Origin of the sequence: Klebsiella sp. JB_Kp031 (genome assembly GCF_040064295.1) — a bacterium.
Lineage (GTDB): Bacteria > Pseudomonadota > Gammaproteobacteria > Enterobacterales > Enterobacteriaceae > Klebsiella > Klebsiella quasipneumoniae.
On record NZ_JBEAJW010000039.1, the window covers coordinates 1 to 230686 of the forward strand.

Genomic DNA, 230686 nt, shown 5'->3' on the forward strand with positions numbered 1-230686 from the left:
TCCATGTCACTTTGAGTGCCCACACAGATTGTCTGATAAATTGTTAAAGAGCAGTTGCGACGCGCTTTAGCGCTCTGTCGCGAGGTGGAGTATATTACGCTTTCCTCTTTCAGAGTCAACCCGTTTTTCAGGATTTTTCTCTTCAACCGAACTGGCTGTTTGTGTGAAGTGATTCACATCCGCCGTGTCGATGGAGGCGCATTATAGGGAGCCCGCCGGGAATGACAAGCGGAAAAATACAATTTTATTTCAACCGCTCATCTTTTATACGTAACGCTTATTTTTGCTGCTTTTTAATCGCCGCCGGCAGCTCTGTCAGGCTATTTAGCACCCAGTCCGCGGCTTTTTCCGCTTCTTCAGTAACAGGCTTACCGGTACGCACCAGCACTTTAGTACCGACATCAGCAGCCGCTGCAGCCTGCATATCTTCCAGTTTGTCCCCAACCATATAGGAAGCGGCCATATCGATATGCAGATAATCGCGGGCGGAGATCAGCATCCCCGGATGCGGTTTACGGCAATCACAGGTCTGACGGTACTCCTCAACCGCACCCTGCGGGTGATGCGGGCAATAATAGATACCGTCCAGATCAACGCCACGGTCTGCCAGGGACCAGTCCATCCATTCGGTCAGCGTTTCAAACTGGGCTTCGGTAAATTTACCGCGAGCAATACCGGACTGGTTAGTGACCAGCACCAGCGCGTAGCCCATCTCTTTTAGTTCGCGCATTGCGTCAATGACGCCATCGATAAATTCAAAATTGTCGATTTCGTGGACGTAGCCATGATCGACATTAATAGTGCCGTCACGGTCGAGAAAAATTGCGGGTACTGACTTTGCCACCGGTTTGCTCCTGAAAAAGGCTAGTGCCGTTAGTATCGCATGTTTCCGCATGCAAGAAAGTGCTCATTATAAAGAGTCAGATTGATTTAGACGTCTGGATGCCTTAACATCCATTTCATTGCCAGGCATCGCCTGGATACGGCAGAAGAAAATGCCACGGCAAACGGCTAAACGATAATAAATAACTGATGATTAAACTTTCCAATATCACCAAAGTGTTCCAGCAGGGGAATCGCAGCATTCAGGCGCTGAATAACGTCAGCCTGCATGTCCCTGCCGGACAGATTTACGGCGTCATCGGTGCCTCCGGCGCCGGTAAAAGTACGCTGATTCGCTGCGTTAACCTGCTGGAGCGCCCGACCGAGGGCAGCGTACAGGTTGACGGTCAGGAGCTGACTGCGCTGTCGGAAAAAGAGCTAACCCGCGCTCGCCGTCAGATTGGCATGATTTTCCAGCATTTTAACCTGCTGGCATCCCGCACCGTTTTCGGCAACGTGGCGTTACCTCTGGAGCTGGATAACACGCCACAGGCAGAAATCAAACGCCGCGTGACGGAGCTGCTGGATCTTGTCGGCCTGGGTGATAAGCACGACAGCTATCCGGCTAATCTCTCCGGCGGTCAGAAACAGCGTGTCGCCATTGCCCGCGCGCTGGCCAGTAACCCCAAGGTACTGCTGTGCGATGAAGCCACCAGCGCCCTGGATCCGGCCACCACCCGTTCCATTCTCGAACTGCTGAAAGACATTAACCGTCGTCTGGGGCTGACCATCCTGCTGATCACCCACGAAATGGATGTGGTGAAACGCATTTGCGACTGCGTGGCAGTGATTAGCAACGGCCAGTTGATTGAGCAGGACACGGTGAGCGAAGTCTTCTCCCATCCGAAGACGCCGCTGGCCCAGCAGTTTATTCAGTCGACCCTGCACCTGGATATTCCGGATGACTACCAGGCGCGCCTGAAACCTACCGCTACAGCGGATAGCGTACCGATGCTGCGCATGGAATTTACCGGCCACTCCGTCGATGCGCCGCTGCTTTCTGAAACCGCGCGTCGCTTCAACGTGAATAACAACATTATTAGCGCGCAGATGGATTATGCCGGCGGGGTGAAGTTCGGCATCATGCTGACTGAAATGCACGGTACACAGGAAGACACTCAGGCGGCTATCGCCTGGCTGCAGGAACATCATGTAAAAGTAGAGGTATTGGGTTATGTCTGAGGCAATGATGTGGCTGCTGTTGCGCGGCGTATGGGAAACGCTGGCAATGACCTTTGTCTCCGGCTTCTTCGGTTTTGTCCTTGGTCTGCCGGTGGGCGTGCTGCTGTACGTGACCCGTCCGGGGCAAATCGTCGCCAATGCTAAACTGTACCGGACGCTGTCGGCGCTGGTGAACATTTTCCGCTCCATCCCGTTCATTATCCTGTTGGTCTGGATGATCCCGTTTACCCGCGTGATCGTCGGCACCTCAATCGGCCTGCAGGCGGCGATCGTGCCGTTGACAGTGGGCGCCGCGCCGTTTATCGCTCGCATGGTGGAGAACGCGCTGCTGGAGATCCCGACAGGCCTTATTGAAGCCTCCCGGGCAATGGGCGCTACGCCGCTGCAGATCGTGCGTAAGGTTCTGCTGCCTGAAGCGCTGCCGGGTCTGGTCAACGCCGCCACTATCACTCTTATCACCCTGGTGGGCTATTCCGCCATGGGCGGCGCGGTGGGCGCCGGCGGTTTGGGGCAGATTGGTTATCAGTATGGCTATATCGGCTACAACGCCACCGTGATGAATACCGTACTGGTATTGCTGGTTATTCTGGTTTATTTAATTCAATTCTCTGGCGATCGCATCGTCCGGGCTGTGACTCATAAATAACGTTATTGGCAGACAACACTCATTCTTACAGGAAGGAAATAACATGGCCTTTAATTTCAAAACCTTTGCGGCAGTTGGTGCGTTAATCGGTTCTCTGGCGCTGGTGGGTTGCGGTCAGGATGAAAAAGATCCGAATCATATTAAAGTCGGCGTTATCGTCGGGGCGGAGCAGCAGGTCGCTGAAGTCGCGCAGAAAGTGGCAAAAGAGAAGTATGGCCTTGACGTTGAGCTGGTGACCTTCAACGATTACGTTCTGCCGAACGAAGCGCTGAGCAAAGGTGATATCGACGTCAACGCCTTCCAGCATAAACCGTACCTCGACCAGCAGATTAAAGACCGCGGCTACAAGCTGGTGGCTGTCGGCAATACCTTCGTCTACCCGATCGCGGGTTACTCGAAGAAAATCAAATCGCTGGACGAACTGCAGCCGGGCTCGCAGATCGCCGTCCCTAACGATCCGACCAACCTCGGTCGTTCTCTGCTGCTGCTGCAGCAGGTGGGCCTGATCAAACTCAAAGACGGCGTTGGCCTGCTGCCGACCTCGCTGGATATCGTCGAGAACCCGAAAAACCTGAAGATTGTTGAACTGGAAGCACCGCAGCTGCCGCGTTCTCTCGACGACGCGCAGATTGCGCTGGCCGTTATCAACACCACTTACGCCAGCCAGATTGGCCTGACCCCGGCGAAAGACGGCATCTTTGTTGAAGGGAAAGAGTCGCCGTACGTGAACCTGATCGTGGCGCGTGAAGACAATAAAGATGCTGAGAATGTGAAAAAATTCGTTCAGGCTTACCAGAGCGATGAAGTTTACGAAGCAGCAAACAAGATCTTTAACGGCGGCGCAGTGAAAGGCTGGTAATCTTTTCTCACCGTAATATCATTCAGGACGGGCTTCACGCCCGTCTTGTCATTTATGCAAGCACCTGATTCAATAACGCCCTGTTTTTTATTCATTGAGGAAATATTATGCGTGCTTTACCGGTCTGTTTGATAGCACTCATGTTAAGCGGTTGTTCCATGCTAAGCAGATCTCCCGTCGAGCCTGTTCAAAGCACTGCAACTCCTCCGGTTAAATCGGAGCCGACCAAACCACGCGCAACCCGTCCGGCGCCGGTACGTATTTATACCGATGCGTCAGAGCTGGTAGGTAAACCGTTCCGCGATCTGGGTGAAGTGTCTGGCGAGTCCTGCCAGGCTTCGAATCAGGATTCTCCGCCGAATATCCCTACCGCCCGCAAGCGCCTGCAGATTAATGCCGCACGAATGAAAGCCAATGCTGTCCTGCTGCACCGCTGCGAAGTGACCAGCGGTACCCCAGGCTGCTACCGTCAGGCGGTTTGTCTGGGCTCGGCGCTTAACGTATCGGCGCAATGAGTGCATTTCAGTTCGCGCAGATAGGCGTTATCCGCTCGCCGTATAAAGAGAAGTTTGCCGTGCCTCGCCAGCCGGGTCTGGTCAAGCACGGCGGCGGAGAACTCCATCTGATCGCGCCCTACAACCAGGCCGACGCCGTGCGTGGTCTGGAAAGCTTCAGCCATCTGTGGATCTTGTTTGTGTTTCATCAGACCATGGAAGGCGGCTGGCGTCCGACGGTGCGCCCTCCCCGTCTCGGGGGCAACGCGCGTATGGGCGTCTTCGCCACCCGTTCCACGTTTCGCCCCAATCCCATTGGCATGTCGCTGGTTGAGCTGAAGGGCGTTCGCTGTCAGAAAGAGCAGGTGATACTGGAGCTCGGCAGCCTCGATCTCGTCGACGGTACGCCGGTGGTCGACATCAAACCCTATCTGCCGTTTGCCGAAGCGCTGCCCAACGCGCACGCCAGCTACGCGCAACAGGCACCGCAGGCGGATCAGGTCGTCAGTTTTACCGCCGAGGTCGAAACGCAGCTTTTGCATCTGGAGAAGCGTTATCCGCATCTGAAGGCGTTTATCCGAGAGGTGCTGGCGCAGGATCCGCGTCCGGCCTACCGTAAGGAAGAAGAGGCAGGTAAAAATTACGCCGTCTGGCTGCTGGATTTCAACGTCCGCTGGCGGGTGACTGCCGCCGGTTTTGAAGTCTTTGCCCTCGAAGCGCGCTAATTTTATTTTCCTCTCTTTTGGCATCTTTGCCACACTGGTAAACTAAACCACTTTTTTTGTTTCAGGCTGGGCAACCAGCCTGTTCCGCTCGTTTAACTGGAACCGTTACAACATGCGTACTAGCCAATATCTGCTCTCCACTCTGAAGGAGACACCTGCCGACGCCGAGGTAATCAGCCACCAGCTGATGCTGCGCGCCGGGATGATCCGCAAGCTGGCCTCCGGGTTATACACCTGGCTGCCGACCGGCGTGCGCGTCCTGAAAAAAGTCGAAAACATCGTGCGTGAAGAGATGAACAACGCCGGTGCGATCGAGGTGTTAATGCCGGTCGTTCAGCCATCTGAACTATGGCAGGAGAGCGGTCGCTGGGAGCAGTACGGCCCGGAACTGCTGCGCATTGCCGATCGTGGCGATCGTCCGTTCGTCCTCGGTCCAACCCACGAAGAGGTCATCACCGACCTGATCCGCAACGAGCTGAACTCCTATAAGCAGCTGCCGCTGAACTTCTATCAGATCCAGACCAAATTCCGCGACGAAGTGCGTCCGCGTTTCGGCGTGATGCGCTCCCGCGAATTCCTGATGAAAGATGCGTACTCTTTCCATACTTCGCAGGAATCGCTGCAGGAAACCTACGATGCGATGTACGCCGCTTACAGTAAAATCTTCAGCCGCATGGGACTGGACTTCCGCGCGGTACAGGCTGATACCGGCTCTATCGGCGGCAGCGCCTCTCATGAATTCCAGGTGCTGGCGCAGAGCGGCGAAGACGATGTGATCTTCTCCGACAGCTCCGACTACGCGGCAAACATCGAGTTTGCGGAAGCCGTTGCGCCGAAAACGCCGCGCGCGGCCGCCACCCAGGAGATGACCCTGGTCGACACGCCGAACGCCAAAACCATCGCCGAGCTGGTTGAGCAGTTCAACCTGCCGATCGAAAAAACCGTGAAAACCCTGCTGGTGAAAGCGGTTGAAGATAGCGCTTCCCCGCTGGTTGCCCTGCTGGTGCGCGGCGATCACGAGCTGAACGAAGTGAAAGCGGAAAAACTGCCGCAGGTCGCCAGCCCGCTGACCTTCGCCACCGAAGAAGAGATCCGCGCCCTGGTGAAAGCCGGTCCGGGCTCCCTGGGTCCGGTGAACCTGCCGGTGCCGGTGATTATCGACCGTACTGTGGCGGTGATGAGCGATTTCGCCGCCGGCGCCAACATCGATGGCAAACACTACTTCGGCATCAACTGGGACCGCGATGTCGCCACGCCGGAAGTCGCGGACATCCGTAACGTCGTCGCCGGCGATCCGAGCCCGGACGGCAAAGGTACCCTGCTTATCAAGCGCGGTATCGAAGTGGGTCATATCTTCCAGCTGGGGACGAAGTACTCCGAGGCGATGAAAGCCGCGGTCCAGGGCGAAGATGGCCGCAACCAGATCCTGACGATGGGTTGCTATGGTATCGGGGTCACTCGCGTAGTGGCGGCGGCGATTGAGCAGAACTTTGACGATCGCGGTATCGTCTGGCCGGATGCGATTGCGCCGTTCCAAGTGGCGATCCTGCCGATGAACATGCACAAATCTTACCGTGTGCAGGAGCTGGCGGAGAAACTGTACGCCGAGCTGAGCGCCCAGGGTATTGAAGTGCTGATGGACGATCGTAAAGAGCGTCCGGGCGTGATGTTCGCCGATATGGAGCTGATCGGTATCCCGCACACCATCGTGCTGGGCGATCGTAACCTCGACAATGACGATATCGAATACAAGTATCGTCGCAACGGTGAGAAGCAGCTGATTAAGACCGGGGATATTGTGGAATATCTGGTTAAAGCGATAAAAGGCTAATCACCCAACCAAGGCCCTGAACGGATGTCAGGGCCTTTTTTTTACAAGGACTGTACCCATGACTGCACCTCTTCTCAGCAGCGGGCTGCTGACCTCCACCCTGCTCCTGCCTACCGCCTGCACTGTAGACGTCGGCCGCAACGCCCCTTCCGCATCCGCGACCGATAGCCGCTCACTGCCATGGGCGGTCCCCCTCCAGCGCCAAAGCTCGATTGCCGGCAGCGGACTGCGCGAAATCGCCGAAAGCGACCTACGTTCCGGCGACCTGCTCTTCTTCTCCAGCCTCGGCGTCACTTCGTTTGGGATCCGCGCCTTCAGTCCCTCTTCCGTGAGCCACGTCGCGCTGTATCTGGTGAACAAACCGAAGGCCGGTGCGGAGTAAAAGAACGATTTGCCCTTTCCCACCCGTCATGAGGCTCATGATTCGTGCGCTATGGTTGGTGGAAAAGGGGGACGGTAAAACCACCATGAACGAAGTCCGCTGGCCGGCTACCGCTGAGGCGTATCTCCTGCCCATTCCCCGGGCAGGAGCCGGACAATCAGTGTCCGCAGTCTTTCCCTGGAATAAATTTGCCGGCCTGATCCGTCATCAGCGTTTTCATCATTTCGCCGGTATCCGGGTTCGCCTCGAGGGTAAAGTGCCCTTCCACCACCAGCAGAACCGGACGTGAATCATTGCCGCGGGCAGCGGCATAATCCCGCTCAAGCTGGGCATTGTTCGCCACCGCGACGCGTTTACCGGTCGCGCAATCAGTAAAGGTTGCCGCATCGGCCATATAGAAGTACATGCCACGCATCGCCATCGGGGTGGTCGGCAGGCTGGCCTTCACCGGCTCCAGGGTATAGTTGAGAGGAGACTGAATGGGACTCCCGTTGCGGTCGAGCATCTCCAGCTTGTCGCCCTTCGCGCGAAAGTACGATTTTTCGCCCTTGCTGTTGGTCAGTACCAGCTTATCCGCTGTACGCGCCCAGGTGCCGTAAGAGGCAAAGGAAGATGGTTCACGACCAGCGCCCTGGTAGTGCTCATTCATCACCCAGGTACCGTCTTTTTCCAGGAACAGCGAGGTGTCGATGCCTTCGCAATCCGCGCAGGGCAGCACCCCACGCCAGCTTTGCTGCATCGGTTTGAGCTCTTCCATCGCTGCCGGCTGAACCGTGTCATTTTCGGCGCGATGGTTACAACCAAACAGCGCGAACAGCGAACAGGCCGCTATCACGGAGAATATGATTTTCTTCACTCTACTTTCCTTATGATCCATTCCACCCGTTCGCCGACGCCTTCACTGGCGAACTTTTCCACGCAGCGCCTTGACTGAGGACTTTTGCGCCTTAGAAGCAAGGCGACGCTCTTTGGATGCCCGAGTCGGTCGCGTCTCCCGGCGACTTTTTTGCACTGCGGTTAATTCTTTGATAAGGGCCACCAGCCGGGCGATCGCCGCTTCGCGGTTCATCTCCTGACTGCGATATTCCTGAGCCTTAATGATAACCACACCGTCAGCAGAAATTAAGTGATGGCTGGCGGCGAGCAGGCGCTCTTTGTAAAACGCCGGCAGGCTCGAGGCTTTAATATCGAAGCGCAGATGGATCGCGGTCGACGCTTTGTTCACGTGCTGGCCCCCGGCCCCCTGGGCGCGAATACCTTCCAGCGTGATCTCGTTATCAGCAATGGCCACACTGCGGCTGATAGTAATCATGCCGGCGCTTGCCAGGCGGTAAGCTGAATTTCCAGATTATTCTGAGCATCGGATAACCAGATGCTCCCCTCCTGCAACGTGGCCTGCAGCGTCATCGTGCGGTCGGCAAAAGCGCTAAGCTGCGCCAGCTGGGCATCATCAAGATACCAGATGGTCAGCTTCGGGTACGCCGCAAGCTTGTTCTGATTTTGCTGCCACCAGATTTCAGCCGCCCGGCTGTTATAGGCGAACAACGCCACCGCCTGCGCCCGCGAGCAGGCTTTCTTGATACGTTTCTCGTCCGGCAGCCCCAGCTCGATCCACAGATCAACCCCGAGATGATCGTTAAGCAGCCACAGCTCCGGCTCGTCGTCTGACGAGAGGCCGCGCGTAAACTGCAGCCGTTCATCGGCATATTTGATCCACGCCAGCAGGCGCAGCATCATGCGCTCCTGGGTTTCCGACGGGTGCTGCGCCAGCGTCAGGTTAGCATCCAGAAACTGGTTGCGATCCAGATCGGCTACATTCACCGCGGCTTTATATATCGTCGCTTTCAGCGCCATGAATAAACTCCTGAAAAAAATGGCGTACATTGTAGCGAAACTGGCGGCAAAAGGCTGTCAGCAATCGCAGCAACCTGTTTCATCCTGCTGAAATTGCTTAAATGACTATGATATAGTTCCCTTGCTAAACAGAGTTTATCTTCGTAGGCTTAAACTTGCATCCCACGGTTGAGTCAGAACGCTGACAGGAGGGCATGTGGACCACTATTGTGAGTTAATACGCAAGCGGTATGCGGAAATAGCCAGCGGAGACTTAGGGTATATCCCGGATGCGCTGGGTTGCGTGTTGAAAGTATTGAATGAGATTGCGGCGGATGAGGCCCTTTCGGAGTCAGTCAGGGAAAAGGCCGCTTATGCGGCAGCAAACTTACTGGTGAGCGATTATGTCAATGAATGATACTTATCAACCCATTAACTGCGATGATTACGACAACCTGGAGCTGGCCTGCCAGCATCACCTGGTGCTGACGCTGGCGCTGAAGGATGGCGAACAGCTGCAGGCGAAGGCCAGCGATCTAATCTCGCGTAAAAATATCGAGTATCTGGTGGTCGAACTCGCCGGCAACGTCCGCGAGCTGCGCCTGGATAAAATCGCCAGCTTCAGTCACCCGGAAATCGGCACCGTGGTGGTGAGCGAATCCTGAATCAAAACGGGCTTAACCGCCCGTTTTCCTCCATGTCAGACTGACCCCTTCCCCGTCTTTGACTTCACCTTCGTGGGTCACAAACAGATTGTCCGCTGCGGCAATCGGCGTTTCACCGTAAAACAGCAGCGGCGTGGTGTCTCGTCGCCACGGAGCAACGCCCAGCTCCTGCCAGATCTTCTTTAGCTTACGGCCGCCATGACGCCCGACGATATGCAGATTGCCGCTGGCGCGAAAGCGGACGGTGATCGGCTCATCCGCCGAGGGCGGGCGCAGCCTGCCGCCCGGCTGCAGCATCAGCTCGCCGAGACCGTCCGCCAGCCGCAGCGGCTTGCGCCAGTCGGGCCAGTGCTGGACGCTATCCGCCTGCCCGGGTACATATCTCACCCAGTACAAGCGCTGCTGAAAACGACGGACGGTAAATTCCCCCAACCGCAGGCAGGGGCTGGCATCTTCCCGCGCCAGCGCCACCTCGTGCCAGAGGCGCTCCGGCACCTCGCGGGCAGGCATCGGCGCCCGCTGCCCGGCGAGCCAGCGACGCAGCAGCGCCGCGCGGCGGGGAGAACTCATCGACGTCAGTGGTGCGATAGCCAGCGACCCGTCTTCGGCCACCAGCGACGCGAGCTCCGCCGCCAGTATCTCGTCCAGCAGTTGCTCCTGCTCGGCGCACAGGCTGGCGCTGCGGGCGACGGCCTCGCTAAAGTGCGGCCAGCGCTCGCGCAGCAGCGGGATCACCCGCAGGCGCAGAAAGTTGCGGTCATAGGTATCGTCCTGATTACTCTCATCTTCAATCCACGACAACTGATGGGCGAGCGCCCACTGGCGTAGCGATTCGCGGGTTTCATTGAGGAGAGGACGCAGTAGTCGGCTGTCGGCAAAGGCAGAGGATGGCGCCATCGCCGACAGACCAGTAGGACCGCTGCCGCGTTTTAACGCCAGCAGCAGCGTTTCGCACTGGTCATCCTGGTGCTGGGCGGTCACTAACACCTCGCCGGCATTGAGCGTATCCTGAAAGGCCTGATAGCGCGCCGCACGGGCATGGGCCTCGATGCCCAGGCCGCCCCGGGCTAACGTCACGCGATGCACCACCAACGGCACCTGCCACTGCTGGCAAATCTGCCGACAGTGCGCCACCCAGTCGTCTGCGTGGGCGCTAAGGCCGTGGTGAACATGTACCGCCCGCAGCGTCAGCGAGGGATCCTGTTCCCGCAGCAGCACCAGCTGATGCAGAAGAACCGTCGAGTCCAGACCGCCGCTGAAGGCCACCAGCAGCTGGCGATGGGGATGAAGCGTATGCGCAATGTCAGCCGTCATAACCACAAAGATACCAAGAAGTGATGGCCCGGCACGTTACCGGACCAGGGTCGCGCTGGCAAGGTTTACTGCTGATATATTTCCAGCGGCAGGTCGTCCGGATCGCTAAAGAAGGTAAAGCGTTTACCGGTAAAGGGATCGACGCGAATCGCTTCGCACTCCACGCCATGCGCAGTCAAATGCGCTACCGCAGCGTCGATATCATCCACGCTAAAGGCCAGATGACGCAGCCCGCAGGCTTCCGGACGACTGGGGCGGGCCGGCGGAAACGGGAACGAGAACAGCTCAATCACATACTCGCCGTTGAGCGCCAGATCGCCTTTCCAGGAGTCACGCTCGGCGCGATAAAACTCGCTTTGCAGCGTAAACCCCAGAGTATCGCAATAGAACGCTTTACTGCGGGCGTAGTCGGTCGCAATGATGGCAATATGGTGAACCCGTTTCAAACCCAGCATGGTCAAACTCCTTCTGTTAAGCCAGCCACGTTACTCGTGCGCGCCGTTAACGCGCAAGCCTTTCGTCATTTTTTAAGACTCGTACCCGATAAACGCCGTCCTCATCGCGCTTCGCGCCGTGAATATCGGTCTCAAACCCCGGGTAATGACGTCCTATGGAGCAGAGCATCAGCAGGAAGTCGAGCACCGCCCGGCTCTCCTCCGTGATCATCTCTCCTGGCATCAGCAGCGGTACCCCCGGCGGATAAGGGAGGATCATGTTGGCCGAAATCCGGCCCACCAGGTTCTCCAGTTCAATAGTTTCCACCTCACCTTTGATCTGGCGCTGCCAGGCATGATGCGGCGTCATTTTCATTTCCGGCAGGACGTCAAAGGCGCTGAGCATCAGCTGCGGCAGCTGGTGCTGGCGGATCAAGCGGTGGATCCCCTGCGCCAGATCCTGGATCCGCATATTGCGGTAGAAGTCGGGATCTTCGGCGTACAGATCCGGCAGCATATTCTTCACCCGCAGATTGAGATCGTAGGCACGCTTAAATTCGGTCAGGCCGCGCAGCAGCCCCATCGCCCGGGTTTTATCGATACCGATGCTAAAGAGGAACAGCAGGTTGTAGGGGCCCGTTTTCTCCACCACCACGCCCCGCTCGTCGAGGAACTTCGCCACCAGCGCCGCCGGGATCCCCTCTTCATCCATATTCCCCTGCTCGTCCATGCCCGGCGTCAGAATGGTGACCTTCACCGGATCGAGATACATATGATCCGCATCGGCATCCTTGAAACCGTGCCAGTCTTCGCCCGGCGCTACCGGCCAGCACTCGGCTTTATCCACCGCTTCCGGCTGCCAGATATCAAAGAACCAGCCGTCCGACTCTTCGCGCAGTCGCTGCACCTCTTTACGGAAGTCCAGCGCCCGCTCAATGGAGCGCTGGATCAGGCGCTTACCGGAGTTACCGCGCAGCATCGCCGCCGCGGTCTCAATCGACGCGACGATGGGGTAGCTCGGCGATGTAGAGGTATGCATCATAAAGGCTTCATTAAAGGTCTCTTCATCATAGTTGCCCTTAATGTGGATCAACGAGGCCTGCGACAGCGCGGCCAGCATCTTATGCGTCGACTGCGTCTCGAAGATGACTTTACCGGGGATCCGCTCACCGCTCATGCCGCTTTTCCCCTGATATATCGGATGGAAATGGGTATACGGCACCCAGGCGGAATCGAAATGGATCGACGGGACGTCGAGCGTCTCTTTAAGCCAGGTGGTGTTGTAGAGCAGGCCATCGTAGGTGGAGTTGGTGATCACCGCATGCACGGGCCACTGCGCCCCGCCCGTGTCGCGCACTTTCTGCTGAATACTGTCGCGGGTAAACTCGCGCCGGGGGATACCGCCGAGGATCCCCAGCGCGTTGCGGGTCGGCTTCAGCCACAGGGGAACCACATCGCTCATCATCAGCAGGTGGGCCAGCGATTTGTGACAGTTACGGTCAATCAGCAGCGTGCTGCCGGCGGGCGCCGAGTACATGCCGACAATTTTATTGGACGTTGAGGTACCGTTGGTCACCATATAGCTTTGCTCGGCGCCAAAGGCGCGAGCGATATACTCCTCCGCCTCCAGATGCGGGCCGGTATGATCCAGCAGGGAGCCCAGCTCGGTGACCGAAATCGAGACATCCGCCTTCAGCGTATTCCCGCCAAAAAAGTCATAGAACAGGCAGCCCACTGGGCTTTTCTGATAGGCGCTGCCGCCCATATGACCCGGCGTACAAAAGGTATATTTACCCTCCTGCACATAGTTAAACAGCGCGCGGGTAAACGGCGGGGTGATATTGTCCAGGTACTCGCGGGTATACTGCCCGATGCGGGTGGCGATCTCTTCGGAGAGTCCCAGCGCATATTCGAAGAACCACAGCGTCATGCGCAGATCCTGACTGCTGACATCCATCGTCGAGTGGGCATTAATAAAGGCGTACAGAGGCAGATATTCATTGAGCTGATTGATATCGCTGCACAGATCGACGCTGTACTCATCCCAGTCGAAGATCACGCCGCAGATGCGCGGGTTGTGCTCGATAAACTGCAGCAGGTCGGCGCTGTTTTGCGGCCAGATGGTCTGAAAGCCCTGGCGCTGCAGCGCCGCTTCCAGTTCTTTGATCGGCTCGTCTTTGTGATAGACGCCGTGAGGCCCCATGATGGCGATGATATTCACGCTTTCCTCCTGGTATTCACCTAAGTCAAGCATCATAGCAATCCCCCGGGCGCATCGCACATAAAAAAAGGGCCGGAAAATCCGGCCCTTAGTGTTTAGTCCTGACGAAAAAGTTAAGCGTAACCGTAGCTCATCAGACGTTGATAGCGGCGGTTAAGCAGCTCTTCTTCGCTGAGAAGATCGAGATCGGCCAGGTCCGCCAGCAGCTGCGCTTTCAGGTTTGCCGCCATCGCTTCCGGGTTGCGGTGGGCGCCGCCCAGCGGTTCCGGAACGATAGAATCGATCAGCTTCAGCTCTTTCAGACGCGGGGCAATAATGCCCATCGCTTCCGCAGCCAGCGGCGCTTTATCCGCGCTCTTCCACAGAATGGAGGCACAGCCTTCCGGCGAAATCACCGAATAGGTGCTGTACTGCAGCATGTTGACCTTGTCGCCCACGCCGATAGCCAGCGCGCCGCCGGAGCCGCCTTCGCCGATCACGGTGCAGATCACCGGCACGCTCAGACGCGACATTTCACGCAGATTGCGAGCGATCGCTTCCGACTGGCCGCGCTCTTCCGCGCCAACGCCCGGGTAGGCGCCCGGGGTGTCGATGAAGGTGATGATCGGCATTTTAAACCGCTCAGCCATCTCCATCAGGCGCAGCGCTTTGCGGTAGCCTTCCGGGGCCGGCATACCAAAGTTGCGACGAATTTTTTCTTTGGTTTCGCGACCTTTCTGATGGCCAATGATCATCACCGGACGACCATCAAGACGCGCGATACCGCCGACAATCGCTTTATCGTCAGCGTAGGCACGGTCACCGGCCAGTTCGTCAAACTCGTCGAACGCCAGGCGGACATAATCCAGGGTGTAAGGACGGCGCGGGTGGCGCGCCAGTTGCGCAACCTGCCATGCACCGAGATCGGAGAAGATTTTGCGCGTCAGCTCTACGCTTTTCTCGCGCAGACGATGCACTTCTTCATCGATGTTAATATCCAGTTTCTCATCCTGACGGCTTACCGCAGTCAGGGAATCGATTTTCGCTTCCAGCTCTGCAATCGGCTGTTCAAAATCTAGGAAATTCAGACTCATAGTATTCCTGTATTAGTCAAACTCCAGTTCCACCTGCTCCGAGCCGATAAGGCCACGCAGATCGTTGAGTAAACGATCGCTCGGAGAGACGCGCCATGTTGCGCCGAAACGCAACCGCGCGCGTGCATCCGCCCTCTGATAGTAGAGGTGCACTGGAATGGTTCCCGAACGGTGGGGTTCCAGAGACTGACGGAGTCGGTTTAAAAGCTGGTCATCAATTTGCCTGTCCGTCAGCGAGATAGCAAGCCCGCGAGCATATTTTTCCCGGGCTTCGTCAATGTCCATGACTTCACGGGCGGTCATTTTAAGCCCCCCGCTAAAGTCATCAAAGCTGACCTGTCCGCTGACGATAAGTATGCGGTCTTTTTCCAGCAACTGCTGATATTTATCCAGCGCGTCGGTGAATAACATCACTTCCAGCCGCCCGGAACGGTCATCCAGGGTACAGATGCCGATACGATTGCCGCGCTTGGTGACCATTACCCGCGCCGCAATCACCAGCCCCGCCGCCGTGGTCACTTTTCCACGATCGGTCGGATGCATGTCTTTGAGCCTCACGCCGCCGACGTAGCGCTCAATCTCTTTCAGATACTGGTTAATCGGGTGCCCGGTCAGGTACAGCCCCAGGGTCTCCCTTTCACCATCCAGCACCACCTGCTCAGGCCACGGCTGGCAGCTGGCGTAGGACTGTTCAATCTGCTCAGGCTCTTCCGCCAGTACGCCGAACATATCAGCCTGGCCGATGGCCTCGGCTTTGGCGTGCTGGTCGGCGGCTTTCAGCGCATCGCCCAGCGAATTCATCAGCGCCGCACGGTGCGGACCGAGACGATCGAACGCCCCGGACATAATCAGCTTTTCCAGCACGCGACGGTTGAGCTTTTTAATATCGGTCCGCGCGCAGAGGTCGAACAGCTCGCGGAAATAACCGCCGTTGTTGCGCGCCTCAATGATCGCTTCGATCGGCCCTTCGCCGACGCCCTTGATGGCGCCGATACCGTAGACGATCTCGCCGTCGTCGTTGACGTGGAAATGGTACAGGCCGGAGTTAATATCCGGCGGCAAAATTTTCAGCCCCATCCGCCAGCACTCGTCCACCAGGCCAACGACCTTCTCGGTGTTGTCCATATCGGCGGTCATTACCGCCGCCATAAACTCAGCCGGATAGTGCGCCTTAAGCCATAGCGTCTGGTAAGAAACCAGCGCGTACGCGGCGGAGTGCGATTTGTTAAACCCGTAACCGGCGAATTTCTCCACCAGGTCAAAGATTTTCATCGCCAGTTCGCCGTCAATGCCGTTTTTCTTCGCCCCATCCTCAAAGATAGAACGCTGCTTGGCCATCTCCTCCGGCTTTTTCTTACCCATCGCGCGACGCAGCATATCCGCGCCGCCGAGGGTATACCCGGACAGCACTTGGGCAATCTGCATGACCTGTTCCTGATACAGGATGATGCCGTAGGTCGGCTCCAGCACCGGTTTCAGGCTTTCATGCTGCCACTGCACGTCCGGATACGAGATCTCTTCTCGGCCGTGCTTACGGTCGATAAAGTTATCTACCATCCCCGACTGCAGCGGGCCCGGGCGGAACAGGGCCACCAGAGCGATCATATCTTCGAAGCAGTCCGGCTGCAGGCGTTTAATCAGATCTTTCATGCCGCGCGATTCAAGCTGGAAGACCGCAGTGGTTTCCGAGCGCTGCAGCATGTCAAAGCTTTTCTTGTCATCCAGCGGGATGGCGGCGATATCCAGCGGCCCTTCGCCGTTCTTCTCACGGCGCTTATTAATCATCTCCAGCGCCCAGTTAATGATAGTGAGCGTACGCAGACCGAGGAAGTCGAATTTCACCAGCCCGGCGTATTCCACGTCGTTCTTGTCAAACTGGGTAACCGGATGCAGCCCCTGCTCATCGCAATACAGCGGGGCGAAGTCGGTGATCTTGGTCGGTGCGATAACCACGCCGCCCGCATGCTTACCGGCGTTTCGCGTCACCCCTTCCAGCTTACGCGCCATGTCGATCAGCGCTTTCACTTCTTCGTCCGCCTCGTAGATCTCCGGCAGTTGCGGCTCGGCCTCGAAGGCTTTCGCCAGCGTCATGCCCGGATCGGGCGGCACCAGCTTGGAGATGCGGTCGACAAAGCCGTACGGGTGACCCAGCACGCGGCCCACGTCGCGGATGACCGCCTTCGCCGCCATGGTACCGAAGGTGATGATCTGCGATACCGCGTCGCGGCCATACATATCCGCCACGTGCTCGATAACCTGGTCGCGTTTCTCCATACAGAAGTCGACGTCGAAGTCGGGCATCGAGACACGTTCCGGGTTGAGGAAACGTTCGAACAGCAGGTCGAACTCCAGCGGGTCAAGATCGGTGATCTTCAGCGCGTAGGCCACCAGCGAGCCGGCGCCGGAACCGCGGCCCGGGCCGACCGGCACGCCGTTATCCTTCGACCACTGGATAAACTCCATCACGATCAGGAAGTAGCCGGGGAAACCCATCTGGTTGATCACCTGCAGCTCGATATCCAGACGCTCGTCGTATTCCGGCCGGCGCTTCGCGCGCACTTCCGGATCCGGGAAGAGGAATTCCAGCCGCTCCTCCAGACCCTCTTTCGATTTCATCACCAGGAAATCTTCCGTGGTCATATCACCGGTCGGGAACTGCGGCAGGAAATATTCGCCAAGCCGCACGGTGACGTTACAGCGCTTGGCAATTTCAACGCTGTTTGCCAGCGCTTCCGGAATATCGGCGAACAGCTCGCACATCTCTTCCTCGCTGCGCATATATTGCTGCGGCGAGTAGTTGCGCGGCCGTTTCGGGTCGTCGAGGGTGAAGCCGTCGTGAATAGCGACGCGGATTTCATGGGCGTCAAAATCGCCAGTATCGAGGAAGCGGACATCGTTGGTCGCCACCACCGGCAGACCACGCGCTTCCGCCAGCGCCACGGCGGCATGAAGATAACTCTCTTCATCCTGACGACCGGTGCGGATCAGCTCCAGAAAATAGCGATCCGGGAAATGCTCTTCATAGAAGGCGACGCACTGCTCAACCAGCGGCATGTTGCCGCGGATCAGGCTGACGCCGACGTCGCCTTTACGGCCGCCGGAGAGCAGAATCAGCCCTTCCTGATGTTCCACCAGCCAGTCGCGATCGATCCACGGCCCCAGGGCGCCGTAGCCGCGCTGATAGGCGCGGGAAATCAGCAGAGTCAGGTTCTGATAGCCGGTGTTATTCGCCGCCAGCACGGTCAGCTCGGTAAATTCGTCGCCGAGCAGGTCGCACTGCACGTGGAAATCGGCGCCGACGATCGGCTTAATCCCCGCGCCGTGTCCCGTCCCGTAGAACTTCACCAGCCCGCAGAGATTGGTGAAATCGGTGATCGCCAGCGCTGGCATGCCAAGCGAGGCCGCCTTCTTGACCAGCGGCCCGGTCTTTGCCAGCCCATCGATCATGGAATAGTCGCTGTGCACCCGCAGGTGTACGAAACGTGGTTCAGCCATCTTTAGATCCCGGTGACTTAGTTGGACGCCAGGCCCAGGGCACGCTTCACCGGGCCAAAACTGCGCCGGTGATGCTCTGTTGCGCCGTGTTCCTGCAGCTTCTGCAGGTGAACAGCGGTGGGATAGCCTTTATGCTGGGCAAATCCGTAGTGGGGAAATGCGAGGTCCAGCGTGGCCATTTCGGCGTCACGAGTGACTTTTGCCAGAATAGACGCTGCGCTGATTTCTGCCACCCGGCTGTCGCCTTTGACTACTGCCAGGGAGGGCATCGGTAGCGATGGGCAGCGATTGCCATCAATCAGAACAAACTCGGGTACAATGCTCAGGCCGGCGACGGCGCGCTGCATCGCCAGCATAGTGGCATGCAGGATATTCAGCTCATCGATTTCGTGCGGCTCGGCGCGCCCCAGGCTCCAGCACAGCGCTTTCTCTTTAATCTCATCGAACAGCGCCAGACGACGCTTCTCGCTGAGTTTTTTGGAATCATTCAGACCCACAATCGGCTTCGCCGGATCGAGGATCACCGCCGCGGTCACCACCGCGCCAACCAGGGGGCCACGCCCGACCTCATCGACGCCGGCAACCAGATGGGTATGCGGATAGACGAACTCCATCATTGTTTTGCTAACTCCAGTACGGCATCCGCCGCCTGCTCATCGGCGTTGCAGCGGATCTGCTGATGCAGCGCGCGGAATGTCTCATGCATCTCATGGCTGGTTTTGCCATCGGCCAGCAGCGGCTGCAGAGCGGCAGCCAGCGCCTGAGGCTCGCACTCATCCTGCAGCAGCTCTTTAACCAGCTCGCGCCCGGCAAGCAGGTTCGGCAACGAGACGTAGTCGGTTTTAACCAACCGCTTCGCCAGCCAGAAGGTGAACGGCTTCATGCGATAGCCAACCACCATCGGGCATTTCGCCAGCATACACTCCAGCGCCGCCGTCCCGGAGGCCAGCAGCGCGGCGTCGCTGGCGATCATCGCATCGCGCGCCTGACCGTCCAGCATATGGACGATCATATCCGGCGCCGTTTCAGCTTTAATTCGCTCAAACTGCTCCCGCCGTTTGGCATTAACCAGCGGCACCACCACCTGCAGATCGGGATAGCTAGCCCGCAGAAGCTGAGCGGTTTTCAGAAAGTCCGCGCTGAGCATTTCGACTTCTGCGCCGCGGCTGCCGGGCAACAGCGCCAGGCAACGCACGTCGTGCGGGATCCCTAACCGATCGCGCGCTGCGCCTTTGTCAGGATCCAGCGGCATCGCATCCGCCATGGTATGGCCGATAAAACGGCAGGGAACGTTAAATTTGTCATAAAACGCTTTTTCGAAAGGCAGAAAGGCCAGCACCAGATCGGTGGATCTGCCGATTTTGAAAACACGTTTTTGTCGCCAGGCCCAGACCGACGGGCTGACGTAGTGAATGGTTTTGATGCCCTGCTTTTTCAGATTCCCTTCGAGGGTAATATTGAAATCAGGGGCGTCGATGCCGACGAAGACGTCGGGACGCAGCTCGCCGAAGCGGCAGGTCAAATCGGCGCGAATATGGAGTAAGCGACGCAGGCGACCGAGCACTTCAACAATACCCATCACCGCCAGCTCTTCCATTTCGTACCAGGCTTCACACCCTTCCGCCTGCATCAGCGGTCCCGCCACGCCGACAAAGCGCGCATTCGGGATGCGTGCTTTGAGGGCGCGGATGAGGCCGGCGCCAAGAATATCGCCGGAGGTTTCTCCGGCGACCAGGGCAATCGTCAGGGGACGCTGTTCAGTCATTAACGAATCAAGCCGCGGGTAGAGCGGGCGAAGAAATCGACAAACGGCTGGACTTCAGGATGCTGAGTCGCCAGTTCGGCGATCTCCGGCTTGGCTTCTTCCAGCGTCTTGCCGCTGCGGTACAGCAGTTTATACGCGTTGCGGATCGCGGTAATCGCTTCCCGGCTGAAGCCGCGGCGTTTCAGGCCTTCGATATTGACGCCGAATGGCGTAGCATGGTTGCCCTGGGCAATCACGAACGGCGGAACGTCCTGCGCCACGCCGGAGCAGCCGCCAACCATAACATGTGAGCCAATGACGCAGAACTGGTGCACCGCGGTCATGCCGCCGATAATGACATAATCATCCAGCGAAACATGGCCTGCGAGCGTCGCGTTATTGGCCAGGATGCAGCGATCGCCAAGCGTACAATCGTGCGCCACGTGGGCGTTGATCATCAGCAGGTTATCGTTGCCCACCTTTGTTAATCCACCGCCCTGTACTGTGCCGCGATGAATGGTGACGCTTTCGCGAATGCGGTTGCGATCGCCAATTTCCACCCGGGTCGGTTCGCCAGCATATTTCAGATCCTGGTTAACTTCGCCGATGGAAGCGAACTGATAGATCTCATTGTCACGGCCGATTTTGGTGTGGCCATTAACGACAACGTGAGACTTCAGTACGGTGCCTTCGCCGATTTCGACGTTGGCGCCAACAATACAAAACGGACCAATGTGGACGTTAGCGCCAATCACGGCGCCTTCTTCTACAATGGCGGTAGGATGAACAAAAGCGGTTTTATCAATCACGTATCAGGCCTCCCGGCTACGCGCACACATCATCGTCGCTTCGCAAACCACTTTACCGTCAACCAGCGCAACGCCTTTGAAACGGGTCAGGCCGCGGCGGGTTTTCTCGAAAGTGACTTCCATAATCATCTGATCGCCTGGTACTACCGGGCGTTTGAAACGTGCTTCATCGATGCCCGCGAAGTAATACAGCTCGCCTGGTTCCAGTTTTCCAACGCTTTTGAATGCCAGAATCCCGGTGGCCTGCGCCATTGCTTCCAGAATCAGGACGCCCGGCAAAATCGGCTTACCAGGGAAATGCCCCTGGAAAAACGGCTCGTTTACAGAAACATTTTTTACTGCGCGCAGAAAACGACCTTCTTCAAAATCCAGCACGCGATCTACCAGCAGGAACGGGTAACGGTGAGGCAGAAGTTCCAGAATCTCTTCAATGTGCAGAGTATGAGTGTCAGTAGTCAAAATACTCTTCCTGTCTAAATGTACTAAAAAGCAATAATAACACGGCCTGCGGCAATCTTTTAGCGAATGCAACAGGCCGGAAATGTCATGTGACCAAATGATGAATTAGTCTTGTTGATTAACCTTGCGCTCAATCGCTTTCAGGCGCTTGCTCATCTCGTCAATATTCATCACCAGCGCAGCGGTTTTACGCCACGCCTTGTTCGGCTGCAGCGGAATACCGGAGGAGTATACGCCAGGTTCGCTGATAGGACGCATCACCATCCCCATCCCCGTGACGGTGACCTTATCGCAGATTTCCATATGGCCGTTAATCACGCTGGCGCCGCCAATCATGCAGTAGCGGCCGATTTTCAGGCTGCCTGCCATGATAACGCCGCCGGCAACCGCGGTATTGTCGCCAATCACCACGTTATGTGCAATCTGGCACTGGTTATCGATGATAACGCCGTTGCCAATCACGGTATCGTCCAGCGCGCCGCGGTCAATTGTGGTGCAGGCGCCGATCTCCACGCGATCGCCAATAATGACGCGACCCAGCTGCGGGATCTTCACCCAGTTGCCGCGATCGTTGGCGTAGCCAAAGCCATCCGCGCCGATCACCGTGCTGGACTGGATCAGACAATTCTCGCCGATCTCAATCTCATGGTAAACGGTCACATTAGCCCACAGACGCGAGCCGGCGCCTATTTTCGTATTTTTCCCAACGAAGCAGCCTGCGCCGATGACCACGTTATCGCCCAGCTCTACCCCGGATTCGATAACGGCGTTGGCGCCGATGGCAACGTTGCTACCCAGCTTCGCCGTCGGATCGATAACCGCGCTCGGCGCGATATCCTGTGCCGGCTGCGGCGTGGTATCCAGAATTTGAGCCATGCGCGCGTAGGTCAGGTAGGGATTACGCACTACCAGCGCGGCGCTATGGGCAAAAGGCAAATCATCCTGCGTCATCACAACGGCAGAAGCCTGGCAAGCGGCCAGGTGCTCACGGTACTTAGGGTTGACCATGAAAGTGATTTGGCCCGTTTTCGCGCTCTGCATGGACGCAACGCCGGTGATGACGATGTCGCCATCACCGTGTAATTCTGCATCCAACTGCTGCGCGAGATCAGCCAGTCGAATTGAAGGCATTACTTATTTAACCTGTTTCAGCACATCAGCGGTGATGTCTTTTACATCGCTGCTGTTGTATGCAACGGCATTCGCGTCAACCACCAGATCGATGCTCTGATCTTTCGCTACGCTCTGTACGGCAGTCTGGATACGGGTCACCAGTTTGCCACGCTCTTCGTTGGAACGACGAGCGCGATCCTGTTCAAACGCCTGCGCTTTCTGGGAGAAGGTCTGGCGCTGAGCCATCACGTCTTTTTCCAGTTTGGTACGATCGGCGCCCGGCTTCATGGACTGCAGACGCTGCATTTTAGACTGCAGGTCGCCTTCCATACGCTGCAGTTCGCTAGCGCGGCCTTTGAACTCGTTTTCCAGCGTGTTGGAAACGCCAGTTTTCTGGGCAACCTGTTGGAACAGGCTGTTCATGTTCACCAGGGCAATTTTATCTGCCGCCTGAGCGGAAGTTACCATTGCCAAACCCAGACCTGCAGCTAATAACCACTTTTTCACAATAAACTCCTTACCATCCCATGAGTACCCAGGGGTACCGTTATTTGCGTGGCGAGGCGATAAACGCGTTATCGCCTACGGTCAGCGCTATACTGCACTTGCATTCCGTTGCCGCCAACAATTACCAGGTTTTACCAATGTTAAACTGGAACTGTTCGGCTTTGTCTCCATCGTACTTTTTGAACGGTTGGGCGTAGGAGAAGACCAACGGCCCCAACGGCGACATCCACTGCACGGCAATACCCGCAGACATACGGATGTTGCTCGGATCGCTGTAATCCGGATATCCAGCGTACGCGTTCGAATCCCAGTGAGTATCCCATACGGTACCCATATCCCAGAAGAAGGAAGTCCGGACCGAGTTCGCATATTTGTCACTAATAAACGGCGTCGGGGTAATCAGCTCCAGGCTGGCCACCGCCATGGCGTTACCGCCCACCGCATCATCGGATTTACACGGTGCGGATTCGGTGCTCTTACAGTCGTTGGTATAGCCGCTGTCGCCATCATGACGGCTGCTCGACGGGAAGTACACCGCCTTCGGACCAATGGTGTTCGACTGGAAGCCACGCACGGTGCTGGAGCCACCTGCATAGAAGTTCTCATAGAACGGCATCTCTTTGCCGCCGATACCATCGCCATAGCCAAAGCGGGTACGACCCAGCACCACCCATTCATGATCGTTGTCGATCGGCACATAGGTGGCGGTATCCAACGTCGCTTTGTAGTATTCGTTGTCCGAACCCGGAATGGTCACTTTACCGTTCAGGTTGACGCGCGAACCTTCGGTTGGGAAGAAGCCGCGGTCAAGCTTGTTATAGGTCCAACCGTAGTTGAAGGTGAAGTCATTCGCACTGAACGAGTTCCGGTCGTTGGTGTTGTCCGGATACTGGCCCATCGAGTTCAGGTAACGCCACATCGCCACCTGCGGCTGCATATTGGACAGGGAGTTATGCACATACCCGACGCCCGCGCGCAGCGTGTTGTATTCGTTGACCGGGAAGCCCAGCGTGACGTCTGTACCATAGCTTTTGTTGGTATAGTCAGACAGATCCGCATCGTTCGCGTCAAAGTCATTATAGAAGATACGACCGCCGAGGCTCACACCGTCTACGGTGAAGTACGGGTTGGTCACCGACAGCTCGGTATAGGTCTGGTAGTCGTTTTTGGTGCCGTTGATCCCGACAGCATAGCCAGTACCTAACCAGTTATCCTGCTGAACGCCCGCCTGGAAGCTGACGCCGCTCTCGGTACCGTAACCGATACCGAAGTTGAAGCTACCGGTGTTACGCTCTTTCACCTTGTAGACTACGTCGACCTGGTCCGGACTGCCTGGTACGCGCTGGGTATCGGTATCGACCGTTTCGAAGAAGCCTAAACGGTTGAGACGGTCTTTACCCTGATCGACGAGGTCGCTGCCCAGCCACGCGCCTTCCATCTGGCGCATTTCGCGGCGCAGAACGGCGTCTTTGGAGGTGTCATTGCCTTCGAAGCGAATTTTACGCACGTAATAGCGGTTGCCCGCGTCGACGTTGACGTGCAGCTTAACGGTTTTATCGCTGTCGTTGATCTCCGGCTGCGACTGTACGCGCGGGTAGGCGTAACCATAACGACCCAACAGTTTCTTGATGTCGTTTTCCATCTTGGTCACTTTCGCGCCGTTATACAGTTCACCCGGCTCGACTTTGGTCAGCGCTTCGATTTCCGCGGAATGGCCGGCGAGGTTGCCCGTCACCTGTACCCCGGAAAACTTGTACTGATCGCCTTCGGTGATGTTGACGGTGATATAGATCCCTTTCTTATCCGGCGTCAGGCTGACCTGGGTAGAATCAATGTTGAAACGGGCATAGCCGCGATCCAGGTAGTAGCTGCGCAGGGTTTCAAGGTCGCCCGCCAGTTTCTGCTTCTGGTATTTACGGTCGCCGACCACGTTCCACCACGGCACTTCATCGCGCAGCTGGAAGTGGGAGATCAGCTCATCAGTCGAAAACGCATGGTTGCCGACGATGTTGATCTGCTGAATTTTAGCGGAGACGCCTTCCTGGAAGACCAGTTTCAGGTCGACACGGTTACGCGGCAGCGGGGTAACGACCGCTTTGACGCTGGCGCTGTATTTACCGACGCTGTAGTAGAAATCCTCGAGGCCCTTCTCGATATCCGCGATGGTCGTGCGGTCAAGCGACTCGCCCACCCGAACGCCAGAGGCCTCAAGGTTCTGCTTGAGCATGTCATCTTTCACCGACTTGTTGCCGGAGAAGGTGATGCTGGCGATCGTCGGACGCTCTTTCACCTGCACCAGCAGGGTATCACCATCGCGCAGGACGCGGACGTCCTCGAAGTTGCCAGTGGCAAACAGCGCGCGAATAGTGTTACTGATATCATCGTCGGTCACCGTATCGCCAGGACGCACTGGCATACTGAGGAGGGCCGCACCAACAGCGACACGCTGCAAGCCTTCGAAATGAATGTCCTTCACCACGAACCCTTCAGCACCGTATACAGTCGCGCTGCTAAACAGCAGCGACGCTATGAGCAACTTTTTCATCGCCATCGTTATTATGCGTTCTTCCTAACAAACTCTCTTATAACCGAGAGAAATCATTGAAAAGTGCAAGCCCCATTAACAGCACCAGCAGTATTGAGCCAATGCGATAACTAAAGTCTTGAACTCGCTCGGATACCGGCCCGCCCTTCAGCTTTTCAATCGCCAAAAACAGCAGATGTCCCCCATCCAGTACGGGTAGTGGGAACAGGTTGATGATTCCGAGGTTCACGCTAATCAGCGCAAGGAACATCAGATAATAAATCAACCCAAACTCCGCTGACATTCCAGCCCCCTGAGCGATAGAGATCGGCCCACTGAGGTTGTTCAGTTTGACATCACCGGTTATCAATTTACCCAGCATCCTGACCGTCAGTGACATCAGCTGCCAGGTTTTATCCGTGGCTTCAGCGATGGCGGCAAACGGTCCGTACTGACGTACTGTCTTGTATTCTTCAGGCAGCGGGATGACCTTTGGCACCACCCCTGCGAACCCTTCTGCCTTACCTTTCACCGTTTTTGCATCCGGCGTCAGGGTTAACGGCAGCGCACTCCCCTGCCGTTCAATCTCCAGCGCCAGCGCTTTGCCCGGATTATCGCGCACCAGATTAACAAACGTCATCCACTGCGTTAACGGTTGACCATCGACTTTAACGATCCGGTCGCCCGCTTGCAAACCTGCTTTCTGCGCTGCCGAGCCCGCCTGGACCTCCGCCAGCACTGTATCAATCTGCGCGCTGCGCGGCTGGATCCCCAGCGACGTGACGGGATCTTGCTTGTCTGGCTCAAACGCCCAGTGCCGCAGATCGACGATTTTATCCTGGCGCTGATTAGTCCCGAAAGGGGCGACGGTAAGTATTGTTTGCGGGTTGCCGATTTTGGCCACCAGCTGCAGACGCACCGCATCCCAATCAGGCGTTTCGATACCATCTATCGCTTTAAGTTCCGTTCCTTTTGCAATTTGTGCTTGCGCGGCAACCGAATTGGGCGTTATTTCACCCACTACCGGACGGACCCCAGGAACGCCGATGATGAAGACCAGCCAGTAGGCAAAGATAGCGAAAAGGAAGTTAGCGATGGGACCGGCGGCAATCACCGCCGCACGCTGGCCGACGGTTTTATTATTGAACGCGTAGTGGCGCATCTCCGGCGCCACCGCTTCAACACGCTCATCCAGCATCTTGACGTAGCCGCCCAGCGGGATCAGGGCAATGACGAACTCCGTACCCTGCTTATCCATCCGCCGCCACAACGCTTTGCCGAAGCCGATAGAAAAACGCTCAACCCGGATACCGCAGCGACGCGCTACCCAAAAATGGCCAAACTCATGCACCGTAATCAGTACGCCAAGCGCAATGATAAAAGCTGCCAGATTCCAGAGCACGCTCAGCATATCACCTTCCGTCAAATCGTCCTGAAGACCAACAGTAGCAGACAGGCGAAGACCGGCACCGCCGCCGTCAGGCTGTCGATACGATCGAGAATACCGCCGTGTCCGGGAATCAAGTGCCCGCTGTCCTTAATGCCGGCCTCGCGCTTAAACATACTTTCCGTCAGATCGCCCAGCACCGAAGCCAGGGCGGCTACTACCGAACAGACCAGCAGCACCGTTGGCGTAACGTCAAGATGGGCCCACACCCCGTAGGCCCAGGAGATCACCGCCGCGGTCAGCAAACCGCCAAAAAAGCCCTGCCAGGTTTTTCCCGGCGAAACCTTCGGCGCCAGCTTGTGCTTGCCAAACATTTTACCAAACATATAGGCGCCGGAATCCGCGCCCCAGACCAGAATCATCACGTACAGGAGCCACAGCGCACCGCTGTAATGGTTATCGGTATAGTGCCAGGCGCGTAGCGCCAGCATGCCCCAGAAAAACGGGACAATGGTCAGGATACCGAAGATGAGGCGCAGCACTTTAGAGTGACGCCAGAATGCCGCCGACGCCGGATAAGAGAGCACCAGCAGCAGCGCGACGATCCACCAGACGAAAGAGGCCCACAGCGAGCCTTCAACCATCGGTTGATGAACGTCATAATGGTATTCCGGCAGCAGAAACAGCATCGCCGCCAGCAGAAGGCCGCACAACACCGCCAGCCAGACCCGCTGCGACGTCGAGGTGAAACCACTCAGTTGCCCCCACTCCCATGCGGCGAGCATACAGACCACCAGGGTCACGATAGCAAACCCCATAGGCGGCAATAAAAACAGCGCCGCAATGACGACGGGGATTAAGACGAAAGCAGATATCAGGCGATACTTCAGCAAAAGTGACCCCCATCAGGCATGACTGCCACCCGGCTCAGTGCCGCCGAAACGACGCTCTCGATTAACAAAGGCATGGAGTGCACCTTCAAAGTCCTGTTCAGCAAAATCGGGCCAAAGAACATCCGTAAAGTAAAGTTCGGCATAGGCAATTTGCCAAATCAGAAAATTACTTATTCGGTGCTCTCCCCCGGTCCTAATAACTAAATCTACGGGAGCCAGTTCATGCATGCAGACCTGCTGACTCAGCATGTCTTCCGTGATCTGCTCAGGCAGCAGCGTCCCGTCCTGTACCTGTTTCGCCAGCAAACGAACGCCCTGGGTAATATCCCAGCGACCGCCGTAATTGGCCGCAATATTCAGCGTTAAGCCGGTATTGTTCGCGGTCAGCGCTTCCGCTTTGCGGATACGCTCCTGCAGGCGCGCATTGAAGCGCGTGGTGTCGCCAATAATCCGCAAACGCACATTGTGTCGGTGCAGGCTTTTGACTTCGCTATCCAGCGCCCAGACGAACAGCTCCATCAGCGCACTGACTTCCTGAGCCGGACGGTTCCAGTTTTCGCTGCTGAACGCGTATAACGTTAACGCCTCAATCCCATTATTCGCCGCGAAAGAGACCGCGCGACGCACGGATTTCGCACCGGCCTTGTGCCCGAAAGCGCGAATTTTACCTTGCCGTTTCGCCCAACGGCCGTTGCCATCCATAATAATGGCGACATGACGGCAGCCATGTGTGGGCGATATTTCGCTGACAGTTTGATTAGCAGACAACATCACGCGTTTTAAGTCCATAATAAGGATTAACTAGCCACCAAACAGAGGCCACCGGGCCGCGCTGGATACGCATTTTTATCCGGTGCCGGGGCTGCAGCCAATCGCAGAGAACAACCAAAAGCTTTACGCAAAAAAGCCGTGTTTTGCCACGGCCACCGTAATCTTTAACAACAAAATGCAACGATCGGGTGGCGCAGACTATATCACTGAAGCTTTGCGCCCACAAATATCACCGCGTTACGCCTGGGTGACCAACCGTTTCAGCTGTTGATGAGCAACCGCGCGGGCCTCAGCGTCGATAACCAGAACGTCATCAATGCTTTGCGGCTCCTGCAGGTTCATCTTATCCAGCACAGTCTGGTTAACCGCCGCAATATCGGTAAAGCGGATATCGCCATGCAGAAACGCGGCAACCGACTCTTCATTGGCCGCATTCAGCGTGGTGGTCGCCGCCTGGCCGACGTCAAACGCCTCCATCGCCAGCTTCAGGCACGGATACCGCGTATAGTCTGGCGCGGAGAAGCTCAGATTGCTCAGTTGGCAGAAGTCCAGCGGCTTAGCGCCGGAGTTCAGCCGCTGCGGCCAGCCCATGGTATGGGCGATCGGCGTGCGCATATCCGGCTCCCCAAGCTGCGCCAGCACACTGCCGTCCTGATAGCGAACCATCGAGTGGATCACCGACTGCGGATGGATAAGAACCTCCATCTGCCGGGCCGAGGCGTTAAACAGCCAACGCGCTTCAATATATTCCAGGCCTTTGTTCATCATCGTAGCGGAGTCAACGGAGATCTTGCGTCCCATCGACCAGTTAGGATGACGGCAGGCCTGATCCGGCGTCATCGCCGCCAGATCAGCTACCGCTGTCTCACGGAAAGGCCCGCCCGAGCCGGTCAGCAGGATGGATGAAACGCCATTCTGCGCCAGGTCAGCGTATCCCAGATGCTGCTGAATTGTCTCCGGCATACTCTGAAAAATCGCGTTATGTTCGCTATCGACCGGCAGCAATCGCGCCCCCGACCGTTGAACCGCCTCCATGAACAAGCGACCGCAGGTCACCAGCGACTCTTTATTCGCTAACAACACCGTTTTCCCGGCGCGGATCGCCGCCAGCGTCGGCACCAGCCCCGCCGCGCCGACGATAGCCGCCATCACCTGATCGACCTCCTCCAGCGCTGCGACCTCTGCCGCCGCCTGCTGGCCGCTCAGCACCTCGGTACGGCAGCCATGTTCCTGCAGACGGGTGCGCAATCGCTCAGCGCTTTGCGCATCGTCCATCACGGCGTAACGGGGGGTAAATTCAAGGCATTGTTCAACCATACGGTCAACGTTTTTCCCCGCGACCAGCGCGGCGACGGAAAAGCGACCGGGATTATGGCGCACCACGTCCAGCGTGCTACAGCCAATGGAGCCGGTCGAACCGAGAACGGTTAATTGCTTCATGAGACGTCCAGAAGAGTGGAAACAGAATAAAAAGCAAAACGCCGCCAGCAAGCCCCTACGCAGCAATTATCAGGGATAAGACGGCGGCATTAGGCCTTCAACTTAGCGCTAAAGGCTACAAGGCCAGCGGTCGCAACGCAATCCCGAGAATTGAGCGTACAGTCTTCTGTACGGCGTTTCGGATTTTACTCAGACCAGACGCTGTCAGGCCCGAGTAAGGGCAGAGCATCAGAACTGCATCAGTTCTGCTTCTTTGTCTGCCAGCGCCGCGTCAACTTTCTTGATGGCGGCGTCAGTCATTTTCTGCACGTCGTCCTGAGAACGGCGATCGTCATCCTCGCTGATCTCTTTCTCTTTCAGCAGCGCTTTGACTTTGTCGTTGGCGTCGCGGCGAACGTTACGTACGGCAACGCGCGCCTGCTCAGCTTCACCACGCACGATCTTGGTCAGATCTTTACGACGCTCTTCGGTCAGCGGCGGCAACGGAACACGAATATCGCTGCCGGCAGAGCTTGGGTTCAGACCGAGGTCGGACGCCATGATCGCTTTTTCAACGGCCGCGGACATAGAACGGTCAAAGACGTTGATTTTCAGGGTACGGGAGTCTTCGACGGTGACGCTGGCCAGCTGGCGCAGCGGGGTCGGCGTACCGTAGTATTCAACAACAATCCCGTCCAGCAGGCTCGGAGAAGCACGACCCGTGCGAATTTTGCTGATTTGGTTTTTGAATGCTTCGACGCATTTTTCCATGCGGATTTCAGCATCTTTTCTGATATCGCTAATCACGTTACGAATCCTTGAAAGCTTGTCTCAGTCAGACCAGACGGGGCACCCGTCGGAAAATGAGCTAAGTATAGTCAGATTTAATGAAAATCACCGGGTAATATCCCCGCGAAAGTAAAGCGGAATATTACCCGGATTTGGCGCAGACGGGAATTATTCCGTGATCAATGTGCCTTCTTTTTCGCCCATCACCACGCGACGCAGGGCGCCAGGTTTGTTCATGTTGAAGACGCGAATCGGCAATTTATGGTCACGCGCCAGGGTGAAGGCCGCGAGATCCATCACTTTCAGCTCTTTTTCCAGCACTTCGCTGTAGGTCAGCTGATCGTACATCGTGGCGGAAGGATCTTTGGCCGGATCAGCGGTGAATACGCCGTCAACCTTGGTGGCTTTCAGCACCACATCGGCTTCAATTTCAATACCGCGCAGGCAGGCTGCGGAATCGGTGGTAAAGAACGGGTTGCCGGTACCCGCGGAAAGGATCACCACGCGGTTGTTGCGCAGCAGGCTGATCGCCTCTGCCCAGCTGTAGTTGTCGCACACGCCGTTCAGCGGAATGGCGGACATCAGACGAGCGTTCACATAGGCGCGGTGGAGCGCATCGCGCATCGCGAGGCCATTCATAACCGTTGCCAGCATGCCCATGTGGTCGCCCACAACGCGGTTCATACCCGCTTTCGCCAGACCAGCACCACGGAACAGGTTACCGCCACCAATTACTACGCCAACCTGAATACCCAGCTCAACCAGCTCTTTGATCTCCTGAGCCATGCGGTCAAGTATGCTTGCATCAATACCGAAGCCTTCTGAGCCCTGCAGCGCTTCGCCACTTAATTTCAGCAGAATACGTTTGTAGACGGGTTTTGCATTGGTAGCCATGTTTCTTTCCTGAGACTGTCAACGAATGAGATGTGAGAATTCCGGCGACATTGTATGTCGCATTTCAGCGCGGTCACTATAAGCAGTTGGCTGAATTTACAAAATGGGCGCAAAAAGAAGCCGCCCTCAGGCGGCTCCTTGTAAAAATTAAGACTGCTTGGACATCGCAGCAACTTCTGCTGCAAAGTCAGTCTCAACTTTCTCGATGCCTTCGCCCACTTCAAAGCGGATGAAGCCAGTCACGTCAGCGTTGTGCTCTTTCAGCAGCTGACCAACAGATTTGCTCGGCTCCATGACGAAAGGCTGACCAGTCAGAGAAACTTCGCCGGTGAATTTCTTCATGCGGCCTTCAACCATTTTCTCTGCGATTTCTTTCGGCTTACCGGACTGCATCGCGATGTCCAGCTGAACCTGGTACTCTTTCTCTACCACTTCAGCAGACACGTCTTCCGGCTTAACGAATTCCGGCTTGCTTGCAGCAACGTGCATTGCCAGCTGCTTAACCAGCTCTTCGTCAGCGCCTTTAGCGGCAACCAGAACGCCGATGCGCGCACCGTGCTGGTAGCTGCCCAGAACGTCGCCTTCCAGAACAGCGATACGACGGATGTTGATGTTCTCACCGATTTTAGCAACCAGGGCAACACGTTCTTCTTCGAACTGCGCTTTCAGAACTTCAACGTCGGAGATTTTACCCGCAACAGCGGCGTCCAGTACTTTGTCAGCAAATGCCTGGAAACCACCATCTTTAGCAACGAAGTCAGTCTGGCAGTTAACTTCCAGAATGTAACCGTAGTTGCCTTCGATTTTGGTTTTGATCACGCCGTCAGCAGCCACGTTGCCTGCTTTCTTCGCCGCTTTGATCGCGCCGGATTTACGCATGTTTTCGATTGCCAGCTCGATGTCGCCATTCGCTTCAGTCAGCGCTTTTTTGCAATCCATCATGCCTGCGCCAGTACGTTCGCGCAGCTCTTTTACCAGGGAAGCGGTAATTTCAGCCATTCTAAAATCCTCGGGAGATGTGGATACTGCCCGGCCAACGGCCAAACAGCGTAAATTGAAAAAAGGGGCCGATAATGGGCCCCTATTCATACACGGTACTAATAAGGGCTTAAACCTTATTATTCAGCTTCTACGAAGCTTTCTTCCGCCTGAGAAGCCAGGTCCTGAGAGCGACCTTCACGAACGGTAGCAGCAACAGCGCCCAGGTACAGGCTTACTGCGCGGATTGCATCGTCGTTACCCGGGATAACGAAGTCTACGCCGTCCGGATCAGAGTTGGTATCAACGATAGCAAATACCGGGATGCCCAGGTTGTTTGCTTCTTTGATAGCGATGTGCTCGTGGTCAGCGTCGATTACGAACAGTGCGTCCGGCAGGCCGCCCATGTCTTTGATACCGCCCAGGCTGTTTTCCAGCTTGTCCAGCTCACGAGTACGCATCAGCGCTTCTTTCTTGGTCAGCTTGTCGAAAGTACCGTCCTGGGACTGAGTTTCCAGGTCTTTCAGACGTTTGATGGACTGACGAACGGTTTTCCAGTTAGTCAGCATACCGCCCAGCCAGCGATGGTTCACGAAGAACTGGTCGCAGCTCAGAGCAGCGTCTTTTACCGCTTCGCTTGCAGCGCGCTTAGTACCAACGAAAAGGATTTTACCTTTACGAGCAGCGATCTTGTTCAGTTCAGCCAGAGCGTCGTTGAACATCGGTACGGTTTTCTCAAGGTTGATGATGTGAACTTTGTTACGCGCACCGAAGATGAACGGCTTCATTTTCGGGTTCCAGTAACGGGTCTGGTGACCGAAGTGAACACCAGCCTTGAGCATGTCGCGCATGGAAACAGTTGCCATGTTTAAAACCTCTATAGATTAAATTGGGGTTATGCCTCCACGTATCCCATATTACCGACCCCAAAGGGCACCCCGGAATATGTGCCGATACGTGTGTGTTGTTACACAAAGTGAGATTTGTCGCTCCCGTCCATCCTGTGTATCTGAGATGGATCGGAAGTCCGGCGCGCTTTATACCACAAAATCCACCCAGACACCAACTCTTGTTGACGTCGCGTGCTGTTAATGATTCTCAGTTTGGCACCAGCCTGCCCGGACTGTTACCATTGACAGGACTTACTCTATTATTGTCGAAAATATCGACACTGCTGGACATACTCCATGGCTATTTCTATTAAGACATCTGAAGATATTGAAAAAATGCGCGTTGCCGGTCGCCTGGCCGCTGAAGTGCTGGAAATGATCGAACCCTGGGTTAAGCCGGGCGTCAGCACTGGCGAACTGGACCGTATCTGTAACGACTATATCGTTAACGAGCAGAAGGCCATTTCCGCCTGTCTCGGCTATCACGGCTATCCGAAATCCGTCTGCATTTCGGTCAACGAAGTGGTCTGTCACGGTATCCCTGACGACGGCAAACTGCTGAAAGATGGCGATATCGTGAATATCGACGTGACCGTCATTAAAGATGATTTCCATGGCGATACCTCCAAAATGTTTATCGTCGGCAAACCGACGATTCTCGGCGAGCGCCTGTGCCGCATCACTCAGGAAAGCCTGTACCTGGCGCTGAAGATGGTGAAGCCGGGCATCAATCTGCGCACCATCGGCGCGGCGATCCAGAAATATGTGGAAGCGGAAGGATTCTCCGTGGTTCGCGAATACTGCGGTCATGGCATCGGCCGCGGCTTCCATGAAGAGCCGCAGGTGCTGCACTACGACTCGCCGGAAACCAACGTCGTGCTCAAACCAGGCATGACCTTTACCATCGAGCCGATGGTCAACGCCGGTAAAAAAGAGATCCGCAGCATGAAAGACGGCTGGACGGTGAAAACTAAAGACCGGAGCTTGTCTGCACAGTATGAGCATACTATTGTGGTGACAGACAACGGCTGCGAAATTCTGACGCTACGTAAGGATGACACCATCCCGGCGATAATCTCGCACGATGAATGATGAAAAGCCGGCGCCCGCCGGCTTTTTTATTAGATAGTTTTTTCTTATGGTGACGCGATGAGCAACTCATTACCTGACACAGCCTCCCCTCTTCTGCCCATCCCGCCGGAACATCCGGTGAGCTGGCCGCAGGGCGATCTGAACTGTGCTGCAATAAAGGCGCACATCGATACCTTTCAGCACTGGCTGGGCGAGGCGTTTGACGCCGGTATCGCCGCGGAGCTGCTCATTGCGGCGCGCACCGAATTTATCGACCAGCTGCTGCAGCGGTTGTGGATCGCCAGTGGATTCGAATCCGTCTGCGACCTGGCGCTGGTGGCCGTCGGCGGCTACGGTCGCGGCGAGCTGCATCCGCTTTCTGACGTCGATCTGCTGATCCTCAGCCGCAAAAAGCTGCCGGACGACCAGGCGCAAAAGGTCGGCGAACTGCTGACGCTGCTGTGGGACGTCAAACTGGAGGTAGGCCATAGCGTACGCACTCTCGAAGAGTGTCTGCTGGAAGGGCTTTCAGATCTCACCGTCGCCACGAACTTAATCGAATCGCGCCTGCTGATCGGCGATGTCGCGCTGTTCCTTGAGCTGCAAAAACATATTTTTAGCGACGGCTTCTGGCCATCAGAAAAGTTCTTCGCCGCCAAGGTCGAAGAGCAGAACGTCCGTCATCAGCGTTATCACGGCACCAGCTATAACCTCGAGCCGGACGTGAAAAGCAGCCCCGGCGGCCTGCGCGATATCCATACGCTACAGTGGGTGGCTCGCCGCCATTTCGGCGCCACCTCAATGGATGAGATGGTCGGCTTCGGCTTTCTGACCGAAGCCGAGCGCAATGAGCTCAACGAGTGTCTGCATCAACTGTGGCGTATCCGCTTCGCGCTGCATCTCGAACTCACTCGCTATGACAACCGCCTGCTTTTCGACCGCCAGCTCAGCGTCGCCCGCCGGCTCGGCTATGAAGGCGACGGCAACCAGCCGATTGAGCATATGATGAAGGACTTCTTCCGCGTCACCCGCCGGGTGAGCGAGCTGAACCAGATGCTGCTGCAGCTGTTTGAAGAGGCCATCCTTGCGCTGACCGAGGATGAAAAACCGCGCCCGATCGATGATGACTTCCAGCTGCGCGGCACGCTGATCGATCTGCGTGACGATACGCTGTTTATTCGCGAGCCGCAGGCCATTCTGCGCATGTTTTATATTATGGTGCGCAACAGCACCATCACCGGCATCTACTCCACGACGTTGCGCCATCTGCGCCACGCCCGCCGCCATCTGACCCAGCCGCTGTGCTATATCCCGGAGGCGCGCACGCTCTTTCTCAGCATGCTGCGCCATCAGGGAGCAGTGAGTCGCGGACTGCTGCCGATGCATCTTCACAGCGTGCTGTGGGCCTATATGCCGCAGTGGTCTCATATCGTCGGCCAGATGCAGTTCGACCTGTTTCACGCCTATACCGTCGATGAACACACCATCCGCGTGATGCTCAAGCTGGAGAGTTTTGCTAAAGAAGAGACTCGTAGCCGCCACCCGCTGTGCGTGGAGTTATGGCCGCGTTTAACGCACCCGGAGCTGATTTTAATCGCCGCCCTGTTCCACGACATCGCCAAAGGGCGCGGCGGCGACCACTCGATCCTCGGCGCGCAGGATGTGCTGAAGTTTGCCGAGCTACACGGGCTGAACTCCCGGGAAACGCAGCTGGTCGCCTGGCTGGTGCGTCACCACTTGCTGATGTCGGTCACCGCCCAGCGGCGCGATATTCAGGATCCGGAGGTGATTAAGCAGTTCGCCGAGGAGGTGCAAACGGAAAATCGCCTGCGCTATCTGGTGTGTCTGACCGTCGCCGATATCTGCGCCACCAACGAAACCCTGTGGAACAGCTGGAAGCAGAGCCTGCTGCGCGAACTCTATTTCGCCACTGAAAAACAGCTGCGTCGCGGCATGCAAAGCACCCCGGACATGCGCGAACGCGTGCGTCACCATCAGTTGCAGGCGCTGGCCCTGCTGCGGATGGACAATATTAATGAAGAGGCGCTGCATCAGATCTGGAACCGCTGCCGCGCCAATTATTTCGTGCGACATACGCCGACGCAGCTCGCCTGGCACGCCCGCAACCTGCTGCGCCACGATCTGAATAAGCCGATGATCCTCCTGAGCTCGCAGGCCACCCGCGGCGGAACGGAGATTTTTATCTGGAGCCCGGATCGCCCTTACCTGTTCGCCGCGGTGTGTGGCGAACTGGACCGTCGCAACCTCAGCGTCCACGATGCGCAGATCTTCACCACCCGCGACGGCATGGCGATGGACACCTTTATTGTCCTCGAACCCGACGGCAGTCCGCTGTCCGCCGATCGCCACGAAGCGATCCGCCAGGGTCTGGAACAGACCATCACGCAGCGCAGTTGGGAGCCCCCGGCGCCCCGTCGTCAGGCGGCAAAACTGCGTCATTTCTCGGTGGACACCGAGGTAAATTTTCTGCCGACCCATACCGATCGGAAATCGTTTCTCGAGCTGATAGCCCTTGACCAGCCCGGGCTGCTCGCCCGTGTCGGTCAGGTATTCGCCGACCTCGGAATTTCGCTTCACGGGGCGCGAATTACGACAATTGGTGAGCGAGTAGAAGATTTATTTATAATCGCTACCGCCGACCGGCGTGCCCTTAATAATGAGCTGCAACAAGAAGTGCAACAACGGTTGACAGCGGCCCTCAATCCAAACGATAAAGGGTGACGTATTTTTTTTAGTGAATGGAAAGAAACAATGCAGCAGTTACAGAACGTTATTGAGTCCGCTTTCGAGCGTCGCGCCGACATCACGCCGGCTAATGTGGATACCGTGACCCGCGAAGCGGTTAACCAGGTTATCGCCCTTCTGGATTCCGGCGCGCTGCGCGTCGCTGAGAAGATCGACGGTCAGTGGGTGACGCATCAGTGGCTGAAGAAGGCGGTACTGCTCTCTTTCCGTATTAACGATAACCAGGTTATCGATGGTGCGGAAAGCCGCTACTTCGATAAAGTCCCGATGAAATTCGCTGACTATGACGAAGCGCGTTTCCAGAAAGAAGGTTTCCGCGTGGTGCCGCCGGCAGCGGTGCGTCAGGGCGCGTTCATCGCCCGCAACACCGTGCTGATGCCGTCCTATGTGAACATCGGCGCCTACGTTGACGAAGGCACCATGGTTGACACCTGGGCCACCGTCGGCTCCTGCGCGCAGATCGGTAAAAACGTTCACCTGTCCGGCGGCGTCGGCATTGGTGGCGTACTGGAGCCGCTGCAGGCGAACCCGACCATCATCGAAGATAACTGCTTCATCGGCGCGCGCTCTGAAGTGGTTGAAGGGGTGATTGTCGAAGAAGGCTCCGTGATCTCCATGGGCGTTTACCTCGGTCAGAGCACCAAAATCTACGATCGCGAAACCGGCGAAGTCTTCTACGGCCGCGTGCCGGCTGGCTCGGTAGTGGTATCAGGCAACCTGCCGTCGAAAGATGGTAAATACAGCCTGTACTGCGCGGTGATCGTGAAGAAAGTCGATGCCAAAACCCGCGGCAAGGTCGGCATTAACGAACTGCTGCGCACCATCGACTAAAGCAAATAAAAAGCGGGAGATATCCCGCTTTTTTTATATTTGATGCTGGCGAAAATGGATTTTTTCGTTAATTATTCAATGGTTATGATGCTATCAAAGGTACCGTTATGTACGATAATCTGAAAAGTCTTGGCATTACCAACCCTGATGAGATCGATCGCTATAGCCTGCGGCAGGAAGCTAACAATGACATTCTGAAAATTTACTTTCAGAAAGACAAAGGCGAATTCTTCGCCAAGAGCGTGAAGTTCAAATATCCGCGTCAGCGCAAAACCGTCGTCGCCGACGGCGTCGGCCAGGGCTACAAAGAGGTCCAGGAGATCAGCCCGAACCTGCGCTACGTTATCGATGAGCTGGATCAGATCTGCCAGCGCGATCGCACTGAAATCGATCTCAAGCGTAAAATCCTCGACGATTTACGCCATCTGGAAAGTGTGGTCACCAATAAGATCAGCGAAATCGAAGCCGATCTGGAAAAGCTCACCCGTAAGTAAGCGCATCCCCGGCGGCGCGTCGCCTGACCGGGCTGGCGGTATCAAGCCGCTAAGGACAGCATGCATCGTCCAAGGCCGGGTATGGCGAGTCGCTACCCGGCATTTTTTTACCTCCACGCCTTAGCGTTGTTCATCCAGCTGCAGCGCAATATACAGCAGCAGCCGGTCGTCAAAGCTGCCAAGATCCAGCCCCGTCAGCTCCGAGATACGATTCAACCGGTACTCCAGGGTATTGCGATGAATAAACAGCGCCTTTGACGTCGCCAGCGGCTGCACGTTATGGCGAAACCACGCCTGCAGCGTTCGCCGCAGCAGCCCGTTGTTGTCCATCGCCTTGAGACGCGCCAGCGGACGGGCCAGCTCATTGGCCTGCCAGCCGCCGCGCAGGCTGTCAAGCAGCACCGGCAGCATCAGATCCTGATAGAAGTAGCAGCGGCTCTCCGGCATCCGCTGCTTGCCCACCATCATCGTCGTGCGTGCGGTACGGTAAGAGCGGGCGATACTCCCGGGACCGGTGAAGAAGTTGCCCAGCGCCACGCGGAAGCGGAGCTGCCCATTCTCTTTCATCCTGGCGATAAGCTGCTCGACGCGGCGGACGTGATCGTCTGCGTCCCAGCGGCCAAAGCTGTTCAGCGCCGGTTTCAACACCACCATTTCCGTGAGCGAGACAATGGCCACCAGATTATTGCGATCGGGGGTGGTCAGCGCGTTCTGCAGCTGCTGTAGCTCTGCCATCGCGCTGTCCACGCCGAGCTGGCCGCTGTCCACCTCAATCATCGCCACCACGCGCGGCTGATTCAGATCAATTCCTAAACGCTGCGCCCATTCGTTCAGCGCCGGGGTATGCTCTTCCGCCTGAATCAGGTTCATCACCAGCTCTTCGCGCAGACGGCTGTCCTGCGCCAGGAGATGCATCAGTCGCGACTGCTCCAGCATCATCTCAGCCGTCATGCACACCAGCTCGCCATATTTTCGCAGCGACTCCGGCTCGCCGGTCAGGCCGATCACCCCGACGATCTCCCCCTCCAGGCGCAGCGGCAGGTTAATGCCCTGGCGCACCCCGTGGAGATGGCGAGCCACCGCATCGTCGATATCCACCACCCGCCCCTGGGAAAGCACCAGCAGCGCGCCTTCGTGCAATTCACCAATCCTTTCCCGATCGCCGCTGCCGATAATCCGCCCGCGGGCATCCATCACGTTGATGTTGGTATCGATGATGCGCATCGTCCGCGCCACAATATCCTGCGCCATTTTGGTATCAAGATGCCAGCCAGCCATGTAATCCTCCCCTTTGCAGGGCACCAGCATAAAAGAGTCGTTGCTCTGCTGCATTGTGCATATGCCCGAAGCCCGGGTGAGATATGTGGAGTTGTGGAAGCGGTCACAGAACGAAAAAAAGCCCCTGCCCTCGGCGAGGGAAGGGGCTGGAGAGCGAGCGCTGACTGTTACTGCAACAGCAGATAGATAGAGGCGTCGCCGCGCTGAATATTCAGCGCCAGCACGGACGGTTTGGCGTCGAAGATTTTCCGCAGATCGGCGATGTTTTTCACCGGCTGCTGGTTCGCCCCGACGATGACGTCGCCTTTCTTGAGGCCAATCTGCGCCGCCGGGGTACCGGCTTTCACATTATTGACCACCACACCTTTGTCCTGACCCTTGTTGCTCATTTCCGCCCCTTCAATCCCGTTGAAGATGGTGCTGGAGTCAACCTGGGTCTGGTTGCTCTGCTGCAGTTCGACGGTCACGGTCACCGGTTTGCCGTCGCGCAGCAGACCAAGCTCAACTTTGCTGCCGATAGGCATGGTGCCGACCTGGGCACGCAGCGCGGCGAAGCTGCTGATCGCCTTCCCGTTGAGAGAGGTGATCACGTCGCCGGCTTTAATGCCCGCTTTCGCGGCCGCCGACCCCGGCATCACCTGGCTGACAAAGGCGCCGCGCTGAGCGTCGACTTTCATCGCTTTCGCCAGCTCAGAGTTCAGTTCGGTCCCCATGATGCCGAGCTCGCCGCGTTTCACCTGGCCATATTTCACCATCTGCTCGGTCAGGTTTTTCACCATGTTGCTTGGGATAGCAAAACCGATACCGATGTTGCCGCCGTCCGGCGCCAGAATGGCGGTGTTGATGCCGATCAGCTCGCCGTTGAGGTTCACCAGGGCGCCGCCGGAGTTCCCGCGGTTAATCGCCGCATCGGTCTGGATAAAGTTTTCGTAGTTTTCCACGTTCAGGCCGCTACGACCCAGCGCGGAAACAATCCCGGAGGTCACGGTTTCGCCCAGACCGAACGGGTTACCGATAGCCACGGTGTAGTCGCCAACGCGCAGCGCGTCAGAGTCGGCGAGCTTAATCGCCGTCAGGTTTTTCGGATCCTGAATCTGAATCAGCGCGATATCAGAGCGCGGATCTTTGCCAACGACTTTGGCATCAAACTTACGGCCATCGCTCAGTTGAACCTTAATTGTGGTGGCGTTGTCCACGACGTGGTTGTTGGTCACCACATACCCCTTGGCGGCATCAATGATGACGCCGGAGCCCAGCGCCATAAATTTCTGCTGCTGGCCGCCGTCAGGCTGACCGCCCTGTCCGCCGCCCTGGCAAAACGGCGAACTCTGGAAAGGAGAACCGTCCTGGCAGAACGGCGAATTATCGCCAAAGAACTGCTGGAAGTTACGTGGCATCCGTGGGGTATTAACGGTGGTGCTACCTTCAACGTTAATGCTCACCACCGACGGCATCACCTTCTCCAGCATCGGGGCCAGGCTTGGCATCTGCTGTGCATTAGTGGCCGAAGATGCCGTTTCTGCCGCGCTCGCAGAGAGCGGGGACAACGCCAGACCTAAACTCAGAGCCAGTGCACTCATTGCTAACGTGGTTTTTTTCATCAGTTTCAATCTCAATATCAGAAAACGAAAGTTGCTGTGTACGTGACTATCAGAGTCATTTTATAGCGCTAAGTTCCGGAATTAAGTTTCTGGAAAAAGTAAAAATTTATTGTCCATCTTTACAAAACTCCAGCTTATTCCACCGCCATTAGCCGCCGATATTCATCCCACGCATACAAATCCGTCATCCCGCTGATATAATCCTGAATCAGACGGCAGCGATAATAGTATTCCATCAGCGCAAATTCAGGCGCCGTGCGCGCCAGCTTATTTACCGCTTCCACATAGGCCAGCCGGTGGCGGGTTGATAGTTTCTGATACAGCCGGGAGGCAATGGGTAAACGCCGTACCCGCTCCTGCGCCACTAATTCGCTGAAATCCTCGAGCGATAATTTCAGCAGCGGCTGATAGATATCCAGCAGGCCACTGATCACCCGGTAGCCCTGCAATTCCAGCTGCTCGACATCCGGATGGCTAAACACCTGTTTCATCGCCACATTTTTATAAAGCTCCAGCAGCTGACTGCAATCGCTGTCGTCCTCGAGCAGCGCATGATTAAAGTCGCCCGTAAAGATGGCCGGCAGGTTGTCAATAAATCGGCGCGCCGCGTAGGGCACCAGCTTATTCAGCGTGTTCACCCGCAAATACATAAAAAACTGATCTTCCGCGCTCTGTTTCAGGGAATTGGCTCGTGATTTCTCCCAGGCATTTTCCACTACCTGTGAGAATAACGATCCTTTTTCATGGCAGCCCCAGGCGTCGTAAAGATGCTGATAAAGCTGCTCAGCGCTGAAAATACGTTTTTCCACCGCGTCCTCAAGATCCGCGACGCAATATGAGATGTCATCCGCGGCTTCCATAATCCAGGTTAATGGGAACCGATTGTAAGGCGCCAGATCCAGTTCTTTACGCAGGCGCGCCACATACTCCTCTTCGGCTAAATAGTAGCCAGGCTTTTTCATTAAATAGCTGTGGCTGGCTGGCGTCGCCTCAGACCACCACGCCGGCCGAGTATATTTCAGAATACAGCCGACCTGCGCCCAGGTCAGATTCATGCGCATCAGCGTATGGACCAGACGAATGCCCTGGGCGTTGCCCTCAAAGCTGCAGAGATCCTGGCGCACTTTGCGGCGCAGCGCGTTAAGCGACGTTTCCCCTTCATGCAAGCGTAATGCCTGCACTTCACAGCGATCGTCGGTCAGCGGCTGCCCGAGCGCATCGCCGGGCGCCAGACGCTGGCGGAACCAGTCGTTAATCGCCGCCTCGCCAAAATGGCCAAACGGGGGATTGCCGATATCGTGCATCAGGCAGGCCATCTCCACCACGCTCTCGAATGGCCCGGTCAGCTCTTCCAGGCCATACTCTTCCAGCAGCCTCAGCTCTTTCAGCCGGCTCAGCACCTCTTTGGCGATATAGCGTCCCACCTGCTGCACCTCCAGCGAGTGGGTCAGGCGGGTACGCACCGCCGCGTTGCGCTCCAGCGGGAAGACCTGAGTTTTTTGCTGTAAGCGACGGATTGCCGGCGAGTTGACGATCCGTCCCCGATCGCTTTCGAAGATCCGCAGGATGTCGCGCTCCGTCTCGACACGCGGCGGCGAACGGAAGCGTCGACGCCAGTTTATCTTGTTGCGAAAATCAATCTTTGCCATAGCCTCTCCCGCGCGAGCAATACGCTTCCCCTTAAGCGCATGATAGACTATGCAACTAAACCTGACACATCGCGAGTAAATCTATGAAAATTGGCATTATTGGCGCTATGGAAGAGGAAGTTACCCTTCTGCGCGACAAAATCGAAAACCGCCAGACTATCACTATTGGCGGGAGCGAAATCTATACCGGCCAACTTCACGGCGTTGACGTCGCGCTGCTGAAGTCTGGTATCGGGAAAGTGGCCGCGGCGATGGGCGCGACCCTGCTGCTGGAGCGCTGCCAGCCTGACGTGATCATTAATACCGGCTCTGCCGGCGGCCTGGCGCCGACGCTGAAGGTCGGCGATATCGTCGTCTCCGATGAAGCGCGCTACCACGACGCCGACGTCACCGCCTTCGGCTATGAGTACGGCCAGTTGCCTGGCTGTCCGGCCGGCTTTAAAGCGGACGAAAAACTGGTGGCCGCGGCGGAGAGCTGCATTAACGCGTTAGATCTCAATGCCGTTCGCGGCCTGATCGTCAGCGGTGATGCCTTCATTAACGGCTCTGTCGGTCTGGCGAAGATCCGCCATAATTTCCCGCAGGCGATCGCTGTGGAAATGGAAGCGACCGCCATCGCTCACGTCTGCCATAACTTTAAGGTTCCTTTCGTGGTGGTTCGCGCCATCTCCGATGTGGCCGACCAGCAGTCTCACCTCAGCTTTGAGGAGTTCCTTGCGGTCGCCGCCAGACAGTCCACCCTGATGGTGGAGAATCTGGTACAGAACCTGGCACGTGGCTAAGTCGCTCTCCTTCGCGCTTGCCGCGCTGCTGTTACTCGCCCCGGCGTGGCTGCTGGCCGCGCCGCGGGTGATCACCCTCTCCCCCGCCAATACCGAACTGGCCTTTGCCGCCGGGATCACGCCGGTCGGCGTCAGCAGTTATTCCGATTATCCGCCGCAGGCCAAAACGATTGAGCAAGTTGCCAGCTGGCAGGGAATGAACCTGGAGCGCATCGTAGCGCTCAAGCCAGACCTGGTGCTGGCCTGGCGCGGGGGTAATGCCGAACGTCAGGTTAACCAGCTGCAGTCGCTGGGGATCCACGTCCTGTGGGTACAGACTTCGACCATCGAAGAGATCATCGCCACCCTGCGTCAGCTGGCGCAGTGGAGCCCACAGCCGGAAAAAGCACAGCAGGCGGCGCAGGCGATGCAGCAGGAATACGATGCGCTGAAAGCGCGCTATGCCAGCGCGCCGAAGAAACGCGTCTTCCTGCAGTTCGGTTCCGCACCGCTATTCACCAGCGGCCCCGGCTCAATTCAGGATCAGGTGCTGAGGCTGTGCGGCGGCGAGAATATCTTTGCCGCCAGCCGCGTTCCCTGGCCGCAGGTGAGCCGCGAACAGGTGCTGGCCCGTCAGCCGCAGGCGATTGTGGTGACCGGCGACGCCAGCCGCATCGCCGAAGCGCAGCGCTTTTGGCAATATCAGCTCACCATTTCGTTGATTGCGTTACACAGCGACTGGTTTGAACGCGCAAGCCCACGTATTATCCTCGCCGCCAAACAACTTTGTGCGGCGCTCGACCAGGTAAAATAACCATCCGGCATACCGGATGTTCAGTGGGAATCAACGATGCTTGTCTATTGGCTGGATATTATTGGCACAGCTGTCTTCGCGATCTCCGGCGTTCTGCTGGCGGGGAAATTGCGTATGGACCCATTCGGCGTGCTGGTGTTAGGCGTGGTGACGGCGGTGGGCGGCGGTACCATCCGCGATATGGCGCTGGCGAATGGCCCGGTATTCTGGGTCAAAGATCCCACCGATCTGGTGGTGGCAATGGTCACCAGCATGCTGACCATCCTGCTGGTCCGCCAGCCGCGCCGGCTGCCGAAATGGATCCTGCCCGTTCTTGATGCCGTCGGTCTGGCGGTGTTTGTCGGCATCGGGGTGAATAAAGCGTTTCTCGCCGGCAGCGGCCCGCTGGTCGCGGTGTGCATGGGCGTGGTGACCGGCGTTGGCGGCGGGATAATCCGCGACGTGCTGGCGCGCGAAATTCCTATGATTCTGCGCACCGAGATCTACGCCACCGCCTGTATTGTGGGCGGCATTGTCCACGCCACCGCGCACGACACCTTTCATCTCCCGCTGGAGAATTCGGCGATGATGGGGATGGTGGTGACCCTGGTGATTCGTCTGGCGGCGATCCGCTGGCACCTGAAGCTGCCGACGTTTGCGCTGGACGATAACGGACGGTCATAAAAGCAAAACGGTAACCTGAGGTTACCGTTTTTAACGTTGGCACCCTCTCGCAGAAGGGGAAGACGCCCGGTCGCACTCGCTTTACACGCTGAACGAGGATCCGCAGCCGCAGGTGCTTTTCGCGTTCGGGTTGGTCACGATAAAGCGCGAACCTTCCAGCCCTTCGGTATAGTCGACAGAGCCGCCGACCAGATACTGCAGGCTCATTGGGTCAACCACCAGGCCGACACCCTGTTTCTCAATGGTCATATCCCCTTCGTTCACCTGATCGTCGAAGGTGAAGCCATACTGGAAACCGCTGCAACCGCCGCCGGTAATATACACGCGCAGTTTCAGGTTCGGATTATCTTCATCCGCAATCAGGTGTTTTACTTTATTGGCTGCGGCTTCGGTAAACTCCAGCGGCAACGCTACGTCATCACTCATTTTTTGCTCCCATTGATACTTCCGGCCGGTTAAAGAATAACCGGGCCTTTTGAGCCATTATCTAATACCCTGGTAAATCGTTCAAGTATTCTCCCGGGGCGCCTGCTGCGCTTTTGCCGCCTGCTCGGCCTCCTGCTTCGCCAGAGTACGTTGCAGAATGGTCGAATACAAAGGCTTACCGCCGAGGAATTGCGCCAGTAGTGTTGCGCCAAGGCAGGTAATAATCATTGGCAAAATGAGCTGATAGTTATCGGTCATCTCCAGCACCAACACAATACCGGTCAGCGGCGCGCGCACCGAGGCGGCGAGCAGCGCGCCCATGCCGGCGATAGCGAAGGTGCCGGCATCGAGATGGTAGGACGGAAACAGCGGAATAGCCGCCATGCCGAACGCCGTGCCCAGCAGCGTGCCGAGCGCCAGCATCGGGGCGAAGATGCCCCCCGGCGCGCCGGAGGAGAAGCAGATCAGCGTGGTCACCACGCGGGCAATAAAGATAAACAGCAGCAAACCGACGGAGAAGTTACCAGCGGCGGCGATGGGGATCAGGTTAAAGCCACCACCCACCGCGGAGGGCTGCATCAGCCCCAGCAGACCGCAAAGCCCGCCGATGATCCCGCCCATTAACACCCATTTTTTGATGTTGCCGCCGTGAATGTGCTGGAACAGATCCTGGGTGCGCAGCACCAGAAAATTAAACAGCGGGCCGAAGCAGCCAAACAGCATCCCCAGCACCAGGTACAGCCACAGGGTATTCACCGGGGCATTGCTCAGCTTGCCCACCTCTATAATTGCCGCCTCGCCGTTAAAAATGCGAAACACAATGCTCGACATGATCACGCCGGTAAATACCGCTTTAATGGAGATCAGGTTGTAGCGGAACTGCGGGCGCATCTCTTCGATGATAAACAGGATACCAGCCAGCGGCGCGTTAAAAGCCGCTGAGAGACCCGATGCTGCGCCGGTCGCCAGCAGCGTGTGCCGCGCTTCCGGACTGCGCATGCGGAAAATATCCAGCACCATGCGCCCAATGTTGCCGCCAAGCTGCACCATCGGCCCTTCGCGTCCCAGCACCATTCCGGCGCCCAGGGTCCCCATGCCGCCGATGAATTTTACCGGCAGCACGCGCCACCAGCGCACCGGCCGCAGCTCCTCCAGCGCCCCTTCGATCTCCGGGATCCCCGATCCGCCAGCCTCCGGCGCAAAGCGGCGCACGAGGAAATAGCCGACCATCGCCAGCAGCGCCGACAAGATAAACGCCAGCGGCCAGACCAGATACCAATGGTCCGCTACCTGCGCCAGCGCGCCGATCCGCTGGTTCTGCACCCAGTTCACGCTCTTTTCAAACGCCACGCCCACCAGCCCGGCCAGCGTGCCGACCACCGCCGCCATAAACAGCACCGCCAGCGGCGTTTTATCGCGCTGAATTAAGCGGCGCACCGCATCGCCGCGACGCACCCGCACGAACTGATGTGCTTCAAAAGAGGGAGTTTCTGCTTTCATGCCGTTATCAATTATTGGTAATACAAATGAAGAGAGAGGCATTTTAGCCGCCCCGGCGCGCTGCGTCGTCAAAAAAATGCCCTTGCGGCACATTGTTTCAATTGGGCAAAACTTTCATAACCATCCTGGAATAACTTAGAATAGCCGATAAAACATTTTTCACGAACCAGGACCCTGGCCATGAGCAAATCTGAAAATCTGTACCATACTGCGCGCGAACTGATCCCCGGCGGCGTTAACTCGCCGGTGCGCGCCTTTACCGGCGTCGGCGGCACCCCGCTGTTTATCGAACGCGCGGATGGCGCTTACCTCTATGACGTGGATGGAAAGGCCTATATCGATTATGTCGGCTCCTGGGGTCCGATGGTGCTGGGCCACAACCATCCGGCGATCCGCAACGCGGTGATCGAGGCGGCGTCACGCGGCCTGAGCTTTGGCGCGCCGACCGAAATGGAAGTGAAAATGGCGGCGCTAGTGACCGAGCTGGTACCGACCATGGATATGGTGCGGATGGTGAACTCCGGTACCGAAGCCACCATGAGCGCGATTCGCCTGGCGCGCGGCTTCACCGGCCGCGACAAGATCATCAAGTTCGAAGGTTGCTACCACGGCCATGCCGACTGCCTGCTGGTGAAAGCCGGTTCCGGCGCGCTGACCCTCGGCCAGCCGAACTCGCCGGGCGTGCCGGCTGATTTCGCCAAACACACCCTGACCTGCACCTATAACGACCTCGCCTCGGTGCGCGCGGCGTTCGAGCAATATCCACAGGATATCGCCTGCATCATCGTCGAGCCGGTCGCCGGGAATATGAACTGCATTCCGCCGCAGCCGGAGTTCCTGCCGGGCCTGCGCGCGCTGTGCGACGAATTTGGCGCCCTGCTGATCATCGACGAAGTGATGACCGGCTTCCGCGTGGCGCTGGCGGGCGCGCAGGCTTATTACGGCGTGGAGCCGGATCTGACCTGTCTCGGGAAAATCATCGGCGGCGGGATGCCGGTAGGCGCTTTCGGCGGCCGTCGCGAGGTGATGGACGCGCTGGCCCCCACCGGCCCGGTTTATCAGGCCGGTACCCTCTCCGGTAACCCGATCGCCATGGCCGCCGGCTTCGCCTGCTTAAGAGAAGTGGCGCAGCCGGGCGTACATGAAACCCTCACCGAGCTGACCAACCAGCTGGCGCAAGGTCTGCTTGATGCGGCGCGTGACGCCGGGATCCCGCTGGTGGTCAATAACGTCGGCGGCATGTTCGGCATCTTCTTTACCGATGCCGAAACTGTCACCTGCTATCAGGATGTGGTGAAGTGCGATGTCGAACGCTTCAAGCGCTTCTTCCATCTGATGCTGGAGGAAGGCGTGTACCTGGCGCCGTCAGCATTTGAGGCTGGCTTTATGTCCGTGGCCCACAGCGAAGAAGATATCGACAATACCATCGACGCCGCGCGTCGGGTGTTTGCCAAACTGTAAGCTCCCTGCATGCCGGGTGGCGCTCCGCTTACCCGGCCTGCCAAACCCGCAATGGCACGGACCGTAGGTCGGGTAAGGCGTTAGCCGCTACCCGACAAAAAAACGGCACCGTGCGGTAGCCCGGATAAAGCGCAACGCGCCGCTATCCGGGATCTTTCGCGCTAACGCCACGCGTTAGCGGCTCTGCTTTCTCAGCAAATAGATAAAGTACGGCGCGCCGATAAAGGTTGATAACAGCCCCGCCGGGATCTGGTAGGGAAACATGATCATTCGTCCGCACCAGTCGGCGAAGACCAGCAGCAGCCCGCCAGTCAGCCCGGAGATCACCATATGCGGCAGCGTGCGCCGGAAGCCCATCATCCGTGCGATATGCGGCGCCATCAGCCCGACGAAGCTCAGCGGGCCGATGGTCAGCGTCGCCGCCGCCGTCAGGCAGGCCGCCAGCAGCAGCAGAACAATCCGCGATGAGGTCAGCGCCATGCCCACCGCTCGCGCCGCCTCCCCGCCCAGCGGCAGGATGGTCAGCCAGCGGCGACAGAGCGGCGCCAGCGCCAGCAGGAGCAGCATCACCGCGCCGCTGCGGACCACCCTCTCCGGCGTCGCGCTGTAGGTCGACCCTGAGATCCACGTCAGGATCTGCGCCATGCGCGGATCGCCGCTGGCCTGCAGCATCATCAGCAGCATGGTGAAGGCGGTACTGAGCGCCATCCCCGCCAGCAGCATCCGATGCGGCGAAAAGCCGCCGCGCCCGGCGGCCAGCATAATGATCAGCAAGGTGCCGGCCGCGCCAAGGCTCCCGGCCGGCAGCAGCCAGCCAAAGGCGTCGCCAGGGACGAAGAACAGCATCAGCACCACGCCAAAGGCGGCGCCGGAGCTGATGCCCAGCACTTCCGGACTGGCCATCGGGTTGCCGGTCAGGCGCTGGATAATACAGCCGGCGACCGCCAGCATCACCCCGGCGAACAGCGCCGACAGCACTCGCGGCCAGCGCCAGGGCAGCAGTTGCTCCAGCAGATCGCCGTGAGCCCACAGCCAACCGTGGGCATCGCGACCAAAGGCCAGCGCCACGCTCACCGCCAGCAGCAGCAACGCGACGCCCCCGAGAACAAACCCTTGCACGTGATAGCGCTCAGGCTGCACGTTATCGCCGCCGTTCATCACCGGGGCGCTGATGCTGCGAAGCCGCGGCAGCAGCCACAGCAGCAGCGGCGCGCCAATCAGGGCGGTGACCGAGCCGGTGGAGACTTCCCGCCATACCCTGCTCAGCCAGAGGATCACCTGATCTGAAAGCCACAGGAGCAGCGCGCCGATCAGCGCCGCCAGCAGCAGCCGGGCCAGCAGTCGACGGGCGCCGAGCATTTTCGCCAGCAGCGGCGCGAACAGGCCGATAAAGCCGATAATCCCGACCGCGTTGACCAGCAGCGCGCTCATTACGATCGCCAGCGTCAGGGCGCCGAGGCGCGCCAGAGACAGCGCCAGCCCAAGGTTGCGCGCCACTCCGTCATCAAGCCCCATCAGGGTCAGCGGACGCAGCAGCAGCAGCGTGAGTACTGCGCCGCCCAGCAGCTGCGGCCACAGGCGCTGCGCCACGCTCCAGTCGGTTTGCGTCAGCGTCCCGGTGCTCCACAAGAACATACTCTGCAGCTGGTCGTGATGGAAAATCACCATCAGCTGGTTAAGCGCCCCGCAGTAGAGGCTGACCACCAGGCCCGCCAGGATCAGCGTTACCGGCGACAGGCGCTTGCCCCAGGAGACGCCAAACACCAGCGCTCCCACCAGACAGGCTCCGGCCAGCGCGGCAAACTGCGACGCCAGCACGCCGGGGATGGCCCACAGCGTAGTGACTGTGATCCCCAACTGCGCGCCGGTGGCGACGCCAAGGGTGGTTGGCTCCGCCAGCGGATTGCGCAGCACCTGCTGGAACAGTACGCCGACCAGTCCCAGCCCGGCCCCCACCAGCAGTGAAACGGCCACCCGCGGCAGCAGGCTGTAATGAAACAGCATCTGGGCAATCCGATCGCTATCCGGCTGCCACAGCGCCTGCCGCCATTGCGCATAGGGCAAGGCGACATTGAGATTGACGATGCTCAACGCGAAGGCGGCAACCAGCAGCCCGGCCAGCAGGATAATGGCTAACGGTGAAATACGCCTATTCATGCCGGATTCCCCTGGGCCTCGGCCAGCACGCGGGCAAAATGCATCGCCGACAGCGTCGCGCCATAGAACCACACCGCCGGAACGCGCTGGAAGCGCCCCGCGCGCACGAACGGCATCGCCTGCCACAGCGGGGTCGCCAGCAGTTGGGTCATCTCCCGCTCGTTACCATGATCGAAACAGATCACATCGGCCTCGTTAAACGCCGCCAGCCGGTCGATGCCAACGCTGACGCTGCCCCAGAACGCCGCTTCGCCGCGCCAGGCGTTTTTGATGCCAAAGCGATCGAGCACTTCCTGGAACAGGCAGTTTTCGCCAAACACCAGTACATGGCGCGGATCGAGCAGGGAGATCATCAACAGCGGACGGTCGCCGCGCCCGGCAAAACGCGGCTTCAGGCTCGCCATCAGCGCCTCAAACTCCGCCAGGTGGTGCTGAGCCTGTTGTGTTTTGCCCAGCAGGTCAGCCATCTCCAGCAGCGAGCGCTGAGCCATCGCCAGCGGACGTTTGCCATCGCTGAAGGTAAATCCGCGGCCGGGGGCGATACGCGCCAGCTTCTCCGGCGACGGGCCGTAGCCTGCCGACCAGACGATAAATGACGGTTTCATCTGCGTCAGCAGTTCAAGATTGGGTTCGGTACGCAAACCGACATCGATCACCGAGTCGGGCAGCGCGGGTTCGTTCACCCACAGGCGATAGTTGGGGATATCGGCCACGCCGTAAGGCGTGACGCCCAGCGCCAGCAGCAGCTCCGCCGGCAGCCACTCCAGGGCGACCACGCGCTGCGGGTCAATGTTCGCCGCCTGCGCGCCGCGCATCTGCCACAGCAGCGGCGAGAGCGCCATCGCGGTCAGCAGGCGGCGTCGGGTTATCTGAGTCGGGGTCATCATCAATAGACAAAGCTTACCGGCGCCGCGCCGGCCGGGTGCGGCAGGATCCCCATCGGGATGCCGTAGATTTGTTCCAGGGTGTCGCTGCGCATCAGTTCCGCCGGCGTCCCCTGGGCGATCATTTCTCCGCCGCGCAGGGCCACCAGATAGTCGCAGTAGCGGGCCGCCATATTAATGTCGTGCAGGACGGCGATCACCGTCAGGCCGCGCTGCTGGCTGAGACGATGCACCAGCGCGAGGACATCAACCTGATGGGCGATATCCAGCGCCGAGGTGGGTTCATCGAGCAGCAGACAGCGGCTATCCTGCGCCACCAGCATGGCGATCCACGCCCGCTGGCGTTCGCCGCCGGAGAGGCTGTCCACCAGGCGATGGGCGAGCGGCTTCAGTCCCACCAGCGCAATCGCCTCTTCCACTTTCTCGCGGTCCGCCGCGCCAAAGCGACCCAGCGCGCCGTGCCACGGGTAGCGGCCGATGGCCACCAGCTCACGCACCGTCATACCCTCGGCCGGCGGCAGCTGCTGCGGCAGATAGGCCACTTTGCGGGCAAAGGCTTTGCTGCCCCAGCTCTCCAGCGGCTGCCCGTCCAGCAGCACATCGCCTGCGGAAGGCGGCTGATGACGGCCAAGCATTTTCAGTAACGTCGACTTGCCGGAGCCATTATGACCGATCAGGCCTGTGACTTTTCCAGCCGGGAAGGTGAGCGAGAGCGGATGGAGCAACGTGCGGCCAGGCACACGGAAAGTGACGCGATCCAACGCGAAGGTGGTTTCTGCGTGCGGAGTCTGTTCCTGCATAGCGATAACCTGATAAAGGGCGCGGCGAACCGCGCCCGTAGGTGGTTAGAAACGGAAGGTGGCGGTGGCGACGACCTGACGTCCGGCCCCCCAGTAGCAAGCGTATTCGCTGTAGCAACTGGAGACATATTCGCGGTCGAACAGGTTGTTGACGTTGACGCCAACCGACGATCCCGGCAGGCCAAAGCGCGCCAGATCGTATTTCACCGTCGCATCCATCAGCGCATAACCGGCCACACTAAAGGAATCATTTTTCTTACCGGTGCTGGTGTCATTTTTGTAGTAGCTGACCGTTGAACCGATATAGCGCGCCCCGGCCCCAATCGTCAGACCGCTGAGCGCGGTTTCGTGGAAGGTATAATCCGCCCACAGGGAGGCCATATTACGCGGCACTTCCGCCGGACGTTTGCCGTTGAACACCGTATCGTGAGTGTATTCCGCATCGGTGTAACTGTAGGCTGCGGTCAGGTTGATATTGGCGTTAACTGCCGCTTTCGCCTCCAGCTCAAGGCCGCGGGAGCGGATCTCGCCGGTCTGGATGCTGAACGCCTGGTTAGCCGGATCCGCCGTCAGGTTCTTGTCTTTGGTCAGCTGATAGACCGCCGCGGTGACCACCACCGGCATATCTTTCGGCACATATTTCACGCCGGCTTCATACTGCTTACCGCGCGACGGATCGAACGGCTTGCCGCTGCTGCTGGAGCCCGATACCGGTTCAAACGATTCGCTGTAGCTGAAGTACGGAGAGATACCGTTATCGAACAGGTAGTTGATGCCGCCGCGCCAGCTGAACTGCTGGTCGTGGTTCTCCGCCAGGCTGTTGGTGGCGCGGGTTAACGTTGAGGTGGTGGCGTAGTCGTAACGACCGCCCAGGGTCATGACCCACTTATCCCACTCCATCTGATCCTGCGCGTACAGGCCGGTCTGTTCCATCCGGTTGAGCACCGCGTACGGGAAGGTAACCTCAATATTCGGGTTGCCGTACTGCGGATTATTCATGCTGATAGGATCCGCCGTCCCGTAGTCGGCATCCACATCATTACGCATCCGCGAGTAGTCCACGCCGGTCAGCAGCGTATGGCTGACCGCGCCGGTGGCGAAATCAGACTGCAGCTGGGTATCGACGGTAAAGGTGTTCAGGTGCTCGTCGGAGCGCACATAGGCGCGATTCATGTAGCCCGGCGCGACATAGCCATTGCCGTACACCGAGCGATACAGGGTATCGACCTCGGCATAGCGCAGGTTCTGCCGCACGGTAAAGGTGTCATCGAACTGATGGGAGAAGCTGTAGCCCACCATCTTCTGGCGGCGGGAGATTTTATTATCCGCCTCGCCTTCATTGAAATCGGTTGGCAGCTTGTGCGCCTTACCGTTGGCGTCGTAATACGGCACCACGGTGCCTTCACGCGGCAGCCAGCCGTAGTAGCCCGCATCCGGGTCATTCTGGAAGTTGCTCAGGAATGTGAAGTCGGTTTTATCGTCCGGACGCCAGCTAAAGGAGGGCGCCACCGCGTAGCGGGTCGATTTCGCCATCTGCTGCTGGGCATCCTGGCTGCGGCCCAGGCCGGTCAGGCGGTAAGACCAGACGCCGGCATCATCAATGGCGTCGCTGAAGTCAAACCCGGTCTGCCACAGATTGTCGGTGCCCATCTTAAACTGCACTTCTTTCAGCGGCTCGGTGGTCGGGCGTTTGCTGACCATGCTGACGATACCGCCCGGGTTGCTGTTGCCGTACAGCACCGAAGTTGGCCCGCGCATCACTTCCACGCGCTCCAGGAAGTAAGGATCCATGGAGACTTCAGAGTAGTTATTCCCCTGCAGCTTCATGCCGTCCAGATACTGGTTGGTGTTGACGGTCGTCGAGGTGGTGAAGCCGCGAATGGTGACCACGTCATAGGTGGTCGAACTGCCGCGGGTGGAGAAGACGCTTGGCGTATAGGAGAGCGCCTCTTTTACCGTCGTCGGCTGGCGCATCTCCATCTCCTGGCGCGTCACCACCGACACAGACTGCGGCGTTTTTTCAATCGGGGTATCGGTTTTCGTCGCCGTGGCGGAGCGTTTCGCCGCGATGGTCGGCGCCGGTCCCCAGGCGCTTTCCTGGGCGGCCGGAGCGGCAACGACGGTGATGGTTTCTTCTTGCTTCGGTTGTTCTGCTGCCTGTGCGTAGACAGACATGCCGCTAACCGCCGTGGCTACTACAGCTGCGACTTTACGCAGCGAGTGATTTGGCTGAGCAGTTTTTGGACGCGCCATGGGTATATCTCTGATGAAAGTGAATGATAACGTAAACGAGAATTATTATTATGACGGGCGATATAATAGGCGAAACGTCGAAGGCAAGGCAAGCGATATGCCTGTCGCTGCGGGTCGAGGGCTGAATTAATAACCAGATAGTTATTATGGAGTTAAAGAGCCGTTAACTTTTTTACAGGCATAAAAAAACCCCTTAATACTTTCGTCTTAAGGGGTCTGGTCTTAGGGCTTAAATCAGTTACTGCCGAACATATCCTTGATCCAGCCCGCGACGCCGTCGCTCTTCTCCTGCTGCTTCGGCGGCTGTTGCTGCGGCTGCTGTTGCTGCTGAGGCTGCTGCTGCCCGGACTGATTGAACGGGTTGTTCGCTTCCTGCTGCTGCAACTGCTGCTGCTGCATCATCTCGCCCTGGCGGCACAGCGCATCCGGCTGCGTCGTCCACACCGGCAGCGAACGCATCCCGCCGCTGCAGACGAAGTTGCCGTTGCTGTCCACGCCCATGTCGACCACATCTTCGGGCGGCGTCAGCACCAGCGGCGTTGGCGTCTGGTTCGCCAGATAACGCTGATAAATCGACATCGCACCGCTGGCACCGTACAGTTTGGTTGGCTGGTTATTGTCGCGACCCACCCAGGTGATGGTCACCTGGCTACCGTCGATCCCGGCAAACCAGGTATCGACGTTATTGTTGGTGGTCCCGGTTTTCCCCGCCAGATGGAGGCCCGGATACTTCGCCCCCAGCTGACGCCCCGTCCCGCGCTGCACTACCTGCTGCATGGTCCACAGCGTCATGTAGGCCGCCTGGGCAGGCACCGCGCGCTCCGCCTGCGGGTAGCTCTGATACAGCACCGTGCCATCTTCCGCAATCACTGACCGCAGGGCGGAGAGTGGTGCACGGTTGCCGCCGCTGGCGATGGTCTGGAAGGCCTGGGCCACTTCAATCGGCGTCAGGTTCAGCGCGCCAAGCAGCATCGCCGGCACGGCGTTGAGCTGATTCTTCGGCGCCCCCAGTTTGGTCCAGGTATCGACCACCGCCGGCAAGCCCAGCGCCATCCCGAGGTTAACCGTCGGCACGTTCATCGAACGAGTCAGGGCATCTACCAGCATCACCTGGCCGCTGAAGCGACGATCGTCGTTCTGCGGCGACCAGGTCTGGCCATTGGACAGGCGAATGGTCACTGGCGCATCGGCGATCCACGTATTCAGGCGATACTGATTCGGCTGGCTCAGCGCGGTCAGATAGGTCGCCGGCTTGGCCAGAGAACCAATCGACCGGCGGGCCTGCATCGCGCGGTTGTAGCCGGCGAACTGCGGCTCCGCGCCGCCGACCATCGCCCGCACTTCACCGGTAAAGCGGTCCACCACCACCATGGCGGTTTCCAGATCTGCCAGCTTGCGCTGTTTCTTCAGTACCGGGATCCCTTCAGTAGCCGCTTTTTCCGCGGCATCCTGCGCCACCGAGTCGAAGGTAGTGAAGATCTTCACGCCGGAGAGATCTTTTACTTTATCGCCCAGCTTCGCCTGCAGCTCCTGACGCACCATCTGCATGAACGCCGGCTGTGGTGAAATGACCCCGCCGCGCGGCTGCACGCCCAGCGGACGCGCGCTCAGCATGTCGTACAGCTCCTGGTCGATGACCTGCTGCTGCTGCAGCAGACGCAGCACCAGATTGCGTCGCTCAAGGGCCAGCTTCGGGTTGCGCCACGGGTTATACACCGAGGCCCCTTTCACCATCCCCACCAGCAGCGCCTGCTGGTCGAGGCTCAGCTCTTCCACCGGACGGCCAAAGTAGTACAGGCTGGCCAGCGGGAAGCCGCGAATTTCGTTATCGCCGCTCTGACCGAGGTACACCTCGTTCATGTACAGCTCAAGGATGCGATCCTTGCTGTAGCGGGCGTCGACGATCAGCGCCATGTACGCTTCGTTGGCTTTACGCCAGTAGGAGCGCTCGCTGGAGAGGAACAGGTTTTTCACCAACTGCTGAGTCAGGGTACTTGCCCCTTGCACCGTCCGGCCTGCCGTCAGGTTCGCCAGCACCGCACGGCCGATGGAATAGAGGCTGATGCCATCGTGCTCGTAGAAGTGGCGGTCTTCGGTCGCCAGCAGTGTATCCACCAGCAGGTCAGGGAAGCCGCTGCGCTTCACGAACAGACGCTGCTCGCCGTTCGGCGACTGCAGCATGGTAATAAGCCGCGGATCGAGGCGGAAGAAACCGAACTGGCGGTTGTTATCCATATTCTCGATGGTTTCCAGATGGTCGCCGTCGAAGGTCAGACGCGCGCGCACCTGCCCTTCTTTACTGTCCGGGAAATCGAACGGACGGCGGATCATCTCGATGCTGTTGGCCTGCACCGTATATTCGCCGGGACGCGTCATCGCGCTAACCTGACGATACTGGGTGGCGTTCAGCAGACGCACCATCTCGTTTTTGCTGATCTGCATGTCCGGCTCAAGGTTCACCATCCGTCCATAGACCGCAGCCGGCAGCTCCCAAACTTTACCGTCGATGCGGCTGCGGATTTTCTGGTCGAGGTAGACGCCATAGGCGGCAATCAGCACCGCGAAGACAATCCCCAGCTTGACCAGCAGCCACAGCCAGCTGCGCTTACGACGAGGCTTGCCACCTTTGCCTTTGGCTTTTCTCGGCACCGGTTTCTCATCCTCATAATCATCGTCATCATACTCGTCGTCGTAGTCCTCTTCCCGGACCCGGCGACGGGTGACTTTCTGTTTTGTCGGACGTGAGGGTCTTCCCTTACGTCCGATAGGCTCGCGGTCATCTCCCGCCATGCTTTTTCTCCGCAACGTTCAGGCGCAAAGGCCTGATTCTCAATACTTCCTCCGTTCAGAGGAAGAAGAAATCTCTCAAATTAACGTTCAGGCTGCTCATCCTCGGGACGACAACCTGCTGGCGGGCAGAACGCGCCGCCCACCTTTCAAAGGGTTGCTTTGCTTCGCTTCACATGATACTAACAATAGAAATTCACCATAAAATCAATGTGTTAAACGCATCACTGGCAGAATAAGTCAGAACATAGCACGTAATGTTCAGGGCATACAGGATAGCACTAAAATGCGACATTCTTAACCAGCATTTTACCTCGTGCTTACGTAACAAGATGGGAAAGAGTATGTTTTTTAATAACATAAAAAATGACGCTCGCCCTGATACCAAATGCGGCGGCATCGCCTCAGACTGAAAATATATTTCCTGGACGACAGCATTTATTATTGAGAGAAGTAAAGGGGATGAATCGAGTTTCTGCCAATAAAAATGAGAGGCTGTTAACATTTATGTAGAATAATATTTTATGATGACACCAGGGAAATATTTGTTAAACTAGCGGCCAGTGATTCATTATTTTGATTACTCTACTATGCGCATTCCACTTATATTCCCGCTTTGCGTGGTGGCCTTACTCTCTGGCTGCCAACAGAAACCCGCCTCAACGCTCAGTCCGGCCATCAGTAGTCAGGCACAGCTCGAGCAGCTCTCGTCCGTGGCGGCAGGAACGCGCTATCTCAAGAATAAATGTAATCGTAGCGATCTGCCCGCCGATGAAACTATTTATCGGGCGGTGGTGAATGTCGGCAAAGCGCGCGGATGGGGAAATATTGACCCGGCAACGTTAAGTCAAAATAGCGACCGGCTTTACCAACAGCTTTTACAGGACAGCACCCCGGAAGCCACACAGTGCAGTCAATTTAATCGCCAGCTTGCTCCCTTTATTGCCAGCCTACGCGGCGACTAAGCAAAATATCTTCAACGCGCATTGAATTGCGCTTGCTCCTTATTCACCTTTCGGCTCCTCGTCAATTTTCCCGCCGGGCCAGTCCTCCAGCGCCGCGAGGGTAAAGGTCGTGCCATTGAAGCTAAAGATCGTCACATCCTGCTGGATCTGCTCCACCACCAGATTGGGCAGCGGGGAATCGCCCTCGGTCCACGCTTTGCCGTTTAACACAATGCTGCGCTTTTCCGCTAACGAGGCGTAGACATGGGCGCTGTAGCGCAGAGGCGGCAGCGTATCGCTGTCCACCACCGGCGCGGCGGGCGCGCTGGCTTTTGCCGCCGGCGGCGGCGTCTTTGGCGCGGCCTCTCCGGCAGCGGTTAACGGCAGAAGCGCCGCATGCGCCACCGGCAAGGGCAGCGTTTGCGGCGGTGCCGGGTGACGCCACTGCTCGCCGCCAAACCAGCCGAGCGCGATAAATAATCCGGCGTATAGCGGGATAATCCAGCCAGGGATCTGCACCATCCGGCCGCGGACCACCGGCGCGTCCGCCAGTGCGGTGGGCGGCTGATGCGCCACTAGCGGGGGGATCCCTCTTTCACTGTCATCACGAACAATCACAACGGTCTCCTGTTCCCTCATGATAACGAGAAGGCGCCCTTACGGGCGCCCCACGTCACCTTATTTACTGCTCACCGGCAGGCCGGCGCCCTGCGATTCGCCCTGCGGCAATTCGAGGACGGCAACCGACCAGGCCGGCAGCGTGACCGAGCCGTCAGCGGCAACCTGCACGCCGCTGGCCAGCGACCGGTCGCCCGCCGCCTGCTGAATAGCGCTCAGCTGGAGCGATGTGCCGGCGAAATCCTGCAGCGTCCGGCTTTCCGGGGCAGCGTTGATCGCCACCACGATGCCGTCGACGCGGCTGTCCAGGCTGGCGCCAGCCTGGATCCCGTCATCGATGGTCATCACCAGCAGACCAGTCTGCTGATCGGCGCCGGTATTGCGGAAGTCCACGCGCTGCATCACCGTCGCGCCGTCGCCGAGGGTAAACAGCGGCGACGATTTACGCAGCGCGGTCAGCTCCTGATAAAACGCGGTCATCTGCTTGAGCTCGGCTTCGCCCGGGGTGGCCACCCAGTCCTTCACGCGGGCGATGATGTCATAGTTGCTGCCATCATCGCTGCTGCGCGGCATACCGACGTTGTAGTTGTTGTCCTGCAGGGAGTAGTCCACGCGGTTAAACCAGTCGCCGGAATCATACGAGTCGCGGGTAAAGGATTTAGAGCGCAGCAGCTCTGAGCCCTGCTGGTCAAAGGCGATCCCCTGGCCGAGCATCACCGTCGCCAGCGACACCGCCTGCATCCGGACGCGGGTATCGAGATCTGCCTCCTGAGCGGCTTTATAGCTGATCATGTCCCACAGCGTCTGGTTATCGTGTTTTGACACATAGTTCACGACTTCCGTCGGATCAGCCGCGTAGCCGCCTGGCGCGCCGTTATAGTCAATCTCGCTGCCTCTCTTCACCGCGCCGTCTTTGTCGATCAGCACGAAGTCCGCAAGGTTACCGGCCATGCCGAGACGGGTCAGATCGGCGAGGTGACGCGCCTGATCGTCGGTCAGGGTGGTCAGCTCATTCGGCAGAACGCCAGCCCCGCTGCCCACGCCCTGGTTCTGGCGTAATGCATCACCGGAGTCGAACGGCCCGCCGCCGCGCACGGCGTCGCGCAGACGATCGGAGAACGTGCCGATCCCGGTGCCTTTGAGATTGATTTGCGAGGCAATTTCAAAGCGATCGCTCTGGTTGGAATCCCAGCCTTCGCCAAAGAAGTAGATATCCGGGTTCAGCGCTTTAATGCGTTCCCAGGCCGAGAGGATCTGCGCTTTCGGGTGGTAGCCCATCAGGTCGAAGCGGAAGCCATCGATCTTATAATCGGTGGTCCATACCGCCAGTGAATCGGCGATAAGCTTGGCGAACATCCGGTGCTCTGGCGCCGAGTCGGAGCAACAGGTAGCCGATTCCACGCTGCCGGTAGTTTCGTTCAGACGCTGATAGTACCAGGGGACGATCTTATCCAGTACCGAAGTGCGGTCGGTCGGGCCGGCGGCGTTGGTGTGGTTGTACACCACGTCCATAATGACGTTCATTCCCAGATCCTGCTTGATCGCCTGAATCATGGTGCGGAACTCTTTAATGCGCGCCGTGCCTTCCGGATCGGTGGCGTAGGATCCTTCCGGTACCGTGTAGTGGAACGGATCGTAGCCCCAGTTATAGGAGTCGGTCTGCGCCACCAGCGTATTCAACGCCTGCACCTGCGGGTTATCCTTGCTGTCGTTCTGCTTCAGCTGAGTCAGCACCTCTTCAACCGTCGAACCGCTGTCGCAATAGCCCGCGAACTCGCTGCTTTTCACCGCGCTGTTGACCTCGCACAGGCGACTGAACGGCTGCTGAATATCGGCGACTTTGTCGCTGAACTCATTGACCGTCGCCAGATCGAAGACCGGCAGCAGCTCAATATGGGTCACGCCCGAGGCCGACAGCTGTTTCAGATGCTGGACCATATTGCTCTCCTGGGCGGTGAGCGCCAGATACTTACCGCGCAGCTCCGCAGGAACGGTTTGATCCCAGGCGGAGAGATCGCGAATATGCGATTCGTGGATCGTCATTTTCGCCAGGTCGGCTTTGGTTTTCTGCGCGTGCGGCATCGTCAGCCCGTCCCAGCCTTCCGGCTTCAGCGCGCTGTCGTTCAGATCGACCACCTGGCTGTACTCCGAGTTGGTCGACAAACTGTGGGCGTAGGGATCGGTCACTTCGTACTGCTCGACTTTACGCGACTGCGGGTGGTAGACCGTCATCGCGTAGCGGTAGAACGCGCCTTTCAGGTCGCTCCCGCCCTGCCAGGACCAGGCGCCGGAGGCGCTGTCGCGGGTCATCGGGTGACTGGCTATCACTTTCTTGTCCGCGCTATAGATCACCAGCTCGACCTGCTGCGCCGTGGGCGCCCAGACGCGGAAGGTCACGCCGCTATCGGTTAGCTGGGCGCCATAGCTCAGCGCCTCGGCGGCGGCGGCATAGGTATCGTCCAGTACGCCGGCGGTCTGCACCTGGGTGGCGGAGCTCAGGATCCCGTCGCTTTCGGCGGATATCGCCACCGTCTCGCCCTGCAGCAATTCATCGACGTTGACGTCATCCGGCAGCTTAAAGGCAGGATAGCTAGCGAGATGCGGGAAGCGCATGCTCACCTGCTGGCTGACGGTGGTGGGGGTCAGCTTGACATATTTATCGGTAAATTCGCCGTTACTGTCGGCAGCCACCTTACTGCTGTGGCTGTAATAGAGGCGCACAATGGGTTTATTTTCCCCGCCCGGCCACAGCAGAGTGGTCTTATCGACCCAGTGCGCATCGGCCAGCGCCACGCCAAAGGCGGCGCGGAAGGCGTCGGCGCGGGAGTCATAGACCGCGCTGTTGCCGGCGATGACCGATACCGTCCGATCGGTGAAATCGCTGAAAGAGACGCGCAGGTCGCTGTCGATAAGCTTATTGGTGCCATCGCGGACGATAACGTTGATACATCCGCTCTCTTTGGTCAACGGGATCACCCAGTAAGGGCCATATTTGTCGCTGCCGGTCGGCGTGGTGCTGACATCATTCCAGTCCGCCACCGGCGCGCTCAGCGCATCGCAGGTTTCGTTATTCCACAGATAGAGGTTTTTGCTGGCATAGTCCGCCGGCGTGCTGCTGGTGATGCCGGCGATATCGACGAGATGAATGACAGCCTGGTTGGCAGAGGCCTGTACCGCTTCGCCAGGGACGGCAACGTCCGGTAAACGGACGACGACATCCTGCGGGTCGGGCGTGCCGGGATTACCTGGGTCGCCAGGTGAGCCAGAGGAAGAGGAGGAAGAGCTGTTATCACAGCCACTCAATAATACTAACGATCCAATAAATAGGGCATGACAGGTATATCTGAGCATTCGATAGTCCCTAATATGCTTATTAAATTATAAAAGGTAAGAAAGGATGAATATCTTTACAGCGCGCTAATTAGATATTTTTGCTTTCCCAGGCGCAATCATCCCCCACAAATGAGAGGGGGGCGTAGGAAGCCGGGGGAGTAAATGAATAAAGGGAATGACGACCGCAAACCGCAAACTGATTATGATTCGCCACGCTTATCGCCACTCTCCGGCAATAATTCATTCAAAAGCCAATAATCACCTACCTGTTTCGGTAGGGTATTACGCCAGCGTGCAGAAAAATAAATTAGCAAAGGAATTAAAATGCCAGTTTCTGTGATGGGGTTAACAAATATAAATAAAGGGATAATTAAATTATTACCCCAAATTGTGACGCTCATCATATTAATAACCGCCATTCCGCAGCTGGCGAAATTAACCTGGCGGGTGGTATTCCCTGTGAGTCCTGAGGATATTTCCGCCCTACCGTTAACCATGCCTCCGGCGGCAGATCCGGAATTAAAAAACGTGCGGCCCGCATTTACCCTGTTTGGCCTGGCGGCTAAAAACCCCCCCGCGCCAGCGGCGGCCACCAGCCTCAATCAGGTGCCGGTTTCCAGCTTGAAGCTACGTCTGGCCGGGCTGCTCGCCAGCAGCAACCCGGCGCGATCCATCGCGATTATTGAAAAGGAAAATCAGCAGGTTAGCCTTAGCGTCGGCGATACCACCCCGGGGTACGATGCGCAGATCGCTGCCATCCTGCCAGACCGGATCATCGTCAACTATCAGGGGCGCCAGGAGGCCATTTTATTATTTAACGATACCCGCGCGCCGTCGTCATCGCCCGCCGCCGCGCCCCGTCCGCCCCTGATGAAGCGACTCCGCGAGCAGCCGCAAAATATCCTCACGTATTTAACGATTTCGCCGGTACTCAGCGGCGACAAACTGCAGGGCTATCGACTTAATCCTGGCAAAGACCCCTCGCTGTTTCGCCAGGCCGGCCTACAGGCAAATGATTTGGCGATTGCCTTAAATGGCATCGATTTACGCGATCAGGAACAAGCGCAACAGGCGCTGCAGAATTTGGCCGACATGACCGAAATAACGCTAACCGTTGAGCGGGAAGGCCAACGACACGATATTGCTTTCGCCCTGGGGGATGAATAATTGCCAACCATGAAACGCCTGCGAAAAATGCTGCCTGCGCTGCTGATATTAACCCCGCTGCTATTTTCCCCGGCCGCCGCGGAGGAATTTTCCGCCAGTTTTAAAGGCACCGATATCCAGGAATTTATCAATACCGTCAGCAAAAACCTGAATAAAACGGTGATTATCGATCCCAGCGTACGCGGCACTATCACCGTGCGCAGTTACGATATGCTCAATGAAGAGCAATATTATCAATTCTTCCTCAGCGTGCTGGATGTATACGGCTTCGCCGTGATTAATATGAATAACGGCGTGCTGAAGGTGGTCCGCGCTAAAGACGCCAAGACCTCGGCCGTTCCGGTCGCCAGCGAGGCCGCGCCGGGCGAAGGCGATGAGGTCGTCACCCGGGTGGTGCCCCTGACCAACGTCGCCGCCCGCGATCTCGCGCCGCTGCTCCGCCAGCTGAACGATAACGCTGGCGCCGGCAGCGTGGTCCATTATGAACCCTCCAACGTCCTGCTGATGACCGGCCGCGCGGCGGTCATCAAACGCCTGCTGACTATTGTCGAACGCGTCGACAACGCCGGGGATCGCAGCGTGGTGACCGTGCCTCTCTCCTGGGCCTCCGCCGCGGAGGTGGTCAAACTGGTTACCGAACTCAATAAAGACACCAGCAAATCGGCGCTGCCGGGATCGATGGTGGCGAACGTGGTGGCCGATGAGCGTACCAACTCGGTGCTGGTGAGCGGCGAGCCAAACTCGCGCCAGCGCATTATCGCCATGATCAAACAGCTCGACCGCCAGCAGGCGGTGCAGGGCAACACCAAAGTGATCTACCTGAAGTACGCCAAAGCCGCCGATCTGGTGGAGGTACTGACCGGGATCAGCAGCTCGTTGCAGAACGATAAGCAAAGTGCCAAACCGGTGGCCGCGATCGATAAAAATATCATTATCAAAGCCCACGGCCAGACCAACGCCCTGATCGTCACCGCCGCGCCGGACGTGATGAACGATCTGGAGCGAGTGATCGCCCAGCTGGATATCCGCCGCCCGCAGGTGCTGGTGGAGGCGATTATCGCCGAAGTGCAGGATGCCGACGGCCTCAATCTCGGTATCCAGTGGGCCAATAAAAACGCCGGCATGACCCAGTTCACCAACAGCGGTTTGCCGATATCCAGCGTCATCGCCGGCGCCAACCAGTACAACAAAGACGGCACCATCAGCAGCTCGCTGGCCAGCGCCCTCGGCTCGTTTAACGGTATCGCCGCCGGTTTCTATCAGGGGAACTGGGCGATGCTGCTGACCGCCCTCTCCAGCAGTACCAAGAACGATATTCTGGCCACCCCCAGCATCGTCACTCTCGACAATATGCAAGCCACCTTCAACGTCGGCCAGGAAGTCCCGGTGTTAACCGGCTCGCAAACCACCTCCGGCGACAACATCTTTAATACCGTCGAGCGCAAAACCGTGGGCATTAAGCTGAAGGTGAAGCCGCAGATTAACGAAGGCGATGCCGTGCTGCTGGAGATTGAGCAGGAAGTATCGAGCGTCGCCGATTCGGCCTCCAGCACCAGCAGCGATCTCGGAGCGACCTTTAATACCCGGACGGTGAATAACGCCGTGCTGGTCGGCAGCGGCGAAACGGTGGTGGTTGGCGGGCTGCTGGATAAAAGCGTCACCGATACCGCCGACAAAGTGCCGCTGCTCGGCGACATCCCGGTGATCGGCGCGCTGTTCCGCTCCGACAGCAAGAAAGTGTCGAAGCGCAACCTGATGCTGTTTATCCGCCCGACCATTATTCGCGACCGCGATGAGTACCGCCAGGCCTCTTCCGGCCAGTACACCGCCTTCAACGATGCGCAAACCAAACAGCGGGGCAAAGAGAGCAGCGAAGCATCGCTCAGCAACGATCTGTTGCACATCTACCCGCAGCAGGAGACCCAGGCCTTCCGCCAGGTCAGCGCCGCCATTGACGCTTTTAACCTCGGAGGCCGCCTATGACGCCAGCCGCCGAACGCCGTCCGCTGCTGCCCTTCGCCTGGGCCCGCGCGCACCATCTGGTGCTGCTGAGCGACGGCGAACGCTGCGAAGCGCTGTGCCGCGCGGACACCGCCGCCCGGGCGCTGCTGGAAGCGCGCCGCCTGGCGGACGGGCCGATGAGCGTCAGCCGTCTGGCGCCGGACGCGTTCGAGAAAGCGCTGGTGCTCAGCTATCAGCGCGACTCGGCGGAAGCGCACCGGATGATGGCCGACATCGGCAATGAGCTTGACCTCTATACCCTCGCCGAAGAGCTGCCGGATACCGACGATCTGCTCGACAGCGAGGACGATGCGCCGATTATCCGTCTGATCAACGCCATGCTCACCGAGGCTATCAAAGAGAAAGCCTCCGATATCCATATCGAAACCTATGAGCGCCATCTGCAGATCCGCTTTCGCGTCGACGGCGTGCTGCGGGAAATTCTCCGCCCGCAGCGGCGGCTGGCCGCGCTGTTAATTTCGCGTATCAAGGTGATGGCGAGCTTGGACATTGCGGAAAAACGGGTTCCCCAGGATGGCCGTATGGCGCTGCGCATCGGCGGGCGGGCGATAGACGTGCGCGTCTCCACCCTGCCCTCCAGCCATGGGGAACGCGTGGTGCTGCGCCTGCTGGACAAAAACAGCGTCAACCTGGATCTGCTGACGCTGGGCATGCCCCCCGCCCTGCTCGACCAGGTCGACGCGCTGATCGCCCGGCCACACGGCATCATTCTGGTCACCGGGCCGACCGGATCCGGGAAAAGCACGACGCTCTACGCCGCCCTCAGCCGCCTCGACGCCCGGGAGCGCAACATCATGACCATTGAAGATCCGGTGGAGTATGAGCTGGAGGGCATCGGCCAGACTCAGGTCAACGCCAAAGTCGAGATGACTTTCGCCCGCGGCCTGCGCGCCATCCTGCGCCAGGATCCGGACGTGGTGCTGGTGGGCGAAATCCGCGATGGCGAAACCGCCCAGATCGCCGTTCAGGCCTCGCTCACCGGCCACCTGGTGCTGTCGACCCTGCACACCAACAGCGCGCTGGGCGCTATTTCCCGTCTGCAGGATATGGGCGTGGAGCCTTTTTTACTCTCCACGTCGCTGCTGGCGGTGATGTCGCAGCGGCTGGTGCGCCAACTGTGCCCGCACTGCCGTCAGCCCACGCAGGCGGATGCCGACACCGCCCGGCAGATGGCGGTCCCGACCGGCACGCCGCTGTGGCGGCCAAAAGGCTGCGCCCGGTGTAATTTCACCGGCTATCGCGGACGCACCGGCATTCACGAGCTGCTGCCGATCGACGACCGCGTCCGCGCCGCCATCCACCGCGGCGAAAATGAGATCACCCTGATCCAGCAGCTGGGGCCGGCCTGGCAGACCCTGCGCCATGCCGGGCGCGATAAAGCGCTGGCGGGGATCACCAGCTGGGAGGAGGTGATGCGGGTCACCGAACAGCAAACGGCGGACAGCGTCTGAGATGGCCCTGTTTCGCTATCAGGCGCTGGACGCGCAGGGCAAAACCCGCCGCGGCGTTCAACAAGCCGACTCCGCCCGCCACGCCCGCCAGCTGCTGCGGGACAAAGGCTGGCTGGCGCTGGAAGTGGCCGCCGCCGACCCGGCGAGCCGGCTGTGGCGCGGCGGGCTCCTTACCCGGCGCACCAGCGCCGGTGATTTAGCCCTCCTCACTCGCCAGCTGGCCACCCTGGTCGCCGCCGGCATTCCGCTGGAGAAAGCGCTCGATGCCGTCGCCCAACAGTGCGAAAAGGCGCCGCTGAGAACGTTAATGGCCGGGGTGCGGAGCAAAGTGCTCGAAGGCCATTCGCTGGCGGAGGCGATGCGCGGCTATCCCGCCTGCTTCGACGGCCTGTTCTGCGCCATGGTGGCGGCTGGCGAAACCTCCGGCCATCTCGACGGCGTGCTGAATCGGCTGGCGGACTATACCGAGCAGCGCCAGCAGCTTCGCGCCCGCCTGCTGCAGGCGATGATCTACCCCATCGTGCTGACGCTGGTCGCCATCAGCGTGATCGCCATTCTGCTCTCCACCGTGGTGCCGAAAGTCGTCGAGCAGTTTGTCCATCTTAAACAGGCTCTGCCCTTCTCTACCCGGCTGCTGATGAGCCTGAGCGACATGGTGCGCAGCGCGGGCCCCTGGCTGGTGCTGCTGTCGTTACTGGCGCTGCTGGGGCTGCGCTATCTGCTGCGCCAGCCTGCCCGGCGGCTCGCCTGGGACCGGGCGCTGCTGCGCCTGCCGGTCATCGGCCGCGTGACGCGCAGCGTCAACAGCGCGCGCTACGCCCGCACCTTAAGCATTCTCAACGCCAGCGCGGTGCCGCTGCTGCTGTCGATGCGCATCAGCGCGGGCGTTCTCAGCAATGCCTGGGCGCGCAGCCAGCTGGAGACCGCCAGCGAGTCGGTGCGCGAAGGCGTCAGCCTGCATCGCGCGCTGGAGGCCACGGCGCTGTTTCCGCCGATGATGCGCTACATGATCGCCAGCGGCGAACAGAGCGGTGAGCTGACCGCCATGCTGGAGCGCGCGGCGGAGAACCAGGACCGGGAACTGAGCGCGCAGATCCAGATGTCTCTCAGCCTGTTTGAACCCCTGCTGGTGGTCACCATGGCCGGCATGGTGCTGTTTATCGTGCTGGCCATCCTGCAGCCGATCCTGCAACTGAATACCCTTATGAGTATGTGACTGTATTAATGGAGAAAACTATGCAACGGCAACGCGGCTTCACGTTACTGGAAATTATGGTGGTGATCGTCATTCTCGGCATCCTCGCCAGCCTGGTGGTACCTAACCTGATGGGCAACAAGGAGAAAGCGGACCGCCAGAAGGTGGTCAGCGATCTGGTGGCGCTTGAGGGGGCGCTGGACATGTATAAGCTGGACAACAGCCGCTACCCGAATACCGAACAGGGTCTGCAGGCGCTGGTGACCGCCCCGGCCGTCGAGCCGCATGCCCGCAACTACCCGGAAGGCGGCTATATCCGCCGCCTGCCGCAGGACCCATGGGGAAATGAGTATCAGCTGTTAAGCCCCGGTCAGCATGGTGCCATCGACGTCTTCAGCGTCGGCCCGGACGGGATGCCCGACACCAATGACGACATCGGCAACTGGACCCTCGGGAAGAAATAGTGTCTCAGCGCGGTTTCACCCTCCTGGAAATGATGCTGGTCCTGCTGCTGATCGGCGTCAGCGCCAGCATGGTGCTGCTGGCGTTTCCCTCCGCCCGCACCCAGGAGGCCACGCAGATCCTGGCGCGCTTTCAGGCGCAGCTGGATTTTGTCCGCGAGCGCGGGCAGCAAACCGGCCAGCTCTTCGGGATCGTTATCCACCCTGACCGCTGGCAGTTTATGCGCCTGCAGCCTGCCGACGAAGGCGCCCCGGCGGCGGCTGACGACCGCTGGGGCAACGCGCAGTGGCTTCCGCTGCAGGCCGGGCGCGCCACCACGGCGGAAACCCTCCCGCGTGCCAGGCTGACGCTGCGCTTTCCCAACGGCCAGGCGTGGACGCCGGGCGAGCAGCCCGACGTGATCATCTTTCCCGGCGGCGAAGTCACCCCGTTTCAGCTGCGGATTGACGCCGCGACGGGCATCAACATCGACGCCCAGGGCGACAGTCAGCCGCTGGCGGCGCGGGAGCAGCCATGAAACGCGAGAGCGGAATGACGCTTATCGAAGTGATGGTCGCGCTGGTGATTTTCGCCCTCGCCGGCCTGGCGGTGATGCAATCCACCCTGCAGCAGACGCGGCAGCTCGGGCGTATGGAAGAGAAAATCCTCGCCAGCTGGCTGGCGGATAATCAGCTGGTGCAGCTGCGGCTGGAGAAACGCTGGCCTGCCCTCAGCTGGTCTGAAACCACCGTGGAGGCCGCCGGGACGCGCTGGTTCGTCCGCTGGCAGGGGGTGGAAACCGCGCTGCCGCAGCTGCGGGCGCTGGACGTGGAGGTCCGGCGGCAAAAAAGCGATCCCGCGCCGCTGGCGACTCTGCGCACCTGGGTGACGCCGCCATGATAACGAAAATGCGCGGTTTCACCCTGATTGAAACGCTGCTGGCGCTGGCTATCCTCGCCGTCCTCAGCGCCGCCGCCGTGATGGTGCTGCAGAACGTCATCCGCGCCGATGGCCTCACCCGCGAGAAGAGCCAGCAGATCGCCGCCCTCCAGCGCGCTTTTCGCCAGATAGCCGACGATGTCACGCACATCATTCCTCGTCGCGCCAGAAACAGCGACACGCTTTTCTTTGCCGGACGTTTTCAGTTGCAGAGCGATGACTGGGGGCTGGCCTTCAGCCGCAGCGGTTGGCCGAATCCGCTGGGGATCCTCCCGCGCTCGGAGATCCAGAACGTCAGCTACCGCCTGCGCCAGCAGCAGCTTGAAAGGCTGAGCTTCGATCAGCAGGATCCGCTGACCGGGAGCCAGCCGACGGTCCGGGTGCTGCTGCGCGAGGTGACGGCGTTTCGCCTGCGGTTTTATGCCGACGGGCGCTGGCAGGAGACCTGGGACCGCCCTCAGACGCTGCCGCAGGGGCTGGAGATCACCCTGACCCTGGCGAACAGCGGGGAGATAACCCGCCTGTTTTTACTTACCCCGGGGGGCGGCCAGTGAAAAATCGGCAACGCGGCGTCGCGCTCCTGATGGTGCTGTTCATCCTCGCCCTGATGATGATCCTCGCCAGCGCCATGACCGAACGCACCTCGGTCATGTATCAACACACCGCCGTGACCCTCGATAATCTGCAGGCCAGATGGTACGCCCTGGCGGCGGAAAACATGGCCGCCGCGCTGCTGCAACGCGACGCGCTGGACTCGCCCAGTCAAACGAACCTGGCGCAAACCTGGGCGCAGGAGGGACGCCGCTTTACCCTCGACGATGGCGAAATCCTCGCCACGATCCGCGACGGGCACGCCTGCTTTAACCTCAATGCCATCAACCATCGCGCGGATGAGACCAGCGGCGAAACGCCCTACCCGACCGACGTCTTCGTCCGGCTGCTGGCGCTGCTCGGCGAATCGCCGCTGCGCGCCAGCCAGATCGCCGCCGCCCTCGGCGACTGGACGGACAGCGACGGCCAGCCGCGACTGAACGGGGCGGAGGACGAGGTTTATATGGCGCAAACCCCGGGCTATCTCGCCGCCAACCAGCCGATGCAGGACGTCAGCGAGCTGCGCCTGCTGGCCGGTATGGACGCCGCGCTCTATCAGCGCCTGCTCCCCTTCGTCTGCGTCCAGCCGGATGACGCGCTGCAGGTCAATGTCAACACCCTGCGGCCCTCCCAGGCCGCCCTGCTGGTGGCCCTCTTTCCCGGCGATCTGACGCTGCAGGAGGCGCAACAGCTGTTGCACAACCGCCCGCGAACCGGATGGAGCAGCGTCGCCGCGTTTCTCGCGCAGCCTACGCTGCAGAAAACCGATACCACGCTCGCCCGCCCCTGGCTGACGGTGCGCAGCACACGCTTTATCGCCGCCTTCACCGTGGTGACCGGCAACCTTCGCTTTCAGCTGCACAGCGTCCTGCAACAGGAGGGGCGCGCCTTTACCGTCGTCCAGCGGCGATACGGACTTTCTATGGTGGTTGATGAATAAGTTTAACGCTTCCCCCCAGGCCATGCTGATCGTGCGCTTCGCCCCCGGGCAGGCGCCGCTGCACTGGCAACTCTTCGCCCCCGGCGATCCGCATCACGAAGCCCGCGGCCGGTGGCCGGCTGACGACGCCAGCCCTTTCCCGGCGTTGGCGGCGCATTATCCAGCCTGGGTGCTGATCCCGGCCAGCGACTGCGCGTTTCACCCCCTCAGCCTGCCGGCGGGCCTGCGTAAACCGCCGCTGCAGGTGGCCCCGTTCCTGTTGGAAGAGCAGCTGGCCGACGATGTGGAAGCCACCCATTTTGCCCTGCTCCACCGCCAGCAGGCCCAGTGCGAGATCGTCGCCGTGCAGCGGCAAAAAATGCGCGACTGGATGGCGCGCTGCGAGTCGCTCTCCCTACGGCCCCTGGCGTTGACGCCCGATGTGCTCGCCCTGCCCTGGCAACCGCCGGCGTGGAGCGCGGTGCAGGTGGACGAGCAGTGGCTGATCCGCCACCAGCCATGGAGCGGCATGGCGGCGGAAAGTTCCTGGTTGGCGGAGCTGCTGCAGGGCGAGGCGGAAGAGCACGTCATCGACAGCTATTCGCCGCCGCCCGCGGCGCCGGGAGCGTGGCGCGCGCAGCCTGCGCAGACGCTGCTCTCCCTCGCCGCAAATCATCCGGCGGCGCAGAAGCTCAGTCTGCTGCAGGGAGAGTTTGCCATCCGCCGTCGGCAGCCTGCGCAGGGGAGCTGGCGTCCGGCTCGGTATGCCGCGCTGGCCCTGGCGCTGCTGGCGGCGGTGAATAGCGTTCTGGATCATCGCGATCTGGCGCGCCAGGCCGAGGCGGCCCAGCAGGCCAGCCGGGCCTACTATCATCGCTGGTTTCCTACGGAGAAAAAGGTGATTAACCCGCGACTGCAGATGCAGCAGCATCTGCAAACCCTCGCCCGTCAGGCGCAGCATGCCCCCCTCGTCGACCGCCTCAGCGCGTTGCAGAACATCATCAGCGAAACGCCGGGGATCCGCCTGCGGGCGCTGAGCTGGGATGCCGCGGCCAACCGTCTGCAGCTGGATATCGCCGCGGCCTCTTCCCTGGCGCTGGAGCAGTTCACCCAGCGGGCGCAGCCGCGGTTTCGCGTCCGGCCAGGCGACATGAGCACGAAACCGGATGGCATTGAAGGACAACTGACGCTGGAGGAAAACGATGGCTAATCTGTTTATCTGGTGGCGGCAGCGCACGCCGTCGGAGCAGCGCCTGCTGCTCGGACTCGCGGGGCTGCTGGTGGTGTGCGCCCTCTGGTACGGGCTGTGGCAGCCCTGGCGAGCCCGCGAGGCGCAGTGGCGGCAAACCCTGGTGAAAGAACAGGCCAGCCTGCGCTGGATGACGCAGCAGGGGCCGCGCCTGCAGCAGCTCAGCCAGCAGCCCGCGCCGGCGGCAAAAGAGGCGCTCACCGCGCTGGTGATGCGCGAGGCGGCGAGCCACGGGCTGGAAGTCGTTCGTCTGCAGCCGCAGGGAAAACGTCTTCAGGTCACCCTTCAGCCCTGCGCCTTTCAGGCGCTGATGGACTGGCTGGACGCCCCGGCGATGCGCGGCGTCAACGCGGTCTCGCTATCCGTAACCGCACAGCCGTCGCGGCCGGGCTGGGTCACGGTCAACCATCTGCTGCTGGAGCGCGACGATGAAAGCTAACGGGTTCGCGGTTGGGCTACTGCTGGCGCTCTATCTGCTGTGGTTGACCGCCACAGCCCCGGCGCGTCTGTTAGTCCCGATGCTGCCGCCCGAGGTACAGGTGGCCAACCTCAGCGGCAGCATCTGGCGCGGCGCGGCGCAGTCAGTCTCCTGGCGCGGCGAACGGCTTGAGCGGCTGACGTGGTCACTCACCCTGGCTGGCTGGCAGATCGCGCTCAGCGATCCCCGCGGCGTGGAGGGTCAGGCCCGGCTGTGGGGCATCCGCGATCTGCGCCTGCAGGAGGGACGGCTCACCGCCCCCGCCAGCCTGCTCGGTCGCTGGCTAACGCCGACCATGCCCGTCAGCGCCGAGGGAGAGGTTACTTTCAGCCTGGCCGAAGCGCACTTCAGCGAGGGGCGCTGTCGGCAAATCACCGCCGGACGCGCGCTGTGGCGTCAGGCCAGGCTGCACTCTCCGGTCGGTAGCCTGGAGTTAGCCCAGGTCAGTGGCACCTTAAGCTGTACGGCGACCGGCGCCGTGGCGCTGGCCATCCGCCAGGATTCTCATCAGCTGAGCCTCAGCGGCGAGGGCACCCTGTCGCCCGATGGCCGCTATCTGTTTCACGGTACGCTACAGCCCAGGCAGGGGATACCGCCCCTGCTGGCGCTGCTGGTCACCCGCCCGATGGCCAAAAACGACCCGGGCCCGACGCCGTGGCAGCTGCAGGGAAAATGGTGATTAAAGGAGCAAAAATGAAGACATTAGCCGCATTATCGCTGCATTTCCCCCTTGTCTGGTATGGCTTTCTGCTGCTGTTCGGCCTGGCGCTGGGCAGCTTTTACAACGTGGTGATCTACCGTCTGCCGCGCATGCTGGCCCAGACCGCGGACGACGAGCCGCTAACCCTCAGCACGCCGGGCTCATCCTGTCCGCAGTGTCGCCAGCCGATCGCCTGGCGGGACAATATCCCGCTGCTCAGCTTCCTCTGGCTAGGCCGTCGCGCCCGCTGCTGTCAGGCGCGCATCTCGTGGAGCTATCCGCTGACCGAGCTGACCACCGGCCTGCTGTTTATCCTCGCGGGGGCGCTGCTCGCACCGGGACTGGCGCTGGCGGGCGGCCTGGTGCTGCTCTCCTTTCTGCTGATACTGGCGCGGATTGATGCCCGGACCCAGCTGCTGCCCGATCGCCTGACCCTGCCCCTGCTGTGGGCCGGACTGCTGTTTAATCTTAACGAGGTGTACATTGCGCTGCCGGACGCGGTCGCCGGAGCGATGGCTGGTTATCTGGCGCTGTGGTCGGTTTATTGGCTGTTCCGCCTGCTGACCGGCAAAGAGGCTCTGGGCTATGGCGATTTTAAGCTGCTGGCGGCGCTGGGCGCCTGGTGCGGCTGGCAGGCTCTGCCGCAGGTGCTGTTGTTCGCCTCGGCCAGCGGCCTGACGTGGACCCTGCTGCAGCGCCTGTGGACCAGGCAGTCGCTGCAGCAGCCGCTGGCCTTCGGCCCCTGGCTGGCGCTGGCGGGAGGGGGCGTTTTTCTCTGGCAGCAGATGGTCTAGCGTGAGTGGTTCGACTGGCCGGGCAGAATGCCGCCCGGCGCCTGGGGCTACGAATATTTTTTGCTGCGTCGGGTCGGGGCGGCGTTGGCCGGATCGTCCGGCCAGACGTGTTTCGGATAGCGTCCCTTCATCTCTTTCTGTACCTCACGGTAGCTCCCCTGCCAGAAGGCGCTAAGATCGCGCGTGATCTGCAGCGGACGCTGAGCGGGCGACAGCAGCTCCAGCACCAGTGGCACTCGCCCCTCGGCGATAACCGGCGTCGTGGCCTCGCCGAACATCTCCTGCATACGCACCGCCAGCGCCGGCGGGTTCTCCGCATGGTAACGGATCGCCAGACGGCTGCCGGTCGGCACGGTATAGTGCGTCGGCAGCTCGCGATCCAGCTTCTGGCGCAGCGGCCACGGCAGCCAGTCCTGGAGCGCCTGCCGCAGATCCAGCGCCTTCAGCGCCCGCAGCGAGTGAACGCCGTTCATCTGCGGCAGCAGCCATGCCTCCAGCGAGGCCAGCAGCGAAGCGTCATCCACCGCGGGCCACGCCTCTTCCGGCAGCCACTGCGCCGCACACTGCAGCCGCAGCCGCAGCTGCTCGGCCTCTGGCGTCCAGTTGAGCACACCGAGGCCTTTCTCACGAATCCCGTTGAGCATCGCCTGATGCAGCTCCGCCTCAGAGGGCTTCGCCAGCGGCTGGGTCTTGATCACCAGCTGGCCCGTCACCGTCCGCCGCCAGGCTTTCAGCGTCCCCTGCGCTTCATCCCACTCCACCGTGTCGGAACGCTGCGCCAGCTCGGGACGGGCGGCGATCAGCTCGCCGATATCCACCGGCAGAGCCAGCAGCATGCGGGCATCCGGTGAGGCGCTGCCCTGCAGCAGCAGCGGAGCGATCAGCCACTCATGGCGGCCCAGCGCGTCGTCGGCGTCCAGCATCGCGCCCATACCGTTCGCCAGCTGATAGCGTCCCTCCTGACCGCGGCGGCGGGCGATGCGGTCGGCGAAGGCCGACGCCAGGAGCGCAGCCATTCGTCCCGCATCGGGCTGGCCGCTGCGGCAGGCCAGACGCTTCATCAGCTGCTGCGCGCGCTGCTGCCAGTTGGCCTGCTGACGGGAAAAGACGGCGCCCAAATCCACCAGCCCGCCGCGCGGCGGCTCCTCAAGGATCGCCGCCAGCCTGGCCGCCGTCGCCACCTCGTCATCGGTCTGCGCAGCGGCCAGCATCGCCGCCAGCCGGGGCTCGTTGCCGAGGGTGGCCATTTTGCGGCCAAACGCCGACAGCCGCTCGCCGTCCAGCGCCGAGAGCGCCTCCAGCAGGCGGCGCGCGGCAGCCAGGTTCACCGCCGGCGGCTGATCCAGCCAGGCCAGCGCGGCCGGATCGTGGCAACCCCACTGCAGCAGCTCCAGCAACAGCGCCGACAGATCGCTGTGCAGGATCTCCGGTTCGCTCTGCGCCGCCGCTCGTTCGGCCTGTTCTTTGCCGAGCAAATGCAGGCAGATCCCCGGGGAGAGACGACCGGCGCGTCCGGCGCGCTGGGTCATCGATGCCTGGCTGATGCGCTGCGTCACCAGCCGGGTCAGGCCGGTGCGCGGGTCAAAGCGGGCAACGCGCTCCTGGGCGGTGTCGACCACCAGGCGGATGCCCTCGATGGTTAAACTGGTCTCGGCAATGTTGGTGGCCAGCACCACTTTGCGCTTCCCGGCCGGCGCCGGGAGGATCGCTTTGCGCTGCTCGCTTAGGGGCAAAGCGCCATACAGCGGGCAGAGGATGACATCCTCCGCCACGCGCTCCGTCAGCTGGTCTAGAACGCGCTGGATCTCGCCGACGCCGGGCAGAAACAGCAGCATCGATCCCTGTTCATGCCGCAGGAGCTCCGCCGCCGCTATCGCCACCGCCTCATCAAAACGCTGGTGCGCGGAGAGCGGGCTGAAGCGACGCTCCACCGGATAAGCGCGCCCCTCCGAGACCACCACCGGCGCCTCAGGCAGCAGACGCTGCAGGCGATCGTTATCAAGGGTCGCCGACATGATGAGCAGTTTGAGATCGTCACGTAACCCCTGCTGGACATCAAGCAGCAGGGCCAGCGCCAGATCCGCCTGCAGGCTGCGCTCGTGAAACTCATCGAGGATCACCAGCCCCACGCCCGTCAGCTCGGGATCGCGCTGGATCATGCGCGTCAGGATCCCCTCCGTGACCACCTCCAGGCGGGTCTGTGGCCCGACGCAGGTTTCGGCACGCATGCGGTAACCCACGGTCTCCCCTGGCTTTTCGCCGAGCAGTTCAGCCAGCCGCTGCGCGACATTGCGCGCCGCCAGACGCCTCGGCTCCAGCAGGATAATGCGTCCCGCGATGTTACCCTCAGCGAGGATCTGCAGCGGCAGCCAGGTCGACTTCCCGGCGCCGGTCGGCGCGTTGAGCAAAACCTGCGGCGCATGCTGCAGGGCGGATAACAGTTCTGGGAGGACGGCGGCAACCGGCAATGAGGACACAAAAGGCTCCGGGGGTTAACATTCAGGGGCTCGCATTGTAGCATCCCCCTAATTCATTACCGAGTCTCTATCATGTCTGAGCCGAAAAGGCTGTTTTTTGCGATTGAACTGCCGCCTGCCGTCCGCAAACAGATTGTTCAGTGGCGGGCAACGCACTTCCCTGAGGATGCCGGCAGGCCCGTCGCGGCGGATAACCTTCATCTGACGCTGGCGTTTCTCGGCGAGGTGAGCGCGGAAAAACAGCGGGCGCTGTCTGCCCTCGCCGGCCGCCTCCAGCAGCAGGGCTTTACCCTGACGCTGGACGATGCCGGACAGTGGCTGCGTTCGCGGGTGGTCTGGCTCGGGACCCGTCAGCCACCGCGCGGCCTGCTGCAGCTTGCCAGTATGCTGCGCGCTCAGGCGGCGCGCAGCGGCTGCTATCAGAGTCCGCAGCCGTTTCATCCGCACATTACCCTGTGGCGCGATGCCCGTCAGGCGGTGCCGATCCCGCCGCCCGGCTTTCGCTGGACGTTTCCGGTGAACGAGTTCGTGCTCTATGAATCCAGCTTTAGCCGCGGGCGCACGCGCTACACGGCGCTGGAACATTATCCGTTTGATAAGGAAAATTGATGCAGTTTGATCCGCCGTTGCAACCCGCCATTTTGCTTAAACGTTACAAACGTTTTCTTGCCGACGTGGTGACCCCCGATGGCCGCGAATTGACGCTCCACTGCCCAAATACCGGTGCCATGACCGGCTGCGCCGTCCCGGGCGACACCGTCTGGTATTCCACTTCTGACAATGCGAAGCGCAAATATGCCCATACCTGGGAATTAACTGAAACGCAGCAGGGCGCCGTTATTTGCGTCAACACGCTGCGCGCGAATACGCTGGCGAAAGAAGCAATTTCCGCCGGAATAATCCCTGAACTTTCCGGCTATAACCAGCTGAAAAGCGAAGTGAAATATGGCGCTGAGAATAGCCGTATCGATATTATGTTACAGGCAGATGATCGCCAAAACTGCTATATTGAAGTGAAATCGGTTACGTTGGCGGAGAAAGAATACGGTTATTTTCCTGATGCGGTGACTATGCGCGGACAGAAGCACCTGCGGGAGCTGATGGCCGTCGCGGCAAATGGCGACCGCGCGGTGATTTTATTTGCCGTCCTGCATTCGGCAATTGACCGTTTCTCTCCCGCGCATCATATTGATGCCAGATACGCACAGCTGTTAACAGAAGCCCGCGACAAGGGGGTGGAAATTCTCGCCTGGAAGGCGGAACTTTCTACGACGAGGATGACTCTGAATAAGCCGATTGCCGTGGTGTTAAACCCCGGTAAATAAATGGCTAAATAGTGTTCGGGTCGCAAGCGCGAATACGCTTTTCTTCACAGGGTTGTCAAGTGTAACGTTTAGATAATTGCTATCCGGAAAAGCATCTGCTATTTATAGCGGCCTGATTTTCCCCCACATGGGGATCGATAGTGCGTGTTAAGGAGAAGCAACATGCAAGAAGGGCAAAACCGTAAAACATCGTCCCTGAGTATTCTCGCCATCGCTGGGGTGGAGCCGTACCAAGAGAAACCGGGCGAAGAGTATATGAACGAAGCCCAGCTGGCGCACTTCAAGCGTATTCTTGAAGCATGGCGTAATCAACTCAGGGATGAAGTGGATCGCACCGTATCGCACATGCAGGATGAAGCTGCTAACTTCCCGGACCCGGTAGACCGTGCCGCCCAGGAAGAAGAGTTCAGCCTGGAGCTGCGTAACCGCGACCGCGAACGTAAACTGATCAAAAAGATCGAGAAAACGCTGAAAAAAGTTGAAGACGAAGACTTCGGCTACTGCGAATCCTGCGGCGTGGAGATCGGCATTCGCCGTCTGGAAGCGCGTCCGACAGCGGATCTGTGCATTGACTGCAAAACCCTGGCGGAAATTCGCGAAAAACAGATGGCGGGCTAATCCCCTGCTGCCTCACTCTCTGGCGGGAGTCTCTCCCGCCTGGTTCTGTTGTCCGTACCATGACTGACTCACGCTATATAGGGCGCTTTGCTCCCTCCCCCTCCGGCGAACTCCACTTCGGCTCTCTGATCGCCGCGCTCGGCAGCTACCTGCAGGCCCGCGCGAACCAGGGTATCTGGCGCGTTCGTATTGAAGATATCGACCCGCCGCGCGAAGTCCCCGGGGCCGCCGACACCATCCTGCGCCAGCTCGACCACTATGGTCTGCACTGGGACGGCGAGGTGCTCTGGCAGTCGCAACGGCACGAAGCCTACCGCGAGGCGCTGGCCTGGCTGAGCGAGCAAGGACTGAGCTACTACTGCACCTGCACCCGCGCGCGGATCCACGCCGTGGGCGGGATCTATGATGGTCACTGCCGCGACCTTGGGCTGGGGGCGGAAAACGCCGCGCTGCGTCTGCGCCAGACCCGTCCGGTTCTGCAGTTCACCGACCGCCTGCGCGGCACGCTGGTCGCCAACGAGCCGCTGGCGCGAGAAGATTTTATTATCCACCGTCGCGACGGACTGTTTGCCTACAACCTGGCGGTGGTGGTCGATGACCACTTTCAGGGGATCACCGAGATCGTCCGCGGCGCCGATCTGATTGAGCCGACGGTACGGCAGATTTCGCTGTATCAGCATTTTGGCTGGCAGGCGCCGGACTACCTCCATCTGCCGCTGGCCCTCAATCCCGACGGCAATAAGCTCTCTAAACAAAACCACGCGCCGGCGCTGCCGGAAGGCGATCCGCGCCCCGAAATCGTCCGGGCGCTCCGCTTTCTGAATCAGGAGATCGCCGGGGAGTGGCAGGCCCTGAGCATCGATGATTTACTCGCCCAGGCCGTCGCCAACTGGCAGCCGGCGAAAATCGAGCATTCTCAAATGGCTCCCGCTGAGCTATGATTAGCCGCTATTTTTACACTGTACAGTTGATCTGAAGTCCGTCTGACACTACGAGGTGCACCATTTTTACCCGAGTCGCTAATTTTTGCCGTAAGGTGCTAAGCCGTGAGGAGCGCGAGGCAGAAGCCGCCGTCGAACCAACGCCTATGACGGTGATCCCGCGTGAGCAGCATGCTATTTCCCGCAAAGATATCAGTGAAAACGCCCTCAAGGTCATGTACCGCCTCAACAAGGCGGGCTATGAGTCCTGGCTGGTCGGCGGCGGCGTCCGCGACCTGCTGCTTGGCAAAAAGCCAAAAGATTTTGACGTCACGACCAACGCCACGCCGGATCAGGTGCGTAAGCTGTTCCGCAACTGCCGTCTGGTCGGGCGCCGTTTCCGCCTCGCGCACGTCATGTTCGGGCCGGAAATTATTGAGGTCGCTACCTTCCGTGGCCATCACGAAGGACACACTACCGATCGCGTCACCTCCCAGCGGGGCCAGAACGGCATGCTGCTGCGTGATAATATCTTCGGCTCGATCGAAGAGGACGCCCAGCGTCGCGACTTCACCATCAACAGCCTCTATTACAGCGTGGCGGACTTTACCGTTCGCGACTACGTCGGCGGCATGAAGGATCTGCAGGACGGCGTGATCCGCCTGATCGGCAATCCGGAAACCCGCTATCGCGAGGATCCGGTACGCATGCTGCGCGCGGTGCGCTTCGCCGCCAAGCTGGATATGACCATCAGTCCGGAAACGGCCGAACCGCTGCCGCGGCTGGCCGCCCTGCTCCACGACGTGCCGCCGGCGCGCCTGTTCGAAGAAGTGCTCAAGCTGCTGCAGGCCGGGCATGGCTATCAGACCTACCTGCTGCTGCGGGAATACAACCTGTTCCAGCCGCTGTTCCCGACCATCACCCGCTACTTTACCGAGCGCGGCGATAGCCCGATGGAGCGGATCATCAACCAGGTGCTGAAGAACACCGATACCCGCATTCGTAACGACATGCGCGTCAATCCGGCCTTCCTGTTCGCAGTGATGTTCTGGTATCCGCTGCTGGAGACGGCGCAGAAAATCGCCCAGGAGAGCGGACTGGCATACTATGACGCCTTCGCCCTGGCGATGAACGACGTACTGGACGAAGCCTGCCGTACGCTGGCGATCCCTAAGCGCATCACCACCCTGATCCGCGATATCTGGCAGCTGCAGCTGCGCATGTCCCGTCGCCAGGGCAAACGCGCCTGGAAGCTGATGGAGCATCCGAAATTCCGCGCCGCCTACGATCTGCTGGAGCTACGCGCTGGCGCTGAAAACAACGGCGAACTGCAGCGTCTGACCAAATGGTGGGGCGAATTCCAGGTCGCCGCGCCGCCGGCGCAAAAAGATATGCTCAACGACCTCGGGGACGATCCGGCGCCGCGCCGTCGCCACCGCCGTCCGCGCAAGCGCGCGCCACGCCAGGGTAACGCATGACCCTGGCCTATATCGCCCTCGGCAGTAACCTCGCTTCGCCACTGGCGCAGGTGCAGGCGGCTATCCACGCCCTGGGCGAAATACCGCACAGCCGCGTGGTGAACGTCTCTTCGTTCTACCGCACGCCGCCGCTGGGCCCGCAGGATCAGCCAGACTATCTCAACGCCGCCGTCGCGCTGGAAACCACGCTGTCCCCTGAGGCGCTGCTCGATCACACCCAGCGCATTGAGCTGCAGCAGGGTCGGGTGCGCAAAGCCGAACGCTGGGGGCCGCGCACCCTCGATCTCGACATTATGCTGTTTGGCGATGCGGTCATTAACAGCGAGCGCCTGACCGTTCCGCACTACGATATGAGAAACCGCGGCTTTATGCTCTGGCCGCTGTTCGAGATCGCCCCGGACCTCCACTTTCCTGACGGCATGGCGCTGCGCGCCGTGCTGGATGATCTCGGCGCGGCAAAGCCCGCTATCTGGTAATTCCCTCTCCTTTTTTAGCATTTGCGGCGATCGTCGTAATCGGTTGCCCAAAATCATTGCCCCTCTGAATGCTGCTGTTAGAATGCCGGTTAATATGACTTTCATCATCAGGAAATGTTATGAAACCGACCACCATTGCCCTGCTGCAGAAATGCAAACAGGAAAAGAAGCGCTTTGCCACCATTACCGCCTACGACCATAGCTTCGCGAAGCTGTTCGCCGATGAAGGCATTAATGTGCTGCTGGTGGGCGACTCGCTGGGAATGACGGTGCAGGGTCACGACTCCACCCTGCCGGTCACCGTAGAAGATATCGCCTATCACACCCGCGCCGTCCGCCGCGGCGCGCCGAACAGCCTGCTGCTCGCCGACCTGCCGTTTATGGCCTACGCCACGCCGGAGCAGGCCTTCGAAAATGCCGCCGTCGTGATGCGCGCTGGCGCCAATATGGTCAAACTCGAAGGCGGCGCCTGGCTGGCCGAGACCGTGAAGATGCTGGCGGAACGCGCGGTGCCGGTTTGCGGCCATCTCGGCCTGACGCCGCAGTCGGTGAACGTCTTCGGTGGCTATAAAGTGCAGGGACGCGGCGATGCGGCGCAGACCCTGTTTGAAGACGCGTTAGCGCTGGAAGCGGCAGGCGCGCAACTGCTGGTGCTGGAGTGCGTCCCGGTCGCCCTGGCGAAACGCATCACCGAAGCCCTGACCATTCCGGTGATCGGCATCGGCGCGGGCAACGTCACCGATGGGCAGATCCTGGTGATGCATGACGCTTTCGGCATTACCGGCGGCCACATTCCGAAATTTGCCAAGAATTTCCTTGCCGAGGCGGGCGACATCCGCGCCGCGGTGCGGCAGTATATTGCCGAAGTTGAATCCGGGGTCTATCCGGGCGAAGAACACAGTTTCCATTAAGGAGTCTTGTTGTGCTGATTATAGAATCCGTGCTGCTGCTGCGTCAGCATATCCGCCGTCTGCGTCAGGAAGGCAAGCGTATCGCGCTGGTCCCGACGATGGGCAACCTGCATGATGGTCATATGAAGCTGGTTGATGAAGCCAAAGCCAGCGCGGACGTGGTGGTGGTCAGTATTTTCGTCAATCCGATGCAGTTTGACCGCGCCGATGACCTGGCGCGCTACCCGCGCACCCTACAGGATGATTGTGAAAAGCTGAACAAGCGTCATGTCGATTTTGTCTTCGCGCCGACGCCGGCGGAAGTCTACCCGCAGGGCACCGAAGGCCAGACCTACGTCGACGTCCCCGGCCTGTCCACCATGCTGGAAGGCGCCAGCCGCCCGGGCCATTTCCGCGGCGTATCGACCATCGTCAGTAAGCTGTTTAACCTGGTTCAGCCTGACGTCGCTTGCTTTGGCGAGAAAGACTTCCAGCAGCTGGCGCTGATCCGCAAGATGGTTGCCGACATGGGCTACGATATCGATATTATCGGCGTGCCGATCGTCCGCGCGAAGGATGGCCTGGCGCTAAGCTCGCGTAACGGCTACCTGACCGCCGACCAGCGCAAAATCGCTCCCGGCCTGTATAAAGTGCTGAGCGCGGCGGCGGAAAAACTGGCCGCCGGCGACCGTCAGCTCGACGAGATCATCGCTATCGCCGAACAGGAGCTGAACGAGAAAGGTTTCCGCGCCGACGACATTCAGATCCGCGATGCCGACACCCTGCTTGAACTGACCGACGCCAGCCAGCGCGCGGTCATCCTGATGGCCGCCTGGCTCGGTCAGGCCCGCCTGATCGACAACCAGATCGTCACGCTCGGTCAGTAGACAGCGGGTAAAAATCGGGCAATACTTGCCCGGGCTTTTCTCAGGGCGGACGTCGTGTCCGCTCTGCTACATTAAGGTTGAAGGGTAGAAGTTATGATGCGTAATATGCTGCAGGGCAAGCTCCACCGCGTAAAAGTGACGCAGGCTGACCTGCACTATGAAGGTTCCTGCGCCATTGACCAGGACTTCCTGGATGCGGCCGGTATTCTGGAGAATGAAACCATTCACCTCTGGAACGTCACCAACGGCAACCGTTTCTCCACCTACGCCATTGCCGCCGAGCGGGGCTCCAGAATCATCTCCGTTAACGGCGCCGCCGCGCACTGCGCCAGCGTCGGCGATATCCTGATCATCGCCAGCTTCGTCACCATGTCTGACGAAGAGGCGCGCCGCTGGCAGCCCAACATCGCCTACTTCGAAGGCGACAACGAAATGAAGCGCCAGGCAAAAGCGATTCCGGTGCAGGTCGCCTGATGACCACGGCGCCGCACTCAGGTGCAGCGCCGAAGTTTACCCCTGCGGCTGGTTACTGATCAGCCGCGACATCGTCTCCAGCGAATCCGTGCGTAAGATATATAACCGCTTTAGCAGAAACGGATTGTCCCCCGGCTTCACCTTCCCACGCACCGTCGTCACCGCCATATGAAACCCGGCGTCATTCGCCGCCTGCACCGCCGTGGCGTTATAGCCGCCGAAGGGATAGGAAAGGTAGAGCACATGTGGATTAAACTGGCTCAGCGCCCGGCGCGAGCGGGCAAAATCAAACAGAATATTATGGTAGTTGCGGCTGAATAAGATCGGCCGCCGGCTGGCGTCCACCCGGTGGAGAAAGTGGGTATGCGACTGAATGTCAAAGACGTCCTGGATCTGCCGGAGCTCAGAAATGCTCATGAACTGCAGCGATTTCGGATCCCATTGCTGCGGATGACGCTTAATACGCGATGAAATAATAAAGGCGGTGGCGTGGAAGCCATACTGTTTCAGCACCGGATAGGCGTAGCGATTTACCGATTTCAAGCCGTCATCGAAGGTGATGGCGACTGCCCGCGCCGGAAGGTTGATTTTATTGCGCACGTAGCCTTCCAGCTGATAGAGGGTCAGCGTGGTATAACCCTGATCCCGCAGCCAGGTCATCTGGTTATTAAAGGCGCGTACCGAGGTGGTGGTCGAGGTATGGCGGAAACGGGTGTTCTCTTCGTCACGCAGAATATGGTGATAGGTCAGCACGGGGATCCCGTTATCCTCCTGCGCATCCAGACTGCTGACCCACGCCAGCCGGTCGCCAATGCGGATCTGAAACCAGGTCTGATTGAGCCGGTCCTTCAGCTTGCTGAGGATCGGATAGCGCAGATTATTGGCCAGCGTGCCGAACGGCGCGCTACTCACAGAGGGAGCGTCATAGAGCGGCGTATCTTTCCAGGTGAGTAAATTCTGGTTACTCAGCGGCTTATTGAGATCCCCAAGACGGTCCTCCACCCGCTGCTTACCCTGCACTGGCTCCAGATGGCCCTTGTCAATAAACCCGGTGCCGAAGCCGAAGCGAAACTCATAGTAATCAGCCGCCGTCGGGACAACCGCGAGGATTTGCCCGGCACGCACATTGCCGACGCTGACCACATGGTTCCCCACCTGCGCCCAGATAACCGCGTCTTCGGTGGTTTGCATATAGCGCACAGGCTTGCCCTGCTGGCTAAGCAGACTGGCGGAGGCGCTGAGTGAGGTCAGTAAAAGAAGCAGAGTAAAAAATCGGGCAAGCATGCGCATCGAACCGGTAAACCATCAACGGCGGTTATTGTAACAAAAGCGGCATCTGTCCCGCTGCTTAATTTCCAAAGGTATCATGACGCAACCGGAACGGGGGGTTCTTCTGCTGCTGATGCCACAGGCTGCTCACCATCGGACCGCCCGCGCTGACGATAGCCTGGCGAAACGCCTCGCTGCTTAACGTATTCCGCAGCAGATACATTCGCTCAAGTAATGAATAGCTGACGCCGGAGATCACTTCGCAGTGGGTATGTTTGTGGCTCATCAGCGCCGCGGCCCGATAAGGCGCCGCGCCGGTTCTGTCGGTAAGGAAAATGACCCCGTCCCCGGAGTCGGTGGCATGCAGCGCATCGCACATCATCCGGCTCAACATATTGCTGCTGAGATTGCGCCAGTAATTGACCGCCCGGCACTGGGCCAGTGGACCAAATTTTTGTTCAAGACGATCCAGCATCTCCTGCGCCAGCTCATCGTGGCAGGTAATGACCCAACCAAGCATGCTTCCCTCCTTAGCCAGCCAACAATGTAGCAAGGGGAAGATGGCGTATCGGTGATGGCGGTCAAAGATAAGCGGTTAGCGCTTCGCGTATTGGCGTCCGGAAGCGCTAAACCGTGATGAGTATCAGCTACGCAGGCCGCGGCCGCGCTGGATTAACGACCAGCAGAGGAGATAGAAGGCGACGATGAAGACCACCAGCACCGCAAAGGTGGTCACCAGCGGCACATCGTTGATACCGAGGAAGCCGAAGCGGAAACCGCTGATCATGTAGACGATGGGGTTCAGATGCGACAGCCCCTGCCAGAACGGCGGCAGCAGGGTCAGCGAGTAGAACACCCCGCCGAGATAGGTCAGCGGCGTCAGCACAAAGGTCGGGATCAGGCTGATGTCATCGAAGGTCTTGGCAAACACCGCGTTCAGCAGCCCGGCCAGCGAGAACAGCACCGCGGTAAGGAGCAGCGTCAGGGCGACAAACAGCCAGGAGTGAACCTGGAACGGCACAAAGAACAGCGACACCGCGGTCACCAGGATGCCCACGCACAGCCCGCGCGCCACCCCGCCGCCCACATAGCCGGCGATAATCACGTGCGTCGGCACCGGTGCCACCAGCAGCTCCTCAATGTTGCGCTGAAACTTGGCGCTGAAGAACGACGAGGCGACGTTGGCGTAAGCGTTGGTGATCACCGCCATCATGATCAGGCCCGGCACGATAAACTGCATATAGGTAAAGCCATGCATCTCGCCGATGCGCGAGCCGATCAGGTTGCCGAAAATCACGAAGTACAGGGTCATGGTGATCACCGGCGGCACCAGCGTCTGCACCCAGATGCGCATAAAACGGTGGATCTCTTTGGTCCAGATGCTTTTCAGCGCGACCCAATAAAGCTGCATCATGCTGACTCTCCTTTTCGCTCATGCACCAGGGTGACAAACAGCTCTTCCAGACGGTTGGCTTTGTTACGCATACTCAGTACCTGCACCCCCTGGGCGCTCAGCTGCGCGAAGACGCTGTTAATCCCCTGCTCGCGCAGGACCTCCACTTCCAGCGTCGAGGTATCGACCAGCTGATACTGGTAGCCCTCGAGCTTCGGCACCGGGCTTTTTGGCGCGAGGTCGAGAATAAAGGTCTCTGACTTCAGCTTCGACAGCAGCGCTTTCATCGAGGTATTTTCCACCAGGGTACCGTGCTGGATGATGCCGATGTTGCGGCACAGCATTTCGGCCTCTTCGAGATAGTGGGTGGTCAGAATAATGGTGGTTCCTCGATCGTTGAGATCCTTGAGGAAGCCCCACATCGAGCGGCGGAGTTCGATATCGACGCCGGCGGTCGGCTCGTCGAGGATCAGCAGCTTCGGCTCATGCATCAACGCGCGAGCGATCATCAGGCGGCGCTTCATCCCGCCGGAGAGCATCCGCGCGCGTTCACTGCGTTTTTCCCATAGATCGAGCTGTTTTAAGTACTTTTCGCTGCGGGCGATGGCTTCTTTACGCTCAACGCCGTAGTAGCCCGCCTGGTTAACGACGATCTGCTGCACGGTCTCGAACGGGTTAAAGTTAAACTCCTGCGGCACCAGGCCAAGCTGGCGCTTGGCGTTGACGACATCTTTCTCCAGATCGTAGCCAAAGACATTGACCTGACCGGAGGTTTTGTTCACCAGCGAGCTGATGATGCCGATCGTCGTGGATTTTCCCGCCCCGTTCGGGCCCAGCAGGGCATAGAAATCCCCCGCTTCAACCTGCAGGTCGATTCCCCGCAGTGCCTGAACCCCGCCGGGGTAGGTTTTTTTGAGCTGTTTTAATTCCAGAGCAATGGTCATTAAATATCTCTTCTCGTGTCATGACACGTCATTAACCCGCCTGACTGACGTTTGCGCTGTACTGTCGCGGCCAGCGCATCTGCAGCCTGAAGTATCACGGGTTAAGATGGTTTTAAAAAAGGTGAGCTTACCCTATATTAGCGCAACGCACTTACTTGGTTACAGGCCGATAACGTCCATGAATGATATAGATACACTCATCAGCAACAATGCACTATGGTCAAAAATGCTGGTGGAAGAGGACCCCGGCTTTTTTGAGAAACTGTCGCAAACGCAGAAACCGCGCTTCCTGTGGATTGGCTGTTCTGACAGCCGCGTTCCCGCTGAGCGACTCACCGGCCTGGAGCCAGGCGAACTGTTTGTGCATCGTAACGTGGCGAATCTGGTGATCCACACCGACCTCAACTGCCTGTCGGTGGTACAGTATGCCGTCGATGTCCTTGAAGTTGAGCACATCATTATCTGCGGCCACTACGGCTGCGGCGGCGTGCAGGCGGCGGTGGAGAACCCGGAGCTGGGGCTCATCGACAACTGGCTGCTGCATATCCGCGATATCTGGTTTAAACACAGCTCGCTGCTGGGGGAAATGCCGGAGGAGCGCCGTCTGGATACCCTTTGTGAACTGAACGTGATGGAGCAGGTATACAACCTGGGACATTCGACGATTATGCAATCGGCGTGGAAGCGCGGACAGAAAGTCACCATCCACGGCTGGGCATACGGTATTCACGACGGACTGCTGCGCGATCTGGATGTGACCGCCGTGAGCAGGGAAACCCTCGAACAGCGCTATCGCCACGGGATCTCCAACCTCAAGATCAAGCACATCAACCACAAATAGCCTTCAGACTTAGCCGCTCAGGCGCGAGCGGCGCGCGCCTGAGTGGAATATTCCCTTACTCGTCCAGCAGGGTGACTTTGCCGATATACGGCAGATGGCGGTAGCGCTGAGCGTAGTCGATACCGTAGCCCACCACGAACTCGTCCGGAATGGCGAAACCGACGAACTCAACCGGGACATTCACTTCACGGCGGCTTGGTTTATCCAGCAGCGTACAAATGGCCAGCGACTTCGGCTCGCGCAGGCTGAGGATCTCACGCACTTTAGACAGGGTATTGCCGGAGTCGATGATGTCTTCCACGATCAGTACGTCTTTACCACGGATGTCTTCGTCCAGATCTTTGAGGATTTTCACATCACGGGTGGTGGACATGCCGCTGCCGTAGCTCGAGGCGGTCATAAAATCAACTTCATGCGGCACCTGCACTTCACGGCACAGGTCGGCCATGAACATAAACGAGCCGCGCAGCAGCCCCACCAGCACCATTTCGCTGCCGCTGTCCTGATAATGTTCGTTGATTTGACGACCCAGTTCCGCGATGCGCGCTTTGATCTCGGATTCCGGGATCATCACTTCTACAGTATGTTTCATAAGACTAACCATTTGATTCTAAATATAAATCATCAAAGCCGCTGCTTTCGCCCCGACGATGACCGGCAAGCCATCCAGTATACCAGCAAAAAGAAATCTGCGGTGCAGGGATTAATAAAGCCATATTTGTGATTCCGATCACACTTGTTAAATCCTATAATTAATTGCAGTTAAAAAATTAACAAACACATGAGTAACTTTCTATGGCTGAAACAAAGTCTCAACAATCAAGGCTCCTGGTGACGCTGACTGCGCTATTTGCAGCGTTCTGCGGCCTGTATCTTTTAATCGGCGGAGCATGGCTGGTCGTGCTTGGCGGCTCCTGGTACTATCCCATCGCCGGTCTGGTGATGCTGGGCGTGACCGTGATGCTGCTGCGCGGCAAGCGCGCTGCGCTGTGGCTGTACGCCGCACTGCTGCTGGCGACCATGATCTGGGGCGTCTGGGAAGTCGGCTTCGACTTCTGGGCGCTGACGCCGCGTAGCGACATCCTCGTCTTCTTTGGTATCTGGCTGATCCTGCCTTTTGTCTGGCGTCGTCTGCCGGTGCCTTCCGCTGGCGCCGTAGGCGCGCTGGTCGTCGCCCTGCTGATCAGCGGCGGCATGCTGACCTGGGCTGGTTTTAACGACCCGCAGGAGATCAACGGCACCCTGAGCGCCGACGCCACCCCGGCCGCGCCGATCTCCAACGTTGCCGACGGCGACTGGCCGGCCTATGGCCGCAACCAGGAAGGTCAGCGCTTCTCCCCGCTGAAGCAGATTAACGCCGACAACGTGAAGAACCTGAAGGAAGCCTGGGTGTTCCGCACCGGCGACCTGAAACAGCCGAACGATCCGGGTGAAATCACTAACGAAGTGACACCGATTAAAGTCGGCGACACGCTCTTCCTGTGTACCGCCCATCAGCGCCTGTTCGCGCTTGACGCCGCCACCGGTAAAGAGAAATGGCATTTTGACCCGCAGCTGAACGCCGACCCGTCATTCCAGCACGTCACCTGCCGCGGTGTCTCGTATCACGAAGCGAAAGCGGATAACGCCCCTGCTGACGTCGTGGCCGACTGTCCGCGCCGCATTATCCTGCCGGTGAACGATGGTCGCCTGTTCGCAGTAAACGCCGACAACGGTAAGCTGTGCGAAACCTTTGCCAACAAAGGTATTCTCAACCTGCAGACCAACATGCCAGTGACCACGCCGGGCATGTATGAACCCACTTCCCCGCCGATTATCACCGATAAGACCATCGTGATTGCCGGCGCAGTCACCGATAACTTCTCTACCCGTGAGCCGTCAGGCGTGATCCGCGGTTTTGATGTGAATACCGGGAAACTGCTGTGGGCCTTCGATCCAGGCGCGAAAGATCCGAACGCCATCCCAGGCGATGAGCATCACTTCACGCTCAACTCACCGAACTCCTGGGCGCCTGCCGCCTACGACGCCAAACTGGATCTGGTCTATCTGCCGATGGGCGTGACCACTCCGGATATCTGGGGCGGCAACCGCACGCCGGAGCAAGAGCGCTATGCCAGCTCGATTGTCGCGCTGAACGCCACCACCGGTAAACTGGCCTGGAGCTACCAGACCGTCCACCACGACCTGTGGGATATGGACATGCCTTCTCAGCCGACGCTGGCTGACATTGAAGTCAATGGCAAAACCGTGCCGGTCATCTATGCTCCGGCGAAAACCGGCAACATCTTCGTGCTGGATCGTCGTAACGGCGAGCTGGTGGTCCCGGCCCCGGAAAAACCGGTCCCGCAGGGCGCCGCCAAAGGCGATTATGTGGCCAAAACTCAGCCCTTCTCCGATCTGAGCTTCCGTCCGAAGAAAGATCTGACCGGGGCGGACATGTGGGGCGCCACCATGTTCGACCAGCTGGTGTGCCGCGTGATTTTCCACCAGATGCGCTATGAAGGTATCTTTACCCCGCCGTCTGAGCAGGGCACCCTCGTCTTCCCGGGTAACCTGGGGATGTTTGAATGGGGCGGTATCTCCGTCGATCCGAACCGTCAGGTGGCTATCGCCAACCCAATGGCGCTGCCGTTCGTCTCTAAACTGATCCCACGCGGCCCGGGCAACCCAATGGAACCGCCGAAAGATGCGAAAGGCTCAGGCACCGAGTCCGGCGTGCAGCCGCAGTACGGAGTCCCTTACGGCGTCACCCTGAACCCGTTCCTGTCGCCGTTCGGCCTGCCGTGCAAACAGCCGGCATGGGGCTATATCTCCGCGCTGGATCTGAAAACCAACGAAGTGGTATGGAAAAAACGTATCGGTACTCCGCAGGATAGCCTGCCGTTCCCGATGCCGGTTAAACTGCCGTTCACCATGGGTATGCCGATGCTGGGTGGGCCGATCTCCACGGCGGGTAACGTCCTGTTCATCGGCGCGACCGCGGATAACTACCTGCGCGCGTACAATATGAGCAATGGTGAGAAACTGTGGGAAGCCCGTCTGCCAGCCGGCGGCCAGGCGACTCCGATGACTTACGAAGTGAATGGCAAACAGTATGTTGTCATCTCTGCCGGCGGTCACGGCTCGTTTGGTACAAAAATGGGCGATTATATCGTCGCCTATGCGCTCCCGGATGAGGCGAAATAAAACGCAAAACGGCAACGAAAGTTGCCGTTTTTTTTGTCTTTATCCCCTATTTCCACGCGCCAGGGCTATACCGCCCTATACCGTGAATCCCAACATCATCCCGGTGTCTTCATGTTCCAGCAGGTGGCAGTGGGCCATATAGGCAAACTCCTTCGGCGCCGGATGATCAAACTTCACTAATACTTCACTCACGTCCCCTTCCACACGAACGGTGTCTTTCCAGCCGCTACGATGCGCCGCTGGCGGCTTGCCGTTTTCGCTAAGGATGCGGAACTGGGTGCCGTGAATGTGGAACGGATGCAGCATCATGTCGCCCTTGCCGGAGATGACCCAGCGTTCATACTCTCCTCTGGCGGCGGCAAACATCGGCACATTCATGTCGAAGGCTTTGCCGTTGATGCGGTTGGCGTTATGGAAATCAAACCCCTTAGCCGACGACATACCATGATTCATGCCGGACCCGTGGTTCATGTTGCTCATGTCGCCGTGGTGCATACTCCCCATGTCGCCCATCCCGCCGTGCCCCATCATGCCGTGATCCATTCCGGCCATCGCCTGATCGCCATATTTCTCCATCAGCGCCTGCATGCCCATCCTGTCAAGCATCGGATCCATCGACAGCTGGAGCTGACGCTGCGTCAGCCCCGTCAGGGACGGTAGCGCCGGCAGAGCGGCCAGGGTATCCAGCAGCTTACCGGAGGCAGGAATAACCAGCGGCTGGACGCGCAGTACCGGCTGTGGTTTATCGAAAGGCGCAATGGCCATGCCCATCTGGCTCACCGGCAGGGTCACCAGATCAAAAGGTTTACCGTCGCTGGTGTCCACCAGCACCTCAAAACGCTCCCCCATCAAGACCGGCAGTTCATTGACCTTCACCGGCTCCGCCAGCAGACCGCCGTCGCTGGCCACCACGTACAGCGGGCGCTTATCACTGGTCGCAAAATTGAGGGAACGGGCATTACAGCCGTTCAGCAAGCGCAGACGTAGCCAGCCGCGCGGGGCGGCATGTTCAGGATAGAGAGCGCCATTGGTCAACAGCGTATCGCCAAACCAGCCGACGGCGGCGCTCATGACATCCAGCTGATAATCAATTTCGCCAGCGGCGGTAAACTTCTTGTCCTGTACGATAACCGGTACATCATCGATTCCCCACTGCTTCGGCAACAGCAGGCGTCCGCTCTCTTCATCCTCGATCAGCACCAGCCCCGCCAGCCCCATCGCCACCTGCCGACCGGTGGTCCCGTGCTGATGGGGGTGAAACCAGCAGGTGGCCGCCCGTTGCGTTGGCGTGAAGCTCACCGTCCGAGTGGAGCCCGGGGCGATAACCCCCTGCGGTCCCCCGTCGACCTCGCCCGGGACCTCCAGACCATGCCAGTGCAGCGTGGTCTCTTCTGCCAGCTGGTTAGTAATGTCCACCGTGATGGTCTTCCCCTGCGTCAGCTGCAGCGCGGGCCCCAGCAGCGAGCCGTTATACCCCCATGTGGTGGCGTTCATCCCGCCAAATTGCGTTTTGCCCGCCTGGATGGTCAGCGCGATACGGTTGCGCGCATCGGCCGTCAACAGCGACGGTACCGGCAGGGCCGGGCGACTGGCTGCAAAGACCGCACGGCTCCAAAGCGGTAACGCGCTGGCCATGCTGACCGCGGCGGTCAGTTTGAGGAAGTCTCGACGTTGCATATTCACATCCTTTTATTCTGCGGGCGAATATTTGAGCTTAAACCCTACCGTAACGGGAAGGTCAAGCAGAAGAGTGAGAATAAAGATCGGCGCTGTGTAAAGAAGTATGCTAATTTGAAGCGTCGGTGATCTAACGGTAGAAAAAATGAAGACGCTTTTCAGAACAATGGTACTCGGCAGCCTGCTTACTCTCTCCGCCAACAGCTACGCGCTCAGCGAATCCGAAGCGGAAGACATGGCTGATTTAACCGCGGTTTTTGTGTTTCTGAAAAATGACTGTGGCTACCAGAACCTGCCCAACACACAGATCCGGCGCGCTCTGGTGTTCTTTGCCCAACAGAACCAGTGGGACCTGAGCAACTACGACAGCTACAACATGAAAGCGCTTGGCGAAGACAGCTATCGCGATCTCAGCGGCATTAACCTTCCGACGGCGAAAAAATGTAAAGCGCTGGCCCGCGATTCACTTAGCCTGCTGGCTTACGTCAAATAATTTCCCGCGCGGGCGGCAACGCGCCGCGCTTTTCCCCTCCTCACCCGCCTCTAATATTTACCATTATTATTTTATATAAAATAAACCTTATATATATCGCAATACATCAATCCAATAAATAAATTAAACCCGTACTAACAGCCTTTCCAGAAAAAAAACAATAAAATATCCCTAGTGATATATTGCAAAATAAAAACCACCCTTTTAGAATCCGTTGAAAATATATCTACTTCATGGACTGAAATTGTGAATATCTCGCTGACTCTTCGTATTATTCCACTCGCCGCTATGTTATTAGCCGGCTGTAGCAATACCGCCTCTCGCCAGCAGGTAAAACCGCTCACCACTCCGCTAACGTCACAGCAGCAGGCAGAGCAGGAGCGCGCGGCTAGCGAACAAGCGCGCATTGAATCCTGCCGACAGGCGCTGGACTCGCTAAAAGAGGTTAACCCACAGCAGGCAACCAAACTCAGCAATGACTTCAACGCCTTAGTGCGTGCGGCATCACAATACAACAGCGTGCGCGAGAAAGTGGCGGATCCCACCCGGCTTGGCATTGACTCCATGTATCAGTTTAAATCCATCAAACTATGCGCCGATATCCAGAAAACGCTGATCGATAGCCTGGTACAGCGGGGTGAAAGCAAACAGCCATGAACAGAGCCGCCACGCTGACCCTCAACGCGCCCCTGCTGATGCTCGTCGCGGCGCTGGCGCTTTCAACACCGTTCTTCGCCGGCGCCGCGCCGGCGTTTCTTGACTACGCCCAGCAGCAAACCCAGGCGCATGAAAAAAGCGATGCTGCAACCGCAAAGCAAACGTCAGGCGATCGTCAAAATGCGGATAATAAAAAAAAGACGCCTAATACCGCGCAATTGCAAAAAAGAATCGTCAGCCAGCAGGCGACGATTGAGCAAAAAAATAAAACTATTCAGCAATTAAAAAAACAGCTTGCTAACACTCCGGCCACAGAAACCTCCATCGCGAATGAGCAAGCGGCCTTAAATAACAAAATAAAAGAATTACAGATCGCCTTAACCGCCGCCACCGCGAAAAATGAGGCGTTAATTAAAAAAGAAGGCGCAGTCCAGAATACGACTCTGCAGCAAAGTCAGGCCGCCGCGCTGAAGCAGATCCAACAATTAACGTCACAGCTTCAGCAAGCCGCAGCTGAAAATAAACGGCTCAGCGCCAGCCTCACCGCTCTGAATACAGATAAGCAGACGCTGGCTAACCGGCTCGCCGCGGCAGAGAAGGCGCAGCAGACCACCCTCGACCAGGTCAAAACCCTTAACGCCGACAAACAGCCGCTGGTCAACCGGCTGGCGGCGACGGAAAAAGAGAAGCAGACCGCCCTCGACCAGGTCAAAACCCTTAACGCCGATAAGCAGTCGCTGGCTAACCGGCTGGCGGCGGCGGAAAAAGAGAAGCAGACCGCCCTCGACCAGATCAAAGCCCTTAACGCCGATAAGCAGTCTCTGGCTAACCGGCTCGCCGCAGCGGAGAAAGCGCCATCGAGCCGCGCCGATGCCGCCGTGGCGGCAAAAGATGAGCCCCCCGAGATGGCGGCCATAGTGGCGGCCTATCGCCTGCAGGCGGACAAAGATAACGCCCAGCTGCGGATGAAAGAGGATGAAATCCAGCTGCTGCGGACGCAGCTGACGGTCCCGCCGAGAAATACCACCGGCAAAACCGCCGCCAAACTCAGCGCGCCAGGTGAACAGCAGGCTTACGCCATCGGCGCCTCGATGGGTACAGAGGCGCTTAATGTCCTCACGACTCGTCGCACTCAGGGGGTTAACGTCGACGCTGGCCTGGTGCTGCAGGGCATCGAAGATGCTTTCAGCGGCCAGCTTCGCCTCGGCGAACAGGAGCGTAACAAAGCGCTGTTTGACATTTCACAGCAGGTTTTCCAGAACCTGAATAAAATCGAGCAGAAAAACATCAGCGCCGGTCAGAAATACCAGCAGGCGTTTGCGCGCAAAAAAGGTGTGGTCTTCAAAGAGGGCGTCTACAGCCGTATCGATTACCCGGGTAAAGGAAAAATTAGCGGCAACGATCTGGTGACCGTGGTGATCAAAGAGATGCTGACGGACGGAACGGTGATCAATGATATGGAGACGAAAGATCAGGCGCTTACCCAGAAACTGGATGCCTATCCCCCGGTATTTCGCGGGCCGCTGAAGCGCCTGCAGAACCACGGCTCCGTGACGCTGGTCGTCCCGCCCGACAAAGCCTATGGCAGTAAAGGGTTGCCACCGAAGATCCCCCCAGGCGCCACCATGGTCTATTCCGTGCGGATAGTGGATAGCCAACCCGCGCCGGCAAAATAGCCCTGTCTCCCCACCGCCCTCTCCGGGCGGTGCTGTTATTCCTGCCGCATTGCTGCAATAACCGCCGTGCATCCTCATCTATAGTTGTCTATGATGTTGCACTCGTTTTACGGGTGTAACAGATGTTAACGAAGGAGGAGCCTCACCGTGGCCGATAATCCACTGTGGCATGAAACGCTGCATGACCATTTTGGTCAGTACTTTAGCGTTGATAACGTGCTGTACCACGAAAAAACCGATCATCAGGATCTGATCATCTTTGACAACCGCGCCTTTGGCCGGGTGATGGCGCTGGATGGCGTCGTGCAAACCACCGAACGCGATGAGTTTATCTATCACGAAATGATGACCCACGTGCCGCTGCTGGCTCACGGCAACGCCAAGCATGTCCTGATCATCGGCGGCGGCGATGGCGCGATGCTGCGCGAAGTCTCTCGTCATCGCAGCATCGAAAGCATCACCATGGTGGAAATCGACGCCGGGGTGGTCTCATTCTGCCGCCAGTACCTGCCCAACCATAGCGCCGGCGCCTATGACGATCCGCGCTTTACGCTGGTAATTGATGATGGCGTCAATTTTGTTAACCAGACGACGCAAACGTTTGATGTGATCATTTCGGACTGTACCGACCCTATTGGCCCGGGGGAAAGCCTCTTCACCTCGGCTTTTTATGAAGGCTGCAAACGCTGCCTGAATCCGGGAGGGATTTTCGTTGCGCAGAACGGCGTCTGCTTCCTGCAGCAGGATGAAGCGGTCGGTAGCCATCGCAAACTGAGCCACTATTTTCGCGACGTCAGCTTCTACCAGGCGGCGATTCCGACCTATTACGGCGGGATAATGACCTTTGCCTGGGCGAGCGACAACGAGGCGCTGCGCCATCTTTCCAGCGAAATCATTCAGGCGCGCTTTCACAAAGCCAACCTGACCTGCCGTTACTACAATCCGGCAATCCATACGGCGGCCTTCGCCTTACCACAATATCTGCATGATGCTCTGTCCGCACCGTGAAGCGAAATAAGGGGGTGAACTAAATTGAAAAAATTGAAGCTGCACGGCTTTAACAACCTGACCAAAAGCCTGAGTTTTTGTATCTACGATATCTGTTACGCCAAAACGGCAGAAGAGCGCGACGGCTACATCGCCTATATCGACGAACTTTATAATGCCAATCGCCTGACAGAGATCCTGAGCGAAACCTGCTCTATTATTGGCGCTAATATCCTGAATATCGCCCGCCAGGATTATGAACCCCAGGGCGCCAGCGTGACCATTCTGGTAAGCGAAGAGCCCGTCGACCCGCGGCTTATCGACCAGACCGAACACCCCGGCCCGCTGCCTGAAACCGTGGTCGCCCATCTCGATAAAAGCCATATCTGCGTGCATACCTATCCGGAGAGCCACCCGGAAGGCGGCCTGTGCACCTTCCGCGCCGATATCGAAGTCTCTACCTGCGGGGTTATTTCACCGCTCAAAGCGCTGAACTATCTGATCCACCAGCTGGAATCGGACATTGTAACCATTGACTACCGCGTGCGCGGCTTTACCCGCGACATCAATGGGATGAAGCATTTTATCGATCATGAAATCAACTCAATTCAGAACTTTATGTCTGACGATATGAAGTCGCTGTATGACATGGTCGACGTCAACGTTTATCAGGAAAATATCTTCCATACCAAAATGTTGCTCAAGGAGTTCGACCTTAAGCACTACATGTTCCATACCCGACCGGAAGAGTTGACCGCTGAAGAGCGCAAGGTCATTACCGACCTGCTGTGGAAAGAGATGCGCGAGATTTACTACGGCCGCAATATTCCTGCCGTGTAATGCCTCAAATGCCCGGCGGCGCTTGTGCTTGCCGGGCCTGGGTTCTGCGCCGGCTGGTAGCCGGGGCAAGGTACTCGTCGCGACCCGGGGATGTGCCCTGCGCACGCGACGCTTAGCAAGGCTACGCTTTTCCGCAGCCCGGCGCAAAATAAGTCATCAACGCTGCTGCATAAACTCACGATAGGCGGCAACTACCTGCAGGAAATCCTCAATGCCGCACAGAGAGAGGCTTTCTTCATCGTAGTAGCTCATCCCCTCCTCGATTTCGTCGCCGGAAAATTCCAGCTGATTGGCGCGGATCATCACCTCTTCACCATCCAGCCACAGCGTATATTCATGTCCGGCACGCTGCCAGGAACGTTCACTGCCTTTCACGGTGCGCGCAGCCTGCTCCACTTCGTCAAGCAGAGCAAGATTGTCTTTCACCTCCTCGTTGAACCAGTGGCCAATCGCCTCGTGATCCATCGACATTCGCACCTTTACCACTCCGGTAATATCGCGCAGAAATTCGTAGTCCATCGTCTTTTCCTCTGCAAGGGCAATGCGTCACCGCTGCACTGTACCCATGGAGTAATTATCGCAGCAGACCGAAAGAAAAAAAGCGTAACAGGCAGGAGGTTTGGAAATAAAAATGCCCGGTGATGCAATGTTCACCGGGCATTGGGGAGTTTGTAGCCAAACGGTCAGCCAGGCTGACCGATTGGTTTTACACCGCGGTCTGGAAGATCACGCCGTCAGCTTTTTCAGTGTACTGATCCAGCTGGTTGAAGTTCAGATAGCGATAGGTATCTTCCGCTGTCTTATCCACCTGCGCCACGAAGGTCTGGTACTCTTCCGGCGTCGGCAGTTTACCAAGCAGAGAAGCCACCGCTGCCAGCTCGGCAGAGGCCAGATAGACGTTAGCGCCGGTACCTAAACGGTTCGGGAAGTTACGGGTAGAGGTGGAAACCACCGTCGCACCGTCGGCGACGCGCGCCTGGTTACCCATACACAGGGAACAGCCAGGGATTTCGATACGCGCCCCGCTCTTACCAAATACGCTGTAGTAACCTTCTTCGGTCAGCTGCGCGGCGTCCATACGGGTTGGCGGCGCCACCCACAGGCGAGTCGGCAACTGGCCTTTGTGGCTGTCCAGCAGCTTACCGGCGGCACGGAAGTGGCCGATGTTGGTCATGCAGGAGCCGATGAACACTTCGTCGATTTTCTCGCCCTGTACGTCAGACAGCAGGCGGGCATCGTCCGGATCGTTCGGCGCGCACAGAATCGGCTCTTTGATATCCGCCAAATCGATGTCGATTACTGCCGCGTATTCCGCGTCAGCATCGGCTTCCAGCAGCTGCGGATCCGCCAGCCATTTTTCCATACCCTGAATACGACGCTCCAGAGTGCGGCGATCGCCGTAGCCTTCGGCAATCATCCACTTCAGCAGGACGATGTTGGAGTTCAGATACTCAACGATCGGCTCTTTGTTCAGCTTGATGGTGCAACCTGCAGCAGAACGTTCAGCAGAGGCATCGGTCAGCTCGAACGCCTGCTCCACTTTCAGATCCGGCAGGCCTTCAATCTCAAGGATGCGGCCAGAGAAGATGTTTTTCTTACCTTTCTTCTCAACGGTCAGCAGGCCCTGCTTGATGGCGTACAGCGGGATAGCGTGAACCAGGTCGCGCAGCGTAATCCCCGGCTGCATTTTACCTTTGAAACGCACCAGCACCGATTCCGGCATATCCAGCGGCATCACGCCGGTCGCGGCGGCGAAGGCCACCAGACCAGAGCCCGCCGGGAAGGAGATCCCGATGGGGAAACGGGTATGGGAGTCGCCGCCGGTACCCACGGTATCCGGCAGCAGCATGCGGTTCAGCCAGGAGTGGATAACGCCATCGCCCGGACGCAGCGAGACGCCGCCGCGGTTCATAATGAAGTCCGGCAGAGTATGGTGCGTGGTGACGTCAACCGGCTTCGGATAGGCCGCGGTGTGGCAGAAGGACTGCATCACCAGGTCAGCGGAGAAGCCCAGGCACGCCAGGTCTTTCAGTTCATCACGGGTCATTGGACCGGTGGTGTCCTGAGAACCGACGGAGGTCATTTTCGGCTCGCAGTAGGCGCCCGGACGGATACCGGCAACGCCGCAGGCGCGGCCAACCATTTTCTGCGCCAGAGAGAAGCCGCGGGTGCTTTCCGCCACGTCTTTCGCCTGACGGAAGACATCGCTGTGCGGCAGACCCAGCGCTTCGCGCGCTTTGGTAGTCAAACCGCGACCAATGATCAGCGGGATACGGCCGCCGGCGCGCACTTCATCGATCAGCACATCGGTTTTCAGCTCGAAGCTGGCCAGCAGTTCGTTGGTTTCGTGGTTACGCACTTCGCCTTTGAACGGGTAAACGTCAATCACGTCGCCCATGTTCAGGTTTGACACATCCACTTCGATAGGCAGCGCGCCTGCATCTTCCATGGTGTTGAAGAAGATTGGCGCGATTTTGCCGCCCAGGCACAGGCCGCCGCCACGCTTGTTCGGCACGTTCGGGATATCGTCGCCCATAAACCACAGCACCGAGTTGGTGGCCGATTTACGTGAAGAGCCGGTCCCGACCACGTCGCCAACGTAGGCCAGCGGGTAGCCTTTCTGCTGCAGGGCTTCGATCTGTTTGATCGGGCCAACCACGCCCGGCTGATCCGGTTCAATGCCTTCGCGGGCGTTTTTCAGCATCGCCAGGGCGTGCAGCGGGATATCCGGACGCGACCAGGCATCCGGCGCCGGAGACAGGTCATCGGTGTTCGTTTCGCCAGTCACCTTAAAAACGGTAACGGTGATTTTCTCTGCCAGCTGCGGGCGGTTCAGGAACCACTCAGCGTCGGCCCAGGATTGCATGACCTGTTTTGCGTGCTCGTTACCTGCTTTCGCTTTCTCTTCCACGTCGTAGAAGTTATCGAACATCAGCAGGGTATGGGAGAGCGCTTTCGCGGCGATCGGCGCCAGTTTCGCGTCGTCCAGGGCATCGATCAGCGGGTGGATATTGTAACCGCCCTGCATGGTGCCCAGCAGTTCAACGGCTTTTTCAGGGGTAACCAGGGGGGAGGACGCTTCGCCTTTGGCGATCGCGGCAAGGAATCCAGCTTTAACATAGGCGGCTTCGTCAACGCCCGGCGGTACACGATTAATCAGCAGGTCTAACAGGAATTCTTCTTCGCCCGCAGGCGGGTTTTTCAGCAGTTCTACCAGCGCGGCCATTTGGGTTGCATCTAAGGGTTTGGCAACAATCCCCATGGCGGCACGCTCAGCTACGTGCTTACGGTATTCTTCTAGCACGACGGTTCTCCTCGCTTCTCATTGTCATAATGCGGCCTACACGTCTTCAATCAATCTGCTTCGGTATTGGCAGTTTGCCGCCTTGACGCATCTTGAAGGATTTAGTGGCTGGGCGATTTTCTTCACGCTCCTGTGAGACAGCAGTTTGTAGGGTAAATGCCCGATACCGCGTCGGCAGCATAGCAGGATTTTTGAAAGGTGTTAATCTGTTTACAAAAAAGCAACATTAAAATTTAGCTGAATCGTTAAGGGCAGGATATTGCAGGCTTTCTGTTCAAATCCCGCGACAAAAATTCCTTTCCACGTACAACGCCATGGGCCGATCCCAACAATCATCAATAAAAAGCCATACCGCTTACTTATACTCAGCAAACGCGCCGTTTTCGCCGATACTTTAGCGAGATGGGTTACTTTTTGGGTCAGGAGCTTCTATGTCACTGCCGTTCAAACCCCATATTATCGCCCTGCTCTGTAGCGCTGGTTTACTCGCGGCGGCGGGAACACTCTATGTGCAAAGCCGTACTCCAGAGACGGTCACTGAGCCGACGGCGCAGGCTGCGCCGGCACCCACTCCAGCCACACAGCCAGTCGCCGCGCAGCCGGTAGCCACCACCTACACCCAGGCGCAGATTGATCAGTGGGTTGCCCCCATCGCGCTCTATCCGGACAGTCTGCTGTCGCAGGTGCTGATGGCCTCCACCTACCCGGACAACGTCATGCAGGCGGTGCAGTGGTCCCAGGATAACCCCACCATGAAAGGGGATCCCGCCGTTCAGGCTGTTGCCAGCCAGCCGTGGGATCCCAGCGTTAAATCGCTTGTCGCTTTCCCGGCCCTGCTGGCGATGATGGGCGAGAATCCGCCCTGGGTGGAAAATCTGGGTAATGCGTTTTTGGCCCAGCCGCATGATGTGATGGACTCGGTGCAGCGTCTGCGTGCCATCGCCCAGCAGACAGGGACACTGAAATCCACGCCGCAGCAAAAAGTGATTGTCGCCGCAGCGGCGCCTGCGCCGGCCTCCACCTCGAAAAGCAGCACGGTAACAACGTCAACGACCAGCGCGACGGCGCCCGCACCGACGCAGGTCATAAAAATAGAACCGACCGATCCACAGGTGGTCTATGTTCCCAACTACAACCCCTCCACCGTCTATGGTACCTGGCCGAACAGCGCCTATCCTCCGGTCTATCTGCCGCCGCCTCCCGGGGAGCAGTTTACCGATAGCTTCGTCAAAGGCTTCGGTTACAGCCTGGGCGTGGCGACCACCTGGGCGCTGTTCAGCAGCATCGACTGGGATGATGATGATGACCACCACCATCACGATGACGACTACCACCGCGGCGATTACTCGCATAACGGCGATAACATCAATATCAATGTGAATAACTTTAACCGCATTACCGGACAAAACCTGCCGGGCGACCGCGTAAACTGGCAGCACAACCCCGCCTATCGCGGTCACGTGCCATACCCCGATAATACCCTCGCTCAGCGCTTTCATCAGACCAACGTATCCGGCGGACTGAGCGCCACCCAGCATGCGCCGGTCGATCGTGAGGCGCAGCGCCAGGCGGCGATGACCCAGCTTCAGCAGCGCAGCGCGTCGACCGCCACGGCGGGCAACCTGGCGGCAAACACCGCCTCGCGCGATGCCCAGCGTCAGGCGGCCTCGGCGCAGTTGAAACAAGCCACCCAGCGCAGCAACTACCGCGGTTACGACAGCGAGCCGACATCGACCCAGCAGCGTCGAGACGCGGCGAAAGCGCAGTTGAAAAACCCGACGCCGCAGCAACAGCAGCGTAGGGAAACCATTAAGAGCCGCGAGCAGAATACTACACCGCAGCAGCAACAGCGCCGGCAGCAGCTCCAGTCTGCCACGCCAGCCCAGCGTCAGCAGACGGTCAGTCATCTGCGCGCCAGCGCCCTTAGCGGCAACGAAAGCCGCGCCCCCTCCTGGCAAGCGCAGCAGGAACGGGGACGGCAGAGTCGTCAGTTTTCCAGCGTAAACCGCGAGCAGCGCGACGGCGCCAGAGAGCGTCTTTCTGAACACCATGAACTACGCCGCCGCTGAGGATGAGCAGAATGAGAAACCCATTACCAATTGCCCTGTTCACGTTAATGCTGTCGCCGCTTGCCGCCTTCGCCCAGCAGCAGTATGCCACCCCCGAGCAGGCCGCAAGCGCGCTGGCCGAGGCGATCGGCCAGCAAAATGACGCGGCGCTGAGTGAAGTGCTTGGCGATAACTGGCAGCATTTTTTACCCCCCGACGGGATCGACCCCACTGCCGTCGACCGCTTCCAGCGCGACTGGCAGGTGAAACATGTGATTGTGCAGCAGGGTGAAAAAGCCTGGCTCGACGTCGGTAGCGAAGCATGGCGGCTGCCAGTCCCCATTGTCAAAGCATCCCAGGGCTGGCGCTTTGATATGGCGGCTGGCGAAGAAGAGATCCTCACCCGCGCTATCGGCCGTAATGAACTGTCGGCGATAGCCGCCATGCATGCCTACGTTGACGCCCAGCAGGATTACTATCAACTGAACCACCGCTGGGCGCAGAAAATCATCAGTAGCGAAGGCAAAAAAGATGGTCTGTACTGGCCCACCTCGCCGGGCGAAGCGCCAAGTCCGCTTGGGCCAGCCTTTAGCCCGACGGTTCCCGGCAGCGGCTACCATGGCTACCGCTTCCGCATTATCACCGGTAGAGATGAACAGAGCGTCGCCTTGCTGGCGTGGCCGGTGGCGTGGGGGGAAACCGGCGTGATGAGCTTTATGATCGATCAGCACGATACCGTTTATCAGGCCAATCTCGGTGAAGAGAGCGCGGCAAAGGCCCAGGCGATAACGCGCTTTGCCCCCGACGCTGACGCCGGCTGGCAGGAGGTCAACCCATAAAAAAACGCCCGGTTACGTACACGCAACCGGGCGTTTTCATTCACTTAGCCCTGGTGGGGCATCAGCGACGGATCGCCGGCAAAGGCTGGTTTCGTACTGGACAATGCCGATTCGTCAGCGCTGATGCTGCCGGAATTCGCCGCCCATACTCCTTCACTGGTCTTGGTCACTTGCTGATGCTGAGCATTCAGATCCTGGCCCATCGCCGCAATATGGGTCGTTTCCGTACCACCGCTGTTATCCGCCCACGGAATCGTGGCGTCAGCCGCGCAGGCGACACCGGATAAGCACGCTGCTGCGACCAGCGCTGTGGTTAAAAAGCGTTTCATCACACACCTCATTGATATCGTTAACTGCCTATAAGTTTACAGAGTGACTATTTACAAAGTATGTATGAGGTGTAGCGGTTTATGAATAGCGACATAGTTCTAAACATCAGGCATAAAAAAAGCGGCTCCGGGAGCCGCTTATGCTTTTTGCCTGAAAGAAAAAGTTACTTTTTCTTCGCTTTGGCGTTCGGCAGGTCGGTGATGCTGCCTTCGAAAACTTCTGCCGCCAGGCCAACAGACTCGTGCAGAGTCGGGTGAGCGTGGATAGTCAGCGCGATGTCTTCAGCGTCACAGCCCATCTCGATAGCCAGGCCGATCTCACCCAGCAGCTCGCCGCCGTTGGTGCCGACAATCGCGCCGCCGATAACACGGTGGGTCTCTTTGTCGAAGATCAGTTTGGTCATGCCGTCTGCGCAGTCGGAAGCGATAGCACGGCCAGAAGCAGCCCACGGGAAGGTGGCGGTTTCGTAGCTGATGCCTTTCTCTTTCGCTTCTTTCTCGGTCAGACCGACCCATGCCACTTCTGGCTCGGTGTAGGCGATCGATGGGATCACTTTCGGATCGAAGTAGTGCTTCAGGCCGGAGATAACTTCTGCGGCAACGTGACCTTCGTGGACGCCTTTGTGCGCCAGCATCGGCTGACCGACGATATCGCCGATAGCAAAGATGTGCGGCACGTTGGTGCGCATTTGTTTGTCAACGCGGATGAAGCCACGATCGTCAACTTCCACGCCCGCTTTGCCTGCGTCGAGGTTTTTACCGTTCGGTACGCGGCCGATAGCCACCAGCACGGCGTCGTAACGCTGTGCTTCCGCCGGCGCTTTTTTGCCTTCCATGGAAACATAAATACCGTCTTCTTTTGCTTCAACGGCAGTCACTTTGGTTTCCAGCATCAGGTTGAATTTCTTGCTGATGCGTTTGGTGAAGACTTTCACCACATCTTTATCGGCAGCCGGGATGACCTGGTCGAACATTTCAACCACGTCGATCTCTGAACCCAGCGCATGGTATACGGTACCCATTTCCAGACCGATGATACCGCCGCCCATGACCAGCATGCGTTTCGGCACAGATTTCAGCTCCAGGGCGTCGGTGGAGTCCCATACGCGCGGATCTTCATGCGGAATAAATGGCAGTTGAATCGGACGGGAGCCCGCCGCGATGATGGCGTTGTCGAAGTTGATCACGGTTTTGCCGTTTTCGCCTTCCACTTCCAGGGTGTTAGCGCCGGTGAATTTACCCAGACCGTTAACCACCTTCACTTTACGCCCTTTGGCCATGCCAGCCAGACCACCGGTCAGCTGAGTGATGACTTTTTCTTTCCAGGTGCGGATCTTGTCAATGTCAGTTTTCGGTTCGCCGAAAACGATGCCGTGTTCGGCCAGCGCTTTCGCTTCTTCGATAACTTTTGCCACGTGCAGCAGCGCTTTAGAAGGGATACAACCCACGTTCAGGCACACCCCACCGAGGGTGCTGTAACGTTCTACGATGACGGTTTCCAGACCTAAATCAGCGCAACGGAAGGCTGCAGAGTAGCCTGCAGGACCTGCCCCAAGTACCACGACCTGAGTTTTGATTTCAGTACTCATCATGACCTCTGTAATTTATATCCGGCGGGTCTGACGCTATTATTTTTACGCCCAAGTCCACCGGGACGTTCTATCCGCGTGTATTTTACAAAATTGTTAACAATTTTTAAACAACAAACGGCAAACGATTTTGTCCTTTGTTGCTGATAATCCCAAACAGCCTGAGGTTATCAGAAAAAAGCCGGCCGTCAGGCCGGCTTTTTCAATTACATCACCAGGCGGCGAATGTCGCTCAAGGTGTTGTTGATGATGGTAATGAAGCGGGCACCATCAGCACCGTCGATGACGCGGTGGTCGAAGGACAGAGAAATCGGCAGCATCAGACGCGGCACGAACTCTTTACCATTCCATACCGGCTCCATCGCGGACTTAGACACGCCGAGGATGGCCACTTCCGGCGCATTAACAATCGGCGCGAAGTGGGTGGTACCCAGGCCGCCGATGCTGGAGATGGTGAAGCAACCGCCCTGCATTTCGCCCGCCGTCAGTTTGCCATCGCGCGCTTTCTTCGAGATGGTGGTCAGTTCACGAGACAGCTCGGTGATGCTCTTCTTGTTCACGTCTTTAAAGACCGGAACCACCAGACCGTTCGGGGTATCCACCGCCACACCGATGTTGATGTATTTCTTCAGTGTCAGACGCTGACCATCTTCGGAGAGCGAGCTGTTGAAGCGCGGCATCTGCTCAAGCGCAGCGGCCACGGCTTTCATGATGAAGACAACCGGGGTGAATTTCACGTCCAGTTTACGCTTCTCAGCTTCGGCGTTCTGCTGCTTACGGAACGCTTCCAGATCGGTGATATCGGTTTTGTCGAAGTGGGTAACGTGCGGGATCATGACCCAGTTACGGCTCAGGTTGGCACCAGAAATTTTCTGGATACGGCCCAGCTCCACTTCTTCGATTTCGCCGAACTTGCTGAAGTCAACCTTCGGCCATGGCAGCATGCCCGGGATACCGCCGCCAGCGGCAGCCGCCGGTGCGGATTCAGCACGCTTAACAGCGTCTTTCACGTAAGCCTGAACGTCTTCGCGCAGGATACGACCTTTACGGCCGGTGCCTTTCACTTTCGCCAGGTTAACGCCGAACTCGCGCGCCAGACGGCGAATCAGCGGAGTGGCGTGGACGTAAGCGTCGTTTTCAGCGAATTCGGTTTGACCTTCCGCTTTCGCAGCCGGTGCCGCGGCAGGCTTAGCGGCCTGAGCCGGAGCTGCAGCCGGTGCCGGCGCAGCCGCTTGAGCCGGTGCGGCGGCAGGCGCAGCGCCTTCCACTTCGAAGACCATGATCAGGGAGCCGGTTTTGACTTTATCGCCGGTGCTGATTTTGATCTCTTTGACGGTGCCCGCGAACGGCGCCGGCACTTCCATAGACGCTTTGTCGCCTTCGACGGTGATCAGGGACTGCTCAGCAGCCACTTTATCGCCGACTTTTACCATCACTTCGGTCACTTCAACTTCGTCGCCGCCGATGTCCGGTACGTTAACGTCTTTCGCACCGCCAGCCGCAGCTGGAGCAGCCGCCGCCGGAGCAGCAGTCTGAGCAGGTGCGGCAGCAGGCGCAGCGCCCGCCACTTCGAAGATCATGATCAGGGAGCCGGTGGACACTTTATCGCCGGTGTTGATCTTGATCTCTTTCACGGTACCCGCGAACGGCGCCGGCACTTCCATCGAGGCTTTATCGCCTTCGACGGTGATCAGAGACTGCTCAGCCGCAACGGTATCGCCCACTTTCACCAGAATTTCAGTGACTTCAACTTCGTCACCGCCGATGTCCGGCACATTCACTTCTTTCGCTGCCGCGGCAGCTGCTGGAGCAGCGGCGGCCGGAGCGGCTTCTTTCTTCTCTTCCTGCGCAGGTGCAGCGGCTGCTGCACCCTCGGCGGAATCGAAAATCATAATCAGTTTGCCAGTCTCGGTTTTGTCGCCGACGGAGACTTTAATCTCTTTCACGACGCCAGCCTGCGGAGACGGGACTTCCATAGAGGCTTTATCGCCTTCTACGGTGATCAGCGACTGTTCAGCTTCAACTTTGTCGCCCACTTTGACCAGAATCTCGGTGATTTCAACTTCATCAGCCCCGATGTCCGGTACTTTGATTTCGATAGCCATTATTCTTTTACCTCTTACGCCAGACGCGGGTTAACTTTTTCTGCATCGATGTTGAATTTGGTAATTGCGTCCGCAACCACTTTCTTATCGATTTCACCACGTTTAGCCAGTTCGCCCAGCGCTGCAACGACCACATAGGAAGCATCGACTTCGAAGTGGTGACGCAGGTTTTCACGGCTGTCGGAACGACCGAAGCCATCGGTACCCAGTACGCGGTAATCGTCAGCCGGTACGTAGGTACGAACCTGCTCGGCGAACAGTTTCATATAGTCAGTGGATGCCACTGCCGGAGCGTCGTTCATCACCTGAGCGATGTACGGCACGCGCGGTGTTTCCAGCGGGTGCAGCATGTTCCAGCGTTCGCAATCCTGGCCATCACGCGCCAGTTCGGTGAAGGAGGTGACGCTGTACACGTCAGAGCCCACGCCGTAGTCTTTCGCCAGGATCTGCGCTGCTTCACGGACGTGACGCAGGATAGAACCGGAGCCCAGCAGCTGAACTTTACCTTTGCTACCTTCGATGGTTTCGAGTTTGTAGATACCTTTGCGGATACCTTCCTCGGCGCCTTCCGGCATGGCCGGCATGTGGTAGTTTTCGTTCAGGGTAGTGATGTAGTAGTAAACGTTCTCTTGTTTCTCACCGTACATACGCTCCAGGCCGTCATGCATGATGACCGCCACTTCGTAGGCGTAGGAGGGATCGTAAGAGATACAGTTCGGGATAGTCAGAGACTGAATATGGCTGTGGCCATCTTCGTGCTGCAGACCTTCGCCGTTCAGCGTCGTACGACCGGAAGTACCACCAATCAGGAAGCCGCGAGCCTGCTGGTCGCCAGCCTGCCAGCACAGGTCACCGATACGCTGGAACCCGAACATCGAGTAGTAGATGTAGAACGGGATCATCGGCAGGTTGTTGGTGCTGTAAGAGGTCGCCGCAGCCAGCCAGGATGCGCCTGCGCCCAGCTCGTTGATCCCTTCCTGCAGGATCTGACCTTTCTCGTCTTCTTTGTAGTATGCAACCTGCTCACGGTCCTGCGGGGTGTACTGCTGGCCGTTCGGGCTGTAGATACCGATCTGACGGAACAGACCTTCCATACCGAAAGTACGCGCTTCGTCGGCGATGATCGGCACGAGGCGGTCTTTGATGGATTTGTTCTTCAGCATCACGTTCAGGGCACGAACGAACGCGATAGTGGTAGAGATCTCTTTATTCTGCTCTTCCAGCAGCGGGCGGAAATCTTCCAGCGTCGGCAGCTCCAGCTTCTCAGTGAAGTTCGGCTGACGGCTCGGCAGATAGCCGTGCAGTTTCTGACGCTGAGCGTGCAGATAGGTGTGCTCTTCGGAACCTTCCGGGAAGGTGACGTACGGCAGTTTTTCCAGATCGGCATCGGCAACCGGCACGTTGAAACGATCGCGGACGTAGCGAACGCCGTCCATGTTCATTTTCTTAACCTGGTGAGCGATGTTCTTACCTTCAGCAGTGTCACCCATGCCGTAACCTTTGATGGTATGGGCGAGGATAACGGTCGCTTTGCCTTTGGTTTCCTGCGCTTTTTTCAGAGCAGCATAAACTTTCTTCGGATCGTGGCCACCGCGGTTCAGGGCCCAAATCTGCTCGTCAGTCCAGTCGGCAACCAGCGCAGCGGTCTCCGGATATTTACCGAAGAAGTGCTCGCGCACATAAGCGCCGTCTTTGGATTTAAAGGTCTGGTAATCGCCGTCAACGGTTTCTTCCATCAGCTGAATCAGCTTACCGCTGGTGTCTTTACGCAGCAGCTCATCCCAACGACCGCCCCAGATAACCTTGATAACGTTCCAGCCAGCGCCCGCGAAGATGCCTTCCAGTTCGTTAATGATTTTGCCGTTACCGGTGACCGGACCGTCAAGACGCTGCAGGTTACAGTTGATAACGAACACCAGGTTGTCGAGCTTCTCACGGGTCGCGATGGTGATCGCGCCTTTAGATTCCGGCTCGTCCATCTCACCGTCGCCCAGGAACGCGTAAACGGTTTGTTTGGAGGTGTCTTTCAGACCACGGTGTTCCAGATATTTCAGGAATTTAGCCTGATAAATCGCCCCGATTGGGCCCAGGCCCATAGAAACGGTCGGGAACTGCCAGAATTCCGGCATCAGTTTCGGGTGCGGATAAGAGGACAGACCTTTACCGTGAACTTCCTGACGGAAGTTGTTCATCTGCTCTTCAGTCAGACGACCTTCCAGGAACGCACGCGCATAAACGCCCGGAGAGATGTGACCCTGGAAGTACACCAGGTCGCCGCCATCCTGCTCATTGCGTGCGCGGAAGAAGTGGTTGAAGCACACTTCGTAGAAGGTTGCGGAAGACTGGAAAGAAGCCATGTGGCCGCCCAGTTCGAGATCTTTTTTCGATGCGCGCAGAACGGTCATGATGGCGTTCCAGCGGATCGCAGAACGGATACGACGTTCCAGATCCAGATTACCCGGATATTCCGGCTCATCTTCAACGGCAATAGTGTTGACGTAACCGCCGGTCGATGCGCCAGCAGCCACTTTCACCCCGCCTTTGCGGGCTTCAGAAAGGAGTTGGTCAATAAGATACTGAGCGCGCTCAACACCTTCTTCACGGATGACCGATTCGATCGCCTGTAGCCAGTCGCGAGTTTCGATCGGATCCACGTCATTTGGTAAACGTTCTGACATGGGGGGTATTCCTTATCTATCTAATCGTTGATTAATCTGGAACCTGTCCCATTGAACTCTTCGTTCTTCACCGTTGAACAACCAAAAATTCAATAAGACAGGTTCTGCGTTTAGTTGCCGCGCTCTAAAAATGGCGCTTAAGAACCGGAGTTCTCGTCCTTTCGTTGCTGTAAACGACGCAGCGAGCGTTCTCTACGACTCTGCTCACGGCTACGGTCCAGCAAAATTTCCTCAATGAACGCCAGGTGACGGTGCGACGCCTCACGCGCCTGCTCCGGCTCCCCGGCCATTATCGCCTCGAAAATGCGAGTGCGATGGTTGCTGACCAACGGGAGCATTTCCCGGCGGGCATACAGCAATTCAAAGTTCTGACGCACGTTTTGCGCCAGCATCGGCTCCATACACCTTAGCAGATGGAGCAAAACCACATTGTGTGCCGCCTCGGTGACGGCGATTTGGTACTGGACGACGGCGCCGGACTCAGCGTCCAGATCGCCCGACTGCTGAGCCCGCTCAATAGCCTGATGCAGCTCGCGGATACGGTCGCGATCTTCATCATTGCTGCGCAGCGCCGCGTAATAGGCCGCGATGCCTTCCAGCGCGTGACGGGTCTCAAGCAAATCGAATTGGGATTCAGGGTGATCGGACAGCAGCTCAACCAGCGGATCGCTGAAGCTCTGCCACAGGCGGCTCTGAACAAACGTTCCACCTCCCTGACGACGAAGCAACAGGCCCTTGGCTTCGAGGCGTTGAATCGCCTCACGCAGCGAGGGGCGGGAAACGTCGAACTGTTTAGCCAGTTCGCGTTCAGGCGGGAGTTTTTCACCGGGGCGCAAGGTCCCCTCAAGGATCAGAAACTCCAGCTGCTGCTCTATCACATCGGATAATTTTGGTTGGCGGATTTTGCTGTAGGCCATATTCCCTGTCTCTGCCATTAGCCCGGAGTCAATTGGTCTTACCAATTTAAAGTTCGTAGCGCTAAAGTAACAAAGTATTCACCTTCTGTCCATACAGGTTTTGATTGAAATCAGTAAACGACGGACATTTTAACAACCTTACAGAAATAACATTTCAGAAATGTAACCTTGCACAAATGTTACGTTTACTCATAAAGAGGTAGCATTAACTTAATGGAAACGAAAAATTACGCTATCTGAACCGATTCAACGACCCAATAAATGAATATAAAGACAATATCATTGAATAAATAATCAGAAAGAAGCAATGCGCCGGAATAATACAGAATGTGTCTATTGATGTCTTTTTAGACACATGGTCATCATCCCTTCATAAAGCAGGTGCATTCAAACGCGCTTACCACTATTCTCCCTGAGACGAAAGGCCTTTTTCTTAATTACCGCACCGCCTTCCGTAAACAAAACAATACAGAAACGGAAGTCGTTAAATACACAAACACAACAATATGTGCGCGCCATCACTCAGGTAAAAAGTGGGCCACGTCGCCCAAATTTTCGCTGGCTATGCTTTCAGGCAGGGACAGCAGTGAAGCAGCAACCTGACGGATGACGTACACAAAAAATAACCACACACGAGGTTTCATATGGAAGGTCAACAGCACGGCGATCGGCTGAAGCGCGGCCTGAAAAACCGTCACATTCAGCTCATCGCGCTGGGCGGGGCTATCGGCACCGGCCTGTTTCTGGGGAGCGCGTCCGTCATTCAGTCCGCCGGCCCGGGTATCATTCTTGGTTACGCGATTGCCGGTTTTATCGCCTTTCTGATCATGCGTCAGCTGGGCGAAATGGTGGTAGAAGAGCCGGTAGCCGGTTCGTTTAGCCACTTTGCTTATAAATACTGGGGCGGCTTTGCCGGCTTCGCCTCCGGCTGGAACTACTGGGTACTGTATGTCCTGGTGGCCATGGCGGAACTCACTGCCGTCGGCAAATATATCCAGTTCTGGTGGCCGGAAATCCCAACCTGGGCCTCAGCGGCGGTCTTCTTCATCGCCATCAACGCCATTAACCTGACCAACGTGAAAGTGTTCGGGGAAATGGAGTTCTGGTTTGCCATTATCAAAGTGGTCGCCGTTGTGGCGATGATTTTGTTCGGCGGCTGGCTGCTGTTCAGCGGCAACGGCGGCCCGCAGGCGACGGTACGTAACCTCTGGGATCAAGGCGGGTTCCTGCCGCACGGCTTTACCGGGCTGGTAATGATGATGGCGATCATCATGTTCTCCTTCGGCGGTCTGGAGCTGGTGGGTATCACCGCGGCGGAAGCGGATAACCCGGAGCAAAGCATCCCGAAAGCCACTAACCAGGTTATCTACCGTATCCTGATCTTCTATGTTGGCTCGCTGGCGGTCCTGCTCTCGCTTCTGCCGTGGACGCGTGTGACTGCGGACACCAGTCCGTTCGTCCTGATTTTCCATGAGCTTGGCGATACGCTGGTGGCAAACGCCCTCAACGTAGTGGTGCTGACGGCGGCCCTGTCGGTGTATAACAGCTGTGTCTACTGCAACAGCCGTATGCTGTTCGGTCTTGCCCAGCAGGGGAACGCACCGAAAGCGCTGCTCAGCGTCGACAAACGCGGCGTGCCGGTGAATACCATTCTCGTCTCCGCCGTGGTCACCGCCCTGTGTGTGCTGATCAACTACCTGGCGCCGGAATCCGCATTTGGCCTGCTGATGGCGCTGGTAGTCTCCGCCCTGGTGATCAACTGGGCGATGATCAGCCTCGCGCATATCAAATTCCGTCGCGCCAAACAGCAGCAGGGCGTCACCACTCGCTTCCCCGCCCTCTTCTACCCGCTGGGTAACTGGGTGTGCCTGCTGTTTATGGCCGCGGTGCTGATCATTATGCTGATGACCCCGGGGATGGCGATTTCCGTTTGGCTGATCCCGGTATGGATCGCCGTGCTGGGCGTGGGCTATCTGTTTAAACAGAAAGCCGCCGCCACCATAAAAGCACAATAATACATCTCATCAATAATTCTCTTTGCTCTGCGCCCCTCCCTGAATGACGGGCGCAGAGCATTGTTATCTGCTTCACACTTTCCCCTCCATAGCTTTTTTATCCATATCGTCAACGCGTTCCTGCAACGTAATTCTCTCGATAGCAGCCAATAATTCTCTCCATACTGCAACGGAGAGACCGCACATGGCAGACAATAGACTTTCAATAAAAGAAAAGATTGGTTATGGGATGGGGGATGCCGGATGCAATATCATCTTTGGCGCCATCATGCTGTTTGTTAACTATTTTTATACCGATATTTTCGGTCTGGCGCCGGCGCTGGTGGGCGTACTGCTGCTGTCGGTGCGCGTCATCGATGCGGTGACCGACCCGATCATGGGCGCCCTCGCCGACCGCACCCGCAGTAAATATGGCCGCTTTCGTCCATGGCTGCTGTGGATTGCTTTCCCCTACGCCCTGTTCAGCGTCCTGATGTTCACCACTCCTGAGTGGACCTATAACAGCAAAGTCATCTATGCGTTTGTCACCTACTTTCTGCTGTCGATTACCTATACCGCGATTAACATCCCCTACTGCTCGCTGGGAACGGTGATGACCGCCGATCCGAAAGAGCGCGTTGCCTGCCAGTCTTATCGTTTCGTGATGGTGGGTATCGCCACGCTGTTGCTGTCATTAACGCTGCTGCCAATGGCCGACTGGTTCGGCGGCGCCGATAAAGCGAAGGGCTATCAGATGGCGATGACCGTGCTGGCCTTCATCGGCATGTGTATGTTCCTGTTCTGCTTCGCTACCGTACGCGAACGCATCCACCCGGCGGTACAGACCAATGATGAACTGAAAAAAGATCTCAAAGATGTGTGGAAAAATGACCAGTGGGTACGCATCCTGTTGCTCACGCTGTGCAACGTCTGTCCGGGCTTTATCCGCATGGCCGCCACCATGTACTACGTCACCTGGGTAATGGGGCAAAGCACCCATTTTGCCACTCTGTTTATCAGCCTCGGCGTGGTCGGGATGATGATTGGCAGCATGCTGGCAAAAGTCCTCACCGACCGCTGGTGCAAACTGCAGGTCTTCTTCTGGACCAATATCGTGCTGGCGATCTTCTCCTGCGCCTTCTATTTCTTTAATCCGCACGCCACCACGCTGATTATGGTGCTCTACTTCCTGCTCAACATCCTGCATCAAATTCCCTCCCCGCTGCACTGGTCGCTGATGTCCGATGTTGACGACTACGGCGAGTGGAAAACCGGCAAGCGCATCACCGGCATTAGCTTCTCCGGCAATCTGTTCTTCCTCAAAGTCGGCCTGGCGGTCGCCGGGGCGATGGTCGGATTCCTGTTGTCATGGTACGGCTACGACTCTGGCGCCAAAGCGCAAAGCGCCTCCGCCCTCAACGGCATCGTGCTGCTGTTCTCGGTTATCCCCGGCGTCGGCTACCTGATCACCGCCGGCGTGGTGCGCCTGCTGAAGGTTGACCGTACCCTGATGCGCCAGATCCAGAGCGATTTAGAGAAGCGCCGCAGCAACTACAGCGAGCTGAACGAATACCAGGAACTGAAAACCAGTGAACACGTAAGGAAAGCCTGATGAACAACTGGCCAAACCCCTTTATTGAACAGCGCGCAGATCCCTTTATTCTGCGCCACCTTAATCACTACTACTTTATTGCCTCGGTGCCGGAATACGACCGGCTGGAGATCCGGCGCGCGGCGACCCTTGAAGGATTACGCGATGCGGAGCCGGTAGTGGTCTGGCGCGCACCGCAAAGCGGGCCGATGAGCCAGCTGATTTGGGCGCCGGAGCTACATGAGATAGACGGGAAGTGGTATATCTATTTTGCCGCCACCCATACCCACGATCTGGATGCGCTGGGCATGTTCCAGCATCGTATGTTCGTGATCGAGTGCGCCGACAACGATCCGCTGACCGGCCGCTGGCAGGAAAAAGGCCAGGTGGTCACGCCTTTCGATACCTTCGCCCTCGATGCCACCACTTTTACCCATCAGAGGAAATGCTGGTATCTGTGGGCGCAAAAATCCCCGCATATCGAAGGCAACTCAAACCTGTATCTCGCCGAAATGGCTAACCCGTGGACGTTAAAAGGCGAGCCGGTCATGCTGAGCAAGCCGGAGTTCGACTGGGAGTGCCGGGGATTTAAGGTCAACGAAGGGCCTGCGGTACTGATGCATGGCGATAAGCTATTTATCAGCTATTCCGCCAGCGCCACCGATGAAAACTACTGCATGGGGTTGTTATGGATCGACCGGCAGGCCGATCCGCTGCAGCCGGCAAACTGGCATAAAGCTCCGCAGCCGGTGTTCCGCACCAGCTATGAAAACCGCCAGTATGGCCCAGGTCATAATAGTTTTACCCAAACGCCGGAAGGGGAAGATGTGCTGGTGTATCACGCGCGGAATTACACTGAGATAGAAGGCGACCCGCTGTATGATCCCAATCGCCATACGCGGTTAAAGCTGGTCAGCTGGCGGGAAGACGGGATGCCCGACTTCGGTATTCCACCGGCGGATACGCTGTAGCGGTTCGGAATGTTACCCGCTGGCGCGGGTTCTCCAGGCCGGGTCAGGCGAAGCCGCCACCCGGCAACATGACCAGCACGGCGTCTGATATATCGCCCGGCGGCGCTGTTGCTTGCCGGGCCTACGTGACGTGAGCCTGCGGGTGACTCGCCAGGCCGGATAAGCGCAGCGCCATCAGGCAACAAAAGCCCCGCAGGTACGTACATCGTGGCAGGCAGCGCGCGGGCTCAGGCCGTTAAACCAGGGTACCGTAAATCGTCAGCAGCGCCATAATCACCACTACCACCAGCGAAGTCTTCTTAGCCATCGATACCGCAGCCTTCGGCGTCGCTACTTTATCCACGTGCGGTTCACGAGCCAGGGAATACTGCGCCAGGCGGGTCAATACCTGATACTGCGACGAATGGCGGTCGCCTAACGATGCAAACCACGCAGGGAGCGCTTTCTCTCCATGCCCCACCAGAGCATAGACAACCCCCACCAGACGCACCGGCAGCCAGTCCACAATATGCAGGATACCATCGATTCCGGACTGCAAACGATGATGCGGCGTCTGGTAGCGCGCCAGCCACGTCTGCCAGGCACGCAGGACGCTATAGGCGATAAGCGTCAGCGGCCCCCACGCCCCACCGACCACAAACCAGAAGAGTGGCGCCAGGTAGTAACGATAGTTAATCCATAGCAGCGCATTTTGCAGTTCGCTAAGGTACTCGCGCTCATCACAGCCCGGGGGGACGCCGTGTATCAACGTCAGCTCGCTGGCCATCGCATCGCAGGCGCGGCTGTCATTGCGCGACGCCGCTTTCAGATAGGCATGATAGTGCAGCCGAACCTTACCGGCGCCGATGCACAGCAGGCCTAGCAAAATCCAGAACACCAGCAGCGGTACGTTGAACAGCTGCCCCTGCAGCAAGCGCTGAATAATGTAGACCACCGCGACGGCGACCAGGGTCATCAGCAGCGTTCCCGGCAACGAGAAATGTTTTATCCGGCGGAACGCCACCTCCAGCCGATGATCAAGCTGCCAGTGTTCGCCCAGTTTAAACAGGCGTTCAGCGATAAGCACCAGCAGCGTAGTAAACAGCGTCATGAGGTCTCCTTTTCGGACGGCGCGCTGAGCAGCGCACGAAATTTTTTCCAGTCAAAGGCCGGTCCCGGGTCCGTCTTGCGAACGGGCGCGATATCGCTATGGCCCGTGATGTTTGCGGCGATGGCAGGATAAATCGTGATAAGCAGATCCGTCACCGCCGCCAGCTGCTGGTACTGCGCTTCGGTATACGCCAGGGTATCCGTGCCTTCCAGCTCTATGCCGATGGAAAAGTCATTGCAGCGTTCACGCCCCTGATAGCTGGAGACACCCGCATGCCATGCACGCTTATCGAAAGGCACATACTGCACGATTTCACCATCACGGCGAATCAGACAATGCGCCGAAACGCGCAGATGAGCGATCTCGGCAAAGAAAGGATGCGCGTGAGGATCCAGGGTGCCGGTGAACAGCGCGTCAATCCATGGACCACCAAATTCACCTGGCGGCAGGCTGATATTATGCACCACCAATAAGGAAGGGGCCTCTTCATCCGGACGGCAGTCATGGTGCGGCGAGGGAACCCGCCGCGCGCCGACCAGCCATCCCTCGTTCAACTGCATGCGGGATCTCCTTTCGCGAACTCATGCTTCCGGGCCACACGCCGGCCCAAAGGATGAAGTGTGTATGGTACTGAAACGTCGTTCAGGTTAGCATGTTTCCCACTTCTGAATCTTATCTATCTGGAGCTTTATCATGTCGCCTCGTCGTTACAACCCCGACCGCCGCCGTGACGTGCTGCTGGAACGTATTAATCTCGATATTACCGATGCTGTCGCACACTCCCTGCGGGAAGATTTGGGCGGCGAAGTCGACGCCAGCAACGATATTAGCGCACAATTATTGCCGCAGGATGCACGCTCCCATGCGGTGGTCATTACCCGCGAAGATGGCGTCTTCTGTGGTAAACGCTGGGTGGAAGAGGTCTTCATTCAGCTCGCCGGTGACGACGTGAATATCACCTGGCACGTCGCCGATGGCGATGCGGTCAAAGCCGATCAACCCCTGTTCGAGCTGGAAGGCCCATCGCGCATTCTGCTCACTGGCGAACGTACGGCGCTGAACTTTGTACAAACCCTCTCCGGCGTCGCCAGCGTTGTCCGCCGCTATGTCGACCTGCTGGCGGGCACCAAAACCCAACTCCTGGATACGCGCAAAACGCTGCCAGGGCTGCGTACCGCTTTGAAATACGCGGTTCTCTGCGGCGGCGGCGCCAACCACCGCCTGGGGCTGTTCGACGCTTTCCTGATTAAAGAAAACCACATCATCGCCTCCGGCTCGATCCGTCAGGCGGTGGAAAAGGCGTTCTGGCTGCATCCTGATGTGCCGGTGGAAGTGGAAGTGGAAACGCTGGATGAGCTGGAGCAGGCGTTAAAAGCCGGGGCCGATATCATTATGCTCGATAACTTCACCACCGACCTGATGCGCGAGGCGGTGAAAATCACCGCTGGCCAGGCGTCGCTCGAGGTCTCCGGCAACGTCACCTTTGACACCATCCGCGAATTTGCCGACACCGGGGTCGACTATATCTCCGTCGGGGCCCTGACCAAACATGTGCAGGCGCTCGACCTGTCGATGCGTTTTCGCTGAAGATTGGGCCTTCACGTTTCCGGCGTGAAGGCCTGAATTTGCGACCCGACTCGCAGCCGCTCTTGCTCACCATGCAATCCCGCTAAAAACCCTGGAACCCGGTTTCCCGGATCGTTTTCGTCTCCTCGCCTGTCCCCCTGAATCCCGTCACAGTGCTTCTGTCACAACAAGGAGCGACTTATGGATAAACAACGAGGTTTTACCCTGATTGAACTGATGGTGGTCATCGGCATCATCGCCATTCTCAGCGCCATCGGCATCCCGGCCTACCAGAACTACCTGCGTAAAGCCGCCCTCACCGATCTGCTGCAGACCTTTGTCCCCTACCGGACGGCAATTGAACTTTGCGCGCTCGATCATGGCGGCCTGACGACATGCGACGGCGGCAGCAATGGCATCCCCTCGCCAACCACCACGCGCTACCTCTCCGCCATGAGCGTGGCAAAAGGGGTCGTTACCCTCACCGGCCAGGAAAGTCTCAACGGACTGGGCGTCACCCTAACCCCGACCTGGGATAACGCCGAGGGCGTCACCGGCTGGCAGCGGGTCTGCACTATCACCGACAACAGCGCGCTTCAGCAGGCCTGCGAAGACGTCTTCCGCGTGAAGTGAGGGCGACAACATGAAAACAGAACAGCTGCTCCCTCTCTGTCGTCGCCATCACGCCCTGCTGCTGCACAGCGATGAGCAGACGATATCCATTGCGGTGGTCGATACCCCGCCGACGGAGCTAATGGAGGCGCTACGTTTCGCGACGCAAAAACGGATCGATATTGAATGCTGGAGCCAGGAGCAGATGGATAAGCGCCTGCACGTCCAGGAAAAGCAGGCGCTGCTGGCGCAAAATGCAGGCCCGGAAAACATCGCCGAACGGGTCAATCAGATCCTCGAGCAGGCCCTGCGTCAGCGGGCCTCCGATATTCATATCGAACCCACGGAAACGCACTTACGGATCCGCCTGCGTGTCGATGGCGTGCTACACGCCCTGCCGCTGCTGGCGCCCGAGCTGGCCGCGCCGGTTATCGCACGACTCAAGGTGATGGCCAGTCTCGATATCGCCGAGCATCGTTTGCCGCAGGATGGTCAGTTCGCGCTGAACCTCGCCGGACGGCCGCTCTCCTTTCGCATCGCCACTCTGCCCTGCCGCTATGGCGAGAAAATTGTCCTGCGCCTTCTGCATCAGGTTGACCAGGCGCTGGATCTGGAGGCGCTCGGCCTCTCATCCTCTCAGTTGGCGGCCTTCCGCCAGGCGCTGAATCAGCCGCAGGGGCTGCTGCTGGTCACTGGCCCAACCGGAAGCGGGAAAACGGTGACCCTCTACAGCGCCCTGCAGGCGCGAAACCGGGAACAAGTGAACATCTGTAGCGTCGAGGATCCTCTGGAGATCCCCATCGCCGGGATGAACCAGACGCAAATCAACCCGCGCGCCGGGCTGACCTTTCACAGCGTACTGCGCGCCCTGTTACGTCAGGATCCGGATATTGTGATGGTGGGTGAAATCCGCGATGCCGAAACCGCTGAAATCGCGCTGAAAGCCGCCCAAACGGGTCATCTGGTGCTCTCTACTCTGCACACCAATTCCACCAGCGAAACCCTCACCCGCCTGCAGCAAATGGGCATCGCCCGCTGGATGATCTCCTCTGCGCTCTCGCTGGTTATCGCCCAGCGTCTGGTCCGCAAGCTGTGCCCCCACTGCCGGCGCAATGCCGGCAGTGCCGCCGACCTGCCGCACAGTCTGTGGCCCCGTCCGTTGCCGCGCTGGCAGGCCGCGGGCTGCGAACACTGTTATCACGGGTATCACGGCAGGCTGGCGCTGTTCGAGGTCTTGCCTGTCACTCCGGGGCTACGTCAGGGGATAGTCCAGGGGCTCAACGCCATTGAGATCGAATCTCTGGCGCGAGCCGCGGGCATGATGACGATCTTCGAAAGCGGATGTCAGGCTATTGAACAGGGCTTGACCAGCCTCGAAGAGGTGGTGCGGGTGTTGGGGATCCCCCATGGCGACTAAGCGTCTCTGGCGCTGGCGAGGCGTCGATGCGCAAGGCGCTCCTTGTCAGGGGATGCTATGGCAAGCCAGTCGTCCGGAGGTGCTGCATCACCTCCAGCAGCAGCGCATCCTGCCGTTGGCTATACGCCGCTGTACGGTGAAGCAAAGCCTGTGGCACCCGCGCTACAGCAGCGAAACAATCCGCCAGTTGGCAACCCTGCTGCAGGCCGGGCTACCGTTGGCGGAAGGGTTATCGCTGCTGGCGCAGCAGCAACCGCATGGGCAGTGGCAGGCGCTGCTTGAGGCGCTGGGCCGCGAACTGGCCCAGGGCGTGACTTTCTCTGCCGCACTGGCGCAGTGGCCGCAGGCTTTTCCGCCACTGTATCTGGCGATGATTAGCACTGGCGAACTGACGGGCAAGCTCGATATTTGCTGCCAGCAGCTGGCCAACCAGCAGCAGGAGCAGCAGCGGCTCGCCGGCAAGGTCAAGAAGGCGCTGCGCTACCCGCTGATCGTGCTCACACTGGCGCTGCTGGTGGTGCTGGGGATGCTTTATTTTGTCCTTCCTGAATTCACTGCCATCTACCAGACGTTCAATACGCCGCTGCCGTTATTAACGCGAATGGTTATTGCGGCAGGGGACATGCTGAACCGCGGCTGGCCGTTACTGCTGGCCTTTCTGCTGAGCCCGCTGCTGCTCAACCAGCTGGTCCGGCAGCGCGCCGACTGGCTGCTGCGTCGCCAGCAACTGCTTAACGCGCTCCCTCTCATCGGCCCCCTGATCGGCGGTCAACAGCTGAGCCTGATATTCACCGTTCTGGCGTTAACCCAAAGTGCCGGTATCAGCTTTCTACAGGGGCTGCAAAGCGTTGAAGAGACCCTGTCGTGCCCGCTGTGGCGCCAGCGCCTGGCGCAGGCCCGCGCGCTGATCGTTCAGGGGGATCCGATCTGGCAGGCGTTAAGCCGCTGCGGCGGTTTTACACCGCTGTGTCTGCAGCTCATCCGCACTGGGGAAAGCGCGGGGGTACTGGATCAGATGCTGGAAAACCTGGCGCATCATCATCGTGAGCAGACCCATCAGCGAGCCGACAGTCTGGCTGCGCATCTGGAACCCCTGATGCTGGTGATAACCGGCTCGCTGGTCGGGCTCCTGGTGGTGGCGATGTATTTGCCCGTTTTTCATCTGGGCGATGCCATTGGCGGGGCGGGAGGATAAGCAACGCTGGCACCGCGCAGGCGCCAGCGCAGCCGGTTACAGGCTATTGAATACCCGGTTCTCTTGTTCCTGAACGCGGATAAAGGTGGTGCGTTTGGTCAGCTCTTTCAGTCGCGAGGCGCCAACGTAGGTGCAGGCAGAGCGCAGGCCGCCGAGAATGTCGCGCGCGGTATTGTCCACCGGGCCACGCAGCGGCAGCTTAACGGTTTTCCCTTCCGCCGCGCGGTATTTCGCGACACCGCCCACATGGCGGGTCATCGCCGATTCGGAGCTCATACCGTAAAACAGCATGAATTTTTCACCGTTCTCTTCAACCACAGTACCGCCGCTCTCTTCGTGGCCCGCCAGCATACCGCCGAGCATCACGAAATCAGCGCCGCCGCCGAAGGCTTTCGCCACATCGCCCGGCATGGTGCAACCGCCATCGCTGATGATCTGGCCGCCAAGGCCATGTGCGGCATCAGCACACTCGATCACGGCGGAGAGCTGCGGGTAGCCGACCCCGGTTTTGACGCGGGTGGTGCAGACGGAGCCCGGGCCAATGCCAACTTTGACGATATCGGCGCCGGAGAGGATCAGCTCTTCACACATTTCACCGGTGACCACGTTCCCGGCAATAATGGTTTTTTGCGGCCAGGCTTCGCGCGCCTTCGCCACAAACTGGACGAAGTGTTCAGAGTAGCCATTGGCGACGTCAATGCACACAAAGTTCAATTGTGGGTTCTGAGAGAGGATCTGTTGCGTTTTATCAAAATCCGCATCGGAAGTACCGGTGGAAACCATCACATGCTTGAGAACGTCTGCGGATACGCTCTGGACAAACGCCTGCCATTCTTCCGCGGTGTAGTGCTTGTGTACTGCCGTCAGAATGCCAAAAGTGGCCAGCGCTTTCGCCATGCTGAAGGTGCCGACGGTGTCCATGTTAGCCGCAATAATCGGCACACCGGACCAGGTCAGGCCTGAATGTTTAAAGGTGAATTCACGTGCCAGCTCAACATCAGAACGGCTTTTGAGGGTAGAGCGTTTCGGGCGGATAAGAACGTCTTTGAAACCAAGCTTCAGATCTTCTTCAATACGCATGTGCGAATTCCTGGGGTTAATGGCATTAATGTGAGAGCACAACTCCAGTGACGTTATCATACGCACGAATCAGGCCCGCGCAAGACTGCGATTTTCACTTTTTTTACGCTACAATCGTATAAATTTACCTGGTGAATGGAGAAAAAAGCGCTTATATCTCCACCCGCCAGCGCATTATTTTTAACCATTTGATTTGCTTGATTAAAAGAAACAGAATAGCGGACGGCGCTCCCGGCTGGCACGGGGCCATCACGACAAGATCGCTCTCGCCTCTCCGGCATACTGCCCGTCCTCGCTGTCTGAATACCAAAAATACGAGCAATCCGTTTCAGGGTCAGAAGATATGGGGTACACAGTCGCGTTAACAGGCGGGATTGGCAGCGGTAAAAGTACGGTCGCCGACGCCTTCGCGCAGCTCGGGATTAAGGTTATCGATGCCGATGTTATCGCCCGCCAGGTGGTCGAACCCGGCACCCCGGCGCTCCAGGCCATTGCCGGCCACTTCGGGCCACAGATGATTGCCCCCGACGGCACGCTAAACCGCCGTCTGCTGCGGGAAAAAATTTTTGCTCAGGTGGAGGAAAAAGCCTGGCTCAACGCGCTGTTGCATCCGCTGATTCAGCAGGAAACGCGCCGCCAGATGCAGGCCGCCACCTCCCCTTATCTCCTCTGGGTCGTACCTTTGCTGGTCGAAAACCGCCTGTCCAGCCAGGCCGATCGCGTACTGGTCGTCGATGTGCCAAAAGAGACGCAAATCGAACGCACCATGCTGCGCGATAAGGTCAGCCGCGAACATGCTGAACATATTCTTGCCGCCCAGGCCACGCGCGAGCAGCGCCTGGCAATCGCGGACGATGTTATTGAAAACACTGGCACTCCGGATGCAGTGGCATCGGATGTTGCCCGCCTGCACGAAAAGTACTTAACGCTGGCATTGCAGGCCGCCTCACAGGAAAACTCGTAATGCATACCCCCGTTCTGTTTGAACATCCTCTTAATGAGAAAATGCGCACCTGGCTGCGCATCGAATTTCTGATCCAGCAAATGGCTTTCCATCCGATGATTGCCAGCCATGCCGATGCGCTCCATTTTTTCCGTAACGCCGGCGATCTGCTGGATGTCCTGGAGCGCGGCGAGGTGCGTACCGATCTGGTCAAAGAGCTGGAGCGCCAGCAGCGTAAGCTCCAGTCCTGGGCAGAAGTGCCGGGAGTCGATCAGGAGCGCATTAACGCGCTGCGCCAGCAGCTCAAGCAGTCTTCCAGCACCCTGATGGCCGCGCCACGCATTGGTCAGTTTCTGCGTGAAGATCGCCTGATTGCGCTAGTGCGTCAGCGTCTGAGTATCCCTGGAGGCTGCTGCAGCTTCGATTTACCGACCCTGCATATCTGGCTCCATATGCCGCAGGCGCATCGTGACGAGCAGGTGGCCAGCTGGCTTGCCAGCCTCGCTCCTTTGGTCCAGTCCCTGAGCCTGATCCTCGATCTGATTCGTAACTCCGGACAGTTTCGCAAACAGACCAGCCTCAATGGCTTTTATCAGGATAATGGCGAAGATGCCGATCTGCTGCGCCTGCGTCTCGATCTGGCCCACCAGCTTTATCCGCAGATCTCTGGCCATAAAAGCCGTTTCGCCATCCGCTTCCTGCCGCTGGACAGTGAGTATGGGATCGTGCCGGAGCGCTTTGATTTTGAACTGGCCTGCTGTTAAGGAGATAACATGTCAGAAGAGACTATCGTCAATTGTCCGACCTGCGGCAAAAATGTGGTTTGGGGCGAACAAAGCCCCTATCGTCCGTTCTGCAGCAAGCGCTGCCAGCTGATCGATTTGGGAGAATGGGCAGCAGAGGAGAAGCGCATCCCCAGCGCGGGCGATCTCTCCGATAGCGATGACTGGAGCGAGCAGCAGCCCTGATTTGACGGCACGCTAACCCAACGCCTGTTGGGTTAGTCTCCCGACCCGGGGCTCAGCCCTGGGCGATAAGTTTGCGGATAACCGGTTCATTCGCCGGGGGAAACGCTTCCGGATCCAGCGCCTGCCGCGTCATCCACTGTCCCGGCTGCCCCTCTTTGCCCCAGGGCTCGCCTTCCCAGCTTTCCACGAGGAAAAACCACAGCGTAATGTGGCGATCGGGGAACTGATACTCCAGCTTATCAAATAGTGAAAAGGTAGTGGCCGTAATTCCCACCTCTTCCTGCAGCTCGCGGATCAACGCCTGCTCCGGCGTTTCATCAGATTCAATCTTCCCGCCCGGGAACTCCAGCTTATTCGCCATATGGGCATCCGCGGCGCGCTGGGTAATAAAGATGTCGCCTTCTGGATTGCGAATTATCCCTACGGCGATTTGCAGTTTTTTCATTGAATCAGCTCCATAAAAAAGGCGCAGAACTCTGCGCCTTTGTTTTTTTATCAGCCCTTAGCTCAGACGGCCATGGCACTGTTTGTATTTTTTACCGGAACCGCACGGGCAAGGATCGTTACGCCCCACTTTACGTTCGCCGGTTTGTGCCGCCAGATCCTGTGCAGCGGCTTCATCATCGCTCTGATGGCTGAGCTGCTGCATCTGCGCCAGGCGCTCGGCCTCTTCACGACGTTGCTGCTCCATCGCCTCGACTTCTTCCGGCATCCGCACCTGCACTTTGCTCAGGGTGCTGATCACTTCATACTTCAGTGACTCCAGCATCGCGGCAAACATAGAGAACGATTCGCGCTTGTACTCCTGCTTCGGATCTTTCTGCGCATAGCCGCGCAGGTGGATACCCTGGCGCAGGTAGTCCATCGCCGCCAGATGTTCTTTCCACAGTGAATCCAGAGTCTGGAGCATCACGCCTTTCTCGAAGTGGCGCATCATTTCAGCGCCGACCACTTCTTCTTTACGCTGGTAGGTCTCTACCGCGCTCTGCAGAATACGTTCGCGCAGGGTCTCTTCATGCAGCTCCGGCTCTTTATCCAGCCACTCTTTGATTGGCAGGTCGAGGTCGAAGTCGTTTTTCAGACGCTCCTGCAGGCCTTCGATATCCCACATCTCCTCTAGCGACTGCGGCGGAATATGGGCATCGATAGTCGCCTTAAACACGTCTTCGCGGATGCTGTTGATGGTTTCGCTGACATCAGACACGTCCAGCAGTTCGTTACGCTGGGTGTAAATCGCCCGGCGCTGGTCGTTGGCCACATCATCATATTCCAGCAACTGCTTACGAATATCGAAGTTACGGCTCTCGACTTTACGCTGCGCGTTGGCGATAGCCTTGGTGACCCACGGGTGCTCAATAGCTTCGCCAGGTTTCATCCCCAGTTTACGCATCATGCCGGAAACGCGATCGGAGGCGAAGATACGCATCAGGGCATCTTCCATCGACAGGTAGAAGCGGGAAGAACCGGCATCCCCCTGACGACCGGCACGGCCGCGCAGCTGGTTATCGATACGGCGTGATTCATGACGCTCGGTACCGATAATGTGCAGGCCGCCTGCGGCCAGTACCGCATCGTGGCGCACCTGCCAGTCGGCTTTGATTTTTTCAATCTGCTCAGGCGTTGGATTTTCCAGCGCCGCGACTTCCGCCTGCCAGCTACCGCCGAGCATAATATCGGTACCACGGCCCGCCATGTTGGTAGCGATGGTCACCGCGGAAGGATAGCCTGCCTGAGCGACGATATCCGCTTCGCTGGCATGGAACTTGGCGTTCAGAACGTTGTGCTTAATGCCGGCTTTGGTCAGCTCACGGGAAACCACTTCCGATTTCTCGATCGAGATTGTCCCCACCAACACCGGCTGACCGGCTGCGGTACGGGTTTTGATATCTTCGATAATCGCCTGAATTTTTTCCGCTTCGGTCATATAGACCAGATCCGCCATGTCTTTACGGATCATCGGACGGTTGGTCGGCACGACCACGGTATCCAGCTTATAGATAGAGCTGAATTCAAAGGCTTCAGTATCGGCGGTACCGGTCATCCCCGCCAGTTTCTCATACAGACGGAAATAGTTCTGGAAGGTGATAGAGGCCAGGGTCTGGTTCTCGTTCTGGATCTCCACGCCCTCTTTGGCCTCAACGGCCTGGTGCAGACCATCGGACCAGCGGCGGCCCTGCATTGTACGACCAGTGTGCTCATCGACGATGATAACTTCGCCATCTTTAACAATGTAGTCAACGTCGCGGGTGAACAGCGCATGGGCGCGCAGCGCGGCGGTGACGTGGTGCATCAGCATAATGTTGGTCGGGGAGTACAGGGACTCACCTTCATCCATAATGCCTTCCTGTACCAGCAGCTCTTCAATCAGCACCAGACCACGTTCGGTCAGGTTAACCTGACGCGCTTTTTCATCCACCGAGAAGTGGCCTTCGCCGGTGAAGGTGTCCGAATCTTCTTTTTCCTGACGGATCAGGTGCGGAATGATCTTGTTGACCTTACGGTACATTTCAGAGCTGTCTTCCGCCGGGCCGGAAATGATCAGCGGCGTACGCGCCTCATCGATCAGGATGGAGTCCACCTCATCCACCAGCGCATAGTGCAGTTTACGCTGAACGCGCTCTTCCGGGCTGAAGGCCATGTTGTCGCGCAGGTAGTCGAAGCCGTATTCGTTGTTGGTGCCATAGGTGATATCGGCAGCGTAGGCTTCACGCTTCGCCGGCGCCGGCAGGCCGGACATGTTGATGCCAACCGTCATGCCGAGGAATTCAAACAGCGGGCGGTTATTTTCGGCGTCACGCTGCGCCAGATAGTCGTTGACGGTCACCACGTGAACGCCTTTGCCGGTCAGCGCATTGAGGTAGGCCGGCAGGGTCGCGGTCAGGGTTTTACCTTCACCGGTACGCATCTCGGCGATGCAGCGATCGTTAAGCACCATACCGCCCAGCAGCTGGACGTCGAAGTGGCGCATGCCGAACACACGCTTACTGGCTTCGCGAACGACGGCGAACGCTTCAGGGATCAGGTTTTCCAGCACTTCGCCTTTTTCCAGGCGCGCGCGGAATTCAGCGGTTTTCGCTTTCAGCTCGTCATCAGAGAGTTTTTCCATCGCCGGTTCCATACCGTTGATGATATTGACGACTTTGCGCATACGACGCAGCGTACGGTCGTTACGGCTGCCGAAAACCTTAGTTAACATTTTAATAAGCATAATAAAATCTCAAACGCCCCGCGGTGCGGAGTCACAAAAAATAGGATGGTCCGTGGTTATTTTCAGCTGAGACGTTGAGGCCCTGCGCGGATCCCCGCCACCTGGCTTATCCAGGCGCTGACGCGGAAGGCAGAATATGAGGAAGGGATATACACCGCCTGGCGGATCACTACCGGCGGCGTACTGTCCTGCGTCAGCAGCGCGCTGAGCGTGTCGAGCAGCGCCAGATGCTGCGCCTGCAGCGGAGACGCTTCTTCCGCCACCGGCAACGCCTGCGGCGCCATGGCGAAAGAGAGATGACGAATAACGGTGCGAATGGCATGCTGATGCCAGTAGTCGACGGTAAAGTTGGGCCGGCGATTCGTCTCCAGCAGCGCCAGCTGGGAGAAATTAACTTTACTCGGGTTGTGGTTGCTGGCGGTCGCCTTTGCTGGCGTCGCGGTCTCATGGCCGTTGCTTAGCGCAGGCAGGCCGAGGCTGGCCGCGACCATCCCCAACAGGAGATGCGGCCAAAAATACCGTCTGCCAAACTGTCGCCAGCGCGTCAGCAATCCACTCACGTTCATTACCTTTCTTTGGTATACCCGTCGTCGTTCAGGCTGTCTCTTTATTGACGTTTTTCGCAGGACAACCTGATGTCCACGGGGTAAAGCAACCCGGAGAAATAATTTTGCGCTCAAATACTAACATTAATAGCGCGCTGAGGCAGCATGAATGAAGGCCGTTGCCCGGGGAAAACGCTTAATAAAGCAGCGAACGCGCGCTAATTATTACCCAGCGATCGCAGCGAAAAATAACGGGAAGAGGCTATAAAAGAAAAACGACTGGTTCCCTGGTCGGAGAGAGTACCAGGTTACCAGTCGAATTTACTGAATGGTCAGGCTTACGCCAGAACCATCGACGGTGCGCGGAACGCCATTGGCAATTTTGCGTCGTCTTCGAAGGTCACATACTCCCAGGCTTCCTGTTTTGCCAGAACAGCCTGCAGCAGTTTGTTGTTCAACGCGTGACCCGATTTGTACGCCGTGAATGCGCCGATAATGTTGTGACCACACATAAACAGGTCACCGATCGCATCCAGCATTTTGTGGCGAACAAATTCGTCTTCAAAGCGCAGACCGTCTTCGTTCAGTACGCGATAATCGTCAACAACGATGGCACAATCGAAGCTGCCGCCCAGGCACAGGCCACGGGACTGCAGATATTCGATATCGCGCATGAAACCGAAGGTACGCGCACGGCTAATCTGACGCATGAACGCATCGGCCGAGAAGTTCAGCGTATAGCGCTGGGTGCTGGCATCAATCGCCGGATGGTTAAAATCGATGGTGAAGTCCAGCGAAAAACCATTGTACGGTTTGAATTCAGCCCATTTGTCGCCATCTTCGACGCGAACCGTCTCTTTGATACGTACAAATTTCTTGGCGCAGTTCAGTTCATCGATGCCGGCGTCCAGCAACAGATAAACGAACGGAGCCGCACTGCCGTCCATAATCGGGATTTCCGGTGCATCGACTTCAACAATAATGTTGTCGATACCCAGGCCAGCCAATGCGGCGTTCAGGTGTTCAACCGTAGAAATCCGCACGTCATGCTCATTAACCAGGCAAGTACAGAGCATGGTATCACGCACAGATTTGGCATCAGCCGGAAAATCTACCGGTGGATTCAAGTCGGTGCGACGATAGATGACCCCGGTATTTGCCGGCGCAGGGCGTAACGTCAGTGTGACTTTCTTGCCGGTATGCAAACCGACACCAGTCGCCTGAACGATACGTTTAAGAGTCCTTTGTTTGATCATCGTATAATCTCGCCAATTTACCTATCCAACCGAAGTGTACACCACTATCGGGAGGCCAGTTTAGCACAAAGAGCGCAGATGCCCAACTTCCAGTCGATTCTTAATCGGCTTGCTTACGCAGGAAGGCTGGGATATCCAGATAATCCGGCTCTTTCGCGGTTTGCGGCGTATTGTCGTTCACCACTTTTGCCGCCGGCTTCTGCTCTTGCGTCAGCGGGGACATACCGTGCTGCTGGTAGCGATCCATCACCGGCTGCTGAACCTGTTTGTTGGTCACCAGGGTAATTTCCGGACGCTTGTCCATGCCGATACCGGTCGCCACTACGGTGACGCGCAGTTCGTCGTTCATATCCGGGTCCAGAGAGGTACCGATAACCACGGTGGCGTTATCCGAGGCAAATGCGCGGATGGTGTTACCCACGGTTTCGAACTCATCCAGACGCAGGTCGAAGCCCGCGGTGATGTTAACCAGCACGCCGCGCGCACCGGACAGGTCGATATCTTCCAGCAGCGGAGAAGAGATGGCCATTTCAGCCGCTTCTTCCGCACGGTCTTCACCGCTCGCCACGCCGGAGCCCATCATCGCGTAGCCCATTTCAGACATCACGGTACGGACGTCCGCGAAGTCAACGTTCATCAGACCCGGACGGGTGATCAGTTCAGCGATACCCTGCACCGCGCCTTTGAGGACGTCGTTTGCCGCGCCGAACGCGTCAAGCAGAGAAATACCGCGGCCAAGTACTTTCAGCAGCTTGTCGTTTGGGATGGTAATCAGTGAGTCAACGTGCTTGGACAGCTCGGTGATCCCCTGCTCAGCAAACGCCATGCGCTTCTTACCTTCAAAATTAAACGGCTTAGTGACCACCGCAACGGTGAGGATCCCCAGATCCTTAGCCACTTCGGCAACAACAGGCGCCGCGCCGGTACCGGTACCGCCGCCCATGCCTGCCGCGATGAACACCATGTCTGCGCCATCAAGGGCAGCACGCAGCGCTTCACGGTCTTCGTCCGCCGCATTACGGCCGACTTCCGGGTTCGCGCCAGCGCCCAGACCTTTGGTAATACCGCTACCGATCTGGATAGTCTGGCCAACAGCCGTTTTACGCAGCGCCTGCGCATCGGTGTTCACCGCGAAGAATTCAACACCCTCAATGCGCTCGCGCACCATGTGTTCAACGGCATTACCGCCGCCGCCACCGACGCCGATGACTTTAATCACCGCGTCGTTGGTCAGTTCCATAGGTTCAAACATAGTTTCTCTCCGTCTTGTGCCTGTCGCCTGAGAACGCTAATTGTCTGCGTTCTCTTAAAAAATTAAAACTCTTTTCGCAGCCAGCTGTTGAGTCGCTTAATCCACGAGCCCACCGACGCCGTCACGCGTTTTTCGACTTCCGCTTCACCACTCAGATGTGACTCTTTTCCGTAGTGCAGCAGCCCCACCGCCGTCGAATAATACGGCTCCTGGGCATAATCCGTTAAACCGGTGATGTTCAGCGGCGCGCCAATGCGCACCTGGGTATGGAACACGCGCTGCGCACAGGCCGCCAGACCTTCAATTTGCGCCGCGCCGCCGGTTAACACAATCCCCGCCGCCAGATGGTGTTTCACCCCCTGCTGGCGGAGCTGTTCCTGCAGCTGCAGGATCTCTTCATTGACCAGATTAAGCAGTTCGGTATAGCGCGGTTCAATCACCTCAGCCAGCGTCTGACGTTGCAGGCTACGCGGCGGCCGTCCGCCTACGCTCGGTACTTCGACGTTTTCGTCTTTACCGACGATGGAACCCAATGCGCAACCGTGACGAACCTTGATGGCTTCGGCGTCGCTCGGCGGCGTCCCGAAGGCATAGGCGATATCGCTGGTCACCACGTTGCCCGCGTACGGGATTACTTTGGTGTGACGCAGCGCGCCGCCGGTATAGACGGCGATATCCATTGTACCACCGCCAATATCCACCACGCAGACGCCCAGCTCACGTTCGTCTTCTGTTAATACGGAATAACTGGCCGCTAAACCGGCGAAAATAAGTTGGTCAACTTTCAGACCACAACGTTCCACCGCTTTAACAATGTTTTTCGCCATATCGTTATGGCAGGTAATCAGATGCACCTTCGCCTGCATGCGCACGCCGGACAGCCCAACCGGGTTTTTAATCCCTTCCTGGTAGTCAATGGCGTATTCCTGCGGAATCACGTGCAGGACGCGATGCTCATCGCGGACGCGAACCGACTTCGCGGTATGGACCACGTTTTCGACGTCGTCCAGCGTCACTTCTTCTTCCGAAATCGGTACCATCCCGATTTCATTCTGACAGCTTATATGTTTACCCGAAAGAGCCAAATAAACTGATGAAATCTGGCAATCCGCCATCAGTTCGGCCTGGTCGATGGCGCGCTGTACGCATTTCACCACCGACTCGAGGTCGTTCACACCGCCTTTATCCATACCACGCGATGGGCAACTGCCCACGCCGATGATATTAATCATGCCGTCGGGCAGAACTTCCCCTACTAAAGCGGCCACCTTGGCGGTGCCAATCTCCAGTCCAACTACCAGTTTTCTGTCCGTCGCCTTGATCATTGTTGTTCTGCCTGTGCCTGATTCTGTTGTTGATTAGTTTCCTCTGCGGGAGCAGGTACCCAGCCCACTGCCGCACCCGAGTCATAACGCAAATCAACGTAGCTAATCCGTTTGCCGTCGGTCTGCGCCTGCTGCTGAAGAACCGGGTAGAGTTCCATAAAGCGCTGAAGCCGTTTCATGGTGTCGCCACGACCAAGGTTGAGCTTAATGTCATTATTAAGCGTCAACTGCCAGGAGCGACGGGCGGTCATCGCCGCCACTTTCAACGTGAATTTATCCTTTGCCAGCACCTGCCCCATGTCACGATACCCTTGCAGCACTTCGTTCTCGCTGCCTTCCGGGCCGTATAACATCGGTAAATTCTGTTTGCTGGTGCGATCCGCCGGCACGCTGAAGGCATTTCCCTCTGCATCCACCATATGTTGATCATTCCAGCGCGCAATCGGCACATATTCAACCAGATGAATCTTCAATTCATCGGGCCACTGCTTTCGGACGCTCGCCTGCTTAATCCACGGCAGACGTTCAATCTGACTCTGAATGATGTTCACGTCCTGAGTCATAAAGGTGCCCGGCGAACCCAGCGCCAGGATCGCCTGGCGGATGTCATCATTGCGCGTATAGTGACGCTCGCCGGTCACCACCATCTTCGACAGCGGTAAACGCTGCGCGTCTTCCATCCAGCCAAGAACCATCCACCCGCTGACCAGCACGGTAAACAGCACCGCCAGCAGGAAAACGATCCCTGCCAGCCGCGTTCCATTACTCCGACGCGAAGAAGAAACGTCCTCTTCATGGTTCCGCGTATTCAGCGCAGCCTGCGACATATCACCCCGCCAGGTCCAGAATTCGTACAACAAGCTGGGAGAAGCTCATTCCTGCCTGACGCGCCGCCATCGGTACAAGGCTATGGCTGGTCATGCCCGGAGAAGTATTCGCTTCCAGCAGATAAAACTGGCCATCGCTGTCCAGCATGACGTCAATACGGCCCCAGCCTTTGCAACCCAGAACATTCCAGGCTTTAAGCACCAGGCTTTGAATGGCTGACTCACGCGCTGGATCCTCCAATCCTGGGCAGAAATATTGCGTCTCATCAGAGAGATACTTCGCCTCATAATCATAGAAGGTTCCAGCCGTCTGGATACGTATTGACGGTAAAATTTCTTCACCGACGATGGCGACGGTAAATTCCGGCCCACTGAGCCATTTTTCGACTAAAACTTCATCATCATGCTGAAAAGCCAACGCCAGTGCACTCGCTAAATCACAGCTTTCGCTGACTTTCGACATCCCAACGCTGGAGCCTTCGCGGCTGGGCTTGATGATGAGCGGCAGACCCAGCGCCGCAATCTGCTGTTCGACATCAGCAGACAATCCGGCGCTAAACTGGGCGCGGGTCAGCGCCACCCACGGCGCGACCGGTAATCCGGCCCCCTGCCACAGCCATTTGCTGCGCAGTTTATCCATTGAAATCGCCGAAGCCATCACGCCGCTGCCGGTATAAGGCAGCTGGATCAGATCCAGCAGCCCCTGCAGCGTGCCATCTTCCCCGCCGCGGCCGTGGAGGGCAATAAACGCTTTCTTAAAGCCCAGCTTTTTCAACTGGGTAATATCGACATCGCGCGGGTCAACCGGATGGGCATCCACCCCGGCTTCACGCAGCCCGGCCAGCACCGCGGCGCCTGAATTCAGCGACACTTCACGTTCAGCGGAGGTTCCACCGAAAAGCACCGCGATTTTATCAGCCATGGCGCTCCTCCTCCGTTTTTTGCGGGATCAGTTTGATTTCAGCCAGGTGACGGGCGATTTTTCCAATGTTTCCGGCCCCCTGCACCAGCACTAAATCGTTGCCGGTCAGCACCGACGCCAGCATCGCCGCGGCCTGCGTCGGGTCGGACACCAGAATCGGATCAACTTTACCGCGACCACGGATTGTACGGCACAGCGAGCGGCTGTCGGCACCCGGGATCGGCGCTTCGCCTGCCGGGTAGACATCGAGCATCAGCAGCGCATCGACCTGGGTCAGCACGTTGGCGAAATCATCGTACAGATCGCGAGTACGGGTATAACGGTGCGGCTGGAATACCATGACCAGATTTTTATCCGGCCAGCCGGCACGCGCCGCTTTGATAGTGGCGTCGACTTCCGTCGGGTGGTGGCCATAGTCATCGATCAGCATCGCGCTGCCCGCTTTGCCGTTGACTTCCGTCAGCGGATATTCGCCAAGGAAGTCGAAACGACGGCCGGTACCCTGGAAGCTTTCCAGCGCGCGCAGGATCGCCTGATCGTCAATCCCCTCTTCCGTCGCCACGGCGACCGCCGCCGCCGCGTTCAGCGCGTTATGGCGTCCCGGGGCATTGAGCGTCACCTGCAGCAGTTCTTTATCCTGACGCACCAGGCGGAAATGCCCCTGCGCTCCAACCTGACGGTAGTCTTCTACGCGGACGTCGGCGTCGTCGCTAAAACCGTAGGTGGTGATCTGCCGGCCGACGCGCGGCAGCAGTTCCCGGATCACCGGGTCATCCACACACATCACCGCGCGTCCATAGAACGGCAGGTTGTGCAGGAAGTTAATAAAGGTCTGCTTCAGATTCTCGAAATCGCCATGGTAGGTGTCCATGTGGTCGGCTTCGATGTTGGTAACAATGGCCACCATCGGCTGCAGGTGCAGGAACGATGCATCGCTCTCATCCGCTTCCGCAATCAGGTAACGGCTATGGCCGAGGCGCGCATGGACGCCCGCCGCTTTCACCAACCCGCCGTTGACGAAAGTCGGGTCCAGCCCGGCTTCGGCGTAAATACTGGATACCATCGCGGTGGTGGTGGTTTTGCCATGGGTCCCGGCAATGGCGATCCCGTGACGGAAGCGCATCAGCTCCGCCAGCATTTCCGCACGACGGATCACCGGGATACGCGCCTCGTGCGCGGCGACGATTTCCGGGTTATCGGCGGAAATCGCGCTGGAAACTACGACCACGCTGGCATCGCGCACGTTTTCCGGGCGATGGTTGAAATAAATAGTGGCGCCAAGCTGCGACAGCTGCTGGGTCACCGGATTCGGCGCCAGGTCGGAGCCGCTGATCTGATAACCTTCGTTAGCCAACACTTCGGCAATACCGCCCATACCGGCACCGCCGATGCCGACAAAGTGAATGTGCCGGACGCGACGCATCTCGGGCACTATGGAACGCAGTTTTGCCAAATCTTGTGTATTCATTCTTTACGCCATCAACTTCTGTATTCGGGCGGTGAAAATCACCGCAATTAGCGCGCCAAAGCTACGGCGCTGACCTCTTCTGCTACCCGCTCGGTAGCGTCCGGAATCGAAGCGCCACGCGCTCGTTCCGCCATATCCAGCAAGGTTTCCCGATCCCAGCTCGCCAGAGTAGAGGCTACCGCCTCAACCGTGAACGCCGGCTGTTCGAGAATTTTCGCCGCGCCGGCTTTTTCCAGCGGCAGCGCATTCCAGTACTGCTGACGATCTTTATGCTGGAACGGTACAAACAGCGCCGGTAAGCCCGCAGCCGCGATTTCGCTAACCGTCAGGGCGCCGGAACGGCATACCACAACATCTGCCCAGGCATACGCCGCGGCCATATCATCAATAAATTCCGTCACTTTATGCTGCGACTGCCCCGCGGCGGCATAGGCCTGCTGTACGGTTTGCTGGCCGCCTTTACCGCTCTGATGCCAGATGGTCACCGTATCGCCGAGCTTCGCCGCCACCTGCGGCATGGTCTGGTTCAGGACGCGCGCGCCCTGAGAGCCACCGACCACCAGCACGCGAATCGGCCCCTGACGGCCTACCAGACGTTGCCCCGGCAGCGGCAGCGCCAGCACATCGGTGCGCACCGGATTCCCGACGACGTCCGCATGCGGAAAGGCGCCGGGAAACGCCTGCATCACTTTCTTCGCAATCTTCGCCAGCCATTTGTTGGTCAGGCCGGCAATGCCGTTTTGTTCGTGGAGGACCACCGGGATCCCCAGCGACCACGCCGCCAGGCCGCCAGGCCCGGACACATAGCCGCCCATACCCAGCACCACGTCCGGCTGGAAACGCTTCATGATCGCCCGCGCCTGACGCCAGGCGTTGAAGATCCGCACCGGCGCCAGCAGCTGTGCTTTAATCCCTTTGCCACGCAGGCCGGAGATACGGATAAAATCAATCTCGATGCCGTTTTTCGGCACTAAATCCGCTTCCATACGATCGGCGGTACCCAGCCAGCGAACCTGCCAGCCCTGGTCCATTAGATAGTGTGCGACCGCCAGTCCCGGGAACACATGCCCGCCGGTACCGCCCGCCATCACCATCAACCGCTTTTCCTGACCGCTCATCGAACACCCCGTGTAAACGCCTGGGCTTTTTCCAGACGCGTTTCATAATCAATTCGCAACAACAACATGATGGCCGTCGACATAATCAGCAGACTGGAACCACCATAACTGATCAGCGGCAGCGTCAAACCTTTCGTCGGCAGCATCCCCGCCGCCGCCCCGACGTTAACTAACGCCTGGAAGCTAAACCAGATACCAATCGCACAGGCGAGGAAGCCGGAGAAGCGATGATCGATCTCCAGCGCTTTTCGGCCAATCGACATGGCGCGGAAAGCGACGAAGAATACCATTAAAAGCGCCAGTACCACACCGATATAACCGAGTTCTTCGCCGATGATGGCGAAGATAAAGTCAGTGTGCGCTTCCGGCAAATACTCCAGTTTTTGCACCGAGTTGCCGAGTCCCTGCCCCCACATCTCGCCGCGGCCAAAGGCCATCAGCGACTGGGTCAGCTGATAGCCGCTGCCGAACGGGTCTTCCCACGGGTTCCAGAAGGAGGTCACGCGGCGAATACGGTACGGTTCGGCGAGGATCAACAGGACCACCGCCGAGATGCCCATGCCGATAATAGCGATGAACTGCCACAGCTTGGCGCCGGCGAGGAAAAGCATCGCCAGCGTGGTGACGAACAGCACCACCACCGTACCGAGGTCAGGCTGCGCCAGCAGCAGGATGGCCAGTACGAAAATCACGCCCATCGGTTTTAAGAAGCCGCGCAGGTTGTTGCGCACTTCGTCGGCTTTGCGCACCAGATAGTTGGCGATGTAGCAGAACAGCGACAGCTTGGTGAACTCCGCCGGCTGGATGCGCAGCGGACCGAGGGCGATCCAGCGCGATGCGCCGTTTACCGAGCTACCCACCACCAGCACGATCAGCAGCATGACGATCGAGGCGATCAGCATCGCGGTACTGTGGCGCTGCCAGAAATCCATCGGCAGGCGCAGCGTCACCAGCGCGAGGACAAAGGCCAGCACAATGTACAAGCCGTCACGTTTGGCGAAGAGGAAAGGATCGTTCGCCAGGCGCTGCCCCACCGGCATTGACGCCGAGGTCACCATAATAAAGCCGATCGCCGCCAGGCCGAAGGTCAGCCACAGCAGCATCCGGTCATACATCACCAGACTGTCGTTATCTTTTGGGCGCGAGCCCATCACCCATCCTTTCAGCGCGGCGAACAGCCAGGCGAAGATAAACATCCCCGGCAGTCGCGGCAGTCTCAACCGAGGCAAGCTCAGCTGCGGCATTCTCAGGCGTGGGAGAGAGAAACGCATCAACCTAACTCCTTCGCCAGGCGGGCAAACATCTCGCCCCGTTGTTCAAAGTTCTTAAACTGATCCAGGCTGGCGCAGGCTGGCGACAGGAGAACCATATCGCCCGCCTTCACCAGGGGCGCTATCTGACGCATCGCCTGCTCCATGGTTTCAGTTTGTACCGCCACCTCAGGACGCAGCTCGGCGAGCTCGGCGCCGTCGCGACCAAAGCAGTACAGACGGATACGATCGCCGCCAAGGTAGCGCTTCAGCGGAGTGAAATCAGCGGACTTGCCGTCGCCGCCCAGCAGCAGATACAGCGTGCCATCAAGCTGCAGGCCGTTCAGCGCCGCCTCGGTACTGCCGACGTTGGTTGCCTTCGAGTCGTTAATCCAGCGCACGCCGTTGTGATCCAGCACCAGCTGGAAGCGATGCGCCAGGCCGGTAAAGGTGGTCAGCGCCTTCAGGCTGCTGGCACGCGGCAGACCCGCGGCATCGGCCAGCGCCAGCGCCGCCAGGGCGTTGCTGTAGTTATGCTGACCCGTGATAGACATCTCTTTCACATTGAGGACTTTCTCACCTTTTACGCGCAGCCAGGTCTCGCCCTGCTGACGGTTAAGGTGATAGTCACCGACGTCGATACCAAAGCTGATGCAGCGATCGTCCGCGCCGCGTACCGGCATGGTGAGCGCATCGTCCGCGTTGACCACGCAGGTCTTCGCATTCTCGTAAATCCGCAGCTTCGCCGCGCGATACTGCTGCAGCCCCAGCGGGTAGCGGTCCATATGGTCCTCAGTCACGTTGAGGATGGTTGCCGCCACCGCCTGCAGGCTGGAGGTGGTTTCCAGCTGGAAGCTGGAGAGCTCCAGGACATACAGCTCACGATCGGTATCCAGCAGCATCAGCGCCGGCAGGCCGATATTGCCGCCCACGCCGACGTTAATCCCGGCCGCTTTCGCCATCTCGCCCACCAGGGTGGTGACGGTGCTTTTGCCGTTCGAGCCGGTAATGGCGATGATCGGCGCCTGCGCTTCGCGGCAGAACAGTTCGATATCGCCAACGATCTCTACGCCAGCATCCGCCGCCGCACTCAACGAAGGATGGGCCAGCTCGATGCCAGGACTGGCGACAATCAGATCCGCCGCCAGCAGCCAGGTATCATTGAGGCCGCCGACATGGCATTCGACTGATTCAGGCAATTTATCCAGCCCAGGAGGCGCGACGCGGGTGTCCATCACGCGCGGGGTTACGCCGCGCGCCATGAAAAAGTCCACGCATGACAGGCCGGTCATGCCCAGCCCAATAATGACGACTTTTTTACCCTGATAATCTGCCATGATTAACGTACCTTCAGCGTCGCCAGGCCAATCAGCACCAGCATCAGCGAAATAATCCAGAAGCGCACGATAACGCGCGGCTCCGGCCAGCCTTTCAGTTCATAGTGGTGGTGGATCGGCGCCATGCGGAAGATACGCTGACCGCGCAGCTTAAAGGAGCCAACCTGCAGGATCACCGACAGGGTCTCCACCACGAAAACGCCGCCCATAATCACCAGCAGGAATTCCTGACGCAGCAGCACGGCGATAATGCCCAGCGCACCGCCGAGCGCCAGCGAACCGACGTCGCCCATAAAGACCTGCGCCGGGTAGGTGTTAAACCACAGAAAGCCCAGCCCCGCGCCGACGATCGCCGTACAGACGATCACCAGTTCGCCGGCGTGGCGCAGATAAGGAATGTGCAGGTAGTTGGCGAAATTCATGTTACCGGTCGCCCACGCCACCAGCGCAAAACCCGCCGCGACGAAGACGGTGGGCATGATCGCCAGGCCGTCGAGACCGTCGGTCAGGTTAACCGCGTTGCCGGTGCCGACGATCACGAAGTAGGCCAGCACGATATAGAACAGCCCCAGCTGCGGCATGACGTCTTTAAAGAACGGCACCACCAGCTCGGTCGCCGGGGTGTCTTTCCCCGCCAGATACAGGGCAAAGGCTACCCCAAGGGCAATCACCGACATCCAGAAGTACTTCCAGCGGGCGATCAGACCTTTGGTGTCTTTGCGCACCACTTTACGGTAATCATCAACGAAGCCGATGATGCCGTAGCCGATCAACACCGTCAGCACGCACCAGACGTACGGGTTGGACGGGTAAGCCCACAGCAGCACCGACACAGTGATCGCGGTGAGGATCATGATCCCCCCCATGGTCGGGGTACCGCGCTTACTGAAATGAGACTCCGGACCGTCGTTACGAACCACCTGGCCGAAGGAGAGTTTTTGCAGACGGGCGATCATGCGCGGGCCCATCCACAGAGAGATGAACAGCGCGGTCAGCAGGCTGACGATGGCGCGAAACGTCAAATACGAAAAGACGTTAAAGCCGGAATAATATTTGACCAAATGTTCGGCCAGCCATACTAACATGTCCAAGTCTCCTGTAATGCGCGTACTACCTCTTCCATGGCGGCACTACGTGAACCCTTCACTAAAATGGTCATTATCTTATGCTCCGCCAGCAGCTCGCGCAGGCGAGCCACCACGGCGGCTTTATCGTTAAAATGTTCGCCCACGCCGCTGGCGCGGCTGATATCCGCGCTCAAGACGCCGACGCTGAGAACGCAATCCAGCCCTGCCGCTTTCGCCGCTTCGCCGACTTCACGGTGGCAAGCCGCGCTTTCCGCGCCAAGTTCGGCCATATCGCCGACCACCATCGTCCGGAAGCCCGGCATCTCTGACAGGACCTGCACCGCTGCGGTCATCGAACCGACGTTAGCGTTATAGGAGTCATCCAGCAGCAGCTGGCTCTCGGTCAGGCGGATCGGGAACAGACGTCCCGGAACGGCCTGCAGCTGCGCCAGACCGGCTTTCACCGCCGCCAGATCGGCGCCTACCGCCATCGCCAGCGAGGTCGCCGCCAGCGCGTTAGCGATGTTGTGGCGTCCCGGCAGCGGCAGCAGTACATCAACGTTACCGGTTGGAGTCTGCAGCGTAAATTCGGTGCCGTGGCTGGTGATCTGCACGTTAGTCGCAGTGAAATCGCTGTTGGCCGCATTCGGTGAGAAGCGCCACACTTTGCGATCGCCAATCACTGCCTGCCAGTTCAGCCAGTCGTTGTTGTCGGCATTGAGAATGGCGATGCCGTTTTCCGGCAGACCGGTATAGATTTCGCCCTTCGCCTTCGCCACGCCCGCCAGCGAGCCGAAACCTTCAAGGTGCGCGGCGGCAAGGTTGTTGACCAGCGCCGCTTCAGGACGCGTCAGGCTGACGGTCCAGGCGATTTCGCCCTGGTGGTTGGCGCCGAGCTCAATCACCGCGTACTGATGTTCTTTGGTCAGACGCAGCAGAGTCATCGGTACGCCGATATCGTTGTTCAGGTTGCCGGCGGTATACAGCGTGTTGCCGCACTGGCTGAGGATCGCCGCGGTCATCTCTTTGACCGAGGTTTTACCTGACGAGCCGGTTAGGGCGACGACGCGGGTCGGCACCTGCTGACGGACCCAGGCGGCTAACTCGCCGAAAGCCTGCCGGGTATCTTTCACGATCACCTGCGGGAGATCGCAGGCCAGCGGACGGCTCACCAGCAGCGCGCCGGCGCCTGCCGCTTTTGCCTGTTCGGCAAAATCATGGGCGTCGAAACGCTCGCCTTTTAGCGCCACAAACAGGCAGCCCGCTGTGACTTTACGGGTGTCGGTGGTCACCTCGTCGATAGCGATATCGCTACCCTGCCGTTCGCCATGGGCGATCGCGGCGAGCTGGCTTAACGTAAAGCGAATCATGCTACCGCTCCCAGCAGACGCGCGACGGTGACGCGGTCGGAATAATCCAGACGACGGTTACCGACGATCTGGTAATCTTCATGGCCTTTACCCGCCACCAGCACCACGTCGTTCTCCTGCGCCTGCATCACGGCGTTGGTCACCGCTTCCGCACGGCCTTCCATCACTTTTGCATGACCTGCATCGAGCATGCCGGCCAGAATATCGTTGATAATCGCCCGCGGTTCTTCGGTACGCGGGTTGTCGTCAGTGACGACCACAATATCGGCGAACTCTTCTGCAATCGCCCCCATCAGCGGACGCTTGCCTTTGTCACGGTCGCCGCCGCAGCCGAAGACGCACCACAGCTTGCCGCTGCAGTGCAGGCGCGCGGCCTGCAGTGCTTTTTCCAGCGCGTCAGGGGTATGGGCATAATCCACCACCACCGCCGGTTTACCGGGCGCGCTGAACACTTCCATACGGCCGCATACCGGCTGTAAACGCGCCGCAGTTTTCAGCAGATCGGCCAGCGGATAGCCCAGCGCCAGCAGCGTGGCCAGCGCCAACAGGAGGTTGCTAACGTTAAAGGCGCCCATCAGGCGGCTTTCGATTTCACCGTTGCCCCAGCTGGAGTCAAACTGGATGGTGGCGCCGCTGTCGTGATAGTTGACCGCGGTGGCCTTCAGCCAGCGGCCGTGGCAGTTCGGATTGATATGATCTTCCATCGACACCGCCACCGCGTCCGGCAGCTTCGCCAGCCAGCGACGACCGACTTCATCGTCAGCGTTGACGATGGCCTGGCCGCAATGGTGGGTGGAGTACAGCAGCCATTTCGCCGCTTCGTAGTGCGCCATGTCGCCATGGTAGTCGAGGTGGTCGCGGCTCAGGTTGGTAAATACCGAGGCAGCAAACTGCAGGGCCGCCACGCGGTGCTGCACCAGCCCGTGGGAAGAGACTTCCATCGCGCCGAAGGTTGCCCCCTGCTCGACCAGACCGGAAAGCACGTGCTGAACATCGACCGCAGAACCGGTGGTGTTTTCGCTCGGCACCACTTTATCCAGCAGGCCGTTGCCGACGGTCCCCATCACCGCGCTGGTTTCGCCGAGCAGTTTCGCCCATTGCGCCAGAAGCTGGGTGGTGGTGGTTTTGCCGTTGGTACCGGTCACGCCCACCAGACGCAGCTGCTGCGACGGCTGATGATAAAAACGCCCGGCCAGCGCCGATAAGCGTTCGTTAAGCTGGCTCAGGTAGATAACCGGCACGCCGTGCATTTCACGGATCTCACCGTCTTTAGCTTCGCCCTGGGCTTCAGCAATAATGGCAGCCACACCTTGCGCTATCGCCTGCGGGATATAACGACGCCCGTCCGCCTGATGACCCTGTACCGCGATAAAGAGATCGCCGGAAGCAGCCACCCGGCTGTCCAGCGTCATCTCTCGCAGAATGCGCTCCGGTGCGTTTGGCACCCATGGAGCGAGAAGGTCGCGCAAATTACGATCTGCCACCTGTTCCCTCGCCTTGATTAATTACAAATTCACTTTTTTCGCCCGTTGCCAGCGCATCCGGCTCGATGTTCATGGTGCGCAATACGCCGCCCATGATGGCACCGAACACCGGCGCGGAAACGGCGCCACCGTAGTATTTACCTGCCTGCGGGTCGTTGATCACCACCACCAGCGCAAAGCGCGGATGGCTGGCGGGCGCAACGCCTGCGGTGTAAGCAATATATTTGTTGATGTAGCGGCCATCCGGCCCCACTTTTTTCGCCGTACCGGTTTTAATCGCGATGCGATAGCCTTTGATCGCCGCTTTCACGCCGCCGCCGCCAGGCAGCGCCACGCTTTCCATCATATGAACGACGGTACGAACGAGTGATTCCGGGAAGACACGTTCGCCCGGAACCGGTGGATCAACTTTGGTAATCGACAGCGGGCGATAGATGCCGTAGCTGCCAATCGTTGCGTAGACTCGCGCTAACTGTAACGGGGTTACCATTAGCCCGTAGCCGAAAGAAAAGGTGGCCCTCTCTATGTCAGACCACCGTTGTTTTTGAGGATATAAGCCACTGCGTTCTCCGACCAACCCCAAATTGGTCGCCTTTCCAAGCCCAAAACGTGAGTAAGTATCTACTAACGCTGAGGACGGCATCGCTAACGCCAGCTTAGAAACACCGACGTTACTCGACTTCTGTAGTACCCCGGTCAGGGTCAATTCGCTGTAGCGCGCCACGTCTTTAATTTCGTGGCCGTTAATTCGATAAGGCACGGTATTGAGCACGGTATTTTCGTTGACGATACCGCGCTGCAGCGCCGTCATCACCACCATCGGCTTCACCGTCGAACCCGGTTCGAACACGTCGGTGATGGCGCGGTTACGCATGGTGTCTTTCGCCGTGCCGGCAAAGTTGTTTGGGTTGTAGGACGGGCTGTTGGCCATCGCCAGCACTTCGCCGGTGTTCACGTCCACTAACACCGCGCTGCCGGACTCGGCTTTGTTAAAGGCCACGGCGTTGTTCAGCTCACGATAGACCAGCGCCTGCAGACGCTCGTCGATACTCAGCGCCAGGTTGTGCGCCGCCTGGCTGTCGGTGGAAGAGATGTCTTCAATTACCCGGCCATAGCGGTCTTTACGCACGATACGCTCGCCCGGCTGGCCGGTGAGCCATTTATCAAAGCTTTTTTCGACCCCTTCAATCCCCTGGCTGTCGACGTTGGTAAAACCGATGAGGTGAGCGGTCACTTCCCCGGAAGGGTAGTAACGACGGGATTCTTCACGCAGATGAATGCCCGGCAGCTTCAGTTTTTTGATGTAGTCGGCCATGTCAGGGTTAACCTGACGCGCCAGATAGATGAAACGCATCCGCGGATTGGTATTGATGCGCGTCGCCAGCTGATCCAGCGGCATATTGAGGGCATCCGCCAGCGCCTTCCAGCGCGTATCCAGGGTTACCCCGCCGGCATCATGGAGTTCTTTCGGATCGGCCCAGATAGCTTTCACCGGCACGCTGACCGCCAGTGGACGTCCGGAGCGGTCGGTAATCATCCCGCGCGCGGTGGACACTTCCTGTACGCGCAGGGAACGCATATCGCCCTGACGCACCAACATATCCGGGCTGACTACCTGTAGCCAGGCAACGCGCCCCAGCAGGAAAGTCAACGCCAGCAGAATGCAGCCGCACAGCAACGCAAAACGCCAACTGATAAAGTTGGCCTGTTCTTCCTGACGTTTTGCTTTTGGCGTTTTTGGCGCTGCTTTCATCCGTCGCAATAATCCTTATTTCTGTACAACGATATTTTCTTGTGATGGATCGACGTGCTGCATCTGCAACTTCTCGGTCGCGATCCGTTCAACCCGACTGTGATCGCCGAGCGCGTTCTCTTCGAGGATCAGGTTGCGCCACTCAATGTCCAGGGCGTCGCGTTCCAGAACCAGTTGTTCACGCTGCGCGGTCAACAGGCGCGTGTGGTGCGCGGTGGTGACCACGGTAATCGCCGTAATAATGATGCAAATGAACAGGCAGAGTGGCAGTTTCCCAAACCGCAGAAGGTCGTCCCCGATCACGCCAGGCAAAGCATGGCGCTCGTTGCTTCCAATCGACCCTTTAACTTTGCTTAAGGCCTCTGTCACTCTGCCGATCATGCGTTCGTCCTCTCTGCGATACGCAGCACTGAACTACGGGCACGTGGATTCTCTGCCACCTCTTCTTCGCCCGGCATCAACTTGCCTAGTGCTCGTAACTCACGGCCGCCCAGTTTTTTGAGCTGCGATTCGGTCATCGGTATTCCCGCCGGAACCTGCGGACCGCGGCTTTGCTCACGCATAAAGCGCTTTACAATGCGATCTTCCAGCGAATGAAAACTAATGATCGACAGCCGCCCGCCCGGGGCCAGCACGCTGAGCGAGCTTTTTAGCGCCTGCTCTATCTCCTCCAGTTCACTGTTTACCCAAATGCGCACCGCCTGGAAGGTACGGGTCGCGGGATGTTTGTGCTTATCTTTTACCGGCATCGCCGCGGCGATGACCTCCGCCAGCTCTTTGGTGCGGGTCATCGGTGCAATGCGATTACGTTCGACGATCGCGCGGGCGATCCGTTTACCGAAACGCTCTTCGCCAAAGGTTTTAATCACCCAGGCGATATCCGCTTCTTCAGCGGTCTGCAGCCATTCGGCCGCGGACTGACCGCGCGTCGGATCCATGCGCATATCCAGCGGCCCGTCACGCATAAAGGAAAAGCCGCGTTCCGCATCGTCAAGCTGCGGGGAAGAGACGCCAAGATCGAGCAGAATGCCGTCGATCTTACCGGTAAGATTGCGCTCGCCGACGTACTCAGCAAGCTGTGAAAATGGACCATGTACGATGGAAAAGCGGGGATCATCGATGGTTTGCGCGACGGCAATCGCCTGAGGATCGCGATCGATTGCCAGCAAGCGTCCTTCCGCTCCCAGTTGGGAGAGGATCAGGCGCGAGTGACCGCCGCGACCAAAGGTACCATCAATATAGATACCGTCTGGACGAATATTGAGGCCGTTGACGGCTTCATCCAGAAGTACCGTAGTGTGTTTAAAATTTTCCATCATTTTTATAAAGACAAATCCTGCAGGCGCTCCGACAGTTCACCGGTCGCGGACTGCTCAGCGTCGATATCTTCCTTGACCCGTTGATACCAGGTCGTTTCGTCCCACAGTTCAAATTTATTAAACTGCCCGACCAGCATCACTTCTTTTGTCAGCCCGGCATGCTGCCGTAACACCGGCGCTATCAGCAAGCGACCGGCATTATCCATCTGACATTCGCTGGCATGACCCAGAAGCAAACGCTGTACGCGCCGCTCAACGGGATTCATGCTCGATAAACGCGACAATTTCTGCTCGATGACTTCCCATTCAGGCAATGGATAAAGCAGCAGGCACGGGTGATGAATGTCAATGGTGCATACCAATTGACCGGCAGCGTCCTCGATCAGCCCATCGCGATAGCGCGTTGGCACGGCCAGGCGGCCTTTGCTGTCGAGATTGACTAACGTTGCTCCACGGAACATGCCAGCCTCACCCCTTTTCGCCACTTTATCCCACAAATTCCCACCACAAGGAGTTTACGGAGCGGAGGAAAAGCTTGTCAAGCCAGCACGAATGCCAACGGAGCTCAAAAACCCATTATTTACAGCCGACATTAGCCCTGATGAAAAAATCATCAACAGGCGAGGCAAATTAACGTTATGAATACGTGTAAGAAAATAACCAACAAACTCGTAACAGTTATAAACATCAAAATATCTTCGGCGGGAAAATATAAAGTGTCAGTTTGCGACGCGAGCGGCATTTTAGGCCATTATGCCGGCCGTTAACAGTACCTGTTGCTGGCTGAAGGGCTGACCAGGCGCGGGATAAGGCAGGAGAGAAAGGTTGGGGCTAACAAAATGGGTGTTAATTCAGCAATTAACCTGGTGAATGTAACAAAATAATACAATTAAAGCCGGCACAATCATTTTTGTGTCCCGTTTTGAGTCGCAAAACGATTGCCAGCGAATAAAACAAAATAACGCGTAAAGAAGTTTAGGGATTTGTCTGAAATATATTCAGTTTTGCATTCTGGACGTCAGTTGCCTGATTTATCGCCAGCGGCCTGCTCTCTGGCAGGCCTGCCAGGATTAATCCTGGGTGCTGACGATATTGCGCCCTTAACGGCGATTCAGGCTGCCGCGGCGATAAAGATTACGACGAATACGGCTGAGGCCCGGCTTCGGCTTGCGCGGTTCATCGAGGCTGGCGAGGACGATCTCGAGCACCCGCTCAGCGACATCGCGATGGCGCTGGGCCACGGCCAGTACCGGACACTGCAGGAAATCGAGCAGCTCATTATCGCCGAAGGTGGCGATCGCCAGCTCGGAAGGCAGTTTACCCTCACGGCGCAGCGTCACATCCATGACGCCCTGCAGCAGCGGGAAAGAGGTGGTGAACAGCGCCTGCGGCATCGGATGGGTTTCAAGCCATTTCTCAAACAGCTGGGCCGCCGCTTCTCGCTCGTAGCTGTTGGCATAGAGATAATGCACCTCACGCGGATCGTCCTGCCAGGCTTTACGGAAGCCTTGCTCGCGCAGGAAGCTCACCGACAGTTCCGGCAGCGCGCCCAGATAAAGCACCGTTTCGCCGGGAAAAGTCCGCAACTCGGCGGCGAGCATCTCGGCATCATCCTGGTCAGCGCCGACGACGCTGGTGAAGTGCTCGCGGTCAAGGGCGCGGTCGAGGGCGACAATCGGAAACGGATCGTTAGCCCAGCGCTGATAAAAAGGGTGCTCCGGCGGCAGCGAGGTGGAAACAATGATGGCGTCCACCTGGCGCTGTAGCAGATGCTCGATACAGCGCATTTCGTTATCGGGCTGATCCTCCGAGCAGGCAATCAGCAACTGATAGCCGCGCTGGCGCGCCTGCCGCTCCAGATAATTTGCAATGCGGGTATAGCTGGTGTTCTCCAGATCCGGGATCACCAGACCGATAGAGCGTGTGCGTCCTGCACGCAGGCCAGCAGCGACCGCATTCGGGTGATAGTTGTGCTCTCGCACGACAGCCATCACTTTTTCGACCGTTTTGTCGCTTACGCGGTACTGCTTCGCTTTGCCATTAATCACATAGCTCGCGGTGGTTCTTGAAACACCGGCCAGCCGGGCGATTTCATCCAGTTTCACAATTGCCCCTTGGGTAAGAAGTGCCAAACATAACCATTATTCAGGTATGGAACCCTTTTTATAACATCTAAGCGCAGAATAGTTAGCGCAGCAACCGCTTTCGCTTACAGTTCCTACTGATTTCGCAAAAAAAAAGCCCGACAGTCGCTGCCGGGCTATTTTTGCATCAGTTCCCGATCCTCAGCGCATGATTTTATCACCGCGAGACAGGCCGACCACGCCGGAGCGAGCCACTTCCACGATCCGAGCGACATCGCGCAGGGAGGCCAGGAAAGCGTCGAGCTTATCGCTGGTGCCGGCGAGTTGAACGGTATAGATAGAAGGCGTCACGTCGATAATCTGTCCACGAAAGATTTCGGTGTTGCGCTTCACTTCTTCACGGCCGTAACCGCTGGCCTGGACCTTCACCAGCATGATTTCGCGTTCGACATGAGCCCCCTGCCCCAGCTCGCTGACCCGCAGGACATCCACCAGCTTGTGCAGCTGCTTTTCAATCTGCTCGATCGCTTTTTCATCGCCCACGGTCTGGATGGTCATCCTGGAGAGGGTCGGATCGTCCGTCGGGGCGACAGTCAGGCTTTCTATATTATAGCCGCGCTGGGAAAAGAGGCCGATAACGCGGGACAATGCGCCCGATTCGTTTTCCAGTAATACCGATAATATCCGGCGCATAATCAGGTCCTCTCCGTTTTGCTCAACCACATTTCATCCATGCCGCCGCCGCGGATCTGCATGGGGTACACATGCTCACTGCCGTCGACGGTGACATCGACAAACACCAGCCGGCGCTGTCGCACCTGCTCCAGGGCTTCAGCAAGCTTCGTCTCCAGTTCCTGTGGCTCACTGATGCGGATGCCAACGTGGCCATAGGCTTCCGCCAGACGCACAAAGTCCGGCAGCGACTCCATATAGGACTGCGAGTGGCGCCCGGAATAGAGCATATCCTGCCACTGCTTCACCATCCCCAGATAGCGGTTGTTGAGGTTAAGCACCAGGACCGGCAGTTCATATTGCAGCGCGGTAGAAAGTTCCTGAATATTCATCTGGATACTGCCGTCACCGGTCACGCAGACGACCATTTCGTCCGGCAGAGCCATTTTGACCCCCAGCGCTGCCGGTAGGCCAAAGCCCATGGTGCCGAGACCACCGGAGTTAATCCAGCGCCGCGGTTTGTCGAAGGGGTAATAAAGGGCGGCGAACATCTGGTGCTGACCCACATCGGAAGTGACATAGGCATCGCCTTGGGTCAGTCGCCAGATCGTTTCAATCACCGCCTGCGGTTTGATCTTATCGCTCTGGTCGTCGTAGCGCAGACAATGGCGGGCGCGCCACTGCTCAATCTGTAGCCACCAGTCGCGAATATCGTCCAGCGGCTGCTGCGCCTCTTCCTGTTCCAGCAGCTCCAGCATCTGTTCCAGCACCAGCCGGGCATCGCCGACGATCGGCACATCTGCCGGCACGGTTTTCGAGATTGAGGTCGGATCGATATCAATATGCAGCACAGTCGCGTTCGGACAGTATTTGGCCAGGTTATTGGTGGTCCGATCGTCAAAGCGAACGCCGACGGCAAAAATCACGTCTGAATGGTGCATGGTCATGTTGGCTTCATAGGTGCCGTGCATGCCCAGCATCCCCAACGCCTGCGAGTGCGTCGCCGGGAAAGCGCCCAGCCCCATCAGGGAGGAGGCCACCGGCAGCTTCAGCTTTTCCACCAGTTCGCGCAGCTGTGGTTCGCATTGCGCATTGATCGCCCCGCCGCCGACGTAGACGACCGGCTTGCTCGCCGCCACCAGGGTCTGCAGGGCGCGTTTAATCTGGCCTTTATGGCCGCTGGTCGTCGGGTTATACGAGCGCATGCTGACCGCGTCTGGCCAGACGTACGGCAGTTTCTTCGCCGGATTGAGTATATCCTTCGGCAGATCGACCACCACCGGCCCGGGGCGACCGCTGGCCGCTAACCAGAAGGCTTTCTTCAGCACGCCGGGAATATCTTCGGTCTGCTTCACCAGGAAACTATGCTTCACCACCGGTCGGGAAATCCCCACCATGTCGCACTCCTGGAAGGCATCGTAGCCGATAAGCGATGTCGCCACTTGCCCTGAGAGGATCACCAGCGGGATAGAGTCCATATAGGCCGTCGCGATACCGGTGATGGCGTTCGTCGCCCCAGGCCCTGAGGTCACCAGCACCACACCGACCTCCCCGGTCGCTCGCGCCAGACCATCCGCCATATGCACCGCCGCCTGCTCGTGGCGAACCAGCACATGATCGATACCGCCAAGGGTATGTAACGCATCATAGATATCGAGGACTGCGCCTCCGGGATAGCCGAATACTTGCTTGACGCCCTGATCGACAAGCGATTGGACGACCATCTCGGCTCCTGACAACATCTCCATGGTTTGCCTCCAGGCTTATTGTTTTACGACAGCGGAACTCAATTTCCGCGCGCTCGCACGATGCGAAGGGGTACCCCTCCGCACTGAGGTGAATGGACTGCATGCCACTACCATAACTGCTCGCCAGCAGGCAGGCAATTCGCCACGACAGGGGCTTTCTAAGTGGAATAAGAAGAAAAACAAGCGGAGAGAGGAAAATATGGTGGAATGCTTCAGAGATAAGAAAAGAGAATAGTAAATACTCGGAGAAAAGGCGCGATAGCAGGAATTGATCCATTTTTTGTTAACGGGAGGAGAGCAACTGAAAGAGTAAACAGCATAAAATTCTGCATTCTTGTAATTCAATCATATAAAAAAAGGAGCCGAAGCCCCTTTCATGATCATTGCCATCGGCTCAGCGCTGACAAATATCCACCAGCAGCTCTTCCATCCACTGATGGCCTTTATCGCGACCCGCCGCTTCGTGCCAGGAGAGATAGCAGGTCCGGCTATTCACCTTCAGCGGTAGAGGTAATATTTGCAGCGCTAACTTATCGGCAAACTCATTTGCCAACCAGCGCGGCGCAATGGCCACCATCTGTGTTTGTGACACCACGTTTAATACGCTGACCATCGCATTACCTTGATATGCGATGCGCGCTTGTTTATCGGCCGTGTCATACCACGGCAGACTGAATGAGGCATACCGATCAAGAGCCACCGCGGCATGCTCCTCGCGATAAATATCAGCCTCCATCACCGGTCCGGAGATACGCGGATGGTTGCGACTGGCCACCAGAACCATTTCATCTTTGAATAGCGGCACACAGGCAAACTCAGGGCGACGGAACTCTTCATAACCGATCACAAATTCCGTTTCCTGATAACGTAGCTGATGTTCCGTATTTTGATTAAGCGCTGATTTAAAGACTAAATGAATATTGGGCGCGATTTCAGCGACTTTATTAAATATCACCGACGTCAGGATGTTATCCAGCGGGCTACAGACGCACAGATTGAAAACACGCTCACTGCTCAGTGGTTCAAAACCGGAGCCTGGCAATTCGTTTTGCACCAGCTGCAGCGCCTGGCGCACTGAGCCAAAGAGCTGATAGGCCCGCGCCGTCGGCTGAATACCGCGGCCATAGCGCACAAACAGTTCATCATTAAACATCACTTTCAGACGTGAAACCGCGTTGCTCACCGCCGGTTGAGACATGCCGAGCGTATGGGCGGCACGGGTAATATTCTGTTCCTGCATAACCGCATCAAAAACGGTAAGCAGATTGAGATCAACCATCCGTAGTTGAGGTTTTACGACTTCCTGTCCGGGGGCTGATTTATATTCTGGACTTTCAATTAACATATCTAGTTCCGCCGTCACGATGAATTCCCTTTACTAAACCGCTATGATTAGCGGCGAAAATATCATTTATCATGCTAATGACATTTGCAAAATAGCAAAGGTGTATTTTAGGAATATATCAAGGCTATGAGTGGCAGTGTAAATCCGGTACCGCCAGAATAGGTGAACTGCTCAAACCATACTAGTTACTTAATGATGATGAGTTTAACCATAATTCAGAAAAATAAAAACAACACCAATGATTAACTGTAACTTAAGCAATAATAAAGCATTTTATTTTCTACCCCATAAAATTAACAACCATTTATCATTGAAAAAAGAGCCGCTAAGGGGTGGAGATATTCACACGAAAAATAAATATAATCTTTTCATTTAGATAGCGATTTTTTGCCGCCTCGCTCGCGGCGCATCGTGAGCGAAGCCTTTAATGCAAAGTACATTGTCAAATGAAACATATCCCAGTGCGCTCCCGCAGGGCCAAAAAAGGATCTTCGGCAAAAAAGGGCAAACATCAGCACAATTAGCTAATTCACGCCGTGGACCAAAAACGCTTTTTCCATGCCAGGGGTTGACTTTGAAACGGCTATCCAGTAACTCTAAAAGCATAACGATTTCATCTGGAGTTTGACGCAATGATTCGCACCACTCGTATCACCAGCCTACTACTACTAAACGCATGCCATTTGCGCGGTAGGCTGTTGGGCGACGTTCAGCGTTAAGTCATCTTCCAGCAAGACTATAAAACCCGCGCCTTGGCGCGGGTTTTTTTATGCTCGTCAACAAGGCGCCAGGACACAGACTAAGGATCCAAACCATGAGCCAGCAAGTCATTATTTTCGATACGACCTTACGTGATGGCGAACAAGCGTTACAGGCAAGCCTGAGTGTCAAAGAGAAGCTGCAGATCGCTCTGGCCCTCGAGCGCATGGGTGTTGACGTGATGGAAGTCGGTTTCCCGGTTTCTTCTCCGGGCGATTTTGAATCCGTGCAGACCATCGCGCGCACCATCAAAAACAGCCGCGTATGCGCTCTGGCGCGTTGCGTTGAGAAAGATATCGACGTGGCGGCGGAATCCTTAAAGGTGGCCGAAGCGTTCCGTATCCACACCTTCATCGCCACCTCGCCGATGCATATCGCCACCAAACTGCGCAGCACCCTGGATGAAGTCATTGAGCGAGCGGTTTATATGGTGAAGCGGGCGCGCAATTACACTAACGATGTCGAATTCTCCTGTGAAGACGCCGGCCGTACGCCAATAGCTGACCTGGCTCGCGTCGTGGAAGCAGCGATTAACGCTGGCGCCACCACCATAAATATTCCGGATACCGTCGGCTACACCATGCCGTTCGAGTACGCCAACATTATCAGCGGCCTGTATGAGCGCGTACCGAATATCGACAAAGCCATTATCTCCGTTCACACCCATGATGACCTGGGCATTGCCGTCGGCAACGCCCTCGCCGCGGTCCACGCCGGAGCTCGCCAGGTAGAAGGCGCGATGAACGGTATCGGCGAGCGCGCCGGCAACTGCGCGCTGGAAGAGGTCATCATGGCGATTAAAGTGCGCAAAGACATCATGAACGTGCACACCAATATCAACCACCATGAAATCTGGCGCACCAGCCAGACCGTCAGCCAGATCTGCAACATGCCGATCCCGGCGAACAAAGCCATCGTCGGCACCGGCGCCTTCGCCCACTCCTCCGGTATCCACCAGGACGGCGTGCTGAAGAACCGCGAAAACTACGAGATCATGACCCCGGAATCCATCGGTCTGAACCAGGTGCAGTTGAACCTGACCTCCCGTTCCGGCCGCGCGGCGGTGAAACACCGGATGGAAGAGATGGGCTACCAGGAGAGCGATTACAACCTGGATCACCTGTACGACGCGTTCCTGAAGCTGGCGGACAAAAAAGGACAGGTCTTCGATTACGATCTGGAAGCGCTGGCCTTTATCAACAAGCAGCAGGAAGAGCCAGAGCATTTCCGCCTGGATTACTTCAACGTTCAGTCCGGCTCCAGCGATATCGCCACCGCCTCGATCAAACTGGTCTGCGGGGATGAGATCAAAACTGAAGCCGCCAACGGCAACGGTCCGGTCGATGCTATCTACCAGGCGATTAACCGCGTCACCAATTACAACATTGAATTAGTGAAATATGGCTTAAGCGCGAAAGGCCACGGCAAAGACGCCCTGGGCCAGGTGGATATCGTCGTTGACTACAACGGCCGCCGTTTCCACGGCGTTGGTCTGGCAACGGATATCGTAGAGTCGTCAGCCAAAGCGATGGTTCATGTGCTGAACAACATCTGGCGCGCCGCCGAAGTCGAAAAAGAATTGCAACGCAAAGCTCAGAATAAAGAGAACAATAAGGAAACCGTGTAATGTCGAAGAATTACCATATTGCCGTTTTGCCGGGTGATGGCATTGGCCCGGAAGTGATGAACCAGGCGATGAAAGTACTGGAAGCCGTGCGCCAACGTTTTGCCATGCACATTACCACCAGCCAGTACGACGTCGGCGGCGCGGCCATCGACCGCCAGGGAACTCCCCTGCCGCAGGCGACGGTCGCCGGATGCGAGCAGGCGGACGCGATCCTGTTCGGCTCCGTTGGCGGCCCGAAGTGGGAACACCTGCCGCCCGCAGAACAGCCAGAGCGCGGCGCCCTGCTGCCGCTGCGTAAACACTTCAAACTGTTCAGCAACCTGCGCCCGGCCAAACTGTATCAGGGGCTGGAAGAGTTCTGCCCGCTGCGCGCCGACATCGCCGCCAACGGCTTCGACATTCTCTGCGTTCGCGAACTGACCGGCGGCATCTACTTCGGCCAGCCGAAAGGCCGCGAAGGCAGCGGTCAGCATGAGAAAGCTTTTGATACCGAGGTGTATCACCGCTTTGAAATCGAACGTATCGCGCGCATCGCTTTTGAATCTGCCCGTAAACGTCGTCACAAAGTGACCTCCATCGATAAAGCCAACGTTCTGCAGTCCTCTATTCTGTGGCGCGAAATCGTCAGTGAGATCGGCAAAGAGTATCCGGACGTTGAGCTGGCGCATATGTATATCGATAACGCCACCATGCAGCTGATTAAAGATCCGTCTCAGTTCGACGTGCTGCTGTGCTCCAACCTGTTCGGCGACATCCTCTCCGACGAGTGCGCAATGATCACCGGCTCGATGGGTATGCTGCCGTCCGCCAGCCTTAACGAACAAGGTTTCGGCCTGTACGAGCCTGCAGGCGGCTCGGCGCCGGATATCGCTGGCAAAAATATCGCTAACCCGATCGCGCAGATCCTCTCCCTGGCGCTGCTGCTGCGCTATAGCCTTGACGCTAACGAGGCGGCGAGCGCAATTGAAAGCGCGATTAACCGCGCTCTGGAGGAAGGGATTCGTACCGGCGACTTAGCGCGCGGCACGGTGGCGGTCAGCACTGATGAAATGGGCGATATCATTGCCCGCTATGTCGCAGAAGGGGTGTAATCATGGCGAAGACGTTATACGAAAAATTGTTTGATGCGCACGTGGTGTATGAGGCGCAAAACGAAACCCCGCTGTTGTATATCGACCGCCATCTGGTGCATGAAGTTACCTCCCCGCAGGCCTTTGACGGCCTGCGCGCCCACGGCCGCCAGGTGCGCCAGCCGGGTAAAACCTTCGCCACCATGGATCACAACGTCTCGACGCAGACCAAAGACATTAACGCGTCCGGCGAGATGGCCCGCATTCAGATGCAGGAGCTGATTAAGAACTGTAAAGAGTTCGGCGTTGAGCTGTACGACCTGAATCACCCGTACCAGGGCATCGTTCACGTAATGGGCCCGGAACAAGGGGTGACCTTGCCGGGGATGACCATTGTATGCGGCGACTCCCATACCGCCACCCACGGCGCGTTCGGCGCGCTGGCCTTCGGCATCGGCACTTCCGAAGTGGAACATGTGCTGGCGACCCAGACCCTGAAACAGGGTCGTGCGAAAACCATGAAAATCGAAGTGCAAGGCAAAGCGGCGCCGGGCATCACCGCCAAAGATATCGTGTTGGCGATCATTGGTAAAACCGGCAGCGCCGGCGGCACCGGCCACGTGGTGGAATTCTGCGGCGAAGCGATCCGCGATCTGAGCATGGAAGGTCGCATGACCCTGTGCAACATGGCGATCGAGATGGGCGCCAAAGCGGGCCTGGTCGCGCCGGATGAAACCACCTTCAATTACGTACGCGGCCGTCTGCACGCGCCGAAAGGCAAAGATTTTGACGATGCGGTGGCGTACTGGAAAACCCTGAAAACCGACGACGGCGCCACATTTGACACCGTGGTGACGCTGCAGGCGGCTGAGATTGCTCCGCAGGTGACCTGGGGCACCAACCCAGGCCAGGTGATTTCGGTCACCGATAATATCCCCGATCCTGCGTCATTCAGCGACCCGGTGGAACGCGCCAGCGCTGAGAAAGCGCTGGCCTATATGGGACTGAAATCCGGCATCCCGCTGACGGAAGTGGCTATCGATAAAGTGTTCATCGGCTCCTGTACCAACTCGCGTATCGAAGATTTGCGCGCCGCGGCGGAAATCGCCAAAGGGCGTAAAGTGGCGCCGGGCGTCCAGGCGTTGGTGGTACCAGGTTCCGGTCCGGTGAAAGCGCAAGCGGAAGCGGAAGGCCTGGATAAGATCTTTATCGAAGCCGGCTTTGAGTGGCGCTTACCGGGCTGCTCGATGTGTCTGGCGATGAACAACGACCGCCTGAACCCGGGCGAGCGCTGCGCCTCCACCAGCAACCGTAATTTTGAAGGCCGTCAGGGCCGCGGCGGACGCACGCACCTGGTGAGCCCGGCAATGGCCGCGGCGGCGGCTGTGACCGGCCATTTCGCCGATATCCGTAATCTGAAGTAAGGAGACCATCATGGCAGAGAAATTTACCCAACATACCGGCCTGGTGGTTCCGCTGGATGCTGCAAACGTCGATACCGACGCGATTATTCCCAAGCAGTTTCTGCAGAAAGTGACCCGCACCGGCTTTGGCGCGCACCTGTTCAACGACTGGCGCTTCCTCGATGATAAAGGTCAACAGCCGAACCCGGAGTTCGTGCTGAACTTTCCTGAGTACAAAGGCGCCTCTATCCTGCTGGCGCGGGAAAACTTCGGCTGCGGCTCCTCCCGCGAGCATGCGCCGTGGGCGCTGACCGATTACGGTTTTAAAGTCGTTATCGCCCCAAGCTTTGCCGATATTTTCTACGGCAACAGCTTCAACAACCAGCTGCTGCCGGTGACGCTGAGCGATGAGCAGGTCGACGAGCTGTTCAGACTGGTGCAGGCCAACCCGGGCATTACGTTTGAAGTGGACCTGGAAGCGCAGGTGGTGAAAGCGGGGGATAAAACCTACAGCTTTAAGATCGACGATTTCCGTCGCCACTGCATGCTTAATGGCCTGGATAGCATCGGCCTGACGCTGCAACATGAAGCGGCGATTTCCGACTATGAGCACAAGCTGCCGGCGTTTATGAATTAAGCTTCGCGCCCGGTCATTTGACCGGGCTTTTTAATTTATTGCGGCAGAAAATTGAGATCTCACGCACAAAAAACAATATTAATTCTTCGAACGTCAGCCCATGACGTTGGCCTGCCCCACGCGATAAAGACGAATGATTTCGCTTTCTTCCCCCTGACCTGCGCGGTTTATGTATTAACCCTTCACTGCAAGTAAAAATAAGGTATGAGTGTTTAATATAAAAATATAACAATGTGAAAGAAGCGTTAATCTCATAGAGAACCCCTATAGCTCACAGCAAAAAAAAACATTATTTTTCAATTTTTCCCCTCGCTATCTTTTTCCACAGAGAAATATTAACTAAGGACACGCCCGGGCCCCCGCATAGCGGCCTCCCGGCCTCCTGTGGAGAGAAGAGATGAGCCACTATCCGCACCTTTTCAGTCCGTTGACCATCAACGGCATGACGCTAAAAAACCGCATTATTATGCCCCCGATGGGCACCAATATGGCTACGCTCAATGGCGAGGTCTCGCAGGAACAGCTGGAATACTACGAACTACGGGCCAAAGGCGGCACCGGTCTTATCACCATCGAAAACATCTGTATTGATTTCCCTTTCGCTTCCAACGGCACCACCCAACTGCGGATCGATAACGATCAATATATCCCGCGGCTGTTTAAATTAACCGAGACCCTGCATAAACACGGCGCCTGCGTATCCATTCAGTTAAATCACGCTGGCGCTTCCGCTTATGCCTACCGCCTCGAGGGTCAGACACCGCTCTCCTCCTCGACGACGCCCTCGAAAAAGCACGGTAATATTCCGCGGCCAATGACCCATGAGGAAATTTATCACGCGGTGGAAAAATTCGGGGACGCCGCAGAGCGCGTTCGTCGCGCGGGTTTTGACTGCGCCGAAATTCATGCCGGCCACTCCTATTTAATTAGCCAGTTTTTATCGCCGTTATTTAACAAACGCACCGATGAATTTGGCGGCAGCGTCGAAAACCGCACTCGAATATTAGGTCTGATTGTCGATAAAGTTCGCGCCTGCGTCGGGCCACGTTTTCCGGTCAGCCTGCGCATCAGCGCCGACGACTTCCTCAAAGGCGGCAATACCCTCGAAGATTCCTTGCGCATCCTTGAGCTCTGTCAGGAGAAGGTCGATATCATCAACGTCTCGGCGGCGCAGAACGACAACCTGAATCTGCAAATCGACCAGATGTCGCTGGAGGATGGCTGGAAGCGTTACCTCTCCCGCGCGGTGCGCGATAAATTCCATAAGCCCACGGTCATCGCCGGCAATATCCGTACCCCGCAGGTGGCCGAGGATATCCTCGCCAGCGGCGATGCCGATCTCATTGCCATTGGTCGCGGTCTGATTGCCGAGCCGGAGTGGGTGCAGAAGGTGCAAAGCGGTAAAGAGCGCGTGATGCGCAAATGCATCTCCTGCAACATCGGCTGCGCCGACCATCGCATCGCCCGCTCGCGTCCGCTGCGCTGTTCAATTAACCCGGACATCATTCACGGCGATGCCTACAAAACGCGGCGCGTTAATCGCGAAACGAACGTGGTCGTCATCGGCGCCGGCACTGCCGGGATGGAGGCCGCCTGCACCGCGGCGGAAGTCGGCTGCCACACCTGGCTGCTGGAGGCGAAAAATCACGTCGGCGGTCTCGCCAGCGATATCGCCCGTCTGCCGGAGAAAAAACGCATCGCGGATTTCCCGCAGTTTATGAAAAACCGCATCGCCGCGCTGGACAACCTGATGCTGCAGGTCGGCAAACGGGCAGACGTGGCCTCGGTTTCCGCCCTGCGTCCACATCTGATCGTCAATGCCACCGGCTCAACCCCCCTGCTGCCGCCCATTGCTGGACTGCGGGAGAATATTGACGCCGCGGAAGGCAAAGTCTTCTCCATTACCGGCATGATCGACAATCTGGCGAAATTTACCCATGTCGAGGGCAAACGCATCGCCGTTGTCGGCGCGGGCGCCGTTGGCCTCGACGTCATCGAATACTTTACCGCTCGCGGCGCGCAGGCGGTCTTAATCGAAATGCAGGACGCCGCCGGTCGCGATCTCGACATCATTACCAAGAATGCCATGTTGACCATGCTCGACGAGCACCAGGTCGAACAGCACATGAATACGCAACTGATGGCGGTGGCTGCCGACCATTTCCAGGTGAAAAATACACAGCACACCTTCGATATCCCCTTCGACTACGGCTTTGTCTGTCTGGGGATGCGCGCCAACCGGACGGGTCTCGACGAGATCGAACGCTGGGCCAATGCCAATAACGTCAAAATCATGAATATCGGCGACAGCGTGATGGCGCGACGCATTATCGACGGCATCCGCGAAGGCCGCAACGTGCTGGACACCCTCGAAGACATGGGTGCGCTGGGCAGCCGCGAAGCACAACGAATTCCCTTTCTAACTTATTGAGGATTTTTGTCATGGCAGAACGTATTACTGGACACACTGAGCTGATTGGTCTGATAGCCACCCCGATTCGCCACAGCATGTCGCCCACCATGCACAACGAGGCTTTCGCCCATCTCGGGCTGGACTACGTCTACCTGGCTTTTGAAGTCGGTAATCAGGAGCTGAAAGACGTTGTCCAGGGCTTCCGGGCTTTGAAGCTGCGCGGCTTTAACGTCTCTATGCCGAACAAAACCGAGATTTGCCAGTATCTCGATAAGCTGTCGCCGGCGGCGCAGCTGGTCGGGGCGGTGAATACCGTGGTCAATGACGGCGGCGTCCTGACCGGGCATATCACCGACGGCACCGGCTATATGCGCGCCCTTAGCGAAGCGGGTATCGATATCATTGGCAAGAAGATGACCGTGCTCGGTGCCGGCGGTGCGGCGACCGCACTCTGCGTCCAGGCGGCACTGGATGGCGTGAAGGCGATCTCCATCTTCAACCGTCGCGATAAATTCTTCGCCAACGCCGAAGAAACGGTCGCCAAGATCCGCAACAACACGCGCTGTGAGATCCATCTGTTCGATCTTGACGATCATGACAAACTGCGTGCCGAAATCGATAGCAGCGTGATCCTGACCAATGCCACCGGGGTCGGCATGAAGCCGTTCGAAGGCCAGATGCTGCTGCCGGACGACAGCTTTCTGCGTCCGGATCTGATCGTCTCCGACGTCGTATACAACCCGCGCAAAACCCACCTGCTGGAAGTGGCTGAGAAAAAAGGCTGCCGCACGCTAAACGGCCTCGGGATGATGCTGTGGCAAGGCGCGCGCGCGTTCGAAATCTGGACGGGTAAACAGATGCCGGTTGATTACATCAAAAGCATCCTGTTCTAAGGGGCAAGCGATGAAAAATAAATACATCCCTACCGCGGCAGGGCTGTACCTCAACTACCTGATTCATGGCATGGGGGTGCTGCTGATCACCCTCAACATGGCTCATCTTCAGGAGCAGTGGGGAACAGATAAAGCCGGCGTATCGATCGTTATCTCCTCGTTAGGTATTGGTAAGTTAGCGACCATCGTGACCGGCTTTCTGTCGGATCGCTTTGGTCGTAAGCCCTTTATCTATCTGGGGATCCTCAGCTATCTGATCTTTTTTATCGGCATTCTGCTGACCAAAAATATCTATCTGGCCTATGCCTTCGGCATTATGGCGGGCCTGGCGAACAGCTTCCTCGACTCCGGCACCTATCCGGCGCTGATGGAATCTTTCCCGCACTCCGCCAGCCGGGCCAACGTGCTGATCAAAGCCTTCGTTTCCGCCGGGCAGTTCCTGCTGCCGTTCATTATCAGCTTCCTGATCTGGGCGAATCTATGGTTCGGCTGGTCGTTCGTGATTGCGGCGGCGCTCTTTGTACTGAGCGGGATTTACCTGCTTAAAATGCCATTCCCTGACAGCCAGGCAGCGAAAAAAGAGGAATCTCCTGAGCCACAGGCGGAAACGTTCGCCCGTCCGCAGGCCAACAAACTGGATATGATGATCTTCACGCTGTACGGCTATATCGGCATGGCGACGTTCTATCTGGTCAGCCAGTGGCTGGCGCAGTACGGCCAGTTCGTGGTCGGGCTGCCCTATGCCTCGGCGATTAAGCTGCTCAGCATCTATACCGTTGGGTCGTTGGTCTGCGTCTTCGTGACTGCTGCCTTCGTCAAAGAGGTGTTCAGCTCTGCCGTCGCCATGATCATCTATACTGGCCTGTCGATGGTCTCGCTGCTGCTGGTGTGCCTGTTCCCGACGCCGATGATGGTTACCGGCTTCGCCTTTGTCATCGGCTTTGCCGCCGCGGGCGGAGTGCTACAGCTGGGAGCGACGATCATGGCGATGAGCTTCCCGAACGGGAAAGGCAAGGCAACCGGGATCTTCTACACCGCCGGCAGTATCGCCAGCTTCACGATCCCGCTGATCACCGCCAAACTTTCGCAGATCAGTATTGCCAGCATTATGTGGTTTGATTTTGCGATCGCCGTGATCGGCTTTGTGATCGCCCTGTACATCGGCTATCGTCAACTGCAGGCTCGGGCGGCGCAAAAAGTATCACGCACCGCAGTCACCGCCTGAGGTTCAACGCGAATAATAATGGATGCCTACATGACAAATGCAGTTACCGTAAAGAACATCACCTTCCAGGAAGGGGAAACCTTAATTTGTGTACCGCTGATCGGCAAAACGCTGGATGAAATACTGGGTAACGCCCACGGCCTGGTCGACGCCGGCGCCGATATCATCGAATGGCGCGTTGATCACTTTACGCAGGTCAGAGAGATGGCCCAGGTGATGGCCGCGCTGGCGGAAATCCGTGGTGCGCTGAAAGCCCTGCCGTTGCTGTTCACCTTCCGCAGCAAGAAAGAAGGCGGCGAGACCGAGCTCAGCGACGATGCCTACTTCGCGCTCAACCGCGAAGCGGCGCGCAGTGGACTGGTTGATGTCATCGATGTCGAGCTGTTCAATGATGAAGCGCAGATCCGCGCGCTGGTTGACGATGCGCATGCCGCGGGCGTCAAAGTGATCATGAGTAACCATGATTTTCATAAAACCCCCGCCCAGGAAGATATCATCTATCGCCTGCGCCGCATGCAGGATCTGGGTGCCGATCTGCCGAAGATCGCGGTGATGCCGCAATCGCCGCAGGACGTTCTGACCCTGCTCGCCGCCACGCTGACCATGAAAGAGAAGTATGCCACCCGCCCGCTGATCACCATGTCGATGGGAAAATCAGGCGGCGTCAGCCGGGTGACCGGGCGTCTTTTTGGCTCAGCCATGACCTTCGGTACCGTGGGTCAAGCTTCCGCGCCGGGACAGATCGCCATCAATAAGCTGCGTGAAGTGATGGATATTCTCTCCTGATAACCCCTTAGCCCGGAGGACCACTCCGGGCTATTCGCTAACAGATCTTCTGGCTGTCGTGGATGACCACATTTTTAAACGACTGCAGCGCCGGGGAAAGTCCCCGGTCTTTCATGGTCGCCAGATAGATATAGCGCGGAGGGAGGGTGTTTTTAATCTTCAGGATATGGACGTTGTAATGGGAGAGCGCCGAGATCCGCGGCATGATCGCGATCCCGTAGTCAATGCTGACCAGCCCGGCCATCGCGGTATCCTCTTCCACGTAGCAGGCAATCTCCGGCACCAGCTTTTGCTGCATAAATACATTATCGATAAACGGACGTAAGCCGCTATTTTCTGAAAAATAGATATAGGGATAATGAATCGTCTCCACGAGGTCGACTTCATGTTCATACAGACGGGCCAGCGGATGATCCCTGGCGGTCACCACCACCAGCTCCTGCTGAATAACCGGAATAAAATCGATATCTGGCTCATCGGCAATATAAGAGCAGATCGCCAGATCGACTTTTCCCGCTTTCAGCTCCTGCAACAGCGTCAGCGAGGTCCCTTGAGTAAAAGAAAAAGTCACATTGTGAAACTCAGGTGAAAGAGAATATTTATTAATTAACTGCGGAACAACATATTCGCCCATCGTGTAAATAAAGGCGATACGAATGTTTTCTTTATTTTCAGCGCCGTTTTTTTGCAAAACTGTGCGGCCATTTTCCAGTGAGGCCAGGGCATCTTCGACATACGGCAGAAAACGCTTGCCGTTTTGCGTAATTTTAACGTTCCGTCCCTGTCTGGCGAACAGCGCGACCCCTAACTCCTTCTCCAGCTCTGATATCGCATGGCTTAGCGAAGGCTGAGTGATGCACAGACTGGAGGCCGCTTCGGTATAATGTTCAGTTTCAGACAGACGTTTAAAATAATAAAGTTGCTTTAGGTTCATTATTTTTGCCCGTATAATATAAGAATAAATCCACTGATGCTAATATACCATGCAAGCCACCAATAATGCGCATGAGCGGGTAAATATCGGCGGTGTATCAAATATTATTTTCTGAAGCGTATGAATGTGCCACAAAGCGTTGCCATTCATAGATACTACCTATAGTTCCCGGAGATATTTTTGCATATACAAATATATGCAAAAATATTTTAAACTTTAAAGGATCTCGCTATGAGTATGTCAAACTCTCAGGAAGTCCTCACTTCCTCATCAGGGACGAAAAAAAGAAGCCGCGTTCGGATAGTTATTTTACTGCTGTTGTCCGTCGGAACGATGATCAATTATCTCGACCGCACCATCCTCGGTATCGTTGCCCCACAGTTAACCCAGGAAATTCATATCGATCCGGCGATGATGGGCATCATTTTCTCCGCCTTTGCCTGGACCTATGCCCTGGCGCAGATCCCCGGCGGCATGTTTTTAGACCGCTTCGGCAACAAACTGACCTATGCCCTGTCAATTTTCTTCTGGTCGCTGTTTACCCTGCTGCAAAGTTTCACCCTCGGGCTTAAATCTCTGCTGCTTCTGCGCCTGGGACTTGGCGTCAGTGAAGCGCCCTGCTTCCCGGCCAACAGCCGCATCGTCAGCACCTGGTTCCCGCAGCATGAGCGCGCACGGGCGACGGCAACATATACGGTTGGTGAATATATAGGACTGGCGGCCTTCTCACCGCTGTTATTTTTAATCCTCGAACATCACGGCTGGAGAACGCTTTTTTTCCTCACCGGAGGATTAGGTATTTTATTTACTTTGGTGTGGTGGCGTTTTTATCACGAACCCCATGAATCGCGCACGGCTAATCAAGCGGAGCTGGATTATATCGGCGCAAACGGTATTAACAATAAAATCCAGAACGTTCCATTTAACTGGCGTGACGCCAGGCGCCTGCTGGGCTGTCGCCAGATCCTCGGCGCCAGTCTGGGTCAGTTTGCCGGCAACACCACGCTGGTGTTTTTCCTGACATGGTTTCCCAGCTATCTGGCCAACGAGCGCCATCTTCCCTGGCTGCACGTTGGCTTCTTCGCCACCTGGCCGTTTCTCGCCGCCGCCATCGGCATCCTCTTCGGCGGCTGGATCTCGGACCGACTGCTGAAGCGAACCGGCTCCGTCAATATCAGTCGGAAGTTACCAATAATTTCCGGATTATTACTCTCCAGCTGTATTATTGCGGCGAACTGGGTGAGCGCCAACAGCACCGTTATTATTATTATGTCAGTGGCATTTTTTGGTCAGGGAATGGTTGGTCTGGGCTGGACGTTAATTTCTGATATTGCCCCGGAAAATATGGCAGGCCTGACCGGCGGGATATTTAATTTCTGCGCTAATATGGCGTCGATTATAGCCCCACTGATAATTGGCGTGATTATCTCCGCAACGGGTAACTTCTTTTACGCACTGATCTACGTCGGCCTGACGGCGCTGATCGGCGTGATTGCCTACATTTTTATCATCGGCGACATCAAGCGAATCGAACTGAAGTAAAGACGGCGGCCCCGGCGAATTGCACGCCGGGGCGAAGAGGACGGTCAGATATCTTTCACCTTGCTGGTTAAAAACAGCGTCACCAGCGAAATCGCGGCGATCGTCCAGTAGACGCTGGCGTGGCCATAGCTCTGCGACAGCGCCCCCTGCATCACGCCGGCGAGGATCACGCCAGTGGAAATACTGTTGGTAAACAGGGTGGTCGCCGCCCCCGCGCGTCCCGGCATTAAATCCTGGAACCACAACATGCCGATCCCGGCGATTATGCCGATAAAAATGGCGTTGAACAGCTGCAGGGCCAGCAGCGCCGTTCGGCCATGAAACAAGATCAACCCCAGATAAAACAGCACACCGGCCGCCACCGCCGCTACCATCATTTTACGTTTACCAAAGCGCTTCACGTAGTAGCCGGCGAGGATCATCGCCGGAATCTCCAGGCCGGCGGCGGTGCCCATCAGGATCCCGGCCAGACTGTCGGGAAGCCCGAGATCGCTGCTGATCCACAGCGGCATATCAATGATATACATGGTGTTGCAGGTCCACATCAGGGTGGAGGCGATAAACAGCATCCGCACATTCTTGTCCTGCCAGCCGCCGGCCTGCGCCAGCGCCTCCGCCTCTTCCGAGGGCTGTTCCACGCGCGGAACCGAGGGCAGTTTGACCGCAATCAGCGCCAGGCTGATCGCAAAGATGCCCGCCGCAATAGAGAACATGGTGGTAAAGCCATAGTTGAGCGCCAGCATAAAGGCCAGCGGCGGGCCAATCACCCACGCCAGAGACAGCTGGGCACGCATGACCGAGCTGAACATCACCACTTCCCGCGCCGAGCTGTCGGCATATTCCCGCGCCAGGGCAAAGAGCTGAGGCATGGCGGCGTTAGCGATGGATGCCAGCATCACCCCACAGGTGATCAGCGTCAGATAGTGGCGGTTGAAGGCAAACAGCAGCGCATTGCCTACCGCCATCAGACAGCAGAACATAATTAACCGCCGCCGGTCGCCGCGGCTATCGGAGCGCTTGGCCAGCGCCAGGCTCACCAGGATCCCGGCTATCGCATTCACGGTGTAGAACAGGCCCACCCAGAACGGCTGCGCCCCCACTTCGCGGCTGAGAAACAAACTCAACGTCGGCGCCTGCAATGCGCCCGCCACGCCCATCATAAAAGCAACCAGCATAAAGGCGGCATAGACGCCGTTTAGCCGTCGTCCCATCGTCATCAACCACAGCATGAAATGTCCTTAACACACGCGAAGTAAACGAAAAAAGCCAGCAGAGGCTTTCTGCTGGCGGGTGATTCTATACTCTGTGGATTTCACGTTGCAGGACAAACGGTTAACCGTTTTGCGCAGCGCTTACGCTGGCTCCGAAAGGGTGAGTCCCGTAGGGGCGATTCACGCGGCCAGAACATAGGCTCTGGGAGCATCGACAGCGATAGACCCGGGCAAGCGCGCGCACCTGCAGCTTGAAAAACGACGAGTATAACACCAATACTCAGTCACACATGATGTCTGCAAGTCAATGATCAGAGGTCTTTGACGTCACTCCCCACTGCATCAGTTCGCCCAGGATTTCCTGCTGTCGTCCTGCCATCAGGCGGGCCAGCCAGGACGCTTCCTGCGTCGCAGAAAAGTAGCGCTGGTAGAACGATTTTGCGGTAGACCTCATCATATTCACCTCCTCGCTTCATCGGGATTCATTATTGGCTTAATATGGGGAGTAATAAATTGCTGAGTTTTGCGCAGGAGTTCCCCTTTTATGTCTTCCGGCCGTCTGCAACAACAGTTCATCCGTCTATGGCAGTGCTGCGACGGCAAGTCGCAGGAGACCACCCTCAACGAGCTGGCGGAAATGCTAAGCTGCTCGCGCCGCCACATGCGCACCTTGCTCAATATGATGGAGTCCCGCGGCTGGCTGACCTGGAAGGCGGAGGCTGGCCGCGGAAAACGCTCGCGGCTGACCTTTCTCTATACCGGCCTCGCCCTGCAGCAGCAGCGTGCCGAAGATCTGCTTGAACAGGATCGCATCGATCAGCTGGTGCAGCTGGTCGGCGATAAAGCCGCCGTCCGTCAGATGCTGGTCTCGCATCTCGGGCGCAGCTTCCGCCAGGGGCGGCACATCCTGCGCGTGCTCTACTACCGGCCGATGAAGAATTTACTGCCCGGCAGCGCGCTGCGACGTTCGGAAACCCATATCGCCCGGCAAATATTCAGCGCGCTGACGCGGGTAAATGAGGAAAATGGGGAACTGGAAGCTGATATTGCCCACCACTGGCAGCAGTTGACGCCCACCCACTGGCGCTTTTTCCTCCGGCCAGGCATCCATTTTCACCATGGCCGTGAGCTGGAGATGAGCGATGTGATCGCTTCTCTGCAGCGCAGCAATGCCCTGCCGCTCTATTCGCATATCGAACGCATCGAGTCGCCCACCGCCTGGACCCTGGATATTCATCTGCGCCAGCCCGACCGCTGGCTGCCCTGGCTGCTGGGCCAGGTGCCAGCGATGGTGCTGCCGCAGGAGTGGCAGACCATGAACCACTTTTCTTCGATGCCGGTCGGCACCGGCCCGTATGCCGTGGTGCGTAACAATCAGAACCAGCTCAAGATCCACGCCTTTGAGGACTATTTTGGCTACCGGGCGCTGATCGATGAGGTGAACGTCTGGGTGCTACCGGAAATTAGCGAAGAGCCCAACGGCGGCCTGACGCTGCAGGGCAATACCGAAAGCGAAAAGGCGGTGGAGAGTCGTCTGGAAGAGGGGTGCTACTACCTGCTGTTTGACTCGCGAAGCCCGCTGGGCGCCAACGAGGCGGTGCGCCGCTGGTTAAGCTATTTGTTCCAGCCCGCGAACCTGCTCTACCACGCGGGCGAACACTACCAGGGCAACTGGTTTCCCGCCTACGGCCTGCTGCCGCGCTGGCATCACGCCAGCAATCACGCCAGCGACAAGCCGGCGGGGCTGGAGACGGTCACCCTCACCTATTACCGCGATCACGTCGAACACCGGGTGATCGGCGGGATCATGCGCGACCTGCTGGCCGCGCATCAGGTGAAGCTGGAGATCCAGGAGCTGGAGTACGATGCCTGGCATCGCGGCGAGGTAGTCAGCGATATCTGGCTCAACAGCGTTAACTTCACCTTGCCAATCGAATTCTCGCTATTCGCCTATCTGTACGAAGTCCCGCTGATTCAGCGCTGCATCCCCATCGACTGGCAGGAAGACGCCAGCCGCTGGCGCGCGGGAGAGTTTAATCCGGCCACCTGGAGTCAGCGTCTGCTGGCCAGCCAGCATATCGTGCCGCTGATCCATCACTGGCTGATGATTCAGGGCCAGCGCAGTATGCGCGGCGTGCGGATGAACACCCTCGGCTGGTTCGATTTTAAATCCGCATGGTTTGCGCCGCCGGAGCCGTAAGCCTTTCCGTCATCTGACAAAATCATTACACTAAGGCCGTTCTCAACGGGGTGCTAATAAACATACGCAATATCATTCAAGTTGCATCAAGGCAGCAAGCGGGTGAATCCCCTGGAGCATAGATAACTATGTGACTGGGGTGAACGCGCGAAGCTAACGCAGATGCGGCTTGAAGGATGAAGCGTATGGGCTGAGAAAATACCCGTCGAACCTGATCCGGATAACGCCGGCGAAGGGATTTGAGGCTCACTCAAAATCCTTTGCCCCCCCTTTTTTCTGAGGTGCAAAGTGTTGAAAAAATTACTCCCGCTGCTGGCGCTGGTCGCCATGCCCGCTCTGGCGAAGCCTGTCCTCACTGTCTATACCTATGACTCCTTCTCTGCCGACTGGGGCCCCGGCCCGGCGGTCAAAAAAGCGTTTGAAGCGGACTGCGGCTGCGAGCTGAAGTTCGTCGCGCTGGAAGATGGCGTTTCGCTACTGAATCGCCTGCGCATGGAAGGCAAAAACAGCAAGGCCGACGTCGTGCTGGGCCTTGATAACAACCTGCTGGAAGCCGCGGCGCAGAGTAAACTGTTTGCCAAAAGCAACGTACCCGCCAGCGCGGTCAGCGTGCCGGGCGGCTGGGATAACGACACCTTTGTCCCCTACGATTACGGCTATTTCGCCTTCGTCTATGACAAAAACAAACTGGCCAACCCGCCGAAGAGCCTGAAAGAGCTGGTCGAGAGCCCGCAAAAATGGCGGGTCATCTATGAAGATCCGCGCACCAGCACCCCGGGGCTGGGGCTGCTGCTGTGGATGCAAAAGGTCTATGGCGATAAAGCGCCCGAGGCCTGGCAGAAGCTGGCGGCGAAAACCGTTACCGTCACCAAGGGCTGGAGCGAAGCCTACGGTCTGTTCCTGAAAGGGGAAAGCGACCTGGTCTTGAGCTACACCACCTCGCCGGCCTACCACATTATTGAAGAGAAAAAAGACCACTATGCGGCGGCTAACTTCGCCGAAGGCCACTATCTGCAGGTCGAAGTTGCCGCCCGCACCGCCGCCAGCAAGCAGCCGGAACTGGCGGAGAAATTCCTCAAATTCATGGTATCTCCTGGCTTCCAGAACGCCATCCCCACCGGCAACTGGATGTATCCGGTGACCCAGGTCGCGCTGCCGGCCGGTTTTGCAAGCCTGGTAAAACCGCAGACCACGCTGACGTTTACCCCGCAGCAGGTCGCCAGCGAGCGTCAGACCTGGATTAGCGCATGGCAACGCGCCGTCAGCCGCTAAACCTGAGCGGGCTGCTGCCGGGCCTGTTCGCCGCTACGCTGCTCTGCGCCGTCGCGCTGGCGGCGTTTCTGGCGCTGTGGTTCAGCGCGCCCGGCGCGGGCTGGCGGACGGTCTTCAGCGATAGCTACCTCTGGCATGTGGTGCGCTTCTCCTTCTGGCAGGCGTCGCTGTCAGCGCTGCTCTCGGTGGGGCCGGCTATCTTTCTCGCCCGCGCGCTTTATCGGCGTCGCTTCCCCGGCCGCACGTTGCTGCTGCGTCTGTGCGCGATGACCCTGATCCTGCCGGTGCTGGTGGCGGTGTTCGGCATCCTCAGCGTCTATGGCCGCCAGGGCTGGCTGGCCTCGCTGTTTCACACTTTCGGCTGGCAGTGGGATTTCTCACCTTACGGCCTGCAGGGCATCCTGTTGGCGCACGTCTTTTTCAATATGCCGATGGCCACCCGCCTGCTGCTGCAGGCGCTGGAGAACATTCCCGGCGAGCAGCGGCAGATTGCCGCCCAGCTTGGCATGCGCGGCTATGCCTTCTTCCGCCTCGTCGAATGGCCATGGATGCGCCGGCACATTCCCGCCGTCGCCGCGCTGATTTTTATGCTCTGCTTTGCCAGCTTCGCCACCGTGCTGTCACTGGGCGGCGGCCCGAAGGCCACCACGATTGAGCTGGCTATCTACCAGGCGCTGAGCTTTGACTACGATCCGGCGCGAGCGGCAATGCTGGCGTTGATTCAGATGCTCTGCTGCCTCGGGCTGGTGCTGCTCAGCCAGCGCCTCAGTAAAGCGGTGGCTATCGGCGTCAGCCATGTCCGCGGCTGGCGTGACCCTGACGATCGCCTGCATAGCCGGCTGAGCGATGGGTTGCTGATCGGCGCCGCCCTGCTGCTGCTGCTGCCGCCGCTGCTGGCGGTCATCGTCGACGGGGTCAACCGCAATATGCTGGACGTGCTGGCGCAGCCCGCCCTCTGGCAGGCATTAACGACTTCCCTGCGCATCGCCATCGCCGCCGGGCTGTTGAGCGTGACCCTGACAATGATGCTGCTATGGAGCAGTCGAGAGCTGCGCGCCCGCCAGCGGCCGCTGGCCGGGCAGGCGATGGAGCTGAGCGGCATGCTGATCCTTGCCATGCCGGGCATCGTGCTGGCTACCGGCTTCTTTCTACTGCTCAATAACAGCATCGGCCTGCCGGAGTCCGCCGACGGCATCGTCATCTTTACCAACGCTCTGATGGCGATCCCCTACGCGCTTAAAGTGCTGGAAAACCCGATGCGCGACATTGCCGTCCGCTACAATATGCTGTGCCAGTCGCTGGGGATCGAAGGCCTGACGCGACTGCGGGTCATCGAACTTCGCGCGCTCCGGCGCCCCCTAGCCCAGGCGTTAGCCTTCGCCTGCGTGCTGTCGATTGGCGACTTCGGCGTGGTGGCGCTGTTCGGCAACGAGGCGTTCCGCACCCTGCCTTTCTATCTCTACCAGCAGATAGGCGCCTACCGCAGCCAGGACGGCGCCGTCACCGCTCTGCTTCTGCTGCTGCTCTGTTTCTTACTATTTACGCTGATTGAAAAACTTCCGGGGCGTGATGCTAAAACTCAATGATGTGACCTGGCTGTACCAACATCTGCCGATGCGCTTTACTCTCGACGTCGCGCGCGGCGAGCGCATCGCGGTGCTCGGCCCCAGCGGCGCCGGAAAGAGCACCCTGCTGAATCTGATCGCCGGTTTTCTGCCGCCCGCCAGCGGCAGCCTGCAGATTAACGGCGAGACGCATCACGCGACGCCGCCGGCGCAGCGTCCGGTCTCGATGCTGTTCCAGGAGAATAACCTGTTTAACCATCTGACCATTCGGCAGAATATCAGCCTCGGGATCCACCCTGGCCTGAAACTGAGCCGCGAACAGCAGCATAAAGTCACGGCGATTGCCGCCCAGATGGTAATTGATGCCCTGCTTGACCGCCTGCCGGGAGCGCTCTCCGGCGGTCAACGGCAGCGCGCGGCGCTGGCCCGCTGTCTGGTGCGCCAGCAGCCGGTGCTGCTGCTGGATGAACCCTTCTCGGCGCTCGACCCGGCGCTGCGTCAGGAGATGCTGGCGCTGGTGGCGGATGTCTGTGAACAGCAGCAGCTCACCCTGCTGATGGTTTCGCACAGCGTGGAAGATGCCGCGCGCATCGCGCCGCGCTCGATTGTGGTCGCCGAAGGGCGCATTGTCTGGGATGGCGCTACCGCCGAGCTGTTAAGCGGCCGCAGCAGCGCCTCGCATCTGATGGGGATCAGCGCGCGATAACCTTGTGCAGGATCGCCAGATAGACCGGCATCAGCGGATGGCGGAAGACAAATGTTAACGCCGTTGCCGCCAGCGCGACCATACACGGCGCCAGCCACAGCAGACGCCCGCGCGGCAGCCAGCGGGACAGCCGATCGCCAGACGTTTTCGCGCTCCGCCACAGCCGCCAGCACAGCCACCCCGCCAGCCAGGCCAGCAGCGCCGCCCCCAGCAGCAGCCATTGAAAGCTGGCGCTGTTTTCATCGGCCGGAATATCAATCGCCGCGCCGGCGAGAATCCCCGGCAGGAAATAGAGCGGCGGCCAGAGCAGGCAGCCGATAATATTCGGGAGCACGAATTTGGCCACCGGCAGGTCGAGCATCCCGGCGACCATCGGCACCAGCGGACGCGTCGGCCCGACAAAGCGGCCAATCAGGATGGTGATCATGCTGTGCTGGTGCAGCGCATGCTCGGTTTTTTCCAGCAGGGCGCGGTTTTTCTTCATGAACGACCAGCGGTGCAGCGGCTTTTTAAAGCGCCAGCCGAGCCAGAATGAGATCCAGTCTCCCAGCAGACAGCCCACGATCCCCGCCAGCCACGCCTGCCAGAAATTAACCTCACCGCCGCCAATCAGCGCCCCAAGGCCGGCCATCATCACCGTTCCGGGTAAAATAAGCCCCACCAGCGCCAGCGACTCGAGAAAGGCCACCAGCATCACGGCTAACAACGAGTAGACCGTGGATTGGGTAATAAAGTGTTCGAGCAATGCTTGCATAATGTACCCGGTTAAAAAACGAAGCCCGGATTCTCCGAAGCCATCGCGCCGTCGTCAAGCCAACAATTGTCTTAATAGTTTACTGGCTGTGACATTTAAGCGGGTCATCATTTCACTTTCTTTACTTTTTATTCACATCCCGCGCGGAATTCGCTCGGGCTGGCGCCGGTGCATTTTTTGAATACGCGGGAAAAATAAAGCTGATCTTCAAAGCCGACGTTGCGCCCGACGGTGGCGATCGGCATCCGCGTGGTGCTCAGCAACAGTTTGGCCTGGCTGATGCGCTGATCTTCACGCCAGCCGAGCACGCTGATCCCTAACTGCTGGCGGAACAGGTGCGACAGACGCGAGGGCGACAGGCAGACGTGCTGGGCGACGCTGGCGATATCAAAATGGCTGTCCGCCAGATGGTCGCTGATGTACTGGCAGGCGTCGCGCACCCGGTTATCCAGCGGCGGATGCAGCGATTCGTTGATCGCCTCCATCCGCCGCAGCAGGAGCTGTTCCAGCAGATTAATCGCCAGCAGTTCGGAATAGCGCCCCGCCCCCTGTCCGGCATCGACTATCTGGCCGAACAGCTCGCCAAAGCGCGCCTGCCACTGCTCGTCCGGACGGAAAAAGCCGGTCTGGGCGAAGATCGTCGGCCAGTTGAGCCACTCGTGCCAGTAGGCGCGCGGGCGGAAGTAGACCCACTGGTGATACCACTCGCTGGCGTCGGGATGGCGGCCATAGTGATGGATCTCCCCCGGCGGGAACAGCAGCATATCGCCCGGCCGGCAGACAAACTGCTCGCCGTGGTTGTTGATCACCCCCTCGCCGCGGATCGTCAGGTTGAGGATATAGCCTTTCATACCCAGCGGGCGGTCGATAAAGAAATCCAGGTATCCCTGCGCCTCAATCGGCGTCAGGCCGGTGACCAGATGAGCGTTAAAAGAGTAGCCCGGCAGCAGCGGATCGTTTTGCGTTTCGGCCATACGCGTGGTTCTCCCCGAAGGTATTAGTGACACCAATTGTCCATATTCATCATTTTATCGCTCTCGGCCCTGTCACGACTGCGACGGCAGTGGGAATTTCGCTAAAAAGCCGCACAGCAAGCGAAAAAAGCGCCAGCGGCGTGCATTCCACCGTGATATGCCGGGTAACAAAAGTGTCTATAAATACGGCAGGAAAGTCCACATCGAATATTTGCACGGCGTCACACTTTGCGAGGTGACAGCAAAATAATCCATAAGATTAGCGAATCCGGCCTGACGGATTTTGCCGGGGATATCTACTGTTGCTGCATGAATGATTTCTGCATGGAGTAACAAGATGGCAATTGCGATTGGCCTCGACTTTGGTAGTGACTCAGTCCGCGCCCTGGCGGTGGAATGCGCCTCCGGCGCAGAACTGGCGGCAAGCGTGGAGTGGTATCCACGCTGGCGGGAAGGACAGTATTGCGATGGCGCTAACAACCGGTTCCGCCACCACCCGCGAGATTACATCGAGTCCATGGAAGCGGCGCTGAAAAGCGTACTTGCCTCCCTGAGCGCCGAACAGCGCGCCGACGTCGTGGGCATTGGCGTCGACAGCACCGGCTCAACCCCGGCACCCGTTGATGCCGAGGGCAACGTGCTGGCGCTGCGCGAAGAATTCGCTGACAACCCTAACGCCATGTTTGTCCTGTGGAAGGATCACACCGCGGTCGAGGAAGCCGAGGCGATCACCCGCCTGTGCCACCAGCCGGGCAAAGAGGATTACTCGCGCTATATTGGCGGGATTTACTCCAGCGAATGGTTCTGGGCCAAAATCCTCCACGTCACCCGGGAAGATAGCGCCGTCGCCCAGGCAGCCGCCTCGTGGGTGGAGCTTTGCGACTGGGTACCCGCCCTGCTCTCCGGCACCACCCGTCCGCAGGATCTGCGCCGCGGCCGCTGCAGCGCCGGGCATAAATCGCTGTGGCATGAGAGCTGGGGCGGTCTGCCGCCGGCCAGCTTCTTCGATGAGCTTGATCCCATCATTAACCAGCATCTGGCCTGGCCGCTGTTCACCGATACCTGGACGGCCGATGTGCCGGTCGGCACGCTGAGCGCAGAGTGGGCCCAGCGCCTGGGCCTGTCGCAGACCGTGGCCATCTCCGGCGGCGCCTTCGACTGCCATATGGGCGCCGTGGGCGCCGGCGCGCAACCTAACGCGCTGGTGAAAGTCATCGGCACCTCCACCTGCGACATTCTGATTGCCGATAAAGAGAGCGTCGGCGACCGCACGGTCAAAGGCATCTGCGGCCAGGTCGACGGCAGCGTGGTCCCGCACTTTATCGGTATGGAGGCAGGCCAGTCCGCCTTCGGCGATATTTACGCCTGGTTTGGTCGCATTCTCGGCTGGCCGCTGGAGCAGCTAGCCCAGCAGCAGCCAGCGTTGCGGGAGCAAATCAAAGCCAGCCAAAAACAGTTACTGCCGGCGCTCACCGAAGCCTGGGCCAACAATCCATCGCTGGAGCATCTGCCGGTGGTGCTTGACTGGTTCAACGGCCGTCGCACGCCGAATGCCAACCAGCGCCTGAAAGGGGTGATCACCGACCTTAACCTGGCCACCGACGCGCCGGCGCTGTTCGGCGGTCTGATCGCCGCCACCGCCTTCGGCGCCCGCGCCATTATGGAGTGCTTCACCGAGCAGGGGATCCCGGTTAACAACGTCATGGCGCTTGGCGGTATCGCGCGGAAAAACCAGGTCATCATGCAGGCCTGCTGCGACGTGCTGAACCGTCCGCTGCAGATTGTCGCCTCCGATCAGTGCTGCGCGCTGGGGGCGGCTATCTTCGCCGCCGTCGCCGCCGGCGTCTATGAGGATATTCCAGCCGCCCAGCAGCGGATGGCAAGCCAGGTGGAAACCACCCTGCAGCCGCGCCCGGCGCAGGCACAGCGTTTCGAACAACTCTATCAGCGCTACCAACAGTGGTCGGTCAGCGCCGAACAACACTATCTCCCTTCGGCTGCAAAGGCGGAAAAAGCCCCGCAATCTCAGGCAGCGCTCACCCATTAAGGATACGAAAATGACGATTTTTGATAACTATGAAATATGGTTCGTTATTGGCAGCCAACATCTGTACGGCCCGGAAGCCCTGCGCCAGGTGACGAAGCATGCCGAACATGTGGTGAACAGCCTGAATGCGGAAGCCAAACTGCCGTGCAAACTGGTCCTTAAGCCGCTGGGCACCACCCCGGACGAGATCACCCACATCTGCCGCGACGCTAACTACGATGACAAATGTGCCGGGTTAGTGGTCTGGCTGCACACTTTCTCGCCGGCAAAAATGTGGATCAACGGCCTGACCATTCTCAACAAGCCGCTGCTACAGTTCCATACGCAGTACAATGCCGCGCTGCCCTGGGACAGCATCGATATGGACTTTATGAACCTGAACCAGACCGCGCACGGCGGCCGCGAGTTCGGCTTCATCGGCGCCCGTATGCGCCAGCAGCACAGCGTGGTGACCGGCCACTGGCAGGATAAAGAGGCCCACCAGCGCATCGGCGGCTGGATGCGCCAGGCGGTCTCCAGACAGGATACCCGTCATCTTAAAGTGTGCCGTTTCGGCGATAACATGCGCGAAGTGGCGGTGACCGACGGCGATAAAGTCGCGGCGCAGATCAAGTTTGGCTTCTCGGTGAACACCTGGGCGGTCGGCGATCTGGTGCAAGTGGTCAACAGCGTCAGCGACGGCGATATCAGCGCCCTGGTCGATGAATACGAGAGCAGCTATCGTCTGACCCCGGCGGCGCAGGTTCACGGCGACAAGCGTCAGAACGTGCTGGACGCCGCGCGCATTGAGCTGGGGATGAAACGCTTCCTCGAACAGGGCGGTTTCCACGCCTTTACCACCACCTTTGAAGATCTCCACGGCCTGAAACAGCTCCCGGGGCTCGCCGTACAGCGCCTGATGCAGCAGGGCTACGGCTTTGCCGGCGAGGGCGACTGGAAAACCGCCGCTCTGCTTCGCATCATGAAGGTGATGTCAACTGGTCTGCAGGGCGGCACCTCCTTTATGGAGGATTACACCTACCACTTCGACAACGGCAACGATCTGGTGCTCGGCTCGCACATGCTGGAAGTGTGCCCGACGATCGCCACCGCCGAGAAACCGATCCTCGACGTCCAGCCGCTGGGCATCGGCGGCAAAGCGGATCCGGCGCGCCTGATCTTCAATACTCAGACCGGCCCGGCGATTGTCGCCAGCCTGATCGACCTGGGAGACCGCTTCCGTCTGCTGGTCAATACCATCGAAACCGTCCCGACCCCGCACGACCTGCCGAAGCTGCCGGTGGCTAACGCCCTGTGGAAAGCGCAGCCGGATCTGCGTACCGCTTCGGAAGCCTGGATCATCGCCGGCGGCGCGCACCATACCGTCTTCAGCCATGCGCTGAACCTCGACGATATGCGCCAGTTCGCCGAACTGAATGATATCGAGCTGACGGTCATCGACAACGACACCCGTCTGCCGGCCTTCAAAGACGCGCTGCGCTGGAATGAAGTCTATTACGGTTCAAAACGCTAAGAGGTCGCCCCCTCACCCTCCCCCTCTCCCCGCCGGGGAGAGGGTACCGGCCTGGCGCGATGCCGCCTTTCTCCCTCTCCCGACGGGAGAGGGTCGGGGTGAGGGATACCCGACTCGCCTGCTATTCGGAGCACACTATGTTAGAAGATCTTAAACGCCAGGTGCTGGAAGCCAATTTAGCGCTGCCGCAGCATAATCTGGTGACCTTAACCTGGGGCAACGTCAGCGCCGTCGACCGCGACCAGGGCGTTCTGGTTATCAAACCCTCCGGCGTGGATTACCGCGTGATGACCGCCGACGATATGGTGGTGGTCAGTCTGGAGAGCGGCGAAGTGGTGGAGGGTAAGAAGAAACCCTCGTCGGATACCCCGACCCATCGCCTGCTGTATCAGGCCTTCCCGACGCTGGGCGGCATTGTGCATACCCATTCGCGCCACGCCACCATCTGGGCGCAGGCCGGGCAAGCTATTCCGGCGACCGGCACCACCCACGCCGACTATTTCTATGGTCCGGTGCCCTGCACCCGGCTGATGACCGATGCGGAGATCAACGGCGAATACGAATGGGAAACCGGCAAGGTGATTGTCGAAACCTTCCGCCAGCGCGAGATCGACCCGGCGCAGATGCCCGGCGTGCTGGTTCATTCCCACGGCCCGTTCGCGTGGGGTAAAAACGCCGAAGACGCGGTGCATAACGCCATCGTGCTGGAAGAGATCGCCTATATGGGCATCTTCTGCCGCCAGCTGGCGCCGCAGCTGCCGGATATGCAGCAGACGCTGCTGGATAAACACTATCTGCGTAAGCATGGAGCCAAAGCCTACTACGGCCAATAATCACCCTGCTCGCGCTGCGTTTAGCAGGGCTACGGCTCTGCACCGTCTGGCAGACCGGATAAGGCGCAAGCCGAAATCCGGGGGCCACCTCAGCGCCGAATACCTGTATAAAATCCCAGCACTCATTGAGAAACCAGGCTATAATCAGGCCTGGTTTTTTTATCATCGAGAGCACCCGTGACCCAGCCACGAGCAGGTTTTCTACTCACCCGTCACTGGCGGGACACTCCGCAAGGCACCGAGCTTTCCTTCTGGCTGGCCACCGACGACGGCCCGCTGCAGGTCACGCTGCCGCCGCAGGAGTCCGTCGCCTTTATCCCCGAAGCGCAGCGGGCGCAGGCTGAGCGACTGCTGCAGGGTGAGAAAGGCTTCCGCTTCGCCTCGCTGGCCCTGAAAGATTTCCATCGCCAGCCGGTTGTCGGCCTCTACTGCCGCGCCCATCGTCAACTGATGCGTCTGGAGAAGATGCTCCGCGACAGCGGCGTCACCCTCTATGAGGGCGATATCCGTCCGCCGGAGCGCTACCTGATGGAGCGCTTTATTACCGCCCCGGTGTGGGTGGAAGGCGAAACGCGCGGCCCGCAGCTGGTTAACGCGCGCATGAAACCCAATCCTGACTATCGCCCGCCGCTAAAATGGGTGTCGCTGGATATCGAAACCAGCCGCCACGGCGAGCTGTACTGCATCGGCCTGCAAGGCTGCGGTCAGCGGGTGGTCTACATGCTGGGCCCCGAACCGGAAACGCCGCCAGACGTCGATTTCGATCTGGTCTACGTCGCCAGTCGCCCCCTGCTGCTGGAAAAGCTCAACGCCTGGTTTGCCGATCACGACCCCGACGTGCTGATCGGCTGGAACGTGGTGCAGTTCGATCTGCGCGTCCTACAAAAGCATGCCGAACGCTACCGCATCCCGCTAAGGCTCGGCCGCGGCAACAGCGAGCTGGAGTGGCGCGAGCACGGTTTTAAGAACGGTGTCTTCTTCGCCCAGGCCCACGGCCGGCTGATTATTGACGGCATCGACGCGCTGAAATCGGCGTTCTGGAATTTCTCCTCCTTTTCGCTGGAGGCGGTGGCCCGCGAGCTGCTGGGCGAAGGCAAAGCCATCGACAACCCGTGGGATCGGATGGACGAGATCGATCGCCGCTTCCATGAAGATAAACCGGCGCTGGCCATCTATAACCTACAGGACTGCGAGCTGGTGACGCGGATCTTCCACAAAACGGAGATCATGCCGTTTCTACTCGAGCGGGCGACGGTCAACGGCCTGCCCGCCGATCGCCACGGCGGCTCGGTCGCCGCCTTCAGCCACCTCTATTTTCCGCGCATGCACCGCCTGGGCTACGTGGCGCCGAACCTCGGCGACGTGCCGCCCCAGGCGAGCCCCGGCGGCTATGTGATGGACTCCCGCCCCGGCCTGTATGACTCGGTGCTGGTGCTGGACTACAAGAGCCTGTATCCGTCGATCATTCGCACCTTTTTAATCGATCCGGTCGGCCTGGTGGAGGGCCTGGCGCACCCCGATGACCAGCACAGTATTGAGGGCTTCCTCGGCGCCCGCTTCTCGCGAGACAAGCACTGCCTGCCGGGGATTGTCAGCCAGATCTGGCACGGCCGCGATGAAGCCAAGCGCCAGCACAATAAGCCGCTCTCCCAGGCGCTGAAGATCATCATGAACGCTTTTTACGGCGTGCTGGGCACCAGCGCCTGCCGCTTCTTCGACCCACGTCTCGCCTCGTCGATCACCATGCGCGGCCACGCGATCATGCGTCAGACTAAAGCGTTAATTGAAGCCAATGGTTATGACGTCATCTACGGCGATACCGACTCCACCTTCGTCTGGCTTAAGCGCCCGCACAGCGAAGCGCAGGCGGCGGAGATCGGCCGGACGCTGGTGAACGACGTCAACGCCTGGTGGGCGCAGGAGCTTGGCAAACTCCAGCTAACCAGCGCCCTGGAGCTGGAATACGAAACCCACTTCTGCCGCTTTTTGATGCCGACGATCCGCGGCGCCGATACCGGCAGCAAGAAGCGTTACGCCGGAATGATTCAGGAGGGCGACGGCCAGCGCATGGTTTTCAAGGGTCTGGAAACAGTGCGCACCGACTGGACGCCGCTGGCCCAGCAGTTTCAGCAGGAGCTGTACCTGCGCATCTTCCGCAACCAGCCCTATCAGGATTATGTGCGGGAGACTATCGCCAGGCTGATGAACGGCGAGCTCGATGAGCAGCTGGTTTATCGCAAACGCCTGCGTCGGCCGCTGGCGGAGTATCAGCGCAACGTGCCGCCGCATGTGCGCGCCGCGAGGCTTGCCGATGAGCACAACCTGAAGCGGGGTCGGGCGCAGCAGTATCAGCAACGCGGCACCATCAAATACGTCTGGACCACCGGCGGTCCGGAACCGGTGGATTATCAGCAGTCGCCACTCGATTACGACCACTATTTGTCAAAGCAGCTGCAGCCGGTAGCGGAAGGGATCCTGCCCTTCGTCAACGACGACTTTGCTACAATAGTGACAGGACAGCTGGGGCTATTTTGATTTTTTCTCACCCATTCCGCGGGCGCAGAAGCCTGAAAATGAACCGTGAGGAGGACGTGACGAACGTTCTGCCATCCAGTAATATAGCGCCCTTTCCATTCCTGGCCCCAATTTTGACGCATCTCCGGTTGTACATGGAGATGATCAACTATTGCCTGCAATTAAAGAACTAAAGAGCCGAACATATATGCCTTTTACACTTGGTCAACGCTGGATTAGCGACACAGAGAGCGAACTAGGATTAGGGACGGTGGTAGCGCTGGATGCGCGCATGGTCACTCTCCTTTTCCCCGCCATCGGCGAAAACCGTCTGTACTCACGCAACGATTCCCCGATCACTCGCGTGATGTTTAACCCGGGCGACACCATTACCAGCCACGAAGGCTGGCAGCTCCACGTTGACAAAGTGCATGAAGAGAATGGGCTGCTGTCCTACACCGGCACCCGCCTCGATACCCAGGAAGCGAACGTCACCCTGCGTGAAGTGCTGCTCGACAGCAAACTGGTGTTCAGCAAGCCGCAGGACCGTCTGTTCGCCGGCCAAATCGACCGCATGGACCGCTTTGCCCTGCGCTACCGCGCGCGCAAGTTCCAGAGCGAGCAGTACCGCATGCCGTGGAGCGGCCTGCGCGGCCAGCGCACCAGCCTGATCCCGCATCAGCTGAACATCGCCCACGACGTGGGCCGTCGTCACGCGCCACGCGTCCTGCTGGCCGATGAAGTGGGCTTAGGTAAAACCATCGAAGCCGGGATGATCCTGCACCAGCAGCTGCTCTCCGGCGCCGCCGAGCGCGTACTGATCGTGGTCCCGGAAACCCTTCAGCACCAGTGGCTGGTGGAGATGCTGCGCCGCTTCAACCTGCGCTTCTCGCTGTTTGACGACGAGCGCTACGCCGAAGCGCAGCATGACGCCTACAACCCGTTCGAAACCGAACAGCTGGTGATCTGCTCTTTAGACTTCGTGCGCCGCAGCAAGCAGCGCCTGGAGCACCTGTGCGACGCCGAGTGGGACCTGATGGTGGTCGATGAAGCGCACCACCTGGTGTGGAGCGAAGAGGCGCCGAGCCGCGAATATCAAGCCATTGAACAGCTGGCCGAGCGCGTGCCGGGCATTCTGCTGCTGACCGCGACGCCGGAACAGCTGGGGATGGAGAGCCACTTTGCGCGCCTGCGCCTGCTGGATCCGAACCGCTTCCACGATTTCGCGCAGTTTGTCGAAGAACAGCAGAACTACCGTCCGGTGGCCGACGCCGTCGCTCTGCTGCTGGCGGGCAACAAGCTAAGCGATAGCGAACTCAATACCCTCGGCGATCTAATCGGCGAGCAGGATATCGAGCCGCTGCTGCAGGCCGCCAACAGCGATCGCGAAGACGCTCAGGCCGCGCGCCAGGAGCTGGTCTCGATGCTGATGGACCGCCACGGCACCAGCCGCGTGCTGTTCCGTAACACCCGTAACGGCGTCAAAGGTTTCCCGAAACGCGAGCTGCACACCATTCGCCTGCCGCTGCCGACCCAGTACCAGACCGCCATCAAAGTATCCGGCATCATGGGCGCCCGCAAAACCGCGGAAGAGCGCGCGCGCGACATGCTCTACCCGGAGCAGATCTATCAGGAATTTGAAGGCGATACCGGCACCTGGTGGAACTTTGACCCGCGCGTCGAGTGGCTGATGGGCTACCTGACCAGCCATCGCTCGCAGAAGGTACTGGTGATTTGCGCCAAAGCCGCCACCGCGCTCCAGCTGGAGCAGGTGCTGCGCGAGCGCGAAGGTATCCGCGCCGCCGTGTTCCATGAAGGGATGTCGATTATCGAACGCGACCGCGCCGCGGCGTGGTTTGCCGAAGAAGACACCGGCGCCCAGGTGCTGCTGTGCTCTGAGATCGGTTCCGAAGGTCGTAACTTCCAGTTCGCCAGCAATCTGGTGATGTTCGATCTGCCGTTTAACCCGGATCTGCTGGAGCAGCGTATCGGACGTCTCGACCGTATCGGCCAGGCGCACGATATCCAGATCCACGTCCCGTACCTGGAAAAGACCGCGCAGTCGGTGCTGGTGCGCTGGTATCACGAAGGCCTCGACGCCTTTGAACATACCTGCCCGACCGGACGGACCGTCTACGACAGTGTCCATGACGAGCTGATCAACTACCTTGCGGCGCCGGAATCCACCGACGGCTTTGACGATCTGATCAAATCCAGCCGCCAGCAGCATGACGCCCTGAAAGCGCAGCTGGAGCAGGGCCGCGACCGTCTGCTGGAGATCCACTCCAACGGCGGCGAGAAAGCCCAGGCCCTGGCGGAGAGCATCGAAGAGCAGGATGACGACACCAGCCTGATCGCTTTCTCGATGAACCTGTTCGATATCGTCGGCATCAACCAGGACGACCGCGGGGAAAACCTGATCGTCCTCACCCCTTCCGACCATATGCTGGTGCCGGATTTCCCGGGGCTGCCGGAGGACGGTTGCACCATCACCTTCGAGCGTGACGTGGCGCTGTCCCGTGAAGACGCGCAGTTCATCACCTGGGAACACCCATTGATCCGCAACGGCCTCGACCTGATCCTCTCCGGCGATACCGGCAGCAGCACCATTTCCCTGCTGAAGAACAAGGCGCTGCCGGTCGGCACTCTGCTGCTGGAGCTGATCTACGTGGTCGAAGCGCAGGCGCCGAAGCAGCTGCAGCTCAACCGCTTCCTGCCGGCGACCCCGGTTCGCATGCTGCTGGATAAAAACGGCAACAACCTCGCCGGCCAGGTGGAGTTTGAAAGCTTCAACCGCCAGCTGAGCGCGGTCAATCGCCACACCGGCAGCAAGCTGGTCAACGCGGTGCAGCAGGACGTTCATGCCATTTTGCAGCAGGGCGAAGCGCAGATCGCCAAGGCGGCGCAGGGGCTGATCGACGCGGCGCGTAGTGAAGCCGACGATAAGCTGACGGCGGAGCTCTCCCGTCTGGAAGCGCTGAAGGCGGTCAACCCGAACATCCGTGACGACGAACTGGCGGCGATTGAAAGCAACCGCCAGCAGGTGCTGGAGGCGCTGGGACAGGCCGGATGGCGTCTGGACGCGCTGCGTCTGATCGTCGTCACTCACCAGTAACGGAACGCGAAATGGCGATGGAAAACTACAATCCGCCGCAGGATCCCTGGCTGGTGATCCTGTATCAGGATGAGCACATCATGGTGGTCAACAAGCCGAGCGGCTTGTTGTCCGTGCCGGGTCGTCTTGATGAGCATAAAGACAGCGTGATGACGCGCATTCAGCGCGACTTCCCGCAGGCCGAATCGGTGCATCGCCTTGATATGGCCACCAGCGGCGTGATTGTGGTGGCGCTGAATAAGGCGGCGGAGCGCGAACTGAAGCGCCAGTTCCGCGAGCGCGAGCCGAAGAAGCAGTACATCGCCCGCGTCTGGGGCCATCCGCAGCCGGCGGAGGGCCTGGTGGATTTACCGCTGATTTGCGACTGGCCGAACCGGCCAAAGCAGAAGGTGTGTTATGAAACCGGCAAAGCGGCGCAGACCGAGTATGAGGTGCTGGAGTACGCGGAAGATAATACCGCCCGCGTGCGCCTGAAGCCAATTACCGGACGGTCACACCAGCTGCGCGTGCATATGCTGGCGCTGGGACATCCGATCCTTGGCGACCGCTTTTACGCCACGCCGGAGGCGCTGGCGATGGCCCCGCGCCTGCTGCTTCACGCCGAGACGCTCACCATCACCCACCCCGCCTACGGCAACGCGATGACCTTCCGCGCGCCGCTCGACTTTTAGGACCTCCCCGGCAGCGCTCTGCTGCCGGGGAATGCTAACCCGTTAATCGCGGGCAAACCACGCATCAATCATCTGCTCAACGCGGGCAACGACGAGATCGGTGTCGTGACGACGGCTACGCGCGCAGGCGTGCGCCGGCTCATCGCACAGCAGGCAGCGGCGCTGCGACTCGCCCAGCGACTGGCGTCCCACCTGCCCGCTCTGCGGACAGATCACATCGATATCCCACAAGCGTCCCAGCGGATGGCTCTGCTCCAGCGTACTGCACATCGCTTTGATTTCGCTGGCCGGATGCGCCACGCACCACAGCGCTTCAGGCCCGGTCGGCAGCCACAGCACCTGACGATCCAGCGTTTGCCAGCGGTGCTTCCAAAGCAGCTGATCGCAGGCCTGGAGGGCTACGCCCATCATGTTGCGATAGCGAATGCTGTCCTTCACCGCCCCGGGGGTCACCAGGGTCAGGGAAATAACAGGCTGCTGATAATGGGCCAACCAGTCGGCCTGGCGGGCTGCACGCTGCTCTTTCGCCGCCAGCAATGCGTCGATGCTGACGCCCGCCTGGGCGGGAGTATCCACTGACATTAATTCCTCTCCTACATATGATAAATGCGACAGCGCCTGGACTGTCATAATGATGGTTGCGATAGCCGATCGCGCGCTGATTGTAACGCTAAATGCGGAGCATTTAGGATACAGAACGCAGATATTTTCGGCGTTCTGTAGCGGAAAATAGCAGTTTTATTGCTGAGCGTAGCGTTATATCACGCCAGATAGTGGCTGAGGAACAGCAACCCCAGAGAGACATTTATCGCCCCGCCAATCCGGGTAGCGATCTGCGAGAACGGCATCAGGCTCATGCGGTTACCAGCGGTCAGGATCGCCACATCGCCGGTGCCGCCCTGCCCGCTCTGGCAACAGGAGACAATCGCCACATCGATCGGGTGCATCCCTATCTTTTTACCGACCAGGAAACCGGTCGCCACCAGCGCGGAGACGGTGCTGACGATCACCAGCAGGTTAGTGAAAGTGAAGGCGTTCACCAGCTCCTGCCACGGGGTGATCGCCACACCAACGGCAAAGAGGATCGGGTAGGTGACCGCGGTGCGGAAGAATTTATACACCATCTGCGATCCCTCCTGCAGGCGCGGAGACACCACATTAGCCAGCTTTAACAGCACCGCGAGAAACAGCATGCCCACCGGCGCCGGCAGACCAATCAGTTTGTGGCCGAGCATCCCCATCATATACAGCAGTACCGCCAGCAGCGCGCCGGAGGCCAGCGTCCCGACGTCGGTTTTACCGCTCATGCCTTCACTCTCGCCGAGGCTGCGGGTTTCATGGCTGCGGTTCGGCATCAGTTGCCCTTCGCCGGTCAGATGCGGGAGGCGCTTGCCGAGCTGGTTGAGGCAGCCGGAGATGACGATCGCCGTCAGGCTGCCGAGCATCACCATCGGCAACACCCGGCCCAGGGCCACCCCCTGCTCCATATGCATCAGCGCGGCATAGCCCATCGACAGCGGGATCGCCCCTTCCCCCACGCCGCCGGCCATGATCGGCAGCACGATAAAGAAGAACACCTGAAACGGCTCCATGCCCAGCAGCGTGCCAACGCCGATGCCCACCAGCATGCCGACCACCTCGCCGCACAGCATTGGGAAGAAGATCTTCAGGAAGCCCTGAATCAGGGTGGTGCGGTTCATACTCATGATGCTGCCGACGATAATGCAGCAGATATAGAGATAGAGGATGTTGGTGGATTTATAGAATTTGGTGGTGGATTCCACGACCACGTCTGGCAGCAGGCCGTAATGGACCAGCGCGGAAGGAATAAAAGTGGCGCAGATCGCCGCCGCGCCGAGTTTCCCCAGCACCGGCAGGCGTTTACCAAACTCGCCGCAGGCGAAACCAAAGAAAGCCAGAGTGGCCACCATCACCACGATATCGCTCGGCAGTTTACCGCCAAGGCAGTCGAGGGCAATCAGCCCCCCGGCCAGCAAAAACAGCGGCAGCGGGACGATCCCTACCTTCCAGTTATCCATGATGTGCCACCAGCGCTGCCTGAGCGTGGCTTTCGGCGTATTGATCGGTTCAAGGGTTGCAGAGAATGCATTGTCTGTCGTGCTCATAAATTCAGCCCTGTCGTTATTATTCATTTTCAGCGTAAAGGGACAGCGGCGTCGTTAATGTGAAGCTCCCCGAATTAAAAAAGAAGTTTTAATGGTCACTATGGTTTTTATGGTTTCTATTCGCGGATCCGCGCAGGGGTGATATATCTCTGATTTGTTATCGTGGTTTTTATGGTTTTTATTTCCCGTCACGCCTTATATCCACCGCAACCGCTGGCGGCAGCCCGCGCCTGCGCCACTGATCACAACTTTCCTTTAACATTTACGTCACGTGACAGAAAAATGATAGAGTGCCGGTATGGTAAATACGTCGTCCGGGACCTATGAAATTATCTTTTCAATATAAGCTGTTTATTTCGCTGGTCGCTTTTTTCTCAGTCCTCTTTATCGCGCTGGGTATTTATTATTACTTTGATGCCAGCCGCCAGCTTTATCAGGAAATGAGCGCCCGGGCCAAAATTCAGGCCGAAGAGATAGCCCTGATGCCAAATTTACGTCAGCAGGTCAGCCGGCATGACCCACAGGCGATTCAGGCGTTTATGCAGCAAATCGCCGCCCATAGTGACGCCAGCTTTATCGTCATCGGCGACCGCCAGGGGGTGCATCTGTTTCATTCGGTCCATCCGGAGTGGGTCGGCACGCGGCTGGTTGGCGGCGACAACCAGGCGGTACTGGAGGGAAAATCCATTACCACCATTCGCAAAGGCGGACTTGGGGTCTCGCTGCGCAGCAAAACGCCGATCGTCGATGATGAGGGACGGGTGATCGGCATTGTCTCCGTCGGCTACCTCACCAGCTATCTCGACAGCATTACCCTGACCAAAGTGATCAATATTTTTATCGCCGCCGTTCTGCTGCTCATCGCCCTGTTTATCTTCTCCTGGTACTTTACCCGCAGCATCAAAAAGCAGATTTTTTCGCTCGAGCCGCGGGAGATAGGCCTGCTGGTGCGACAGCAAAAGGCGATGATGGAGTCGATCTTTGAGGGGGTGATCGTCATCGATCGCCAGCGGCGCATTGAGGTGATAAACCATGCCGCCCGCAGCCTGCTGGGACTCAGCCAGCCCGCCAGTCAGCTGCGCGGTCAGTCGATTGACAGCGTGATTTCCCCGCAGCCCTTTTTCGCCAGCGGCGACATGCTAGAGCGCGACACCCACGATGAGCTGTGCCGCTTCAACCAGTTGACCGTGCTCGCCAGTCGGGTGCGCATTATGCTGGAGAATACCCTGCAGGGCTGGGTGATCACATTCCGTGACCGCAATGAAATCAATGCCCTCACCGCCCAGCTGAGCCAGGTGAAGCGCTATGTCGACAATCTGCGCATCATGCGCCACGAGCAGCTCAACCGGATGACTACCCTCTCCGGCCTGCTGCATATGGGCCATTATGACGAAGCGATCCGCTATATTCAGGCCCAGTCGGAACATGCTCAGGAGCTATTGGACTTTATTTCCTCACACTTCCACTCGCCGACGCTGTGCGGTCTGCTGCTCGGCAAAGCCACCCGCGCCCGCGAAAAAGGCGTGGCGCTGAGCTTCGACCCGGCCTGCCGCATTGACCGTCCCCTGCCGTCGCTGATGGAATCCGAGCTGATCTCCATCATCGGCAACCTGCTGGATAACGCCATCGAAGCCACGCAGCGCGCCGAGCTTCCGCATGAGCCGGTGGAAGTCCTGATCCAGCTCAACGCCCGGGAGCTGATTATCGAAGTGGCCGACCGCGGCGTCGGCATCCGCCCCGATATCCGCGAGCGCATTTTTGAACGCGGCGTCACCACCAAAACCCGTGGCGATCACGGCATTGGTCTGTATCTTATTGAACATTATGTCACTCAGGCGGGCGGCACCATCGAAGTCGCCGATAACGCGCCGCGGGGAACGATCTTCACCCTGTTTATCCCGGCCGACGCACCTGCCCGTCCGCACCCGGAGGCCCACGATGCATCATGACCTGGTCGATGTGCTAATCATTGAAGATGAGAGCGAGCTGGCGCGCCTGCACGCCGAGCTTGTGCAGAAACACCCGCGTCTGCGGCTGGCGGGCATGGCGGCCTCCCTCGCCCAGGCCCGCCAGTTGCTCCACGCCACCCCGCCGCAGCTGGTACTGCTGGATAACTATTTGCCGGACGGCAAAGGGGTGACGCTGATGACCGATCCGGCGCTGGCGACCAGCCAATGCTCGGTGATCTTTATCACCGCCGCCAGCGATATGGAAACCTGCAGCCAGGCTATCCGCAACGGCGCCTTCGACTATATTCTTAAGCCGGTATCATGGAAGCGGCTGAGTCAGTCGCTGGAGCGTTTTATCCAGTTCTACGATCAGCAACGGGAGTGGAAAATCGTCGATCAGCAGAACGTCGATTCCCTCTATCAACTGCAGGCGAAGAACTATCGCGTAGATAGTGGCAGCAAGGGGATTGAAGAGAAGACGCTGGCGCTGGTGCAGGGTCTGTTTAGCGGTCGGGAAGCGCACTGCTTTTCCGTTGATGAGGTGGTCAGCGCCGCCGGACTCAGCAAAACCACCGCCCGCCGCTATCTTGAACACGGCGTTGAGACCGGGTTTCTGGAGGTGGAGATGCTGTATGGAAAAATCGGCCATCCGCGGCGGCTGTATCGCCGCGCACAGGCCAAACGCTAACCCCTCTCGCCGGGCGAGGGGCTGAAAAACTCAGAAGCCGCGCTGTTCTTTGATCAGCTCCCAGGCCTTCTGGATCTCCTGGGCTTTCTGTTTGGCCATCTCCATCATCTCCGGCGGCAGCCCTTTCGCCACCAGCTTGTCCGGATGGTGCTCGTTCATCAGCTTACGATAGGCGCGCTTCACCGTCGCCGCGTCGTCAGTCGGTTTCACCCCCAGCACGTTGCAGGCGTCCTCCAGCGTTGGCCCGCGCTGCGCCTGCTGCCAGCCGGCGTTGCCGCCGTGCTGACCATAAGATTGCTGCTGCGAACCGCCGCCAAACTGGGCGCCGCCCTGCATCATTCGCAGGAATTGATCGAACTGGGCGCGAGAGATGCCAAGCTCATCGGCGATGACGAACAGCACTTCACGTTCGTTAGGGTGCAGTTCGCCGTCAGCGAACGCCGCCTGCAGCTGAATTTCCAGAAACATCCGAATCAGATCGAAGCGGCCAAAGCAGACGCTGCGCAGCTGGCGCATCTTCTCGCGCAGCGGATAATTGTCGGCTTTACCGTCGCGAAACGCCTGCTGCGCCGCGGTACGCGAAGCGCCGTGCAGATTCATGCGATCCATCAGCACATTGGCGACGTGAATATCCGCCTCGGTAACGCGGCCCTTGGATTTGGTCAGATGCCCCATCACTTCAAAGGTGGTGGAAAAGAAGAGCGACTGACGCTCCTGCTGATTGGCGAAGAGATTCAACCGGCGGCTGCGCGCCCGGTCAAACATATGGCCGACCAGGAAGCCGAGCACCACGCCCCAGAACCCACCGCCCATCAGCAAAGCTACTGCCACGCCAATCACTTTACCCAAATACTGCATAGACTCCCCAACTGTTTGTCGCCGTTAAGCACGAATATGACCGCACGTTACCCGGCACTCGCGCCTCGGTCAATTGTGGGACATAGCCTATAATTTGCTTTATCATACTCGTCATTCAACAGGGTGCCTAACGCTCGGGCTCGAAACGGGCAGGATTAACACTAGCGTGATAAAGTTGAGTAAGTTAGGCTCTGACCGTTTGCAAGCCGCTGCCACAAGATGATGGAACAATAAATACAACGTATGAAAAAACGTATTCCCAGCCTCCTGGCTACGATGATTGCCAGCGCCTTGTATAGCCAACAAGGCCTCGCTGCCGATCTCGCAACGCAATGTATGCTTGGCGTGCCAAGCTTTGATCGTCCGCTCGTGGAAGGGCGGCCTGGCGATCTGCCGGTGACGATTAACGCCGATCATGCGAAGGGCAATTACCCGGACAACGCCGTCTTTACCGGCAACGTCGATATCAACCAGGGGAATAGCCGCCTCCGCGCCGACGAAGTTCAGCTGCATCAGCAGCAGGCCGCGGGCCAGGCGCAGCCGGTGCGCACGGTGGACGCGCTGGGCAACGTGCATTACGACGATAACCAGGTGATCCTCAAAGGACCAAAAGCCTGGTCGAATCTGAATACCAAAGATACCAACGTCTGGCAGGGCGATTATCAGATGGTCGGACGCCAGGGACGCGGTACTGCTGACCTGATGAAACAGCGCGGTGAAAACCGCTATACCATTCTGGAAAACGGCAGCTTTACCTCCTGTCTGCCGGGCTCCGACACCTGGAGCGTCGTGGGCAGCGAAGTTATCCACGATCGCGAAGAGCAGGTCGCCGAGATCTGGAACGCCCGCTTCAAGCTTGGCTCCGTGCCGATTTTCTACAGCCCCTACCTGCAGCTGCCGGTGGGCGATAAGCGTCGTTCAGGCTTCCTGATCCCGAACGCGAAATACAGCACCAAAAACGGCGTGGAATTCTCCCTGCCGTACTACTGGAACATCGCGCCAAACTTCGATGCCACCATCACCCCGCACTATATGAACAAGCGCGGCGGCGTGATGTGGGAAAACGAATTCCGCTACCTGACCCAGCTCGGCAGCGGCTTAACGGAGTTCGACTACCTGCCGTCGGATAAAGTCTACGAAGATGACCACTCCAGCGACAGCAACAGCCGACGCTGGCTGTTCTACTGGAACCACTCCGGGGTTATCGATCAGGTGTGGCGTCTGAACGCTGACTACACCAAGGTCAGCGATCCTGACTACTTCAACGATTTCAGCTCGAAGTATGGTTCCAGTACCGACGGCTATGCGACGCAGAAATTCAGCGCCGGGTATGTCAATCAGAACTTTGACGCCACGGTCTCAACCAAGCAGTTCCAGGTCTTCGATCGGGAGTCGAGCAACTCCTACTCGGCTGAGCCGCAGCTCGACATTAACTACTACCAGAACGATGTCGGTCCGTTCGATACCCATCTGTACGGCCAGGTCGCCCATTTTGTTAACTCGAATAACAACATGCCGGAAGCGACCCGCGTTCACTTCGAACCGACGATCAACCTGCCGCTGTCGAACGGCTGGGGCAGTCTGAATACCGAAGCCAAGCTGCTGGCGACCCACTACCAGCAGAGCAACCTCGATAAGTACAACGCCGCCAACGGCACGGACTACAAAGAGTCCGTTAGCCGCGTGATGCCGCAGTTTAAAGTCGACGGCAAAATGGTCTTCGAGCGCGACCTGCAGGAGGGATTCACCCAAACGCTGGAACCACGCATGCAGTATCTGTATGTGCCGTACCGCGATCAGAGTGAAATCGGCAGCTACGACTCCACGCTGTTGCAGTCGGACTACACCGGCCTGTTCCGCGACCGTACCTATAGCGGTCTCGACCGCATCGCGTCGGCCAATCAGGTCACTACCGGTATCACCTCGCGCGTGTATGACGCCGCCGCGGTGGAACGTTTTAACATTTCCGTTGGTCAAATCTACTATTTCACCGAGTCACGCACCGGTGATGACAACATCAACTGGGAGAACAACGACACCACGGGTTCACTGGTATGGGCCGGCGACACCTACTGGCGCATTGCCGATAACTGGGGTCTGCGCGGCGGGATCCAGTACGATACGCGTCTGGATAACGTCGCAACCGGTAACGGCACCATTGAATACCGTCGCGATGAAAACCGCTTAGTCCAGCTTAACTATCGTTACGCCAGCCCGGAATATATTCAGGCCACACTGCCGTCATATTCCACCGCGGCGCAATATAAAGAGGGTATCTCGCAGGTGGGGATGACCGCCAGCTGGCCGATCGTCGATCGCTGGTCCGTGGTCGGTGCCTACTACTACGATACCAATACCCGAAAAGCAGCAAACCAGATGTTGGGTGTCCAGTATAACTCCTGCTGCTACGCCATCCGTCTTGGCTACGAACGTAAAGTCAACGGCTGGGATAGCAACAACAACGGCGGCGAGAGCAAATACGACAACACCTTCGGAATCAATATCGAATTGCGCGGTCTGAGCTCTAACTACGGCCTCGGCACCCAGCAGATGCTGCGTTCGAACATTTTACCGTACCAGAGCTCCCTGTGATGCGGCTGGTTTACAACATCATCCGCATTTGCGGTTAATCGAAATGGAAAAAGTATGAAGAACTGGAAAACGCTGCTTCTCGGTATCGCCATGATCGCGAATACCAGTTTCGCTGCCCCCCAGGTGGTCGATAAAGTAGCGGCCGTCGTCAATAATGGCGTCGTGCTGGAAAGCGACGTCGATGGTTTGATGCAATCGGTTAAGCTCAATGCTGGTCAGGCTGGCCAACAGCTGCCGGATGACGCGACCCTGCGCCATCAGATCCTCGAAAGACTGATCATGGACCAGATCGTGTTACAGATGGGGCAGAAGATGGGCGTGAAGGTCTCTGACGACCAGCTCGATCAGGCCATCGCCAACATCGCTAAACAAAACAACATGACCATGGATCAGATGCGCAGCCGTCTGGCCTATGAAGGCATCAACTACAACACCTACCGTAACCAGATCCGTAAAGAGATGCTGATTTCGGAAGTGCGTAACAATGAAGTACGTCGTCGCATCACCGTGCTGCCGCAGGAAGTGGAAGCGCTGGCCAAACAGATCGGCGACCAGAACGACGCCAGCACCGAGCTCAACCTGAGCCACATCCTGATCCCGCTGCCGGAGAACCCGACCTCCGATCAAGTCGCCGCGGCCCAGGAGCAAGCGAATGCTATCGTTGAGCAAGCGCGCAACGGCGCCAACTTCGGTAAACTGGCGATCACCTACTCCGCCGACCAGCAGGCGCTGAAGGGCGGCCAGATGGGCTGGGGTCGTATCCAGGAGCTGCCGGGCATTTTCGCCCAGGCGTTAAGCACCGCGAAGAAAGGGGATATCGTCGGTCCGATCCGTTCCGGCGTCGGCTTCCACATTCTGAAAGTGAACGATCTGCGCGGCGGGACCCAGAACATCTCCGTCACTGAAGTGCATGCCCGTCATATTCTGCTGAAGCCATCGCCAATCATGAACGATGCGCAGGCTCAGGCGAAGCTGGAGCAAATTGCCGCCGACATTAAGAGCGGGAAAACCACCTTCGCTAAAGCGGCGAAAGCGTATTCTGAAGATCCGGGCTCGGCGAACCAGGGCGGTGATTTAGGCTGGGCCACGCCGGATATCTTCGACCCTGCGTTCCGCGATGCGCTGATGCGTCTGAACAAAGGGCAGACCAGCGGACCGGTGCACTCCTCCTTCGGCTGGCACCTGATCGAACTGCTGGATAGCCGTCAGGTCGACAGAACCGACGCCGCGCAGAAAGATCGTGCTTACCGTATGCTGATGAACCGCAAATTCTCTGAAGAAGCGGCAACCTGGATGCAGGAACAGCGCGCCAGTGCGTATGTTAAAATTCTGAGCAACTAATATCGATGCCTGAAACCCGTAAAGTTGTTATCACTCCCGGCGAACCCGCCGGGATTGGCCCTGACCTGGTCGTGCAGCTTGCCCAGCGCGACTGGCCAGTTGAGCTGGTGATCTGCGCCGACGGCGCCCTGTTAACTGACCGAGCCCAACGGCTCGGTCTTCCTTTATCTCTCCTACCATACGATCCTGCGCAACCGCCCGTTCCGCAGCGTGCCGGTACGTTGACGCTGCTTAACGTCCCGCTGAGCGTCCCGGCGGAGCCCGGCGTGCTGAACGTACAGAACGGCGCCTACGTGGTCGAGACGCTGGCGCGCGCCTGCGACGGCTGCCTGAGCGGCGAATTCGCGGCGTTAGTGACCGGCCCGGTGCACAAAGGCAACATCAACGACGCCGGCATCGCCTTCACCGGTCATACCGAGTTCTTCGAAGAGCGCGCGCAGGCCAGCAAAGTGGTGATGATGCTGGCGACCGAGGAGCTGCGGGTGGCGCTGGTGACGACCCATCTGCCGTTGAAAGCCATCAGCGAGGCGATAACGCCCGACCTGCTGCGCGAGATCATCACGATTCTCGATCACGACCTGCGCACGAAATTTGGTATTGCCCAGCCGCATGTGCTGGTTTGCGGGCTTAACCCGCATGCTGGCGAAGGCGGTCATATGGGAACGGAAGAGATAGACACCATCATTCCGGTGCTGGAAGAGATGCGCGCGAAGGGGATGAACCTCAGCGGTCCGCTGCCAGCTGACACCCTTTTCCAGCCCAAATACCTTGACCATGCCGATGCGGTACTCGCGATGTACCACGATCAGGGCCTGCCCGTGCTAAAATACCAGGGCTTTGGCCGCGGCGTGAACATTACGCTCGGTTTACCTTTTATTCGTACCTCCGTCGACCACGGCACCGCACTGGAATTAGCGGGCCAGGGAACAGCGGACGTCGGCAGTTTTATCACGGCGCTTAATCTCGCCATCAAAATGATTGTTAATACCCAATGAATAATCGAGTCCATCAGGGCCATTTAGCCCGTAAACGCTTCGGGCAGAACTTCCTCAACGATCAGTTTGTGATCGACAGCATCGTCTCGGCGATTAATCCGCAGAAAGGCCAGGCGATGGTTGAAATCGGCCCCGGTCTCGCCGCGCTGACCGAGCCGGTCGGCGAACGCCTTGACCAGTTGACCGTCATTGAGCTGGACCGCGATCTGGCGGCACGCCTGCAGACGCATCCGTTCCTCGGGCCGAAGCTGACCATCTATCAGCAGGATGCGATGACCATGAACTTCGGCGAACTGGCGGAGAAAATGGGTCAGCCGCTGCGCGTCTTCGGCAACCTGCCGTACAATATTTCGACCCCGCTGATGTTCCATCTGTTCAGCTATACTGATGCCATTGCCGATATGCACTTTATGTTGCAGAAGGAAGTGGTGAATCGTCTGGTTGCCGGACCGAACAGTAAGGCGTATGGTCGGTTAAGCGTGATGGCGCAATATTATTGCCAGGTGATCCCGGTACTCGAAGTGCCGCCGAGCGCGTTCACCCCGCCGCCTAAGGTCGATTCCGCGGTGGTCCGCCTGGTGCCGCACAGCACGATGCCATATCCGGTCAAAGAGATCCGGGTGCTGAGCCGCATCACCACCGAAGCGTTCAACCAGCGCCGCAAGACCATCCGCAACAGTCTCGGCAATCTGTTCAGTGTGGAAGTGCTGACCGAGCTGGGCATCGACCCGGCCATGCGTGCAGAAAATATTTCCGTGGCGCAGTACTGCCAGATGGCCAACTGGCTGTCTGACAATCTGCCATCGAAGGAGAGCTAACCATGATTAATTCGCCTCGTGTTTGCGTCCAGGTGCAAAGCGTCTATATCGAATCGCAATCTTCTCCGGAAGAAGAGCGCTACGTCTTCGCTTATACCGTCACCATTCGCAATCTGGGGCGGAGTCAGGTTCAGCTGCTTGGCCGCTACTGGCTCATCACTAACGGCCACGGTCGTGAGACTGAAGTTCAAGGTGAAGGGGTGGTCGGCGAGCAACCGCATATTCCCGCCGGCGGTGAATATCAATATACCAGCGGCGCGGTCATTGAAACGCCGCTGGGAACCATGCAGGGTCATTATGAGATGATCGATATCGACGGCGCGCCGTTCCGTATCGAGATCCCTGTTTTCCGTCTCGCAGTTCCAACGCTCATTCATTAAAACAATGTCAACATACCTTATTGGCGACGTTCACGGTTGCTACGATGAACTGATCGCATTATTAGCGCAGGTTGAATTCGACCCGCGGAGCGATACGCTGTGGCTGACCGGCGATCTGGTAGCCCGTGGCCCGGGGTCGCTGGAGGTTCTGCGCTATGTCAAATCTCTGGGCGACAGCGTGCGACTGGTGCTGGGCAATCACGATTTACACTTGCTGGCGGTCTTCGCCGGCATCAGCCGCAACAAGCCGAAGGATCGTCTGAAATCACTGCTGGAAGCGCCGGATGCCGATGAGCTGCTTAACTGGCTGCGTCGTCAGCCGCTGCTCCAGGTGGACGAAGAGAAAAAGCTGGTGATGGCCCACGCCGGCATCACGCCGCAGTGGGATCTGGAGACCGCCCAGCAGTGCGCGCGCGATGTTGAAGCGGTGCTCTCCAGCGACTCCTACCCTTTCTTCCTCGATGCCATGTACGGCGACATGCCGAATCACTGGAGCAACGAGCTGAGCGGCCTGGCGCGCCTGCGCTTTATCTCTAACGCTTTTACCCGCATGCGCTACTGCTTCCCGAACGGCCAGCTGGATATGTACTCGAAAGAAGCACCCGAGGACGCCCCGGCGCCGCTGAAGCCGTGGTTTGCCATTCCTGGTCCGGTCAGCAGTGCCTACAGCATTGCCTTTGGCCACTGGGCGTCGCTGGAGGGACGCGGTACGCCGGAGGGCATTTACGCGCTGGATACCGGCTGCTGCTGGGGCGGTGAACTCACCTGCCTGCGCTGGGAGGATAAGCAGTACTTTACCCAGCCGTCGAACCGGCAGAAAAGCCTCGACGAAGGCGAAGCCGTCGCGTCCTGAAGAAACAGGCGCACTCCCCCGGGCCCGCGCAAGCGCAGCGCCGCCGGGCAAGAACAGCGGACGCGAAGCCACTTTTGTGTCGGGTGGCGGCTAACGCCTTACCCGACCTACGTTTAGGTGCCATTTGTCAGCCGGGCAGCGCTGCAGAAAAACGCCTCCCGCGACGGGAAACATGACGCAGTCCCGTAGGCCCGCGCAAGCGCAGCGCCGCCGGGCAAGAACAGCGGACGCGAAGCCACTTTTGTGTCGGGTGGCGGCTAACGCCTTACCCGACCTACGTTTAGGTGCCATTTGTCAGCCGGGCAGCACTCTGGAAAAACGCATCCCGCGACAGGAGACATGGCGCAGAAAAGTAGTGGCAGCGTCATCCGCGCTGAATTCACGCCAAAGAAAACCCCGGTCACGCCAGACGCGACCGGGGTTTTTTCATTGCTATCCTTCCCGCTTAACGGCGTTCGAGGATCTCAAAGCAGTAGCTGTGGGAGTTCTGCGCGTCGGCGTCATGAAACTCGCTGAACACCGATTCCCACTGGTCCGGATCGTAATCCGGGAAATGGGTATCGCCTTCCACTTCCGCATCGATATGGGTCAGATAGAGCTTCTGCGCCTTTGGCAGGAACTGCTCATACACCCGACCGCCGCCAATCACCATGATCTCTTCCACATCGCCGCAGGCGGCAATCGCTTCGTCAACGGAGGAGACCCACTGCACGCGATCGTCGCTGCCTGGCTTGCTGCTGATCACGATATTTTTACGCCCCGGCAACGGGCGCCCAATGGATTCCCAGGTCAGACGCCCCATCACTACCGGCTTATTTAATGTGTTGCGTTTGAACCAGGCGAGATCGGCAGGCAGGTTCCATGGCATGGCGTTTTCCATACCAATGACGCGATCTACCGCTAACGCCGCAATCAGACTGATCATTCATTCATTCCTGAGTACAAAAAATTGTCGCCACTATACGGAAAGCGTACAACTTCGTCGACTGGCCGGAGGGTAAAGAATAAGAAAATTTTCTGATTTGCTGGCAAGCCCACGTTCACACCGTGGGCCGCCAGAACAGGATCCAAACGAAAACAGAATGTTACTGATTAGCGTCAGGCGGAGGGCTTATTTTCCGGCTCATCGGCGATATCGCCGGTGTGCCTGCCCTCTTCCGTCCCCTGCCAACCGTGCCGCTGCACCAGCGACAGATGATGACGATCTTCGTTGATGATGCCGGTCAGCATATCGCTGGTCCGCTTGAAGACCGCCACCCGCGACGCCGCGTCGTTTTCCGCCATCGCCACCATCTCTTCGACCATCTGCAGGTTGAAACGACGGAACAGATCGGCCCGCTCGCGCGCTTCATACGCGCCTAGCCCCAGCGCCTCCAGGGTCATTCGGCCGGATTTCAGCGCCGCCTCGAAGGTTTCACGCTCCGGGGCATCAACGCCAGCCTGACGCAGCTGGATATAGTGATCGACATCGCGGGCGCGGGAGATAATCTGCAGATGCGGAAAATGCTCTTTTACCCTCGCCACCAGCTCCAGGCTGACGTGCGGATCGTCAATGGCATTGATCAGTACCTCCGCCTTTTCGGCGCCGGCCGACTCCAGCAGATCGACCCGGGTGGCGTCGCCGTAGAAGACCTTCATATCAAATTTGCGCAGAGTATCGACATGGTCCGGGTCGTGATCGAGGATCACCATCTTCACCCCGCTGGAGAGCAGGAGTCGCCCGGCGATCTGCCCGAAGCGGCCAAAGCCGGCGACAATCACCCGCGGCTGCTCTTCATCAATCTCGTCCGCATCCCGCGCCTGGCCGCTGGACGATTTCTCCAGACGGGTCAACAGCACCAGCAGAATGGGGGTTGCCGCCATCGACAGCGCCACCGCCAGGGTCAGCGCCTTTGCCCATTCGCCGTCCAGCACCTCCGCCATCCGCGCGGCGCCAAAGACCACAAACGCGAACTCACTCCCCTGCCCCAGCAGCACCGCAAACCAGCGGCGCTGAGCGCGAGGCACGCCAAGCGGCCTGGCGATAAGCCACAGCATCAGCATTTTTATCGCCAGGAAACCCACCAGCAAAATCACGATACGCAGCGGATGGGTGACCAGGGTGCCGAAATCAATCGACATCCCGACGCCGATAAAAAACAGCCCCAGCAGCAGGCCTTTAAACGGCTCAATATCGCTTTCCAGCGCATGGCGATACTCGGAGCTGGCCAGCAACACCCCGGCGAGAAACGCCCCCATCGCCATCGACAGCCCCACCTCCTCCAGCAACAGCCCAAAGCCGAAGACCAGGAACAGGGCCACGGCGCTGAATACTTCGCGCAGACCGGAACGGGCGACAAAGCGCAGCAGCGGACGGGTCAGATAGCGCCCCAGCACCACCACCAGCGCCAGCGCTGCGGCCACCTTCAGCGCGGAAAGGGCAAAAGCCATCAGCGAAGTGGCGCCGCCGCTGGCCGCCAGCAGCGGGATCATCGCCACCAGCGGGATCGCCGCGATATCCTGGAACAGCAGCACCGCGAAGGCGCTGCGCCCCATCTGCGATACCGTCAGATTGCGCTCATTCATCGCCTGCATGGCGATCGCGGTTGAGGAGAGCGCCAGGGTCATACCGATCAGCTCGGCCACCTGCCAACGCAACCCCAGCAGCATGCAGAAGAGGCCGATCAATACCCCACAGGCCACCATCTGCAGCGCACCGCCGCCAAACACCGAAGCGCGCAGCTTCCACAGACGCTGCGGATCCAGCTCCAGACCAATGACGAACAGCATCAGCACCACGCCAATCTCGGCAAAGTGCAGAATCGCCTCGGCGTCGGTCACCAGCCGCAGCCCCCACGGCCCAATAATACAGCCGGCGATGAGATAGCCCAGCACCGACCCAAGCCCAAGGCGGACGGCGATGGGCACAATCAGCGCCGCGGCGCCCAGGTAAATCAGCGCCTGTATCAGCGTATGGCTATCCATTTTGATGTGCCTCCTGCCAGTCGATTAAGCGTTGACGATAATGGCGGGCCTGCGCCTGCAGCGTTTCGTCATCGCAGATAAAGGTGCAGTGCATGGCGAACGGCGGCAGCCATTTCATCCCGCAGTAGAGCGCCGTGGCCTGCAGCGGCTGCGCCAGCACCGGGAAACCGGGAAACGAACCGATATCAAAGTGGCTTTCACCGCCGCCGGTGGTCACCGCCCACATCAGCGATTTACCGCGCAGCGCAATACCGTTATGGCCATAGGCCCAGCCGTGCGACAGCACTTTGTCCATCCACAGCTTCAGCAGCGGCGGCACGCTATACCACTGCATCGGGTGCTGCCAGATAACCAGATCGGCACGGGCGAGCGCCGCCTGCTCGGCGGCGACATCGATATTAAAGTCGGGATAGAGTTGATAGAGGGAGCGTATCTCTACGCCTTCAAGCGTCCCTGCTTGTTCAAGCATTCGCTTATTCGCATGCGAATGCTGCGGATAAGGATGCGCATAAATTATCAGAATCATTGATTGGCCTGCGTTAGCTCTTGTCGTAATCAGCAAGAGTGTAGACAGTTAAATGAACCGCTTACAATGATAACTGTGATTTATGTCGCGGTGGTGGACACAACGCGCGCCTGAATGGCAAACGTCAGGCCTTAATTATCCAGCTCATCCATAGATTTCACCTGATCGCGGTTAATCTGCTCCACGCGTCCGGTTTCGGCATTTTTGTAAGAGACCAGACCGGTATCATCATCCACCTGCGGTTTACCGCTGGTGACAATGGTCTTGCCGTCGGTGGTTTTGATCGACTGATTCGATGAGCAGCCGGCCACGAACATGATTGCCGTCGCTGCCAGTGCGGATGCCACCAGAATATTGTTCCGCATTGTATCCTCCTGTCTTTTCATCAATAGGTATCGTTATGGTGCTAACTATAGTTAGCCTGACCCGACAGGGGGTTAAAAGCAGAACTCTCTGAAGATGGCCGCGGCCAAAAAAAATGGGCTGACGAAGTCGTCAGCCCAGGTGTGTTGCTATCCGGCCAGGCCGGAGCGCTTATTTGGTGATTTGCGCGTGCATTTCCTGAACCGAAATCACCTTGTCGGTGGCGTCAGCGTTCAGCGCCATCGCGGTGGCAAAGCCGCCGTTCAGGGTGGTGTCATAGTGCACCTTGTACTGCAGCGCGCTGCGGCGAATCAGCTTGGAGTCTTCAATCGCCTGACGACCTGCGGTGGTGTTGATGATGTAGGTATATTCGCCATTCTTGATACGGTCCTGAATGTGCGGACGACCTTCATGCACCTTGTTCACCAGACGCGGGTTGATGCCCGCTTCGCCCAGCACAATCGCCGTGCCGTGAGTCGCATCCAGCTCGAAGCCAAACTTCAGCAGCTTCGCTGCCAGGTCGACCACACGCTCTTTGTCGCCTTCGCGGACGGAGAGCAGCGCGCGACCCTGTTTCTTCATGGTCGAGTTGCTGCCCAGCTGCGCTTTGGCGAACGCTTCGGCAAAGGTACGGCCAACGCCCATCACTTCCCCGGTGGAACGCATTTCTGGCCCTAACAGCGGGTCAACGCCCGGGAATTTGTTGAACGGCAGGACCACCTCTTTCACCGAGTAGTACGGCGGGATGATCTCTTTGGTCACGCCCTGCTGCGCCAGCGTCTTACCGGCCATCACGCGCGCCGCCACTTTCGCCAGCGGTACGCCGGTGGCTTTGGAGACGAACGGCACGGTGCGCGCCGCACGCGGGTTGACTTCAATCAGATAGACTTCGTTATCTTTCACCGCGAACTGGACGTTCATCAGACCGCGAACCTGCAGCTCGAAGGCCAGCTTCTGCACCTGCTCGCGCATCACATCCTGAATCTCTTTGCTCAGGGTATAGGCTGGCAGGGAACAGGCGGAGTCGCCGGAGTGGACGCCTGCCTGTTCGATATGCTCCATGATGCCGCCAATCAGCACCATTTCGCCATCGCAGATGGCATCGACATCCACTTCAATCGCGTCGTCGAGGAAGCGGTCCAGCAGCACTGGCGCGTCGTTGGAGACGCTGACCGCAGTCTGGAAGTAGCGGCGCAGATCCTGCTCGTCATAGACGATCTCCATCGCCCGACCGCCGAGCACGTAAGACGGACGCACCACCAGCGGGTAGCCAATCTCTTTCGCTTTCTCTACCGCCTGCTCAATGGCGGTAACGGTGGCGTTCGCCGGCTGCTTCAGCTTCAGACGGTCAACCGCGTGCTGGAAGCGCTCACGATCTTCCGCCCGGTCGATAGCGTCCGGGCTGGTACCGATAACCGGTACGCCTGCGGCTTCCAGGGCGCGCGCCAGCTTCAGCGGAGTCTGCCCGCCGTACTGCACGATAACGCCTTTTGGCTTCTCGATGCGCACGATTTCCAGCACGTCTTCCAGGGTAACCGGCTCGAAGTACAGACGGTCGGAAGTGTCGTAGTCGGTAGAGACGGTTTCCGGGTTACAGTTGACCATGATGGTCTCGTAACCGTCTTCGCGCAGCGCCAGCGAGGCGTGTACGCAGCAGTAGTCAAATTCGATACCCTGACCGATACGGTTCGGGCCGCCGCCGAGGACCATGATTTTATCGCGGTCAACGGACGGGTTGGACTCGCACTCTTCTTCATAGGTGGAGTACATGTAGGCGGTATCGGTGGCGAATTCCGCGGCGCAGGTGTCCACGCGCTTGTAGACCGGGTGCAGGTCATACTGGTCGCGCAGTTTACGGATTTCCGCTTCCCGCACGCCCGCCAGCTTCGCCAGACGCGCATCGGCAAAGCCTTTACGTTTCAGGGTGCGCAGGAAGTCAGCGTCGAGGCCGTTGATGCCCACTTCCGCCACTTTCTCTTCCAGACGGACCAGCTCTTCAATCTGCACCAGGAACCAGCGGTCGATGTTGGTCAGGTTGAAGACGCCGTCAACCGAGAGGCCCGCGCGGAACGCGTCGGCGATGTACCAGATACGCTCAGCGCCGGCGTCTTTCAGCTCGCGGCGGATTTTGGTCAGCGCTTCCGGATCGTCGAGGCTCACTTTCGGGTCGAAGCCGGTGGCGCCCACTTCCAGACCGCGCAGCGCTTTCTGCAAGGATTCCTGCTGGGTACGGCCAATCGCCATCACTTCGCCGACGGACTTCATCTGGGTGGTCAGACGGTCATTGGCGCCGGCGAATTTTTCGAAGTTAAAGCGTGGGATTTTAGTGACCACGTAGTCGATGGACGGCTCGAAGGAAGCCGGGGTACGGCCGCCGGTGATGTCGTTCATCAGCTCGTCGAGGGTGTAACCTACCGCCAGCTTGGCTGCCACTTTGGCAATCGGGAAACCGGTGGCTTTGGAGGCCAGCGCCGAGGAGCGGGAAACGCGCGGGTTCATTTCAATAACGATCAGGCGACCGTTTTTCGGGTTGACCGCGAACTGAACGTTAGAGCCGCCGGTTTCGACGCCGATTTCACGCAGCACCGCCATCGAGGCGTTACGCATGATTTGGTATTCTTTGTCGGTCAGGGTCTGCGCCGGCGCAACGGTAATGGAGTCACCGGTATGGATCCCCATGGCGTCGAAGTTTTCGATAGAGCAGACGATGATGCAGTTGTCGTTCTTATCGCGCACCACTTCCATCTCATACTCTTTCCAGCCGATCAGCGATTCATCAATCAGCAGCTCGTTCGTAGGAGAGAGATCCAGGCCGCGGGTACAAATCTCTTCAAACTCTTCGCGGTTATAGGCGATGCCGCCGCCGGTGCCACCCATGGTGAACGACGGACGGATGATGCACGGATAGCCGACGTCAGCCGCTACCGCCAGCGCCTCTTCCATCGTATGGGCGATACCTGAACGCGCGGTGTCGAGACCGATTTTTTTCATCGCGATATCGAATCGGCGACGGTCTTCGGCCTTGTCAATCGCATCGGCGGTGGCGCCAATCATGGTCACACCGAATTCAGCCAGCACCCCCTGACGCTCCAGCTCCAGCGCGCAGTTCAGCGCCGTCTGGCCGCCCATGGTCGGCAGCACCGCGTCCGGGCGCTCTTTTTCGATGATTTTGCGCACCACTTCCCAGTGAATCGGCTCGATGTAGGTGGCATCGGCCATTTCCGGGTCGGTCATGATGGTCGCCGGGTTAGAGTTCACCAGGATAACGCGGTAGCCCTCTTCGCGCAGGGCTTTACAGGCCTGGGCGCCGGAGTAGTCAAACTCGCACGCCTGACCGATAACAATCGGGCCCGCGCCCAGAATCAGGATACTTTTTATGTCTGTACGTTTTGGCATGGCTCTTTTACTCCTGATTATTTCGCGGACTGACGGTATTGCTCAATTAACTCGATAAAGTGGTCGAACAGCGGCGCGGCATCGTGCGGCCCCGGGCTCGCTTCAGGGTGCCCCTGGAAGCTGAACGCCGGCTTGTCGGTGCGATGGATCCCCTGCAGGGTGCCGTCGAACAGCGACTTGTGGGTCACGCGCAGGTTGGCCGGCAGCGTCGCCTCATCCACGGCGAAGCCGTGGTTCTGGGCGGTGATCATCACCACGTTGTTATCAATATCTTTCACCGGGTGGTTGCCGCCGTGGTGGCCGAACTTCATCTTAATGGTCCTGGCGCCGCTCGCCAGCGCCAGCAGCTGATGGCCGAGGCAGATGCCGAACACCGGAATATCGGTCTCGAGGAATTTTTCAATCGCCTCGATAGCGTAATCACACGGCGCCGGGTCGCCAGGGCCGTTGGAGAGGAAAATGCCGTCCGGATTCAGCGCCAGCACATCCGCCGCCGACGTCTTCGCCGGCACCACCGTCAGGCGGCAGCCGCGGTCAACCAGCATGCGCAGGATGTTGCGTTTCGCGCCGAAGTCATACGCCACGACGTGGAACGGCAGCTCGCTTTCCGCTTTCGCTTCCGGCAGGTCGCCCGCCAGGGTCCAGCTGCCTTGCGTCCAGCTGTAGGTTTCTGCGGTGGTCACTTCCTTCGCCAGGTCCATGCCGTTCAGGCCCGGGAACGCTTTCGCTTTTTCCAGCGCCAGCTGGGCATCCGGGCTGTCGCCCGCGATGATGCAGCCGTTCTGCGCCCCTTTCTCACGCAGCAGTCGCGTCAGCTTGCGGGTATCGATATCGGCAATCGCCACGATGTTATGGCGCTTCAGATAGGAAGAGAGGTCTTCGGTACTGCGGAAGTTGCTGGCAATCAGCGGCAGGTCGCGAATAACCAGACCCTGAGCATGTACCTGAGAAGATTCTTCATCGGCGGCGTTGGTGCCGACATTACCAATATGAGGATAAGTAAGAGTGACGATTTGGCGGGAATAGGAAGGATCAGTGAGGATTTCTTGATAACCGGTCATTGAAGTATTGAAAACGACTTCCCCAACCGCCGTGCCGGTTGCCCCGATGGCCCGACCGTGAAACTGGGTTCCGTCTTCCAGAACCAATAGCGCTGACTTAATCAAAACATCCTCCAGAGAATATCCACTCACTTTATTTGCATATTAATTCATAAACACGATCTGAATCAATGCAAATCTGTTGCCCGCAGATTTTTGGCAAACGGCGGCATTCTGGAGAGATGTCGGATAAAAGTCAACTTAAAGCGGAGATTTTTAATGTCATTTTACGCCACTGGCGCATGACACGTGATTTTTACGCCAAAAAGATCAACAAACCTGGCTGAGAAAACGCTTGCGGACGGCGAAGAGTGTAAAATCTGGCGCTGGACGGCAAAAAAGTGGACCAGATGGTCAAAATTTACATTTCATTCACTTAAAAACCGAACAACACCCTAACTTATAGCCCATTCAGAAAAATAACAACCTAAAGCGGCCAAAAATAAAAAAAGGGCAACAAAATATTGCCCCTTGCATCAATAACTTATTGATAGCAATAACCACATCACGATGGGTAATAATCGTTATAAACTATTCAGATCCAGCACGTCATGCATATCAAAAAGTCCGCTTTTCTTGCCTTTCAGCCACAATGCAGAGCGAACCGCGCCATTAGCAAAGGTCATTCGACTGGAGGCTTTATGGGTGATCTCGATACGTTCGCCAATATCAGCAAACATCGCCGTATGCTCCCCGACGATATCCCCCGCGCGGACGGTGGCGAAGCCAATGGTGCCCGGGACGCGTTCGCCAGTGTGGCCTTCACGGCTGTAGACCGCGCAGTCCTTGAGATCTTTGTTCAACGCTCCGGCGATCGCTTCGCCCATCGCCAGCGCGGTGCCTGACGGCGCATCCACTTTATGCCGATGGTGCGCTTCGATAATTTCGATGTCGGTGTAGTCGCCCATCACCTTCGCCGCCTTCTCCAGCAGCTTTAACAGGACATTGACGCCGACGCTAAAGTTAGCGGCGAAGACAATGGCAATCTCCTGCGCGGCGTCGCGAATCGCCTGCTTGCCGGCGTCGTCAAAACCGGTGGTGCCGATGACCATCCCTTTGCCGTGGTCGCGGCAAAACGCCAGATGGTTCAGCGTGCCTTCCGGGCGGGTAAAATCGATCAACACGTCGAAATCATCTTTTACCGCCGTCAGGCTGCTCTGCACCGTGACGCCCGCTTTGCCGGCACCCGCCAGCTCGCCGGCGTCGCTGCCCACCAGGCTGGACCCTTCACGCTCCAGCGCCGCGCCCAGCGCCACTCCATCCAACTGCAGCGCAGCCTGAATTAACTGGCGTCCCATCCGGCCGCCCGCGCCGGCGATGGCCACGCGGATTTGTGCATCATGCATAGCTATTCTCTTTTGTTAACATTACGTAAATTGTTTTCAGAGTAACCAGCCCGTCAGCGGGCCGCTACTCAAAAACGCCGATAATTAGAAATTTATGACAAACGGCGGACGATATCAGTAAAAACTATACGATTGTGCCGCAATTCCTCGTTTACGCAGTGATAACCAGGATGGCGAATGATGATGCCCCGCCCGCACGGTGCGGGCGAAGGCCATGTTGCAGAGGGTTACAGCGGGAAAAGCGCGCCGGCGGGAAACGCGGATAAAAACCAGGTCACCGCCAGCAGATCGGCGCTACCGCCGGGGCTGAGATGGCGGGCAATCAGATCGTCATCAAACTGGCGCAGCGCCTCCAGGCCACCGTCAGCCAGTACGCCGCCCTGCCACAGCAGCCGCTGCGCCTCCTGCTGGACATAGTTCAGCCCGGCCAGCCCGCCGCGAGACACCAGATTGGTGTCATCATTCCATGCCATCAGATGCAGCAGGGTTTGCAGCAGCGCCAGATTGCTGTCGCCAGTCTCCTCCATCATGCGGTTAAAGACCGGTAACGCCTGGGTACGCACGGTCAGGAATCCGCTCTCCGCCTCGCCGCGGGCGCCGGAGAAACCGTAACGCAGAAAATGAATCCCGCCTTTGCTCAGCCGTTCCCCGCTGGCGGAGGATAATTCCTGCATAACCATGCCGCGACAGAAGCGCGCCACCTGGTCGCAAAGCCGGTGCTGTTCTATCGGCTCGCCTTTCGAAACCAGCCTGCCCGCCGCCGCGCTGAGCAGGCCAAAAGCGAAGATCGCCCCACGATGGGTATTCACCCCGCCGGTGACCTCCAGCATATCGTTCTCGCAGGCCATTCCCACCGGCCGCAGCATCATCAATACCTGCTCCGGCGCGACCGCCGCGGTATCGTGGCCCATGATAAAAAACTTCTCCATCCACGGCGCCACCACCGCGGTACTGGCCTCAAACGAGGCCAGATCCATATCCCGGTGCGCGCCAGCGTTACGAATATCCACCAGCCCGGGCTTTGGGGTCAGGCGAACTTCGGTCAACAGCGCGCGCTCTACCGCGCTGACCACCTCTTCGGCGCTCAGTGGTTTCCCGCGTAGCACACGCGGAGGTTGAATTAACACGTCGCTCATAGCCTTTCCCCTCTGCGCTTAGTCGCTGTTTTTCACCTGATGGATCACATCGATGACCGAACCGTCGCGATAGCGGACTACCGCCACCACCCGATCGGTAAATTCGATCGCCTTCGGTTTGCCCGTCAGTAGCTCCGCGCGCTGCTGCAGTTCCTCAATGGTCATCAGCGGAATACCGGCGTTGCGTAAATTGTCGATCAGGTCCTGGCGCGCCGGGTTTACCGCAATGCCATGGTCGGTGACCAGCACATCCACGCTGGCTCCCGGCGTCACGCGGGTCAGCACTTTTTCCACGACGCAGGGAATGCGGCCGCGAACTAACGGCGCGGTAATGATGGTCAGATCCGCGCCGGCGGCGGTATCGCTATGTCCGCCTGACGCGCCGCGCAGCACGCCGTTGGAGCCGGTCATCACGTTGACGTTAAAGTCGGTGTCAATTTCCAGCGCGCTGAGCATCACTACGTTTAAGCGCTCGCAGGAGGCCCCTTTGGAACCCGGGCTGGCATACTGATTGGTAGAGATTTCGACGTGGTTCGGGTTCTGCGCCAGCGAGCGCGCCGCATCGCCATCGAACGATTGGGTGTCGAGCAGCGTTTTAATCAGCCCTTTCTCATGCAGGTCGACCATCGTCCCGGTGATGCCGCCAAGGCCGAAGCTGGCGGTAATGCCGTTGCGGCGCATTTTGTCTTCCAGGAAGCGGCTCACCGCCAGCGAGGCGCCGCCGGTGCCGGTCTGCAGCGAGAACCCCTCTTTAAAGTAACCGGAGTGTTCAACCACTTTCGCCGCCTGGCGGGCGATCAGCAGCTCGCGCGGGTTGCTGGTCAAACGAATGGCGCCCGCGGTGATTTTTTGCGGATCGCCCACTTCGTCCACCTGAACGATCAGATCCACCTGATCCTGGGCGATACTGGCCGGGTAGTTAGGGTAGTCCACCCACTCTTCGGTCAACAGCACGACGCATTTGGCATGTTCCGCATCAACTCGCGCGTAGCCCAGCGAGCCGCAGCGCGACTTACCGCTAAAGCCGTTGGCGTTGCCAAACTCATCGCAGCAGGGAACGCCGAGGAACGCCACGTCAATGGACAGCTCACCGCTTTGGATCAGCTGTACGCGACCACCGTGAGAGTGGATCTGCACCGGATTTTCCATCAGGCCGGCGGAGATCTCCTCGCCAAGCTTGCCGCGCAGACCGGAGGTGTAGATCTGACGGATCACGCCGTTTTTAATATGCTCAATCAGCGGCCAGTGGGCGTCGATCAGCGAACTGGACGCCAGGGTCAGATCGCGAAATCCCATCTCCGCTAGCTTCGCCACCACCATATTGACCACTTTGTCACCGCCGCGAAACGCGTGGTGGAACGAGATGGTCATGCCGTTTTGCAGGCCGGAGCGACGGATTGCCGTTTCCAGCGAGTCGCAGATTTTACGCTGACGCTTTTCCGTCTCACTAGCCAGCCACGGACTTTTCGCCGTCACGCCGTTGTAAGGGGTCAATCCTTCCGGCATCACGTACTGCTGATTAAGCATTGCTACTGTCTCTTTCATCTTATTCCCCTTAATCACGAATACCGGAAGCCGAAAGCGCCACCACTTTGTGCGCGTGGTCGATAATCGGTCCATCGATCATCTTACCGTTCAGCGACACCACGCCCAGACCGCGCGACTCTGCCTCTTCCGCCGCGGCAATCACCTCCAGCGCATGGTCGACCTCTTTTCGCGTCGGGGCATAGACCTGGTGCAGCAGTTCGATCTGGCGCGGGTTGACCAGTGATTTCCCGTTGAAGCCGAGGTTCTTCGCCAGATTCGCTTCCGCAAGAAATCCCTCTTCATTATTAATATCCGACCACACCACGTCATAGGCGGCGATGCCGGCAACCCGCGCAGCATGTAGCACGGCGCAGCGGGCATAGAACAGCTCAGTGCCGTCGCCGCGGGAGGTGCCCATATCCATCACGTAATCGAAAGCCGCCAGCGCGATGGCCGACAGACGCGGGCTGGCGCGGGCGATCTCGACCGCGTTTACCACCCCCAACGCCGACTCGATGGCCGCCATGAGCCTGGTGCTGCCCACTTCGCGGCCGCACGCACGCTCAATACGCTCAACGTGAGCTTCCAGCTCATGGATATCTTCTTTGCTGTCGGTTTTCGGCAGGCGCACCATATCCACGCCCGCACGAACCACGGCTTCCAGATCGGCCAGTCCAAACGGGGTATTTAGTGGGTTAATGCGCACCACCGTTTCGATATCCTGATACAGCGGGTGCTGCAGCGCCTGATACACCAGCAGACGAGCGGTATCTTTCTCGCGCAGCGAAACGGCATCTTCAAGGTCGAACATCACCGCATCGGCGCCGTAGACGAATGAAGTACTTAACATGGCGGCATTGGCGCCGGGGATAAACAGCATACTGCGACGTGGTTTCATAGCTGGCTCCATTGCAATTGAGACTGTTGCGCCGCACGCAGGGCCGCAGCCTGAACTCGGGCGCGCAGAACGCACTCCAGCGCCCCTTTATCATCCACCACCACGTTGGCCTGGCTAACACCGAGCTGCGTCAGGGTTTCTCTGACCACTCGCTCAATCGCATCGCCAAACTGCTGCTTCACAATGCTGTCGATCTCCAGTTGAATGCCCGGCTGCGTCGCCGGCCCAATCCTGACCATCACATCGCTGGACTCCAGCGTGCCGGCCAGGGCGTCAATCTTCATTTCCATAGAGGCAAATCCTTTGTTATGGCGTAAAAATCAGGCGGTTTGATGTTCGCTTTCCGCCAGTTGCATCAGAAAAGAGAGGGTTCCCGGCGGCACCAGCGCCGCCACCGCCTGCCAGTTGCGCTGCTGGTACAGTTCGCGCACCCTTGAAGCCGATATCGGCCCGCCGTTTTTTTCGATCCGCGCCAGCTCAACGATCTCAACAGGCGGTGCGTCGCCCGGCGCTGCCAGCAACGCTTTCATACGCTGGTTGTAATGGCGGGTCAGCGAACACAGCGGCTCGGTGCCGACAAAACGATGGGTTATCTTCAGCGCCGGGGCTAAATGTTCGCGGAACAGCTGGAGATCGATCTGGTTGTGGCAGTCATCCACCACCCCCTGTTCTTTGAGGAAGTAGCCGGGGAAGGTGGCCCGCGAGATGAGGTATGCCGAACCGGGATGCAGCGTCACTTTGTCGATGCCGGCAATCCCTTTTTCGATTAGCGTGTAGCGATCCTGATACGTGAAACGGGAGGCATCCTCTTTCACCACAAACAGGTGTAGCCAGTCGCATTGACGGGCCGCCTGCTCCACCAGCCAGCGGTGGCCGAGCGTGAACGGGTTGGCGTTCATCACGATAGCGCCGATTTTGCGTCCCGGCTGACGGTACATCGCCAGCTGGCGGCAGTAGCGGGTCAGCCGTTCGCGGCTATTTTCCAGTAACACGGCGAGATTGCCGGCCTGCGCAATTGGCCAGAAGCCGGCGCCGGCAAAGAGCGCGGCGTTACAGGGCTTAGTGAATAAAAACAGTTCGCTGCGCCCCAGTTCGTAAGCCAGGGTGAGTAATTCTGTCAGTAGCTTAAGGCTCAGCCCCTCCCCCTGCAGCGAGGGGTCGATAGCGATGCACTTCAGCACGTTGCCGGCGATGGCGCCGCAGCCGACCAGCCGCTGCCGGTACTCGGCGATAATGGCCATTTCGCAATCAGCCTCTAATGAGAGCTGATGCTGACGGAGAAAGAGGTCAATCGCCTCTCGCCGCGATTTATCCTTCCGTAGCTGAACGCGTTTTAATATCAGAGTCATTTTTTAGCGCTTCGTTATTCCAAAACGACCTGTATTTCGCCAGCGTTCGGCTATCGATTCTTGTATTTAAATCACAGTTTTTCTCGTCGCTTAATTGGCTTTATGGTTTTTATGTTGTTAATTCATTCAGCATAATAAAAATAATTAAATTAATTAAAAACACGAGTATTCAGTGAAGGTTATCACACCTTAACACTGAGTCTATTTATTACTATGCGCCGGTCTTATTACTTCATTGATAAACAGGATAACGTTTATGACTAACATGAGCCAGGCTCCGGCGACGGAGAAAAAAGGCGTGAGCGACCTGCTGGGATTTAAAATCTTCGGCATGCCGTTACCCCTTTATGCGTTTGCGTTAATTACGCTATTACTTTCCCACTTCTTTAATGCGTTACCCACCGACCTGGTTGGCGGCTTTGCCATTATGTTTATTATCGGCGCCCTGTTTGGCGAAATAGGTAAACGCCTGCCGATATTCAACAAATATATCGGTGGTGCGCCAGTGATGATCTTTCTGGTGGCAGCATATTTCGTTTATGCCGGTATTTTCACGCAGAAAGAGATCGATGCCATCAGTAACGTCATGGATGAGAGTAACTTCCTTAACTTATTCATCGCCGTATTAATTACCGGCGCGATCCTGTCGGTAAACCGTCGTCTGCTGCTGAAATCGCTGCTCGGCTACATCCCGACCATTCTGATGGGCATTGTCGGCGCGTCGATTTTCGGTATCGTCATCGGCCTGGTGTTCGGCATCCCGATGGATCGCATTATGATGCTGTACGTCCTGCCGATCATGGGCGGCGGCAACGGCGCGGGCGCGGTACCGCTGTCGGAAATTTATCACTCCGTTACCGGTCGGTCTCGCGAAGAGTACTATTCAACCGCTATCGCTATTCTGACCATCGCCAATATCTTTGCCATCGTCTTTGCCGCCGTACTCGATATCATCGGTAAAAAACACACCTGGCTGAGCGGCGAGGGCGAGCTGGTGCGCAAAGCCTCGTTTAAAGTCGAAGAAGACGAAAAAGCGGGCCAGATCACTCATCGCGAAACCGCCGTCGGCATGGTGCTGGCCACCACCTGCTTCCTGCTGGCCTACGTGATGGCGAAGAAAATCCTGCCCAGCATTGGCGGCGTATCGATTCACTATTTTGCCTGGATGGTGCTGATCGTCGCGGCGCTGAACGCCTCTGGCCTCTGCACACCCGAAATCAAAGCTGGCGCCAAACGCCTGTCGGATTTCTTTTCCAAACAGCTGTTGTGGGTGCTGATGGTCGGCGTCGGCGTCTGCTACACCGACCTGCAGGAAATCATCAACGCTATTACCTTCGCTAACGTCGTCATCGCCGCGGTTATCGTCGTTGGCGCGGTGGTTGGCGCGGCCCTGGGCGGCTGGATGATTGGCTTCTTCCCGATTGAATCAGCGATCACCGCGGGTCTGTGCATGGCCAACCGCGGCGGTTCCGGTGACCTGGAAGTGCTCTCTGCCTGTAACCGTATGAACCTTATCTCTTATGCGCAAATCTCCTCCCGTTTGGGTGGCGGTATTGTGCTGGTCATCGCCAGCATCGTGTTCGGCATGATGATTTAACCCATTTGCACGATGGCGCCGTTGAACGGACGACGACTAGCATCGCCAGGGTCCAATGCCGGGAGCGGCAGAGGGAAATCCACCCTGCTCCTTAGCCGGGAATGCCAGAAACGTCGCCAGGCAGCGCGCCATCGTGCCCCTATTTTGAGAGGTATACATGACTGATGCTGCGCTGCTAGGCGAAGGCTTCACCCTGATGTTTCTCGGCATGGGCTTTGTGCTGGTGTTCCTGCTGCTGCTCATCTTCGCCATCCAGGGGATGTCCCTCGCCGTTAACCGTCTGTTTCCCGAGCCGCTTCCGGCGTCAAAACCGGCACCGGCCGCCGTCGCGCCCGCCGACGACTTCGCCCGCTTAAAGCCGGCGATTGTCGCCGCCATTCACCACCATCGCCGTTTGCACCCTTAATTCACGGAGGAATTCATGACCGTTGCCATTACCGATGTCGTCCTGCGCGACGCCCACCAGTCCCTGTTCGCCACCCGCCTGCGCCTCGACGATATGCTCCCCGTCGCCGCTCAGCTTGACGACGTCGGCTACCGCTCCCTCGAGTGCTGGGGCGGGGCCACCTTTGATGCCTGCATCCGCTTTCTCGGCGAGGACCCGTGGGTCCGCCTGCGCGAGCTAAAAAAAGCGATGCCGAAAACCCCGCTGCAGATGCTGCTCCGCGGCCAGAACCTGCTCGGCTACCGCCACTACGCCGATGACGTGGTGGCGCGCTTCGTGGAGCGCGCCGTCAAAAACGGCATGGACGTCTTCCGTGTCTTCGACGCCATGAACGACCCGCGCAACATGCAGGCCGCCCTGCAGGCGGTGCGCAGCCACGGCGCCCACGCCCAGGGCACGCTTTCGTACACCACCAGCCCGGCGCACACCCTGCAGACCTGGCTCGACCTCACCGAACAGCTGCTGGAGACCGGCGTCGACTCCATCGCCATCAAGGACATGTCCGGCATTCTGACGCCGCATGCCGCCTTTGAGCTGGTCAGCGAAATCAAAAAACGCTACGACGTCACCCTGCACCTGCACTGCCACGCCACCACCGGCATGGCGGAGATGGCCCTGCTGAAGGCCATTGAAGCCGGGGTCGACGGCGTGGATACGGCGATTTCGTCCATGAGCGCCACCTACGGCCATCCGGCAACCGAAGCGCTGGTGGCCACCCTCGCCGGCACGCAATATGACACCGGGCTGAATATCCACAAGCTGGAGAGCATTGCGGCCTACTTCCGCGAGGTGCGTAAGAAGTACCACGCCTTCGAAGGGCAGCTGAAAGGCACCGACAGCCGTATCCTCGTCGCCCAGGTGCCGGGCGGGATGCTCACCAACCTCGAAGGCCAGCTGAAGCAACAGAGCGCCGCCCACCGTCTGGATGAAGTGCTGGCGGAAATCCCTCGCGTGCGCGAGGACCTCGGTTTCATCCCGCTGGTCACCCCGACCTCGCAGATTGTCGGCACCCAGGCGGTGCTCAACGTCCTCACCGGCGAGCGCTACAAAACCATCGCGAAGGAGACCGCCGGCATTCTGAAAGGTGAATACGGCCACACTCCGGCGCCGGTGAACGCCGCCCTGCAGGCGCGGGTACTCGAGGGCGCAGAGGCCATCACTTGCCGCCCGGCGGACCTGCTGAAGCCGGAGCTGGCGCAGCTGGAAGCCGACGTCAGACGCCAGGCGCAGGAGAAGGGCATCACGCTTGCCGAAAACGCCATCGACGACGTGCTCACCGTGGCGCTGTTCCCGCAAATAGGCCTCAAGTTCCTCGAAAACCGCCACAATCCGGCAGCCTTTGAACCGCTGCCGCAGCTGGAAGAAGCCAGACCTGCCGCGAAGGCTGAGAAACCAGCCGCCTCCGGCGTCTACACCGTGGAAGTGGAAGGCAAGGCCTTTGTGGTGAAGGTCAGCGACGGCGGCGACGTCAGCCAGCTCAGCGCCGCGCCGGTGGCCGCTACGCCTGCTGCCGCCCCGGCCCCGGCCGGCGCCGGCACCCCGGTGACCGCCCCGCTGGCGGGCAATATCTGGAAGGTGCTGGCCGCGGAAGGCCAGGCGGTGGCCGAAGGCGAGGTGCTGCTGATTCTGGAAGCCATGAAGATGGAGACCGAAATCCGCGCCGCGCAGGCCGGCACCGTGCGCGGTATCGCGGTGAAGTCCGGCGACGCGGTGGCGGTCGGCGACACCCTGATGACCCTGGCGTAAGGACGAGGAGCGGAAATGGAAAGTCTGAACGCCCTGATTCAGGGGATGGGGCTGATGCACCTGGGGTTCGGCCAGGCGGTGATGCTGCTGGTCAGCCTGCTGCTGCTCTGGCTGGCGATTGCCAGGAAGTTCGAGCCGTTACTGCTGCTGCCGATTGGCTTCGGCGGCCTGCTCTCCAATATTCCGGAGGCCGGGCTAGCGCTCACCGCCCTGGAGAGCCTGCTGGCCCACCACGACCCGGCGCAGCTGGCGGTGATTGCCGCGAAGCTCCACTGCGCGCCGGACGTCCACGCCATTAAGGACGCGCTGGCCCTGGCCCTGCCGTCGGTGCAGGGGCAGATGGAGAGCCTGGCGGTGGACATGGGCTACTCCGCCGGGGTGCTGGCCATCTTCTATAAGGTGGCGATTGGCTCGGGCATCGCGCCGCTGGTAATTTTCATGGGCGTCGGGGCGATGACCGATTTCGGCCCGCTGCTGGCCAACCCGCGCACCCTGCTGCTGGGGGCGGCGGCGCAGTTCGGTATCTTCGCCACCGTGCTCGGGGCGCTGACGCTGAACTACTTCGGCATCATCAGCTTCACCCTGCCGCAGGCGGCGGCCATCGGCATCATCGGCGGCGCCGACGGCCCGACGGCTATCTACCTGTCGGGCAAGCTGGCACCGGAGCTGCTGGGGGCCATCGCGGTGGCGGCCTACTCCTACATGGCGCTGGTGCCGCTGATCCAGCCGCCGATCATGAAGGCGCTGACCACGAATAAGGAGCGGAAGATCCGCATGGTGCAGCTGCGTACGGTGAGTAAGCGGGAGAAGATCCTCTTCCCGGCGGTGCTGTTGCTGCTGGTGGCGCTCCTGCTGCCGGACGCCGCGCCGCTGCTGGGGATGTTCTGCTTCGGCAACCTGATGCGCGAGAGCGGGGTGGTGGAGCGGCTGAGCGACACGGTGCAGAACGCGCTAATCAACATCGTGACCATCTTCCTCGGGCTGTCGGTGGGAGCCAAGCTGGTGGCGGACAAGTTCCTGCAGCCGCAGACCCTGGGGATCCTGCTGCTGGGGGTGATCGCCTTCTGCGTGGGCACCGCGGCCGGGGTGCTGATGGCGAAGCTGCTGAACAGGTTCAGTAAGAACCCGATCAACCCGCTGATCGGTTCAGCCGGGGTGTCGGCGGTGCCGATGGCGGCGCGGGTGTCGAACAAGGTGGGTCTGGAAGCGGACGGGCAGAACTTCCTGCTGATGCACGCCATGGGCCCGAACGTGGCTGGGGTGATCGGCTCGGCGATCGCCGCCGGGGTGATGCTCAAGTACGTGCTGGCGATGTAGGCCGGCATCCTCTCCGGAGGCGTGGCCGTTACCTCGCCTCCGGGTCAGGATTAACAGCGCCCCCTTGCCATCGATCACTTTTCTGAAATTAGCGGTTCTGTGCGCCATCTGCGGGTTCTCGGGCCGCGAAACGGGGAAACTAATCATTTAATGTCTATTGGCGCTATGTATACCCGAAAAATCACCCACTGGTTTGCCAGGCGATCGTTTCAGAATCGCATCTTCCTGCTGATCTTATTCACCTCGACGATCGTTATGCTGGCGATGTCATGGTATCTGACCGACATTACCGAAGAGCGTCTGCATTACCAGGTCGGGCAGCGGGCGCTGATTCAGGCAATGCAGATTTCGGCGATGCCGGAGCTGGTCGAAGCGGTTCAGAAACGCGATCTCGCCAGAATCAAAGCGCTTATCGATCCCATGCGTTCGTTCTCCGACGCCACCTATATCACCGTCGGTGATGCCAACGGCCAGCGCCTCTATCATGTTAATCCTGATGAAATCGGCAAATCGATGGAGGGCGGCGATAGCGATGAAGCATTGTTAAACGCGAAAAGCTACGTGTCAGTGCGCAAAGGCTCGCTGGGCTCCTCGCTGCGCGGTAAATCACCGATTCAGGACGAGACCGGCAAGGTGATTGGCATTGTGTCGGTAGGCTATACCATTGAACAGTTAGAGAACTGGCTCAGCCTGCAGATAAGCTCGCTGCTGATCCCGATGGCGATCATGTTACTGCTCCTGCTCTACTGCGCCCGCCGCTTCTCGTTGCATATCAAAAAGCAGATGCTGAATATGGAACCTCAACAGCTGTCGCAGCTGTTGATCCAGCAAAGCGTGTTGTTTGAATCCGTGTTCGAAGGGCTCATCGCCATCGACTCCCGTTACAAGATCACCGCGATTAATCAGACTGCCCGCCGGCTGCTCAACCTGAGCCAACCGGAACCGACGCTTATCGGTAAAGGGATCAGCAGCGTTATTTCTCAGGAGGCTTTCTTCTACGATGCGCCGCAGACCAATAAAAAAGACGAGATCGTCACCTTCAATCATATCAAAGTGATCGCCAGCCGGATGGCGGTGATCTTAAATAATGAGCCACAGGGCTGGGTGATCAGCTTTCGTAGTAAAGACGATATCAACACCCTCAGCCTGCAGCTCAGTCAGGTGCAACAGTATGCCGATAACCTGCGCGCCGTGCAGCATGAGCATCGCAATCTGATCTCCACCATCGCCGGCCTGCTGTTTCTTAAACGCTACGATCATGCGCTGGATCTGATCCAACAGCAGTCGGAAAGCCACCAGAAAGTGATCGATTTTATCGCGCGGAATTTCCAGGATAACCATCTGGCCGGGCTGTTGATCGGCAAGTATTACCGCGCCAAAGAGCTCGGTCTGGAACTGGTTTTCGATCCGGCCTGCTTCGTCGACAGATTACCCACCGCCCTTTCTCACAACGAATGGATCTCGATCGTGGGGAATCTGCTTGATAACGCCTACAATGCCAGCCTGCAACAGCCGCAGGGCTCAAAGCAGATAGAGTGCCTGATCAACAGCGACGGCCACGAAGTGATTATCGAGGTCGCCGATCAGGGATGCGGCATTGACGAGACGCTGCGCGATCGGATCTTCGAGCGCGGCGTCACCAGCAGCGTCAGCAAAGATCATGGCATCGGACTCTGGCTGGTTCGCAGCTACGTGGAACAGGCAGGCGGCAGCATCGTCGTCGAAAATAACCTTCCCTTTGGCACCATCTTTACTCTTTATATTCCCCTGACCCGAGATGAACATCATGGATAGCATCACCACTCTTATCGTTGAAGACGAACCTATGCTGGCGGAGATCCTGGTGGATAACATCAAACAGTTTCCCCAGTTCGACGTCATTGGCATTGCGGATAAACTCGAGAGCGCCAGGAAACAACTCAGATTGTATCAACCGCAGCTGATCCTGTTGGATAATTTCTTACCTGATGGCAAAGGTATCGATCTGATCCGCCATGCGGTCAGTACCCATTACAAGGGGCGGATCATCTTTATTACCGCTGATAATCATATGGATACCATCAGCGAAGCGCTGCGCCTGGGGGTGTTCGACTATCTAATTAAGCCGGTGCATTATCAGCGCCTGCAGCACACCCTGGAGCGCTTCGCCCGCTATCGCAGCTCGCTGCGTTCCAGCGAACAGGCCAGCCAGATCCACGTCGATGCGCTGTTTAATATTCAGGCTCGGGAACAGACGGAACCGGCCAGCGCACCGCTACGCGGGATCGATGAAAGCACCTTTCAGCGCGTACTCCAGCTGTTTGCCGACCCGGCGGTGGTACATACCGCCGACTCGCTGGCGCGTATCCTTGGCAGCAGCAAAACCACCGCTCGCCGTTATCTGGAACAGGGAGTGAAGAACGACTTTCTGGAAGCGGAAATCAGCTACGGCAAGGTTGGCCGACCGGAGCGTATTTATCGCGTCAAACAGACCTACCCTGAGCAGAACTGAAACGTTTACGTCAGGGAATAGCTGATCACCAACTGCCCCTTCTTCATCTTAATCTGACTAATGACAATGTCGCCCAGCTCCGCCAGACGGGCGACGTGGGTGCCACCGCAGGGATAGGCGGGCAGCTCGCCGAATCCCACTTTGCGCATGCCGTCAGCGAACGTCACCTGACGCGGTAAATCCTGCGCCTGCCATGCCTTTACTAGCGCCAGTAGCGCACTGGCGTCCGGCAGCGCGGCGCTATTCCTGCTGGCAAAGGTTATCCGCCCTTCGCCGGGCCAGTGGTGCGCTTTCACCGGTTGCCAGCCAAGCTGTTCGCCCGCCAGGCCAAGCAGGTGGCCGGCAGAATGCAGACGAGCATGCAGCTGTCTCGCGGAGGCATCAATTTTCATCTCCACTTCACCGAGGGGAAGCAGTTGCGACAGAATATGCAGCACCCTGTCGCCGCGCACAACCACCGTCTCAACGGCCTGTCCGGCAATCCAGCCGCAATCCGCCGGTTGACCGCCCCCTTGCGGGTGAAACAGCGTCCGATCCAGTTCGATGGCGTAACGGCCATCCGCTTCTGCAGTGCAGGCGATGATCTGGGCGCGCCCGTCGGTAGCATCGCTGGTGTAATAAACCCGTTCAGTCATAGTGATTCTCCTCTCTGTTCGCCCAGTATATTATTAATACCGACAGCGATAATCCCATCATCCGCCAATGCACTCTTGCTCCAGGGGCACAAATGAATCTGAACCTCCTGCCCGACCTTGCCCTCTTCGTACAGATCGTCGACCAGGGCAGCTTCTCCGCCGTCGCCCGCCAGAGCGGCATTACCCCTTCCGCGGTTAGCCGTAGCGTGTCGCGGCTGGAGCGAGAGATGGGCTGCAAACTGCTGCAGCGTACCACTCGCAAGCTGCGTCTGAGCGATGCCGGGGAAACGGTTTACCAGCATGCCCAGCAGATGCTGGAAGCGGCGCGACAGGCGATGGATTCCGCCGGCAGTCGCCAAACGGTCGCCCAGGGAAAGCTGACGCTCAGCGTACCGAAAGCTATCGGCCGCTTTGTGATCCATCCGCTGATGATGGCGTTTTTTCACCGTTACCCGCAGGTTGACGTCTGCCTGCGGCTGGAAGATCGCCCTCTGGATTTTATCGATGACGGTATCGATCTGGCGCTACGCATCACCGATACCCCCTCGCCCGGCCTGCATGGCAAACCGCTGATGCCGGTCACGCACGTTATCTGCGCCACTGAAGCCTATTTACAGCGCCACGGTATGCCGCACACGCCGCAGGAACTGCGGGCGCACAGCTGCATCAGTCTTGGCGAAACGCCTGCCGACGCGCGCTGGAAGTTCCGTCGGGAAGGGAAAACCGAAACGGTGCAAACATACGGGCGGTACGCCGCCAACCATACCGCCGTGCGCCTCGACGCGGTTAAGCAGCATCTGGGGATCGGCAGCCTGCCGCTGTTCACCGCCCGCGAGGCGCTGGCGAATGGCGACATTGTGCAGGTGCTGCCCGAGTGGGAATTTATCAGCAGCTATTCCGGCGATCTGTGGCTGCTGTGGGCGGGAGATAAGCATATGCCCGCCAGAATGCGGGCGATGATTGATTATCTCAGCGAGACGGTGCCTACGCTGAACGCAGGCAGCACAGAGCCAGCGAAATAACCGCAAACCACGGAATGATAACCCCCAGCACGAACCAGATCCCGGAGCGGCCGATGTCATGCATCCGCCGGCAGCCAACTGCCAGCAGGGGGATCGCCATCAATAGCAGCCACAGCGCCGCAAAGGGTATGACCACAAAGCTGAGGATGCCGTAGCGAGGGTCTAGGCGGGTTGCCAGACACCAGACGGCCAGCGGCGCGCTGGCGATCAGTAGATTGATAAGAAAAAACGTCCAGAACTGCTGTCGGCTGGCCCGGCCGCTAAAATTAAAGGTCTCTTTCCAGCCGCTCAAATACGCCTGTCCATAGGTCATTGCTTCTCTCCTTGAAGATTGGGTGGGTATTACGGCGCCAGAGCAATCACCTCCGCCGCCCAGCGCTGAAACCCTTCCACGTCGATATCCAGCGCCACCTGGGCGTTCGCCGGCTGACCCAGTCGTCCTTCAATATCCACCACCGTGGTGCCGGCGGTCCAGGTGCCCTGCGTCTCCACCGCCACAAAACATGGCTGCAGAGTGAACAGTTCCGGGCGGGCCAGCCATGCGATAGCGCAGAGATCGTGCATTCGCAGACCACTGCTCATGCTGCCGCTGCGATAGTGGCTAAACAGCGCATGGAGCATTTTACCGGTCTGGTTCAGCGTCGGCAGGGTTGCCAGATAATCCGCCGTCAACAGCGCCCGATTGGTGACGTCCAGCCCGCACATCACAATCTCCAGCCCGCTGTGGAAGACTTTCGCGGCAGCTTCCGGGTCGATGGCAATATTGAATTCGGCATTCGGCGTAAAGTTGCCGCGGCCCGCCGAGCCGCCCATGATCACCAGCCGGCGAATGTTGAATACGCATTCCGGATACTGGGTCAGCAGCAGCGCAATATTGGTCAGCGGGCCAATCGCCACCAGAGTGATCGGCTCGGCAGCGTGCATAAGCGCATCACGGATCGCCTGGAAGGCCGGCTTCGCCAGCGGCTGACGTTGATGCTCAACAAAGTCATACCCTTCCATACCGGATTCGCCATGCACCGAAGCGGCATCGCGCAGGGGACGCACCAGCGGCATCGAAGCGCCCTGCGCCAGCGGCACATCGGCATGCCAGAAGTGCAGCAGCTGCAGCGCGTTACGGGTCGTCTTCTCCACCGAGACATTGCCCGCCACGGTGGTCATCAGCTGCAGATCCAGCTCGGGAGCGAACAGCGCCGCAGCAATGGCGGCAGCGTCGTCGATGCCCGGGTCAGTATCAAGAATGATCGGTAAGCGCATGGTTTCTCCCTAAAAAAAATGCCAGACGTTAAGTCTGGCATCTTCTCATATTGCAGGCGGAAAGAACTTACTCTACTTCACGGACATCCACACGCAGCTCTTTCGGCACTTCAAAAACGATATTCTCTTCTCGGCCTTCCAGCGGCACCGCTTCGCCACCGCCCAGCTCCTGCAGGCGGGTGATAACGTTCTGCACCAGAATATCCGGCGCCGATGCGCCCGCCGTCACGCCAACGCAGGCCGCATCCTTGACCCAGGCTTCCTGAATATCGGAGGCATCGTCAATCAGGTAGGCTGCCTTACCCATCCGCTGCGCCAGTTCGGCGAGGCGGTTAGAGTTGGAGGAGTTTTTCGAACCGACCACCAGCACCACGTCAGCCTGCTCCGCCAGCGCGCGCACCGCTTCCTGACGGTTAGTGGTGGCATAGCAAATGTCGTCTTTGCGCGGGCCGACGATTTTCGGGAAACGCGCGCGCAGCGCGTCAATCACATCAGAGGTATCGTCCACCGAGAGGGTGGTCTGGGTCATAAACGACAGCCGGGCGTCGTTTTTGACTTCCAGCTTGAGAACATCTTCCGGCGACTCGACCAGGTACATGCCCCCTTGCGGGTTATTGTACTGCCCCATAGTGCCTTCGACTTCCGGGTGTCCGGCATGGCCGATCAGAATCGACTCTTCGCCACGGCGGCTGGCGCGGGCGACTTCCATATGCACTTTCGTCACCAGCGGACAGGTGGCGTCGAACACCGTCAGGTCGCGGCTCTTCGCTTCATTCCGTACCGCCTGCGATACGCCGTGAGCGGAGAAAATCAGGATCGCGCCGTCCGGTACTTCGCTGATCTGTTCGATAAATATGGCGCCGCGCTTGCGCAGGCTATCCACCACATAGCGGTTATGCACCACTTCATGACGAACATAGATCGGCGCGCCGTACAGCGTCAGCGCGTTTTCTACAATGCTGATAGCGCGGTCAACGCCAGCGCAAAAGCCGCGCGGGTTAGCCAACAGGATCTGCATGTTAATCCTCCAGCGCCGGATCGATCTCCAGCACTTCAATATCAAAATGAACGGTGCGCCCGGCCAGCGGATGGTTGAAGTCGACGGTGATGGAATCGCCGTTCACTTCGCGGATCACGCCAGGCATTTCGCTGCCATCCATTGCGGTAAAGAGCATAATCGCGCCGATCTCCGGCTCGCCGGCGTCGATAAACTCGCGGCGAGAGAAATACTGAATCAGGTCCGGGCTCGGGACGCCAAAAGCGGCGTCAGGCTCCAGCGAAAAGGCCTTTTTCTCGCCCTCTTTCAGACCAAGAAGCTGTTGCTCCAGCCCTTCAGACAGGGAGGTGTCGCCGAGGCGAAACAGCGCCGGTTTGCCATTGTTACGGGTGGACTCGGCGGTGGATCCATCGTCCAGCTTCAGCGTGAAGTGAACGAGAACCGCGCTGTTGCTCTGTACGGATTTAGACATGCAAATTGCTCGCTTGTTTTAGGTCACCTGTTGCCCGGAGGCGCTACGCTTACCGGGCGACGGGAGACCACACATTCTGTAGGCCGGGCAGGCGTGGCGCCACCCGGCATTAACATTTACACCTGCTCTTTTGCGGTCGGTTTCGGCAAGAAGCCTTCCAGCACAATCATCGCCGCGCCGATGCAGATAGCGCTATCGGCGAGGTTGAAAGTGGCGAAGTGCCAGTCGCCGACGTAGAAGTCGATCATATCGACCACAAAGCCGTGCCACAGGCGATCGAACAAGTTGCCCAGCGCGCCGCCGATAATCAGGGCGTAGGCAATATTGTTCAGCTTTTGCGTCGCCTTCGAACGGTACATCAGCACCGTCAGCACCACGCAAATGCCGATCGCGATCCCGGAAAAGAACCAGCGCTGCCAGCCGCCGCTGTCGGCGAGGAAGCTAAAGGCCGCGCCATAGTTGCGGGCATAATGCAGATTAAGCGACGGGAACAGCGGAACCGTCTCCCCCAGAGCGAAGTTCTGGAGGATCAGGAATTTGCTGCCCAGATCGATAATCAGCACGGCTACGACCACCCACAGCCAGCGTAGCCCCGTTGAACAGATCGATTTACTCATCAGGCGAATTTACGTTGCTCGCCGTCACCGGCGACGTTGCTCACACAGCGTCCGCAGATTTCCGCGTGTTCCGCCACCTTGCCGATATCGGTGGTGTAATGCCAGCAGCGCGGGCATTTCTCACCTTCAGCTTTACTCAATGCGACTTTCAGCCCTTTGAGCAGTTCGCTCTGCTGCGCATCAGCAGATGCGCTCGCATAGTCTGCGACGTTCGCCCCGGAGGTCAACAGGACAAATCGCAATTCATCCCCCAGTGCGTTGAGCTTAGCGGCCAGGTCGGCATCAGCATACAGCGTCACCGCAGCTTCCAGCGAACCACCGACTTTCTTATCCGCACGCGCCTGCTCGATCACTTTGTTGACTTCGCCACGGACTTTCAGCAGCTCATCCCAGAAGCCGTCATTCATCGCTTCGTCGTCGGCCAGGCCGAAGAGACCCTGATACCATTCGCCGGTAAAGACGTATTTCTCACGCTCGCCCGGCAGGTAACCCCAGATTTCGTCCGCAGTGAAGGACATGATCGGCGCCATCCAGCGCACCAGCGCTTCCACGATGTGGAACAGCGCGGTCTGGCAGCTGCGACGCGCCACGCTGTCCGCCTTAGCGGTGTACTGGCGGTCTTTGATGATGTCGAGGTAGAACGAGCCCATCTCAATGGAGCAGAAGCGCATCAGGCGCTGCACCACTTCGTGGAAGTCGTAGGATTCGTAGGCTTTCAGGATATCTTCCTGTGCCGCCTGCGCGCAGCCGACCGCCCAGCGATCCAGCACCACCATCTCTTCCGGTTTGACCATGTCTTTTGCCGGATCGAAACCGTTCAGGTTCGCCAGCAGGAAGCGCGCGGTGTTACGGATACGACGATAGCTGTCCGCGGCGCGTTTGAGGATCTCGTCAGAGACCGCCATTTCGCCGGTGTAGTCGGTGGAAGCCACCCACAGTCGCAGGATGTCGGCGCCCAACTTGTTCATCACGTCCTGCGGGCTAACGGTGTTGCCGATAGACTTGGACATTTTGCGCCCCTGACCATCGACGGTGAAGCCGTGGGTCAGTACCTGACGATAGGGCGCTTTGCCTTTCATCGCCGTGGAAATCATCAGCGAGGACATGAACCAGCCACGATGCTGGTCGGAGCCTTCCAGATACATATCGGCGGCGTGACCGGCGAATTCCGGACGCACGTCAACCACGGAAGAGTGGGTCGATCCGGAGTCAAACCAGACGTCGAGGGTATCCGGCACTTTCTCGTAGCTGTCAGCGTCATCGCCAAGGATGTCGCGGGAATCGAGATCCCACCACGCCTGGATGCCGTCGACTTCAACACGCTTCGCGACTTCTTCCATCAACTCAAGGGTACGCGGGTGCAGTTCGTGGGTTTCTTTATGCACGAACAGCGACATCGGCACGCCCCAGGTACGCTGACGGGAGATACACCAGTCAGGACGGTTGGCGACCATCGATTCGATACGCGCCTGGCCCCAGTCCGGGATCCACTGCACGCCTTTGATCTCTTTCAGCGACTGCGCGCGCAGACCTTTCTGATCCATGCTCACGAACCACTGCGGGGTGGCGCGGAAGATGATCGGCGACTTGTGGCGCCAGCAGCACGGATAGCTGTGCTGCATTTTTTCCACATGCAGCAGCGCGCCGCGCTCACGCAGCATCTCAACGATGATATCGTTGGCTTTGAAGACGTTGATACCGTCCAGGGACGGATAAGTGCCTGGCAGATAAGCTCCGTCCGGGCCAACCGGGTTAGCGATTTCCAGACCGTATTTCTGGCTGATCGTGTAGTCGTCCGGACCGTGGCCGCCGGCGGTATGCACCGCGCCGGTACCGGCATCCAGCGTCACGTGGTCGCCAAGGATCGCCGGCACGTCGAAATCCAGGAACGGATGCTGGAAACGCATCAGTTCAAGCTCGGCGCCGTTCACCGCCGCCAGGATGGTGTAATCGGCCGCGCCAACGCGCTTCATCACGCTCTCGACCAGGTCTTTCGCCAGGATCAGCGCCTGACCGTCAACCTGCACCAGCGCATAGTCGAACTCCGGCGACAGGGAGATGGCGCGGTTAGCCGGCAGGGTCCACGGAGTGGTGGTCCAGATAACCAGCGACACCGGGCCGTTGACGTCGGCGACGCCGAATTTCGCCAGCACCGCGGCTTTATCTACCGCGTGGAACGCCACGTCGATGGATGGGGAAGTCTTGTCGTAATACTCCACTTCCGCTTCCGCCAGCGCGGAACGGCAGTCTACGCACCAGTGCACCGGCTTGGCGCCTTTATGCAGATGGCCGTTGCCGATGATTTTGCCCAGCGCGCGAATGATATTGGCTTCGGTTTTGAAGTCCATGGTCAGGTACGGATGCGACCAGTCGCCCAGCACGCCGAGGCGAATAAAGTCTTTACGCTGGCCGTCGATCTGCTCGGCGGCATATTCGCGGCACTTGGCGCGGAATTCTGCTGCGGTGAACTTCTCGCCCGGCTTGCCGTATTCCTGCTCTACTTTCAGCTCGATCGGCAGACCGTGGCAGTCCCAGCCCGGAACGTAAGGCGAGTCATAGCCCGTCAGTCCTTTGGACTTAACGATAATGTCTTTCAGAATCTTGTTTACCGAGTGACCAATATGAATGCTGCCATTCGCATAAGGAGGGCCATCATGCAGAATGAAGGTTTTTTTGCCTTTTTTGGCTGCACGAATGATGCCGTACAGGTCATCATCGGTCCAACGCGCCAGCATTCCCGGTTCGCGTTTGGCGAGGTCGCCACGCATAGGGAACCCTGTTTCCGGCAAATTCAGGGTCGATTTATAGTCACTCATCAGATTCTCGGTTCCGTATTTCGGTTTGATAAACACCAGTGGCTCAGGCCTGGCTGGTCAGCCCAAATAATTCGCGGGCCGTTAACTCATCACGTGCGATTTGCGCCTTCAGCTCGTCCAGCGACGCAAACCGCTGCTCATTACGTATCTTTTTACGCAGTACTACATTGATATGGCGACCGTAGAGGTCCATTACAACGTCCAACAGATGCACTTCGAGCTGCTGACGCACGCCCGCTACCGTTGGACGGGTGCCAATATTGGCGACACCGGCGATCGGTTTGTCGCCCAGACCTGTCACTTCTACCGCATAGACCCCTTTAACCGGGGAAACCTGACGACGCAGCGGTAAGTTCGCCGTCGGAAAACCTATGGTACGGCCCAGTTCGTCGCCATGCACGACACGTCCGGAAATGCTAAACGGATGGCCGAGCAGCGTCTCCGCAAGAAGAAGATCGTCATCGGCCAGCGCCTGACGCACCGCCGTGCTGCTGATCCGCACCCCGCCTTCGCAGAAGGTTTGGGTGCTGGTGACGTCGAAGCCGTATTCCGCCCCCGCCTTTTGTAATAACAAGAAATCCCCCTGGCGACCAGCGCCAAAGCGGAAATCGTCACCGACGGCAAGGAACTGCACGCCCAGGCGGCGCACCAGCAGTTCACTGATAAAATCCTGCGCCGTCAGCGCGGCGAACCGGCGGTCGAAGCGAACGCACAGCACATAGTCGACCCCGCTTTCAGCCAGATAGCTCAGCTTTTCACGCAGGCGGGTCAACCGCGCCGGGGCTTTATCGGCGGCAAAAAGCTCGAGCGGCTGGGGTTCGAAAATCATCACCACCACCGGTAAACCGCGCTGGCGGCCCTCTTCGCGCAATCGCTGCAGCAGCGCCTGATGCCCACGATGCACGCCGTCAAAATTGCCAATGGTCAGCACGCACCCGTGCGGGGCCTGACTGAGATTATGTATGCCGCGTATCAGCTTCATGTCTGGCTCAAAACAGTGAAAATCGTCCGAGTATACCTTGTACAACTGTCAACGTTAACCAGCGATTGCTCCTCGGCAACGAAAGTTCTCAGGAATTCATTCACTCAGCGCGGGTAAGCGGGAAAACCGCCCGCCCCCGGCGATTTTTATGGTGGAAAAGCTGTATTCGCCTGCAACAAGCTGGTAGAATCTTGCGCCATCACTACGTAATGAAGCGCTGTGGTGTTAAACGGCGCTTATTTGCACAAATCCATTGACAAAAGAAGGCTAAACGGGCATATTCCTCGGCCTTTGAATTGTCCATATAGAACACATTTGGGAGTTGGACCTTGGCTAATATCAAATCAGCTAAGAAGCGCGCCGTTCAGTCTGAAAAGGCTCGCAAGCACAACGCTAGCCGTCGCTCTATGATGCGTACTTTCATCAAGAAAGTATACGCAGCTATCGAAGCTGGCGACAAAGCTGCTGCACAAAAAGCATTTAACGAAATGCAACCGATCGTGGACCGTCAGGCTGCTAAAGGTCTGATCCACAAAAACAAAGCTGCGCGTCATAAGGCTAACCTGACCGCTCAGATCAACAAACTGGCTTAATCGCTGCTTGTTGTCGCTTTGTGAAAAAACCCGCGAAAGCGGGTTTTTTTATGCCTGTCATCTTCCCCGCCCTGGCGCGACCTGAGCCACGCCAGCCACGCTTTCCGGCTATCTGGGTTCAGTAAACAGCGACGAATAATCGCGATTGCAGATGCGCTGTACCGCCGGATGCTGAATCATCCGTTCGGCGAAAATAGCGTGATACTCCTCCATCACGCTATCCATGCGGCCAATTTCGACAATCGATTCATCATGATAGAAATCATGCGCGTAGAGCGTCGGCGCGACAAATATCGCATTATGCGCAGCGCCAAAGGCTTTCATGAGCGCCGCGTCGTCAAACTCGCCGAGAATCTCCACCTTCAGCCCCTGCACATTAATCCAGTTCAGCAGCTTACGTCCCAGCATCGATCGTCGGCCGGGGATTAGCAGCCGTCGCTCTTCGAGACAAGCCGGGAACGGCTTCGTCGGCGCCGGGTTCATACACCAGAAGCTGACGCTACACTCGCCAATCTTCACCGAAAACAGCCCTTCCTGCTGCGTCGAGTCGATCGGGCAGTCAGAGATAATCATATCGAGCTTATGCTGGCTCAACTGCTCCAGCAGCAGCTCATGGGTGGATTCAAAACAGCGCAGATGAATCTGCTCGCTTTCGACAACGGCGGCATCCAGCACGCCGCTGACCAGCCGCTTCGAGAGCGCATCGGCCACGCCGACGTCAAACAGCAGATTAGACTCTTTGCGATAGTTGACGATGTCGAGCATCTCCTGGCTCAGGGTAAACATCCGGTCGGCATAGCGGAAGACCAACTCCCCGAGCTCGCTCGGCTCCAGCCCTCTTCCCTTGCGCTTGAATAATTTACCCTGCAGACGCTCCTCCAGCGCTTTGATCTGCCCGGTAATGGTCTGCGGCGTCAGAAACAGCGCCTCCGCCGCGCCCACGACAGACCCTTCTTTATAGACGTGCCAGAAGTAGTACAGATGGTTGTAGTTGATATGTGACATGCTTCTCTCCCTGATAATGTCCTGGAGGGCCGGAGAGGCCCTCCGCAGAAAGGTTATACCGCGAGGCGAGTATCCGTCGCGCGCTGACGCAGTATGAGGTATCCGGTGACGGCCGATAACACTGAGCCGATCAAGATGCCAAGCTTGGCCCAGTTGATCAACGCGGGATCCACGTTGCCAAAGGCGAGACTGGCGATAAAAATCGACATCGTAAAGCCAATCCCGCACAGGATACCCACCGCCATAATCTGCCCGCAGGTGGTCCCCTCCGGCAGCGAGGCCCACTTCAGCTTCAGGGCCAGCCAGCAGAACAGGCTGATCCCCAGCGGCTTACCGATAAACAGGCCGGCCATGATGCCCAGAGGCAGCAGCGACGTCAGTCCATCAAGTGTGACCCCCTGCAACGAGACACCCGCGTTGGCAAAGGCAAACAGCGGTAGGATCATAAACGCGACCCACGGGTGCAGGACATGCTCAAGCG

Annotated in this window: 201 protein-coding genes, 2 pseudogenes and 1 riboswitch (1 of these 204 cut by a window edge); of the genes and pseudogenes, 96 read left to right on the forward strand and 107 right to left on the reverse strand. The window is 58.3% G+C overall.

Annotation, left to right across the window (positions count from 1 at the left end):
- Positions 1 to 277: 277 nt before the first annotated feature.
- Positions 278 to 844: a D-glycero-beta-D-manno-heptose 1,7-bisphosphate 7-phosphatase gene (gene gmhB / locus ABLV64_RS18585; protein ID WP_004204479.1), complete on the reverse strand. Its 567-nt coding sequence runs from the start codon at positions 842 to 844 to the stop codon at positions 278 to 280.
- Positions 845 to 1032: 188 nt separating this feature from the next.
- On the opposite strand from gmhB, the gene metN reads away from it, so the two are divergent.
- The 7 genes and pseudogenes from metN to ABLV64_RS18620 all read left to right on the forward strand — a co-directional run.
- Positions 1033 to 2064 carry a methionine ABC transporter ATP-binding protein MetN gene (gene metN / locus ABLV64_RS18590; RefSeq protein ID WP_002889450.1) on the forward strand — a complete coding sequence of 344 codons (1032 nt, stop codon included), beginning with the start codon at positions 1033 to 1035 and terminating at the stop codon, positions 2062 to 2064.
- Complete coding sequence (locus tag ABLV64_RS18595) at positions 2057 to 2710, forward strand: methionine ABC transporter permease MetI (protein ID WP_004204478.1); 654 nt, start codon at positions 2057 to 2059, stop codon at positions 2708 to 2710. Before metN ends, ABLV64_RS18595 begins: the two co-directional genes overlap by 8 nt.
- 43 nt (positions 2711 to 2753) lie before the next feature.
- A complete protein-coding gene (gene metQ, locus ABLV64_RS18600; RefSeq protein WP_002889445.1) occupies positions 2754 to 3569 on the forward strand; it encodes a methionine ABC transporter substrate-binding lipoprotein MetQ in 816 nt (271 codons plus the stop codon).
- A 107-nt stretch (positions 3570 to 3676) separates the two neighbouring features.
- Positions 3677 to 4084, forward strand: a complete 408-nt coding sequence (gene rcsF / locus ABLV64_RS18605) for an Rcs stress response system protein RcsF (RefSeq protein ID WP_004204477.1) — start codon at positions 3677 to 3679, stop codon at positions 4082 to 4084.
- Entirely contained in the window at positions 4081 to 4788 is a 708-nt protein-coding gene (gene tsaA / locus ABLV64_RS18610) for a tRNA (N6-threonylcarbamoyladenosine(37)-N6)-methyltransferase TrmO (RefSeq protein ID WP_017900660.1), read from the forward strand. Before rcsF ends, tsaA begins: the two co-directional genes overlap by 4 nt.
- A gap of 112 nt (positions 4789 to 4900) precedes the next feature.
- Complete coding sequence (proS, locus tag ABLV64_RS18615; protein ID WP_004204474.1) at positions 4901 to 6619, forward strand: proline--tRNA ligase; 1719 nt, start codon at positions 4901 to 4903, stop codon at positions 6617 to 6619.
- A gap of 58 nt (positions 6620 to 6677) precedes the next feature.
- Positions 6678 to 6971: pseudogene (locus tag ABLV64_RS18620) on the forward strand (hypothetical protein); the annotation flags it as partial.
- A 187-nt stretch (positions 6972 to 7158) separates the two neighbouring features.
- Here the strand turns inward: ABLV64_RS18620 and nlpE are convergent.
- Genes nlpE through ABLV64_RS18635 form a run of 3 tightly spaced genes read right to left on the reverse strand, consistent with a single transcriptional unit; the run spans position 7159 to position 8855 of the window.
- Positions 7159 to 7857 (reverse strand): envelope stress response activation lipoprotein NlpE, encoded by a 699-nt coding sequence (gene nlpE / locus ABLV64_RS18625; RefSeq protein WP_004204471.1) that lies wholly within the window; start codon positions 7855 to 7857, stop codon positions 7159 to 7161.
- A 42-nt stretch (positions 7858 to 7899) separates the two neighbouring features.
- Positions 7900 to 8313, reverse strand: coding sequence for an alternative ribosome rescue aminoacyl-tRNA hydrolase ArfB (gene arfB, locus ABLV64_RS18630; RefSeq protein WP_004204468.1), 414 nt, complete (start codon positions 8311 to 8313; stop codon positions 7900 to 7902).
- The gene (locus ABLV64_RS18635) at positions 8310 to 8855 is read right to left on the reverse strand and encodes a YaeQ family protein (RefSeq protein ID WP_004204466.1); all 546 of its coding nucleotides are present in this window, start codon (positions 8853 to 8855) and stop codon (positions 8310 to 8312) included. The genes arfB and ABLV64_RS18635 overlap by 4 nt, the downstream gene beginning before the upstream one ends.
- A 196-nt stretch (positions 8856 to 9051) precedes the next feature.
- On the opposite strand from ABLV64_RS18635, the gene ABLV64_RS18640 reads away from it, so the two are divergent.
- Positions 9052 to 9252, forward strand: coding sequence for a YaeP family protein (locus ABLV64_RS18640; protein WP_002889429.1), 201 nt, complete (start codon positions 9052 to 9054; stop codon positions 9250 to 9252).
- Positions 9239 to 9499: a Rho-binding antiterminator gene (gene rof / locus ABLV64_RS18645; protein WP_002889424.1), complete on the forward strand. Its 261-nt coding sequence runs from the start codon at positions 9239 to 9241 to the stop codon at positions 9497 to 9499. Before ABLV64_RS18640 ends, rof begins: the two co-directional genes overlap by 14 nt.
- Before the next feature lie 12 nt (positions 9500 to 9511).
- Here the strand turns inward: rof and tilS are convergent, their stop codons facing one another.
- The 20 genes from tilS to rpsB all read right to left on the reverse strand — a co-directional run bounded on the left by tilS (position 9512) and on the right by rpsB (position 33189).
- Positions 9512 to 10825, reverse strand: a complete 1314-nt coding sequence (gene tilS / locus ABLV64_RS18650; RefSeq protein ID WP_348843002.1) for a tRNA lysidine(34) synthetase TilS — start codon at positions 10823 to 10825, stop codon at positions 9512 to 9514.
- A 53-nt stretch (positions 10826 to 10878) separates the two neighbouring features.
- Complete coding sequence (locus ABLV64_RS18655; RefSeq protein ID WP_004204463.1) at positions 10879 to 11268, reverse strand: VOC family protein; 390 nt, start codon at positions 11266 to 11268, stop codon at positions 10879 to 10881.
- 46 nt (positions 11269 to 11314) lie between these two features.
- Positions 11315 to 13468 (reverse strand): lysine decarboxylase LdcC, encoded by a 2154-nt coding sequence (locus ABLV64_RS18660; protein WP_004204462.1) that lies wholly within the window; start codon positions 13466 to 13468, stop codon positions 11315 to 11317.
- 113 nt (positions 13469 to 13581) lie between these two features.
- Positions 13582 to 14541 (reverse strand): acetyl-CoA carboxylase carboxyl transferase subunit alpha, encoded by a 960-nt coding sequence (gene accA / locus ABLV64_RS18665; RefSeq protein ID WP_004204460.1) that lies wholly within the window; start codon positions 14539 to 14541, stop codon positions 13582 to 13584.
- A 12-nt stretch (positions 14542 to 14553) separates the two neighbouring features.
- Positions 14554 to 18036, reverse strand: coding sequence for a DNA polymerase III subunit alpha (gene dnaE, locus ABLV64_RS18670; RefSeq protein WP_017900653.1), 3483 nt, complete (start codon positions 18034 to 18036; stop codon positions 14554 to 14556).
- Positions 18037 to 18053: 17 nt separating this feature from the next.
- Positions 18054 to 18653, reverse strand: coding sequence for a ribonuclease HII (rnhB, locus tag ABLV64_RS18675; RefSeq protein WP_004204458.1), 600 nt, complete (start codon positions 18651 to 18653; stop codon positions 18054 to 18056).
- Positions 18650 to 19801 carry a lipid-A-disaccharide synthase gene (gene lpxB, locus ABLV64_RS18680; RefSeq protein WP_048323046.1) on the reverse strand — a complete coding sequence of 384 codons (1152 nt, stop codon included), beginning with the start codon at positions 19799 to 19801 and terminating at the stop codon, positions 18650 to 18652. Before lpxB ends, rnhB begins: the two co-directional genes overlap by 4 nt.
- The gene (lpxA, locus tag ABLV64_RS18685; protein WP_004204455.1) at positions 19801 to 20589 is read right to left on the reverse strand and encodes an acyl-ACP--UDP-N-acetylglucosamine O-acyltransferase; all 789 of its coding nucleotides are present in this window, start codon (positions 20587 to 20589) and stop codon (positions 19801 to 19803) included. The genes lpxB and lpxA overlap by 1 nt, the downstream gene beginning before the upstream one ends.
- A gap of 3 nt (positions 20590 to 20592) precedes the next feature.
- Positions 20593 to 21048 carry a 3-hydroxyacyl-ACP dehydratase FabZ gene (fabZ, locus tag ABLV64_RS18690; protein ID WP_004145858.1) on the reverse strand — a complete coding sequence of 152 codons (456 nt, stop codon included), beginning with the start codon at positions 21046 to 21048 and terminating at the stop codon, positions 20593 to 20595.
- 105 nt (positions 21049 to 21153) lie between these two features.
- Positions 21154 to 22179 (reverse strand): UDP-3-O-(3-hydroxymyristoyl)glucosamine N-acyltransferase, encoded by a 1026-nt coding sequence (gene lpxD, locus ABLV64_RS18695; RefSeq protein ID WP_032452898.1) that lies wholly within the window; start codon positions 22177 to 22179, stop codon positions 21154 to 21156.
- Positions 22180 to 22182: 3 nt separating this feature from the next.
- Positions 22183 to 22668, reverse strand: coding sequence for a molecular chaperone Skp (skp, locus tag ABLV64_RS18700; RefSeq protein ID WP_002889325.1), 486 nt, complete (start codon positions 22666 to 22668; stop codon positions 22183 to 22185).
- Between the two features lie 121 nt (positions 22669 to 22789).
- Positions 22790 to 25219 carry an outer membrane protein assembly factor BamA gene (gene bamA, locus ABLV64_RS18705; RefSeq protein WP_004204452.1) on the reverse strand — a complete coding sequence of 810 codons (2430 nt, stop codon included), beginning with the start codon at positions 25217 to 25219 and terminating at the stop codon, positions 22790 to 22792.
- A 31-nt stretch (positions 25220 to 25250) separates the two neighbouring features.
- Positions 25251 to 26603: a sigma E protease regulator RseP gene (rseP, locus tag ABLV64_RS18710; protein WP_004204451.1), complete on the reverse strand. Its 1353-nt coding sequence runs from the start codon at positions 26601 to 26603 to the stop codon at positions 25251 to 25253.
- An 11-nt stretch (positions 26604 to 26614) separates the two neighbouring features.
- Positions 26615 to 27472, reverse strand: a complete 858-nt coding sequence (gene cdsA, locus ABLV64_RS18715; protein ID WP_004204449.1) for a phosphatidate cytidylyltransferase — start codon at positions 27470 to 27472, stop codon at positions 26615 to 26617.
- 12 nt (positions 27473 to 27484) lie between these two features.
- Positions 27485 to 28243, reverse strand: a complete 759-nt coding sequence (gene ispU / locus ABLV64_RS18720) for a (2E,6E)-farnesyl-diphosphate-specific ditrans,polycis-undecaprenyl-diphosphate synthase (RefSeq protein ID WP_002889316.1) — start codon at positions 28241 to 28243, stop codon at positions 27485 to 27487.
- A 237-nt stretch (positions 28244 to 28480) separates the two neighbouring features.
- Positions 28481 to 29683 (reverse strand): 1-deoxy-D-xylulose-5-phosphate reductoisomerase, encoded by a 1203-nt coding sequence (gene ispC / locus ABLV64_RS18725; RefSeq protein ID WP_065697333.1) that lies wholly within the window; start codon positions 29681 to 29683, stop codon positions 28481 to 28483.
- 228 nt (positions 29684 to 29911) lie between these two features.
- Entirely contained in the window at positions 29912 to 30469 is a 558-nt protein-coding gene (gene frr, locus ABLV64_RS18730) for a ribosome recycling factor (RefSeq protein ID WP_002889308.1), read from the reverse strand.
- A 150-nt stretch (positions 30470 to 30619) separates the two neighbouring features.
- Complete coding sequence (gene pyrH / locus ABLV64_RS18735; RefSeq protein ID WP_002889306.1) at positions 30620 to 31345, reverse strand: UMP kinase; 726 nt, start codon at positions 31343 to 31345, stop codon at positions 30620 to 30622.
- 147 nt (positions 31346 to 31492) lie between these two features.
- Complete coding sequence (gene tsf / locus ABLV64_RS18740) at positions 31493 to 32344, reverse strand: translation elongation factor Ts (RefSeq protein WP_004151930.1); 852 nt, start codon at positions 32342 to 32344, stop codon at positions 31493 to 31495.
- Between the two features lie 119 nt (positions 32345 to 32463).
- Positions 32464 to 33189, reverse strand: coding sequence for a 30S ribosomal protein S2 (gene rpsB, locus ABLV64_RS18745; protein WP_004204447.1), 726 nt, complete (start codon positions 33187 to 33189; stop codon positions 32464 to 32466).
- A 321-nt stretch (positions 33190 to 33510) separates the two neighbouring features.
- Here rpsB and map point away from each other — a divergent pair, with 321 nt between their 5' ends.
- The 4 genes from map to ABLV64_RS18765 all read left to right on the forward strand — a co-directional run bounded on the left by map (position 33511) and on the right by ABLV64_RS18765 (position 38375).
- Entirely contained in the window at positions 33511 to 34305 is a 795-nt protein-coding gene (map, locus tag ABLV64_RS18750) for a type I methionyl aminopeptidase (RefSeq protein WP_004204446.1), read from the forward strand.
- Between the two features lie 57 nt (positions 34306 to 34362).
- Positions 34363 to 37026: a bifunctional uridylyltransferase/uridylyl-removing protein GlnD gene (gene glnD, locus ABLV64_RS18755; protein WP_348842983.1), complete on the forward strand. Its 2664-nt coding sequence runs from the start codon at positions 34363 to 34365 to the stop codon at positions 37024 to 37026.
- A 30-nt stretch (positions 37027 to 37056) separates the two neighbouring features.
- The gene (gene dapD / locus ABLV64_RS18760) at positions 37057 to 37881 is read left to right on the forward strand and encodes a 2,3,4,5-tetrahydropyridine-2,6-dicarboxylate N-succinyltransferase (RefSeq protein WP_002889295.1); all 825 of its coding nucleotides are present in this window, start codon (positions 37057 to 37059) and stop codon (positions 37879 to 37881) included.
- 107 nt (positions 37882 to 37988) lie between these two features.
- A complete protein-coding gene (locus ABLV64_RS18765; RefSeq protein ID WP_002889292.1) occupies positions 37989 to 38375 on the forward strand; it encodes a DUF3461 family protein in 387 nt (128 codons plus the stop codon).
- A 120-nt stretch (positions 38376 to 38495) separates the two neighbouring features.
- Here the strand turns inward: ABLV64_RS18765 and cdaR are convergent, their stop codons facing one another.
- The 3 genes from cdaR to dgt all read right to left on the reverse strand — a co-directional run bounded on the left by cdaR (position 38496) and on the right by dgt (position 42903).
- Positions 38496 to 39653: a DNA-binding transcriptional regulator CdaR gene (cdaR, locus tag ABLV64_RS18770; RefSeq protein ID WP_004204443.1), complete on the reverse strand. Its 1158-nt coding sequence runs from the start codon at positions 39651 to 39653 to the stop codon at positions 38496 to 38498.
- A gap of 167 nt (positions 39654 to 39820) precedes the next feature.
- A complete protein-coding gene (gene degP, locus ABLV64_RS18775; protein WP_004145870.1) occupies positions 39821 to 41254 on the reverse strand; it encodes a serine endoprotease DegP in 1434 nt (477 codons plus the stop codon).
- 134 nt (positions 41255 to 41388) lie between these two features.
- Complete coding sequence (gene dgt, locus ABLV64_RS18780; protein ID WP_004204441.1) at positions 41389 to 42903, reverse strand: dGTPase; 1515 nt, start codon at positions 42901 to 42903, stop codon at positions 41389 to 41391.
- An 83-nt stretch (positions 42904 to 42986) separates the two neighbouring features.
- Here dgt and mtnN point away from each other — a divergent pair, with 83 nt between their 5' ends.
- From mtnN to ABLV64_RS18795, 3 genes are read left to right on the forward strand one after another with little or no spacing between them, the layout of a single operon-like run.
- The gene (gene mtnN / locus ABLV64_RS18785) at positions 42987 to 43685 is read left to right on the forward strand and encodes a 5'-methylthioadenosine/S-adenosylhomocysteine nucleosidase (RefSeq protein ID WP_004204440.1); all 699 of its coding nucleotides are present in this window, start codon (positions 42987 to 42989) and stop codon (positions 43683 to 43685) included.
- Positions 43678 to 44478, forward strand: a complete 801-nt coding sequence (gene btuF, locus ABLV64_RS18790) for a vitamin B12 ABC transporter substrate-binding protein BtuF (protein ID WP_348842984.1) — start codon at positions 43678 to 43680, stop codon at positions 44476 to 44478. Before mtnN ends, btuF begins: the two co-directional genes overlap by 8 nt.
- Before the next feature lie 36 nt (positions 44479 to 44514).
- Positions 44515 to 45141 (forward strand): TRIC cation channel family protein, encoded by a 627-nt coding sequence (locus ABLV64_RS18795; protein ID WP_004204437.1) that lies wholly within the window; start codon positions 44515 to 44517, stop codon positions 45139 to 45141.
- Between the two features lie 81 nt (positions 45142 to 45222).
- Here ABLV64_RS18795 and erpA read toward each other — a convergent pair whose 3' ends face one another.
- A complete protein-coding gene (gene erpA / locus ABLV64_RS18800; protein WP_002889275.1) occupies positions 45223 to 45567 on the reverse strand; it encodes an iron-sulfur cluster insertion protein ErpA in 345 nt (114 codons plus the stop codon).
- 81 nt (positions 45568 to 45648) lie between these two features.
- Complete coding sequence (clcA, locus tag ABLV64_RS18805; RefSeq protein WP_077268680.1) at positions 45649 to 47067, reverse strand: H(+)/Cl(-) exchange transporter ClcA; 1419 nt, start codon at positions 47065 to 47067, stop codon at positions 45649 to 45651.
- A 180-nt stretch (positions 47068 to 47247) separates the two neighbouring features.
- Here clcA and hemL point away from each other — a divergent pair, with 180 nt between their 5' ends.
- Complete coding sequence (hemL, locus tag ABLV64_RS18810) at positions 47248 to 48528, forward strand: glutamate-1-semialdehyde 2,1-aminomutase (RefSeq protein WP_348842985.1); 1281 nt, start codon at positions 47248 to 47250, stop codon at positions 48526 to 48528.
- A gap of 174 nt (positions 48529 to 48702) precedes the next feature.
- Here hemL and fhuB read toward each other — a convergent pair whose 3' ends face one another.
- The 5 genes from fhuB to mrcB all read right to left on the reverse strand — a co-directional run bounded on the left by fhuB (position 48703) and on the right by mrcB (position 57412).
- Positions 48703 to 50685 carry a Fe(3+)-hydroxamate ABC transporter permease FhuB gene (gene fhuB / locus ABLV64_RS18815; protein ID WP_004204433.1) on the reverse strand — a complete coding sequence of 661 codons (1983 nt, stop codon included), beginning with the start codon at positions 50683 to 50685 and terminating at the stop codon, positions 48703 to 48705.
- Entirely contained in the window at positions 50682 to 51572 is an 891-nt protein-coding gene (gene fhuD / locus ABLV64_RS18820; RefSeq protein ID WP_334753272.1) for a Fe(3+)-hydroxamate ABC transporter substrate-binding protein FhuD, read from the reverse strand. The genes fhuB and fhuD overlap by 4 nt, the downstream gene beginning before the upstream one ends.
- Complete coding sequence (gene fhuC, locus ABLV64_RS18825; RefSeq protein WP_004204431.1) at positions 51572 to 52369, reverse strand: Fe3+-hydroxamate ABC transporter ATP-binding protein FhuC; 798 nt, start codon at positions 52367 to 52369, stop codon at positions 51572 to 51574. Before fhuC ends, fhuD begins: the two co-directional genes overlap by 1 nt.
- A gap of 45 nt (positions 52370 to 52414) precedes the next feature.
- Positions 52415 to 54622, reverse strand: a complete 2208-nt coding sequence (gene fhuA, locus ABLV64_RS18830; protein ID WP_023319767.1) for a ferrichrome porin FhuA — start codon at positions 54620 to 54622, stop codon at positions 52415 to 52417.
- A 234-nt stretch (positions 54623 to 54856) separates the two neighbouring features.
- Positions 54857 to 57412, reverse strand: coding sequence for a bifunctional glycosyl transferase/transpeptidase (gene mrcB, locus ABLV64_RS18835; RefSeq protein ID WP_023319766.1), 2556 nt, complete (start codon positions 57410 to 57412; stop codon positions 54857 to 54859).
- Between the two features lie 587 nt (positions 57413 to 57999).
- Between mrcB and gspS the strand changes: the two genes are divergently transcribed.
- Complete coding sequence (gene gspS / locus ABLV64_RS18840; RefSeq protein WP_023319765.1) at positions 58000 to 58374, forward strand: type II secretion system pilot lipoprotein GspS; 375 nt, start codon at positions 58000 to 58002, stop codon at positions 58372 to 58374.
- A gap of 39 nt (positions 58375 to 58413) precedes the next feature.
- Here the strand turns inward: gspS and gspB are convergent, their stop codons facing one another.
- Together gspB and pulA are read right to left on the reverse strand one after the other, a co-directional pair.
- A complete protein-coding gene (gene gspB / locus ABLV64_RS18845) occupies positions 58414 to 58971 on the reverse strand; it encodes a type II secretion system assembly factor GspB (protein WP_048323025.1) in 558 nt (185 codons plus the stop codon).
- 60 nt (positions 58972 to 59031) lie between these two features.
- Positions 59032 to 62322: a pullulanase-type alpha-1,6-glucosidase gene (gene pulA, locus ABLV64_RS18850; protein ID WP_043521982.1), complete on the reverse strand. Its 3291-nt coding sequence runs from the start codon at positions 62320 to 62322 to the stop codon at positions 59032 to 59034.
- Between the two features lie 184 nt (positions 62323 to 62506).
- Between pulA and ABLV64_RS18855 the strand changes: the two genes are divergently transcribed.
- The 14 genes from ABLV64_RS18855 to ABLV64_RS18920 are packed head-to-tail and all read left to right on the forward strand — an operon-like array spanning position 62507 to position 74250.
- The gene (locus tag ABLV64_RS18855) at positions 62507 to 62644 is read left to right on the forward strand and encodes a hypothetical protein (RefSeq protein WP_032426032.1); all 138 of its coding nucleotides are present in this window, start codon (positions 62507 to 62509) and stop codon (positions 62642 to 62644) included.
- Positions 62629 to 63471: a type II secretion system protein GspC gene (gene gspC, locus ABLV64_RS18860; RefSeq protein WP_100098544.1), complete on the forward strand. Its 843-nt coding sequence runs from the start codon at positions 62629 to 62631 to the stop codon at positions 63469 to 63471. Before ABLV64_RS18855 ends, gspC begins: the two co-directional genes overlap by 16 nt.
- Before the next feature lie 9 nt (positions 63472 to 63480).
- Complete coding sequence (gene pulD, locus ABLV64_RS18865) at positions 63481 to 65454, forward strand: GspD family T2SS secretin variant PulD (protein ID WP_004204420.1); 1974 nt, start codon at positions 63481 to 63483, stop codon at positions 65452 to 65454.
- Entirely contained in the window at positions 65451 to 66944 is a 1494-nt protein-coding gene (gene gspE, locus ABLV64_RS18870) for a type II secretion system ATPase GspE (RefSeq protein WP_017901153.1), read from the forward strand. Before pulD ends, gspE (ABLV64_RS18870) begins: the two co-directional genes overlap by 4 nt.
- 1 nt (position 66945) lies before the next feature.
- Positions 66946 to 68160 (forward strand): type II secretion system inner membrane protein GspF, encoded by a 1215-nt coding sequence (gspF, locus tag ABLV64_RS18875; RefSeq protein WP_004204418.1) that lies wholly within the window; start codon positions 66946 to 66948, stop codon positions 68158 to 68160.
- A gap of 20 nt (positions 68161 to 68180) precedes the next feature.
- Positions 68181 to 68603 carry a type II secretion system major pseudopilin GspG gene (gspG, locus tag ABLV64_RS18880; protein ID WP_004204417.1) on the forward strand — a complete coding sequence of 141 codons (423 nt, stop codon included), beginning with the start codon at positions 68181 to 68183 and terminating at the stop codon, positions 68601 to 68603.
- Positions 68603 to 69118 carry a type II secretion system minor pseudopilin GspH gene (gspH, locus tag ABLV64_RS18885; protein WP_004204416.1) on the forward strand — a complete coding sequence of 172 codons (516 nt, stop codon included), beginning with the start codon at positions 68603 to 68605 and terminating at the stop codon, positions 69116 to 69118. Before gspG ends, gspH begins: the two co-directional genes overlap by 1 nt.
- Positions 69115 to 69480: a type II secretion system minor pseudopilin GspI gene (gspI, locus tag ABLV64_RS18890; protein ID WP_004204415.1), complete on the forward strand. Its 366-nt coding sequence runs from the start codon at positions 69115 to 69117 to the stop codon at positions 69478 to 69480. The genes gspH and gspI overlap by 4 nt, the downstream gene beginning before the upstream one ends.
- Positions 69477 to 70073 (forward strand): type II secretion system minor pseudopilin GspJ, encoded by a 597-nt coding sequence (gene gspJ / locus ABLV64_RS18895; protein WP_048323018.1) that lies wholly within the window; start codon positions 69477 to 69479, stop codon positions 70071 to 70073. Before gspI ends, gspJ begins: the two co-directional genes overlap by 4 nt.
- Positions 70070 to 71050 carry a type II secretion system minor pseudopilin GspK gene (gene gspK, locus ABLV64_RS18900; protein WP_004204412.1) on the forward strand — a complete coding sequence of 327 codons (981 nt, stop codon included), beginning with the start codon at positions 70070 to 70072 and terminating at the stop codon, positions 71048 to 71050. The genes gspJ and gspK overlap by 4 nt, the downstream gene beginning before the upstream one ends.
- A complete protein-coding gene (gene gspL, locus ABLV64_RS18905) occupies positions 71043 to 72239 on the forward strand; it encodes a type II secretion system protein GspL (RefSeq protein WP_080936175.1) in 1197 nt (398 codons plus the stop codon). The genes gspK and gspL overlap by 8 nt, the downstream gene beginning before the upstream one ends.
- A complete protein-coding gene (locus tag ABLV64_RS18910) occupies positions 72232 to 72717 on the forward strand; it encodes a type II secretion system protein M (protein ID WP_004204409.1) in 486 nt (161 codons plus the stop codon). The genes gspL and ABLV64_RS18910 overlap by 8 nt, the downstream gene beginning before the upstream one ends.
- Positions 72707 to 73435, forward strand: coding sequence for a type II secretion system protein N (locus ABLV64_RS18915; RefSeq protein ID WP_064178512.1), 729 nt, complete (start codon positions 72707 to 72709; stop codon positions 73433 to 73435). Before ABLV64_RS18910 ends, ABLV64_RS18915 begins: the two co-directional genes overlap by 11 nt.
- Before the next feature lie 14 nt (positions 73436 to 73449).
- Complete coding sequence (locus ABLV64_RS18920) at positions 73450 to 74250, forward strand: A24 family peptidase (protein ID WP_348842988.1); 801 nt, start codon at positions 73450 to 73452, stop codon at positions 74248 to 74250.
- 47 nt (positions 74251 to 74297) lie between these two features.
- Here ABLV64_RS18920 and hrpB read toward each other — a convergent pair whose 3' ends face one another.
- A complete protein-coding gene (hrpB, locus tag ABLV64_RS18925) occupies positions 74298 to 76727 on the reverse strand; it encodes an ATP-dependent helicase HrpB (protein WP_100098539.1) in 2430 nt (809 codons plus the stop codon).
- Positions 76728 to 76799: 72 nt separating this feature from the next.
- On the opposite strand from hrpB, the gene thpR reads away from it, so the two are divergent.
- The 9 genes from thpR (at position 76800) to panD (ending at position 83795) form a co-directional block, all read left to right on the forward strand.
- Positions 76800 to 77336 (forward strand): RNA 2',3'-cyclic phosphodiesterase, encoded by a 537-nt coding sequence (gene thpR / locus ABLV64_RS18930; RefSeq protein WP_283091090.1) that lies wholly within the window; start codon positions 76800 to 76802, stop codon positions 77334 to 77336.
- The gene (sfsA, locus tag ABLV64_RS18935; protein ID WP_004204404.1) at positions 77336 to 78052 is read left to right on the forward strand and encodes a DNA/RNA nuclease SfsA; all 717 of its coding nucleotides are present in this window, start codon (positions 77336 to 77338) and stop codon (positions 78050 to 78052) included. The genes thpR and sfsA overlap by 1 nt, the downstream gene beginning before the upstream one ends.
- A gap of 162 nt (positions 78053 to 78214) precedes the next feature.
- Complete coding sequence (dksA, locus tag ABLV64_RS18940; RefSeq protein ID WP_002888845.1) at positions 78215 to 78670, forward strand: RNA polymerase-binding protein DksA; 456 nt, start codon at positions 78215 to 78217, stop codon at positions 78668 to 78670.
- A 59-nt stretch (positions 78671 to 78729) separates the two neighbouring features.
- Positions 78730 to 79611, forward strand: a complete 882-nt coding sequence (gene gluQRS, locus ABLV64_RS18945; protein WP_117089362.1) for a tRNA glutamyl-Q(34) synthetase GluQRS — start codon at positions 78730 to 78732, stop codon at positions 79609 to 79611.
- 62 nt (positions 79612 to 79673) lie between these two features.
- Positions 79674 to 81068 carry a polynucleotide adenylyltransferase PcnB gene (pcnB, locus tag ABLV64_RS18950; RefSeq protein WP_071592560.1) on the forward strand — a complete coding sequence of 465 codons (1395 nt, stop codon included), beginning with the start codon at positions 79674 to 79676 and terminating at the stop codon, positions 81066 to 81068.
- A complete protein-coding gene (gene folK / locus ABLV64_RS18955; RefSeq protein ID WP_023319748.1) occupies positions 81065 to 81544 on the forward strand; it encodes a 2-amino-4-hydroxy-6-hydroxymethyldihydropteridine diphosphokinase in 480 nt (159 codons plus the stop codon). Before pcnB ends, folK begins: the two co-directional genes overlap by 4 nt.
- Before the next feature lie 119 nt (positions 81545 to 81663).
- A complete protein-coding gene (gene panB, locus ABLV64_RS18960; RefSeq protein WP_004204400.1) occupies positions 81664 to 82455 on the forward strand; it encodes a 3-methyl-2-oxobutanoate hydroxymethyltransferase in 792 nt (263 codons plus the stop codon).
- An 11-nt stretch (positions 82456 to 82466) separates the two neighbouring features.
- On the forward strand, positions 82467 to 83321 hold the full coding sequence (gene panC / locus ABLV64_RS18965; protein ID WP_053810756.1) for a pantoate--beta-alanine ligase: 855 nt from the start codon (positions 82467 to 82469) through the stop codon (positions 83319 to 83321).
- A 93-nt stretch (positions 83322 to 83414) separates the two neighbouring features.
- Entirely contained in the window at positions 83415 to 83795 is a 381-nt protein-coding gene (gene panD, locus ABLV64_RS18970; protein WP_004204397.1) for an aspartate 1-decarboxylase, read from the forward strand.
- Between the two features lie 36 nt (positions 83796 to 83831).
- On the opposite strand, the gene ABLV64_RS18975 is transcribed toward panD, so the two are convergent.
- The 4 genes from ABLV64_RS18975 to ABLV64_RS18990 all read right to left on the reverse strand — a co-directional run bounded on the left by ABLV64_RS18975 (position 83832) and on the right by ABLV64_RS18990 (position 87401).
- Positions 83832 to 85085 carry a polysaccharide deacetylase family protein gene (locus ABLV64_RS18975; RefSeq protein WP_017901163.1) on the reverse strand — a complete coding sequence of 418 codons (1254 nt, stop codon included), beginning with the start codon at positions 85083 to 85085 and terminating at the stop codon, positions 83832 to 83834.
- Between the two features lie 58 nt (positions 85086 to 85143).
- On the reverse strand, positions 85144 to 85584 hold the full coding sequence (locus ABLV64_RS18980) for a PTS sugar transporter subunit IIA (RefSeq protein WP_004204391.1): 441 nt from the start codon (positions 85582 to 85584) through the stop codon (positions 85144 to 85146).
- Positions 85585 to 85707: 123 nt separating this feature from the next.
- A complete protein-coding gene (locus tag ABLV64_RS18985; protein WP_004204389.1) occupies positions 85708 to 86478 on the reverse strand; it encodes an ABC transporter permease in 771 nt (256 codons plus the stop codon).
- Positions 86475 to 87401: an ABC transporter ATP-binding protein gene (locus ABLV64_RS18990; RefSeq protein ID WP_004204387.1), complete on the reverse strand. Its 927-nt coding sequence runs from the start codon at positions 87399 to 87401 to the stop codon at positions 86475 to 86477. Before ABLV64_RS18990 ends, ABLV64_RS18985 begins: the two co-directional genes overlap by 4 nt.
- Positions 87402 to 87579: 178 nt before the next feature.
- On the opposite strand from ABLV64_RS18990, the gene can reads away from it, so the two are divergent.
- Complete coding sequence (gene can / locus ABLV64_RS18995) at positions 87580 to 88242, forward strand: carbonate dehydratase (RefSeq protein WP_004204385.1); 663 nt, start codon at positions 87580 to 87582, stop codon at positions 88240 to 88242.
- Between the two features lie 55 nt (positions 88243 to 88297).
- Here the strand turns inward: can and hpt are convergent, their stop codons facing one another.
- Together hpt and ABLV64_RS19005 are read right to left on the reverse strand one after the other, a co-directional pair.
- The gene (hpt, locus tag ABLV64_RS19000; protein WP_004204384.1) at positions 88298 to 88834 is read right to left on the reverse strand and encodes a hypoxanthine phosphoribosyltransferase; all 537 of its coding nucleotides are present in this window, start codon (positions 88832 to 88834) and stop codon (positions 88298 to 88300) included.
- 4 nt (positions 88835 to 88838) lie between these two features.
- Entirely contained in the window at positions 88839 to 88958 is a 120-nt protein-coding gene (locus ABLV64_RS19005; protein ID WP_032426021.1) for a hypothetical protein, read from the reverse strand.
- A 79-nt stretch (positions 88959 to 89037) separates the two neighbouring features.
- Here ABLV64_RS19005 and ABLV64_RS19010 point away from each other — a divergent pair, with 79 nt between their 5' ends.
- The gene (locus tag ABLV64_RS19010) at positions 89038 to 91428 is read left to right on the forward strand and encodes a glucose/quinate/shikimate family membrane-bound PQQ-dependent dehydrogenase (protein ID WP_325912561.1); all 2391 of its coding nucleotides are present in this window, start codon (positions 89038 to 89040) and stop codon (positions 91426 to 91428) included.
- Positions 91429 to 91503: 75 nt separating this feature from the next.
- On the opposite strand, the gene cueO is transcribed toward ABLV64_RS19010, so the two are convergent.
- Positions 91504 to 93105, reverse strand: coding sequence for a multicopper oxidase CueO (cueO, locus tag ABLV64_RS19015; protein WP_049116607.1), 1602 nt, complete (start codon positions 93103 to 93105; stop codon positions 91504 to 91506).
- 145 nt (positions 93106 to 93250) lie between these two features.
- Here cueO and ABLV64_RS19020 point away from each other — a divergent pair, with 145 nt between their 5' ends.
- The 5 genes and pseudogenes from ABLV64_RS19020 (at position 93251) to speD (ending at position 97758) form a co-directional block, all read left to right on the forward strand.
- Positions 93251 to 93598 (forward strand): YacC family pilotin-like protein, encoded by a 348-nt coding sequence (locus ABLV64_RS19020; RefSeq protein ID WP_004204381.1) that lies wholly within the window; start codon positions 93251 to 93253, stop codon positions 93596 to 93598.
- Positions 93599 to 93844: 246 nt separating this feature from the next.
- Positions 93845 to 94255: a hypothetical protein gene (locus ABLV64_RS19025; RefSeq protein WP_004204380.1), complete on the forward strand. Its 411-nt coding sequence runs from the start codon at positions 93845 to 93847 to the stop codon at positions 94253 to 94255.
- 539 nt (positions 94256 to 94794) lie between these two features.
- Positions 94795 to 95931, forward strand: a pseudogene (locus ABLV64_RS19030) (FKBP-type peptidyl-prolyl cis-trans isomerase N-terminal domain-containing protein); the annotation flags it as partial.
- Positions 95932 to 96078: 147 nt separating this feature from the next.
- Complete coding sequence (gene speE / locus ABLV64_RS19035; RefSeq protein WP_004204376.1) at positions 96079 to 96939, forward strand: polyamine aminopropyltransferase; 861 nt, start codon at positions 96079 to 96081, stop codon at positions 96937 to 96939.
- Positions 96940 to 96963: 24 nt separating this feature from the next.
- The gene (gene speD, locus ABLV64_RS19040) at positions 96964 to 97758 is read left to right on the forward strand and encodes an adenosylmethionine decarboxylase (RefSeq protein WP_004204375.1); all 795 of its coding nucleotides are present in this window, start codon (positions 96964 to 96966) and stop codon (positions 97756 to 97758) included.
- 156 nt (positions 97759 to 97914) lie between these two features.
- Here speD and yacL read toward each other — a convergent pair whose 3' ends face one another.
- Both yacL and acnB read right to left on the reverse strand, forming a co-directional pair.
- Positions 97915 to 98277 carry a protein YacL gene (gene yacL / locus ABLV64_RS19045; protein ID WP_023319739.1) on the reverse strand — a complete coding sequence of 121 codons (363 nt, stop codon included), beginning with the start codon at positions 98275 to 98277 and terminating at the stop codon, positions 97915 to 97917.
- A 187-nt stretch (positions 98278 to 98464) separates the two neighbouring features.
- A complete protein-coding gene (gene acnB / locus ABLV64_RS19050; protein WP_017901168.1) occupies positions 98465 to 101062 on the reverse strand; it encodes a bifunctional aconitate hydratase 2/2-methylisocitrate dehydratase in 2598 nt (865 codons plus the stop codon).
- Positions 101063 to 101493: 431 nt separating this feature from the next.
- Between acnB and ABLV64_RS19055 the strand changes: the two genes are divergently transcribed.
- Positions 101494 to 103131, forward strand: coding sequence for a DUF3300 domain-containing protein (locus tag ABLV64_RS19055; RefSeq protein ID WP_348842989.1), 1638 nt, complete (start codon positions 101494 to 101496; stop codon positions 103129 to 103131).
- Positions 103132 to 103142: 11 nt separating this feature from the next.
- Positions 103143 to 103949 carry a DUF2950 family protein gene (locus tag ABLV64_RS19060; protein WP_062914376.1) on the forward strand — a complete coding sequence of 269 codons (807 nt, stop codon included), beginning with the start codon at positions 103143 to 103145 and terminating at the stop codon, positions 103947 to 103949.
- Between the two features lie 44 nt (positions 103950 to 103993).
- Here ABLV64_RS19060 and ABLV64_RS19065 read toward each other — a convergent pair whose 3' ends face one another.
- The 5 genes from ABLV64_RS19065 to pdhR form a co-directional block, all read right to left on the reverse strand.
- Positions 103994 to 104278 carry a hypothetical protein gene (locus ABLV64_RS19065; RefSeq protein ID WP_004204367.1) on the reverse strand — a complete coding sequence of 95 codons (285 nt, stop codon included), beginning with the start codon at positions 104276 to 104278 and terminating at the stop codon, positions 103994 to 103996.
- A gap of 164 nt (positions 104279 to 104442) precedes the next feature.
- A complete protein-coding gene (lpdA, locus tag ABLV64_RS19070) occupies positions 104443 to 105867 on the reverse strand; it encodes a dihydrolipoyl dehydrogenase (protein ID WP_002888731.1) in 1425 nt (474 codons plus the stop codon).
- A 206-nt stretch (positions 105868 to 106073) separates the two neighbouring features.
- The gene (gene aceF / locus ABLV64_RS19075) at positions 106074 to 107972 is read right to left on the reverse strand and encodes a pyruvate dehydrogenase complex dihydrolipoyllysine-residue acetyltransferase (RefSeq protein WP_348842991.1); all 1899 of its coding nucleotides are present in this window, start codon (positions 107970 to 107972) and stop codon (positions 106074 to 106076) included.
- 14 nt (positions 107973 to 107986) lie between these two features.
- Positions 107987 to 110650, reverse strand: coding sequence for a pyruvate dehydrogenase (acetyl-transferring), homodimeric type (gene aceE / locus ABLV64_RS19080; RefSeq protein WP_004204365.1), 2664 nt, complete (start codon positions 110648 to 110650; stop codon positions 107987 to 107989).
- 137 nt (positions 110651 to 110787) lie between these two features.
- Positions 110788 to 111567, reverse strand: coding sequence for a pyruvate dehydrogenase complex transcriptional repressor PdhR (gene pdhR / locus ABLV64_RS19085; RefSeq protein ID WP_002888699.1), 780 nt, complete (start codon positions 111565 to 111567; stop codon positions 110788 to 110790).
- Between the two features lie 644 nt (positions 111568 to 112211).
- On the opposite strand from pdhR, the gene aroP reads away from it, so the two are divergent.
- The 3 genes from aroP (at position 112212) to ABLV64_RS19100 (ending at position 116123) form a co-directional block, all read left to right on the forward strand.
- Positions 112212 to 113582 (forward strand): aromatic amino acid transporter AroP, encoded by a 1371-nt coding sequence (gene aroP, locus ABLV64_RS19090; protein ID WP_004204364.1) that lies wholly within the window; start codon positions 112212 to 112214, stop codon positions 113580 to 113582.
- Positions 113583 to 113766: 184 nt separating this feature from the next.
- Positions 113767 to 115173, forward strand: a complete 1407-nt coding sequence (locus tag ABLV64_RS19095) for an MFS transporter (RefSeq protein ID WP_062914375.1) — start codon at positions 113767 to 113769, stop codon at positions 115171 to 115173.
- A complete protein-coding gene (locus tag ABLV64_RS19100) occupies positions 115173 to 116123 on the forward strand; it encodes a family 43 glycosylhydrolase (protein WP_069135388.1) in 951 nt (316 codons plus the stop codon). Before ABLV64_RS19095 ends, ABLV64_RS19100 begins: the two co-directional genes overlap by 1 nt.
- A 235-nt stretch (positions 116124 to 116358) precedes the next feature.
- On the opposite strand, the gene ampE is transcribed toward ABLV64_RS19100, so the two are convergent.
- Together ampE and ampD are read right to left on the reverse strand one after the other, a co-directional pair.
- A complete protein-coding gene (gene ampE, locus ABLV64_RS19105) occupies positions 116359 to 117213 on the reverse strand; it encodes a beta-lactamase regulator AmpE (protein ID WP_004204361.1) in 855 nt (284 codons plus the stop codon).
- Entirely contained in the window at positions 117210 to 117773 is a 564-nt protein-coding gene (gene ampD / locus ABLV64_RS19110; protein ID WP_069734364.1) for a 1,6-anhydro-N-acetylmuramyl-L-alanine amidase AmpD, read from the reverse strand. The genes ampE and ampD overlap by 4 nt, the downstream gene beginning before the upstream one ends.
- Positions 117774 to 117906: 133 nt before the next feature.
- Here ampD and nadC point away from each other — a divergent pair, with 133 nt between their 5' ends.
- The 4 genes from nadC (at position 117907) to hofC (ending at position 122003) form a co-directional block, all read left to right on the forward strand.
- On the forward strand, positions 117907 to 118800 hold the full coding sequence (nadC, locus tag ABLV64_RS19115) for a carboxylating nicotinate-nucleotide diphosphorylase (protein WP_004204359.1): 894 nt from the start codon (positions 117907 to 117909) through the stop codon (positions 118798 to 118800).
- A 180-nt stretch (positions 118801 to 118980) separates the two neighbouring features.
- A complete protein-coding gene (ppdD, locus tag ABLV64_RS19120; RefSeq protein ID WP_004204358.1) occupies positions 118981 to 119412 on the forward strand; it encodes a prepilin peptidase-dependent pilin in 432 nt (143 codons plus the stop codon).
- A gap of 10 nt (positions 119413 to 119422) precedes the next feature.
- Complete coding sequence (gspE, locus tag ABLV64_RS19125) at positions 119423 to 120808, forward strand: type II secretion system protein GspE (RefSeq protein ID WP_348842992.1); 1386 nt, start codon at positions 119423 to 119425, stop codon at positions 120806 to 120808.
- The gene (gene hofC, locus ABLV64_RS19130) at positions 120798 to 122003 is read left to right on the forward strand and encodes a protein transport protein HofC (protein ID WP_348842993.1); all 1206 of its coding nucleotides are present in this window, start codon (positions 120798 to 120800) and stop codon (positions 122001 to 122003) included. The genes gspE (ABLV64_RS19125) and hofC overlap by 11 nt, the downstream gene beginning before the upstream one ends.
- Positions 122004 to 122039: 36 nt before the next feature.
- Here hofC and ABLV64_RS19135 read toward each other — a convergent pair whose 3' ends face one another.
- The gene (locus tag ABLV64_RS19135) at positions 122040 to 123083 is read right to left on the reverse strand and encodes a GMP reductase (RefSeq protein WP_100050947.1); all 1044 of its coding nucleotides are present in this window, start codon (positions 123081 to 123083) and stop codon (positions 122040 to 122042) included.
- Positions 123084 to 123426: 343 nt separating this feature from the next.
- Here ABLV64_RS19135 and coaE point away from each other — a divergent pair, with 343 nt between their 5' ends.
- Genes coaE through yacG form a run of 3 tightly spaced genes read left to right on the forward strand, consistent with a single transcriptional unit; the run spans position 123427 to position 124994 of the window.
- Positions 123427 to 124047 carry a dephospho-CoA kinase gene (gene coaE / locus ABLV64_RS19140; RefSeq protein ID WP_048294157.1) on the forward strand — a complete coding sequence of 207 codons (621 nt, stop codon included), beginning with the start codon at positions 123427 to 123429 and terminating at the stop codon, positions 124045 to 124047.
- Positions 124047 to 124790 carry a cell division protein ZapD gene (gene zapD, locus ABLV64_RS19145; protein WP_032455555.1) on the forward strand — a complete coding sequence of 248 codons (744 nt, stop codon included), beginning with the start codon at positions 124047 to 124049 and terminating at the stop codon, positions 124788 to 124790. Before coaE ends, zapD begins: the two co-directional genes overlap by 1 nt.
- 9 nt (positions 124791 to 124799) lie before the next feature.
- The gene (yacG, locus tag ABLV64_RS19150; RefSeq protein ID WP_004204348.1) at positions 124800 to 124994 is read left to right on the forward strand and encodes a DNA gyrase inhibitor YacG; all 195 of its coding nucleotides are present in this window, start codon (positions 124800 to 124802) and stop codon (positions 124992 to 124994) included.
- A gap of 52 nt (positions 124995 to 125046) precedes the next feature.
- On the opposite strand, the gene mutT is transcribed toward yacG, so the two are convergent.
- The 23 genes from mutT to leuO all read right to left on the reverse strand — a co-directional run bounded on the left by mutT (position 125047) and on the right by leuO (position 152362).
- On the reverse strand, positions 125047 to 125439 hold the full coding sequence (gene mutT, locus ABLV64_RS19155; protein ID WP_017901183.1) for an 8-oxo-dGTP diphosphatase MutT: 393 nt from the start codon (positions 125437 to 125439) through the stop codon (positions 125047 to 125049).
- Positions 125440 to 125496: 57 nt separating this feature from the next.
- Positions 125497 to 128202: a preprotein translocase subunit SecA gene (gene secA, locus ABLV64_RS19160; protein ID WP_004204346.1), complete on the reverse strand. Its 2706-nt coding sequence runs from the start codon at positions 128200 to 128202 to the stop codon at positions 125497 to 125499.
- A 62-nt stretch (positions 128203 to 128264) separates the two neighbouring features.
- Positions 128265 to 128762 carry a secA translation cis-regulator SecM gene (gene secM / locus ABLV64_RS19165; protein ID WP_004204345.1) on the reverse strand — a complete coding sequence of 166 codons (498 nt, stop codon included), beginning with the start codon at positions 128760 to 128762 and terminating at the stop codon, positions 128265 to 128267.
- Positions 128763 to 129085: 323 nt separating this feature from the next.
- Positions 129086 to 130003 carry a UDP-3-O-acyl-N-acetylglucosamine deacetylase gene (gene lpxC, locus ABLV64_RS19170; RefSeq protein WP_002888632.1) on the reverse strand — a complete coding sequence of 306 codons (918 nt, stop codon included), beginning with the start codon at positions 130001 to 130003 and terminating at the stop codon, positions 129086 to 129088.
- A gap of 100 nt (positions 130004 to 130103) precedes the next feature.
- Positions 130104 to 131255: a cell division protein FtsZ gene (gene ftsZ / locus ABLV64_RS19175; RefSeq protein WP_002888628.1), complete on the reverse strand. Its 1152-nt coding sequence runs from the start codon at positions 131253 to 131255 to the stop codon at positions 130104 to 130106.
- A 62-nt stretch (positions 131256 to 131317) separates the two neighbouring features.
- Positions 131318 to 132580: a cell division protein FtsA gene (gene ftsA / locus ABLV64_RS19180; protein ID WP_004204343.1), complete on the reverse strand. Its 1263-nt coding sequence runs from the start codon at positions 132578 to 132580 to the stop codon at positions 131318 to 131320.
- Positions 132577 to 133407: a cell division protein FtsQ gene (gene ftsQ, locus ABLV64_RS19185; RefSeq protein ID WP_004204342.1), complete on the reverse strand. Its 831-nt coding sequence runs from the start codon at positions 133405 to 133407 to the stop codon at positions 132577 to 132579. The genes ftsA and ftsQ overlap by 4 nt, the downstream gene beginning before the upstream one ends.
- Before the next feature lies 1 nt (position 133408).
- Positions 133409 to 134329: a D-alanine--D-alanine ligase gene (locus ABLV64_RS19190; protein ID WP_004204341.1), complete on the reverse strand. Its 921-nt coding sequence runs from the start codon at positions 134327 to 134329 to the stop codon at positions 133409 to 133411.
- Positions 134322 to 135797, reverse strand: a complete 1476-nt coding sequence (murC, locus tag ABLV64_RS19195; RefSeq protein ID WP_017901185.1) for a UDP-N-acetylmuramate--L-alanine ligase — start codon at positions 135795 to 135797, stop codon at positions 134322 to 134324. Before murC ends, ABLV64_RS19190 begins: the two co-directional genes overlap by 8 nt.
- A 47-nt stretch (positions 135798 to 135844) precedes the next feature.
- Positions 135845 to 136915 (reverse strand): undecaprenyldiphospho-muramoylpentapeptide beta-N-acetylglucosaminyltransferase, encoded by a 1071-nt coding sequence (gene murG / locus ABLV64_RS19200; protein WP_004204339.1) that lies wholly within the window; start codon positions 136913 to 136915, stop codon positions 135845 to 135847.
- Positions 136912 to 138186 carry a cell division protein FtsW gene (gene ftsW / locus ABLV64_RS19205; RefSeq protein ID WP_004204337.1) on the reverse strand — a complete coding sequence of 425 codons (1275 nt, stop codon included), beginning with the start codon at positions 138184 to 138186 and terminating at the stop codon, positions 136912 to 136914. The genes murG and ftsW overlap by 4 nt, the downstream gene beginning before the upstream one ends.
- Entirely contained in the window at positions 138186 to 139502 is a 1317-nt protein-coding gene (murD, locus tag ABLV64_RS19210; RefSeq protein WP_217325115.1) for a UDP-N-acetylmuramoyl-L-alanine--D-glutamate ligase, read from the reverse strand. Before murD ends, ftsW begins: the two co-directional genes overlap by 1 nt.
- Positions 139503 to 139504: 2 nt before the next feature.
- Complete coding sequence (gene mraY, locus ABLV64_RS19215) at positions 139505 to 140587, reverse strand: phospho-N-acetylmuramoyl-pentapeptide-transferase (protein WP_050533885.1); 1083 nt, start codon at positions 140585 to 140587, stop codon at positions 139505 to 139507.
- Positions 140581 to 141939 (reverse strand): UDP-N-acetylmuramoyl-tripeptide--D-alanyl-D-alanine ligase, encoded by a 1359-nt coding sequence (murF, locus tag ABLV64_RS19220; protein ID WP_217325116.1) that lies wholly within the window; start codon positions 141937 to 141939, stop codon positions 140581 to 140583. Before murF ends, mraY begins: the two co-directional genes overlap by 7 nt.
- Entirely contained in the window at positions 141936 to 143423 is a 1488-nt protein-coding gene (gene murE, locus ABLV64_RS19225; RefSeq protein ID WP_017901188.1) for a UDP-N-acetylmuramoyl-L-alanyl-D-glutamate--2,6-diaminopimelate ligase, read from the reverse strand. The genes murF and murE overlap by 4 nt, the downstream gene beginning before the upstream one ends.
- Positions 143410 to 145176, reverse strand: coding sequence for a peptidoglycan glycosyltransferase FtsI (locus tag ABLV64_RS19230; RefSeq protein WP_023291977.1), 1767 nt, complete (start codon positions 145174 to 145176; stop codon positions 143410 to 143412). Before ABLV64_RS19230 ends, murE begins: the two co-directional genes overlap by 14 nt.
- Positions 145177 to 145191: 15 nt before the next feature.
- Positions 145192 to 145557: a cell division protein FtsL gene (gene ftsL / locus ABLV64_RS19235; RefSeq protein ID WP_002888550.1), complete on the reverse strand. Its 366-nt coding sequence runs from the start codon at positions 145555 to 145557 to the stop codon at positions 145192 to 145194.
- Complete coding sequence (gene rsmH, locus ABLV64_RS19240; protein ID WP_004204328.1) at positions 145554 to 146495, reverse strand: 16S rRNA (cytosine(1402)-N(4))-methyltransferase RsmH; 942 nt, start codon at positions 146493 to 146495, stop codon at positions 145554 to 145556. Before rsmH ends, ftsL begins: the two co-directional genes overlap by 4 nt.
- A 2-nt stretch (positions 146496 to 146497) precedes the next feature.
- A complete protein-coding gene (gene mraZ / locus ABLV64_RS19245) occupies positions 146498 to 146956 on the reverse strand; it encodes a division/cell wall cluster transcriptional repressor MraZ (protein ID WP_004204327.1) in 459 nt (152 codons plus the stop codon).
- A gap of 639 nt (positions 146957 to 147595) precedes the next feature.
- Complete coding sequence (cra, locus tag ABLV64_RS19250; protein WP_004145952.1) at positions 147596 to 148600, reverse strand: catabolite repressor/activator; 1005 nt, start codon at positions 148598 to 148600, stop codon at positions 147596 to 147598.
- A 180-nt stretch (positions 148601 to 148780) separates the two neighbouring features.
- Complete coding sequence (gene ilvN, locus ABLV64_RS19255) at positions 148781 to 149272, reverse strand: acetolactate synthase small subunit (RefSeq protein WP_002888536.1); 492 nt, start codon at positions 149270 to 149272, stop codon at positions 148781 to 148783.
- A gap of 2 nt (positions 149273 to 149274) precedes the next feature.
- On the reverse strand, positions 149275 to 150999 hold the full coding sequence (ilvI, locus tag ABLV64_RS19260; protein ID WP_017901190.1) for an acetolactate synthase 3 large subunit: 1725 nt from the start codon (positions 150997 to 150999) through the stop codon (positions 149275 to 149277).
- 394 nt (positions 151000 to 151393) lie between these two features.
- Entirely contained in the window at positions 151394 to 152362 is a 969-nt protein-coding gene (leuO, locus tag ABLV64_RS19265; protein ID WP_072140386.1) for a transcriptional regulator LeuO, read from the reverse strand.
- Positions 152363 to 152976: 614 nt separating this feature from the next.
- Here leuO and leuL point away from each other — a divergent pair.
- The 9 genes from leuL to aroD all read left to right on the forward strand — a co-directional run bounded on the left by leuL (position 152977) and on the right by aroD (position 163157).
- Positions 152977 to 153063 (forward strand): leu operon leader peptide, encoded by an 87-nt coding sequence (gene leuL / locus ABLV64_RS19270; RefSeq protein WP_017901192.1) that lies wholly within the window; start codon positions 152977 to 152979, stop codon positions 153061 to 153063.
- Between the two features lie 95 nt (positions 153064 to 153158).
- Complete coding sequence (leuA, locus tag ABLV64_RS19275; RefSeq protein WP_004204323.1) at positions 153159 to 154730, forward strand: 2-isopropylmalate synthase; 1572 nt, start codon at positions 153159 to 153161, stop codon at positions 154728 to 154730.
- Positions 154730 to 155821 carry a 3-isopropylmalate dehydrogenase gene (gene leuB / locus ABLV64_RS19280; RefSeq protein ID WP_348842995.1) on the forward strand — a complete coding sequence of 364 codons (1092 nt, stop codon included), beginning with the start codon at positions 154730 to 154732 and terminating at the stop codon, positions 155819 to 155821. The genes leuA and leuB overlap by 1 nt, the downstream gene beginning before the upstream one ends.
- Positions 155822 to 155823: 2 nt before the next feature.
- Entirely contained in the window at positions 155824 to 157224 is a 1401-nt protein-coding gene (gene leuC, locus ABLV64_RS19285) for a 3-isopropylmalate dehydratase large subunit (protein WP_004177417.1), read from the forward strand.
- A 10-nt stretch (positions 157225 to 157234) separates the two neighbouring features.
- Positions 157235 to 157840 carry a 3-isopropylmalate dehydratase small subunit gene (leuD, locus tag ABLV64_RS19290; protein ID WP_004204321.1) on the forward strand — a complete coding sequence of 202 codons (606 nt, stop codon included), beginning with the start codon at positions 157235 to 157237 and terminating at the stop codon, positions 157838 to 157840.
- A gap of 397 nt (positions 157841 to 158237) precedes the next feature.
- Positions 158238 to 160271 carry an FAD-dependent oxidoreductase gene (locus ABLV64_RS19295; protein WP_217325117.1) on the forward strand — a complete coding sequence of 678 codons (2034 nt, stop codon included), beginning with the start codon at positions 158238 to 158240 and terminating at the stop codon, positions 160269 to 160271.
- An 11-nt stretch (positions 160272 to 160282) separates the two neighbouring features.
- Complete coding sequence (locus ABLV64_RS19300) at positions 160283 to 161146, forward strand: shikimate dehydrogenase (protein ID WP_004204319.1); 864 nt, start codon at positions 160283 to 160285, stop codon at positions 161144 to 161146.
- A gap of 10 nt (positions 161147 to 161156) precedes the next feature.
- Complete coding sequence (locus ABLV64_RS19305; protein WP_348842996.1) at positions 161157 to 162371, forward strand: MFS transporter; 1215 nt, start codon at positions 161157 to 161159, stop codon at positions 162369 to 162371.
- Positions 162372 to 162401: 30 nt separating this feature from the next.
- Positions 162402 to 163157: a type I 3-dehydroquinate dehydratase gene (gene aroD / locus ABLV64_RS19310; protein WP_004204316.1), complete on the forward strand. Its 756-nt coding sequence runs from the start codon at positions 162402 to 162404 to the stop codon at positions 163155 to 163157.
- 37 nt (positions 163158 to 163194) lie between these two features.
- On the opposite strand, the gene ABLV64_RS19315 is transcribed toward aroD, so the two are convergent.
- Entirely contained in the window at positions 163195 to 164091 is an 897-nt protein-coding gene (locus tag ABLV64_RS19315; protein WP_004204315.1) for a LysR family transcriptional regulator, read from the reverse strand.
- A gap of 231 nt (positions 164092 to 164322) precedes the next feature.
- On the opposite strand from ABLV64_RS19315, the gene ABLV64_RS19320 reads away from it, so the two are divergent.
- On the forward strand, positions 164323 to 165633 hold the full coding sequence (locus ABLV64_RS19320; protein ID WP_004204313.1) for an MFS transporter: 1311 nt from the start codon (positions 164323 to 164325) through the stop codon (positions 165631 to 165633).
- A 44-nt stretch (positions 165634 to 165677) separates the two neighbouring features.
- Here the strand turns inward: ABLV64_RS19320 and ABLV64_RS19325 are convergent, their stop codons facing one another.
- Positions 165678 to 166862: a sugar efflux transporter gene (locus ABLV64_RS19325; RefSeq protein ID WP_023319717.1), complete on the reverse strand. Its 1185-nt coding sequence runs from the start codon at positions 166860 to 166862 to the stop codon at positions 165678 to 165680.
- A gap of 286 nt (positions 166863 to 167148) precedes the next feature.
- On the reverse strand, positions 167149 to 167301 hold the full coding sequence (gene sgrT / locus ABLV64_RS19330; RefSeq protein ID WP_004204309.1) for a glucose uptake inhibitor SgrT: 153 nt from the start codon (positions 167299 to 167301) through the stop codon (positions 167149 to 167151).
- Between the two features lie 87 nt (positions 167302 to 167388).
- On the opposite strand from sgrT, the gene sgrR reads away from it, so the two are divergent.
- The 4 genes from sgrR (at position 167389) to thiQ (ending at position 172587) form a co-directional block, all read left to right on the forward strand.
- A complete protein-coding gene (sgrR, locus tag ABLV64_RS19335; RefSeq protein ID WP_004204307.1) occupies positions 167389 to 169044 on the forward strand; it encodes an HTH-type transcriptional regulator SgrR in 1656 nt (551 codons plus the stop codon).
- 36 nt (positions 169045 to 169080) lie between these two features.
- A riboswitch (TPP riboswitch) is annotated at positions 169081 to 169300 on the forward strand.
- Positions 169301 to 169332: 32 nt separating this feature from the next.
- The gene (thiB, locus tag ABLV64_RS19340) at positions 169333 to 170316 is read left to right on the forward strand and encodes a thiamine ABC transporter substrate binding subunit (RefSeq protein ID WP_135712174.1); all 984 of its coding nucleotides are present in this window, start codon (positions 169333 to 169335) and stop codon (positions 170314 to 170316) included.
- Positions 170292 to 171902 (forward strand): thiamine/thiamine pyrophosphate ABC transporter permease ThiP, encoded by a 1611-nt coding sequence (thiP, locus tag ABLV64_RS19345; RefSeq protein ID WP_004204304.1) that lies wholly within the window; start codon positions 170292 to 170294, stop codon positions 171900 to 171902. The genes thiB and thiP overlap by 25 nt, the downstream gene beginning before the upstream one ends.
- The gene (gene thiQ, locus ABLV64_RS19350) at positions 171886 to 172587 is read left to right on the forward strand and encodes a thiamine ABC transporter ATP-binding protein ThiQ (protein ID WP_348842999.1); all 702 of its coding nucleotides are present in this window, start codon (positions 171886 to 171888) and stop codon (positions 172585 to 172587) included. Before thiP ends, thiQ begins: the two co-directional genes overlap by 17 nt.
- On the opposite strand, the gene ABLV64_RS19355 is transcribed toward thiQ, so the two are convergent.
- Entirely contained in the window at positions 172574 to 173341 is a 768-nt protein-coding gene (locus ABLV64_RS19355) for a DedA family protein (RefSeq protein ID WP_004204302.1), read from the reverse strand. The genes thiQ and ABLV64_RS19355 overlap by 14 nt on opposite strands.
- A gap of 128 nt (positions 173342 to 173469) precedes the next feature.
- Positions 173470 to 174315, reverse strand: a complete 846-nt coding sequence (gene araC, locus ABLV64_RS19360; RefSeq protein ID WP_004204301.1) for an arabinose operon transcriptional regulator AraC — start codon at positions 174313 to 174315, stop codon at positions 173470 to 173472.
- Positions 174316 to 174652: 337 nt separating this feature from the next.
- Here araC and araB point away from each other — a divergent pair, with 337 nt between their 5' ends.
- From araB to rluA, 6 genes are all read left to right on the forward strand, one after another.
- Positions 174653 to 176362, forward strand: coding sequence for a ribulokinase (gene araB / locus ABLV64_RS19365; protein WP_017901200.1), 1710 nt, complete (start codon positions 174653 to 174655; stop codon positions 176360 to 176362).
- Positions 176363 to 176372: 10 nt separating this feature from the next.
- The gene (gene araA / locus ABLV64_RS19370; protein WP_004204297.1) at positions 176373 to 177875 is read left to right on the forward strand and encodes an L-arabinose isomerase; all 1503 of its coding nucleotides are present in this window, start codon (positions 176373 to 176375) and stop codon (positions 177873 to 177875) included.
- 137 nt (positions 177876 to 178012) lie between these two features.
- Positions 178013 to 178708: an L-ribulose-5-phosphate 4-epimerase gene (gene araD / locus ABLV64_RS19375; protein WP_017901201.1), complete on the forward strand. Its 696-nt coding sequence runs from the start codon at positions 178013 to 178015 to the stop codon at positions 178706 to 178708.
- A gap of 177 nt (positions 178709 to 178885) precedes the next feature.
- Entirely contained in the window at positions 178886 to 181243 is a 2358-nt protein-coding gene (gene polB / locus ABLV64_RS19380; RefSeq protein WP_348843000.1) for a DNA polymerase II, read from the forward strand.
- Between the two features lie 187 nt (positions 181244 to 181430).
- Positions 181431 to 184337 carry an RNA polymerase-associated protein RapA gene (rapA, locus tag ABLV64_RS19385; RefSeq protein ID WP_049004280.1) on the forward strand — a complete coding sequence of 969 codons (2907 nt, stop codon included), beginning with the start codon at positions 181431 to 181433 and terminating at the stop codon, positions 184335 to 184337.
- A gap of 11 nt (positions 184338 to 184348) precedes the next feature.
- Positions 184349 to 185008 (forward strand): bifunctional tRNA pseudouridine(32) synthase/23S rRNA pseudouridine(746) synthase RluA, encoded by a 660-nt coding sequence (gene rluA, locus ABLV64_RS19390; protein WP_004204288.1) that lies wholly within the window; start codon positions 184349 to 184351, stop codon positions 185006 to 185008.
- A gap of 42 nt (positions 185009 to 185050) precedes the next feature.
- Here the strand turns inward: rluA and citX are convergent, their stop codons facing one another.
- Together citX and ABLV64_RS19400 are read right to left on the reverse strand one after the other, a co-directional pair.
- On the reverse strand, positions 185051 to 185590 hold the full coding sequence (gene citX, locus ABLV64_RS19395) for a citrate lyase holo-[acyl-carrier protein] synthase (RefSeq protein ID WP_004204286.1): 540 nt from the start codon (positions 185588 to 185590) through the stop codon (positions 185051 to 185053).
- 179 nt (positions 185591 to 185769) lie between these two features.
- On the reverse strand, positions 185770 to 187134 hold the full coding sequence (locus tag ABLV64_RS19400) for a 2-hydroxycarboxylate transporter family protein (protein WP_217325119.1): 1365 nt from the start codon (positions 187132 to 187134) through the stop codon (positions 185770 to 185772).
- Between the two features lie 323 nt (positions 187135 to 187457).
- Between ABLV64_RS19400 and ABLV64_RS19405 the strand changes: the two genes are divergently transcribed.
- A complete protein-coding gene (locus ABLV64_RS19405; RefSeq protein ID WP_017901206.1) occupies positions 187458 to 189083 on the forward strand; it encodes a sensor histidine kinase in 1626 nt (541 codons plus the stop codon).
- Positions 189073 to 189771 carry a response regulator gene (locus tag ABLV64_RS19410; RefSeq protein WP_004204282.1) on the forward strand — a complete coding sequence of 233 codons (699 nt, stop codon included), beginning with the start codon at positions 189073 to 189075 and terminating at the stop codon, positions 189769 to 189771. The genes ABLV64_RS19405 and ABLV64_RS19410 overlap by 11 nt, the downstream gene beginning before the upstream one ends.
- Positions 189772 to 189801: 30 nt before the next feature.
- On the opposite strand, the gene djlA is transcribed toward ABLV64_RS19410, so the two are convergent.
- Positions 189802 to 190629: a co-chaperone DjlA gene (gene djlA, locus ABLV64_RS19415; protein WP_008807470.1), complete on the reverse strand. Its 828-nt coding sequence runs from the start codon at positions 190627 to 190629 to the stop codon at positions 189802 to 189804.
- A gap of 243 nt (positions 190630 to 190872) precedes the next feature.
- Between djlA and lptD the strand changes: the two genes are divergently transcribed.
- Genes lptD through apaH form a run of 6 tightly spaced genes read left to right on the forward strand, consistent with a single transcriptional unit; the run spans position 190873 to position 197608 of the window.
- Positions 190873 to 193221, forward strand: coding sequence for an LPS assembly protein LptD (gene lptD, locus ABLV64_RS19420; RefSeq protein WP_032455544.1), 2349 nt, complete (start codon positions 190873 to 190875; stop codon positions 193219 to 193221).
- A 54-nt stretch (positions 193222 to 193275) separates the two neighbouring features.
- Entirely contained in the window at positions 193276 to 194562 is a 1287-nt protein-coding gene (gene surA, locus ABLV64_RS19425) for a peptidylprolyl isomerase SurA (RefSeq protein WP_004204278.1), read from the forward strand.
- A gap of 5 nt (positions 194563 to 194567) precedes the next feature.
- Positions 194568 to 195557 (forward strand): 4-hydroxythreonine-4-phosphate dehydrogenase PdxA, encoded by a 990-nt coding sequence (gene pdxA, locus ABLV64_RS19430; RefSeq protein WP_065802780.1) that lies wholly within the window; start codon positions 194568 to 194570, stop codon positions 195555 to 195557.
- Positions 195554 to 196375: a 16S rRNA (adenine(1518)-N(6)/adenine(1519)-N(6))-dimethyltransferase RsmA gene (gene rsmA, locus ABLV64_RS19435; RefSeq protein WP_004204275.1), complete on the forward strand. Its 822-nt coding sequence runs from the start codon at positions 195554 to 195556 to the stop codon at positions 196373 to 196375. Before pdxA ends, rsmA begins: the two co-directional genes overlap by 4 nt.
- Before the next feature lie 2 nt (positions 196376 to 196377).
- Positions 196378 to 196755 carry a Co2+/Mg2+ efflux protein ApaG gene (gene apaG / locus ABLV64_RS19440; RefSeq protein WP_004204274.1) on the forward strand — a complete coding sequence of 126 codons (378 nt, stop codon included), beginning with the start codon at positions 196378 to 196380 and terminating at the stop codon, positions 196753 to 196755.
- A gap of 4 nt (positions 196756 to 196759) precedes the next feature.
- Positions 196760 to 197608 carry a bis(5'-nucleosyl)-tetraphosphatase (symmetrical) ApaH gene (apaH, locus tag ABLV64_RS19445; protein ID WP_004204272.1) on the forward strand — a complete coding sequence of 283 codons (849 nt, stop codon included), beginning with the start codon at positions 196760 to 196762 and terminating at the stop codon, positions 197606 to 197608.
- Between the two features lie 445 nt (positions 197609 to 198053).
- Here apaH and folA read toward each other — a convergent pair whose 3' ends face one another.
- From folA to citC, 12 genes are all read right to left on the reverse strand, one after another.
- A complete protein-coding gene (folA, locus tag ABLV64_RS19450) occupies positions 198054 to 198533 on the reverse strand; it encodes a type 3 dihydrofolate reductase (RefSeq protein ID WP_004204271.1) in 480 nt (159 codons plus the stop codon).
- 173 nt (positions 198534 to 198706) lie between these two features.
- Positions 198707 to 200572 (reverse strand): glutathione-regulated potassium-efflux system protein KefC, encoded by a 1866-nt coding sequence (kefC, locus tag ABLV64_RS19455; RefSeq protein ID WP_004204270.1) that lies wholly within the window; start codon positions 200570 to 200572, stop codon positions 198707 to 198709.
- A complete protein-coding gene (kefF, locus tag ABLV64_RS19460; protein ID WP_004204269.1) occupies positions 200565 to 201098 on the reverse strand; it encodes a glutathione-regulated potassium-efflux system oxidoreductase KefF in 534 nt (177 codons plus the stop codon). The genes kefC and kefF overlap by 8 nt, the downstream gene beginning before the upstream one ends.
- Positions 201099 to 201229: 131 nt before the next feature.
- A complete protein-coding gene (locus ABLV64_RS19465; RefSeq protein WP_002888059.1) occupies positions 201230 to 201463 on the reverse strand; it encodes a YgdI/YgdR family lipoprotein in 234 nt (77 codons plus the stop codon).
- A gap of 169 nt (positions 201464 to 201632) precedes the next feature.
- Positions 201633 to 204857 carry a carbamoyl-phosphate synthase large subunit gene (gene carB / locus ABLV64_RS19470; protein ID WP_004204267.1) on the reverse strand — a complete coding sequence of 1075 codons (3225 nt, stop codon included), beginning with the start codon at positions 204855 to 204857 and terminating at the stop codon, positions 201633 to 201635.
- Positions 204858 to 204874: 17 nt separating this feature from the next.
- Positions 204875 to 206023 (reverse strand): glutamine-hydrolyzing carbamoyl-phosphate synthase small subunit, encoded by a 1149-nt coding sequence (gene carA, locus ABLV64_RS19475; RefSeq protein ID WP_004204266.1) that lies wholly within the window; start codon positions 206021 to 206023, stop codon positions 204875 to 204877.
- Between the two features lie 458 nt (positions 206024 to 206481).
- Positions 206482 to 207303, reverse strand: coding sequence for a 4-hydroxy-tetrahydrodipicolinate reductase (gene dapB / locus ABLV64_RS19480; RefSeq protein ID WP_348843380.1), 822 nt, complete (start codon positions 207301 to 207303; stop codon positions 206482 to 206484).
- 227 nt (positions 207304 to 207530) lie between these two features.
- Positions 207531 to 208439 carry a triphosphoribosyl-dephospho-CoA synthase CitG gene (citG, locus tag ABLV64_RS19485; RefSeq protein WP_017901209.1) on the reverse strand — a complete coding sequence of 303 codons (909 nt, stop codon included), beginning with the start codon at positions 208437 to 208439 and terminating at the stop codon, positions 207531 to 207533.
- Positions 208440 to 208457: 18 nt separating this feature from the next.
- On the reverse strand, positions 208458 to 209984 hold the full coding sequence (gene citF, locus ABLV64_RS19490) for a citrate lyase subunit alpha (RefSeq protein ID WP_109938279.1): 1527 nt from the start codon (positions 209982 to 209984) through the stop codon (positions 208458 to 208460).
- Between the two features lie 10 nt (positions 209985 to 209994).
- Entirely contained in the window at positions 209995 to 210864 is an 870-nt protein-coding gene (gene citE / locus ABLV64_RS19495; RefSeq protein WP_004204262.1) for a citrate (pro-3S)-lyase subunit beta, read from the reverse strand.
- Positions 210861 to 211154 (reverse strand): citrate lyase acyl carrier protein, encoded by a 294-nt coding sequence (gene citD, locus ABLV64_RS19500; protein ID WP_032426016.1) that lies wholly within the window; start codon positions 211152 to 211154, stop codon positions 210861 to 210863. Before citD ends, citE begins: the two co-directional genes overlap by 4 nt.
- Positions 211155 to 211184: 30 nt before the next feature.
- Positions 211185 to 212213 carry a [citrate (pro-3S)-lyase] ligase gene (citC, locus tag ABLV64_RS19505; protein WP_348843381.1) on the reverse strand — a complete coding sequence of 343 codons (1029 nt, stop codon included), beginning with the start codon at positions 212211 to 212213 and terminating at the stop codon, positions 211185 to 211187.
- A 256-nt stretch (positions 212214 to 212469) separates the two neighbouring features.
- Between citC and citS the strand changes: the two genes are divergently transcribed.
- The 6 genes from citS (at position 212470) to ABLV64_RS19535 (ending at position 219809) form a co-directional block, all read left to right on the forward strand.
- Positions 212470 to 213810, forward strand: a complete 1341-nt coding sequence (gene citS, locus ABLV64_RS19510) for a citrate/sodium symporter CitS (protein WP_004204255.1) — start codon at positions 212470 to 212472, stop codon at positions 213808 to 213810.
- A gap of 157 nt (positions 213811 to 213967) precedes the next feature.
- Positions 213968 to 214216 carry an oxaloacetate decarboxylase subunit gamma gene (locus ABLV64_RS19515; RefSeq protein WP_004204254.1) on the forward strand — a complete coding sequence of 83 codons (249 nt, stop codon included), beginning with the start codon at positions 213968 to 213970 and terminating at the stop codon, positions 214214 to 214216.
- Positions 214217 to 214231: 15 nt separating this feature from the next.
- The gene (gene oadA, locus ABLV64_RS19520) at positions 214232 to 216001 is read left to right on the forward strand and encodes a sodium-extruding oxaloacetate decarboxylase subunit alpha (protein WP_004204250.1); all 1770 of its coding nucleotides are present in this window, start codon (positions 214232 to 214234) and stop codon (positions 215999 to 216001) included.
- Between the two features lie 15 nt (positions 216002 to 216016).
- A complete protein-coding gene (locus ABLV64_RS19525; RefSeq protein WP_004204249.1) occupies positions 216017 to 217318 on the forward strand; it encodes an oxaloacetate decarboxylase subunit beta in 1302 nt (433 codons plus the stop codon).
- 165 nt (positions 217319 to 217483) lie between these two features.
- Positions 217484 to 219112, forward strand: a complete 1629-nt coding sequence (locus ABLV64_RS19530) for a sensor histidine kinase (protein WP_048322953.1) — start codon at positions 217484 to 217486, stop codon at positions 219110 to 219112.
- Complete coding sequence (locus ABLV64_RS19535; RefSeq protein ID WP_004204247.1) at positions 219105 to 219809, forward strand: response regulator; 705 nt, start codon at positions 219105 to 219107, stop codon at positions 219807 to 219809. Before ABLV64_RS19530 ends, ABLV64_RS19535 begins: the two co-directional genes overlap by 8 nt.
- Before the next feature lie 5 nt (positions 219810 to 219814).
- Here ABLV64_RS19535 and ABLV64_RS19540 read toward each other — a convergent pair whose 3' ends face one another.
- Entirely contained in the window at positions 219815 to 220444 is a 630-nt protein-coding gene (locus ABLV64_RS19540; protein WP_004204246.1) for a hypothetical protein, read from the reverse strand.
- A 92-nt stretch (positions 220445 to 220536) separates the two neighbouring features.
- Here ABLV64_RS19540 and ABLV64_RS19545 point away from each other — a divergent pair, with 92 nt between their 5' ends.
- Positions 220537 to 221466, forward strand: a complete 930-nt coding sequence (locus ABLV64_RS19545) for a LysR family transcriptional regulator (protein WP_049093225.1) — start codon at positions 220537 to 220539, stop codon at positions 221464 to 221466.
- On the opposite strand, the gene ABLV64_RS19550 is transcribed toward ABLV64_RS19545, so the two are convergent.
- From ABLV64_RS19550 to ribF, 7 genes are all read right to left on the reverse strand, one after another.
- Positions 221429 to 221779 carry a DUF805 domain-containing protein gene (locus ABLV64_RS19550; RefSeq protein WP_049004272.1) on the reverse strand — a complete coding sequence of 117 codons (351 nt, stop codon included), beginning with the start codon at positions 221777 to 221779 and terminating at the stop codon, positions 221429 to 221431. The genes ABLV64_RS19545 and ABLV64_RS19550 overlap by 38 nt on opposite strands.
- Positions 221780 to 221808: 29 nt before the next feature.
- Positions 221809 to 222723 carry a ribonucleoside hydrolase RihC gene (rihC, locus tag ABLV64_RS19555; RefSeq protein ID WP_004204242.1) on the reverse strand — a complete coding sequence of 305 codons (915 nt, stop codon included), beginning with the start codon at positions 222721 to 222723 and terminating at the stop codon, positions 221809 to 221811.
- Between the two features lie 67 nt (positions 222724 to 222790).
- The gene (gene ispH, locus ABLV64_RS19560; RefSeq protein WP_002887979.1) at positions 222791 to 223741 is read right to left on the reverse strand and encodes a 4-hydroxy-3-methylbut-2-enyl diphosphate reductase; all 951 of its coding nucleotides are present in this window, start codon (positions 223739 to 223741) and stop codon (positions 222791 to 222793) included.
- A 1-nt stretch (position 223742) separates the two neighbouring features.
- On the reverse strand, positions 223743 to 224192 hold the full coding sequence (gene fkpB, locus ABLV64_RS19565; RefSeq protein ID WP_023291927.1) for an FKBP-type peptidyl-prolyl cis-trans isomerase: 450 nt from the start codon (positions 224190 to 224192) through the stop codon (positions 223743 to 223745).
- Positions 224193 to 224308: 116 nt separating this feature from the next.
- Positions 224309 to 224809, reverse strand: a complete 501-nt coding sequence (lspA, locus tag ABLV64_RS19570; protein WP_017901219.1) for a signal peptidase II — start codon at positions 224807 to 224809, stop codon at positions 224309 to 224311.
- Positions 224809 to 227625, reverse strand: a complete 2817-nt coding sequence (gene ileS / locus ABLV64_RS19575; RefSeq protein ID WP_004204238.1) for an isoleucine--tRNA ligase — start codon at positions 227623 to 227625, stop codon at positions 224809 to 224811. Before ileS ends, lspA begins: the two co-directional genes overlap by 1 nt.
- A gap of 43 nt (positions 227626 to 227668) precedes the next feature.
- Complete coding sequence (ribF, locus tag ABLV64_RS19580; protein ID WP_004204236.1) at positions 227669 to 228607, reverse strand: bifunctional riboflavin kinase/FAD synthetase; 939 nt, start codon at positions 228605 to 228607, stop codon at positions 227669 to 227671.
- Positions 228608 to 228936: 329 nt separating this feature from the next.
- Between ribF and rpsT the strand changes: the two genes are divergently transcribed.
- Positions 228937 to 229200, forward strand: coding sequence for a 30S ribosomal protein S20 (gene rpsT / locus ABLV64_RS19585; RefSeq protein ID WP_002887965.1), 264 nt, complete (start codon positions 228937 to 228939; stop codon positions 229198 to 229200).
- A gap of 108 nt (positions 229201 to 229308) precedes the next feature.
- On the opposite strand, the gene nhaR is transcribed toward rpsT, so the two are convergent.
- Together nhaR and nhaA are read right to left on the reverse strand one after the other, a co-directional pair.
- Entirely contained in the window at positions 229309 to 230205 is an 897-nt protein-coding gene (gene nhaR, locus ABLV64_RS19590; protein WP_002887961.1) for a transcriptional activator NhaR, read from the reverse strand.
- A 53-nt stretch (positions 230206 to 230258) separates the two neighbouring features.
- Positions 230259 to 230686, reverse strand: partial view of a Na+/H+ antiporter NhaA gene (gene nhaA / locus ABLV64_RS19595; RefSeq protein WP_017901221.1) — the 3' portion only. It continues 748 nt past the right edge of the window; only the last 428 of its 1176 coding nucleotides appear in the window; its start codon lies off the right edge, out of view; the stop codon is at positions 230259 to 230261.

Excerpts from the sequence above, each read along its gene's own strand:
- metN (WP_002889450.1), top strand. The coding sequence starts at position 1,033 with ATGATTAAACTTTCCAATATCACCAAAGTGTTCCAGCAGGGGAATCGC.
- ABLV64_RS18595 (WP_004204478.1), top strand. The coding sequence starts at position 2,057 with ATGTCTGAGGCAATGATGTGGCTGCTGTTGCGCGGCGTATGGGAAACG.
- metQ (WP_002889445.1), top strand. The coding sequence starts at position 2,754 with ATGGCCTTTAATTTCAAAACCTTTGCGGCAGTTGGTGCGTTAATCGGT.
- rcsF (WP_004204477.1), top strand. The coding sequence starts at position 3,677 with ATGCGTGCTTTACCGGTCTGTTTGATAGCACTCATGTTAAGCGGTTGT.
- tsaA (WP_017900660.1), top strand. The coding sequence starts at position 4,081 with ATGAGTGCATTTCAGTTCGCGCAGATAGGCGTTATCCGCTCGCCGTAT.
- proS (WP_004204474.1), top strand. The coding sequence starts at position 4,901 with ATGCGTACTAGCCAATATCTGCTCTCCACTCTGAAGGAGACACCTGCC.
- arfB (WP_004204468.1), bottom strand. The coding sequence starts at position 8,313 with ATGATTACTATCAGCCGCAGTGTGGCCATTGCTGATAACGAGATCACG.
- ABLV64_RS18635 (WP_004204466.1), bottom strand. The coding sequence starts at position 8,855 with ATGGCGCTGAAAGCGACGATATATAAAGCCGCGGTGAATGTAGCCGAT.
- rof (WP_002889424.1), top strand. The coding sequence starts at position 9,239 with ATGTCAATGAATGATACTTATCAACCCATTAACTGCGATGATTACGAC.
- ABLV64_RS18655 (WP_004204463.1), bottom strand. The coding sequence starts at position 11,268 with ATGCTGGGTTTGAAACGGGTTCACCATATTGCCATCATTGCGACCGAC.
- accA (WP_004204460.1), bottom strand. The coding sequence starts at position 14,541 with ATGAGTCTGAATTTCCTAGATTTTGAACAGCCGATTGCAGAGCTGGAA.
- dnaE (WP_017900653.1), bottom strand. The coding sequence starts at position 18,036 with ATGGCTGAACCACGTTTCGTACACCTGCGGGTGCACAGCGACTATTCC.
- rnhB (WP_004204458.1), bottom strand. The coding sequence starts at position 18,653 with ATGATGGAGTTCGTCTATCCGCATACCCATCTGGTTGCCGGCGTCGAT.
- lpxB (WP_048323046.1), bottom strand. The coding sequence starts at position 19,801 with ATGACTGAACAGCGTCCCCTGACGATTGCCCTGGTCGCCGGAGAAACC.
- lpxD (WP_032452898.1), bottom strand. The coding sequence starts at position 22,179 with ATGCCTTCAATTCGACTGGCTGATCTCGCGCAGCAGTTGGATGCAGAA.
- bamA (WP_004204452.1), bottom strand. The coding sequence starts at position 25,219 with ATGGCGATGAAAAAGTTGCTCATAGCGTCGCTGCTGTTTAGCAGCGCG.
- rseP (WP_004204451.1), bottom strand. The coding sequence starts at position 26,603 with ATGCTGAGCGTGCTCTGGAATCTGGCAGCTTTTATCATTGCGCTTGGC.
- ispU (WP_002889316.1), bottom strand. The coding sequence starts at position 28,243 with ATGTTGTCTGCTAATCAAACTGTCAGCGAAATATCGCCCACACATGGC.
- ispC (WP_065697333.1), bottom strand. The coding sequence starts at position 29,683 with ATGAAGCAATTAACCGTTCTCGGTTCGACCGGCTCCATTGGCTGTAGC.
- pyrH (WP_002889306.1), bottom strand. The coding sequence starts at position 31,345 with ATGGCTACCAATGCAAAACCCGTCTACAAACGTATTCTGCTGAAATTA.
- tsf (WP_004151930.1), bottom strand. The coding sequence starts at position 32,344 with ATGGCTGAAATTACCGCTTCCCTGGTAAAAGAGCTGCGCGAACGTACT.
- rpsB (WP_004204447.1), bottom strand. The coding sequence starts at position 33,189 with ATGGCAACTGTTTCCATGCGCGACATGCTCAAGGCTGGTGTTCACTTC.
- map (WP_004204446.1), top strand. The coding sequence starts at position 33,511 with ATGGCTATTTCTATTAAGACATCTGAAGATATTGAAAAAATGCGCGTT.
- glnD (WP_348842983.1), top strand. The coding sequence starts at position 34,363 with ATGAGCAACTCATTACCTGACACAGCCTCCCCTCTTCTGCCCATCCCG.
- dapD (WP_002889295.1), top strand. The coding sequence starts at position 37,057 with ATGCAGCAGTTACAGAACGTTATTGAGTCCGCTTTCGAGCGTCGCGCC.
- ABLV64_RS18765 (WP_002889292.1), top strand. The coding sequence starts at position 37,989 with ATGTACGATAATCTGAAAAGTCTTGGCATTACCAACCCTGATGAGATC.
- cdaR (WP_004204443.1), bottom strand. The coding sequence starts at position 39,653 with ATGGCTGGCTGGCATCTTGATACCAAAATGGCGCAGGATATTGTGGCG.
- degP (WP_004145870.1), bottom strand. The coding sequence starts at position 41,254 with ATGAAAAAAACCACGTTAGCAATGAGTGCACTGGCTCTGAGTTTAGGT.
- dgt (WP_004204441.1), bottom strand. The coding sequence starts at position 42,903 with ATGGCAAAGATTGATTTTCGCAACAAGATAAACTGGCGTCGACGCTTC.
- mtnN (WP_004204440.1), top strand. The coding sequence starts at position 42,987 with ATGAAAATTGGCATTATTGGCGCTATGGAAGAGGAAGTTACCCTTCTG.
- ABLV64_RS18795 (WP_004204437.1), top strand. The coding sequence starts at position 44,515 with ATGCTTGTCTATTGGCTGGATATTATTGGCACAGCTGTCTTCGCGATC.
- erpA (WP_002889275.1), bottom strand. The coding sequence starts at position 45,567 with ATGAGTGATGACGTAGCGTTGCCGCTGGAGTTTACCGAAGCCGCAGCC.
- clcA (WP_077268680.1), bottom strand. The coding sequence starts at position 47,067 with ATGAAAGCAGAAACTCCCTCTTTTGAAGCACATCAGTTCGTGCGGGTG.
- hemL (WP_348842985.1), top strand. The coding sequence starts at position 47,248 with ATGAGCAAATCTGAAAATCTGTACCATACTGCGCGCGAACTGATCCCC.
- fhuB (WP_004204433.1), bottom strand. The coding sequence starts at position 50,685 with ATGAATAGGCGTATTTCACCGTTAGCCATTATCCTGCTGGCCGGGCTG.
- fhuD (WP_334753272.1), bottom strand. The coding sequence starts at position 51,572 with ATGATGACCCCGACTCAGATAACCCGACGCCGCCTGCTGACCGCGATG.
- fhuC (WP_004204431.1), bottom strand. The coding sequence starts at position 52,369 with ATGCAGGAACAGACTCCGCACGCAGAAACCACCTTCGCGTTGGATCGC.
- fhuA (WP_023319767.1), bottom strand. The coding sequence starts at position 54,622 with ATGGCGCGTCCAAAAACTGCTCAGCCAAATCACTCGCTGCGTAAAGTC.
- mrcB (WP_023319766.1), bottom strand. The coding sequence starts at position 57,412 with ATGGCGGGAGATGACCGCGAGCCTATCGGACGTAAGGGAAGACCCTCA.
- gspS (WP_023319765.1), top strand. The coding sequence starts at position 58,000 with ATGCGCATTCCACTTATATTCCCGCTTTGCGTGGTGGCCTTACTCTCT.
- pulA (WP_043521982.1), bottom strand. The coding sequence starts at position 62,322 with ATGCTCAGATATACCTGTCATGCCCTATTTATTGGATCGTTAGTATTA.
- ABLV64_RS18855 (WP_032426032.1), top strand. The coding sequence starts at position 62,507 with ATGATTCGCCACGCTTATCGCCACTCTCCGGCAATAATTCATTCAAAA.
- gspC (WP_100098544.1), top strand. The coding sequence starts at position 62,629 with ATGCCAGTTTCTGTGATGGGGTTAACAAATATAAATAAAGGGATAATT.
- pulD (WP_004204420.1), top strand. The coding sequence starts at position 63,481 with ATGAAACGCCTGCGAAAAATGCTGCCTGCGCTGCTGATATTAACCCCG.
- gspE (WP_017901153.1), top strand. The coding sequence starts at position 65,451 with ATGACGCCAGCCGCCGAACGCCGTCCGCTGCTGCCCTTCGCCTGGGCC.
- gspF (WP_004204418.1), top strand. The coding sequence starts at position 66,946 with ATGGCCCTGTTTCGCTATCAGGCGCTGGACGCGCAGGGCAAAACCCGC.
- gspG (WP_004204417.1), top strand. The coding sequence starts at position 68,181 with ATGCAACGGCAACGCGGCTTCACGTTACTGGAAATTATGGTGGTGATC.
- gspI (WP_004204415.1), top strand. The coding sequence starts at position 69,115 with ATGAAACGCGAGAGCGGAATGACGCTTATCGAAGTGATGGTCGCGCTG.
- gspJ (WP_048323018.1), top strand. The coding sequence starts at position 69,477 with ATGATAACGAAAATGCGCGGTTTCACCCTGATTGAAACGCTGCTGGCG.
- gspL (WP_080936175.1), top strand. The coding sequence starts at position 71,043 with ATGAATAAGTTTAACGCTTCCCCCCAGGCCATGCTGATCGTGCGCTTC.
- ABLV64_RS18910 (WP_004204409.1), top strand. The coding sequence starts at position 72,232 with ATGGCTAATCTGTTTATCTGGTGGCGGCAGCGCACGCCGTCGGAGCAG.
- ABLV64_RS18915 (WP_064178512.1), top strand. The coding sequence starts at position 72,707 with ATGAAAGCTAACGGGTTCGCGGTTGGGCTACTGCTGGCGCTCTATCTG.
- ABLV64_RS18920 (WP_348842988.1), top strand. The coding sequence starts at position 73,450 with ATGAAGACATTAGCCGCATTATCGCTGCATTTCCCCCTTGTCTGGTAT.
- thpR (WP_283091090.1), top strand. The coding sequence starts at position 76,800 with ATGTCTGAGCCGAAAAGGCTGTTTTTTGCGATTGAACTGCCGCCTGCC.
- sfsA (WP_004204404.1), top strand. The coding sequence starts at position 77,336 with ATGCAGTTTGATCCGCCGTTGCAACCCGCCATTTTGCTTAAACGTTAC.
- dksA (WP_002888845.1), top strand. The coding sequence starts at position 78,215 with ATGCAAGAAGGGCAAAACCGTAAAACATCGTCCCTGAGTATTCTCGCC.
- gluQRS (WP_117089362.1), top strand. The coding sequence starts at position 78,730 with ATGACTGACTCACGCTATATAGGGCGCTTTGCTCCCTCCCCCTCCGGC.
- folK (WP_023319748.1), top strand. The coding sequence starts at position 81,065 with ATGACCCTGGCCTATATCGCCCTCGGCAGTAACCTCGCTTCGCCACTG.
- panB (WP_004204400.1), top strand. The coding sequence starts at position 81,664 with ATGAAACCGACCACCATTGCCCTGCTGCAGAAATGCAAACAGGAAAAG.
- panD (WP_004204397.1), top strand. The coding sequence starts at position 83,415 with ATGATGCGTAATATGCTGCAGGGCAAGCTCCACCGCGTAAAAGTGACG.
- ABLV64_RS18975 (WP_017901163.1), bottom strand. The coding sequence starts at position 85,085 with ATGCGCATGCTTGCCCGATTTTTTACTCTGCTTCTTTTACTGACCTCA.
- ABLV64_RS18980 (WP_004204391.1), bottom strand. The coding sequence starts at position 85,584 with ATGCTTGGTTGGGTCATTACCTGCCACGATGAGCTGGCGCAGGAGATG.
- ABLV64_RS18985 (WP_004204389.1), bottom strand. The coding sequence starts at position 86,478 with ATGATGCAGCTTTATTGGGTCGCGCTGAAAAGCATCTGGACCAAAGAG.
- ABLV64_RS18990 (WP_004204387.1), bottom strand. The coding sequence starts at position 87,401 with ATGACCATTGCTCTGGAATTAAAACAGCTCAAAAAAACCTACCCCGGC.
- can (WP_004204385.1), top strand. The coding sequence starts at position 87,580 with ATGAATGATATAGATACACTCATCAGCAACAATGCACTATGGTCAAAA.
- hpt (WP_004204384.1), bottom strand. The coding sequence starts at position 88,834 with ATGAAACATACTGTAGAAGTGATGATCCCGGAATCCGAGATCAAAGCG.
- ABLV64_RS19005 (WP_032426021.1), bottom strand. The coding sequence starts at position 88,958 with ATGGCTTTATTAATCCCTGCACCGCAGATTTCTTTTTGCTGGTATACT.
- ABLV64_RS19010 (WP_325912561.1), top strand. The coding sequence starts at position 89,038 with ATGGCTGAAACAAAGTCTCAACAATCAAGGCTCCTGGTGACGCTGACT.
- cueO (WP_049116607.1), bottom strand. The coding sequence starts at position 93,105 with ATGCAACGTCGAGACTTCCTCAAACTGACCGCCGCGGTCAGCATGGCC.
- ABLV64_RS19020 (WP_004204381.1), top strand. The coding sequence starts at position 93,251 with ATGAAGACGCTTTTCAGAACAATGGTACTCGGCAGCCTGCTTACTCTC.
- yacL (WP_023319739.1), bottom strand. The coding sequence starts at position 98,277 with ATGGACTACGAATTTCTGCGCGATATTACCGGAGTGGTAAAGGTGCGA.
- ABLV64_RS19055 (WP_348842989.1), top strand. The coding sequence starts at position 101,494 with ATGTCACTGCCGTTCAAACCCCATATTATCGCCCTGCTCTGTAGCGCT.
- ABLV64_RS19060 (WP_062914376.1), top strand. The coding sequence starts at position 103,143 with ATGAGAAACCCATTACCAATTGCCCTGTTCACGTTAATGCTGTCGCCG.
- ABLV64_RS19065 (WP_004204367.1), bottom strand. The coding sequence starts at position 104,278 with ATGAAACGCTTTTTAACCACAGCGCTGGTCGCAGCAGCGTGCTTATCC.
- lpdA (WP_002888731.1), bottom strand. The coding sequence starts at position 105,867 with ATGAGTACTGAAATCAAAACTCAGGTCGTGGTACTTGGGGCAGGTCCT.
- aceF (WP_348842991.1), bottom strand. The coding sequence starts at position 107,972 with ATGGCTATCGAAATCAAAGTACCGGACATCGGGGCTGATGAAGTTGAA.
- aceE (WP_004204365.1), bottom strand. The coding sequence starts at position 110,650 with ATGTCAGAACGTTTACCAAATGACGTGGATCCGATCGAAACTCGCGAC.
- pdhR (WP_002888699.1), bottom strand. The coding sequence starts at position 111,567 with ATGGCCTACAGCAAAATCCGCCAACCAAAATTATCCGATGTGATAGAG.
- aroP (WP_004204364.1), top strand. The coding sequence starts at position 112,212 with ATGGAAGGTCAACAGCACGGCGATCGGCTGAAGCGCGGCCTGAAAAAC.
- ABLV64_RS19095 (WP_062914375.1), top strand. The coding sequence starts at position 113,767 with ATGGCAGACAATAGACTTTCAATAAAAGAAAAGATTGGTTATGGGATG.
- ABLV64_RS19100 (WP_069135388.1), top strand. The coding sequence starts at position 115,173 with ATGAACAACTGGCCAAACCCCTTTATTGAACAGCGCGCAGATCCCTTT.
- ampE (WP_004204361.1), bottom strand. The coding sequence starts at position 117,213 with ATGACGCTGTTTACTACGCTGCTGGTGCTTATCGCTGAACGCCTGTTT.
- ampD (WP_069734364.1), bottom strand. The coding sequence starts at position 117,773 with ATGCAGTTGAACGAGGGATGGCTGGTCGGCGCGCGGCGGGTTCCCTCG.
- nadC (WP_004204359.1), top strand. The coding sequence starts at position 117,907 with ATGTCGCCTCGTCGTTACAACCCCGACCGCCGCCGTGACGTGCTGCTG.
- ppdD (WP_004204358.1), top strand. The coding sequence starts at position 118,981 with ATGGATAAACAACGAGGTTTTACCCTGATTGAACTGATGGTGGTCATC.
- gspE (WP_348842992.1), top strand. The coding sequence starts at position 119,423 with ATGAAAACAGAACAGCTGCTCCCTCTCTGTCGTCGCCATCACGCCCTG.
- hofC (WP_348842993.1), top strand. The coding sequence starts at position 120,798 with ATGGCGACTAAGCGTCTCTGGCGCTGGCGAGGCGTCGATGCGCAAGGC.
- ABLV64_RS19135 (WP_100050947.1), bottom strand. The coding sequence starts at position 123,083 with ATGCGTATTGAAGAAGATCTGAAGCTTGGTTTCAAAGACGTTCTTATC.
- coaE (WP_048294157.1), top strand. The coding sequence starts at position 123,427 with ATGGGGTACACAGTCGCGTTAACAGGCGGGATTGGCAGCGGTAAAAGT.
- zapD (WP_032455555.1), top strand. The coding sequence starts at position 124,047 with ATGCATACCCCCGTTCTGTTTGAACATCCTCTTAATGAGAAAATGCGC.
- yacG (WP_004204348.1), top strand. The coding sequence starts at position 124,800 with ATGTCAGAAGAGACTATCGTCAATTGTCCGACCTGCGGCAAAAATGTG.
- mutT (WP_017901183.1), bottom strand. The coding sequence starts at position 125,439 with ATGAAAAAACTGCAAATCGCCGTAGGGATAATTCGCAATCCAGAAGGC.
- secA (WP_004204346.1), bottom strand. The coding sequence starts at position 128,202 with ATGCTTATTAAAATGTTAACTAAGGTTTTCGGCAGCCGTAACGACCGT.
- lpxC (WP_002888632.1), bottom strand. The coding sequence starts at position 130,003 with ATGATCAAACAAAGGACTCTTAAACGTATCGTTCAGGCGACTGGTGTC.
- ftsZ (WP_002888628.1), bottom strand. The coding sequence starts at position 131,255 with ATGTTTGAACCTATGGAACTGACCAACGACGCGGTGATTAAAGTCATC.
- ftsA (WP_004204343.1), bottom strand. The coding sequence starts at position 132,580 with ATGATCAAGGCGACGGACAGAAAACTGGTAGTTGGACTGGAGATTGGC.
- ftsQ (WP_004204342.1), bottom strand. The coding sequence starts at position 133,407 with ATGTCGCAGGCTGCGCTGAATACGCGGAACCATGAAGAGGACGTTTCT.
- ABLV64_RS19190 (WP_004204341.1), bottom strand. The coding sequence starts at position 134,329 with ATGGCTGATAAAATCGCGGTGCTTTTCGGTGGAACCTCCGCTGAACGT.
- murC (WP_017901185.1), bottom strand. The coding sequence starts at position 135,797 with ATGAATACACAAGATTTGGCAAAACTGCGTTCCATAGTGCCCGAGATG.
- murG (WP_004204339.1), bottom strand. The coding sequence starts at position 136,915 with ATGAGCGGTCAGGAAAAGCGGTTGATGGTGATGGCGGGCGGTACCGGC.
- ftsW (WP_004204337.1), bottom strand. The coding sequence starts at position 138,186 with ATGCGTTTCTCTCTCCCACGCCTGAGAATGCCGCAGCTGAGCTTGCCT.
- murD (WP_217325115.1), bottom strand. The coding sequence starts at position 139,502 with ATGGCAGATTATCAGGGTAAAAAAGTCGTCATTATTGGGCTGGGCATG.
- mraY (WP_050533885.1), bottom strand. The coding sequence starts at position 140,587 with ATGTTAGTATGGCTGGCCGAACATTTGGTCAAATATTATTCCGGCTTT.
- murF (WP_217325116.1), bottom strand. The coding sequence starts at position 141,939 with ATGATTCGCTTTACGTTAAGCCAGCTCGCCGCGATCGCCCATGGCGAA.
- ABLV64_RS19230 (WP_023291977.1), bottom strand. The coding sequence starts at position 145,176 with ATGAAAGCAGCGCCAAAAACGCCAAAAGCAAAACGTCAGGAAGAACAG.
- ftsL (WP_002888550.1), bottom strand. The coding sequence starts at position 145,557 with ATGATCGGCAGAGTGACAGAGGCCTTAAGCAAAGTTAAAGGGTCGATT.
- rsmH (WP_004204328.1), bottom strand. The coding sequence starts at position 146,495 with ATGATGGAAAATTTTAAACACACTACGGTACTTCTGGATGAAGCCGTC.
- mraZ (WP_004204327.1), bottom strand. The coding sequence starts at position 146,956 with ATGTTCCGTGGAGCAACGTTAGTCAATCTCGACAGCAAAGGCCGCCTG.
- ilvN (WP_002888536.1), bottom strand. The coding sequence starts at position 149,272 with ATGCGCCGGATATTATCGGTATTACTGGAAAACGAATCGGGCGCATTG.
- ilvI (WP_017901190.1), bottom strand. The coding sequence starts at position 150,999 with ATGGAGATGTTGTCAGGAGCCGAGATGGTCGTCCAATCGCTTGTCGAT.
- leuL (WP_017901192.1), top strand. The coding sequence starts at position 152,977 with ATGATTCGCACCACTCGTATCACCAGCCTACTACTACTAAACGCATGC.
- leuA (WP_004204323.1), top strand. The coding sequence starts at position 153,159 with ATGAGCCAGCAAGTCATTATTTTCGATACGACCTTACGTGATGGCGAA.
- leuB (WP_348842995.1), top strand. The coding sequence starts at position 154,730 with ATGTCGAAGAATTACCATATTGCCGTTTTGCCGGGTGATGGCATTGGC.
- leuC (WP_004177417.1), top strand. The coding sequence starts at position 155,824 with ATGGCGAAGACGTTATACGAAAAATTGTTTGATGCGCACGTGGTGTAT.
- leuD (WP_004204321.1), top strand. The coding sequence starts at position 157,235 with ATGGCAGAGAAATTTACCCAACATACCGGCCTGGTGGTTCCGCTGGAT.
- ABLV64_RS19295 (WP_217325117.1), top strand. The coding sequence starts at position 158,238 with ATGAGCCACTATCCGCACCTTTTCAGTCCGTTGACCATCAACGGCATG.
- ABLV64_RS19300 (WP_004204319.1), top strand. The coding sequence starts at position 160,283 with ATGGCAGAACGTATTACTGGACACACTGAGCTGATTGGTCTGATAGCC.
- ABLV64_RS19305 (WP_348842996.1), top strand. The coding sequence starts at position 161,157 with ATGAAAAATAAATACATCCCTACCGCGGCAGGGCTGTACCTCAACTAC.
- aroD (WP_004204316.1), top strand. The coding sequence starts at position 162,402 with ATGACAAATGCAGTTACCGTAAAGAACATCACCTTCCAGGAAGGGGAA.
- ABLV64_RS19315 (WP_004204315.1), bottom strand. The coding sequence starts at position 164,091 with ATGAACCTAAAGCAACTTTATTATTTTAAACGTCTGTCTGAAACTGAA.
- ABLV64_RS19320 (WP_004204313.1), top strand. The coding sequence starts at position 164,323 with ATGAGTATGTCAAACTCTCAGGAAGTCCTCACTTCCTCATCAGGGACG.
- ABLV64_RS19325 (WP_023319717.1), bottom strand. The coding sequence starts at position 166,862 with ATGCTGTGGTTGATGACGATGGGACGACGGCTAAACGGCGTCTATGCC.
- sgrT (WP_004204309.1), bottom strand. The coding sequence starts at position 167,301 with ATGATGAGGTCTACCGCAAAATCGTTCTACCAGCGCTACTTTTCTGCG.
- sgrR (WP_004204307.1), top strand. The coding sequence starts at position 167,389 with ATGTCTTCCGGCCGTCTGCAACAACAGTTCATCCGTCTATGGCAGTGC.
- thiP (WP_004204304.1), top strand. The coding sequence starts at position 170,292 with ATGGCAACGCGCCGTCAGCCGCTAAACCTGAGCGGGCTGCTGCCGGGC.
- thiQ (WP_348842999.1), top strand. The coding sequence starts at position 171,886 with ATGCTAAAACTCAATGATGTGACCTGGCTGTACCAACATCTGCCGATG.
- ABLV64_RS19355 (WP_004204302.1), bottom strand. The coding sequence starts at position 173,341 with ATGCAAGCATTGCTCGAACACTTTATTACCCAATCCACGGTCTACTCG.
- araC (WP_004204301.1), bottom strand. The coding sequence starts at position 174,315 with ATGGCCGAAACGCAAAACGATCCGCTGCTGCCGGGCTACTCTTTTAAC.
- araB (WP_017901200.1), top strand. The coding sequence starts at position 174,653 with ATGGCAATTGCGATTGGCCTCGACTTTGGTAGTGACTCAGTCCGCGCC.
- araA (WP_004204297.1), top strand. The coding sequence starts at position 176,373 with ATGACGATTTTTGATAACTATGAAATATGGTTCGTTATTGGCAGCCAA.
- araD (WP_017901201.1), top strand. The coding sequence starts at position 178,013 with ATGTTAGAAGATCTTAAACGCCAGGTGCTGGAAGCCAATTTAGCGCTG.
- rapA (WP_049004280.1), top strand. The coding sequence starts at position 181,431 with ATGCCTTTTACACTTGGTCAACGCTGGATTAGCGACACAGAGAGCGAA.
- rluA (WP_004204288.1), top strand. The coding sequence starts at position 184,349 with ATGGCGATGGAAAACTACAATCCGCCGCAGGATCCCTGGCTGGTGATC.
- citX (WP_004204286.1), bottom strand. The coding sequence starts at position 185,590 with ATGTCAGTGGATACTCCCGCCCAGGCGGGCGTCAGCATCGACGCATTG.
- ABLV64_RS19400 (WP_217325119.1), bottom strand. The coding sequence starts at position 187,134 with ATGAGCACGACAGACAATGCATTCTCTGCAACCCTTGAACCGATCAAT.
- ABLV64_RS19405 (WP_017901206.1), top strand. The coding sequence starts at position 187,458 with ATGAAATTATCTTTTCAATATAAGCTGTTTATTTCGCTGGTCGCTTTT.
- ABLV64_RS19410 (WP_004204282.1), top strand. The coding sequence starts at position 189,073 with ATGCATCATGACCTGGTCGATGTGCTAATCATTGAAGATGAGAGCGAG.
- djlA (WP_008807470.1), bottom strand. The coding sequence starts at position 190,629 with ATGCAGTATTTGGGTAAAGTGATTGGCGTGGCAGTAGCTTTGCTGATG.
- lptD (WP_032455544.1), top strand. The coding sequence starts at position 190,873 with ATGAAAAAACGTATTCCCAGCCTCCTGGCTACGATGATTGCCAGCGCC.
- surA (WP_004204278.1), top strand. The coding sequence starts at position 193,276 with ATGAAGAACTGGAAAACGCTGCTTCTCGGTATCGCCATGATCGCGAAT.
- pdxA (WP_065802780.1), top strand. The coding sequence starts at position 194,568 with ATGCCTGAAACCCGTAAAGTTGTTATCACTCCCGGCGAACCCGCCGGG.
- rsmA (WP_004204275.1), top strand. The coding sequence starts at position 195,554 with ATGAATAATCGAGTCCATCAGGGCCATTTAGCCCGTAAACGCTTCGGG.
- apaG (WP_004204274.1), top strand. The coding sequence starts at position 196,378 with ATGATTAATTCGCCTCGTGTTTGCGTCCAGGTGCAAAGCGTCTATATC.
- apaH (WP_004204272.1), top strand. The coding sequence starts at position 196,760 with ATGTCAACATACCTTATTGGCGACGTTCACGGTTGCTACGATGAACTG.
- folA (WP_004204271.1), bottom strand. The coding sequence starts at position 198,533 with ATGATCAGTCTGATTGCGGCGTTAGCGGTAGATCGCGTCATTGGTATG.
- kefC (WP_004204270.1), bottom strand. The coding sequence starts at position 200,572 with ATGGATAGCCATACGCTGATACAGGCGCTGATTTACCTGGGCGCCGCG.
- kefF (WP_004204269.1), bottom strand. The coding sequence starts at position 201,098 with ATGATTCTGATAATTTATGCGCATCCTTATCCGCAGCATTCGCATGCG.
- ABLV64_RS19465 (WP_002888059.1), bottom strand. The coding sequence starts at position 201,463 with ATGCGGAACAATATTCTGGTGGCATCCGCACTGGCAGCGACGGCAATC.
- carB (WP_004204267.1), bottom strand. The coding sequence starts at position 204,857 with ATGCCAAAACGTACAGACATAAAAAGTATCCTGATTCTGGGCGCGGGC.
- dapB (WP_348843380.1), bottom strand. The coding sequence starts at position 207,303 with ATGCATGATGCACAAATCCGCGTGGCCATCGCCGGCGCGGGCGGCCGG.
- citG (WP_017901209.1), bottom strand. The coding sequence starts at position 208,439 with ATGAGCGACGTGTTAATTCAACCTCCGCGTGTGCTACGCGGGAAACCA.
- citF (WP_109938279.1), bottom strand. The coding sequence starts at position 209,984 with ATGAAAGAGACAGTAGCAATGCTTAATCAGCAGTACGTGATGCCGGAA.
- citE (WP_004204262.1), bottom strand. The coding sequence starts at position 210,864 with ATGAAACCACGTCGCAGTATGCTGTTTATCCCCGGCGCCAATGCCGCC.
- citD (WP_032426016.1), bottom strand. The coding sequence starts at position 211,154 with ATGGAAATGAAGATTGACGCCCTGGCCGGCACGCTGGAGTCCAGCGAT.
- citC (WP_348843381.1), bottom strand. The coding sequence starts at position 212,213 with ATGACTCTGATATTAAAACGCGTTCAGCTACGGAAGGATAAATCGCGG.
- citS (WP_004204255.1), top strand. The coding sequence starts at position 212,470 with ATGACTAACATGAGCCAGGCTCCGGCGACGGAGAAAAAAGGCGTGAGC.
- ABLV64_RS19515 (WP_004204254.1), top strand. The coding sequence starts at position 213,968 with ATGACTGATGCTGCGCTGCTAGGCGAAGGCTTCACCCTGATGTTTCTC.
- oadA (WP_004204250.1), top strand. The coding sequence starts at position 214,232 with ATGACCGTTGCCATTACCGATGTCGTCCTGCGCGACGCCCACCAGTCC.
- ABLV64_RS19525 (WP_004204249.1), top strand. The coding sequence starts at position 216,017 with ATGGAAAGTCTGAACGCCCTGATTCAGGGGATGGGGCTGATGCACCTG.
- ABLV64_RS19530 (WP_048322953.1), top strand. The coding sequence starts at position 217,484 with ATGTATACCCGAAAAATCACCCACTGGTTTGCCAGGCGATCGTTTCAG.
- ABLV64_RS19535 (WP_004204247.1), top strand. The coding sequence starts at position 219,105 with ATGGATAGCATCACCACTCTTATCGTTGAAGACGAACCTATGCTGGCG.
- ABLV64_RS19540 (WP_004204246.1), bottom strand. The coding sequence starts at position 220,444 with ATGACTGAACGGGTTTATTACACCAGCGATGCTACCGACGGGCGCGCC.
- ABLV64_RS19545 (WP_049093225.1), top strand. The coding sequence starts at position 220,537 with ATGAATCTGAACCTCCTGCCCGACCTTGCCCTCTTCGTACAGATCGTC.
- ABLV64_RS19550 (WP_049004272.1), bottom strand. The coding sequence starts at position 221,779 with ATGACCTATGGACAGGCGTATTTGAGCGGCTGGAAAGAGACCTTTAAT.
- rihC (WP_004204242.1), bottom strand. The coding sequence starts at position 222,723 with ATGCGCTTACCGATCATTCTTGATACTGACCCGGGCATCGACGACGCT.
- ispH (WP_002887979.1), bottom strand. The coding sequence starts at position 223,741 with ATGCAGATCCTGTTGGCTAACCCGCGCGGCTTTTGCGCTGGCGTTGAC.
- fkpB (WP_023291927.1), bottom strand. The coding sequence starts at position 224,192 with ATGTCTAAATCCGTACAGAGCAACAGCGCGGTTCTCGTTCACTTCACG.
- lspA (WP_017901219.1), bottom strand. The coding sequence starts at position 224,809 with ATGAGTAAATCGATCTGTTCAACGGGGCTACGCTGGCTGTGGGTGGTC.
- ileS (WP_004204238.1), bottom strand. The coding sequence starts at position 227,625 with ATGAGTGACTATAAATCGACCCTGAATTTGCCGGAAACAGGGTTCCCT.
- ribF (WP_004204236.1), bottom strand. The coding sequence starts at position 228,607 with ATGAAGCTGATACGCGGCATACATAATCTCAGTCAGGCCCCGCACGGG.
- nhaR (WP_002887961.1), bottom strand. The coding sequence starts at position 230,205 with ATGTCACATATCAACTACAACCATCTGTACTACTTCTGGCACGTCTAT.